At 67.8% G+C, this 228,195-nt stretch carries 225 protein-coding genes and 2 pseudogenes (1 of these 227 only partly in view); 95 read left to right on the forward strand and 132 right to left on the reverse strand.

The features are described from left to right. Nucleotides 1-64: 64 nt before the first annotated feature. The 5 genes from NTM_RS05610 (at nt 65) to NTM_RS05630 (ending at nt 6,113) form a co-directional block, all read left to right on the forward strand. Nucleotides 65-616, forward strand: a complete 552-nt coding sequence (locus NTM_RS05610; protein WP_163765709.1) for an RNA polymerase sigma factor — start codon at nt 65-67, stop codon at nt 614-616. A 33-nt stretch (nt 617-649) separates the two neighbouring features. Continuing rightward, complete coding sequence (locus NTM_RS05615) at nt 650-1,207, forward strand: sigma-70 family RNA polymerase sigma factor (protein WP_104864610.1); 558 nt, start codon at nt 650-652, stop codon at nt 1,205-1,207. 147 nt (nt 1,208-1,354) lie between these two features. Next, a complete protein-coding gene (locus NTM_RS05620) occupies nt 1,355-1,756 on the forward strand; it encodes an ester cyclase (RefSeq protein ID WP_163765710.1) in 402 nt (133 codons plus the stop codon). Nucleotides 1,757-1,913: 157 nt separating this feature from the next. Further along, entirely contained in the window at nt 1,914-3,947 is a 2,034-nt protein-coding gene (locus NTM_RS05625) for a toprim domain-containing protein (RefSeq protein WP_163765711.1), read from the forward strand. 9 nt (nt 3,948-3,956) lie between these two features. Next, a complete protein-coding gene (locus tag NTM_RS05630) occupies nt 3,957-6,113 on the forward strand; it encodes a DNA gyrase subunit A (protein ID WP_163765712.1) in 2,157 nt (718 codons plus the stop codon). An 8-nt stretch (nt 6,114-6,121) separates the two neighbouring features. Here NTM_RS05630 and NTM_RS05635 read toward each other — a convergent pair whose 3' ends face one another. From NTM_RS05635 to NTM_RS05675, 9 genes are all read right to left on the reverse strand, one after another. Beyond that, nucleotides 6,122-7,120, reverse strand: a complete 999-nt coding sequence (locus tag NTM_RS05635; protein ID WP_163765713.1) for a LacI family DNA-binding transcriptional regulator — start codon at nt 7,118-7,120, stop codon at nt 6,122-6,124. Then, nucleotides 7,117-7,767 carry a nucleoside/nucleotide kinase family protein gene (locus NTM_RS05640; RefSeq protein WP_163765714.1) on the reverse strand — a complete coding sequence of 217 codons (651 nt, stop codon included), beginning with the start codon at nt 7,765-7,767 and terminating at the stop codon, nt 7,117-7,119. The genes NTM_RS05635 and NTM_RS05640 overlap by 4 nt, the downstream gene beginning before the upstream one ends. Nucleotides 7,768-7,771: 4 nt before the next feature. Then, nucleotides 7,772-8,683 (reverse strand): PfkB family carbohydrate kinase, encoded by a 912-nt coding sequence (locus NTM_RS05645; protein ID WP_163765715.1) that lies wholly within the window; start codon nt 8,681-8,683, stop codon nt 7,772-7,774. Next, nucleotides 8,661-9,440, reverse strand: coding sequence for an ATP-binding cassette domain-containing protein (locus NTM_RS05650; protein ID WP_179963890.1), 780 nt, complete (start codon nt 9,438-9,440; stop codon nt 8,661-8,663). Before NTM_RS05650 ends, NTM_RS05645 begins: the two co-directional genes overlap by 23 nt. Further along, nucleotides 9,437-10,450 carry an ABC transporter permease gene (locus tag NTM_RS05655; RefSeq protein WP_104864617.1) on the reverse strand — a complete coding sequence of 338 codons (1,014 nt, stop codon included), beginning with the start codon at nt 10,448-10,450 and terminating at the stop codon, nt 9,437-9,439. Before NTM_RS05655 ends, NTM_RS05650 begins: the two co-directional genes overlap by 4 nt. 1 nt (nt 10,451) lies before the next feature. Then, nucleotides 10,452-11,459 (reverse strand): substrate-binding domain-containing protein, encoded by a 1,008-nt coding sequence (locus NTM_RS05660; protein WP_104864618.1) that lies wholly within the window; start codon nt 11,457-11,459, stop codon nt 10,452-10,454. Between the two features lie 128 nt (nt 11,460-11,587). Further along, on the reverse strand, nt 11,588-12,715 hold the full coding sequence (locus NTM_RS05665; protein ID WP_179963891.1) for a coiled-coil domain-containing protein: 1,128 nt from the start codon (nt 12,713-12,715) through the stop codon (nt 11,588-11,590). A 52-nt stretch (nt 12,716-12,767) separates the two neighbouring features. Next, a complete protein-coding gene (locus NTM_RS05670) occupies nt 12,768-13,463 on the reverse strand; it encodes a nitroreductase family protein (RefSeq protein ID WP_163765716.1) in 696 nt (231 codons plus the stop codon). After that, a complete protein-coding gene (locus tag NTM_RS05675; protein ID WP_104864648.1) occupies nt 13,460-14,554 on the reverse strand; it encodes an NAD(P)H-dependent amine dehydrogenase family protein in 1,095 nt (364 codons plus the stop codon). The genes NTM_RS05670 and NTM_RS05675 overlap by 4 nt, the downstream gene beginning before the upstream one ends. Nucleotides 14,555-14,675: 121 nt before the next feature. Here NTM_RS05675 and NTM_RS05680 point away from each other — a divergent pair, with 121 nt between their 5' ends. Together NTM_RS05680 and NTM_RS05685 are read left to right on the forward strand one after the other, a co-directional pair. Then, complete coding sequence (locus tag NTM_RS05680; protein ID WP_163765717.1) at nt 14,676-15,584, forward strand: enoyl-CoA hydratase; 909 nt, start codon at nt 14,676-14,678, stop codon at nt 15,582-15,584. A gap of 17 nt (nt 15,585-15,601) precedes the next feature. Then, nucleotides 15,602-16,018 (forward strand): PaaI family thioesterase, encoded by a 417-nt coding sequence (locus NTM_RS05685; protein WP_163769383.1) that lies wholly within the window; start codon nt 15,602-15,604, stop codon nt 16,016-16,018. Here NTM_RS05685 and NTM_RS05690 read toward each other — a convergent pair. Then, entirely contained in the window at nt 15,997-17,016 is a 1,020-nt protein-coding gene (locus NTM_RS05690; protein WP_163765718.1) for an acyl-CoA dehydrogenase family protein, read from the reverse strand. The genes NTM_RS05685 and NTM_RS05690 overlap by 22 nt on opposite strands. A gap of 106 nt (nt 17,017-17,122) precedes the next feature. Between NTM_RS05690 and NTM_RS05695 the strand changes: the two genes are divergently transcribed. After that, the gene (locus NTM_RS05695; RefSeq protein ID WP_163765719.1) at nt 17,123-18,283 is read left to right on the forward strand and encodes an acyl-CoA dehydrogenase family protein; all 1,161 of its coding nucleotides are present in this window, start codon (nt 17,123-17,125) and stop codon (nt 18,281-18,283) included. Here the strand turns inward: NTM_RS05695 and NTM_RS05700 are convergent. Further along, entirely contained in the window at nt 18,272-19,084 is an 813-nt protein-coding gene (locus NTM_RS05700) for a TetR/AcrR family transcriptional regulator (RefSeq protein ID WP_163765720.1), read from the reverse strand. The genes NTM_RS05695 and NTM_RS05700 overlap by 12 nt on opposite strands. A gap of 224 nt (nt 19,085-19,308) precedes the next feature. On the opposite strand from NTM_RS05700, the gene NTM_RS05705 reads away from it, so the two are divergent. From NTM_RS05705 to NTM_RS05740, 8 genes are all read left to right on the forward strand, one after another. Continuing rightward, nucleotides 19,309-20,496: an amidohydrolase family protein gene (locus tag NTM_RS05705; RefSeq protein ID WP_163765721.1), complete on the forward strand. Its 1,188-nt coding sequence runs from the start codon at nt 19,309-19,311 to the stop codon at nt 20,494-20,496. Nucleotides 20,497-20,522: 26 nt separating this feature from the next. Continuing rightward, on the forward strand, nt 20,523-21,827 hold the full coding sequence (locus NTM_RS05710) for an amidohydrolase family protein (protein WP_163765722.1): 1,305 nt from the start codon (nt 20,523-20,525) through the stop codon (nt 21,825-21,827). Between the two features lie 11 nt (nt 21,828-21,838). Next, the gene (locus tag NTM_RS05715) at nt 21,839-23,095 is read left to right on the forward strand and encodes an acyl-CoA dehydrogenase family protein (RefSeq protein WP_179963892.1); all 1,257 of its coding nucleotides are present in this window, start codon (nt 21,839-21,841) and stop codon (nt 23,093-23,095) included. 362 nt (nt 23,096-23,457) lie between these two features. Next, nucleotides 23,458-24,147, forward strand: a complete 690-nt coding sequence (locus NTM_RS05720) for a hypothetical protein (RefSeq protein WP_232079626.1) — start codon at nt 23,458-23,460, stop codon at nt 24,145-24,147. Nucleotides 24,148-24,240: 93 nt separating this feature from the next. Continuing rightward, the gene (locus tag NTM_RS05725; RefSeq protein ID WP_435405121.1) at nt 24,241-24,585 is read left to right on the forward strand and encodes a hypothetical protein; all 345 of its coding nucleotides are present in this window, start codon (nt 24,241-24,243) and stop codon (nt 24,583-24,585) included. Nucleotide 24,586: 1 nt separating this feature from the next. After that, nucleotides 24,587-25,186, forward strand: coding sequence for an SDR family oxidoreductase (locus NTM_RS05730; RefSeq protein WP_163765723.1), 600 nt, complete (start codon nt 24,587-24,589; stop codon nt 25,184-25,186). Then, on the forward strand, nt 25,183-25,941 hold the full coding sequence (locus tag NTM_RS05735; protein WP_163765724.1) for an SDR family NAD(P)-dependent oxidoreductase: 759 nt from the start codon (nt 25,183-25,185) through the stop codon (nt 25,939-25,941). The genes NTM_RS05730 and NTM_RS05735 overlap by 4 nt, the downstream gene beginning before the upstream one ends. A gap of 108 nt (nt 25,942-26,049) precedes the next feature. After that, on the forward strand, nt 26,050-27,234 hold the full coding sequence (locus tag NTM_RS05740; RefSeq protein ID WP_163765725.1) for an amidohydrolase family protein: 1,185 nt from the start codon (nt 26,050-26,052) through the stop codon (nt 27,232-27,234). On the opposite strand, the gene NTM_RS05745 is transcribed toward NTM_RS05740, so the two are convergent. Genes NTM_RS05745 through NTM_RS05760 form a run of 4 tightly spaced genes read right to left on the reverse strand, consistent with a single transcriptional unit; the run spans nt 27,231 to nt 32,222 of the window. After that, the gene (locus NTM_RS05745) at nt 27,231-28,805 is read right to left on the reverse strand and encodes a class I adenylate-forming enzyme family protein (RefSeq protein WP_179963893.1); all 1,575 of its coding nucleotides are present in this window, start codon (nt 28,803-28,805) and stop codon (nt 27,231-27,233) included. The genes NTM_RS05740 and NTM_RS05745 overlap by 4 nt on opposite strands. Nucleotides 28,806-28,859: 54 nt before the next feature. Continuing rightward, nucleotides 28,860-30,062 (reverse strand): acyl-CoA dehydrogenase family protein, encoded by a 1,203-nt coding sequence (locus NTM_RS05750; RefSeq protein WP_163765726.1) that lies wholly within the window; start codon nt 30,060-30,062, stop codon nt 28,860-28,862. After that, the gene (locus NTM_RS05755; RefSeq protein ID WP_163765727.1) at nt 30,059-31,018 is read right to left on the reverse strand and encodes an acyl-CoA dehydrogenase family protein; all 960 of its coding nucleotides are present in this window, start codon (nt 31,016-31,018) and stop codon (nt 30,059-30,061) included. The genes NTM_RS05750 and NTM_RS05755 overlap by 4 nt, the downstream gene beginning before the upstream one ends. Nucleotides 31,019-31,025: 7 nt before the next feature. Further along, nucleotides 31,026-32,222: an amidohydrolase family protein gene (locus NTM_RS05760; RefSeq protein ID WP_163765728.1), complete on the reverse strand. Its 1,197-nt coding sequence runs from the start codon at nt 32,220-32,222 to the stop codon at nt 31,026-31,028. Nucleotides 32,223-32,332: 110 nt separating this feature from the next. On the opposite strand from NTM_RS05760, the gene NTM_RS05765 reads away from it, so the two are divergent. After that, nucleotides 32,333-33,442 carry an acyl-CoA dehydrogenase family protein gene (locus NTM_RS05765; RefSeq protein ID WP_163765729.1) on the forward strand — a complete coding sequence of 370 codons (1,110 nt, stop codon included), beginning with the start codon at nt 32,333-32,335 and terminating at the stop codon, nt 33,440-33,442. A gap of 14 nt (nt 33,443-33,456) precedes the next feature. Continuing rightward, complete coding sequence (locus NTM_RS05770; RefSeq protein ID WP_163765730.1) at nt 33,457-34,356, forward strand: TIGR03619 family F420-dependent LLM class oxidoreductase; 900 nt, start codon at nt 33,457-33,459, stop codon at nt 34,354-34,356. Here NTM_RS05770 and NTM_RS05775 read toward each other — a convergent pair. Beyond that, the gene (locus NTM_RS05775) at nt 34,346-34,783 is read right to left on the reverse strand and encodes a nuclear transport factor 2 family protein (RefSeq protein ID WP_163765731.1); all 438 of its coding nucleotides are present in this window, start codon (nt 34,781-34,783) and stop codon (nt 34,346-34,348) included. The two genes, NTM_RS05770 and NTM_RS05775, sit on opposite strands and share 11 nt — an antisense overlap. 53 nt (nt 34,784-34,836) lie before the next feature. Between NTM_RS05775 and NTM_RS05780 the strand changes: the two genes are divergently transcribed. From NTM_RS05780 to NTM_RS05790, 3 genes are all read left to right on the forward strand, one after another. Beyond that, nucleotides 34,837-35,472: a cysteine hydrolase family protein gene (locus NTM_RS05780; RefSeq protein ID WP_163765732.1), complete on the forward strand. Its 636-nt coding sequence runs from the start codon at nt 34,837-34,839 to the stop codon at nt 35,470-35,472. A gap of 89 nt (nt 35,473-35,561) precedes the next feature. Then, a complete protein-coding gene (locus tag NTM_RS05785) occupies nt 35,562-36,755 on the forward strand; it encodes an amidohydrolase family protein (protein ID WP_104864270.1) in 1,194 nt (397 codons plus the stop codon). After that, on the forward strand, nt 36,752-37,225 hold the full coding sequence (locus NTM_RS05790) for a MaoC family dehydratase (RefSeq protein WP_163765733.1): 474 nt from the start codon (nt 36,752-36,754) through the stop codon (nt 37,223-37,225). The genes NTM_RS05785 and NTM_RS05790 overlap by 4 nt, the downstream gene beginning before the upstream one ends. An 8-nt stretch (nt 37,226-37,233) precedes the next feature. On the opposite strand, the gene NTM_RS05795 is transcribed toward NTM_RS05790, so the two are convergent. Next, entirely contained in the window at nt 37,234-39,630 is a 2,397-nt protein-coding gene (locus NTM_RS05795; RefSeq protein ID WP_163765734.1) for a CaiB/BaiF CoA transferase family protein, read from the reverse strand. After that, nucleotides 39,627-41,087 carry an aldehyde dehydrogenase family protein gene (locus tag NTM_RS05800; protein ID WP_104864457.1) on the reverse strand — a complete coding sequence of 487 codons (1,461 nt, stop codon included), beginning with the start codon at nt 41,085-41,087 and terminating at the stop codon, nt 39,627-39,629. The genes NTM_RS05795 and NTM_RS05800 overlap by 4 nt, the downstream gene beginning before the upstream one ends. 288 nt (nt 41,088-41,375) lie before the next feature. On the opposite strand from NTM_RS05800, the gene NTM_RS05805 reads away from it, so the two are divergent. The 9 genes from NTM_RS05805 to NTM_RS05845 all read left to right on the forward strand — a co-directional run bounded on the left by NTM_RS05805 (nt 41,376) and on the right by NTM_RS05845 (nt 48,754). Further along, a complete protein-coding gene (locus NTM_RS05805; protein ID WP_163769386.1) occupies nt 41,376-42,548 on the forward strand; it encodes a cytochrome P450 in 1,173 nt (390 codons plus the stop codon). After that, the gene (locus NTM_RS05810; protein ID WP_163765735.1) at nt 42,548-43,720 is read left to right on the forward strand and encodes an acyl-CoA dehydrogenase family protein; all 1,173 of its coding nucleotides are present in this window, start codon (nt 42,548-42,550) and stop codon (nt 43,718-43,720) included. The genes NTM_RS05805 and NTM_RS05810 overlap by 1 nt, the downstream gene beginning before the upstream one ends. 16 nt (nt 43,721-43,736) lie before the next feature. Next, complete coding sequence (locus NTM_RS05815; protein WP_163765736.1) at nt 43,737-44,291, forward strand: FAS1-like dehydratase domain-containing protein; 555 nt, start codon at nt 43,737-43,739, stop codon at nt 44,289-44,291. Then, the gene (locus NTM_RS05820) at nt 44,291-44,704 is read left to right on the forward strand and encodes a Zn-ribbon domain-containing OB-fold protein (RefSeq protein ID WP_104864275.1); all 414 of its coding nucleotides are present in this window, start codon (nt 44,291-44,293) and stop codon (nt 44,702-44,704) included. The genes NTM_RS05815 and NTM_RS05820 overlap by 1 nt, the downstream gene beginning before the upstream one ends. Nucleotides 44,705-44,720: 16 nt before the next feature. After that, complete coding sequence (locus NTM_RS05825) at nt 44,721-45,830, forward strand: acyl-CoA dehydrogenase family protein (protein ID WP_163765737.1); 1,110 nt, start codon at nt 44,721-44,723, stop codon at nt 45,828-45,830. Then, nucleotides 45,827-46,279 carry a MaoC family dehydratase gene (locus tag NTM_RS05830; RefSeq protein ID WP_163765738.1) on the forward strand — a complete coding sequence of 151 codons (453 nt, stop codon included), beginning with the start codon at nt 45,827-45,829 and terminating at the stop codon, nt 46,277-46,279. Before NTM_RS05825 ends, NTM_RS05830 begins: the two co-directional genes overlap by 4 nt. Before the next feature lie 70 nt (nt 46,280-46,349). Then, complete coding sequence (locus NTM_RS05835) at nt 46,350-47,522, forward strand: lipid-transfer protein (RefSeq protein WP_163765739.1); 1,173 nt, start codon at nt 46,350-46,352, stop codon at nt 47,520-47,522. A 29-nt stretch (nt 47,523-47,551) separates the two neighbouring features. Continuing rightward, on the forward strand, nt 47,552-48,151 hold the full coding sequence (locus tag NTM_RS05840; protein ID WP_104864279.1) for a TetR/AcrR family transcriptional regulator: 600 nt from the start codon (nt 47,552-47,554) through the stop codon (nt 48,149-48,151). A gap of 132 nt (nt 48,152-48,283) precedes the next feature. Continuing rightward, on the forward strand, nt 48,284-48,754 hold the full coding sequence (locus NTM_RS05845; RefSeq protein WP_163765740.1) for a hypothetical protein: 471 nt from the start codon (nt 48,284-48,286) through the stop codon (nt 48,752-48,754). A gap of 9 nt (nt 48,755-48,763) precedes the next feature. On the opposite strand, the gene NTM_RS05850 is transcribed toward NTM_RS05845, so the two are convergent. Next, entirely contained in the window at nt 48,764-49,993 is a 1,230-nt protein-coding gene (locus NTM_RS05850; protein ID WP_163765741.1) for a cytochrome P450, read from the reverse strand. After that, entirely contained in the window at nt 49,990-51,210 is a 1,221-nt protein-coding gene (locus tag NTM_RS05855; protein WP_104864459.1) for a CaiB/BaiF CoA transferase family protein, read from the reverse strand. Before NTM_RS05855 ends, NTM_RS05850 begins: the two co-directional genes overlap by 4 nt. Before the next feature lie 223 nt (nt 51,211-51,433). Between NTM_RS05855 and NTM_RS05860 the strand changes: the two genes are divergently transcribed. After that, a complete protein-coding gene (locus NTM_RS05860) occupies nt 51,434-53,038 on the forward strand; it encodes a class I adenylate-forming enzyme family protein (RefSeq protein WP_163765742.1) in 1,605 nt (534 codons plus the stop codon). 49 nt (nt 53,039-53,087) lie between these two features. On the opposite strand, the gene NTM_RS05865 is transcribed toward NTM_RS05860, so the two are convergent. Beyond that, nucleotides 53,088-54,287, reverse strand: coding sequence for a cytochrome P450 (locus tag NTM_RS05865; RefSeq protein WP_232079628.1), 1,200 nt, complete (start codon nt 54,285-54,287; stop codon nt 53,088-53,090). A 96-nt stretch (nt 54,288-54,383) separates the two neighbouring features. On the opposite strand from NTM_RS05865, the gene NTM_RS05870 reads away from it, so the two are divergent. The 4 genes from NTM_RS05870 to NTM_RS05885 are packed head-to-tail and all read left to right on the forward strand — an operon-like array spanning nt 54,384 to nt 56,790. Beyond that, nucleotides 54,384-55,025, forward strand: coding sequence for a fatty-acid--CoA ligase (locus NTM_RS05870; RefSeq protein WP_163765744.1), 642 nt, complete (start codon nt 54,384-54,386; stop codon nt 55,023-55,025). Next, on the forward strand, nt 55,025-55,219 hold the full coding sequence (locus tag NTM_RS05875) for a (2Fe-2S)-binding protein (RefSeq protein WP_104864285.1): 195 nt from the start codon (nt 55,025-55,027) through the stop codon (nt 55,217-55,219). Before NTM_RS05870 ends, NTM_RS05875 begins: the two co-directional genes overlap by 1 nt. Next, complete coding sequence (locus tag NTM_RS05880; RefSeq protein ID WP_163765745.1) at nt 55,216-55,974, forward strand: SDR family oxidoreductase; 759 nt, start codon at nt 55,216-55,218, stop codon at nt 55,972-55,974. Before NTM_RS05875 ends, NTM_RS05880 begins: the two co-directional genes overlap by 4 nt. A gap of 12 nt (nt 55,975-55,986) precedes the next feature. Next, entirely contained in the window at nt 55,987-56,790 is an 804-nt protein-coding gene (locus NTM_RS05885) for an SDR family NAD(P)-dependent oxidoreductase (protein ID WP_163765746.1), read from the forward strand. Nucleotides 56,791-56,795: 5 nt separating this feature from the next. Here the strand turns inward: NTM_RS05885 and NTM_RS05890 are convergent, their stop codons facing one another. Next, nucleotides 56,796-57,638: an SDR family oxidoreductase gene (locus tag NTM_RS05890; protein WP_163765747.1), complete on the reverse strand. Its 843-nt coding sequence runs from the start codon at nt 57,636-57,638 to the stop codon at nt 56,796-56,798. A gap of 97 nt (nt 57,639-57,735) precedes the next feature. Here NTM_RS05890 and NTM_RS05895 point away from each other — a divergent pair, with 97 nt between their 5' ends. Then, a complete protein-coding gene (locus NTM_RS05895; protein WP_163765748.1) occupies nt 57,736-58,833 on the forward strand; it encodes an NAD(P)H-dependent amine dehydrogenase family protein in 1,098 nt (365 codons plus the stop codon). A gap of 4 nt (nt 58,834-58,837) precedes the next feature. On the opposite strand, the gene NTM_RS05900 is transcribed toward NTM_RS05895, so the two are convergent. Continuing rightward, the gene (locus NTM_RS05900; protein WP_170311968.1) at nt 58,838-59,890 is read right to left on the reverse strand and encodes an NAD(P)H-dependent amine dehydrogenase family protein; all 1,053 of its coding nucleotides are present in this window, start codon (nt 59,888-59,890) and stop codon (nt 58,838-58,840) included. Nucleotides 59,891-59,900: 10 nt separating this feature from the next. Then, complete coding sequence (locus NTM_RS05905; RefSeq protein ID WP_163769388.1) at nt 59,901-61,139, reverse strand: cytochrome P450; 1,239 nt, start codon at nt 61,137-61,139, stop codon at nt 59,901-59,903. A gap of 122 nt (nt 61,140-61,261) precedes the next feature. Between NTM_RS05905 and NTM_RS05910 the strand changes: the two genes are divergently transcribed. Further along, nucleotides 61,262-62,350 (forward strand): NAD(P)H-dependent amine dehydrogenase family protein, encoded by a 1,089-nt coding sequence (locus NTM_RS05910; RefSeq protein WP_232079629.1) that lies wholly within the window; start codon nt 61,262-61,264, stop codon nt 62,348-62,350. Here NTM_RS05910 and NTM_RS05915 read toward each other — a convergent pair. Beyond that, nucleotides 62,327-63,466 (reverse strand): ABC transporter substrate-binding protein, encoded by a 1,140-nt coding sequence (locus NTM_RS05915; protein ID WP_163765749.1) that lies wholly within the window; start codon nt 63,464-63,466, stop codon nt 62,327-62,329. The genes NTM_RS05910 and NTM_RS05915 overlap by 24 nt on opposite strands. A gap of 40 nt (nt 63,467-63,506) precedes the next feature. On the opposite strand from NTM_RS05915, the gene NTM_RS05920 reads away from it, so the two are divergent. The 4 genes from NTM_RS05920 (at nt 63,507) to NTM_RS05935 (ending at nt 67,694) form a co-directional block, all read left to right on the forward strand. Further along, entirely contained in the window at nt 63,507-64,139 is a 633-nt protein-coding gene (locus NTM_RS05920; protein WP_104864293.1) for a TetR/AcrR family transcriptional regulator, read from the forward strand. 119 nt (nt 64,140-64,258) lie between these two features. Next, entirely contained in the window at nt 64,259-65,047 is a 789-nt protein-coding gene (locus NTM_RS05925; RefSeq protein WP_104864294.1) for an SDR family oxidoreductase, read from the forward strand. Between the two features lie 28 nt (nt 65,048-65,075). Beyond that, on the forward strand, nt 65,076-66,530 hold the full coding sequence (locus tag NTM_RS05930; protein WP_163769390.1) for an aldehyde dehydrogenase family protein: 1,455 nt from the start codon (nt 65,076-65,078) through the stop codon (nt 66,528-66,530). Beyond that, entirely contained in the window at nt 66,531-67,694 is a 1,164-nt protein-coding gene (locus NTM_RS05935) for an NDMA-dependent alcohol dehydrogenase (RefSeq protein ID WP_163765750.1), read from the forward strand. It begins immediately after the preceding gene. Nucleotides 67,695-67,717: 23 nt separating this feature from the next. Here the strand turns inward: NTM_RS05935 and NTM_RS05940 are convergent, their stop codons facing one another. Then, the gene (locus NTM_RS05940; protein ID WP_104864296.1) at nt 67,718-68,272 is read right to left on the reverse strand and encodes a TetR/AcrR family transcriptional regulator; all 555 of its coding nucleotides are present in this window, start codon (nt 68,270-68,272) and stop codon (nt 67,718-67,720) included. Nucleotides 68,273-68,386: 114 nt separating this feature from the next. Between NTM_RS05940 and NTM_RS05945 the strand changes: the two genes are divergently transcribed. Further along, nucleotides 68,387-69,133, forward strand: a complete 747-nt coding sequence (locus NTM_RS05945) for a 3-oxoacyl-ACP reductase family protein (RefSeq protein ID WP_163765751.1) — start codon at nt 68,387-68,389, stop codon at nt 69,131-69,133. Between the two features lie 118 nt (nt 69,134-69,251). Beyond that, on the forward strand, nt 69,252-70,037 hold the full coding sequence (locus tag NTM_RS05950; RefSeq protein ID WP_104864462.1) for an endo alpha-1,4 polygalactosaminidase: 786 nt from the start codon (nt 69,252-69,254) through the stop codon (nt 70,035-70,037). 28 nt (nt 70,038-70,065) lie between these two features. Here NTM_RS05950 and NTM_RS05955 read toward each other — a convergent pair whose 3' ends face one another. From NTM_RS05955 to NTM_RS05970, 4 genes are read right to left on the reverse strand one after another with little or no spacing between them, the layout of a single operon-like run. Further along, the gene (locus NTM_RS05955; protein WP_163765752.1) at nt 70,066-71,583 is read right to left on the reverse strand and encodes a sodium:solute symporter family protein; all 1,518 of its coding nucleotides are present in this window, start codon (nt 71,581-71,583) and stop codon (nt 70,066-70,068) included. 16 nt (nt 71,584-71,599) lie between these two features. Then, complete coding sequence (locus NTM_RS05960; RefSeq protein WP_163765753.1) at nt 71,600-73,198, reverse strand: thiamine pyrophosphate-binding protein; 1,599 nt, start codon at nt 73,196-73,198, stop codon at nt 71,600-71,602. Next, nucleotides 73,195-74,151 (reverse strand): agmatinase, encoded by a 957-nt coding sequence (gene speB, locus NTM_RS05965; protein ID WP_163765754.1) that lies wholly within the window; start codon nt 74,149-74,151, stop codon nt 73,195-73,197. The genes NTM_RS05960 and speB (NTM_RS05965) overlap by 4 nt, the downstream gene beginning before the upstream one ends. Further along, nucleotides 74,144-75,703: a purine-cytosine permease family protein gene (locus NTM_RS05970; protein ID WP_163765755.1), complete on the reverse strand. Its 1,560-nt coding sequence runs from the start codon at nt 75,701-75,703 to the stop codon at nt 74,144-74,146. Before NTM_RS05970 ends, speB (NTM_RS05965) begins: the two co-directional genes overlap by 8 nt. Nucleotides 75,704-75,918: 215 nt before the next feature. Here NTM_RS05970 and NTM_RS05975 point away from each other — a divergent pair, with 215 nt between their 5' ends. Beyond that, a complete protein-coding gene (locus NTM_RS05975; RefSeq protein ID WP_163765756.1) occupies nt 75,919-76,812 on the forward strand; it encodes an Lrp/AsnC family transcriptional regulator in 894 nt (297 codons plus the stop codon). Here NTM_RS05975 and NTM_RS05980 read toward each other — a convergent pair. From NTM_RS05980 to NTM_RS05995, 4 genes are read right to left on the reverse strand one after another with little or no spacing between them, the layout of a single operon-like run. Continuing rightward, on the reverse strand, nt 76,802-77,239 hold the full coding sequence (locus tag NTM_RS05980) for an SRPBCC family protein (protein WP_163765757.1): 438 nt from the start codon (nt 77,237-77,239) through the stop codon (nt 76,802-76,804). The two genes, NTM_RS05975 and NTM_RS05980, sit on opposite strands and share 11 nt — an antisense overlap. 18 nt (nt 77,240-77,257) lie before the next feature. Then, entirely contained in the window at nt 77,258-77,638 is a 381-nt protein-coding gene (locus tag NTM_RS05985; RefSeq protein WP_163765758.1) for an SRPBCC family protein, read from the reverse strand. Nucleotides 77,639-77,664: 26 nt separating this feature from the next. Beyond that, nucleotides 77,665-78,444 carry a DAPG hydrolase family protein gene (locus NTM_RS05990; RefSeq protein WP_163765759.1) on the reverse strand — a complete coding sequence of 260 codons (780 nt, stop codon included), beginning with the start codon at nt 78,442-78,444 and terminating at the stop codon, nt 77,665-77,667. Beyond that, nucleotides 78,444-79,778 carry an FAD-binding oxidoreductase gene (locus tag NTM_RS05995; protein ID WP_163765760.1) on the reverse strand — a complete coding sequence of 445 codons (1,335 nt, stop codon included), beginning with the start codon at nt 79,776-79,778 and terminating at the stop codon, nt 78,444-78,446. The genes NTM_RS05990 and NTM_RS05995 overlap by 1 nt, the downstream gene beginning before the upstream one ends. Nucleotides 79,779-79,845: 67 nt before the next feature. On the opposite strand from NTM_RS05995, the gene NTM_RS06000 reads away from it, so the two are divergent. Both NTM_RS06000 and NTM_RS06005 read left to right on the forward strand, forming a co-directional pair. Next, a complete protein-coding gene (locus NTM_RS06000) occupies nt 79,846-80,568 on the forward strand; it encodes an IclR family transcriptional regulator (protein ID WP_163765761.1) in 723 nt (240 codons plus the stop codon). Nucleotides 80,569-80,624: 56 nt separating this feature from the next. Continuing rightward, nucleotides 80,625-81,797: a Fic family protein gene (locus tag NTM_RS06005; protein ID WP_163765762.1), complete on the forward strand. Its 1,173-nt coding sequence runs from the start codon at nt 80,625-80,627 to the stop codon at nt 81,795-81,797. 12 nt (nt 81,798-81,809) lie between these two features. Here the strand turns inward: NTM_RS06005 and NTM_RS06010 are convergent, their stop codons facing one another. Then, nucleotides 81,810-82,676: an NAD(P)H-binding protein gene (locus NTM_RS06010; RefSeq protein WP_163765763.1), complete on the reverse strand. Its 867-nt coding sequence runs from the start codon at nt 82,674-82,676 to the stop codon at nt 81,810-81,812. Beyond that, nucleotides 82,669-83,127 carry a nuclear transport factor 2 family protein gene (locus tag NTM_RS06015; protein WP_163765764.1) on the reverse strand — a complete coding sequence of 153 codons (459 nt, stop codon included), beginning with the start codon at nt 83,125-83,127 and terminating at the stop codon, nt 82,669-82,671. Before NTM_RS06015 ends, NTM_RS06010 begins: the two co-directional genes overlap by 8 nt. A gap of 65 nt (nt 83,128-83,192) precedes the next feature. Between NTM_RS06015 and NTM_RS06020 the strand changes: the two genes are divergently transcribed. Further along, entirely contained in the window at nt 83,193-83,768 is a 576-nt protein-coding gene (locus NTM_RS06020) for a TetR-like C-terminal domain-containing protein (RefSeq protein WP_163765765.1), read from the forward strand. A 78-nt stretch (nt 83,769-83,846) separates the two neighbouring features. Next, nucleotides 83,847-85,427, forward strand: coding sequence for an aspartate-alanine antiporter-like transporter (locus tag NTM_RS06025; protein WP_163765766.1), 1,581 nt, complete (start codon nt 83,847-83,849; stop codon nt 85,425-85,427). Nucleotides 85,428-85,452: 25 nt separating this feature from the next. Here NTM_RS06025 and NTM_RS06030 read toward each other — a convergent pair whose 3' ends face one another. The 6 genes from NTM_RS06030 to NTM_RS06055 form a co-directional block, all read right to left on the reverse strand. After that, nucleotides 85,453-86,130 carry an O-methyltransferase gene (locus NTM_RS06030; protein ID WP_163765767.1) on the reverse strand — a complete coding sequence of 226 codons (678 nt, stop codon included), beginning with the start codon at nt 86,128-86,130 and terminating at the stop codon, nt 85,453-85,455. 10 nt (nt 86,131-86,140) lie between these two features. Then, nucleotides 86,141-86,383 (reverse strand): hypothetical protein, encoded by a 243-nt coding sequence (locus NTM_RS06035; protein WP_104864316.1) that lies wholly within the window; start codon nt 86,381-86,383, stop codon nt 86,141-86,143. Further along, nucleotides 86,383-86,874, reverse strand: coding sequence for a TIGR04338 family metallohydrolase (locus NTM_RS06040; protein ID WP_104864317.1), 492 nt, complete (start codon nt 86,872-86,874; stop codon nt 86,383-86,385). Before NTM_RS06040 ends, NTM_RS06035 begins: the two co-directional genes overlap by 1 nt. Next, the gene (locus tag NTM_RS06045; RefSeq protein ID WP_104864318.1) at nt 86,871-87,623 is read right to left on the reverse strand and encodes a DUF2786 domain-containing protein; all 753 of its coding nucleotides are present in this window, start codon (nt 87,621-87,623) and stop codon (nt 86,871-86,873) included. The genes NTM_RS06040 and NTM_RS06045 overlap by 4 nt, the downstream gene beginning before the upstream one ends. Before the next feature lie 82 nt (nt 87,624-87,705). Beyond that, nucleotides 87,706-88,719: an alpha/beta hydrolase gene (locus NTM_RS06050; RefSeq protein ID WP_179963894.1), complete on the reverse strand. Its 1,014-nt coding sequence runs from the start codon at nt 88,717-88,719 to the stop codon at nt 87,706-87,708. After that, nucleotides 88,698-89,537, reverse strand: a complete 840-nt coding sequence (locus NTM_RS06055) for an alpha/beta hydrolase (RefSeq protein WP_163765768.1) — start codon at nt 89,535-89,537, stop codon at nt 88,698-88,700. Before NTM_RS06055 ends, NTM_RS06050 begins: the two co-directional genes overlap by 22 nt. Before the next feature lie 65 nt (nt 89,538-89,602). Between NTM_RS06055 and NTM_RS06060 the strand changes: the two genes are divergently transcribed. Continuing rightward, a complete protein-coding gene (locus NTM_RS06060; protein WP_104864465.1) occupies nt 89,603-90,625 on the forward strand; it encodes a sigma-70 family RNA polymerase sigma factor in 1,023 nt (340 codons plus the stop codon). A gap of 5 nt (nt 90,626-90,630) precedes the next feature. On the opposite strand, the gene NTM_RS06065 is transcribed toward NTM_RS06060, so the two are convergent. Then, nucleotides 90,631-91,086 carry a MarR family winged helix-turn-helix transcriptional regulator gene (locus tag NTM_RS06065; protein WP_104864321.1) on the reverse strand — a complete coding sequence of 152 codons (456 nt, stop codon included), beginning with the start codon at nt 91,084-91,086 and terminating at the stop codon, nt 90,631-90,633. A 96-nt stretch (nt 91,087-91,182) separates the two neighbouring features. Here NTM_RS06065 and NTM_RS06070 point away from each other — a divergent pair, with 96 nt between their 5' ends. Together NTM_RS06070 and NTM_RS06075 are read left to right on the forward strand one after the other, a co-directional pair. Next, nucleotides 91,183-91,950, forward strand: coding sequence for a pirin family protein (locus tag NTM_RS06070; RefSeq protein WP_163765769.1), 768 nt, complete (start codon nt 91,183-91,185; stop codon nt 91,948-91,950). Then, nucleotides 91,928-93,247 (forward strand): PQQ-dependent sugar dehydrogenase, encoded by a 1,320-nt coding sequence (locus NTM_RS06075; protein ID WP_163765770.1) that lies wholly within the window; start codon nt 91,928-91,930, stop codon nt 93,245-93,247. The genes NTM_RS06070 and NTM_RS06075 overlap by 23 nt, the downstream gene beginning before the upstream one ends. Nucleotides 93,248-93,330: 83 nt before the next feature. Here NTM_RS06075 and NTM_RS06080 read toward each other — a convergent pair whose 3' ends face one another. Beyond that, nucleotides 93,331-93,777, reverse strand: a complete 447-nt coding sequence (locus NTM_RS06080; RefSeq protein ID WP_163765771.1) for an SRPBCC family protein — start codon at nt 93,775-93,777, stop codon at nt 93,331-93,333. Between the two features lie 177 nt (nt 93,778-93,954). Here NTM_RS06080 and NTM_RS06085 point away from each other — a divergent pair, with 177 nt between their 5' ends. Together NTM_RS06085 and NTM_RS06090 are read left to right on the forward strand one after the other, a co-directional pair. Then, nucleotides 93,955-95,046: a phosphodiester glycosidase family protein gene (locus tag NTM_RS06085; RefSeq protein WP_163765772.1), complete on the forward strand. Its 1,092-nt coding sequence runs from the start codon at nt 93,955-93,957 to the stop codon at nt 95,044-95,046. 349 nt (nt 95,047-95,395) lie between these two features. Next, nucleotides 95,396-96,547 (forward strand): hypothetical protein, encoded by a 1,152-nt coding sequence (locus NTM_RS06090; RefSeq protein ID WP_163765773.1) that lies wholly within the window; start codon nt 95,396-95,398, stop codon nt 96,545-96,547. A 427-nt stretch (nt 96,548-96,974) separates the two neighbouring features. On the opposite strand, the gene NTM_RS06095 is transcribed toward NTM_RS06090, so the two are convergent. Genes NTM_RS06095 through NTM_RS06105 form a run of 3 tightly spaced genes read right to left on the reverse strand, consistent with a single transcriptional unit; the run spans nt 96,975 to nt 98,332 of the window. After that, nucleotides 96,975-97,580, reverse strand: coding sequence for a Panacea domain-containing protein (locus NTM_RS06095; protein ID WP_163765774.1), 606 nt, complete (start codon nt 97,578-97,580; stop codon nt 96,975-96,977). A 42-nt stretch (nt 97,581-97,622) separates the two neighbouring features. Next, nucleotides 97,623-97,964: a hypothetical protein gene (locus NTM_RS06100; RefSeq protein WP_163765775.1), complete on the reverse strand. Its 342-nt coding sequence runs from the start codon at nt 97,962-97,964 to the stop codon at nt 97,623-97,625. Then, on the reverse strand, nt 97,961-98,332 hold the full coding sequence (locus NTM_RS06105) for a P27 family phage terminase small subunit (RefSeq protein WP_163765776.1): 372 nt from the start codon (nt 98,330-98,332) through the stop codon (nt 97,961-97,963). Before NTM_RS06105 ends, NTM_RS06100 begins: the two co-directional genes overlap by 4 nt. A gap of 368 nt (nt 98,333-98,700) precedes the next feature. On the opposite strand from NTM_RS06105, the gene NTM_RS06110 reads away from it, so the two are divergent. From NTM_RS06110 to NTM_RS06120, 3 genes are all read left to right on the forward strand, one after another. Then, entirely contained in the window at nt 98,701-99,180 is a 480-nt protein-coding gene (locus tag NTM_RS06110) for a hypothetical protein (RefSeq protein WP_163765777.1), read from the forward strand. Nucleotides 99,181-99,183: 3 nt separating this feature from the next. Then, nucleotides 99,184-100,074: a hypothetical protein gene (locus NTM_RS06115; RefSeq protein WP_163765778.1), complete on the forward strand. Its 891-nt coding sequence runs from the start codon at nt 99,184-99,186 to the stop codon at nt 100,072-100,074. A gap of 92 nt (nt 100,075-100,166) precedes the next feature. Beyond that, the gene (locus NTM_RS06120; RefSeq protein WP_163765779.1) at nt 100,167-101,189 is read left to right on the forward strand and encodes a hypothetical protein; all 1,023 of its coding nucleotides are present in this window, start codon (nt 100,167-100,169) and stop codon (nt 101,187-101,189) included. Between the two features lie 133 nt (nt 101,190-101,322). Here the strand turns inward: NTM_RS06120 and NTM_RS06125 are convergent, their stop codons facing one another. The 15 genes from NTM_RS06125 to fadD5 all read right to left on the reverse strand — a co-directional run bounded on the left by NTM_RS06125 (nt 101,323) and on the right by fadD5 (nt 118,639). Next, the gene (locus NTM_RS06125; RefSeq protein ID WP_163765780.1) at nt 101,323-102,966 is read right to left on the reverse strand and encodes a recombinase family protein; all 1,644 of its coding nucleotides are present in this window, start codon (nt 102,964-102,966) and stop codon (nt 101,323-101,325) included. A gap of 196 nt (nt 102,967-103,162) precedes the next feature. Further along, nucleotides 103,163-103,852: a YoaK family protein gene (locus NTM_RS06130; protein ID WP_163765781.1), complete on the reverse strand. Its 690-nt coding sequence runs from the start codon at nt 103,850-103,852 to the stop codon at nt 103,163-103,165. Between the two features lie 10 nt (nt 103,853-103,862). Then, entirely contained in the window at nt 103,863-104,867 is a 1,005-nt protein-coding gene (locus tag NTM_RS06135) for a mammalian cell entry protein (protein WP_163769391.1), read from the reverse strand. After that, nucleotides 104,834-105,385: an Rv1363c family protein gene (locus tag NTM_RS06140; protein WP_104864327.1), complete on the reverse strand. Its 552-nt coding sequence runs from the start codon at nt 105,383-105,385 to the stop codon at nt 104,834-104,836. The genes NTM_RS06135 and NTM_RS06140 overlap by 34 nt, the downstream gene beginning before the upstream one ends. Further along, on the reverse strand, nt 105,382-106,359 hold the full coding sequence (locus tag NTM_RS06145) for an RDD family protein (RefSeq protein ID WP_163765782.1): 978 nt from the start codon (nt 106,357-106,359) through the stop codon (nt 105,382-105,384). Before NTM_RS06145 ends, NTM_RS06140 begins: the two co-directional genes overlap by 4 nt. After that, a complete protein-coding gene (locus tag NTM_RS06150; RefSeq protein WP_163765783.1) occupies nt 106,356-106,931 on the reverse strand; it encodes an Rv1363c family protein in 576 nt (191 codons plus the stop codon). Before NTM_RS06150 ends, NTM_RS06145 begins: the two co-directional genes overlap by 4 nt. Beyond that, nucleotides 106,901-108,463 (reverse strand): MCE family protein, encoded by a 1,563-nt coding sequence (locus NTM_RS06155; protein ID WP_104864330.1) that lies wholly within the window; start codon nt 108,461-108,463, stop codon nt 106,901-106,903. The genes NTM_RS06150 and NTM_RS06155 overlap by 31 nt, the downstream gene beginning before the upstream one ends. Nucleotides 108,464-108,466: 3 nt before the next feature. Then, nucleotides 108,467-109,609: a virulence factor Mce family protein gene (locus NTM_RS06160; protein WP_163765784.1), complete on the reverse strand. Its 1,143-nt coding sequence runs from the start codon at nt 109,607-109,609 to the stop codon at nt 108,467-108,469. Next, a complete protein-coding gene (locus tag NTM_RS06165; protein WP_104864332.1) occupies nt 109,606-111,237 on the reverse strand; it encodes a virulence factor Mce family protein in 1,632 nt (543 codons plus the stop codon). Before NTM_RS06165 ends, NTM_RS06160 begins: the two co-directional genes overlap by 4 nt. Nucleotides 111,238-111,253: 16 nt before the next feature. Beyond that, nucleotides 111,254-112,825 carry a virulence factor Mce family protein gene (locus NTM_RS06170; RefSeq protein ID WP_104864333.1) on the reverse strand — a complete coding sequence of 524 codons (1,572 nt, stop codon included), beginning with the start codon at nt 112,823-112,825 and terminating at the stop codon, nt 111,254-111,256. Continuing rightward, a complete protein-coding gene (locus NTM_RS06175) occupies nt 112,822-113,853 on the reverse strand; it encodes a virulence factor Mce family protein (RefSeq protein WP_104864334.1) in 1,032 nt (343 codons plus the stop codon). The genes NTM_RS06170 and NTM_RS06175 overlap by 4 nt, the downstream gene beginning before the upstream one ends. Next, nucleotides 113,850-115,067, reverse strand: coding sequence for an MCE family protein (locus NTM_RS06180; RefSeq protein WP_104864335.1), 1,218 nt, complete (start codon nt 115,065-115,067; stop codon nt 113,850-113,852). The genes NTM_RS06175 and NTM_RS06180 overlap by 4 nt, the downstream gene beginning before the upstream one ends. Before the next feature lie 4 nt (nt 115,068-115,071). Then, nucleotides 115,072-115,944 (reverse strand): MlaE family ABC transporter permease, encoded by an 873-nt coding sequence (locus tag NTM_RS06185; protein ID WP_104864336.1) that lies wholly within the window; start codon nt 115,942-115,944, stop codon nt 115,072-115,074. Between the two features lies 1 nt (nt 115,945). Then, nucleotides 115,946-116,743, reverse strand: a complete 798-nt coding sequence (locus NTM_RS06190; protein WP_083144369.1) for an MlaE family ABC transporter permease — start codon at nt 116,741-116,743, stop codon at nt 115,946-115,948. Between the two features lie 213 nt (nt 116,744-116,956). After that, nucleotides 116,957-118,639, reverse strand: a complete 1,683-nt coding sequence (gene fadD5, locus NTM_RS06195) for a fatty-acid--CoA ligase FadD5 (RefSeq protein ID WP_104864337.1) — start codon at nt 118,637-118,639, stop codon at nt 116,957-116,959. 141 nt (nt 118,640-118,780) lie between these two features. Here fadD5 and NTM_RS06200 point away from each other — a divergent pair, with 141 nt between their 5' ends. Then, on the forward strand, nt 118,781-119,470 hold the full coding sequence (locus tag NTM_RS06200) for a GntR family transcriptional regulator (protein ID WP_163765785.1): 690 nt from the start codon (nt 118,781-118,783) through the stop codon (nt 119,468-119,470). Nucleotides 119,471-119,480: 10 nt separating this feature from the next. On the opposite strand, the gene NTM_RS06205 is transcribed toward NTM_RS06200, so the two are convergent. Genes NTM_RS06205 through NTM_RS06220 form a run of 4 tightly spaced genes read right to left on the reverse strand, consistent with a single transcriptional unit; the run spans nt 119,481 to nt 122,283 of the window. Further along, the gene (locus NTM_RS06205; RefSeq protein ID WP_104864338.1) at nt 119,481-119,915 is read right to left on the reverse strand and encodes an SRPBCC family protein; all 435 of its coding nucleotides are present in this window, start codon (nt 119,913-119,915) and stop codon (nt 119,481-119,483) included. A 30-nt stretch (nt 119,916-119,945) separates the two neighbouring features. After that, entirely contained in the window at nt 119,946-120,770 is an 825-nt protein-coding gene (locus NTM_RS06210) for a mechanosensitive ion channel family protein (RefSeq protein ID WP_163765786.1), read from the reverse strand. Between the two features lie 43 nt (nt 120,771-120,813). Beyond that, entirely contained in the window at nt 120,814-121,542 is a 729-nt protein-coding gene (locus NTM_RS06215) for a DUF72 domain-containing protein (protein ID WP_163765787.1), read from the reverse strand. Nucleotides 121,543-121,584: 42 nt separating this feature from the next. Beyond that, nucleotides 121,585-122,283 (reverse strand): TetR/AcrR family transcriptional regulator, encoded by a 699-nt coding sequence (locus NTM_RS06220; RefSeq protein WP_104864341.1) that lies wholly within the window; start codon nt 122,281-122,283, stop codon nt 121,585-121,587. Nucleotides 122,284-122,435: 152 nt separating this feature from the next. Between NTM_RS06220 and NTM_RS28655 the strand changes: the two are divergent. Then, nucleotides 122,436-122,546, forward strand: a pseudogene (locus NTM_RS28655) (CAP domain-containing protein); the annotation flags it as partial. On the opposite strand, the gene NTM_RS06225 reads toward NTM_RS28655, so the two are convergent. The 5 genes from NTM_RS06225 to NTM_RS06245 form a co-directional block, all read right to left on the reverse strand. Next, nucleotides 122,516-122,932, reverse strand: a complete 417-nt coding sequence (locus NTM_RS06225; protein WP_104864342.1) for a hypothetical protein — start codon at nt 122,930-122,932, stop codon at nt 122,516-122,518. The pseudogene NTM_RS28655 and the gene NTM_RS06225 overlap by 31 nt on opposite strands. Before the next feature lie 112 nt (nt 122,933-123,044). Further along, nucleotides 123,045-123,854, reverse strand: a complete 810-nt coding sequence (locus NTM_RS06230; RefSeq protein ID WP_104864343.1) for an ABC transporter ATP-binding protein — start codon at nt 123,852-123,854, stop codon at nt 123,045-123,047. Beyond that, nucleotides 123,838-124,866, reverse strand: coding sequence for a taurine ABC transporter substrate-binding protein (locus NTM_RS06235; RefSeq protein ID WP_104864344.1), 1,029 nt, complete (start codon nt 124,864-124,866; stop codon nt 123,838-123,840). Before NTM_RS06235 ends, NTM_RS06230 begins: the two co-directional genes overlap by 17 nt. Next, nucleotides 124,863-125,729 carry an ABC transporter permease gene (locus NTM_RS06240; protein ID WP_104864345.1) on the reverse strand — a complete coding sequence of 289 codons (867 nt, stop codon included), beginning with the start codon at nt 125,727-125,729 and terminating at the stop codon, nt 124,863-124,865. Before NTM_RS06240 ends, NTM_RS06235 begins: the two co-directional genes overlap by 4 nt. Nucleotides 125,730-125,794: 65 nt before the next feature. Next, nucleotides 125,795-126,886 carry an NAD(P)-dependent alcohol dehydrogenase gene (locus tag NTM_RS06245; RefSeq protein WP_163765788.1) on the reverse strand — a complete coding sequence of 364 codons (1,092 nt, stop codon included), beginning with the start codon at nt 126,884-126,886 and terminating at the stop codon, nt 125,795-125,797. A 176-nt stretch (nt 126,887-127,062) separates the two neighbouring features. Here NTM_RS06245 and NTM_RS06250 point away from each other — a divergent pair, with 176 nt between their 5' ends. After that, complete coding sequence (locus NTM_RS06250) at nt 127,063-128,607, forward strand: Re/Si-specific NAD(P)(+) transhydrogenase subunit alpha (protein WP_163765789.1); 1,545 nt, start codon at nt 127,063-127,065, stop codon at nt 128,605-128,607. Nucleotides 128,608-128,619: 12 nt separating this feature from the next. After that, nucleotides 128,620-130,062 carry a Re/Si-specific NAD(P)(+) transhydrogenase subunit beta gene (pntB, locus tag NTM_RS06255; protein WP_163765790.1) on the forward strand — a complete coding sequence of 481 codons (1,443 nt, stop codon included), beginning with the start codon at nt 128,620-128,622 and terminating at the stop codon, nt 130,060-130,062. A 13-nt stretch (nt 130,063-130,075) separates the two neighbouring features. Here pntB and NTM_RS06260 read toward each other — a convergent pair whose 3' ends face one another. Beyond that, the gene (locus NTM_RS06260) at nt 130,076-131,272 is read right to left on the reverse strand and encodes a sensor histidine kinase (RefSeq protein ID WP_163765791.1); all 1,197 of its coding nucleotides are present in this window, start codon (nt 131,270-131,272) and stop codon (nt 130,076-130,078) included. 1 nt (nt 131,273) lies between these two features. Further along, nucleotides 131,274-131,918 carry a response regulator transcription factor gene (locus NTM_RS06265; protein WP_083144384.1) on the reverse strand — a complete coding sequence of 215 codons (645 nt, stop codon included), beginning with the start codon at nt 131,916-131,918 and terminating at the stop codon, nt 131,274-131,276. A gap of 267 nt (nt 131,919-132,185) precedes the next feature. Between NTM_RS06265 and NTM_RS06270 the strand changes: the two genes are divergently transcribed. Then, nucleotides 132,186-133,163, forward strand: a complete 978-nt coding sequence (locus NTM_RS06270) for a helix-turn-helix domain-containing protein (RefSeq protein ID WP_163765792.1) — start codon at nt 132,186-132,188, stop codon at nt 133,161-133,163. Nucleotide 133,164: 1 nt separating this feature from the next. Here NTM_RS06270 and NTM_RS06275 read toward each other — a convergent pair whose 3' ends face one another. Beyond that, nucleotides 133,165-134,673, reverse strand: a complete 1,509-nt coding sequence (locus NTM_RS06275) for an FAD-dependent oxidoreductase (protein ID WP_163765793.1) — start codon at nt 134,671-134,673, stop codon at nt 133,165-133,167. Between the two features lie 78 nt (nt 134,674-134,751). Between NTM_RS06275 and NTM_RS06280 the strand changes: the two genes are divergently transcribed. The 5 genes from NTM_RS06280 (at nt 134,752) to NTM_RS06300 (ending at nt 139,940) form a co-directional block, all read left to right on the forward strand. Further along, nucleotides 134,752-136,209, forward strand: a complete 1,458-nt coding sequence (locus NTM_RS06280) for an aminotransferase class I/II-fold pyridoxal phosphate-dependent enzyme (RefSeq protein ID WP_163765794.1) — start codon at nt 134,752-134,754, stop codon at nt 136,207-136,209. Nucleotides 136,210-136,249: 40 nt separating this feature from the next. Then, a complete protein-coding gene (locus tag NTM_RS06285) occupies nt 136,250-136,915 on the forward strand; it encodes a phosphodiesterase (RefSeq protein WP_163765795.1) in 666 nt (221 codons plus the stop codon). Nucleotides 136,916-136,976: 61 nt separating this feature from the next. Beyond that, nucleotides 136,977-138,233 carry an acyl-CoA dehydrogenase family protein gene (locus NTM_RS06290; RefSeq protein WP_179963895.1) on the forward strand — a complete coding sequence of 419 codons (1,257 nt, stop codon included), beginning with the start codon at nt 136,977-136,979 and terminating at the stop codon, nt 138,231-138,233. Then, nucleotides 138,233-139,033 carry a tyrosine-protein phosphatase gene (locus NTM_RS06295; protein WP_104864355.1) on the forward strand — a complete coding sequence of 267 codons (801 nt, stop codon included), beginning with the start codon at nt 138,233-138,235 and terminating at the stop codon, nt 139,031-139,033. The genes NTM_RS06290 and NTM_RS06295 overlap by 1 nt, the downstream gene beginning before the upstream one ends. 7 nt (nt 139,034-139,040) lie before the next feature. Continuing rightward, nucleotides 139,041-139,940 (forward strand): alpha/beta fold hydrolase, encoded by a 900-nt coding sequence (locus NTM_RS06300; protein ID WP_104864356.1) that lies wholly within the window; start codon nt 139,041-139,043, stop codon nt 139,938-139,940. 85 nt (nt 139,941-140,025) lie between these two features. Here the strand turns inward: NTM_RS06300 and NTM_RS06305 are convergent, their stop codons facing one another. The 7 genes from NTM_RS06305 to NTM_RS06335 all read right to left on the reverse strand — a co-directional run bounded on the left by NTM_RS06305 (nt 140,026) and on the right by NTM_RS06335 (nt 146,294). Beyond that, the gene (locus NTM_RS06305) at nt 140,026-140,511 is read right to left on the reverse strand and encodes a DUF456 domain-containing protein (protein WP_163765797.1); all 486 of its coding nucleotides are present in this window, start codon (nt 140,509-140,511) and stop codon (nt 140,026-140,028) included. A gap of 27 nt (nt 140,512-140,538) precedes the next feature. Next, entirely contained in the window at nt 140,539-141,240 is a 702-nt protein-coding gene (locus NTM_RS06310; RefSeq protein ID WP_163765798.1) for a haloacid dehalogenase type II, read from the reverse strand. Between the two features lie 2 nt (nt 141,241-141,242). Beyond that, nucleotides 141,243-142,205: an NADPH:quinone oxidoreductase family protein gene (locus tag NTM_RS06315; protein ID WP_163765799.1), complete on the reverse strand. Its 963-nt coding sequence runs from the start codon at nt 142,203-142,205 to the stop codon at nt 141,243-141,245. A gap of 5 nt (nt 142,206-142,210) precedes the next feature. Next, nucleotides 142,211-143,074 (reverse strand): SDR family oxidoreductase, encoded by an 864-nt coding sequence (locus tag NTM_RS06320; protein WP_163765800.1) that lies wholly within the window; start codon nt 143,072-143,074, stop codon nt 142,211-142,213. Nucleotides 143,075-143,113: 39 nt separating this feature from the next. Then, on the reverse strand, nt 143,114-144,520 hold the full coding sequence (locus NTM_RS06325; RefSeq protein WP_163765801.1) for an aldehyde dehydrogenase family protein: 1,407 nt from the start codon (nt 144,518-144,520) through the stop codon (nt 143,114-143,116). Nucleotides 144,521-144,594: 74 nt separating this feature from the next. After that, entirely contained in the window at nt 144,595-145,530 is a 936-nt protein-coding gene (locus tag NTM_RS06330) for a class I SAM-dependent methyltransferase (protein ID WP_163765802.1), read from the reverse strand. A 128-nt stretch (nt 145,531-145,658) separates the two neighbouring features. Beyond that, a complete protein-coding gene (locus NTM_RS06335) occupies nt 145,659-146,294 on the reverse strand; it encodes a TetR/AcrR family transcriptional regulator (RefSeq protein ID WP_179963896.1) in 636 nt (211 codons plus the stop codon). Between the two features lie 154 nt (nt 146,295-146,448). On the opposite strand from NTM_RS06335, the gene NTM_RS06340 reads away from it, so the two are divergent. After that, nucleotides 146,449-147,015 carry a TetR/AcrR family transcriptional regulator gene (locus tag NTM_RS06340; RefSeq protein ID WP_163765804.1) on the forward strand — a complete coding sequence of 189 codons (567 nt, stop codon included), beginning with the start codon at nt 146,449-146,451 and terminating at the stop codon, nt 147,013-147,015. Between the two features lie 126 nt (nt 147,016-147,141). Continuing rightward, a complete protein-coding gene (locus tag NTM_RS06345; RefSeq protein WP_163765805.1) occupies nt 147,142-149,286 on the forward strand; it encodes an FUSC family protein in 2,145 nt (714 codons plus the stop codon). A gap of 4 nt (nt 149,287-149,290) precedes the next feature. Here the strand turns inward: NTM_RS06345 and NTM_RS06350 are convergent, their stop codons facing one another. Further along, entirely contained in the window at nt 149,291-150,265 is a 975-nt protein-coding gene (locus NTM_RS06350) for a pirin family protein (RefSeq protein ID WP_163765806.1), read from the reverse strand. A gap of 106 nt (nt 150,266-150,371) precedes the next feature. On the opposite strand from NTM_RS06350, the gene NTM_RS06355 reads away from it, so the two are divergent. Then, nucleotides 150,372-150,611, forward strand: coding sequence for a hypothetical protein (locus tag NTM_RS06355; protein ID WP_104864366.1), 240 nt, complete (start codon nt 150,372-150,374; stop codon nt 150,609-150,611). On the opposite strand, the gene ptsP is transcribed toward NTM_RS06355, so the two are convergent. After that, nucleotides 150,608-152,302 (reverse strand): phosphoenolpyruvate--protein phosphotransferase, encoded by a 1,695-nt coding sequence (gene ptsP, locus NTM_RS06360; RefSeq protein ID WP_179963897.1) that lies wholly within the window; start codon nt 152,300-152,302, stop codon nt 150,608-150,610. The two genes, NTM_RS06355 and ptsP, sit on opposite strands and share 4 nt — an antisense overlap. Nucleotides 152,303-152,413: 111 nt before the next feature. On the opposite strand from ptsP, the gene NTM_RS06365 reads away from it, so the two are divergent. The 11 genes from NTM_RS06365 to NTM_RS06420 all read left to right on the forward strand — a co-directional run bounded on the left by NTM_RS06365 (nt 152,414) and on the right by NTM_RS06420 (nt 165,893). Continuing rightward, on the forward strand, nt 152,414-153,193 hold the full coding sequence (locus tag NTM_RS06365; RefSeq protein ID WP_104864367.1) for a DeoR/GlpR family DNA-binding transcription regulator: 780 nt from the start codon (nt 152,414-152,416) through the stop codon (nt 153,191-153,193). Then, a complete protein-coding gene (locus NTM_RS06370; RefSeq protein WP_163765807.1) occupies nt 153,190-154,185 on the forward strand; it encodes a 1-phosphofructokinase family hexose kinase in 996 nt (331 codons plus the stop codon). Before NTM_RS06365 ends, NTM_RS06370 begins: the two co-directional genes overlap by 4 nt. 4 nt (nt 154,186-154,189) lie before the next feature. Next, nucleotides 154,190-156,202 carry a PTS fructose transporter subunit IIABC gene (locus NTM_RS06375; protein WP_163765808.1) on the forward strand — a complete coding sequence of 671 codons (2,013 nt, stop codon included), beginning with the start codon at nt 154,190-154,192 and terminating at the stop codon, nt 156,200-156,202. Between the two features lie 36 nt (nt 156,203-156,238). Then, nucleotides 156,239-156,496: an HPr family phosphocarrier protein gene (locus tag NTM_RS06380; protein ID WP_163765809.1), complete on the forward strand. Its 258-nt coding sequence runs from the start codon at nt 156,239-156,241 to the stop codon at nt 156,494-156,496. Nucleotides 156,497-156,731: 235 nt separating this feature from the next. Continuing rightward, the gene (gene mycP / locus NTM_RS06385; protein WP_163765810.1) at nt 156,732-158,078 is read left to right on the forward strand and encodes a type VII secretion-associated serine protease mycosin; all 1,347 of its coding nucleotides are present in this window, start codon (nt 156,732-156,734) and stop codon (nt 158,076-158,078) included. Beyond that, the gene (gene eccE / locus NTM_RS06390) at nt 158,075-159,472 is read left to right on the forward strand and encodes a type VII secretion protein EccE (protein WP_163765811.1); all 1,398 of its coding nucleotides are present in this window, start codon (nt 158,075-158,077) and stop codon (nt 159,470-159,472) included. The genes mycP and eccE overlap by 4 nt, the downstream gene beginning before the upstream one ends. Nucleotides 159,473-159,494: 22 nt before the next feature. Continuing rightward, nucleotides 159,495-161,093, forward strand: a complete 1,599-nt coding sequence (locus NTM_RS06395) for a PPE domain-containing protein (protein ID WP_163765812.1) — start codon at nt 159,495-159,497, stop codon at nt 161,091-161,093. After that, nucleotides 161,090-161,446: a YbaB/EbfC family nucleoid-associated protein gene (locus NTM_RS06400; protein WP_163765813.1), complete on the forward strand. Its 357-nt coding sequence runs from the start codon at nt 161,090-161,092 to the stop codon at nt 161,444-161,446. Before NTM_RS06395 ends, NTM_RS06400 begins: the two co-directional genes overlap by 4 nt. Nucleotides 161,447-161,721: 275 nt before the next feature. After that, the gene (locus NTM_RS06405; protein WP_163765814.1) at nt 161,722-162,687 is read left to right on the forward strand and encodes an ESX-1 system-associated protein; all 966 of its coding nucleotides are present in this window, start codon (nt 161,722-161,724) and stop codon (nt 162,685-162,687) included. A 1,292-nt stretch (nt 162,688-163,979) separates the two neighbouring features. Further along, the gene (locus tag NTM_RS28790; protein WP_163765815.1) at nt 163,980-164,837 is read left to right on the forward strand and encodes an EspK C-terminal domain-containing protein; all 858 of its coding nucleotides are present in this window, start codon (nt 163,980-163,982) and stop codon (nt 164,835-164,837) included. Between the two features lie 15 nt (nt 164,838-164,852). Further along, nucleotides 164,853-165,893, forward strand: a complete 1,041-nt coding sequence (locus tag NTM_RS06420) for an ESX-1 system-associated protein (protein ID WP_163765816.1) — start codon at nt 164,853-164,855, stop codon at nt 165,891-165,893. On the opposite strand, the gene NTM_RS06425 is transcribed toward NTM_RS06420, so the two are convergent. The 14 genes from NTM_RS06425 to NTM_RS06490 all read right to left on the reverse strand — a co-directional run bounded on the left by NTM_RS06425 (nt 165,894) and on the right by NTM_RS06490 (nt 180,978). Further along, complete coding sequence (locus NTM_RS06425) at nt 165,894-166,205, reverse strand: WXG100 family type VII secretion target (protein ID WP_163765817.1); 312 nt, start codon at nt 166,203-166,205, stop codon at nt 165,894-165,896. It abuts the gene before it with no gap. Beyond that, complete coding sequence (locus tag NTM_RS06430; protein WP_163765818.1) at nt 166,202-166,867, reverse strand: hypothetical protein; 666 nt, start codon at nt 166,865-166,867, stop codon at nt 166,202-166,204. The genes NTM_RS06425 and NTM_RS06430 overlap by 4 nt, the downstream gene beginning before the upstream one ends. A gap of 9 nt (nt 166,868-166,876) precedes the next feature. Further along, entirely contained in the window at nt 166,877-168,403 is a 1,527-nt protein-coding gene (gene eccD / locus NTM_RS06435; RefSeq protein ID WP_163765819.1) for a type VII secretion integral membrane protein EccD, read from the reverse strand. After that, nucleotides 168,400-169,779, reverse strand: a complete 1,380-nt coding sequence (locus NTM_RS06440) for a MinD/ParA family ATP-binding protein (protein ID WP_163765820.1) — start codon at nt 169,777-169,779, stop codon at nt 168,400-168,402. The genes eccD and NTM_RS06440 overlap by 4 nt, the downstream gene beginning before the upstream one ends. 92 nt (nt 169,780-169,871) lie before the next feature. Next, nucleotides 169,872-170,156 carry a WXG100 family type VII secretion target gene (locus tag NTM_RS06445; RefSeq protein WP_104864380.1) on the reverse strand — a complete coding sequence of 95 codons (285 nt, stop codon included), beginning with the start codon at nt 170,154-170,156 and terminating at the stop codon, nt 169,872-169,874. A gap of 30 nt (nt 170,157-170,186) precedes the next feature. After that, on the reverse strand, nt 170,187-170,501 hold the full coding sequence (locus NTM_RS06450; RefSeq protein ID WP_232079630.1) for a WXG100 family type VII secretion target: 315 nt from the start codon (nt 170,499-170,501) through the stop codon (nt 170,187-170,189). A gap of 98 nt (nt 170,502-170,599) precedes the next feature. Then, nucleotides 170,600-171,907, reverse strand: a complete 1,308-nt coding sequence (locus tag NTM_RS06455; protein ID WP_163765821.1) for a PPE family protein — start codon at nt 171,905-171,907, stop codon at nt 170,600-170,602. A gap of 30 nt (nt 171,908-171,937) precedes the next feature. Further along, on the reverse strand, nt 171,938-172,234 hold the full coding sequence (locus NTM_RS06460) for a PE domain-containing protein (protein WP_104864382.1): 297 nt from the start codon (nt 172,232-172,234) through the stop codon (nt 171,938-171,940). A gap of 176 nt (nt 172,235-172,410) precedes the next feature. After that, nucleotides 172,411-174,162, reverse strand: coding sequence for a type VII secretion protein EccCb (eccCb, locus tag NTM_RS06465; RefSeq protein WP_163765822.1), 1,752 nt, complete (start codon nt 174,160-174,162; stop codon nt 172,411-172,413). Beyond that, nucleotides 174,159-176,390, reverse strand: a complete 2,232-nt coding sequence (eccCa, locus tag NTM_RS06470) for a type VII secretion protein EccCa (RefSeq protein WP_104864384.1) — start codon at nt 176,388-176,390, stop codon at nt 174,159-174,161. Before eccCa ends, eccCb begins: the two co-directional genes overlap by 4 nt. Further along, nucleotides 176,387-177,868 carry a type VII secretion protein EccB gene (gene eccB / locus NTM_RS06475; protein WP_163765823.1) on the reverse strand — a complete coding sequence of 494 codons (1,482 nt, stop codon included), beginning with the start codon at nt 177,866-177,868 and terminating at the stop codon, nt 176,387-176,389. The genes eccCa and eccB overlap by 4 nt, the downstream gene beginning before the upstream one ends. Before the next feature lie 3 nt (nt 177,869-177,871). After that, nucleotides 177,872-179,590 (reverse strand): type VII secretion AAA-ATPase EccA, encoded by a 1,719-nt coding sequence (gene eccA, locus NTM_RS06480; RefSeq protein ID WP_163765824.1) that lies wholly within the window; start codon nt 179,588-179,590, stop codon nt 177,872-177,874. After that, the gene (locus tag NTM_RS06485; RefSeq protein WP_179963898.1) at nt 179,583-180,098 is read right to left on the reverse strand and encodes a hypothetical protein; all 516 of its coding nucleotides are present in this window, start codon (nt 180,096-180,098) and stop codon (nt 179,583-179,585) included. Before NTM_RS06485 ends, eccA begins: the two co-directional genes overlap by 8 nt. Before the next feature lie 16 nt (nt 180,099-180,114). Then, nucleotides 180,115-180,978 (reverse strand): ESX secretion-associated protein EspG, encoded by an 864-nt coding sequence (locus NTM_RS06490; protein ID WP_232079631.1) that lies wholly within the window; start codon nt 180,976-180,978, stop codon nt 180,115-180,117. Nucleotides 180,979-181,346: 368 nt separating this feature from the next. Here NTM_RS06490 and NTM_RS06495 point away from each other — a divergent pair, with 368 nt between their 5' ends. Then, the gene (locus NTM_RS06495) at nt 181,347-182,474 is read left to right on the forward strand and encodes a MinD/ParA family ATP-binding protein (RefSeq protein WP_232079632.1); all 1,128 of its coding nucleotides are present in this window, start codon (nt 181,347-181,349) and stop codon (nt 182,472-182,474) included. A gap of 4 nt (nt 182,475-182,478) precedes the next feature. On the opposite strand, the gene NTM_RS06500 is transcribed toward NTM_RS06495, so the two are convergent. Further along, entirely contained in the window at nt 182,479-183,216 is a 738-nt protein-coding gene (locus NTM_RS06500; protein ID WP_163765825.1) for a helix-turn-helix domain-containing protein, read from the reverse strand. A 346-nt stretch (nt 183,217-183,562) separates the two neighbouring features. Here NTM_RS06500 and NTM_RS06505 point away from each other — a divergent pair, with 346 nt between their 5' ends. Next, a complete protein-coding gene (locus NTM_RS06505; RefSeq protein WP_083142780.1) occupies nt 183,563-183,856 on the forward strand; it encodes a WhiB family transcriptional regulator in 294 nt (97 codons plus the stop codon). 149 nt (nt 183,857-184,005) lie between these two features. On the opposite strand, the gene NTM_RS06510 is transcribed toward NTM_RS06505, so the two are convergent. Genes NTM_RS06510 through NTM_RS06520 form a run of 3 tightly spaced genes read right to left on the reverse strand, consistent with a single transcriptional unit; the run spans nt 184,006 to nt 186,115 of the window. Next, on the reverse strand, nt 184,006-185,556 hold the full coding sequence (locus tag NTM_RS06510) for an acyl-CoA carboxylase subunit beta (protein WP_163765826.1): 1,551 nt from the start codon (nt 185,554-185,556) through the stop codon (nt 184,006-184,008). Then, on the reverse strand, nt 185,549-185,818 hold the full coding sequence (locus tag NTM_RS06515; RefSeq protein WP_104864389.1) for a DivIVA domain-containing protein: 270 nt from the start codon (nt 185,816-185,818) through the stop codon (nt 185,549-185,551). Before NTM_RS06515 ends, NTM_RS06510 begins: the two co-directional genes overlap by 8 nt. Before the next feature lie 30 nt (nt 185,819-185,848). Beyond that, a complete protein-coding gene (locus tag NTM_RS06520; RefSeq protein WP_163765827.1) occupies nt 185,849-186,115 on the reverse strand; it encodes a helix-turn-helix domain-containing protein in 267 nt (88 codons plus the stop codon). Nucleotides 186,116-186,202: 87 nt separating this feature from the next. Between NTM_RS06520 and map the strand changes: the two genes are divergently transcribed. The 5 genes from map to NTM_RS06545 all read left to right on the forward strand — a co-directional run bounded on the left by map (nt 186,203) and on the right by NTM_RS06545 (nt 189,604). Next, nucleotides 186,203-186,973, forward strand: coding sequence for a type I methionyl aminopeptidase (map, locus tag NTM_RS06525; RefSeq protein WP_163765828.1), 771 nt, complete (start codon nt 186,203-186,205; stop codon nt 186,971-186,973). Nucleotides 186,974-187,034: 61 nt separating this feature from the next. Next, nucleotides 187,035-187,469, forward strand: a complete 435-nt coding sequence (locus tag NTM_RS06530) for an EVE domain-containing protein (protein WP_163765829.1) — start codon at nt 187,035-187,037, stop codon at nt 187,467-187,469. Further along, the gene (locus NTM_RS06535; protein WP_163765830.1) at nt 187,466-188,431 is read left to right on the forward strand and encodes a pirin family protein; all 966 of its coding nucleotides are present in this window, start codon (nt 187,466-187,468) and stop codon (nt 188,429-188,431) included. Before NTM_RS06530 ends, NTM_RS06535 begins: the two co-directional genes overlap by 4 nt. Before the next feature lie 8 nt (nt 188,432-188,439). Next, the gene (locus tag NTM_RS06540; RefSeq protein WP_104864393.1) at nt 188,440-188,772 is read left to right on the forward strand and encodes a GNAT family N-acetyltransferase; all 333 of its coding nucleotides are present in this window, start codon (nt 188,440-188,442) and stop codon (nt 188,770-188,772) included. Between the two features lie 28 nt (nt 188,773-188,800). Beyond that, entirely contained in the window at nt 188,801-189,604 is an 804-nt protein-coding gene (locus NTM_RS06545) for an acyl-CoA thioesterase domain-containing protein (RefSeq protein ID WP_163765831.1), read from the forward strand. A 3-nt stretch (nt 189,605-189,607) separates the two neighbouring features. On the opposite strand, the gene NTM_RS06550 is transcribed toward NTM_RS06545, so the two are convergent. Further along, entirely contained in the window at nt 189,608-190,105 is a 498-nt protein-coding gene (locus NTM_RS06550; protein ID WP_104864395.1) for a pyridoxamine 5'-phosphate oxidase family protein, read from the reverse strand. 83 nt (nt 190,106-190,188) lie between these two features. On the opposite strand from NTM_RS06550, the gene NTM_RS06555 reads away from it, so the two are divergent. Next, nucleotides 190,189-190,425: a DUF3072 domain-containing protein gene (locus NTM_RS06555; protein ID WP_163769396.1), complete on the forward strand. Its 237-nt coding sequence runs from the start codon at nt 190,189-190,191 to the stop codon at nt 190,423-190,425. A gap of 23 nt (nt 190,426-190,448) precedes the next feature. Here NTM_RS06555 and NTM_RS06560 read toward each other — a convergent pair whose 3' ends face one another. The 11 genes from NTM_RS06560 to NTM_RS06610 form a co-directional block, all read right to left on the reverse strand. Further along, entirely contained in the window at nt 190,449-191,135 is a 687-nt protein-coding gene (locus NTM_RS06560; RefSeq protein WP_163765832.1) for a TetR/AcrR family transcriptional regulator, read from the reverse strand. 102 nt (nt 191,136-191,237) lie between these two features. Then, complete coding sequence (locus tag NTM_RS06565; protein WP_163765833.1) at nt 191,238-192,227, reverse strand: ABC transporter substrate-binding protein; 990 nt, start codon at nt 192,225-192,227, stop codon at nt 191,238-191,240. A gap of 24 nt (nt 192,228-192,251) precedes the next feature. Next, nucleotides 192,252-193,040 carry an ABC transporter ATP-binding protein gene (locus NTM_RS06570; protein ID WP_163765834.1) on the reverse strand — a complete coding sequence of 263 codons (789 nt, stop codon included), beginning with the start codon at nt 193,038-193,040 and terminating at the stop codon, nt 192,252-192,254. A 43-nt stretch (nt 193,041-193,083) separates the two neighbouring features. Beyond that, nucleotides 193,084-193,875, reverse strand: coding sequence for an ABC transporter permease (locus NTM_RS06575; protein ID WP_163765835.1), 792 nt, complete (start codon nt 193,873-193,875; stop codon nt 193,084-193,086). Then, a complete protein-coding gene (locus tag NTM_RS06580; protein ID WP_163765836.1) occupies nt 193,872-194,702 on the reverse strand; it encodes an ABC transporter permease in 831 nt (276 codons plus the stop codon). The genes NTM_RS06575 and NTM_RS06580 overlap by 4 nt, the downstream gene beginning before the upstream one ends. Next, nucleotides 194,699-195,793 carry an FAD-dependent oxidoreductase gene (locus NTM_RS06585; RefSeq protein ID WP_232079633.1) on the reverse strand — a complete coding sequence of 365 codons (1,095 nt, stop codon included), beginning with the start codon at nt 195,791-195,793 and terminating at the stop codon, nt 194,699-194,701. Before NTM_RS06585 ends, NTM_RS06580 begins: the two co-directional genes overlap by 4 nt. 56 nt (nt 195,794-195,849) lie before the next feature. Further along, nucleotides 195,850-196,737, reverse strand: coding sequence for an NAD(P)-dependent oxidoreductase (locus NTM_RS06590; RefSeq protein ID WP_163765837.1), 888 nt, complete (start codon nt 196,735-196,737; stop codon nt 195,850-195,852). An 11-nt stretch (nt 196,738-196,748) separates the two neighbouring features. After that, on the reverse strand, nt 196,749-197,783 hold the full coding sequence (locus NTM_RS06595; RefSeq protein WP_163765838.1) for a D-2-hydroxyacid dehydrogenase: 1,035 nt from the start codon (nt 197,781-197,783) through the stop codon (nt 196,749-196,751). Nucleotides 197,784-197,838: 55 nt separating this feature from the next. Next, nucleotides 197,839-198,810 (reverse strand): alpha/beta fold hydrolase, encoded by a 972-nt coding sequence (locus tag NTM_RS06600; RefSeq protein WP_163765839.1) that lies wholly within the window; start codon nt 198,808-198,810, stop codon nt 197,839-197,841. 45 nt (nt 198,811-198,855) lie between these two features. Further along, a complete protein-coding gene (gene glnT, locus NTM_RS06605) occupies nt 198,856-200,211 on the reverse strand; it encodes a type III glutamate--ammonia ligase (protein ID WP_163765840.1) in 1,356 nt (451 codons plus the stop codon). Between the two features lie 192 nt (nt 200,212-200,403). Further along, the gene (locus NTM_RS06610) at nt 200,404-201,375 is read right to left on the reverse strand and encodes a GlxA family transcriptional regulator (protein ID WP_163765841.1); all 972 of its coding nucleotides are present in this window, start codon (nt 201,373-201,375) and stop codon (nt 200,404-200,406) included. 81 nt (nt 201,376-201,456) lie between these two features. On the opposite strand from NTM_RS06610, the gene NTM_RS06615 reads away from it, so the two are divergent. Together NTM_RS06615 and NTM_RS06620 are read left to right on the forward strand one after the other, a co-directional pair. After that, complete coding sequence (locus NTM_RS06615) at nt 201,457-202,743, forward strand: MFS transporter (protein WP_163765842.1); 1,287 nt, start codon at nt 201,457-201,459, stop codon at nt 202,741-202,743. A gap of 206 nt (nt 202,744-202,949) precedes the next feature. Continuing rightward, nucleotides 202,950-203,138 (forward strand): annotated as a pseudogene (locus NTM_RS06620) (Rho termination factor N-terminal domain-containing protein); the annotation flags it as partial. Here NTM_RS06620 and NTM_RS06625 read toward each other — a convergent pair. Further along, the gene (locus NTM_RS06625; RefSeq protein ID WP_083142717.1) at nt 203,135-203,404 is read right to left on the reverse strand and encodes a YdeI/OmpD-associated family protein; all 270 of its coding nucleotides are present in this window, start codon (nt 203,402-203,404) and stop codon (nt 203,135-203,137) included. The pseudogene NTM_RS06620 and the gene NTM_RS06625 overlap by 4 nt on opposite strands. An 83-nt stretch (nt 203,405-203,487) precedes the next feature. Between NTM_RS06625 and NTM_RS06630 the strand changes: the two genes are divergently transcribed. Together NTM_RS06630 and NTM_RS06635 are read left to right on the forward strand one after the other, a co-directional pair. Continuing rightward, the gene (locus NTM_RS06630; protein WP_163765844.1) at nt 203,488-205,365 is read left to right on the forward strand and encodes an alpha/beta hydrolase; all 1,878 of its coding nucleotides are present in this window, start codon (nt 203,488-203,490) and stop codon (nt 205,363-205,365) included. A 7-nt stretch (nt 205,366-205,372) separates the two neighbouring features. After that, entirely contained in the window at nt 205,373-205,927 is a 555-nt protein-coding gene (locus NTM_RS06635; protein WP_232079634.1) for a lipoprotein LppJ family protein, read from the forward strand. Between the two features lies 1 nt (nt 205,928). Here the strand turns inward: NTM_RS06635 and NTM_RS06640 are convergent, their stop codons facing one another. From NTM_RS06640 to NTM_RS06660, 5 genes are read right to left on the reverse strand one after another with little or no spacing between them, the layout of a single operon-like run. Then, complete coding sequence (locus tag NTM_RS06640) at nt 205,929-206,792, reverse strand: polysaccharide deacetylase family protein (protein WP_163765845.1); 864 nt, start codon at nt 206,790-206,792, stop codon at nt 205,929-205,931. Next, nucleotides 206,792-207,775 carry an agmatinase gene (speB, locus tag NTM_RS06645; RefSeq protein ID WP_179963899.1) on the reverse strand — a complete coding sequence of 328 codons (984 nt, stop codon included), beginning with the start codon at nt 207,773-207,775 and terminating at the stop codon, nt 206,792-206,794. Before speB (NTM_RS06645) ends, NTM_RS06640 begins: the two co-directional genes overlap by 1 nt. Beyond that, nucleotides 207,772-208,536, reverse strand: a complete 765-nt coding sequence (locus NTM_RS06650; RefSeq protein ID WP_104864400.1) for an SDR family NAD(P)-dependent oxidoreductase — start codon at nt 208,534-208,536, stop codon at nt 207,772-207,774. The genes speB (NTM_RS06645) and NTM_RS06650 overlap by 4 nt, the downstream gene beginning before the upstream one ends. Continuing rightward, nucleotides 208,533-209,222, reverse strand: coding sequence for an SDR family NAD(P)-dependent oxidoreductase (locus NTM_RS06655; RefSeq protein ID WP_104864401.1), 690 nt, complete (start codon nt 209,220-209,222; stop codon nt 208,533-208,535). The genes NTM_RS06650 and NTM_RS06655 overlap by 4 nt, the downstream gene beginning before the upstream one ends. Next, the gene (locus NTM_RS06660; protein WP_163765846.1) at nt 209,215-210,660 is read right to left on the reverse strand and encodes an APC family permease; all 1,446 of its coding nucleotides are present in this window, start codon (nt 210,658-210,660) and stop codon (nt 209,215-209,217) included. Before NTM_RS06660 ends, NTM_RS06655 begins: the two co-directional genes overlap by 8 nt. 142 nt (nt 210,661-210,802) lie before the next feature. Between NTM_RS06660 and NTM_RS06665 the strand changes: the two genes are divergently transcribed. Then, nucleotides 210,803-212,179, forward strand: a complete 1,377-nt coding sequence (locus NTM_RS06665) for a PucR family transcriptional regulator (protein WP_104864403.1) — start codon at nt 210,803-210,805, stop codon at nt 212,177-212,179. A gap of 24 nt (nt 212,180-212,203) precedes the next feature. On the opposite strand, the gene NTM_RS06670 is transcribed toward NTM_RS06665, so the two are convergent. The 12 genes from NTM_RS06670 to eltD form a co-directional block, all read right to left on the reverse strand. After that, nucleotides 212,204-212,968, reverse strand: coding sequence for an SDR family oxidoreductase (locus NTM_RS06670; protein WP_104864404.1), 765 nt, complete (start codon nt 212,966-212,968; stop codon nt 212,204-212,206). A gap of 14 nt (nt 212,969-212,982) precedes the next feature. Continuing rightward, complete coding sequence (locus NTM_RS06675; protein WP_104864405.1) at nt 212,983-214,032, reverse strand: substrate-binding domain-containing protein; 1,050 nt, start codon at nt 214,030-214,032, stop codon at nt 212,983-212,985. Between the two features lie 55 nt (nt 214,033-214,087). Beyond that, the gene (locus NTM_RS06680; RefSeq protein WP_104864406.1) at nt 214,088-215,122 is read right to left on the reverse strand and encodes an ABC transporter permease; all 1,035 of its coding nucleotides are present in this window, start codon (nt 215,120-215,122) and stop codon (nt 214,088-214,090) included. After that, nucleotides 215,119-216,666 carry a sugar ABC transporter ATP-binding protein gene (locus tag NTM_RS06685; protein WP_104864407.1) on the reverse strand — a complete coding sequence of 516 codons (1,548 nt, stop codon included), beginning with the start codon at nt 216,664-216,666 and terminating at the stop codon, nt 215,119-215,121. The genes NTM_RS06680 and NTM_RS06685 overlap by 4 nt, the downstream gene beginning before the upstream one ends. A 2-nt stretch (nt 216,667-216,668) precedes the next feature. Further along, a complete protein-coding gene (locus NTM_RS06690) occupies nt 216,669-217,136 on the reverse strand; it encodes a ribose-5-phosphate isomerase (RefSeq protein WP_104864408.1) in 468 nt (155 codons plus the stop codon). Next, a complete protein-coding gene (derK, locus tag NTM_RS06695; protein WP_104864409.1) occupies nt 217,136-218,875 on the reverse strand; it encodes a D-erythrulose 4-kinase in 1,740 nt (579 codons plus the stop codon). The genes NTM_RS06690 and derK overlap by 1 nt, the downstream gene beginning before the upstream one ends. Beyond that, nucleotides 218,872-219,954 (reverse strand): ABC transporter ATP-binding protein, encoded by a 1,083-nt coding sequence (locus tag NTM_RS06700; protein ID WP_232079899.1) that lies wholly within the window; start codon nt 219,952-219,954, stop codon nt 218,872-218,874. The genes derK and NTM_RS06700 overlap by 4 nt, the downstream gene beginning before the upstream one ends. Nucleotides 219,955-220,037: 83 nt before the next feature. After that, on the reverse strand, nt 220,038-221,165 hold the full coding sequence (locus NTM_RS06705) for an ABC transporter ATP-binding protein (protein ID WP_163765847.1): 1,128 nt from the start codon (nt 221,163-221,165) through the stop codon (nt 220,038-220,040). Next, the gene (locus tag NTM_RS06710) at nt 221,165-222,055 is read right to left on the reverse strand and encodes a carbohydrate ABC transporter permease (RefSeq protein ID WP_163765848.1); all 891 of its coding nucleotides are present in this window, start codon (nt 222,053-222,055) and stop codon (nt 221,165-221,167) included. The genes NTM_RS06705 and NTM_RS06710 overlap by 1 nt, the downstream gene beginning before the upstream one ends. A 2-nt stretch (nt 222,056-222,057) precedes the next feature. Further along, the gene (locus NTM_RS06715; protein WP_163765849.1) at nt 222,058-223,014 is read right to left on the reverse strand and encodes a carbohydrate ABC transporter permease; all 957 of its coding nucleotides are present in this window, start codon (nt 223,012-223,014) and stop codon (nt 222,058-222,060) included. Between the two features lie 11 nt (nt 223,015-223,025). Next, entirely contained in the window at nt 223,026-224,390 is a 1,365-nt protein-coding gene (locus NTM_RS06720) for an ABC transporter substrate-binding protein (RefSeq protein WP_232079635.1), read from the reverse strand. A gap of 92 nt (nt 224,391-224,482) precedes the next feature. Beyond that, on the reverse strand, nt 224,483-225,571 hold the full coding sequence (eltD, locus tag NTM_RS06725; RefSeq protein ID WP_104864415.1) for an erythritol/L-threitol dehyrogenase: 1,089 nt from the start codon (nt 225,569-225,571) through the stop codon (nt 224,483-224,485). 153 nt (nt 225,572-225,724) lie between these two features. On the opposite strand from eltD, the gene NTM_RS06730 reads away from it, so the two are divergent. After that, nucleotides 225,725-226,747: a sugar-binding transcriptional regulator gene (locus NTM_RS06730; RefSeq protein WP_163765850.1), complete on the forward strand. Its 1,023-nt coding sequence runs from the start codon at nt 225,725-225,727 to the stop codon at nt 226,745-226,747. A gap of 11 nt (nt 226,748-226,758) precedes the next feature. After that, nucleotides 226,759-227,535, forward strand: a complete 777-nt coding sequence (locus NTM_RS06735) for an SDR family NAD(P)-dependent oxidoreductase (protein WP_163769401.1) — start codon at nt 226,759-226,761, stop codon at nt 227,533-227,535. Here NTM_RS06735 and NTM_RS06740 read toward each other — a convergent pair. Beyond that, nucleotides 227,520-228,195, reverse strand: partial view of an FGGY-family carbohydrate kinase gene (locus tag NTM_RS06740; protein ID WP_163765851.1) — the final stretch only. It continues 824 nt past the right edge of the window; the window shows 676 of its 1,500 coding nt (coding positions 825-1,500); the start codon falls outside the window, past its right edge; its stop codon occupies nt 227,520-227,522. The genes NTM_RS06735 and NTM_RS06740 overlap by 16 nt on opposite strands.

Below are 228,195 nucleotides of genomic sequence, written 5' to 3' on the forward strand. Positions count from 1 at the left end.
CGTCCGGTGGTGGTACGACCTGCAGGACGATTCCTCAGCCGGGCACCGCGCCGCGGTGACCCGGATGCACGACTACCTGTTCCGCTCGGCGCGCCGGGAGCTCTACCGCGGAGGTACGTCGTACACCGAGAAGGAGATCGACGACATCGCCAACCAGGTCGCGGCGGACGCGCTGGTGGCCCTGCTGGCGAAACTGCCCGAGTTTCGCGGTGACTGCAAACTCACCACCTGGGCATACCGTTTCGTCGTCCTGGAGCTGTCGCACAAGCTCAAGATCCGGCGCCGGCACGCCTGGACGCCCCGCCTGCAGCTTGATCCGGACGACCGGGACGCGTTCGGCGATCCGTTCATCCACAACCCCTGCCGGCACGCCGAGGCCCGCGAGGCAATCCGCGCGGTCGGCCGCGCGTTCACGACGGTCCTGACCGAGCAGCAGCGGCGCGTCTTCGTTGAAACCGTGCTCGAGGGCGCGGCCCCGGAAGTCGTCGCCGAGAGGTACGGCATGTCGCGGAACGCGCTGTACAAGAGCATCTTCGACACCCGCCGTAAGATTCGCGGATTTCTGGCCGCTAATGGATTCGAAGTCGATGGCTGGTCACTGACGAACCCCGCCTGACCGAACCCACCCACCACGAAGCAGGTCACATCCATGCCCACAGTCGACAACCGCGATTCCGGGGACTCCTTCACGGTCGAAGCCCTTCCGCTGCGTGCCGACCTTCTGCGCGTCGCATACCGCTACACGCGCAACGCCGCCGACGCCGAGGAACTCGTCCAGGAGACGTACCTGAGTGCCTGGACGAGTTACGGAACCTACCAACCTGGGACGAACATCCGCGCCTGGCTGGTGCGAATCCTGGTGAACAACTGGGTGAACAGCTATCGGAAATCGACACGGCGCGTGCGGGAAACCCTCTCCGGTTGTCTGGCCCACGAACCGGCGGTCCATGCGATGACCGCCACCCCGTCCGCAGAGGACGTGGTGCTGCGAGACCACACCGACGAGGCCGTGAAGCGAAGCGTGGCAAGGCTACCGACGGGTTTTCAGGCGGTGATCTTCTACGCCGACATCTGCGATTACACGCTCAAGGAGGTCGCGGCGATCCAGAGCATCCCGCTCGGGACGGCGATGTCGCGGCGGCACCGGGGACTGCAGAGGCTGCGCACCCAGCTCGGCACCCCCGACACACAGCCCAGTGTGCGGTGACGGACGTGATCACTCTGTGGCGCAACGACATCGACCCTCTGTATGTGTCGGTACGGACGTGCGTGGTCACCATGGGGTTGATCGCGACCCTGATGACGCTCGTCGTGGCGTCGTGGTGACACCGTCGGGCACGCCTACCGTGTGCTCATGACCGAGTCCAACAAAGTTCTGGTCCGCAGGTTCTTCACCGCGGTCGAAGACGGTGACTTCGACGTCTTCGACGAGATCGTCGCGCAGGATTACGACGACCACCTTCCCGGCCGGCCACCCGGCCGGGAATCCCTCAAAACCTACTTCCGCGGGTTGCGGGAGGCCTTCCCGGATCTTCGGCTGCCGATCGCGCAGATGATCGCCGAGGGAGACCGCGTCGCGGTGCTCAACGCCGTCCAGGGCACCCACCGCGGCGAGTTCCTCGGCCTCGCCCCCACCGGCCGCAGCGTCGACGCCCCGGCGTTCCAGCTGTACCGGATCCAGGACGGTCGACTGGCCGAACACTGGGAGGTCGCCGACTTCGCGACGCTGCAGCGGCAGCTGACCGGGCCGGCCTGACACAGATCACACCGGCTCGCAAAACACCGGTTCGCCTGCGCCTTCGCGGCGATTCGATCACAGCTGCACGCCCCCGGCCTGCAGATACCGGGGAAAGTCGGACCGGCCGTCTACCATTCCCTCGGCACCCCTCCCCGACGATGGAAAGACACCAGACGTGAGTTACACCGCCGCTGACATCACCGAGCTCGACGATGTCCAGCACACCCGCCTGCGGCCGGCGGTCAACCTCGGTCTGGACGTCCTGAACACCGCCCTTCGCGAGTTGATCGACAACGCCGTCGAGGAGGTCGCCGACCCCAGCCACGGCGGGTCGACGGTGACCATCACGCTGCACGCCGACGGGTCGGTCAGCGTCGCCGACGACGGCCGCGGCCTTCCCGTCGACACCGACCCCACCACCGGTAAGAACGGCATCGTCAAGACCCTCGGTACCGCGCGTGCCGGCGGGAAGTTCTCCGCCCACACCGACGCCACCAGCACCGGCGCCGGGTTGAACGGAATCGGCGCCGCCGCAGCGGTATTCATCTCCGCGCGTACCGACGTCACCGTCCACCGCGACGGCAAGACCTACGTGCAGTGCTTCGGCCGGGGTTATCCCGGGGTGTTCGACGGCGAGGGTTTCGACCCGGACGCCGAGTTCACCCGCGACGACACCCAGAAACTCCGGGGCGTCGGCAACCGCAAGCCCAAGCTGCACGGCACCACCGTGCGGATCCTGTTCGACCCGTCCGTCGTCCCGGACTCCACCGTCGACATCGGCGAGGTGCTGCTGCGCGCCCACGCCGCGGCGCGGATGTCCCCGGGTGTGCAGCTGGTCGTCGTCGACGAGGGCTGGCCCGGTGACGAGATCCCGCCCGCACTGCTCGAACCGTTCAACGGGCCGTGGGGCACGGACACCCTGCTCGACCTGATGTGCACCGCGGCAGGCACCCCGGCCCCCGGTGTGCGCGCGATCGTCGAGGGCCGCGGCGAGTACACCACCGGCCGCGGGCCGACCCCGTTCCGGTGGTCGCTGACCGCCGGACCGGCCGAACCGGCGACGGTGGCCGCGTTCTGCAACACCGTGCGCACCCCCGGCGGCGGGTCGCACCTGACCGCGGCGGTCAAGGGGCTGTCCGAGGCGCTCGCCGACCGCGCGTCCCGTATCCGCGACCTCGGGCTGGCCAAGGGTGAAGAAGGACCGGAGCCCCAGGATTTCGCGGCCGTCACCGCCCTGGCCGTCGACACCCGCGCCCCCGACGTGTCGTGGGACTCGCAGGCCAAGACCGCGGTGTCGTCCCGGTCGCTGAACCTGGCGATGGCACCGGATGTGGCGCGCAGCGTCACCGTGTGGGCGGCCAACCCCGCCAACAACGACACCGTCACACTCTGGACCAAGCTGGCACTGGAGTCGGCCAGGGCCCGGCGCAGTGCCGAGGGCGCCAAGGCGCGCTCCCGCGCGGCGTCGAAGGCCAAAGGCCTCGGCACCAACCTGTCGCTACCGCCGAAGCTGTTGCCCAGCAGGGAAACCGGCCGCGGCTCGGGCGCCGAACTGTTCCTCTGCGAGGGCGACTCGGCGCTGGGCACCATCAAGGCCGCCCGCGACGCGACGTTCCAGGCGGCGTTCCCGCTGAAGGGCAAGCCGCCCAACGTGTACGGGTTCGCGCTGAGCAAGGCCAGGGCCAAGGACGAATTCGACTCGATCGAACGCATTCTGGGCTGCGGCGTGCGGGACAACTGCGATCCGGAGCTGTGCCGCTACGACCGGATCCTGTTCGCCTCCGACGCCGACCCCGACGGCGGCAACATCAACTCGAGCCTGATCTCGATGTTCCTGGACTTCTACCGTCCGCTGGTGGAGGCCGGCATGGTCTTCGTGACGTTGCCGCCGCTGTTCGTGGTGAAGAACGGTGACGAGCGGATCTACTGCCAGGACGAATCCGAACGTGACGCGGCGGTGGCTCAGCTGAAGGCGACCTCGAAGAAGCGCGTCGAGGTGCAGCGTAACAAGGGTCTCGGCGAGATGGACGCCGACGACTTCTGGAACACCGTGCTGGATCCGCACCGCCGCACGGTGATTCGCGTGCATCCCGATGATGCGGACAAGAAGCTGCACCACACGCTGTTCGGCGGACCTCCGGAGGGAAGGCGCACGTGGATGGCCGAGATCGCCGCCCGCGTCGACACCGCTTCCCTCGACCTCGACTAGGAATCTGACGTGACCGCCACTCTCGACATCCCCGAGCAGAACCCCGATCTGGTACTCGAGCAGAGCGCCGACGACTACTGGAACCACTATCAGCTGACGTTCGCGCTCTACAGCGTCAGCGACCGCGCGATCCCGTCGGCGTTCGACGGTCTCAAGCCCGGCCAGCGGCGTCTGCTCTACCAGATGCACGAGTCGCGGCTGCTGCCAGGCAACAAGCCGCAGAAGTCGTCGAAGGTGTGCTCGGCGGTCACCGGCAACCTGCATCCGCACGGCGGCGCGTCGATGTACGGTGCCGCCGCGCTGATGGCCGCGGACTTCCAGCGCGTGAAAGTCATCGACGGCCAAGGCGCTTTCCCCAGAATCCAGGGTGACATCCCCGCCGCAGACCGCTACACCGAGATGCGGCTGTCGGCACCGGGTGCGGCGCTGACCGCCGAACTCGACAGCCACGCGGTGCCGATGGTGCCGACCTTCGACGGCGAATGGATCGAGCCGACGGTGCTGCCGGCGCAGTGGCCGGTGCTGCTGTGCAACGGCGCGGTCGGCATCGCCGAGGGCTGGGCCACCAAGGTGCCCGCGCACAACCCCCGCGAGATCATGGCCGCCTGCCGGGCGCTGCTGAAGACCCCGAACATGACCGACGACCGGCTGTGCAAGCTGATCCCCGGACCCGACTGGGGCTGCGGTGCGTCGGTGGTCGGCACCGCCGGGCTGCGGGAGTACATCACCACCGGCCGCGGCCAGTTCACCGTGCGGGGCACGATCAGCGTCGAGGGCAAGAACTGCATCATCACCGAGCTGCCCCCGGGCGTCGCGAGCAACACCGTGCAGGACCGGATTCGGGCGCTGGTCGAGTCCGGCGAGATGTCCGGTGTCGCCGACATGTCCGATCTGACCGATCGCCGCAACGGCCTGCGCATCGTCGTCACGGCCAAGCGCGGCCACACCGCCGAGCAGATCCGTGATCAGCTGCTGGCGCTGACCCCGCTGGAGTCGACGTTCGCCGCCAGCCTGGTCGCACTCGACGAGAACCGGGTGCCGCGCTGGTGGTCGGTGCGCGAGCTGATCGCCGCGTTCCTGTCACTGCGGGATTCGGTGGTGCTGCACCGCAGCGAGTACCGGCTGGAGAAGGTCTCCGCCCGCCGGCATCTGGTGGCCGGTCTGATGAAGATCCACCTGGACATCGACGCGGCCGTCGCCGTCATCCGAGGCTCCGAGACGGTCGACGAGGCGCGCCGGGGTCTGCAGGAGCGTTTCTCGATCGACGAGGCACAGGCCGATTACGTTCTGGCGCTTCAGCTTCGGCGGCTCACCAAGCTGGACGTGATCGAGCTGCAGGCCGAGGCCGAGAAACTCGACGCCGAGTTCGCCGAACTCAGTGAACTGGTCGCGAATCCGGACGCCCGCCGCAAGGTGATCGACCAAGAGCTCGTCGAGACCGCGAAGCTGTTCAAGGGTCCCGAGTTCGACCGGCGCACGGTGCTGGACTACGACGCCACCCCCGTGTCGGCCACCAACGGCGAGGATGGTGCGCGCGAGCGCAAGGTCAACACGTCGTGGCGCCTGGACGACCGGGGGGTGTTCTCGGACAGCCACGGCGATCTGCTCACGTCGGGGCTGGGCTGGGCGGTGTGGTCGGACGGCCGGATCAAGTTCACCACCGGCGGCGGGCTGCCGTACAAGACCCGTGACATCCCCGTCGCGCCGGATATCACCGGGTTGGTGCGCTCCGGGGTGATGCCCCTCGGCCATCACCTGGCGTTGGTGACGCGGCGCGGCCGGATCCTGCGCATCGACCCGGCGGCGGTGAACCCGCAGGGTGTCGCGGGCAACGGGGTGGCCGGGGTGAAGCTGGCGGCAGACGACCCGGAAGACACCGTGATCGCGGCACTGCCGCTGACCTGTCAGAACGGTGAGGCGATCCTGTCGGTCGCCGAAAAGAGCTGGAAGGTCACCGAAGTCGCCGACATCCCGGTCAAGGGCCGTGGCGGAGCGGGCGTCGGATTCCACCCGTTCGTCAAGGGCGAGGGCCTGCTGCTCGCGGCGGCGGTGTCGCCGACCGGGTACGTGCGCGGCAAGAAGACCGTGCGCGCCGAGAACCGCGCCAAGGCCGCCGTGAAGGGCTCCGGCGCCGACGTCACGCCGGCACCGCCGCCCGAGAGCTGAGCCGAGGGTCAGGCGCAGCCGCACGAGTTGCGGTGGTGAAACGCCGTCGGCACCCGGATCCGTTGCGGCGCGGCGTCGTCGCCCCGCATGCGGCGCAACAGCAGTTCGACCGCGGTGGCGCCGATGGTGTCGACGTCCTGTGCGGCGGCGGTGAGCTTCGGTTCGAACAGGTCTGACCATTCGAAGTCGTCGTAGCAGACCAGCGCGAGGTCGCCCGGGATCGACAGCCCGACGCTGCGTACGGCTTTGAGCGTGCCGATGGTCATCGCGTTGTTCATCGACACCAGCGCGCTCGGCCGGTCCGCACTCGACATCAGCTTGCGCACTTCACGTTCGGCGGTATCGGTGTTGGAGTCGCCCTCGAGCACCAGCTCGTCGTCGAGTTCGATACCGCGGTCGGTCAGCGCCGCGAGGTGACCGTCGAACCGTTCGGTGGTCGACGAGATCCCGGGCTTGCCGCGCACGACACCGATGCGCCGGTGGCCGAGGTCGAGCAGATGCTCGGTCAACGACCGTGCCGCGTCGAGGTTCTCCGAGGACACCTGGTCGGCGGCGATGTCGGCGCCGCGGTCGATCAGCACCAGCGGCGTTCCGGTGCCGGTGATCTCGGGCAGTGTGGTCCGCTCCGATCCGGCCGCCGGCGCCACGATCATCCCGTCGACCCGGCGGCCCAGCAGGGAGTCCACCACCCGCTTCTCCGAGTCCGCCTCATCGTGCGAATCACCCACGATCAGTACGTATCCGGCGGCGGAGAGGGCCCGTTCGACCGCGTGCACCAGCCCGCCGAAGTACGGGTTGGTCAGCGCCGAGATGGACAGCCCGACGGTGTGCGTCCGGCCGCCGGCCAGGGCGCGTGCGACGACGTTGCGCCGGTACCCGGTCTCCTCGATCGCCGCCTCGACGCGCAGCCGGGTCTCGTCGTTGACCTTGCGGGTGCCGTTGAGCACGTGTGACACCGTGGATGCCGACACACCGGCGAGACGGGCCACATCACCCATGGTGGTCATGGCACGCGCACGATCCGGTCCGCGCGATGCGCGGTCGACTCGATCAGCCGGGCGTTGTTCTCGTCGGGCCCGAGCGCCCAGCGCTGCGCGTCCTCGGCGGACTTGCCGTACGCCTCATGCCGGCGCACCAGCCGGGCTCGCCGAATGTCGGTGTCGGGGGCCAGGAACCACACCTCGTCGATGCAGGAGCGCGCCGCCGGCCACGCGTCGCATTCCAGCAGCAGGTAGTTGCCCTCGGTGACGACCAGCGGCACCTCGGACGGCACCGGGATCGCCGACCCGATCGACTCCTCGATCTCGCGCTCGAACCGCGGCGCGTACACCACCGGGTCTCCCGGGCGCTGGGCCCGCAGCGTCGCGAGCAGCCGGGCGTAGCCCCCGTCGTCGAAGGTGTCGTGCGCCCCTTTGCGGTCGCGGCGGCCCAGGTCGATCAGCACCTCGTTGGCGAGGTGGTAGCCGTCCATCGGGACCAGCACCGCGGTCTGCGGCCCGAGCGCGGCGACGAGCTGTTCGGCGACGGTCGACTTCCCAGCCGCGGGCGCGCCGGTCAGGCCGAGGATGCGGCGTTCGCCGGGAACGACGAGCGCCGTTGCCCACTCGACCAACTGGTCCAGCGTGGCGTCGTCTACGTCCTGCACGATGGTCACCGTCTCACTTTCGCGTCTGTTCACCGGCGAGTTTGCTCAGCCAGGCCCGTGGTCCGATCACCGAACACCGTAGTGCCGCGACCCGGGCCGAGCGACAGAGGCGCTCTGCGACCCCGACGTCGGGGTCGACCGCGTGGTAGGCGTACGCGCCGTGGAACACATCGCCGGCGCCCAGGGTGTCGACCACGTCGACCGGCGGCACCGCCACCGACCCGGAATCGCCACCGGCCCACCATTCGACGGGATCGCCGCCGTGGGTGATCACGACGGTGCCGACCCCGGCGCCGATCAGCGCCGCGGCGGTGGCCGCCTGGTCTTCGGTGCCCGGGGTCCGGAAGTCGGCGGAGCACACCATGTCCGTCGCGTGCGGGATCAGGTCGGCCATCACGGGCTTCCACCGGCCCGCGTCGACGACCAGCGTCCTGCGGTGCGAGGTCGCGTGCGCCGCGGCGACCCGCGCCATCAGCGGGTGGTGGCCGTCGACGAGCACCACGTCAGCCCCGGCAATCAGGCCGGCGAGCTCATCCGGTGCCGACGCTTCGGAGTTCACCGCGTCGGCCGAGATCACCGAGCGGTCCCCGGTCGATTCGACGACCGCGACCGCCGAGACGGGTACCGCGCGGATCGTGCCTGCCGCGGCGTCGACGACGGCGACGTCGTGCGCGGTGAGTTCGGCACGGATCATGCCGGCGATCGGGTCGGCGCCGAGGGCCGTCACCAGGATCGCCCGGCCGCCCAGTGCCGCGAACGTGACCGCCGCGTTCGCGGCGGGACCGCCCGCGGCGACGAACTGTGCGGTCGAGGTGATCTTCTCGTTCGCCCCTGGGGGTTTCGCGATGCGGTGGATCACGTCGAGGGTGGCCAGCCCGACGAAGACCCCGACCGGGGGCCGCTCAGAGACCGCCGCGTTCCTCATCGGTCGGCTCCTCCGCACCGGTCATGAGCGCGACGACCTCGGACATCGAGCGCTGCTTCGGGTCGACGACCCCGGCGCGGCGCCCGAGCCGGTGGATGTGGATCCGGTCGGCCACCTCGAACACGTGCGGCATGTCGTGGCTGATCAGCACCACCGGGATCCCGCGGTCGCGGATCGACTTGATCAGGTCGATCACCTGTCCGGACTCCCGCACGCCGAGCGCTGCCGTCGGCTCGTCCATGATGATCACGCCGCGCCCGAACGCGGCCGCTCGGGCCACCGCCACACCCTGGCGCTGCCCACCGGACAGTGTCTCCACCGGCTGGCCGACCGACTTGATGCCGATCCTCAGGTCGGTGAGATGCTGCGACGCCTCCTCCCGCATCCGCGGCATGTCGAGCCTGCGGAACAGCTTGCCCGCCAGTCCTTTACGCCGGACCTCGCGGCCGAGGTACAGGTTCGACGCGATGTCGAGTGCCGGTACCACCGCGAGATCCTGGTAGACGGTCTCGATCCCGGCGGCTCTCGCATCACGGGTGTTCTTGAACGACACGGCTTTTCCGTGCATCCGGATCTCGCCCGCGTCGGGGACCACCGCACCCGCGAGCGCCTTGATCAGGCTGGACTTGCCTGCGCCGTTGTCACCGATGACGGCCAGCACCTCGGCCTCGCGCAGCTCGAAGTCGGCGCCGTCGATCGCGGTGACATGGCCGTAGCGCTTGACCAGTCCGCGAGCCTCCAACACCGGTGTGCTCACTGGGATCTCCTGCGCGCGAACTGGTCCACCGCGACCGCGACGATCACCAGGATTCCGGTGGCGATGTTCTGGTACAGGCTGTCGACACCGGCCTGGGTGAGCCCGTTGCGCAGCACCGCGACGATCAGCATCCCGACCAGGGTGCCGCCGACACCGCCGCGCCCGCCGAACAGGCTGGTGCCGCCGATCACCACGGCGGTGATCGTCTCGAGGTTCGCGTTCTGGTATGCGTTCGGGTCGGCGTTCGGGATGCGCCCGAGCGCGGCCCACGCGGCGATCGCCGCGATCACCCCGGTGGTCAGGTATACCGAGAACAGCACCCGGCCGGACTTCACGCCGAGCAAGTCCGCCGATTGCGGATTTCCTCCGACCGCGTAAACGTGTTTCCCCCAAGCGGTTTGGGACAGCGCATACCACACGACCGCGTACACCAGCAGCATCGCGACCACGCCGTACGTCGTCGAGAACGACCCGATACGGAACGACGTGCCCAGGAACGTCAGCACCCCCGGCTCCACCCGGTAGGTCTCCGAACCGGCGAGCAGACGGGTACCTGCCAGGATCGCGGTGAACGTTCCCAGCGTGACGATGAACGGTGGCAGCCGCAGCGTGGTGACGAGGCCGCCGTTGATCGCGCCGAACGCGACGCACACCAGCACTGTCGCCGCGAGCGCGAGGAACGGCCCGCCGGGGCCGGCGGTCTGCGCCATCACGATGGTGCCGAACACCGCGATCGCCCCGATGGACAGGTCGATCCCGGCGGTCAGGATGATCAGCGTCTGCCCGACTGCGAGGATCCCGACGACCACCGACTGCTGCAGGATCAGCGACACGTTCGCCGGGTTCAGGAACGAGTCGGAGATCGCGCTGAACACCACGATCGCGATGACGAGCGCGATCAGCGGGCCGACGAGCGGTTCCCGCAGCAGCCGCCCTACGCTGAACCGGTCGGCCGCGGGTGCCGTCGGTTTCGCGGCAGGCGTCGTGGTCGTCGCGGATGACTCCGGCATGTCAGCCCCAGCAGTTCTGTTCGCCCCAGGCGGTGTCCTTGGAGTCGAGCCCCGGGACCGGCTTGTCGGTGATCAGCTCGGAACCGGTGTCGGTGAACCCGCTGGGCTTGGTGCCGTCCTGGGCGAACTTCACCACGGCCTGCACCCCGAGTTCGGCCATCTTCGCCGGGAACTGCATCACGGTGGCGCCGATCTTGCCGTCCTTGACGTCGGCGACGCCCGTGCAGCTTCCGTCGATGGAGCCGATCACGATCTGGCCTTCGCGGCCGGCTGACTGGATCGCCTGATAGGCCCCCGCCGCGGCCGGCTCGTTGATCGTGTACAGCGCGTTGGCTCCCGGCGCGCGCTGCAGCAGGTTCTCCATCGCGGTCTGCGCCTTGGTCTGGTCGCCGTTGGTGTTCTCCTGGCCGACGATCTCGGGCGAGCCCTCGGCGATCCCGAATCCCTCGAGGAAGCCCTCGTGCCGGAAGGTGTCGACGGTGCCGCCCGGGGTGCCGTCGAGCATCAGCAGCTGCGCCGGGGCGGGGCCGAGTGCGGCGCGCACCCACTTGCCCTGGCTGACCCCGGCGGCGAGGTTGTCGGTCGCGAAGGTCGCGTCGACGGCGTCCTCCGGATCGGTCGCGGTGTCCAGCGCGATCACGACGACCCCGGCGTCGCGGGCCTTGGCGATCGCGTCGAGCACACCGGTCGAGGAGTTGGGGGTGATCAGGATGCCCTTCACGCCCTGACCGACCATGTTCTCGATCGCCGCGACCTGACCTTCGTTGTCGCCGTCGAACGCACCTGCCACCGCGATCAGTTCGGCGCCGTCCTTGTCGGCCTGCGCCTTGGCGGCTTCGCGGATCTTCACGAAGAACGGGTTGGAGTCGGTCTTGGTGATCAGGCCGACCTTCACACTGTCCGATCCCGAGCCGCCGCAGGCGGTCAGTCCGAGGACCAACGAACCCGCTGTCACCGTGGCCCCGACCATGCGCAAGGTTCTGCTGCTGTGCCCGAACTTCCCGAACATTGAGACTCCCGTCGCCGGCGCGACGCCCGGCGCGCCGCTGTGTGCTGCATCACACTAGAGCACCGGACAAGCGCTTACGCAAGCGCTTGCGTGAGATTTCGGCGTCGATTTCTACGAGGTGCACGGGGCTAGCGTCGCGGTGTCACCGTGATGTGCACGTGGTCGTAATGCCCGTATCCCGAGGCCTGCGGGCCGGCCGGGGTGTAATAGGTGCCACGCCAGATCACGTCCTGCAGCCCGAAGCGGGCCGCGTTGGCCAACGCGTACGCCATGATCTGGTCGCCGAGCGCGATGCCCTCCGGGCTGCTGTGGTTCGGGATCATGATGTCGATCGCCAGACCGCTGGGATGCCACGGCTTGGAGTCCGGCCGTACCCCGCCGATGTTCGCGATCTGGGGGAACTGCTGGCTGACGGCCCGCGCGGCGAGGATCGCGTTGGGCTGCAGCCCGGCCTCGACCGCGACGCCCATCGGCAGCGCCTCGGGGACATCCGGGATCGGGGCTGCGGGCGGTGGGGCGACGTCGCCGGGCGGGATCGCGGGCAGCGCTTCGATGGGCGGAACGGGTGGCGGCGGTGCCGCGGGCGGGAGCGCGACCGGCGGCGGTGTGGCGTCGACGATCGCCTGCTGCTGTGGGGTCAGCGCGGCATACTGCGCTTCGGCGGCGGCGATCTGCTGCAGCAGCTCGGCGAGCTTGGCCTGTAACTCGGCGCGTATCGCGGCGGCGGCCTCGACGGCCGCACCCGCCTCGGCGGCGGACTTCTCCGACGCCTGGGCGGCACCGGCGGCGCGCTCGCGCGCCGATCGGAAGGCCCGCATCTGGTCGGCGATCCGGGTTCCGAGCGTGCGCTGCACCGCGAGCTGATCGATCAGTTTCTGCGGAGAGGCCGCGGTCAGCAACGCGGAGAACTCGGTACGGCTGCCGCTCATGTAGTCCATCGCGGCGACGCGGTTGACCGCGCCCTGCAGCGCGGCGATATCGGCGTTCGCGGCGTCCAGCGCGGCCTGGTCGGCGCGGTGACGCTCGGCGGCGGCGGCCTGCTCGGCGAACTTGGCCTCGGCGTCGTGCTGGGCGGTCGTCAGCGCCTGCCGGCTCTGCACGGCCTGCTGGGACAACTCGTTGAGTCTGGCGAGCGCATCAGCGGCCGGGTCGGCGATCGCACCGCCCGCGGCCATCGCCGCGACCAGGACAGCCGTCGCAAAACCGCACGTCGTCCGCTTGAGGGCGTAGCGCACCCCGGTCTTGCGAATTGTCACGGTCCTTCACTCGTGGACCGCCACCGGTCCGCCGTCGATACCCCGGGAAAGGCTACGAACTGGCCCCGGCGATGTCCACTCGGACCGTGTCGGCGCCCACACCTGTCCAGGGCCGGTCCCACCGGTCGACGACTGCCACCTCCGCCAGCGGCCGTCGCCGCACCGGCTTGTGCCCGCCGCGGGGCCGGCCCACGGTCAACAGCGCGGCGAGCTGCCAGTCGTGCGGGATTCCGATCAGCTCGCGTAACTCGACCTCGCAGAGGCTGTGCCACAGTGTGATGGCCGCGCCGAGACCTTGGCTCCGCGCGGCCAGCAGGAAGTTCTGCACCGCCGGGAAGACCGAGCCGCCCTGGTGCAGGTCGGAGGCGCCCGGCTGCGGCTGGACGCAGAACAGTACGAGGACGGGAGCCGAGCCGCCGGCCCGCATGTGTTCTGCCATCGCGCGCAGCACCCGCGATTTCGGATCCGCGGCCCCGTCGTCCACCTCGGGCAACCCGTAGAAGTCCCGCATGCTGTCCCACGCCTGCGCGGCGGCCGCGCTGATCAGCGCGCGCGCCCGCTCCGAGCGCAGCACCACGAAGCGCCATGGCTGCTGGTTGCCGCCCGACGGTGCCCAGCTCGCCGCGGTCAGGCATCGCTCCACCGCGCGGTCGTCGACCGGATCGTCGCGGTATCGCCGCACCGCGGACGCCGTCCTCATGACGGTCCAGAGGTCGTCCGAGGTGGCCGGAACCGCGTCGCGGCTCATGCCGGAAGGGCAGATCGCGTCGGCGGCAGCACGCCGCGCCAGGTGCCGCCGCGTACCGGACCCGTCACCAGCGGCAGATCGAGCGTCGACAGCGCCCCCGGCGGTGCCGCGATGACCGCGGGGATGGCGTTGAGCTCCCGCATCACCGTCGCGTAGGTCAGGCCGCGCATGTTGTTGCCGCGGCCGTGCATCTCGATGTCCACGGTGTAGGTCGGCAGGCCGTCGACGATGACGCGGTAGCCCCCGTGCGGGGACGGATGCCGGGGCCAGTCCGGCGCCGACTCCTCACCCATCCGCGTGATGTGCTCCAACACCACCCGGGGTTCCCCGTCGACGATCCCGGCCAACTTGAACCGCATCCCGCCCATGGTGCCCGGTTCGATCCATCCCGAGGCGACCTCGTAACGCCGCGTGGCGAGCCACTTTTCGATGGTGGTGTCGACACGGTCCAGCGGCAGCCCGACTCCGTCGGAGACCAGATGCACCGTGGGTGCCCACAGCGCGGCAAGACGTTCGGGGTCGAACAGCGGGGCGGGGTGGTCCGGCGGATGCCCGAAACCCATGAAGTCGAACATGATGTCGGGCTGGTCGATGGGTCCGTAGTCGAGGATCTCGAGCATGGTGATCGTGTCGACGCGGCTGCTGAATCCGGTCATGGTCAGCGCGATCACGTCGTTGGCCCACCCGGGATCGACCCCGCTGTTGAAGAAGCTGGTGCCGCCCTCCGCGCAGGCCGATTCGATGAGCTCGGCGGTCTCCCGATCGGCCGCGGGCGGGTAGCACATCGGCACCAGCGAGGTGCACACCACGTTCTTGCCGGCGCGCAGGCACCGTGCGATGTCCTGCGCGGCTTCGCGATAGCGGTAATCCCCGGAGGCGAAGTAGGCCACGGCGTCGGCGTCGAGGGCCAGCGCCGCGTCGATGTCGCGCGTCGCCACCACCCCGGTGGCCGGCATGCCACAGAGTGCGCCCGCGTCCATGCCGTCCTTGGCCTCGGCATGCACGACGACTCCGACCAGGTCGAGCCCCGGGTGTGCGATCAGCGCGCGCAGCGCTCCCACCCCGACCTGGCCGGGACCCCACAGGATCACCTTCGGGTTGCATCGGATCTCTGTCATGTCCACCTTCCCCGGCGAAGACGCGATGTATGAGAACATAGCTTCTCACTAATGGATAACACCATTACCACGGGGCGCGACGATGGAGGAGCCGATGACCGATTACCAGTTCTTGAAGTGGGAGGTGTTCGACGACGGGCAGATCGTCCGGATCTCGCTGAACCGTCCGGAACAACGCAACGCTCAGAACCGGGGAATGCTGGTCGAACTCGACGACGCCTTCACGCGCGCCGAAGCCGACGACGATGTCCGCGTCGTCATCCTCGCCGGCGAGGGACCGATGTTCTCCTCCGGCCACGACATCGGCTCCAAACAGGCCCGCGCCGAGTTCACTCCCGGTCCGCAACAGCACCCGACCGCGGCGATCAACGGTGGCACCCGCGAGGGCGCCGAGAAGATCATGTTGCAGGAATGGCATTACTTCTTCCAGAACAACCTTCGCTGGCGCAACCTGCGCAAGATCACCATCGCGCAGGTGCACGGGGACGTGTTCTCGGCGGGCCTGATGCTGATCTGGGCCTGCGACCTGATCGTGGGAAGTGAGGAGGTGCGCTTCGCCGACGTGGTCGGCACCCGGCTGGGCATGTGCGGCATGGAGTACTTCGGTCACCCATGGGAATTCGGCCCACGGCGCGCCAAGGAGCTGATGCTGACCGGCGATGCGATCGACATCGAGGAGGCCTACCGGCTGGGCATGGTGAGCAAGGTCTTCAAGCGCGAGGAACTCGCCGAACGCACGCTGGAGATGGCGCGCCGCATCGCGACCGTCCCGACCATGGCCGCTCTGCTGATCAAGGAGTCGGTCAACCAGTCCGTGGACAACATGGGTTTCTACAACGCGCTGCAGTCCTGTTTCACGCTTCATCAGCTGAATCACTCGCACTGGGTCGGGGTCCGCGACGACAAGCGCGCGACCGCCGGCGAGGAGCAGGGCGTGCCGAACTGGCGCACCGCGCCGCCCATCGTGCTGTCGGTCAAGGATCAGGTGCGAGCGCAGGCATGACGACCGTCCCGCAACCGATGCAGGTGACCATCCCCGGTCACCTGTTCGGTCAGCTGCCGTTCTTCGACGTGGTCGACGACGAGGACACCGTGGTCGTCGACCTGCACAACCGGCCGGATCTGCGCAATGTCCGCGGCGCGCTGCAGGGCGGTCTGGTCGCGACGCTGATCGATGTCGCCGGCGGACGGCTCGCGGTCAAGTACGCGAGCTCGAATGCCGGCGCGGGCACGGCCGACATGACGATCCATTATCTGGCCCCGATCGTCGGGGGACCCGCGCGCGCGACGGCCACCCTGGTGCGGGCGGGCAGACGATTGGTCGTCGTCGCGGTCGACGTCGTCGACGTGGCCGCCGACCGGCTCGCCGCGCGCGCCACCCTGAGTTTCGCGCTGCTGGACGCGAAAGCGCCGGCTCAGCCGGGCACGGCCCCGTAGCGGGCGTCCGCGGCGCGGTCCAGCGCGACCGCGGGCTCGCCGTACGCCATCGCCCAGCCGCGCGCCCTGCGGTAGTACAGCTGGATGTCGCCTTCCATCCCGAATCCGTAGCCGCCGTGGATGTGCAGCGCGCGTTGCGTTGCGTCGCGCGCAGTTTCGTAGGCGAACGCGAATGCCATCGCGGCGAGCTCGGTGACCCGGCCCGGTTCGTCGGCGAACGCGCACGCCGCCTCGAACGCGAGCAGACGTGCGCCGTCGACAGCGGCCGCACTGTCCGCGAGCGGATGCGACACGGCCTGGAAGGCGCCGATCGGAGTGCCGAACGCGTGGCGCTGCTTGGCGTAGTCGACGCCGATCTCAAGGGCCTTCGCCGCAGCGCCCACCATCGCGGCCGCGGTCAGCGTGAGCCACAGGTCCACCGCATCCGAGAACAGCCGCACCGCGTCCGGGCCGTCGGCGAGCACGGTGACGCCCCCGTCCACCGCGCTGTCCACCGTGATGTCCGCGAGCGGCAACGAGCCGAGGTTGGCCACCTGGTCACGACTGCCGGCCGACGCGACCACCAGCCGGTCGCCGGCGAGCGCCACCACCGCGTCGGCGACCGCGCCGCCGGGAACCAGCACCAGCGCGTCCCCGCGGCTGGGGCGCGGGGCGAAGGTGACGACCTGGTCACCCGCCATCGCATCCGCCAGCAGGCCGGAGCCCGCGGCGGCGAGCACCCTGGCACCGACCTGCGCTTCGATCACCGGTGCCGATGCGACAGCCCGTCCGTACTGTTCGGCGATCAGGGCCAGTTCCAATTCCGAAGCGCCCCAGCCGCCGTCCGATTCGGCCACGGCCATCTCGACCGCACCCGTGTCCACCAGCGCGGCCCACAACTTCGCGTCGAATCCCAGGGGTTCGGCAGCCCGCACCCTCTCGGAGGTCGACTCGCGCGCGTACATCGCGGCAAACGATTCCACCAGCTGGCGCTGTTCGCCGGACAGGCTCAGGTCCACTGCGGCCCCCGTTCACATGCGAATATGATGCTTCTCAGTTTTGAGAGTATCATTACCGACCGGCCCTGCCGAACGCCCGGCCGACGAAACAGATGGGTTGGCGCTCATGCACTTTCAGTCCGCACCCGAGACCGAGGCCTTCCGCGCCGGGGTGCGCGAACATCTCGCCGAGGTGATGACACCCGAGTTCGAGGAGCGCATCTACCGCAGCGGCGTATCGCACGACGACGACTTCGCCAAGGGCCTGGTCGATCACGGCTACTTCGCGCCGAGTTGGCCCGCGGAATTCGGCGGACAGGACCGCAACGCGTGGGAAGACCAGGCGCTCAAAGAAGAACTCATGCGCACCGATGCGCCCGTATACCTGTCCGAGACCACCCGGATGGTGGCGTCGATCATCCGGCAGGTCGGAACCCAGACGCTGCGGGAGCGCATCCTCCCCGGCGCTCTGGCCGGCGACATCACCGTCGCACTCGGGTTCACCGAGCCGGAATGCGGATCGGACGTCGCCGCTGCCGCCACCAGAGCGGTGCGACAGGGAGACGACTGGATCATCAACGGCTCCAAGATGTTCACCACGAACGGCCACATCGCCGACTACGTCTTCCTCCTCGCCCGCACCAGCCCCGACAAACCGAAACACAAGGGGCTCACCATGTTTCTGGTGCCGACAGACACCGACGGTTTCGAAGCCCAGGCGGTGTGGACACTATCGGGCGAGCGGACGAACATCACGTTCTACAGCGATGTGCGGGTTGCCGACGAGTGGCGCATCGGTGACGTCGACGCCGGCTGGCAGGTCCTGGGCCTGTCACTGCAGGACGAGCACGCATCGGGCTGGGGGCCGCACATCGCGCGGCTGCTGCACCACGCCGAGGCCTGGGCCACCGACACCGCGGCGACCGACGGGTCACCGCCGATCACCAAAACTGATGTGCGGCGCCGGATCACGCGCGTCGCGATGGAACTCGAAGTGTCGATGCTGCTGCAGCGCCGCTGTGTGTGGATGGCCGAGAACGGACTCGCGCCGGTCGCCGAAGGGCCGATGTCGAAGGTGTTCTCCACCGAAGCCCTGGTACGGGCGAGCCAGGACATGGTCGAACTCGTCGGCCCCGACGCGATGCGCTCCCATTACGAGCCGACGGCGCCGGAACGGGGACGCTTCGAACACCTGCTGCGGTTCTCGCTGGGCACCACGATCTATGCGGGCACCAGCGAGGTGCAGCGCACCATCATCGCCCAGCGCGGGCTCGGTCTACCCCGTTAGATCTTTGGCCTTGCGCGGGGCACGCTTGCGGGGCGCCGCCTTGGCCGCGACGGTCTTCTTCACCGGAGCCGCCGGCGGGGTCAACGCCTGCAGGCACCACGCCCACAGCTGGTCCTCTTCGAGCTCGGCGCCCTTGACGCCCAGGTGGAACACCCCGATCTGGGCCAGCGCGATGAGCGTCGAGTTCAGCAGGGTGGTCAACTGGGCCGGGGTCAGGTCGTCACGGACCAAACCGGCGCGCGAGCATGCCGTCAAGATCTTGGTCAACAGTTTCTGGTGCGGCTCCCAGATCTTCGCGAAATCCGCCGGCCGTTCGATCTCCAGGCTGAGGTTGTAGATCGTCATGACCCGGCCACCGACCGCCTCGGAGGACTCCGCGCGGGACAGGAAGCCGCGACAGAACGCCTCCAGCTGGGCCATCGGGCCGTCGGCGGCGGCCGCGGCGACCTCTTGGCGGATCCCCTCGATGAACTGGCTGGTGGCGTTCTCGTACAACGCGAGCAGTAGCTCTTCCTTACCCGCGAAGTGCTGGTAGAAGGCGCGCAGGCTCAGGTTCGAGCGGTCGATCAACGTCTGGATCGTGAAGTCGGCCCTCCCCGACTCCTCGACGAGCTCTAGCGCGGTGGCCAGGAATCGCGAGCTGCGGGCGAGCGCACGGGCACGGGCCTGGCTGAGGCGACGCTCGATGGTGCGCTCCTGCCAGCTGCTCGGCATCCCGGCCTCGACCTCGGTGTCGGTGGCGGCCTCGACCAGCTCCAGGTCGGCGTTCACGTCGGGCTCGGTGCGTTTCTTCGCAGTCATGATGGGTTGAGAATACGCGTTCCCCGGCGAACACACGCTGTCGACCGACACGTGCATCTTGCCGGGACCTCCACACCTGGCCGTCCACCGCCTCCGACGAGCGGTGTGGCGACCGAACCCGCGCGCGGGCGCACACCGATGCGGTACGGTGAAAACGCTTATTCTCATTTGCGGAAACATTTGTTTTGCGACTGTGTCGCAGCCGTCCCCGGAGGAGTGCAGCGTTGAGCACAGACATCCTGATCGTGTCGCCGGATGACCATCTGGTGGAGCCGGCCGACCTGTGGACCAGTCGGCTGCCCCAGCGATACCACGACGTCGGGCCCCGGATCGTGCGCCATCGCGGCCGCATGGATCCCAGCGTCACCTCCGATGTCGCGTTCATCGACGACCCGGACGGCCGGGATGCCGATATCTGGCACTACGAGGACTCGATCATCCCGATCCCGCTGATCAGCGCCGCGGCCGGCTACGACCTCGACGAGCTGACCACCGATCCGATCACCTACGACGAGATGCGGCCCGGGTGCTACCGCCCCGCCGACCGTCTGGCCGACATGGACATCGCCGGGATCGAGGCCTCGGCCTGTTTCCCGAACACCCTGGTGCGGTTCTGCGGGCAGCGCTTCCTCTACGGCAAGGACAAAGAGCTCGCCGAGCTGTGCGTGAAGGCCTACAACGACTTTCAGATCGACGAATGGGGCGCGAGCTCCAACGGGCGGCTCATCCCGCTCGGCATCATCCCGCTGTGGGACGTCGACCTCGCCGCCAAGGAGGTCGACCGCGTCGCGGCCAAGGGGATGAAGGCGCTGTGCTTCTCCGAACTTCCTTCCCGGCTGGACCTGCCATCCATCCACAGCGGCTACTGGGATCCGTTCTTCGCCGCGTGCGAACGCAACGAGGTCGGCATCATGCTCCACATCGGATCCAGCTCGTCGCTGACCAAGTCCTCACCCGACGCACCGCATGTCGTGACCAGCGCGCTGATGGCGGTCAATTGCACCATCGCGCTGGTCGACTGGCTGTTCTCGGCCAAACTCAAGCAGTTCCCGCGGCTCAAGATCGCGTTCGCCGAGGCGCAGGCCGGATGGATTCCGTACTACCTGCAACGCGTCGACGAAGTCTGGGAGGACCGCCGGGCCTGGGGCGGCATCCACCCGCTGCTGACCGAGCCCCCCAGCACGCAGGTCCCCGGCCGGATCTGGTTCTCCACCTTCGGCGACCCGGTCGCGTTCCGCATCCTCGACCTCGTCGGCGAGGACCAACTGATGTTCGAGACCGACTACCCGCACAACGACACCAACTGGCCGCACAGCACGGACGTCGCGAACAAGGCCACCGAAGGTCTCGACGAGGAGACCAAACGCAAGGTGCTGTCCACCAACGCCAAGAACTTCTTCGGCCTCGCCTGATCACCCCCGCACGGAAGGAGTGCCGCATGAACAAAGAGGACATGATCCTGATCAGCGTCGATGATCACATCGTCGAGCCGCCTGACATGTTCAAGAATCATCTGCCGCGCAAGTATCTGGATGAGGCGCCGCGGTTGGTGCACAACCCGGATGGTTCGGACACGTGGCAGTTCCGGGATGTGGTGATTCCGAATGTGGCGCTCAATGCGGTGGCGGGGCGCCCGAAAGAGGAGTACGGCCTGGAGCCGCAGGGGTTGGACGAGATCCGCCCCGGGTGTTGGCAGGTTGATGAGCGGGTCAAGGACATGAATGCCGGCGGCATTTTAGGGTCGATGTGTTTCCCGTCGTTCCCGGGTTTCGCGGGCCGGTTGTTCGCCACCGAGGATCAGGAGTTCTCGCTGGCGTTGGTGCAGGCCTACAACGACTGGCATGTCGAGGAGTGGTGCGGGGCGTATCCGGCGCGGTTCATTCCGATGACGTTGCCGGTGATCTGGGATCCGGTGGCGTGTGCGGCTGAGATCCGCCGCAACGCTGCACGCGGGGTGCATTCGTTGACGTTCACCGAGAATCCGGCGGCGATGGGGTATCCGAGTTTCCATGATTTCGAGCATTGGAAGCCGATGTGGGAGGCGCTCGTCGATACCGAGACGGTGCTCAATGTGCATATCGGGTCGTCGGGGCGGTTGGCGATCACGGCCCCGGATGCGCCGATGGATGTGATGATCACGTTGCAGCCGATGAACATCGTGCAGGCGGCGGCGGATTTGTTGTGGTCGCGCCCGATCAAGGAGTATCCGTCGCTCAAGATCGCGCTCTCTGAGGGGGGTACGGGCTGGATTCCGTATTTCTTGGAGCGGGTGGATCGCACCTATGAGATGCATTCGACGTGGACGGGACAGGATTTCGGCGGCAAGCTGCCCAGTGAGGTGTTCCGGGAGCATTTCCTGACGTGTTTCATCGCTGATCCGGTGGGGGTCACGACGCGGCATCAGATCGGGGTGGACAACATCTGCTGGGAGGCCGACTACCCGCACAGTGATTCGATGTGGCCCGGCGCCCCCGAGCAGCTCGACGAGGTCCTCACGGCCAACAACGTGCCCGATGACGAGATCGACAAGATGACCTACCAGAACGCGATGCGCTGGTATCACTGGGACCCGTTCAGCCACATCCCCAAAGACCAGGCCACCGTCGGCGCCCTACGCAAAGCCGCCGAAGGCCACGACGTATCCATCAAAGCCCTGTCCAAGCACGACCACGGCGGCGGATCCGACTGGCAGGCCCAGATGTCGAAGGTCACCGTGAACACCACTGGGAAACAAGGAAAGTAGCTCGTCGGCCGATGACGGACAAGTCAGCGCTGCCGATCACCTCTGAGTCCTCCGCCGCCGAAGCCGTCAGCGCGGTCCGGGACTGGGTCGAAGCAGAGGTACCCGCCGATTGGCGGGCGGCAGCCGCCGAGGGCCCCGCCGCACTGCGCTCCGTACGCAGCGCGGCCGAGTACCGGCGGTGGTATCCGGCGTTCGCACGTTCGGGTCTGGTGGCACCGACCTGGCGACCCGAACACGGCGGCCTCGGGATCGGCAACGACGTCGCACGCGCCATCGAGCAGGTGCTGGCGCCGTTGCGGCTGACCCGGCTCAACCCGCTGGGGCTCAACAACGCCGCCGCAGCACTGTTCAGTCACGGCACCGAAGAACAACGGCAGCGCTTCCTGCCCCCCATCGTTCGCAACGAGGAGAAGTGGTGTCAGCTCTTCAGCGAACCCGGGGCCGGATCCGACCTCGCCTCACTGGCCACCCGGGCGGTGCCTGACGGCGACGACTGGGTGATATCCGGTCAGAAGGTCTGGACCACCTGGGCCGACGAGGCGGATTTCGCGATGTTGCTGGCCCGCACCGACCCTGAGCGACCCAAACACCAAGGCATCACCTACTTTCTGCTCGATATGCACCAACCCGGTGTGGAGGTGCGCCCACTGCGCCAGATCACCGGCGAGGCGGAGTTCAACGAGGTCTTCCTCGACGGCGCCCGTGTGCCCGACGCGTACCGGATCGGGGACGTCAACAACGGATGGCGCGTGAGCGCGTCGACGCTGTCCAGCGAGCGGCAGATGGTGTCCGGATCGGGATCCGGCGGCATGGGCCGTCTCGGCGGCGCCGGAGCGGACCGACTGATCACCCTGGCCAGGGAAACCGGGCGATGGGAGGACCCCCTGGTGCGCGGCAAGATCATGCGCCTGTGGGCTCAGGAGCAGATCAGGGGCTGGACCAATGCCCGGGTACGTGCCGCGCTGTCCGCCGGCCAGTCCCCCGGCGCCGCGTCGTCGATCGGCAAGGTCCATCAGGCCTGGCTCAACCAGCAGATCCAGGACCTGATGGTGGATCTGCTCGGCACCGCCGCGGTGGCCTGGCCCGCGAGCGACGATCCGGATGCGCTGCCGCGCGAGGTACACGGAATGCTGCGCAGTCTCGCCAACGGCACCGAGGGCGGCACCACCGACATCAACAAGAACATCCTCGGGGAACGCGTGCTCGGACTACCCAAGGAGCCGGACCCGTGGAAGGGCAAGGCCTGGAAAGACATTCCACGCTCCTGACCCACGTGAGTCGCCGAGCGGGCCGTTGGCGATCACGTAAATGCGACTTCTCATTTTCGAGAATGCTGCTATTCTCGCTTCGAATCGCGGTTTCGCCGGCGAAGGAGCACACGGTGTGGCAGGAACTGGTACGTCTGGGCGTGACCTGGATCGTGATGTGCGGCCTCGTCGCATTCTTCTACTGGATGCTGGGAAGCATCGGCACATTCTGACCGAGCAGAAGTAGGAGAGACCATGCAAGATCAGGATCGAAAACGTAAGCGCGGCTTGATCGCTTTTCAGATCTTCATCTACGGGGTGCTGATCGCGATGTTCGCGATCCAGCTTCAGATGTACCTGACCAGAGACTGGTAGGACCGCCGATGCCCACCACCCCGAACCAAACGCTCACCCTGGACGAGCATGACGCGCGGAGTCGCGCAGCGCAGCGTCGTGCCGACGTGTGGTGCATCGCCGGCACCGCGCTCATGGGGACGCTCGTCCTCGGCATCATCGGTCTGCCGGTGTTCTGCCGCGGCATCTACCTGCTGCGCCAGGCTCAGCGGGAAGGCCTGTCGGTCCGGCCGATGATGGTGACGCTGATCGGATACGTCATCATCCTCGACGCCGCGCTCAACAGCATCGGTTGGGCGCTCGATGTTTTCGCCAACCATGCGCTGATCACACGCACGGTGTTCACCGCTTGGGGAAGCCTGATCGACGCGGGCTATTTCTGGCATTACAACGAGCTTTGGATCGGCGGCGCCGGCGCACCGGGCGAGAAGGCGTGGGTGCTGGTCTGCGTTCTGATCGTTTTTCCGATGCGGATCGCGGCGGCGATCGCACTGCTGCAGATGAAGCGCTGGGGGCACCAGTGGACGATTGTGACGTGCTGGTTCGGCGTGGTCGTGTGGACCGGCTACATCATCAACATGACGCTGTACGCGGATATCCGCTACGCGGCGGTGGGTCTGCCCGTCCTGGGCTGGTGGGCGTTCAACATCTTCTACATCACGCCGTTCCTGGCCATCCCGTACCTCCACACCGTCAACCGCGAGATCTTCTCCGACTGACGCCGAGAAAGGACCATCGTGGCCGAAATCGCCGTGGAGAAACCGGATTCCGCGAAATCGCTGCCTCTCGGCACCGAGCCCGTCTGGGCGCGCATGCACAAATGGCTCAAACGCGGGCTGTATGTATGCCTGTTCGGTCTGGTCATCGAGGGCTCTCTGACCGTGCCGGTGATCGCCGTCTGGTACGGCTGGCCCACGCTGTCGCTGACCGAGATCTGCAGCGAGCTGCTGAAGGTCCGCTATTCCGACGACACCCTGGAATGCCAACAGCCCTACCCGATCGGCGGACCCCCGTTCGGCGGCGCCCCCGAGGCGGCCGGACAGCAGACCGCACGTGACGAATGGGGCATCCAGCCGAAGCCCAAGTACGACAGCATCGGATTCAGGGAGCTGATCCGCATCCGCGAAGACCGCCTGGCTCGGCAACCGAGCGGCTGACGTGGCTCCTTCGCCAATCGTCCTGGGCCCACCGAGTGGGATCGCCTCGGCGCTGGCGGCCGATCTCGACGCGTCGCTCGCGGTAGCGGAGCACCCGCTTCCCGCGAACGTCACCGGGGTGGTGATCGTCGCCGAGCCTCCCCCGGCCAGGGCCGAGGTGACGACGCTGCGCGGTGACGACTGGCATCGTCTGGTCGACGCGCCGATGTGGCGCACGCTGACAGCCCTCCAGCGGGCGCGCTCGGCCCTGCTACCTGCCGGCGGCCGCATCGTCGTGGTGGTGCCGACCATCGGAATGTCGGGCGCCACCGGACTGGTCGGCTACACCACCGCGCTGGAAGGCATCCGCGCGATGGCGAAATCAGCGGCCCGGCAATGGGCCTCCGCCGGCATCGGGGTGAACCTGGTCGCCGTCCCGCTCTCGGCGTTCTCCGGGGAAGACGACGCGGCAGCGGGCCATCTCACCGTCCCAGCCGTGCCGGATGCCACGGATCTCGTTCACACCGCCGCGGAATCGATCCGGTTCCTGCTACGCACGGACATCGCGCACCTCGCCGGGGAGACGATCGTCGCCGACGGCGGATCGGTGATGCTGCCGTGAACCTGACCGGATCGACGGCGATGGTCACCGGGGCGGGCGCCGGTGTGGGCCGGGGGATCGCGACCGCGCTGGCCGCCGACGGCGCGCACGTCATCGTGGCCACCAGGTCCGAGACCGGGCGCGCGGTCGCCGACGAGATCTCGGCACGGGGTCACCACGCGACATGGGCCAGGTGCGACGTGACCGACGCCGCGTCCGTCACCGCCACCGTCGACCTGGCACTCGCCACCACCGGACGTCTCGACGCCGTCATACACAACGCCACCAGCAACGTGTCGAGCCGTCCACACAACCTCGCCGACGTCGACCGGGTACTGTGGGCCGACCACTTCTCCGTATCGCTGAGCGGCGCCCACCACTGCGCTGCCGCCGCGTTCGCCGCACTCCAGCGGCGCGGCGGCACCTTCCTGGTGATGACCTCACCCGCCGGCATCGAGGGCAGCGCCACCCTCCCCCTGTACGCCACGATGAAGGGCGCGCTGCGTGGTTTCGCCAAGAGTCTGGCCCGGGAGTGGGCACCACACGGCATCACCGTCAACGTGGTGTCACCGCTGGCGTACTCGCCCGCCATGACCGCCGCGATCACGGCCGAACCGGCGATGGAGGAGCGGCTCTCCCGCCGTATCCCGTTGGGGCGCATCGGTGACCCGGAACGGGATATCGGCGCTGCCGTCGCATTTCTGGTCGGCCCCCGGGCGCGCTATGTCACCGGACAGACCTTGGGCGTCGACGGCGGCCACTACACCAATCTCTAGGCCCAGGACCCATGGACATCTGGCCATCCTGAGAATGTATGCTCTCGTTTTAGGATAACGGCGATACCGGTGTTCAGGGCGTGCCGGCAGAGTTGGTGATCGAGAGGAATGACTGTGAGCGATCCGAAGACGTTCGAAGTATGGGACGCCGACAACCACATGTACGAGACCATCGACGCCTACACCCGATACCTTCCCGAGAAGTACTCGGAAGCACTGAAATTCGTCGATGTCAACGGCCGGAAGAAGCTGCAGATTCTCGGCGTCATCACCGAGACGATCCCGAATCCGACCTACGAGGTGATCCCGACGCCGGGCGCGTGGGCCGACTACTACCGCGGTATCAACCCGGAGGGCAAGTCGCTGCGCGAGCTGGCCGAACCGATCCGCTGCCCCGACGAGTTCCGGCGGCCGGACCTGCGCCTGGCTCTGATGGACCGCCAGGGTGTCGACGGCGCGGTGATGTTCCCGACCACCGCGGGCATGCTCGAAGAGCGCACCAAGTCCGACACCGAGTTGACCCACGCCATCACCCACGCGTTCAACCGCTGGCTGCTCGAGGACTGGACGTTCAACTACCAGAACCGGATCTTCCCCGTCCCGGCGATCTCGCTGAACGACCCGGCGAAAGGCGTGCAGGAACTCGAATGGTGCCTGGACAACGGTGCCAGGACGGTGCTGATCAGGCCTGCGCCGGTACCCCGCGAAGACGGCACCTCCCGCTCGGCGGCACTGCCCGAGTTCGACGACTTCTGGCGGCTGGTGGAGTCCTCGGGCATATCGGTCCAGATGCACAACGCGGATTCCGGATACGACCGCTATGTCGACGACTGGGAGAGCGGCGCAGAGTTCCAGGGGTTCCAGCTGACGAAGCTGCGCGGGTTCATCTACGAGGAGAGCCGCCACATCTTCGACACTCTCGCGGCGTTCATCGCCCACGGGGTGTTCGAACGGTTCCCCGGTGTCCGTATCGGCGTGGTGGAGAACGGCGGATCCTGGGCGCAGCGCCTGATGGAGGTGTTCGACCGGGTCTATCGCAAAAAGCCCAAGGACTTCGGCGAGCACCCCGGCGACGTCTTCCGCCGGCACATCTGGGTCAACCCGTTCCACGAGGAGGACATGTCGCACCTGATCGACGTGCTGGGTGCGGATCGAGTGATGTTCGGATCGGACTACCCACATCCGGAAGGTCTGGCCGAGCCGGCGGAGTTCGTCAAAGAGCTGGCGGACCTGCCCGCCGACACCACCGCACGCGTCATGGGCGGAAATCTCAAGGAGCTCATCGGGATCTAGCCCGTGCGGATTCCGCCGAATCGCGCCCGGAGTTCGTTCTTCAACACCTTGCCGGTCAGGTTGCGCGGCAGCGCCTCCACCACCTGCAGGCTCTCCGGTGACTTGTGCTTGCTCAGGCCCTGGGCCTGGCAGTGCTCGGCCAGCGCCGCCAGCGTGACCTCGACGCCGGGCTGCGCGACGACGACGGCGCACACCCGCTCACCGGTGCGCGGGTCGGGCACGCCGATCACCGCGATGTCGGCCACCGCCGGATGGGTGGCCAGCACACCCTCGATCTCCAACGCCGAGATGTTCTCGGCGTTGCGGATGATCGCGTCCTTGATCCGGCCCGTCACCACGACATTGCCGGCGGCGTCGATACGGCCCCAGTCCCCGCTGCGGAACCAGCCGTCGTCGTCGAACGCGTCGGCGTTCAGGGCCTCGTCGACGTAGCCGAGGAAGCACTGCGGTCCCTTCAACCGCAGTTCACCCTCTTCCCCGGCGTCCACCTCCCGACCGGAGTCGTCGACCACCCGCACCGACACCCCCGGCACCGGTCTGCCGACCGTGTGATCGAGCACGTCCGGCGCACCGTCCGGCGGCGGCGAGGTGGCCACCGGGAACTCGGTCAACCCCCACGCGTTGGCGACCCCGGCGACCGAAAGTGTCTCGCGCACCTGCCGTCCCAGTTCAGCGGTGATCGGCGCACCGCCGCCCAGGCACGCCCGCAGGTCGGGAAACAGCGGCTCACTGCCCTGGGCGCGCTGCGCGGCCATGTAGGCGACGAAGAACGGGGTCGCGGTGCCCAGAAGCGTCGGCCGGTGCGCCGCGATCGCATGCGGCCCCGACACCGGGTCGAACGCGTCGAACAACACCAGCCGCATGCCGGTCAGCAGGCTGGCGGCCAGCATCGCGGCGCCACCGATATGCGAGATCGGGAACGGGATCGGGTTCACGTCGCGGCTGGTGGCACCGACCATTCCGACCACACCGGCCGAGCCGGCCATCACCGACCGGTCGCAGTGCCGAACACCTTTCGGGGCCGCCGTGGTACCGGAGGAGTAGTAGACCCATCGTGGCAGGGTTCCCGACGTCGGCGGCGCCGGAAGTTCCGCCGGATCTCCATGGGGAAGGCGTAACCCGTCGGCCACGGGTGCGCCGTGATCGACGACCACGACGCTCATCGGCCGGCTGTCTGCGAGATCGTTCGCGAGGGCGACATGGTCGAAGCCGTGCCACATCCCCGGCACGATGATCACATCGGTCCCGAGTTGGGTTGTGGCGAAGCGGACTTCACGCTCGCGCCAGATCGGCAGGATCGGATTCTGGACGGCACCGAGTCGAGCCAACGCGACCATCACCACCATGGTCTCCAACGTGGTCGGCAACTGCCAGGACACGATCGTCCCTTCGGCGACGCCGCGCTCGGCGAAGGCGGCGGCGGTGCACGCGGCCGCATCGCGCAGTTGGGCACAGGTGAGGTCACGTCCGAAGTCGTCGGCGAGCACGACCCGGTCGGGATGCTCGCGGGCCGCCGCCTCCACCAGGTCCCAGTAAGTCTCGGCCCCGGACACCGCTGCACTCAGTGCCATCGGTTCGCTCCGCAAGCTGCGCTCAGTGCCATCGGTTCGCTCCGCAAGCTGCGCTCACGAACTCGGCAGCAGCATCCGCCGCTTGGCCAGGATGTTGCGCATCATCTCAGAGCTCCCCCCGGAGACGGTGTACGCGCGCGACCACAGCCAGCACTCACGCAACCGCTCCTCGGCCTGTGACACCGCCGGGTCCGTCGACCCGTCGGTGCACACGATAGCCGCGAGCTGCGCGCCGTAGGCCGAAACCCGGTGGTAGGTCTCGGCGAAACTCAGCTTGGCGATCGAACCGTCGGCCGGCGCCTCCGTTCCGGCGATGAGCCGCTCCACATGGTCGTCGATGAAGGCCTTCGCCACCTCGACCTCGACGGCGAGCTCCGCGATCGCCTGTCGGACATCGGCGTGCCCCAGCGCGGACCTGCCGTCCAACAACCCATTTCGGGCGACCAGCACAAGGTCGTCGATCAGAAGCTCCAGCAGGATGACGTTGCCGCCGATGCCGAAGCGTTCGAAATCGAGCCCGGTCATGATGATCGACCAGCCCTGGCCGACGTCACCGATGAGGTTGTCGCCGTCGACCTCCACACCGGTCATGAACACCTCGTTGACCTCGATCGCGTCGCCGATGGTCCGGATCGGACGGATCTCGACGCCGGGCGCCGACAACGGCACCGCGAACACCGACAGGCCGCGGTGGCGCGCCGACGCCGGATCCGTGCGGATCAGCGCCAACCCCATATCGGCCCAGTGCCCGTCGGTGATCCAGGTCTTCTGTCCGTCGATGACCCAGGTGCCGTCGTCCCGGCGGACCCCACGGCTGCGCACGCCGGCGATGTCACTGCCTGCGTCGGGTTCGCTGAGCAACTGACACCACACGTGCTCGCTACGCCGGATCGGCGGCAGCAGTCTGCGCTTCTGCTCCTCGGAGCCGAAGTGCAGCAACACATGCGCGGCGAGGTTCACCTGATCGACCGGCCGCGGTGCACGCGCCCGCAGGATCTCCTCGCTGACGATGCGGTCGTGCAACGGGTGGTGATCGGCGCATCCGCCGTATTCGACCGGCCAGTCCGCACCGACGAACCCGGCGTCGAACAGCCCGGCGAACCAGCTGCGCAACTGGGCCTCCTGCTCGGCATCCTCGGGCGCGCGGTGCCCTTCGCGCGCCTCGATGGGCGGCGCATGGTCGGCGATATGGCGCCGGACGAGATTCCTGAACTCCTCCAGCTCGGCAGCGCTGGGACGGTTCCGGTAGCCGCTCACCAGCCGGACACCTCCGCATACAAGGCACGGCTGGACCGGACGGTGCCGAGCAGATGGCCGTTGGTGAATACCCGCCGCAGCTCGTAGTGCAGCGGATACTCCCAGGTGAATCCGATGCCGCCGGACAGTTGCATGCATTCGTCCACTGCCGCAGTGGCGTTCGCTGCGACGAACGCGTGCGCGGCCGCCGTCATCGCGGTGGCGGAGTTGTCGTCGGCGGCGATCGCCCGCGCCGCCTTCATCACCGCGGCGCGCGCCTTGACCTCGAACACCAGCACCTCCACCAGGCGATGTTGGATCGCCTGGAAGCTGGCGATCGGGCGGCCGAACGCGACGCGGTCCTTCAGATAGGCCGTCAGCCGGTCGCGGGTCATGGACACCGCGCCGACAGAGTCGGCGGTGACGAGCAGCCTCGCCATCGCGAGCAACCGGTCGCTGCGCTCGGCGGACCCGATCGGCGTGCCCGCCGACCCGCTGAAGTCGACGCGCCACACCGGTCTGGTCACGTCGAGGAGGTCATCGTCCCATCGGCGGCGACGTGCATCGAGATCGTCGAACAGCTGAATTCCGTTGGCGCCCAGCGTGACGACCACGTCCACATCGTCCCCGCGGATCACACGCGCGGAGTCGGCGGCGACGGTCAGGGCCGCCGACGCCGCGCCGTCCAGTAATTTCGGCAGCCAGGCGTCCCGCACCTCGCCGGGCGCAGACGCGAGCGCGGCAGCGGCCATCGTCGTGCCGAACCACGCGGACCTGTCCTGCGCCCGCCCGAGTTCCTCGGCGACGACGCAGCTCTCGACCGGGCGCCATCCGGCCCCACCGAGCTCCTCGCCGACCAGCAGCCCGGTCCAGTCCATCGCCGCGAGATCCTCGACGGATTCCTTGTCGCCCCGGTCGGCCAGGAAATCCCGCGCAGACGCTCTCAGCAGATCGAGGTCGACGTCCTCATCCGACATCAGATGGTCAACTCCGCGCGAGCAGCTGGTCGGCGTTGTCCCGCATGATCCGCTTCTTGGCCGCGTCGTCCAGCGGGTCGAGCAACTTGACGAAATCGGCAGGTTCGGCGAGTCCTTCGGCGTGGGGGTAGTCCGATCCCATCAGAAGACATTCGTCATAGCCCAGCCGGGCCACGATCGCGGGGATGTCGTCCTCGGGGTAGGGCACCACGCCGACGTGCCTGCGGAAGATCTCCGACGGGCGTTCGGTCAACTTGCCGCCGATCCACGGCCCGTTTCGGCCCATCCCGCGGCTTTTGTCCATGTGGATCACGAACTGCGGCACCCACTCGGCACCGTGCTCGGCAACCAGGACGTTCAATCCGGGGAAACGGCCGAACAGATTGTCGAAGATCAGTGCCGACAGCGTGTCCTCGATCGGCCGCTGACCGTAGATGTTCATCCACTGCCAGGCCGACATGTGCCACGCCGCCGGATCGGGGTTGTGCCCCCAGGCCGGCGAGATGTTGTCGAAGTACCAGTACGGCTGGATGTGGAAGACCAGCGTGCAACCGGCTTCCTGCAGCCGGGCGTAGATCGGGTCGAAATACGGATCGCCCGGTGAGCGGCCGTAGGCCGGACCCGTCGGGAGCAGCACCATCCGCACACCCTGCTCGATGATCGCCTCGGTCTCGGCGACCGCCGAAGGCAGATCGCGCAGTGACAACAACGCCGTCGCGTAGATCTTGTCCTGGTAGTTGAAGCCCCACGTCTCGTCGAACCAGCGATTGAACGACCGCAGATTCGCATACAGCGCCTCGGTGTCGTCGACGTAGTGCTCGGCGGCCAACGCCATTCCGGCCGGGAAAATGACCGCGCGTTCGACGTTCTGGCGCTCCATCACCTGCAGTCGGGCGTCGCGCTCCAGCCACTCCGGCTGCATCGGCTGCGGCTCGTAGGTCTCGTCGGGATTGCCCGAGCCCATCTGCTTGAGCATCTCCTTCAGCGATCCGGGCCGGTATGCGAGATCGAAGCCGAGTCCTGCCTCACTGTTGAAGGTCGCGATCCGGTGACCGGCGAGGATCACCTCTTTTCCGTCCGCGGCCCGCACCGGAGCGATGGCGCGGTCGTGGAACGCGCTGGGCAGATACCGGGTGAACGCATCGCGCGTCTCGTAGCAGTGGGTATCGCAGTCAAAGATCCCGTAGTCGAGTTTCGTCGTCACGCCCGGCTCCTTCGCGCAGATGAGAATCTATATTCTCCCAATTCAGAAAACATACTATCCTCGGCCGAGAATGCATATCCCGGTTGGACACATCGCCCCCGAAGGACCCCATGACCGCTAGCGAGGCCGACGCACTCCGCCAGGCAGTACGCGAGTTCTTCGAGGCCGTATCGCCGTCGACCAGAGTTCGCGAGCTGATGGCCACCGAAGCGGGCTTCGACCGGACGTCATGGGTACAGATGGCCAACGAACTGGGCCTGCACGGCATCGCCGTCCCCGAGCAGTACGGCGGAGCGGGAGCCGGCCTACCGGAACTCGCAGTCGTCTTCGAGGAGATGGGCGCAGCCCTGCTGTGTGCGCCGTTCTTCTCCACTGTCGCACTGGCCGTGCCGACGCTGCTCACCAGCGGTGACGAAGGCGCGATGCAGCAGTACCTGCCCGCACTGGTCGACGGCTCCGAGACCGCCACCGCGGTGCTCAACGGATCACTCGACGCCTGGGATCCCGCCGCCGTGTCGCTGACGGCCCGCCGCGACGGCCCTGGTTATCGGCTGAGCGGCCGGGCCGAGCGGGTTCTGGACGGTCACACGGCGAATGTGATTCTGGCCGTGGCGAACACAGCCAACGGTACATCGCTGTTCGCGGTCAGGGCACCTTCCGAAGGACTCGATCGGCAGCCGCTGGCGACGCTCGACCGCACCCGCAAGGTCGCCGCACTGAGCTTCGACCGCGTGCCGGCGACACTGATCGGAACCGACGGTGGTGCCGCCGCCGGCCTGGAGCGGGCCTACCGGGTCGCCGCGATCGCTCTCGCGGCCGAACAGGTCGGCGCCGCACAGCGATGCCTCGATATGGCTGTGACCTATGCCAGGGAACGCATCCAGTTCGGCCGTTCCATCGGCAGCTTCCAGGCCGTCAAACACCGCTGCGCAGACATGCTGGTGCTGCTGGAAGGCGCCCGGTCCGCCGCGGCGCATGCGGCCGGCCTCCGCGACGGCGACGACCAGGCGGTGGCGGCCTCGGTCGCCAAGATGGTGTGCTCGGAAGCGTTTCTCGAAGTGGCGCTGGACAATATGCGCATCCACGGCGGAATCGGGTTCACCTGGGAGCACGATGCCCACCTCTACATGCGCCGCGCCAAGACCACCCAGTTGATCTTCGGCACCCCCGACCACCACGCGCAGCGCCTGGCCACCCTCGTCACATCATCAAGCCCCTAGCCGGAAGGACCACCGTGACCATTTCGTACTCCCTCGAACTACCCACACAGCGGGTGGAGGCGGTGGCCGAGTTCGTCTCCGCCGAGGCGATATCGGAGATCGCCCGTGCCGCCGAAGCAGCCGGCTTCGCCGCGGTGCACGTCACCGACCACCCCGCCCCCGACGCCAAGTGGCTCGACCACGGCGGACACCACGCGCTCGATCCGTTTGTGGCACTGTCCTTCGCCGCCGCGGCGACCACCGAGGTCAAGCTGCTGACCAACGTCTACATCGCCGCGTACCGAAACCCGTTCCTGGGCGCCAAGTCGATTCAGAGCTTGTCGGTGCTGTCCGGCGGGCGGCTCATCCTGGGCACTGCCGCCGGCTATCTGAAGCCCGAATTCAGATCCTTGGGAGTCGATTTCGATACGCGCGGCGCACAGCTGGACGAGGCCCTCGACGTCCTGGACAAGGTACTGACCGGTGACGACATCGCCTACGACGGAACGACGTTCTCCGCGCGGGGTGTCCGGCTGCGACCGTTGCCCGCGAGCCCGCCACCCGTCTGGATCGGAGGCAACAGCAAACCCGCCGTGCGCCGCGCGGTATCCCGCGCCCAGGGATGGGCCCCGTTCAACACCTTCGGCTATGCGGCGGCGTCGCGCACCGCCGAGATCTCCACGCTCGACGAGCTCGAGGCCGCCATCGGGTGGGCCAAGAAATACGCGGCCGAGATCGGCCGCGCCGCGCCGCTGGACATCTGTTTCTCGGCGGGCAACCTGCTCGACGACAGCCGATCCGCCGACGAACGGCACGCGACGATCGCGAAGCTGGAGGGGATGGGGGTGACCTGGCTGACCATCGCTCCGCAGGGCGCAGACCGGGCCGAGGTCATCGACACCGCTGCGGCGTTCGCGCGAGAGTTCATCGCATGAGACTGGCGGCTGCGAACCCGTCGACGCCGATGCGCCGGTGGGCGAACAGCCAGCGTGCGTCGATCGGGGTGAGCACGTCGCGGTACCGGCCCCAGTGGTCCAGTCCGACATCGGTGTACACCGCGAAGTAGCTGCTCACCTCGATCCGCTGCGGCGTCACCGACCGGAACCGGATGCTCGCGACGTGGTGGCGCACATACGACGGGCTCTGCCGTCCCGGCTCCGGCTCTTTCGCCATCGCGGTCGCCAAGCCCGCTTGGATCGCGGCCGGCCCGGTCAGCGGCCCCGTGCCGCCGGTGAACTCAAGGACGCCGTCGGGCCCGAAGCACTGCGCCAGTGCGGCCAGATCGAACGTGTCGGTCGCCGCGGTGTAGTCGGAAAGCGTCCGCCGGACGGACTCTCGGGCATCGAGCTCCCAGAGCTCCATCAATTTCCTCCGATGTAAACATTAGTTGCCATCACACGATAACGTGTGTTCTCATGCCGCAACCACGCCTGCAGGAGCTTCTCAACCCCGCCACCACCGCGCTGGTCACCCAGGAGTGCCAGGGCGGCGTGATCGGTGCGCAGGCAGGTCTGCCGATGCTCGCCGAAGAGGCCCGTCGCGAGGCGGTGCCCAACATCGCCACCCTGCTGGGGGCGGCCCGTGCGGCCGGGGTCACGGTGGTGCACTGCCTGATCGAGAAACGGCCCGACGGCCGCGGCGCGAACACCAACGCCAGGCTGTTCATGGCGGGCAAGTCGTTCCCATCCGATCTGACACCCGGCACTCCCGGCGCCTCGCTGCTCCCCGAGCTCGGCCAGGAGCCCAGCGACATCGTGCTCACCCGCCTGCACGGCGTCGGGCCGATGACCGGAACCGACCTCGACTCCGTGCTGCGCAATCTGAACATCAGAACAATTGTGGGCGTCGGTGTTTCGGTGAACGTGGCGATCACCAACTTCGTCATGGACGCGGTCAATCGCAGCTATCAGTTCGTCCTTCCCCGCGACGCGGTGAGCGGGTACCCCCGTGAGTACGCGGAGTCGGTCATCGACAACACCCTGGCGTTGCTCGCGACGGTGACCACCACCGACGCGGTGGTGGCCGCATGGAAGGAGTCGGCAGCCGGCTAGCCCGGTATAGCTGTTGCCGCAGCATGGTGATAACGTCGTTCTCACATTCCGTAAATGCTCATATTCGCAGCTCTGAGGAGGTCGGACACATGTCTACCCGGTCCCTGCCGTACCCGGTCTTCGACATCGACAACCACATGTACGAGACGACGGACGCCCTCACGAAGTACCTGCCGAAGCAGCATCGCGGCAAGGTCGGCTACGTCGAGGTCAACGGCCGGCCCAAACTCGTGGTCAAGGATCACATCAGCCACATGATCCCGAACCCGACGTTCGAACGGGTGGCCCGGCCGGGCAGTGCCGAGGACTACTTCCTCGGCAACAACCCCGACGGGCTGAATTTCCGCGAGTTCATCGGGGAGCCAATGGATGTCATTCCCGCCTTTCAGCACCCGGCGCCGCGCTTGGAGCTGATGGACGAACTCGGGATCGACCAGTGCGTGATGTACCCGACCCTGGCGAGCCTGATCGAGGAACGGACCACCGACGACGTCGTCCTGACCCACGCGATCATCCACGCGCTCAACGAGTGGATGTACGAGCATTGGACCTTCAACTACGAGAACCGGATCTTCGCCACGCCGGTGATCTGCCTGCCTCTGGTCGACGAGGCGATCAAGGAGTTCCACTGGTGCCTCGAGCGCGGGATGAAGACCTTCCTGGTCCGTCCCGCCCCGGTGCCGAGTCGTTTCGGCGGGTCACGGTCGATGGGCCTTCCGGAGTACGACCCGTTCTGGCAGGAAGTCGTCAACGCCGGAATCCCGGTGACATTCCACGCCTCCGACAGCGGATACCAGAAGCATCTGATGGAGTGGGAGGGCGGTGACGAGTACCTGTCCTTCAAACCGAGCGCACTGCGAGAGGTCGTGATGGGCTTCCGCGCCATGGAGGACACGCTCGCCGCGTTGATCTGCCACGGGGCGCTCTCGCGCTTCCCCGACCTGAAGGTTCTGGTCGTCGAGAACGGCAGCGGATGGGTGCGAAACCTGTTGCGCCTGTTGGACAAGGCGTACCGGACGATGCCCAAGGAGTTCGACGAGCACCCGGTCGAGGTGTTCAAGCGTAACGTCTACATCCACCCGTTCCTCGAAGACGACATCAAGGGGATCATCGAGATCATGGGCGAGGACCATGTGATGTTCGGATCCGACTTCCCGCATCCCGAGGGCATCGGCGATCCGTTGAGCTTCGTGGACCGGCTCGACGGAGTCTCCGAGTCGGCCAAGGCGAAGATCATGGGCGGCAACGCGATCGAGGCACTGGGCCTCAAGGTTTCGGTATGACCCAGACGGCGGCCTCGCCGACGCTGTTCGACGGAGTCGACGCCTTCGAAGCACACGTCGGCGAGCACCTGGGCTACAGCGGATGGCACCAGATCACCCAGCGGGAGATCGACCTGTTCGCCGAGGCGACGGGCGACCACCAGTGGATCCACGTCGACGCCGAGAAGGCCGCGCGGGGCCCGTACGGGAAGACGATCGCCCACGGCTATCTCACGCTGTCGTTGGTGCCGATTCTCGTCCAACAGATCTACCGGGTCACGGGCCTGTCGATGCAGGTGAACTACGGCGTCGACAAACTGCGGTTTCCGGCACCGGTGCCGGTGGACTCCCGCATCCGCGCCGGCGCCGAGTTGATCAAGGTGGAGCGCAACGACAAGGGCGCCAGGGCAACCGTCCGGGTCACCGTGGAGGTCGAGGGCTCCGATCGGCCGGCCTGCGTGGTCGACACCATCGCCGCGATGGTGAGCTGAGGCGCACGCTAAGCATTGAGCAGTCGCTCGCCGATGACACCCTGGGCGCGCAGCGCCGTGATCTGCTCGGGCGTCAGGCCCATCTCGGCGAGCACCTCGTCGTTGTGCTGGCCGAGGGTCGGAGACGGCGTGCGGTGGTGTCGCGCCGGACCCGGCGTGATCCGAAACGGCCAGCCGGGGAAGCGTTGTCGTCCCGCGATCTCGTGGTCGAGGTCGACATAGAACCCGCGCGCATCGAGTTGGTCGACCTCGTACATGCGATCGGCCGTCATCAGTCGCGCGGCGGGCACGCCGCGCGCCAACAGGGCCTCGGCGAAATCCTCGGCACGGTTCGCCGCGGCGTGTTCGGCCAGCACCGCGTCGAACTCGTCATGGTGGCGCAACCGGGCGGCCGCCGAACTGAATCGCGGATCCTCACGCAGGTCGGGTCGGCCGATGACCTCGGTCACGCCGGCCCAATCGGTGTCGTCGCGCACCGAGACCGCGATCCAATCGTCCTCCCCCGGCGTGGGGTAGACGCCCTGCGCATAGTCGCGGTGCCGGTTGCCCTCCCGTTCGCACACCCGTCCGGTCATCGAGTACTCGATGACCGGTTCGGCCGTCACGGCGGCACCGACCTCGATCTGCGCCACCTCGATCAGTTGCCCCTCACCGGTGCGGCGCCGGTGCTCGAGCGCGGCGAGCAGCGCCACCGTCGCATGCACCCCGGCGATGGGGTCGGCCGGACCTTGCAGGTTGCACGGCGGCCCGTCGGCGTATCCGGTCACCGCCGACATCCCGGCCAGCTGTTCGATGTTGAGTGCCCACCCGACGTAATCGCGCCATGGTCCGTCCAGTCCGAAGCCCGGCATCCGCACCATGATCACCCCGGGGTTGATCTTCACCAGGGAGTCGTAGTCCAGCCCGAACTGCTCGACGACCCGCGGCGAGAAGTTCTCGATCACCACGTCGGCCTCCGCGGCCAGCCGCATGGCCAGCTCCCGGCCCACGGCGCTGCCGAGGTCGAGGGTGATGTCGCGCTTGTTCAGGTTGGTGCCCTGCCACAGCGGCCCGATGTCGTACCACCGGTCGCTGCTGCGCAGCAGCGAGCCCGAATACCGGTGCCCGTCCGGACGCTGCACCGACTCGACCTTGACCACGTCGGCGCCGAATGCGCCGAGGTAGCAGGTCAGATACGCACCGGCCCAGAACGTACTGAGGTCGAAGACCTTCAGGCCCGCGAACGGGCTTCCCCCGTCCGTGCAGCCTTCGCCGCGCTGCTTGCGGTCGTCCCACGGCGTAGGGGCACTCTCGCCGAGAGCCGGTGCGGGCCGCGGCGAGGGCACCGGCGTCTTCGACAGCCGGAACGGGGCGCCCGGCCTACGGAACGGCACCTCCCCGGCGTCGGTCATCTGGCCGCCGTCGACGAAGAACCCGCGGTCGCGGTACTGGGGGCAATCCAGGATCGTCGCGCCGTCGTTGATCGGCGCGGCGGGGATACGCATGGCCTGGCTCAGCTCGACGAGGTCGGCGACCGGCATCGAATCCAGCCAGGGCTGCGCCTTCCCGAAGAACTCGTCGCGTTCCGGGCCGCCGAGCATGATGGCGAGTTGATGTTCGCCGAACTCCGGCAAACCGACCATCGCGCAGACGTCCAACCAGTGCTGCCCGGTCAGACAGTTGATACCGATCCAGCCGTCGGCGGCGCGAACGATGCCCAGCATCGGCGCCGCCTTCGAGTTGGTCGGCAAACCAAGGCTTTTCAAACGTTCCGCCATCAACATCGGATACGGCAACGTGCTCAACAGCGACTCGAACGCCGACACGTCGGCCTCGACGATGCGGCCCCGCTCCCCGTCGGCGACCCGCAGCGCGGTCAGCGCCGCCAGCGCCGCATAACCCCCGACGATGTACTCGGGGATGCGCGCCCCGGCCTGCACCGGCGGGCGGCCGAACTCGCGGGTGTTGACCCATCCCGACGCCGCCTGCAGGGTCAGCGATGTCGACGGCTGATCCCGCCGAGGGCCGTCCTGGCCGTAGTCGGACACTCGGACGACGGCCAGATCGCTGTTGATCCGCTGCAGCGTGTCGCGGTCGAGCCCCCACTCGAACCGTTCGGTCGACCCGGGCGGGAGATCTTCGACCAGCAGATCGGCCCGCGCGAGCAGCTCGTGGACCTGCGCCAGGCCCGTGGGTGTCGTCAGATCTACTGTCAGACCGTGCTTTCCGGCATTCAGGTACTCGAACAGTCCGCCGTGTCCGGCGGCCTCGTCGCGGAACGGACCCCAGCGGCGCAGCGGATCCCCCGAGGGGGACTCGATCTTGCAGACCTCGGCGCCGAGGTCGACGAGAAGTTTGGTGCAGTACGGCGTCGCGATCTGAGTACCCAGTTCGACGACGCGCAGGCCGGCCAGCGCCGAGCTCACGCGGGTACCCCGATCGCCTTCGGTTCCATGTAGGCCCGCAGCCCCAGCACTCCGCCTTCTCGACCGATGCCGCTCTGCTTGAAGCCGCCGAACGGGGCGTCGCCGGGGATGGTGCCGTTGATGGAGACCTGACCGGTCCTGATGCGGCGGGCGACCGCGAGGGCGCGGTCGACGTCGCCACCCCAGACCGCACCGCCCAGCCCGTACGGGGAGTTGTTGGCGATGGCCGCGGCGTCGTCGTCACCGCTGTGTCGCAGCACCGTCAGCACCGGCCCGAACACCTCCTCCTGCGCGATGTACGAGTCCGGGCCGGCATCGGTCAGGATCGTCGGTTCGAAAAAGTTTCCGCCCGAGGGGTTTTCGAGAATGTCGCCGCCGGTCACCACCTTGGCCCCGTCGGCCTCGGCGCGGCGGACGAAGCCGCGCACACGCTCCAGATGCTCCCTGCTGATCAGCGGCCCCATGTCGACCCCGTCCTCTGCGGGGTCGCCGACCTTGACGGCGCGCGCGAGGTCCACCAGCCGGGCCACGACCTCGTCGTGGCGTTCGGCGGGCACCACCAGCCGGCTGTTGAGGATGCACGCCTGCCCGGCGTGCAGCGTGCACCCTTCGAAGAGCAGTCGCTCGAGCAGCTCGTCGGTCAGCTCGACATCGTCGAGGAGCACGCTGGCCGATTTTCCGCCGCACTCCAGCAGAATCCGTTTCATCGTGCCCGCCGCACCGGCCATCACGTCCCTGCCCACCGACGAACTGCCGGTGAAACTCACCATGTCCACCCGGGGGTCCAGGGTCAGAACCCTGCTCGCCTCGATTCCGGTCGGGGTCACGACGTTGACGACCCCGGGAGGAATATCGGTTTCCTCCTTGATGATTCGCGCGAGCGCCAGACCGGCCAGGGGCGTCAGCGGCGAGGGCTTCAGCACGAGCGTGTTGCCCGCGGCTAGCGTGGCACCGACCTTCATCACGTTGAGCGTGTGCGGAAAGTTCCACGGTGTCATGACCGCGACCACGCCGAGAGGTTCGTAGCGCAGCAGCGTCGTGCCCGCCGCTCCCCACGCATCCATCGGCGCCTCAGCCGGCTCGAGGGCGAGTTCGGCGGAGTGACCGGCCATGAACGCCGGGCCGTCCACGTGGATCAATCGCTCGTTTGCCGTACAGCCCCACTCCGCTTGCGCGAGCGCGTAGATGTCGTCGCCGTGGGCGAGCAGCGCATCACTGAGCTGCTGCAGACATCTGGCCCGCTCCTCCGGTGCCGCCGTGGCCCAGGGGCCGGAGTCGAACGCCGTCCGCGCCGCGGCGATGGCCTGTTCGACCTGCGCCACCCCGGCATCGGGTGCGGTCGCGAGAACCTCGCCGGTGGACGGGTTGGTGACCTCGTAGCGGGCGCCGTCCGCGGACACCCAATGGCCGTTGATGAACAGGTCGTAGTCGTCGACGAGGCTGGACGAGGCCATCAGATCACTGGACCTTCCTGGTTGCCCTACAGATGGTGGCCGGCCGTGCGTATGCACCGAGATATCCGACATCTGCGACTTGTGTGTACACCGGCCCAAGTCGGTCCGTCAATGGTTGACCGCGTTTAAGCTGCGGGAATGCCGATTGACACTCGAGCTACCGGTGCGGTAGACACAGAATAGCCGGACATTTTGTCGGTATCTGTCCGACAGATGAGGTTTTGAGGAGAATCCTGCGTGCCCACTGAATCCCGGCCCGATGTGAAGCCAAGACCGACCTCCACGCATCCGCTGCATTCCCCGGACTTCTACGCCGGAGACCCGTACCCGGCCTACCGGGAACTGCGGAAGACCACCCCGGTGGTGTGGAACGACACCACGAACTTCTGGGCCCTGACCAAATACGAGGACGTCCGCTTCGTGTCGGGGCATCCGGGGTTGTTCTCGTCGACCAAAGGCATCACCATCCCGGATCCCGAGCAACCCGAGCCGGTGCAGGAAGGCAATCTGATCTTCACCGATCCGCCCCGGCACCGTCAGTTGCGCAAGCTGATCAACGCGGGCTTCACCCGTCGTCAGGTGACATTGCTGGAGCCCACGGTCCGGCGGATCGTCGCCGGAATCGTCGAGGGCATCGACCCGTCCCGCGAGTACGAGTTCGCCGAGGAGATCGCGGCACCGCTGCCGACCCGGATGATCGCCGAGATGCTCGGCGCCCCGCCGGAGGATTGGGAGAGATTCCGCACCTGGTCCGATGCGGCCGTCGGGACCGCGGACCCCGACATCGAGATGGATCATCTGGTCGCGCTCGGTGAACTCTACGAGTACTTCACCGCACTGATCGAGGCTCGGCGGTCCGGCCAGGTGACCGGGCAAGACGATCTGCTGAGCATCCTCGCCGCCGCGGAGGTCGACGGCGAGCGCCTCACGGACGCCGACCTGCTCAACTTCTCGTTTCTGCTTCTGGTCGCGGGCAACGAGACCACCCGCAACCTGATCGCACTCGGCACCGCGGCGCTGCTCGACCATCCTGACCAGTTGGCGTTGCTTCGATCCGACCCGTCGATGCTGACCTGCGCGGTCGAGGAGATGCTGCGGTACACCAGCCCGGTCACCCACATGGCGCGCCGGGCCACCGCCGATGTGGACATCCGCGGGCAGAAGATCAAGGCCGGCGACACCGTGGTGATGCTCTACGGCGCCGCGAATCGGGACGAGGAGATCTTCGGCCCGAACAGCGAGGAGTTCGACATCACCCGAAACCCGAACCCGCACATCGCCTTCGGCGCGGGTGAACACGCCTGTCTGGGCGCCCAGCTGGCACGACTGGAGGCGCGGGTGATGTTCGAGGTGCTGCTCGGCGCATACCCGAGCATCGAACTGACCGGTGACGTGACCCGGCTGCGGGCGACGATGGTGCCGGGCGTCAAACGTATGCCGGTGCGCCTGAAAGCGAGTGTCTGATGGACTTCGATTACACCCCGGAACAGGAACAGCTCCGCAAGGAGTTCCGGGAGCGGCTGGAGGCCGTGATGACCCCGGAGCGCCGGGCGGCCGTCGCGGGTCTGATGGAGGGCGGCGCCGCGATGACCGAGTGCAGGAAGGCGCTCGGCGAAGCGGGGCTACTCGGTGTGGCGTGGCCCGTCGAGTTCGGCGGACGCGGGCTGACCGCGTTGGAGCAGTACATCTTCAACGAAGAGGCGCGCCGCGTGAACGCGCCGCTGCCGATGATCACGCTCAACACCGTCGGGCCGACGCTCATCGAGTACGGCACCGAGGAGCAGAAACAGAGGTTTCTCCCCGCGATCCTGAAAGGCTCCGTGGAGTTCGCGATCGGTTACTCCGAACCCGGCGCGGGAAGCGACCTCGCGTCGTTGCGGACCACCGCGGTGCGCGACGGGAACGAGTTCGTCATCAACGGATCCAAGATGTTCACCAGTGGGGCGGAGTTCGCCGACTACGTCTGGCTGGCGGCGCGGACAGACCCGGAAGCCAAGAAGCACAAGGGCATCACCGTCTTCATCGTGCCCACCGACTCCCCCGGATTCTCGTGGAAGCCGCTGCACACGATGCCCGGTGTGTCGACCTACTACACGTTCTACGACGACGTGCGGGTCCCCGAGAGCGCGATCGTGCTCGGCGAGAACCAGGGCTGGAAGCTGGTGACCAACCAGCTGAACCTCGAACGTGCCGCACTGGGCAACCTCGGTGCGCTGGAGCCGCTGTTCGCCAAGACCCTGGAGTGGGCCAAGACGACGCCTCTCGACGACGGGCGCGTCATCGACCTGCCGCAGGCCCTGGCCCGGGTCGAGGCGCAGGTCGCCGCCTACCGCCTGCTCAACCTGCGCGTCAACACCAACATGGGAGCCGGCGCCCTCGGCATGGGAGAGGCTTCGGCAGCAAAGGTTTTCGGGACCGAACTCACCCAGCAGGTGGCCCGCGAACTGCTCGACGTGGTCGGCCAGGCCGGCACCCGCAAGGGCACCGACGCCCCGCTGAAGGGCGAACTCGAAAGCGCCTACCGGCTCGCCGTCATCAACACCTTCGGCGGCGGTGCGAACGAACTGCAACGCGACATCATCGCCATGGCCGGTCTGGGGATGCCGCGCGCACCCCGCGACATGCGAGCGTCCTGAGAAAGGGAATCCAGCAGTGACCGACACAGCAAAAGACGAACTGCGCGAACGCCTCGACGCGCTCATCGGCACACCCACCGACGGTGTCGGCAAGCCGGTGCACGCGCCCGACCCGGTGAACGCCGCGATGATCCGGCACTGGGCGTACGCGCTGAACGACATGAACCCCGCATATCTCGATCCGGAGTTCGCGCAGAACTCCCGGCACGGCGCGATCGTGTCGCCGCCGGTGATGTTGCAGACGTGGACGATGCCGCCCCCGAAGCTGGAGGGCATCCACGAACGCGGCGGGGTGCCGATCGAGATGAAGGGTGAGAACCCGCTGCAGTTCCTGTCCGACGCCGGTTACACCGGAATCATCGCGACCAACTCGGAGTTCGAGATCGAGCGCTATCCGCGTGTCGGAGACGAGATCACGTCCGAGACGGTGTTCGATTCCATCTCCGACGAGAAGAAGACGGCCATGGGCAACGGCTTCTTCGTCACGTGGGTCACCACCTACCGCGACCAGAACGGCGACGTCATCGGACGCCAGTGGTTCCGGACCCTGCGATTCAAGACGGGTGGATGATGGCCAGCAGACTCGCCCCGTCGATCAGCCCGGACACCGAGTTCTTCTGGTCCGGCCTCAAGGAGCACGAACTGCGGATCCAGCGCTGCACCGACTGCACGACGCTGCGCGTTCCGCCCCGGCCGATGTGCGGAAACTGCCAGTCACTGAATTGGGACCACGTGGTGTCCACCGGACGCGGCACCGTCTACAGCTTCGTGATGCCGCAGTACCCGCCGCTGCCGTTTCTCGAGTATCCCTATGTCGTCTCGCTGATCGAGCTCGACGAGGGTGTCCGCATCGTGTCGAACCTGTGCGAGATCGCACCGGACGCGATCGAGGTCGGTATGCCGGTCGAGGTTTTCTACGAGACCTTCGAGGCACTTCCCAGTGGGGAAGAGCTGGTGCTGCACCAATTCCGGCCGGTGCGCTGAGCAGGGGGAAAGACACATGGACTTCACCTTCACCGAGGAGCAGGAGACCGTCGCCAAGGTCGCCCGCCAGCTGTTCGAGCATCGAGCCACCCCGGAGCACCTGACCGAGCTCGAGTCAGGCGAGATCCGGCACGACGCGGCGTTGTGGGCCGAGTTGGCGTCGTCCGACCTGCTCGGGATCGCGTTGCCCGAATCGGTCGGTGGCACCGGTGGCGGCTTCCTCGAACTCGGGGTGCTGCTCAGCGAGGTCGGCTACAGCGTCGCGCCGGTGCCGGTGTACGCCACCCTCGCTCTCGGCGCGGATACCATTGCCCGGCACGGCGATTCGGCGCTGCAGCAACGCTTCCTGCCCGGCGTCGTCGACGGCAGCGTGCTGTTGACGGCCGCGTTGGCAGAACCGGGGAACTCCGATCCGGCGGCACCGCGGACCACCGCGCGAGCCGACGGTGACGGGTGGCGGCTCACCGGTGTCAAGGAGCTGGTTCCCGGCGCTCAGCTCGCCGACGCCATCGTGGTCTCGGCCAGGACCGACGACGGGCCGGGTCTGTTCGTCGTTGCGACGGGCGCCGGCGTCGAGGTGACCCCGGTCGCGACGACCAACGGCGAGCCGTTCGCCGACGTCGAACTCAGCGATGCCCTCGGGTGGCGGCTCACCGAGCACGCCGACGGCGACATCGTCGGCGCGTTGTACACCCGGGCCCTGGTCGGGCTGTGCGCGATGCAGCTCGGCGTCGCCGAGCGGGCACTGAAACTGGCTGCGTCCTACACCAGCGAGCGCGAGCAGTTCGGCCGTCCCATCGGGTCGTTCCAGGCCGTGCAGCAGCGTCTGGCCGACGCGTTCATCGACGTCCAGGCGATCCGCTGGACCGCGTGGCACGCGGCCTGGCTGATCGCCGAGGGCAGGCCGGCCGACCGCGCCGCGGCGATCGCGAAGTTCTGGGCGGCCGAGGCAGGCGCCCGCGTGACCGCCTCGGCCCAGCAGGTGCACGGCGGTATGGGCATCGACGTGACCTATCCCCTGTCCCGGTATTTCCTGTGGGCCAAGCAGATCGAACTCGCGCTGGGTCCGGCCTCGGCGCAGCTGGCCCGGCTCGGCAACGCATACGCGGAAGGACTGACCCCATGACCTCCACCCTGAACCGCACCACGACCCTGGCGTGGAACGCCATCAACGTCGGCGACGAGGTGACACCGATGGACGTTCCCGTCACCACGACACTGATCGTGGCCGGCGCCATCGCGTCCCGCGACTACATGCCGGTTCACCACGACCGCGACTTCGCCAATTCGCAAGGCTCCAAGGACATCTTCCTCAACATCCTGACCACCAACGGGCTGTGCGTGAAGTTCCTGCATGACTGGGCGGGTCCCGAAGCGGTGGTCAAGAAGCTGTCCATCCGGCTCGGCGTACCGGCCTACCCGAACGACGCGCTGCGGTTCGAGGGCAGCGTCACCGGCAAATCCGTCGCGGACGGCGAGGGCTTGGTCGAGGTCACCTTCAAGGGCACCAACAGTCTGGGCGATCACGTCAAGGGCACCGCCGTGCTGAGCCTGCTCGAGGGAGTCGGCGCGTGACCCCGAAGACGACAACGAGTGAGGATCGCAGCGAGGCACGAGCGAGGACCGGAACGAGGAGGAGTCGAGCGTGACCAGGGACGGTATCGGCGGTAAGGCCGCACTGGTCGGCATCGGCCAGACCGAGTTCTCCAAGGAATCCGGCCGCACCGAGATGCAACTCGCCTGCGAGGCGGTCAAAGCCGCCATCGCGGATGCCGGCCTGAGTCCCAAGGACATCGACGGGATGGTGACCTTCACCGTCGACGAGAACGAAGAGATCGAAGTCGCCCGCAACGTCGGGATCGAGAACCTCAACTTCTTCACGCGGGTACCCCACGGCGGCGGGGCGGCCGCGGGCACCGTGATGCAGGCCGCGATGGCGGTCGCGACGGGCGTCGCCGGGGCCGTGGTCTGCTACCGCGCGTTCAACGAGCGCTCCGGGTTCCGGTTCGGCGGCGCCGGACGGCAACCCGGCGTCACCCCGCTGTGGATGGCCCCGTATGCGCCGTTCGGCTTCATGACGCCGGCCGCCTGGGTGGCCCTGCACGCGCAGCGTTATATGAGCACCTACGGGGTGACCAACGCCGACTTCGGCAAGATCTCGGTGATCGATCGCAAACATGCGGCCAACAACCCCGACGCATGGTTCTACGGGAAGCCGATCACGCTGGAGCAGCATCAACAGTCGCGCTGGATCATCGAACCGGTCCTGCGGTTGCTCGACTGCTGCCAGGAGAGCGACGGCGGCGTCGCGATGGTGGTCACCAGCGTCGAGCGGGCCCGCGACCTGGCCAAGCCGCCCGCGGTGATCACCGCGGCGGCCCAGGGTGCTGCCTACGACGGTGAGGTGATGACCAGTTACTACCGCGACGACATCACCGGGTTGCCGGAGATGGGCGTGGTGGGCGACAAGCTCTGGCGCGACTCGGGTTTGAAGCCGCAGGACATCTCGACGGCGTTCCTGTACGACCATTTCACCCCGTTCGTGTTCACCCAGCTGGAGGAGCTCGGCTTCTGCGGCAGGGGCGAGGCCAAGGACTTCGTCTCGGTCGAGGAGATGTCGCTGGGCGGACGTATGCCGATCAACACCAACGGTGGTCTTCTCGGTGAGGCCTACATCCACGGGATGAACGGGATCACCGAAGGCGTGCGTCAAGTCCGCGGCACGTCCTACAACCAGGTGGACGACGTCGAACACGTTCTGGTCACGTCGGGGACCGGTGTTCCGACCAGCGGCCTCATCCTCGCTCCGGACCGCTGAGACGTTAATGTGCTGAAGTGGCGTCTGACGTGACTCAATCGGTGGCTGTCGACACCCGGGATGCCATCATCTCGGCGGCTTTCGGCTGCTTCCGGACCCGCGGGCTCGCCAAGACGACCATCGTGGACATCGCGCGTGCGGCGGGTGTGTCGCGCAGCACGGTCTACGAATACTTCCGGGACAAGGAGACCGTGGTCGAGGCCTGCGCGGAGGCCGCATCGCAGCGGTTCTACCGCAACATGGCCAAAGCCATCGACCGGCACGGGGGCAGCACTCTCGAAGGCCGGCTGGTCCGTGCCGCGGTTTTCGTCACCCAGGCGCGCCAGGTCGTCGAACCGGAGGTGTACTTCGATGCCGCCGAGGTCAGTCTCATGATGACCAAGAACGCGGCCACCCTCCTGAAGGAATGCGCCGACTTCCTGGCCCCCTATGTCACCGCGGCGCGGCTGACCGGCGAAGTCCGCACCGACCTGGACGTGCCGTCGGCCACCGAATGGTTCGCGCGAATGCTCTTCTCGCTGTTCACAACTCCGTCGCCGACCATCGATATGCGTGACGACGGTGCCGTCGCGGACTTCGTGCGGTCCTATGTGGTCCGCGGATTCGTCGACGGCCCACGGCGGCACTAGTACCCGACATCTTTCGCGACCGGCGCGAGGAGGACCCAGGTGAAACCGACTGCGGCAACAGTATTACCAGCGACACGACAGCCAGTCGGCCAATCGCCGGGCCGCGACCGTGGTGCGCCCTACCGGCTCGTGGTGCTCGGGTCCGAGACCGCCGATGCCGTGTCGGGCGCCGGCGGGCTGATCGTCGACGCGGTGCGCGCCGGGTGGCGCGTCGCGATGTACCTGGAAGTCGCCCCAGAACCACGCGCACTGCGGATCCTCGGCGTCGAGGACGGCCAACTCCTGGCGACCGACGTGGGATTCGGGCCAGGCGAAGCCGATGCGGTGGTGTTCGCCGCCGACATATACCACCGGCATCGGGGGGTGCGCCGATGCCTCGCCGATGCCGTCCGCCGGGGCGCGCCCGACGTCGCCGCCTGGGGTGGACCCTGGTCTGCGGCACCCGCTTCCGCCTCGGACATCGACCATCGTCTCAGTCCTGCCGCGCGGGCGTTCAAAAGCCACGCCATGCAGGCCGTCGGCGCGCCGCCACCGGCCGGTGCTGCCGAAAGGTTCTACGGGGGTCTGCACCGGCTCATCGCGACCTCACCGCCGCCGGAGTGACACAGCGCCTCAGGAGGTTCTGCGCACCGGCACGTTCGAGTACCCGCAGACGTTCGACATCGCGACGCGACGCAGACCGTCCCGGTCCACCTCGTATTCGGGGATGACGTCGAGCAGCGCGTTGAGCGCGATCCGGCTCTCCATTCGCGCCAGCGCCGCGCCCAGACAGCTGTGGATGCCGTAGCCGAACGCGAGATTGAAGCCCATCTTGCGTTCACGGTCGATATCGAGTCGGTCGGGCGCGTCGAACATCCGCTCATCACGGGTGGCTGCCGCGGTGACGAGCAGCACCGCGGCACCCGCGGGGATGGTGGTCCCGTAATAGGTCACATCCCTTGTGGCGGTGCGAACCTGGTACTGCGACGGCGCCTCGTAGCGCAGCAGTTCCTCGATCGCGGCCGGGATCTTGCTACGGTCCTCGCGGAGCTTACGCCACTGGTCGGGGAAGTCGGCGAACGCGACCATCGCATTGCCTACCAGTTTCGTGACCGTCTCGGCGCCCGCGCCGCCGAGCATCGTCGCGAAGCCGGTGATGTCGACGTCGGTGAGTTTCTCCACCAGCCCGTCGCGCTCGATCTCGGTCTCGATGAGGCGGCTGATCATGTCGTCCTTCGGCGCCGCCCGCCGCTGTTGCACGAGGTCGTAGTAGTACAGGCCGGTGTTGACCGAGGCCTCGTATCCCGATCTGGGGACCGCGATCTCACCTGGCCGCCGTTCGAGCAGGAGGTCCAGCCAGTGCCGGATCTGGTCCCGATCCTCTTTGGGCACACCCAGCATCGTCGTGATGACTTCGTTCGGAAACAGCGCGGAGAAATCGGCGACGACGTCGAAGCCCGCCGGGTCCAGTGCTTCGACGCGTTCATAGACCTTCTCGTACACCATCTGCTCGAGTGCGGCGATCGCGCGCGGGGTGAACACGTTGCTCACCAGGCGCCGCATCTTCTGGTGCTGGGGCGGGTCCATCGAAATGATCACCTTCGGCACCGGGATCGCGTCGTCGTGGGCCTTGACCATGTCCAGCGTGGCGCCCTTGGCCGACGAGAAGGTCTCGTGGTCCTTGGTGGCGGGCGCCACGTCCTCGTAGCGGGTCAACGCCCAGAAGTCCCACTTCGCGTTGTAGTAGACGGGCGACTCGTCGCGCAGCCGCCGGTAGGTGGCGTACGCCCCGTCGAAGAAGTCCTGGGAGAACGGGTCGAATTCGACGGATCCGCTGTCCACTTCCGGCGGCGCCGCACTCACAGGATCGCCCCGGCTTCTTTGAGCTTCTCGATGGTCTCCCAATCGATCCCGGCGTCCATCAAGACTTCCTCGGTGTGCTGCCCGTGCTCCGGCGCGCCGGGCGGAACGACGGCTTGCTCGTCGAACTGAACGGGGTTGGTGGGCAGCGAGAACGGGGCTCCGTTGACTGTCGTGGTGTGCGCGACATAGCCGTTCGCGGTGACAGCGGGGTCTTGGCATAGCTCGCCCGGCGTCTGCACGATGCCCCACGCCCCCGACAGCGACGCCAACGTCGCGCGCCATTCGGCCAGTGTGCGTTCGGCGAACGCGTCATCGAGCGCCGCGATCAGGCTGACGCGGTTGGCGTACCGCGAGGCGGGGTCGGCGTATCTCGGATCGTCGATCAGCTCGGGCAGGCCGATCACCCGCATCGCCTCGGCGTAGAACTTGTCGAGCTGCAGCATCATCAGCTGCACATAGCGTCCGTCCTTCGTACGGTAGGTACCCACCAGCGGGTTCGGTGCATCGGCGTGGCCGAACTTCGGAATAGCGCTGCCGCCGTGGATTTGGCTGACCGCGACATCGGGGCTGAGGTTCCACGCGGCGAGGCCGAGCAGCGAGACGTCGACCACCGATCCGATTCCCGTCGTCGCCTTCTTGTACAGCGCCGCGGCGATGCCGCCCGCCAAAGTCATACCACCGAGCAGGTCTCCGAACGCCGGACGAGAGCGGACCAGCTCGTCGGCCTCCTCCGTCAGAACGGTGGCGATACCACCCCGCGCCCAGTAGGACACCCCGTCATAGCCGGGTTTGTCCGCGTCCGGCCCCTTCGGACCGTGGCCGGATCCGCGCACGTACACGATGCTCGGATTGGCCTCCCTGATGTCGTCGACGTCGATGCCGAACTTCCGGCGCCGCTCCGGCAGATAGCTGGTCAGGAACACGTCGCTGGTCTTGGCCAGCTCGCGCACCACATCCCGGCCGCCGGGGGTGCTCAGATCCACGCCGACGGACTTCTTGCCGCGGTTGGGGATCTCGATCATGTAGTTGACCGAACCGCCCCCCTCATCGACGATGCCCATCGTGACGAGGCCGCGCTGCGGATCGCCACCGTCCCGCGGCTCGACCTTGATGACCTCCGCACCCCACTCGGCCAGGACCGCACCCGCCGAGGGCACGAACGTCCACGCCGCAACTTCGAGCACCCGAACACCGCTGAGCACCTTGTCGCCGGAAATGACTCCTCCTACGGGTAGATCGGTTGGTACGCCGCGTCGAGGGCCATCGCGTAGCGGCTGGGCAACTCGGCGATCTCGAGTCTGGACTCCACGAGATCGAGCCGGTCCGGCGGCGACATGGCTGCAGTGTAGCCGCATGCCGCGGCAAGCGAGAACCTCTATTCTCGTTTTTCGCGAGGATCGCTATCCTGTGGGGACATCCGTGCGAGAGGATTACCCCGGCGTGCCCTTTCCTTCCATCACACCCACGGTCCCCACCCTGCTCAGGTCGTGTGCGGCGCGCTTCGCAGACAAGGCTTTCCTGATCGCGGACGGCCAGACCCTCACCTACAGCGCACTCGATCAGCGATCGGCACGGTTGGCGGGCGCGCTGCTGGCCGCGGGTATCGGCAAGGGCGACCATGTCGGAATCCTGATGCCCAACAGCGTCGAATGGGCGATCGCATGGTTCGCGACGACCCGCATCGGCGCGGTGGCGGTGCCCCTGAACACCTTCTACAAAGCCTCGGAGCTCGCCTGGACCGCGCGCCACGCCGACCTCCGCGCGATCCTGGCCCAGTCCGGATTTCGCGGCCACGACTTCCTCGCCCGACTGGAGGAGGCGCTGCCGGGGCTGGCCGGGCAGCGCACGCCCGGCAGGCTCGTCGTCCGGCAAGCGCCGTACCTGCGGATGATCGCGGTGCAGGGACAGTGTGACCGGCCCTGGGCGACAGTCTTTCCGGACGACTCCGATCACGACGCGGAGTTCCTCACCGAGGTCGAATCCTGCGTGACGCCGGCCGACGATGCGATGATCATCTACACCTCGGGCAGCACCGGCGACCCGAAAGCCCCCGTGCACACCCACGGCACGCTCGTGCGGCACACCTACAACCTGACGTTCCACTACGGCGTCACCTCCGACACGGTGATGTTCACGTCGATGCCGTTCTTCTGGGTCGGTGGATTGATCACCGGCATCCATGCGGTGATCCATCACGGCGCCACCCTGGTCACCCAGCCCGCGTTCGACGCGGCAGAGGCACTTGAGCTCATCGAGGAGCACCGCGCGACGATCACGCTGGGCTGGCCGCAGCAGGGCAAATCGCTGGTCGAACACCCGGATTTCGCGCGTCGCGATCTCGGTTCGGTCCAGCGCACCAGCATGCCGGCGATGGTTCCGGCCGAACGCCGGCCCCAGGGCCCCAACGCCCTGGGTATGACCGAGCTGTGCGGTAACCACATCGGGGTGGACCCCTATCCCGCACAGCCTGCCGATCGCAGCGAGACCGGCGGCTACTCGATCGAAGGGTTGTCGCACCTGCTGGTCGATCCGGTGACCGGCGACCCCGTCCCCGCCGGCGCCGACGGTGAGATCTGGGTGCGCGGTTACTCGCTGATGCAGCGTTTGTACAAGCGCGAGCGTGAGGACGTGTTCACCCCGGACGGCTATTACCGCACGGGTGACCGCGGAATCCGATACGCCGACGGCTGGATCCGGTTCACCGGCCGATTGGGGGATCTGATCAAGACCGGTGGCGGGACCAATGTCACGCCGGGCGAGGTGGAGCTGGCGCTGACCGATTGCGAGGGCGTTCTGGAGGCGTACGTCGTCGGCGCGCAGGACGGTCGCAACGGGACGATCGTAGCCGCGGCGGTGGTTCCCCGCGGCGACGCGCAGCTCGATCCCGAGGCGCTGCGGGCGGACCTCCGCGGCCGGCTGTCGGCCTACAAGGTTCCGAAGTTCATCTGGGTCACCGACAAAGCGGCGTTGCCGTTCACCGCCACGGGCAAGGTCAAGAAGTCCGACCTCGCGCAGCAGCTCGGCGACCTCCTGTCGCGCATGTGAGCCACCCGGGTCCGGCCATTTCGGCGTCCAGCCCGCGGTATCGGTCAAGTCACACCGACACCGGAAGCGTGGCCCAGCCTCTGACGCTGCTGGTGTGCGCGCGCCGGGCCGCGTCGTAGTCCACTTCCCAGTCCGGCCAACGGCTGAGCACCTCCTCCAGCGCGACCCGCGCCTGCATTCGCGCGAGTGCGGCTCCGAGGCAGAAATGGATGCCGCGTCCGAAGGACAGGTGGGTGGCTTGCCGATGGATGTCGAACCGGTCCGCGTCCGGGAACTGTCGCTCGTCCCGATTCGCCGATCCGTTGATCAGCAGCATCACCGAGCCCTCTGCGACCGCCTGTCCGTAGAGTTCGACATCCCGCGCGACGTACCGCGCCTGCACGGGCGACGGTGCCTCGTAACGCAGCACCTCCTCGATCGCCGCGGGGATCAGGCTGAAATCGGTTGCCAGTTCCCGACGTTGGTCCGGATGGTCCGACAACAGTTGTCCGGCAAAGCCGATCAGTCTCGTCGTCGTCTCGTTCCCGGCGCCCACGACGGTGCCTGTGTAGGTCAATACCTCGCCGCGGGTCAATCTCCTGCGGCTGCCGTCGGCTTCCTCGAGCTCGGCGTTCACCAGGTCCGTCATCAAGTCGTCAGACGGGTGGTCGTAGCGCCAGTCGATGAACTCCTCCAGCATCGAACCTTGCCGCGTCAGGATGTCACCGGCCACGTCGGCCAGTTCACCGTCGCGAAGCTCGAGGAGCCGGTCGGTGTTGCGCCGGATCGCGACCTGGCTCTCCTCGGGGATGCCCAGCAGGTAGCCGATGGTGCGCATCGGCATCCACGCGCCGAGGTCGGCGATGAAGTCGAACGTCTCGGCGCCCTCCAGCGGCTCCAACGCGCGCCGGCAGAACTCTCTGGCCAGCGGCTCGATGGCGGCCATGCGCCGTGGCGTGAACACACCTGAGAGCAGCCGGCGGTGGAAGTCGTGGATCGGCGGGTCCTCGAACAGGATGATGCCCGGCGGCACCTCGACGCCGCTGAGGATGATCTCGGTGGTGGTGCCCTTGCCGGAGCGGTAGACCTCCCAGTTCGCCAGCTCACGGTTGACGTCCGAATACCTGCTCAACGCATAGAAACCGTACTTGTCGTTGTGATAGAGAGGTGCGTCGTCACGCAGGCGTTTCCACACCGGGTAGGGATCGTCGTCGATGTCGAAATCGAACGGGTCATAGTACGGATCATCAACCTTCACCCCGTATGTCACACGATGAGAATAGGCGCTCTCACGCCGCGTTATGGAAGGTTCCGGTATGAGAATATGTATTCTCATACCGCGGGACCGGCACCGAAGGAGGCGGCGATGGGCTCAGCCGCCGTTCGTAACGTCATCTTCGCCGTCGAGTTCAGGATCGGCGAGTCCGAGCGCGTCGGGCCGGTACTCGCCCGGCACGAGGAGAGTCTTCGCGATCTCGATGCCCGATATGCGTTCGTGTACGAATCGGTGGTGGACCCGGGCAAAGTCCTGGTCGTCATCGGTATCCGAACCGCACAGCCGCTGCTCGACCTTCTCCGCTCGCCCTACTTCTTCGAGTGGTTCGACGCGGTCGGTGTCCAGGATCTTCCCGCCGTGTTCGTTGGCGAGCTCGTCGAGCGCTTCGACCTCGGCGAACCCCCCACACCGGGTACCGGCGTGGTGGTCGCCGCCGTCGCCCGGGTCCAGAATGTCGAGGTTTTCATGACCCGGGTACGCGATTCGCTGTCCGGGTTCGCCCACTCGGGCATTCGCCGAACGCTCGTATACCGCGCCTTCGACACCCCTCGCGAGGTGCTCTTCCTCCACCAGCTTGCGACCGCGCGCACCGCGATGCAGTGGGTCAACCACTCCGACGTCGCCGCCGAGTGGTTGGCATCGGCCGGCGTCGGCGCCTATCCGCCCGTCTTCGTCGGCCGGTTTGTCCACGCGATGCGGCTGGCCGAGACGGCCGGGACGGATCTGCACTGATGTATGTCTGCCTGTGTCTCGGCATCACGATCGAAACGGTCTCCGACGCCGTCGCCGGCGGCGCCAGGACGACCCGGCAGGTCGCCGATGCGTGCGGCGCCGGCTCGGACTGCGGCAGGTGCAGACGCACCATCATCTCGATCATCAGATCTGCGGCAGCGGAATCAGATTCAGGCAGGAGACGGACGGTATGAGCGATCGACACTCCAACATCGCGGGAGCGCGGGTGCTCGTGATCGGTGCATCGTCGGGCATCGGCTCCGCTCTCGCGAAAGCGGCCCACGCGCGGGGCGCCCGCGTCGCACTCGCCGCCAGACGGGTTCAGCTCCTGTCCGAGCTGGCCGAGCAACTGGACGGCTCCGCCCATGAACTCGACGTGTCCGATCCTCGCGCGATCGAGCAAGTCGTCGACGCGGTGGCAGCCGAGTTCGGTCAGCTCGACGCGGTCGTATTCACCAGTGCCGTGGTGCCGTTCGCGCTCATCGAGGAAACCGACGTCACGACGTGGTTGCACGCGTACGCCGTCAACGCGGTGGGCGCATCGCACGTCCTGCGGGCCGCGCTGCCCCACCTCGCAGACGGCGCGGTGACGCTCGTCGCGTCGAGTCACGATGTCGGCAGGCCACGCGCCGGGGTCGCGGCGTATCACGCGAGCAAAGCCGCGTTGGACGAGATTCTTCGGTCTTGGCGTGCCGAACACCCGGAACTCGCCGTCATCCGCGTCAGCGTCGGCCCCACCGAGGGCACGGAGATCCTTCGTGGAGCCGATCGCGATCTGCTCGCCGATCTGTACCGGTCCTGGGCCCAGGAAGGCCAGATCCCTGCGACGATGTCGGCCGTCAACGACGTGGCCAACGCGATGCTGTCCTTGATCGCCATATCCCGCGCGAATCCGTCGGTGGTCAGCGACATCGTGCATCTGGCACCCCGCACCGGCACCGGCCGATAGGAGTACCCTGCAATGGATCTCGGCTTCGAAGGCGCGACCGCGGTCGTGACCGGCGGCAGTAAGGGCATGGGCCTGGCGATCGCCGAAACGCTGGCCGCCGAAGGCGCAGCGGTGGCCATCATGGCTCGCGGACGACAGGGACTGGACGCGGCGGCCGAACGGATCCGCGCCGCCGGTGCACGCGAGGCGCTCCCCCTGAGTGTCGACATGGCCGACGCCGGGTCGATCGCGGCGGGGTTCGCCGAGGTGGGTGACGCCTGGGGCCGGCTCAACGTGCTCGTGCACACGGTGGGACCGGATGCGGGTGCCTTCGACGACCTCGACGACGACGACTGGCACGCCGCCTTCGATCTGGGCACGATGGCCGCGGTCCGGTCAGTGCGTGCCGCGCTCCCGATGTTGCGTGCCGCCGAATGGGCCCGCATCGTCACGCTGTCGGCGCACTCGATCCAGCGCCAGAGCCCGCGACTCGTCGCCTACACCGCGGCCAAGGCTGCGCTGTCGAGTTTCACCAAGAATCTCTCGAAGAGCCTCGGCCCTGACGGGATACTCGTCAACTGTGTCTGCCCGGGAACCATTGTGACCGCGAGCTTCACCGAGATCCTCAAGGATGTGCTGGCCGCCGACGGCCTGGACTCCGCGGATCCGCATGACGTGATGAGGTGGGTGGAGCAGACCTACGGCCATCCCTGCGACCTTGGCCGGGCCGGGCTTCCCGAGGAAATCGCCTCGGCGACGGCCTATCTGGCCTCGCGGCGCAACGGGTACGTCACCGGCGCCACGCTCAACGTCGACGGCGGCTCGGACTTCATCTGAGCCGATCAGCTGTTCTTCGACATCTCCGCGGCCGCCGTGTCGGCCCACCGCGCCTGATGCCGGCCCATCGTCATGGCGCCGTTCCAGCCGCCATCGGTCCACAGCACCTCACCGCCGACATAGCTGAAGCGCGGGCTGCCGAGACATACCAGCGGCCAGGCCTGTTCCTCGGGAGTCGAGTACCGGCCTACTGGTCCGACCGCCTGATCGACCGTGTCCTTGCCCATCAGGTCCTGGAACGCCGGCATCATCGCGGTCTCGGTGGGTCCGGGGTTGATGCAGTTGATGCGGATGCCGCGGCGGCCGAGTTCGGGATACCACCAGCCCACCCAGGCGTCGATGATGTACTTCGAGTAGGCGTACCCGCTCCACGACCACAGCTTCTCGTTCGCGGTCAGCCATTCGACGGCTGCCTCGAAGCCGTCGGTCTCGAGCAGACCGGTGATGGTCTTGATGTGGTCCTGCCAGCCGATGGCGGCGGACGACGAGATGACGCTGATCGCCGATCCTTCGGGCATCTTCGGCACCAACCGCTCGGCCAGATGACGCGCTCCGACGAAGTTGACCAGGATCGTGTCCCATTCGCTGAACGGCGGACCTGGCAGCCCCGCACAGCTGAACAGCCCGTCGACCGGGCCGTCGATGGACTCCGCGACGGCGTCGATGCTCTTCGGGTCGCGCAGGTCGATCTGCAGCGTCCGGGCGGCGGGGACGCTCGTCGGTTTGATGTCGAGGGCGGTGACGGTCGCACCGAGATCCACCAGGATCTGCGCGGTCACCTGTCCCATTCCCGACGCCGCGCCGGTCACGACGACCGACTTGCCTCGGTACCCCAGCACATCGTCCATGCCACGCTCCTTAGAGAACTTCGTTCACCGAATATGAGAACACACGTTATCACTGGTGTTACGGTCACCACGTGACGGTTTCCAGGGTGGCCGCCGCATGACCGCCGCTGCTCGCCCGCTGCGAATCATTCAGTGGGCCACCGGCGGTGTGGGCTCCGAGATGGTCACCACCATCCTCGATCACCGCCCCGACCTTGAGTTGGTCGGTGCCCGCGTGTATTCCGAGGCCAAGAACGGCATGGACATCGGCACACTCGTGAACAGAGCTGCGATCGGGGTCTGCGCCACCACCGACGTCGCCGAGATCCTCGCCCTGGATGCCGACCTGGTGTTGTACGCGCCGTCGTTCACCGACCTCGACGACGTCTGCGCGCTGCTCGAGAGCGGCAAGAACGTCGCAACGCCGTCGTTCCTGTTCCACCCCCGGCGAATTCCGCCGGCCGAGCGGGAGAGACTGCTGAAGGCATGCCAGACGGGCAACAGCACGATTCACGGCAGCGGACTCAACCCGGGCAATCTGTCCGGGGTGCTTCCGCTGGCCCTCTCGGGTATGAGCCGCTCGATCGAGCGCCTGACCCTGCAGGAGAGAGCCGACTGGACGCTGTGGGAGAGCACCGGAATCACCTTCGACGGAATGTGGTTCGGCCGTCCGGTCGATCAGGTCACCCCGACGGCCAACGGTTACCTGAGCTTCCTGACCAAGCTGTTCGTGGAGCAGACCTGGTTCATCTCCGACAGTTTGAACGCCGACATCGATGACGTCGCGGTGACCCTGGAAACCGTACCGGCCAGCAGAGACCTGCAGATCTTCGATCATGTGGTGCGCCAAGGCAGCACGGCGGGCCAGCGCTGGCGTTTCGTCGGCCATCGTCGCGGTGAACCGTTGATCGAATTCGAGACGCTGTGGACCGTCGGCGGCGAGTATCCCGATCATTGGCCCCAACCGCTCGACGGCTGGACATTGACCATCGAGGGCGATCCGTCCATGCGCACACACTTCTTTCCGCTCGCCAGTTTCTCCCGGGAGGCCTCGATCGAGGAGCACGTCCGGGCCGGCCTCATCACGGTGGCGATGCAGGTGGTCAACGCGATTCCGGCGGTCTGCGCGGCGCCCGCCGGGTTCGCGACGATGGCCGATCTCCCCCTCGTCAGGAGCTACACGGGTTTCGGCAACACCCCCCGAGTCGGGGTCTGAGCGTCTAACCGTCGCGGTTGGTCCAGTGCGCGACGAACGGCGCGATGGTCGAGAGGTCGTAGAGCCCCGGTTCCGCCGCGACGACTGCGGGTATCGCATTGATCGCGTGCATGGCGGTGGCCAGGCAGCCCTGTTCGGAGTGGTCCTCACCGGCAGAACCGATTTCGAGGTGCAGACGCATATTCGGTTCGCCTTCGAGAGCGAGTTCATACCCGATCTCGGTCGGCCAGTCAGGGGCCAGATCGTCGGCCATGCGGGTGAGATGCTCGACCGATATCGTCGTCTCCCCGCAATCGACGACGACACCGAAGCGCATGGCACCGACAGTGCCGGCCGGGATCTCACCCGCCGCGACGGTCAGCGCGCGCGGCGTCGTCACAACCTCCCGGAAACCCTCCACCGCGCGAATGCGCAGTCCGAGCGCCTGCGCGAGCACCGTCGCGCTGCCGATCCACGCGCTCGCCGCGTACTCGGGGTTGGCGAGCAGCGGGGCGGGGTCATCGGGTGCATGACCGAAACCCATGGCGTTGAAGACGAGGTCGTGACTGGCGTAGGTGGAGTAGTTGAGCACTTCGCGGACGTTGATCCGGGTCGTCTGCTGCGTGAGTCGCGACAACAGCGGCGCGAACGACTCGCCGAAGAAGCCGGGGTACAGCCCCACCCCGAGAAACGAGGACCGGCCTCGTTCGCAGGCGCTCTCGATACAGTCGGCCAGCGATGCGTGCAAGGAGCGCGGGTGGATGAATCTGCTGCCGGTGGCGATGACATCCTTGCCCGACGCGAGTAGGTCACAGACGTCGGCGAAGCACCCTGGCGTGTCGGTTTCCACCTTGCCCATGTACAGCACCACGTCGGCATCGGTGTCGAGGACGGCGTCTCGATCGGCGGTGGTGATCACCCCGGCCTCGCCGGCACCGCACAGGGTGCCGGCGTCGACTCCGGCTTTCGCCGGGTCGTAGACCCGGACACCGACGACCGTGAGATCCGGCCGGTCGAGGATGTGGCGCAGCGACATCAAACCGGTCACACCGGTTGCCCATTGGATCACTCGCGTCATCGGGTCCTCCTCAATCCCACACCACGTCGAGACGCGCGGGTGACCGGAACATGGTCCCGGTGATGTAAGGGCGCGGCGCGTCCGGATCGAGCCGCAGCCCCGGCAACTCGTCGAACAAGGCGTTGAAGATCTTCGTGGTCTCGAGCCGTGCCAGGTGCATGCCGAGGCAGACGTGGGCGCCGTGGGCGAACCCGATGTGGGACTTCCGTTCCCGGAAGATGTCGAACTTCTCCGGTTCGCTCCAACGGGATTCGTCGTGGTTCGCGCTGCCCAGGCTGAGCATCATCGTCGCCCCCTCGGGAACCCGTACCCCGCCGATCTCGGTCTCCCGCGTGACCTCGCGCATGAAGTTGAGCAGCGGAGTTTCCCAGCGGATTCCCTCCTCGATGGCCTGCGGCAGCAGACTGCGATCGGCACGCACCGCGTCGAGCTGATCGGGATGGGTGAGCAACGCGTAGGCCAGGCTGGCCGTCGAACGCGACGTCGTCTCGGCGCCCGCGGGAAGCAGGTTCCGCATGAAACCGTAGATCTGCTCGTCGGACATCTTCACGCCGTTGACCTCTGCGGTCGCCAGGATGGACACCATGTCGTCCTTGGGCTGTCTGCGCCGGTCGGCCAGGATCCCGACGAAGTACTCCTTCATTTTCGCCGATGCCCGCATCGCGCAGTCCATGTCGCCACGGAATCCCAGCAGATCGATCGCGAGTCGGTGGAAGTGCAGGACATCGGAATCGGGAAGCCCGAGCAGGGCCGCGATCACCCGCACCGGGATCGGCATGAACACCGCGTCGACGAGGTCGGCTCGCTTGGCGTCCTTGATCGCCGCGATGGTGCGCTCGACCAGGGGGCCGACGAGTTCGGCGTCCCAGCGTTTCATCGACGAGCGGGCGAAGGCGAATTCGTGCAGTTTGCGGTAGATCACGTGGTCCGGGTCCTGCATCTCGAGGATGGTGGGGCCCTGCAGCGGCCGCACCACGTCTTCGTAACAACGCGTGCTGAAGGTGACGTTGTCGGTGAAGATCGCCTTCACGGTGTCGAAGGTGTACGCCGTGAAGGTCGGCGGTCCGTCTCCGGAGTTGCCGATCATGCCCATCTCAGGCCAGCCGGCGTGTACCGGCGCTTGTGTGCGCAGCTGCTTCAGCATCGGATACGGCGACGCGTCACCGTCGGCACCCATACCCCGGTTGAACCTGTCCTGCGCGTCGCGAATGCTCTGCTCGAGTTCTTCGACGCTCGCCGGCTCGAACATTGACGACTCCTCGCTGCTGGTCATCCGCCTCAACATACATCCTGGTGGTTGCGACCTCCATACTGTAGGTTGACGCGGTATCTGGACTGGACTTTGGTGAAACTGCAACCGGGAGAATCCGATTGACAACACGCGTGGCGCAATGGGCGACGGGGGCGGTCGGGCGGGCCGCACTCGCCGAACTCATCGAGAATCCCGCTTTCCAGTTGGCCGGAGTTCTCGTGTACGACCCGGCCAAAGCGGGCCGCGACGCGGGCGAACTGTGCGGGCTGCCGCCTGACACCGGCGTGCTCGCGACAGCGGACAAGGAGCAGATCTTCGCCCTCGGTGCCGACGTCGTCATCCATGCCGCCAGCAAGGCCCACGCCGTCGACACCAACGCCGACGACATCTGCCGGCTGCTGGCCTCGGGCACCGACGTCATCACCACGACCTCGTACAACCACCTGCCCACCTACGGCGCCGAGACCGCGCAGGCCTTCGAGCAGGCCTGCCGCACCGGGGGGTCCCGTTTCCACGCCGCCGGAGAGAATCCCGGATTCATGTTCGAGCGCCTGGTGGCGACGGTGACCGGGCTGAGCAAGACCATCGACCGGATCGACCTCTACGAGGCCACCGACGTGTCGGCGGTCGACAGCCGCCCGATGCTGGTCGACCTCATGGGGATGGGGCGCCCACCCGAGGACGTCGGTGTCGACTCCCCGATCATCAAGAAGCTCGACATGGCGTACCGCCAGGCGCTCAATGCGACCGCCGATGTCCTCGGCATCACGCTCTCGCACATCGAGATATCGGTCGACGCGACCACGCTGCCGTACGACCTGGACGTGCTCGCCGGCACCATCGAGGCGGGAACCGTCGTCGGACAACGGTTCTCGTGGGTCGGCCACTGGTCGGGCCGGCCGCTGCTGGCGATCCACGAGGAGTGGGTGCTGACCCGCGATCTACCCCAATGGGGCCTGGTGCCGCTGGCGCAGGGGGAAAAGGCGCCGCTGATCCGGGCCGTGATCAAAGGCGTGCCGAGCTTCGAACTCGCCCTCGACGTCGGCTGGGACGGGCAACCGCCCACCGGGCAGCACGCGCAGCCAGGACACCTGATGATCGCGATGGGAGCAGTCCGCGCCATCCCGTATGTCCGGGCACAGCCACCTGGGATCGTCACCGCACCCGTCTTCGGGGCGATCCGTCTAGCAGGCGCCGACGGCGTGTGAGATGTTCTCGCTCGGTGCCGCATGGAAGACGTGGCCGCTGCCGTCCGGTAGGACCCGGCGCGCGATCAGGTAGTCCGAACCCAACCAGCCCTGGCGGATGTAGCGCCCGAACCGCAGAAACGTGCCCGGGGCTCCGCTCGCAGCCGGAACGAGTTTCACCTGCTCGATACCGTCCCTGACGCCCTCCCCGGTCAACGGCCGCGCCGCCCCGAGTGCCCGCACGATCACGGTGGCCACATCGCGGCAGAGGCCGGGCATCGAGTGCGCCGGCCGGCGGCCGTAGCGTTCCTCGAACCGGTCCAGGAACGCCTGCCCGACCTGGTTGCGTTCGTCGTAGCTGTCCAGGCCGATCCAGCCGCGCAGCTGCCGCATCCACTCGGCGCTGATGTGGGCCATCTCGAAGGCGGTGGTGGTGTAGCGCGGCGGGTCCCAGCCGGCGGCCAGCAGGGCGTCGGAGAAGCCCCACAGGCCGTGCCCGAACCCGACGTGCACCAGCGCGTCGGGCTCGGCGGCGGCGAGCTCGGCGACCGCCGCGGCCTTGTCGGCTTCGACCTGCGGGATCGGCACCGTGGCGACGACCTTCAAACCGGCTGCCGAGTAGGCCTTCTCGGCGAACGCGAGATACTCCCGTCCGATCAGCGACGCCTCGTAGGCGATGGCGATCCGTGCTCGTTCGTCGCCGAGCAGCACCGCGGCGAGCATCACCGGCTCCTCGGGCATCGAGCCGTTGTTGAGGGCGAACGTCCATTCGGTCAGCGCGCCCTCCGACCCGGACAGGATGATGTTCGGGACCTTGGCCACTCTGTCGGCATGGGCGGCGAGCGGCACCGCGTTGTCCGACACGTACGGGCCGAAGATCACCAGACAACCCTGCGCGACCAACTCGTCGTAGCCCTGCTCCACAGCCTGGTAGGTGCCGTTGGGCAGACCGACCACGTGGCGCTCGACCACCTCGATCGGCCGGTCCACCACCCCTGCGGCGACCGCCTCCTCGAAGACCAGCCGAAGCGTGTCCAACGTGTCGTCATCGGTACCCGCCCTGGTCGGATAGTCGTTGAGCAGACCGACTTTCAATGGAGCCACCGACCCGTATGCGCGCTCACCGTTGTCCGCCATAGCCGCAACCTACAACATGAATGTTGTTAGGATGGCGGGTATGGCCAAGCGCGGCGGCACCGACTCCGAGCGGCGGGCACAAGGTGAGCAGACCCGCCGCGACCTCGTCGCCGCAGGTCGCGACCTTTTCGTGCGCAAGGGGTACTTCGACACCAGCATCGGCGACCTGGTCGCCGCGTCCGGTGTCGGCACCCGCGGCGCGTTCTATCACCACTTCAAGGACAAGTCGGAACTCTTCCGCGCGGTGTTCGAAGAGGTCGAACGAGACCTCACCCTGCGCTCCCTGGCCACGCCGCCGAAGGGGGCCGACCCGTGGGAACGGCTTTCCGCCGGACTGCACGGCTTCCTCGAATCGGCGACCGAGCCCGAGGTGCAACGCATCATGCTGGTCGACGGGCCCGTCGTCCTGGGATGGCAGACGCTGCGCACGATCCAGGAGGGCAACAGCATCGCGCTGATCAACGAGATGGTCCGCAGTGCGATCGCCGAGGGCATCATCGACGACCTCCCCGTGACGGAGCTGACCCACATGCTCGTCGCATCTCTCGAAGAGGGCGCGATTCTGGTCGCCCATGCCAAGAGCCCCGCCCGGGCCCGGGCCCGGGCGGCACGCGTGCTCGACCGGATGCTGCTCAGCGTCGCCACCGAACCGCGAAAGGCACTAAGGCGGTGACGGTTTCCGTTCCGGCGGGAACGCGGCGGTCTTTGCGTAAACGACTATTTCCGTTTTACGACTATCGTTCTTCTACTCAGCTGATAATGTAGCTTCGCCCTCGTCGCAAGGAGAACCTGATGCCGGATGCGTCCACACTGCGAGTCGCCGTGGTCGGCGCGTCCGCAGGCCTGGGCCGGTGCATCGGGATGGGGCTGGCGAAAACGGGTACGCGGGTGGCTTTCCTCGCCCGGCGGCATGACCGGCTCGTCGACGCCGCGGCCGAGGCGGGCAACGGCGCGCTGGCCGTCGCCTGCGACGTCACCGACGCCGATGCCTGCAAACGCGCCGTGGCCGAGATCGTCGACGATTTCGGCGGTCTCGACGCCCTCGTCTACGCCACCGGGATGGGTGTGCTGGCACCGCTGACCGAGATGACCGCGGAACAGTGGGGAAACCTGTTCGCCACCAACGTCACCGGCGCCTCGCTCATCACCGCGGCGGCTGCGCCCCATCTCGCGGCGGCCGCCGGGTCGGCGGTCTATCTCTCGTCTTTGAGTGCGTCGTACACATCTCCGTGGCCGTTCCTCGGGGCGTACGCGGTGTCCAAGGCGGCGCTGGACAAACTCGTCGAGGCCTGGCGCATCGAACATCCCAACATCGGGTTCACCCGGTTGGCGGTCGGTGACTGCTTCGGCGGGCCGGGTGACTCGCAGACGGAGTTCAACAAGTCATGGGACCCCCAGGCGTTGGAGAACGCCATCCGGTTCTGGATGGACAACGGGTACATGCAGGGCGGTCTGGTCGACGCCGACCATCTCGTCGAGGTCGTGCGATCCGTACTCACCTGTGGCAACAGCAGTTTCATCCCCTACCTGACACTTGCTCCCCGGCCGTCGGGTGCGGTGGCCGAACTTCGACAGTGGTGAAGGAATCTCGGTGACACACGAACCCCGCATGCTCATCGACGGCAAGCTCGTCGACGCCGAGACCGGCCGCCGATTCGACAACATCAATCCGGCGACCGAGGAGGTGCTGGGCGACACCGCCGACGGCACCCGCGCCGATATGGAACGCGCCGTGGCAGCCGCCCGGCACGCGTTCGATCACACCGACTGGTCGCGCAACGGCGAGGCCAGGGCCGCCGGGATCCGCCAACTGCAGGCCGCACTCGAGGCCGAGCGGGAGGAGATCCGCAGCGAGCTGATCGCCGAAGTGGGCTGCCCGTTGCTGAGTACCTTCGGACCGCAGCTCGACGTGCCGCTCAAGGAGGCACTGACCTGGCCGGCCGACATGATCAGCGAATTCTCCTGGAGCCGAACCCTTCCCGACAAGGACGCGTTCGGCATGGGCACCGTGGCCGCTCGCGAGGTGTGGAAGGAACCCATCGGCGTGGTCGGCGTCGTGACGCCGTGGAACTTCCCGTTCGAGATCATCCTCAACAAGATCGGGCCGATCCTGGCGATGGGCAACACCATGGTGCTCAAACCCGCACCCGACACGCCATGGAACGCCACCCGCATCGGCCGGATCATCGCCGAGCAGACCGATATCCCGCCGGGCGTGATCAACATCGTCACCTCCTCCGACCATCTCGTCGGTGAGGTGCTGTCTACGTCCCCCCTGGTCGACATGGTCGCGTTCACCGGTTCGACCGCGACCGGGCGGCGCATCATGAAGGCCGCCGCCGACACGCTGAAGCCGACGTTCTTGGAGCTCGGCGGTAAATCGGTGTACCTGGTGCTCGAGGACGACGGCGACCTGAGCGCCTCGATCGGCGGCAGCGCGTTCATCTCCATGCACGCCGGGCAGGGCTGCGCCATGCCGACCCGCCTGTTGGTGCCGAACTCCCGGTACGCCGAGGCCGTCGAGATCGTCAAGGTCGCGATGGAGAAGAACAAGTACGGCGATCCCACCGATCCGTCGGTGCTGCAGGGTCCGCAGGTGTCCAAACGCCAGCAGGACCGCGTCATGGGTTATATCGAGAAGGGCAAGCAGGAGGGTGCACGGCTGGTCACCGGCGGCAAGATCCCCAGCCACCTACCGAAGGGCTTCTTCGTGGAGCCGACGATCTTCGCCGACGTGGACAATCGTATGACGATCGCGCAGGAGGAGATCTTCGGCCCGGTGTTGTCGGTGATCGGCTTCGATGACGACGACGACGCGGTGCGCATCGCGAACGACTCGATCTACGGTCTGTCCGGCGTGGTGTTCGCCAAGGACCTGGACCGGGCCAAGTCCGTCGCAAGCCGGATCCGCACCGGAACGCTGGGTATCAATGGCGGCATCTGGTACGGCGCCGATGCCCCGTTCGGCGGTTACAAGCAGTCCGGAATCGGTCGGCAGTGTGGAATCGAGGGCCTGGAGATCTTCACCGAGACCAAGACCGTCGGCTGGCCGAAGGAGTCCTAGATGAAGACCAGAGCCGCCGTACTGCGCGGAGTCGGCGTCGACTGGGAGGTCACCGACGTCGAGCTGGATCCGCCCCATGCGGGTGAGGTGCTCGTCAAGATGGCCTACGCCGGGATCTGCCACTCCGACGAGCACTTCTACACCGGCGACAGCGTGCCGAGCGCGGAGATGGAAGAGATGATGCGGGCAGCCGGCGTCCCGGTGCCCGAATGGTTCCCGATGCTCGGCGGCCATGAGGGTGCGGGAATCGTCGAGGAGGTCGGCGCGGAGGTCCATACCCTCAAACCCGGTGACCACGTGGCAGTTTCGTTTCTGCCGGCATGCGGCAACTGCCGCTGGTGCGCGACCGGCCACACCTATCTCTGCGATGTGGGCGCCGACCTCTACAGCAAGTCCATGACCACCGACGGCACCTGTCGCCGTCATGTGGATGGCGAGGACCTGATGGCGATGATGCAGGTCGGGACCTTCAGCGAGTACGTCGTCGCCTCCGAACGATCCCTGGTGAAGATCAACGAGTGGGTCCCGCTGGAGGCCGCATCACTGGTCTCCTGCGGTGTCACAACCGGTTTCGGGTCGGGTTCGGTGGCCGCGGGTACCGAGACCGGAGACACCGTGGTCGTCATCGGCGTCGGGGGAATCGGCATGAACGCCGTCCAAGGCGCGAAGGCCGCCGGCGCCAAGCACATCGTGGCCGTCGATCCCAACGAGTTCAAACGCGAGATCGCGCCGAGCTTCGGGGCGACGCACACCGCCGTCGACGCCGGTGCGGCACTGGAGCTGGTCAAGGAGATCACCTGGGGCGTCATGGCCGACCGGGTGGTGCTCACGCCGGGCGTGGTTCCCGCGGACCTGGTGCTGATGGCGATGCTGCTGCTGCGCAAGGGCGGTACCTGTGTGCTGACCGGCATGGCGAAGATCAGCGATCTGACGGTCCCGCTGAGCCTGCCCGATATGGTCAGCTCCTGTAAGACGCTCAAAGGCGTGCTCTACGGCGAGATGAATCCCCGCGACGCGATGCCGAAACTGCTCTCGATGTATGAGGCGGGCACCATCAAGCTCGACGAGCTCGTCACCCAGAAGTACAAGCTGGACGATATCAACGAGGCGATGCGAGATCTGCGTGCCGGCAACAACATCCGCGGTGTGATCGCCTTCGACTGACGCCGGCCGTTCCGGGCGTGGCGTCATCCGGTCTTCGTCGGCCAGCCCCGCAGTGCCGCGTCGGCGACGGCGTGCAGCACGGCACGGTCCGCACCGCTGCGGGCCTGGATCGCGATCCCCTGACATACGGCGGCGATCCAGCGCGCCAGCACCGAGGTGTCGACATCGGGTAGGTCGCCGTCGGCGACCGCATGGTCGAAGCGTTCCGCGAGTCCGTGCACCGTCTCGTCGCGGAACTCGGCGAGTCCCGGTCCGTCGCCGACGGTCAGGCAGCCTTGGATGTCGCCGCTGACGGTGTCGGCCGCTCCGTGCACCATCGCCTCGGCGACCTCGCGAGCCGTCGAGCGCGTCAGCGCCTCGACCGTGTAGGCGCTCGGGCCGGCCAAGTAGCGCCGCAGGCTCCGGCGGAACAGTTCGTCCTTCGAGCCGAACTCGGCGTAGATGCCGCGGCGGTTCACCCCGGTCGCAGCGCTCACATCGGAGATCGAGACCCCGTCGAACCCGCGTTGCCAGAACAGCTTCATCGCCACGTCCTCGACCGTTTCGGGGTCGAACTCCCGAGGACGGCCCACCGTCATACCCAATCCGCCCTCCTGTGATGCCGGTCACATCAGGAATGTATGGCAGCCCTGCATGCTTGACTCCAGCGTACTTAGTAACAAGCGAGTTCGTAATTACTGGAGGAGCGGCACATGAGCACGACACCACTGGCAGGACGGCGAGCACTGGTCACCGGAGGTTCGCGAGGGATCGGCGCGGGGATCGTGCGGCGACTGGCCGATGACGGCGCTGCGGTGGCGTTCACCTATTCGGCGTCGCCGGCGGCAGCCGACGCGCTGGTCGCGGAACTGACCGGGGCCGGCGCCAAGGTGGTCGCCATCCAAGCGGACGCGGCCGAGCGTGAGCAGAACCTCGCCGCCGTCGAGCACGCGGTCGCCGAACTCGGGGGCCTCGACGTGGTGGTCAACAACGCCGCCGTCGCCCACCTCGCGCCGTTCGACGAGTTCCCCGACGAAGAATTCGAGCGCCTGGTCGCGATCAACATCGGCGGCATGTACTGGACCACCCGTGCGGCAATCAAGCACTTGGGCAAGGACGCGCGGATCATCAACATCGGCAGCATCAACGCCGAACGCATCCCCGGCCCCGGACTGGCGGTCTACGGCATGACCAAGGGCGCGGTGGCCTCGTTCACCCGGGGCCTGGCACGCGATCTCGGCCCCCGCGGCATCACCGTGAACAACGTCCAACCCGGCCCCATCGACACCGACGCGAATCCCGATCAGGGTGACTTCGCCGAAGGCCTCAAGCAGATCACCGCCCAGGGCCGCTACGGCAGCACCGACGATGTCGCGGCGCTGGTCAGCTTCCTGGCCGGGCCGGAGTCCGGCTACATCACCGGCGCCCATCTCAATATCGACGGCGGATTCACGGTCTGACAGTCTGTGAAGCTACCGTCGGCTCATCTCGCCGCAGTAACCTGACACCCGGACGCGGAATCCGGGTCGCCGAGGAGTCCCCATGGTCGAGATGATTTCCACCGCTCGCCGTTTCGGGATGGCTATCGTGGTTGTGCTCTCAGCCGCCATGGCGGCCGGATACCCGCCGGCCGTCGCCTCGCCGATCACCCTGCCTCCGGTCGGTGGCGCACCGGACTATCAACTGGGTGCGGCGTATCCGCCGAGTCCGCCGGTCACGATCGTCGCGCGGGACCGCACGGCGGCACCACCCGAGGGCACCTACGCGATCTGCTACGTCAACGCCTTCCAGACCCAGCCCGGGGAGGCCGGGTTCTGGCCGCCGGAAGTCTTGCTGCGGGATGCGGACGGTTCCCTTGCACACGACCCGGACTGGCCGCAGGAGGTACTCCTGGATACCCGCACACCTCAACAGCGCGACGCGATCCGCGGCGTGGTCAACGGATGGATCAGTGACTGCGCCGACAAGGGTTACGACGCTGTCGAATTCGACAACATCGACAGCTATACACGGGTGGATGTCCTGCGGCGCGCGGATGCCGTGGCGCTGGCGCGCGACCTGACGTCGTCCGCCCACAGTGTCGGCCTCGCCGCGGCGCAGAAGAACGCCGCCGAGGACGCGCCTGCACTGCGCGCGGCGGGATTCGACTTCGCCGTCGCCGAAGAGTGCGCCGCCTACGACGAATGCTCCAGCTATACCGGTGTCTACGGCGACCACGTGGTGGCGATCGAGTACACCGACAACCTCCCCCAGCCATTCCTCCAGATGTGCGCGAGCCCCGACCACGTGCCTTCGACAGTTCTGCGCGACCGCGACCTCGTCGCGCCATCTGAGCCGGGGTACCACTTCGAGCTGTGCCCCTGAACCGGACCGGCCAGTCAACCGGCCCAGCTCACACCGCTGAACCCTTCACGTCGAGGACATCCTTTTCCCGCTCGTCACGGCCGGCGAGCCGGTCGTCCCAGACCTGGAGCACCTCCGGTGCGGTCCGCGGGGTCAGCAGGCTGACGACCACGTACACGATCAGGCTGGCGGCCAGGCCGTAGTAGATCGGCTCGTTGGCCAGCACATCGCCGACGACGAACATCGTGCCGAGGGTGACCACGGTGCCGACGCCCATCGACCACAGCGCAGCCGCGCCGGTGGCCCGCTTCCACACGAACCCGCCGAGGATCGCCACCAGCAGCCCGCCGACCAGGATGTCGTAGGCGATGGTCAGCGCCGCCACCACATCGTTGAGCAACGCCGCGATCACGATCACCGCGATGCCCAGCACCACGACGTACATCCGGTCCGAGTGCACGTCATCTTTCCCTCCGTCGCTTCGCTCGCCCCGGTCCCGTTCAGCGTCCTCATTCTGCGCCGGACGCCCGATCAGCCTGAGCAGCAACGGTTTCACATCGGTGCGCGCGACCGTCGCGGTCGCGATCAACGCACCCGAGGCGGTCGACATCATCGCCGCGACCGCCGCCGCGAGGACCAGGCCGCTGATGCCGACCGGCAGGATGCTCTCCGCGATCTGGGCGTACACATCGTCTTTCGCCTCGACGTCGGGCAGGAAGGTCGACGCCGCCATCCCGATCACCGCACCGGCCACTCCGTAGAACAGGCAGTACACCGCCGCGGCGGTGCCGCCCCACTTCGCCACGCCCGGCGAGCGCGCGGTGAACACCCGCTGCCAGATATCCTGGCCGATCAGCATGCCGAAGCTGTACACCACGAAGAACGTGATGATCGTCGGCATCCCGATCGCGCCGAGGTCGAACACGGCGTCGCCGGCACGTTCCCGGATTCCTTCGAAGCCACCGGCTTTCGACAGCGTGAACGGCAGCATCAGCGCGAAGATGCCGATCGTCTTGAGCAGGAACTGCACCATGTCGGTCAGCGTGATCGACCACATCCCGCCGATCGACGAGTACAGCATCACGATCGCGCCGCCGATGATCACCGACACCGTCCGGTTCGTGCCGAACAGCACGTTGAACACCGTGGCGTACGCGATCGTGGAGGTCACCGACAGCATCAAGGTGTAGGCGACCATCACGAGCCCGGACCCCGACGTCGCGTCGACGCCGTAACGCAGCCGCAGCATCTGCGCGACCGTGTACACCCGCAGCCGCTGGATCCGGCCGGCGAAGAACAGGCTCAGCGCGAGCAACCCGACCGCGATCGCGACCACCAGCCACATTCCGGACAGGCCGTACTGGTAGCCGAGGCCGACGCCGCCGACAGTGGACGCGCCGCCGAGGACGACGGCCGCCATCGTGCCGGTGTAGAGCGTCGGTCCGAGCCGCCGCCCGGCGACCAGGAAGTCGGCGGAGTCCTTGGTTCTGGTCTTGCCCCAGAATCCGAATGCCAGCATGGCGGCGAGGTAGACGACGATGATGACGATGTCGAGCGGCTTGCCCATGGCAGGGCCTCCTGTCTCAGGTGGGTGCAAACATCCGCAGCACTGCGGGCAGAACGACCACGGCGGGGCCGTGCGTCGTGAACGTGCCGGCGATTGCTTCACCGACTCCCTCAAGCGTCACCCGCTGCGCGGGCACGCCGAAACTCGATGCCAGAGCGGCAAAATCGGGCCGGGTCAGTTCGGTGGCGGTGGCCTCGCCGAACGTCTCGGTCATGTACTCCCGCAAGATGCCGTAGCCGCCGTCGTCGACGATCAACCACGTGACGTCCGCATCGTGCTGGCGGGCGGTGGCCAACTCGGCGATCGAGTACATCGCGCCGCCGTCCCCGGTCACCGCCAGGGTGCGCTCGCCGGTGCCGATCGCCGCGGCCAGCGCCGCCGGGAACGCGAAACCGAGTCCGCCCGCGCCCTGCGCCGAGTGGAACTGCCCGTCCCGCGGGTCCCACGCCGACCACGCCCAGTACCCGGCGATCGTCATATCCCAGAAGGTCTGAGCCGCAGCGGGAACCGCGGCGCGCAGATCACTCATCAACGCGAGCTCGGCTCCGAGGTTCTGTTCGGCGAGGCGTTGCTCGACCTTGACACGCAGATCGGCCGCGATTTCCGCTCCGCCGCCAGAGCGCCCGGTGACCTTGTCCGCCAGCGCGTTCAGGGCGAGTGCCGCATCGGCGTGGATCGCCAGCGCCGGATGGTTGGCCTCCAGCACCCGATGTTCGGCGTCGACGTGGATCAGCCGGCCCGTCGGCGTGAAGGTGAAGTAGTTCGACGTGACCTCACCCATCGCGGTGCCGACTGCCAGCAGCACATCGGCGTCGGAGAGCAGGTCGGTGGTGTGGCGATCCTCGATCCACGAAGCCGCCGACAGCGGATGGGAGAACGCGATGGCCCCCTTGCCACCGACCGTCGAAACCACCGGCGCATCAAGCAGTTCCGCGAGCCGCACCAGTGCCTTGGGCCCACCCGGGGAGCGTCGCACTCCCCCGCCGGCCAGGATCACCGGCCGCTGCGCACCGTCGAGAAGCGCGGCGGCCGTGTCGATCAGCTCGGTCCGCGGCGCGCGTTGCGCCACCGCGGTGACCGCCGAGCTCACCGGCGGCACCGAGGTCGGCTCCTCCAGCACGTCCTGCGGGATCTCCACCCACACCGGCCCCGCCGGCGCGGACTGGGCCAGTGACCACGCGTCGGCCAGCAGTGACGGAATCTCGCCGGAGTTCCGCGCCACCGCTGTACTTTTCGTGACGTTACGGGCGCTGCGCTGCTGATCGTCGAGTTGATGCAGCATCCCGCGGCGCAGGCCCATTCCGGCGCGGGGCACCTGACTGGCGATCACCAGCAGCGGCACCCCGGTCGCGTACGCCTCCTGCAGCGCGCCCAGCGCGGTCAGCGCGCCGGGCCCGGTCGACAGGAACAGCACCCCGACCTCACCGGTGGCGCGCGCGTACCCGTCCGCGCCGAACGCCGAATTGTTCTCCACCCGCGAGCTGACGAACGTAAGCTCGCTGCGCCGGATCGCGTCGAACAGCGCCAGCGCGTTCTGCCCGGGGATGCCGAAGACATGCGAAACACCCAGTATCCCAAGCGTTTCGACGACGACGTCACCCCCGTTGCGGGTCATGCCGTGGCTTCCTCGTGCTTCATCGCCAGCAGCGACACCAGATCGTAGGCGACGTGCGACGCCGCGACACCGGTGATCTCAGCGTGGTCATAAGCCGGTGACACCTCGACGACATCGGCGCCGATCAGGTTCAGCCCGCGGAAGCCGCGCAGGATCTCAAGCAGTTCGCGGCTGGTCATACCGCCGGCCTCCGGGGTCCCGGTGCCGGGCGCGTGCGCCGGGTCGAGCACGTCGATGTCGATCGACACGTACACAGGGCGGTCGCCGAGCCGGTCCCGCAGCTTGTCGGCGATCTCTCGCACGCCTTGGTAGTAGACGTCCGAAGAGGTGACGATGCCGAACCCGAAGCGGCGGTCGTCGTCGAGATCCTTCTTTCCGTACAGCGGCCCCCGCGTGCCGACGTGCGACAGCGCCTCGGTGTCGAGGATGCCCTCCTCGACGGCCCGGCGGAACGGGGTGCCGTGGGTGTACTCCGCCCCGAAGTAGGTGTCCCAGGTGTCGAGGTGCGCATCGAAGTGCACCAGTGCGACGGGCCCGTGCTTGGCGTGCGCGGCACGCAGCAGCGGAAGCGCGATGGTGTGGTCGCCGCCGATGGTGACCAGCGACGTGCCGTCCTTGGTCAGGTCGATCGCCGCGGCTTCAAGGGTCTCGATGGCCTCATGGATGTTGAACGGGTTCACCGCGATATCGCCGGCGTCGACGACCTGCGCGATCTCGAACGGGGACACATCGAGCGCCGGGTTGTACGGCCGCAACAGCCGTGACGCCTCCCGCACGTGAGTCGGCCCGAAGCGGGCCCCCGGCCGGTAGGACACCCCCGCGTCGAACGGCACGCCGACCACCGCGACGTCGGCGCGCGGCACCTGATCGAGGCGCGGCAACCGGGCGAACGTGGCCGGTCCGGCGAATCGCGGCGTCTTCGACGCGTCGATCGGTCCGATGGGGCTAGCCATGCACAGTCACTTCCTCTGGTTCGCTGCGGTCGTCGTCGACCGAGGTGATCGGGATACCCGCGGGCGGTCCGGTCGGAACGAAGCGGGATCCGTCGGGACCGTAGGCGTCCCGCGGTTCTGGGAACGCGAACAGCAGTACCGGGTACAGCACTGCCGCCAGGCCTAGACCGACCGGGATGGACAGATCGATCCCGTCGGCGAGATCGCCCAGTGGGCCCACGAATTGGCCCGGGAGGTTGACAAAGCACAGCGACAGCGCCGCCGAGACCAGCCATGCTCCGAGAGCGCGGAGGTTCCAGCCGTGCGCGAACCAGTACCGGCCGCCGCGCTGCCTGCGGTTGAACACCTGCAGCGAGTCCGAGTCGTACCACCCGCGGCGCACCACCCAGCCGATCATCATCACGACCATCCACGGTGCCGTGCACGTCACGATCAGCACCGCGAACGTCGAGATGCTCGCCACGATGTCGAACGCGAACCGGCCGATGAAGATGAACAAAATCGCCAGCGCACCGATGAACACCGTGGCCTGCACCCGGCTGAATCGCGGGAACACACTGGAGAAGTCGAGACCGGTGCCGTACAACGCAGTGGTCCCGGTGGACATCCCGCCGATCAGCGCGATCAGGCACACCGGCAGGAAGTACCAGCCTGGCGAGACCTCCAGCAGCCCGCCGATGTAATTGCCCTCGTCGATGAACTGCGGCGCATTGGTCGCGACGACCGCGGCGGTGACCAGCCCGAACAGAAACGGCACCAGGGTGGCCAGCTGCGCGCAGAACGCCGCCGCCATCGGTTGCCACCGCGGCGTCTCGCGCGGAATGTAGCGTGCCCAATCACCGAGGAACGCACCGAAACTCACCGGGTTCGACATCACGATCAGCGCGGCGCCGACGAACGAAGGCCAGTACAGCGCGTTGGTCTGCGCATCCGCCCCCGGTCCGAAGATCCCGGCGTAGCCGGGGTCGAACGTGCCGCCGAACGCGAAGATGCCGAGCAGGAACAGCACCGTCGCGGCGATTACGGCGACCTTGTTGACCAGCAACATGAATCGGAACCCGTAGATGCAGACCACCAGCACCAGCAGCGCGAAGATGCCGTACGCGAGTCCGAGCGCGAGATCGGTCATCGGCAACCCGATCGCCCGGTTGGCGCCGCCGACGAGCACGTCACCGGATGTCCACACCGAGATCGAGAAGAACGCGACCGCGGTCAGCAGCGACAGGAACGAGCCGACCACGCGGCCGTGCACGCCGAGATGGGCCGACGAGGACACCGCGTTGTTGGTCCCGTTGCGCGGACCGAACAGTGCCATCGGCGCCAGGATCGCGGCCCCGAGTACGACGCCGAGCAGCGTGGCCAGCAGCGCGTCGCGGAACGACAGTCCGAAGATGATCGGGAAGCTGCCGAGCACGACGGTGGCGATGGTGTTGGCCCCGCCGAAGGTCAACCGGAACAGATCCAGCGGCCGGGCGGTTCGTTCGGCGTCCGGAATCGGCTCGACGCCGTGGATTTCGACCTCGGTGATCTTGGGTGGTGTCGCGGCGCCCATCGGGTCCTCCAGCGGCTCGGGATGTGGTGGGAATCACCGTAGGACCAGTACAAACAACCGGCAAACGATTCCTTCGTTACCGGCACATTTCGAATCACGATTGGTCGCGGACGGCCGTTGAATCCGCCCATATTGTGATCTTCTGGGCGCTGTGACGAAAGAATCACCACCCAGACCCGGCTGAAAAATCTTCCTCTGATTTTCAAGGAGTAGCGGTGGACGAGCTCGATGAGGCCATCGTGGAGCTGCTCGAGGTCGACGGCAGGCTCACCCACCGCGAGATCGCCGACCGCGTCGGGCTGTCCCGATCAGCGGCAGCGGCCCGGATTCAACGACTGATCGGCAGCGGCCAGGTCGTCATCCGCGGCGCCGTGCATCCCGCAGTGCTGGGGCGTCCGGTCGCCGCCCATGTCAGCGTCGCCGTGGACGGCCCCGCCCGGCCCGTCGCGACCGAGCTCGCGCGCCGCGACGACGTGCCCTTCCTGTCACTGACCAGCGGACGGCACGGGCTGGTCGTGGAGTTGCGTTCGGCGACCGCGCGCGATGTCGATCGCGCGGTGGCCGAAGTGCGCGCGCTCGCCGGGGTCTCCGGCGTCGACACCCTGACCTATGTCGAGGTCATGCGCGACGTGATCGGGCCCGTCGGTGACGTCCGCACTGACATCGACGACACCGACCGCGCGCTGCTCGGCGCACTCCAGCAGGACGGCCGGGCCTCCTACGTGGAACTCGCCGAACGCGTCGGCCTGTCCGCCGCCGGTGCCCGCCGGCGGGTGGTGCGGCTACTCCAGGAGCGCGTGGTGCGCATCGGTGCGGTCGTGCGGCATTCGGGCCAGGACCGGCAGAGCGCGATGGGCTTCGGGTTGCGGCTGGCCGGCGCTCACGACGACGTGGTCGCGGCGCTGACGGCGATGCCTGCCGTCATCTTCGTCGCGCGCACCCTCGGCCGGTTCGACGTGCTGGCAACGGTGCGGGCGTTCTCGTCGGCGCAGCTGGTCGAAGTCCTCGACACGGTGCGGGCGCTGCCCGGGGTGCGCGCGCTGGACAGCTGGAGCCACCTCGACGTGGTCAAGGAGAGCTACGCGTCCGGGTTGGCGGTCAGCTCTTGACCTCCAACACCCGCTTGCGCAGCCCCTTGGTCGCAGTGTCCATCAGACCCTTGGCGCCCTTCTTGATCAGGAATCCCGGCAACGGCGCCTTCAGGTCGACCATCAGCTCAAGCGACACCCGGGTGTGCTCGCCCTCGGGCGTCAGCGTGTACCTGGCTTCCTGTGCGCGCTGCTGGTCAGAGCTCACCAAGGTCCAGCCGACCCCGTCGTCGTAGACGTGGTAGTCGAGGATCTGGTCGTCGCTGACGCCGACGATCTTGACAACCTGCCGTGACCGCTTCGGCCGGCCCTCGTCGTCGCGCTCAAGGATCTCGACCTCCTGATGCGCCGACGACCATTCGGTCAGGGATTCCAGGTCGTAGAGCACGGCGAGGATCTCGTCGGGCGTCGCCTCGATCACGATCTCACGGTTTTCGGTGATGGCCATGCCGTGTAATTGCCGCGCTCAGCCCGTTCGAAACTGCACCGACATCTCGTCGATGCGCCGCAGCGCCTGCGACAGCACCGGCAGATAGGCCGGTGCCCATACCGGGGCGCTCATCCAGACCCGCGAACCGTCGTCGAGTGGCTCCACCCCGTGCCGGGTCGCGGGCACCCCGGCCACGTTCCACGCCCACGTGCGGCCCTGGTCCAGCTCGGAGATCATGAACGGCAGCGGGACCCCCAGCGGCGTCCAGACCCGCCCGGTCGCACCCAACTCGAAAGCGGCACCGTCGAGTTCGGCCTTGCTGACGGTCAGTCCCCAGCGTGGCCAGGCCTCCAGATCCGTCAGGATCTGCCACACGGTGTCCGCGGGGGCTTGCAGGGTCCTGTCCACCGTCCACATGCCGGGCCATATACCCCGGAGGCGAGCTAACCGAAACGCGCGTGCAGCGCCGGCAGGAACGCCGCCAGGTGGTTCATCTCCTGCGCGCAGTGCACCAGCAGATCCCGCGGGTCGGGCAGCTGACGCGCGGCTACTGGCCTAATCATGCTGTCGGCGAACAGGTTTCCGTGGCGCACCCTGACATACGGGCCACCCATCCAGAAGCGCGACCGCATCTCGGCGCCCTCGGGTGTCGGGCGGATCTGGTGGACGAACCAGCCGATGTCGAGCGACGCCTCCGAGGATCCCACCCGCGCGCACACCGCGACCGACTCACCGAGCCGCTCGCCGGGCAGTCCCAGCGTGTCGGGCCTGACGAACCGGATCGCCGCCTTCACGTACGCCGAGCCGAGGTACTCCTCGATCAGCGAGGTCCGGCCGACGTAGCGCCCGTCGCCGCCGCCGTCGGACCAGCGCGCCGACGCGTGTGCGCGGGGGTGCCACAGCTTGTAGCGGCGGGTGTCGCTGCCGTGCCAACCGAACCACCAGTCCCACATGCGCGGGGTCACGCCCGGCATGTCGGTGCGCACCGACACCTGTAATGCCCCGTTGGGCAGCCGCCCGTACCCCGTCTCGGTCTGCTGGTAGCCGTCATCGAGAAGCTCAGCGGCACTGTCGAATCCGAGCAGTACCTGGTCGGCCTGCGGACCGTGGTGCAGAGCGTCGACGACGTGCCCCGGCAGCGCCTTCATCTGCGGCTCGAAGAACTCACCCCACGGGGTTCTCCCGTCGTCGCCGCGGTATCCGAGGTAGGCGCGGGCGCCCATCACACCCGTCCCATCCAGCTGTGGAAGCGCCCGTTCGGGTCGTACTCGGCGCGCACGCGATCGAGCTTGGCCATCGCCTCCGGCGTGGCGAACGGGGCGGGCCGACGGCCGAGATTCTCGTCGGCGAGCTGGATCCCGCTCTGCAGATGTTCCATCGCCGCCATGTTGGATCGTGCCCAGTCCCCGTAGATTTCGTCGTCGTCCGGGTCATCCCACACCCCGTAGCACGCGAGGTAGATCTCGTCTTCGAGGCTGTAGGCCATGTCCTGGCGTTGCGGCGACGGACCCCAGTTCAGCCACAGGAAGTGTGACGGGTGCGGCGGCATGGATTTCAGCGTCTTGGTGATACCGGGCATCAGCTCGTCGGCCGACGCGGAGGTCCAAATGTTGTCGGCGGTGTAGCGGTGCCCGTCGGGGTAGTTGCTCATGATGCCCGCGTACCAGGTCTCCAAGTCGGCCGGCGCGTACGGCACCGCGGCGATCGCCTTGTCCCGCACCGGGCAGGTCTCCAGCAGCGCGAGTGCATTGATCGCGTCCTGTTCGGTGTCGGCGAAAACCGGCGAGGCGAAGACGATTCCGGGGGTCTGCAGGCCCATACCGGGCACCGACCGCGACGCGGCGATTTGCAGCTCCACCTTGCGGTCCACCTCGGCGCTGATCGACCGGGCCCAGGGGTAGATCTCGTCGGCGAGTTCCATCGGATAGACGTAGAGGCTGCTGCCGCATATCTGTGGGCGCCTGTAGAGCTTGAGGTGGAACGCCGTCACTGCGGCGAAGAATCCCGGGCCGGAACCTCTTGCGGCCCAATAGAGATCGGCGTGGTTGTCGGCGTCGATGTGGAGTTGCTCGCCGTCCGCGGTGACCACGTCGAGGCCGAGGACGCTCTCACAGGCAGGGCCCAGCACCCGGCTGTTCCAGCCGTACCCGCCCTGCAACAGATAGCCGCCGATGCACACACCCTTGCAGTGCCCGGCCGGGAAGAACAGCCCCTGCTCCCACAGCAGCCCGGCCAGCACGCTGCCGCCCATCCCGGGCCCGACGACGGCGGTCCCGGCCTCGACGTCGACCTCGCACCGGTTGAGATCATGGACGTCGAGGAGCACGCCGCCGTCGCGGATGTGGTTACCCGCCCAGCTGTGCCCGCCGGAGCGGATGCCGATCTTGAGGTCGCGCGCGGTCGCATACCGCACGGTGGCGACGACGTCGTCGGCGTCGGCGGCCTGAATGACCAGATCGGGGTAGCGCTCGGGGGTACGGGCGTTCCAGACGGTGCGGGAACGCGCCTGTTCGTAGCCGGGGTCGTCACGGAAGAAATGCCGGTGCGGTAGATCCATCTCACCCTCCATGAGATTCGGATAGCGGATCTTGTCGGTCCGTACTCCGGATCAATATAGTGACGGGGTGGCTGCGACGGAGCGGAACGCACAAGTTGACGTCGGCGGAAATCGCGAAGACGGCCTGCAGGTTCTGCGCCGGGCCGCGGCAGCGCTCGACGAGATCGCGACCGCGCCGGGGCGACTGCGGCTGGTCGACATCGGTGCCAACCTCGGTCTGGCCAAATCGACGGCCCGGCGGTTGATGGTGGCACTGGTCGACATCGGGTTCGCCGCGGTGGACGACACCGGCCGTTACCGGCCCGGGGACCGGCTGCTGGGGCTCGCCAGCGCGGACGGGTCGAACCTCGCAGTGCGGTTCCGCCCGGTGATCGAGCAGGTGGCCCGCGCGACCGGGGAGACGGTCGACCTGTCGGTGCTGCGCGGCAGGCAGATGTGGTTCATCGACCAAGTCGAATCGGCGCACCGGCTGCGCGCGGTCTCAGCGGTCGGGGGCCGGTTCCCGCTGCACGACACCGCCAACGGCAAGGCTGCGCTGGCACTGCTCGACGACAACGAGGTGCCCGGAGATCTGCTGGCCGAGATCCAGGAGGTGCGCCGGACCGGGATCGGCTACGACCGCGACGAGCACACCGTCGGCATCTCGGCGGCGGGCGTCGCCGAGCGGCTGACCACGGGACACATCGTCGCGGTCTCGGTGCCCGCGCCGACCGAACGCTTCAGGGCCAACGAGGCCGTCATCGTCGACGCGCTGCGGGCGGCGGCGGCCGGGCTGCGCGACGCCATCTGAAGTCAACCCGGCCGCATAACTTCACTTAGCCATTTAAGTGAAGTTATCTTGGGTTGGTGACTTCACTTCGGCCCATCGCCTACGAGGACGTTCGTTGGGAGCCGGACGGTGGACGGCACTGGGGCGGGGCACGCCCCAGGTACGGCATCTATCACCCGGCCGTTCCTGCCGGCATCGCCGACGTGGTTCTCGACCTGCCGTCGTCAGTGTTGGCAGATGCGGAGGCGGCCAGCCGCGAGATCGCTCGGTTCGACGCCGAACTCGGCGGTGAGATCGCACCGTTTGCCGCCGTACTGCTGCGGTCGGAATCCGCCGCCAGTTCGCAGATCGAAAATCTGATCGCATCAGCACAAGCGATCGGCGAGGCGGAGTTGCCCGGGGGCAAGGCCAAGCGCAACGCAGAGACGATCGTCGCCAATACCGCTGCCATGCAGGCAGCTGTCGCTCTGTCTGACGTCGTCGATGCTGATGCCATCCTGGCGATGCACCGCGCGTTGATGATCAACGATCCACGCCACACCCCAGGAGAGTTCCGCACCGAGCCTGTGTGGATCGGCGGCGGTTCCACCCCGGTCGGCGCGACATTTGTCGGCCCACGCCATGAGCTCATCCCCGACGCGATCGCCGACCTGCTCGCGTTCGTGCGGCGTACCGACGTCCCCACGCTGCCGCAGATTGCGGTGGGGCACGCCCAGTTCGAGACCATCCACCCCTTTACCGACGGCAACGGGCGCGCGGGCCGTGCTCTGGTGCAAGCGCTGCTGCGCAACAAAGGGCTCACACGCCAGGTCACGGTGCCGGTCTCAGCCGGCCTGCTGGCTGACACCGATGCCTACTTCGCCGCGTTGACGAGCTACCGCGAGGGCGATGCCGCACCCATTGTCGAACGCTTCTCCGAGGCCACCGTTCTGGCTATCGCCAACGGACGAGAACTGGTCGCCGAGCTCCGCGATATCCGAGAGGCCTGGAACGGTGCGATCACTGCACGGTCCGACTCCGCGGTCTGGAAGGTCGCCGATTTGTTGACCCGTCGTCCGGTCGTGAACGCCGCGCTACTGGCACAGGAGTTGGGTATCGAGTCCACCAACGCCCACCGCTACCTCAACCCGCTCACCGAGGCTGGAATCCTCATCGAGACCACCAACGGGCCCCGCAACCGAGTGTGGAGTTCCCCCGAAGTGCTTGCCGTCCTGGACGCATTCGCCGCGCGCGCCGGCCGGCGACGCTGACGTGCAGACGGACTAACCGACCCGCGGGGACCAGCCGAGGCGCCGTCGTTCCCGGAACAGGAACTCGCGCAGGCTCGTCGGCGGCCGCCCGGTGATGTCGGCGACCGTAGTGGTGACGAAATCCTGCTCGCCCGCGCGGATCCGCGCGTCGAGTGCGGCCAGTGCTGCCGAAAAGTCTGCGGGGTAGCCGGCCGCGGTGAGTCGCGCTGCCAGCTCGTCGGTAGCCAGATCGATGTGCCGCACAGGTTCTGCGAGCACGTCGGCAACCATCTGCGCGGCCTGCGGATAGGACAGCGAGTCGGGGCCCGTCAGGACCAGCTCGCCACCGAGGTACTCGGCGCGGACCAAAGCCTCGACCGCGACGGCGGCGATGTCGGCCGCGTCGATGAATCCCAGCCGTCCGTGTCCGGTCGCCGTGGCGATCTCTCCGCGTCGGCGGATCCCGTCCGCCACCGGATGGTCGCCGACGAAGTTCTGCATGAACCACGACGGCCGCAGCGCCGTGTACTCGTCGAAGGTCCGGGCGCCGAGATCGTGGATCTCACCGAGAACCGGGTCGCCCCGCCCGACCGCCGACGAACTCAGCTGCACGACCCGGCGCACCCCCGCGGCCGAGGCGGCCTGGAAGAACGGCCGCACCAACGGCATCGGCTCCGCGACACCGACCGGTGCGACGAGGTAGACGGCCTCGACACCCGAGACCGCCGGGGCGAAGGTGCGGGCATCGGCCCAGTCGAATCTCACCGCATCGGCGTCGGCGGGGGCAGGTCGCCGGCTCGCCGCGCGTGCCCGCCGACCTCGCCGGCGCAAGCCGCTGACCACCCACGACCCGGTGTTCCCGGTCGCTCCCGTGACGAGAACTGTCCCCGCATCAGACATTTCGATCCTGTCCGAAGGCGGTCATCACCGCGTCGACGCCACCCATCGCGACCGCGGCGGCCAGCGAGTTCCAGTAGTCCTTGTAATGCACGATGCCTTCTGGTCCGGTGGTGATCACCGAGATGTAGCCCATCCGGTATTCGCTGCCGGTCTGCAACGCAACGCCCTCGGCGGCGAACTCCAGCACGACGGTCGCGGGATCCAGTGTGTGGTGACGCGCGCCCTCGGTGATCGAGTCGAGACGGATGACGCTGCCGTAGTCCTTGACGTAATCCCCGACCTCGGCGCGACTGCGCAGCACGCGGTATCCCGGTGGCGCGAAAGGGAACTCCATCACGCCGTCGGGCGCCCACTGGTCGGCGAAGGCCCGCATGTCGTGGCGCCGCAGGCTGTTCAGCAGCGCATCGACGATGCGATCGGTATGGGCGCGACGTTCGTCATCGGTGGGCATCGGTTCTCCTTCGTTCAAAAACTGACACGATACGGAACCGTTCCGTCTCGCTGTATTATTCCGTGATGCCATCCGGACACCGGGCACTGCGCTCTGACGTGACCGACGGAATCATCGAAAGCGTCCTCGACGAACTCGCCGATGTCGGATACGGCCGGTTGTCGATGGACGGTGTCGCCCGCCGCGCCAAGGCCGGCAAGGCCGCCCTCTACCGGCGGTGGTCGTCGAAGCAGGAGATGGTTCTCGACGCGGTGACCACCATCAGCGTGCCTGCGCTGCCCGAGACCAGCGGCGACCTGCGGACCGACGTGGCCGCACTGGTGCGCGGCGTCGACGAGTGGATCAGCGATCCCCGCATGACGCGCGTGCTCCCCGACCTCCTCGCCGAGGCCGTCCGCAATACGGATCTGGCCGACGCCCTCACCGCGCGCATCGGCGTCACCCGCCGCGAATCGGGCCGCGTGGTCATCATGGCCGCGATCGACCGCGGCGAGGTGCGCCCGGACGTGGACATCGAATACGCCCTGGATCTGGTCGCGGCGCCCGTCTTCTGGCGGATCTGCGGTCGGCGGCTGCCCACCACGCCGGAGTTCCTCGACCGCGTGGTCGGCACCGTCCTGAACGCCCTGCCCAGACCGTGACCGGCCCAATTCGGCGGAGGATGTGACGGCTTCGCCGAACGGGCATGCGCGGTCCCGGCGCTGGTTAGGCTGCCGAGGATGCAGTGGTTCGTCGACAATGCCCTGCTGACGCTGTTCTTCTGCCTTGGGGTCGGCAGCCTGGTGGGCCGGATACGCTTCGGCCCGGTCGCGTTCGGTCCGGCCGGGGCATTGTTCGTGGCGCTGGCGCTGGCCGCAGTCGAGCCCGACGTCGCTCTGCCCCCGATCGTCACCAGCCTGTCGCTGTGCGTGTTCTGCTACATGGTGGGGCTGGCCGCGGGCCCGTCGTTCGTCAGCGCCTTGCGCACCACCTGGCAACCGATCGTGGTGTCCACGGTGGCGATCGTCGCCATGGCCGCGGCGGCATTGGGGCTGGGCGCCGCATTCGGTCTGGACATCGGGACGGTCGCCGGCGCCTTCGCCGGCGCCGGGACCGCGACCCCGGCACTCGGCGCCGCCCAGCAGCAACTGGCCACCGGCGACGTCATTCCCACCGAGCCGGCGATCGGGTACGCCGTGGCCTACCCGATCACCGTGTGCCTGACCATCCTGGCCTGCACGTACCTGATGTCGGCGGGACGCCGCAAGCCGACGGCCGAAGACCGCGAGAAGGTGCCGCCGATCGTCATCCGCACCGTCGAACTGCTCGGCGACCCCGATCTGACGGTGCACGAGCTGGAACAGAGATATCACGCGGTGATCTCACGGCTGACCCGCGGCGGTCACACGGTGGTGGCGCGGGAATCGGAGCGGCTGGCCGACGGTGACCTGCTCACCGCCACCGCCGGTGAGGACCAGATCGACCGGCTGATCACCGATCTCGGCCGGCGCGCCGAACGCGAGCCGTGGCTGGACCGCAGTGAGATCGACTTCCGTCGCATCATCCTGTCGAACCCGCAGTACGTCGGCCGGGAACTGCGCGATCTGAAATTGGACCAACGGTACGAGGCCGTGGTCAGCCGCGTGCGGCGCGGCGACACCGATATCGTCGCGACGCCGGATCTGGTGCTGCAGAACGGCGACCGGCTCCGGGTGACCGCACCGCGGAACCTGTTGGGCGACATCACCCGCGACCTGGGCGACTCCGAGCGCGCGGCCGGCGACATCAACCCGATCGGCCTCGGCCTCGGCCTGGCGATCGGCCTGATGCTGGCGCTGGTGCAGATCCCGTTGCCCGGCGGCGGATCGCTGGTGCTCGGCACCGCGACGGCACCGCTGGTGGTCGGCGTCGTGCTGGGCGCGTTGGGCCGCACCGGGCCGGTGATCTGGACGCTGCCGGGAAACGTGTCCAACACCTTGAATCAGTTCTCGCTGCTGATCTTCCTGGTCGCCGTCGGCACCGGCGCAGGTGGCGGCCTGGTGGATGCGCTGGCCGATGAGGGGCTCCAGCTGATCGTCCTGGCCGTCGTCGTCTCGGCGGTCCACGCGCTGATCTGTGTGGTGGGCCTGCGCACCATCCTGGGGTTCGGCACCGCCCGCGCCCTGGGCGGGCTTACGGGTTCCCAGCTCAACCCCGCCCCGTACGCGTACGCCATGGGCAAGGTTCCCGACCCACGGTTGTCGGTGGGGTACGCGGTGCTGTTCCCGGTGTCGATGATCATCAAGGTGTTCGTCGCGCAGTTGATGGTCGTCTACTTCTGACCCCACCGGCGCCAAGTCCTCACCTCTATTCGACCAGCGCCACCGCGAATCCGTCCCAGCCCTTGGTGCCGACGGTCTGGATCGCCGCGGTGTCCAGGCGCGGGTCGGCGCCCATCATGTCGAACATGGCGCGGACGGCTTTGGCCTGTTCGTCGTCGGGCGCGGGGTCGAGTACCCGGCCACCGCGGGCGATGTTGTCCACCACGATCACAGTGCCCGGGCGCCCCAGGGTGATCGCCCACTCGACGTAGGAGACGTTGTTCTCCTTGTCGGCGTCGATGAACACCAGATCGAAGGTGTCCCCGCGCTGCTGCAGTGCCGGCAGCGAGTCCAGCGCCGCCCCGACGACGATCTCCACCCGGTCGGCGACACCGGCGCGTTCGAGGTTGCCCCGGGCCACGTCGGCGTGCGCCTGGGCGTACTCCAGTGTCACGACCGAGCCGTCGGCGCCGACCGCGCGGGCCAGAGCAATGGTGCTGTAGCCGCCGAGCGTGCCGATCTCCAGCACCCGGCGTGCCCCGGAGATCCGCACCAGCAGGGACAGCAGCTTCGCGTGCTGGGCCGACACCTCGATACGCGGCAGGCCCGCGGCGTCGGCGGATGCGCGGGCGGCGCGCAGCGCGTCATCCTCGCTGTGCAGGATGTCGGTGAACAGGTTGTCGAGCAAAGCCCAGTCGGCCCCGGTCCTATCAGACGATGTCACCTGGCCGACGTTAACCGATCACCTTGCGGATCTTCGTCCCTCGTGGATAGGCCAGCACCATCGGAGCGGCTCCCGCGGTGCGCGGTTCGGAGGTCAGCACCACCCGGGGCTCATCGCCGTAGGCCACCGTGTTGACGTGCTCGACGTGGGCGACCCGGAACCGTTGCGGGTTCGGATCGTCGTCGCTCGTCATCGCCAGCACGTCACCGGGTACGAGGTCCTCGACCGCCACGTAGGTCGTCTGGTCCGGCATCAGCGCACCCCCTCCTTCGCGTAGACCACCCTCAACACGTGGGCCACCTCCGGACCCATCACAGCACTGGCGAGCTCGCAGTGCGCGGCGACGAACTCCGGGCCGTGCGGCGGGTCGCTGCGGCACACGTGGTGGGCGAGTTCGTGCAGCACCACCAGTTCCCGCAGCGCCCAGGTCGCCCGGCCCTGCGGCACGGCGATCGTCGCGCCGTCGTCGGTCCATTCGTAGTGCGCGGCCGCCGCGCCGCGGCGCGCCCGCACCCGCACCGGACCTGCATCCGGCCAGCGTTGCCGTACCGCCGGATGCGCCAGCACGTCGTCGACATAGCCCTGGACGGATTCCGCCGAGGCGAACCGCGCCTCCGGCGGCAGCGTCAGGGAGGCGCCGAAGAACTCCACCACCGGGTTGCCACGTTCGGCGGCCCGATCGAACATGGTGCGCACGAATCCCTCTGCGGCATACACCTTGGCGCGCTGCGCGTCGCGGCTCATCGCTCCAGGGCTGACCTCGCGCCGGTGAGCTCGGTCTCCCCGCCCAGCCGGGCCCGCCGCCCCGCCCGGTCGCCGGCGCGGCGCGCATCCGACGAGTACCCGGCGGTGGCGCTGGTGGCCCGCCAGGTCCCGCGCGCCTTCGACGTCTGCCGGTAGTAGTCCTTGAGCTCAAGATCCTTGTTGCGCAACGCGATCGCGGTGCCCGGAATCGCATCCGGCCCGCTGCTGGCCTCACGCTGGGCCTGCTCGCGCGCCTCGATGAGCCGTTTGCCGATCCGCGCGCCGAACGCCAACTGGAAGTTGATGCGCGCGGTGATCGTCGGAGTCGGCCGATGTGCGCCCGAGGCAATGTAGTCCTGCGAGGCCCGCACCATCTGCATCACCAGACTGGTGTACAGCGCGTGGGTGGCGTCGATATCCTCGGGAAAACCGTAGGCGTACACGAACGTCGAGTTCGATGCCACATCGCATTTGACGTCGTTCGCGGCGGCGATCACCACGAACAGCTGCACATAGGTGCGCAGCCCGCGGGCCCCGGGTTCGCCGATGGTGATGGTGCGCTGCACCGGGTCCTGAGCCTTGGTCCGTTTGTCGCTGTGGTCGCGGGCCACGGCCAGGTCGATCGATGTCGCGGTGGCCAGCCGCTGCGCCGCGGCCATGAAGGCCTCGGCCTCGTGCGGGTTGTCGGTGCCTTCGGCCTGGCGCAGCAGTGCCGCGATCCGGCCCAGCATCTTCTCGTCTGTGCTCATGACGGCGACGCTAGGCCCAGGGTGTGACGCCGCACCGCCGCGTACGTATCCGTCATCCCCACAGCCGAATTCATCCCCTGGCTCACTTGCCGGCGAACCCGTCCACCGCGGTCACCAGCTGATCGGACAGCGGCTCCTGCTTGGCGTAGTTGGCGATGTTGTCGGTCGGGTCGTCGCGCAGCACATGGTTGACGCCGGTGAGTTCCACGACCGTCAGGTCGGTGTGCTCCAACGCGTCGACGAGCGGCGTCATCGTGTCGCAGCGCGCCTGGCTGTCGGCGTCCGAACAGGTCAGCAACACCGGGGTGCCGTCGGGGATCGCCGCGGCCAGTTCGACCGGGTCGACCTTGTCGGCTTCGACCACGGCGGTGACGTTGCCGGGGTTGACGATCGCGCTCAGCCCGTCGGGCAGATCGGCCGGAACGGTTCCCTTGGTACGGATTTCCTCGACCGCGCGCCGCCACTTCTCGACGGTCTCCGGCGACCCGTCGGCGGTCACCCGGTTGGTGATGATGTCGAGGTACCGGCCGGGCAGCGGCTGGAACAGCCCGAGCGAGTGCACCTTCGGCGCCCCGTCGCCGGTGTCACCGGCCAGCGCCATCGCGTGCACGGTGCCCTCGCCGAGGGCGTAGACCGAGATGCGATCGGCGTCGGTGGCGGGCTGTTCGGCCAGGAAGCGCACCGCGGACCTGGCTCCGGAGGTGTAGACCGCGCTGACGACGTCGTTCGGGGTGTCCTTGAACGGGCCGAGCCCGGTGCGGCCGGTGCCCACCTTGTCATAGCGCAGGGTGGCGATACCGCGCTCGGAGAGCAGATCGGCGATCTGGCGCATGTTGCCGATCGGTCCGGCGACGACGTTGTCCCCGTTGCGGTCGGTGCCGCCGCTCTCGGAGATCAGCAGCGCCGCGGGCGCGGTCTGACCGTCGTCGCGGAAGTGGTAGGTGCCGTGCAACGTCAGACCGTCGGCCTCGAACGTCACCTCCTCGTCGACCCAGCCCTGCCCGGCGGCGTCGTCCCCCTTCGAGCACCCGGCCACCAACAACGTCAGCGAAAGCGCTACAGCGGCAATTCTTCTCACAGTTTCGACTCGATCCATGCGGTCACGTCGTCGAGCACCAGGTCCTTCTCCGGTTCGTTGAAGACCTCATGGAAGAGGCCGGGATACTCCTTCAGGTGCACGTCGGTGGACCCGACACACTCCACCAGTCGCCGGCTGCCCTCGACCGGGATCAGCCGGTCCTTGTCGCCGTGCACCACCAGCAGCGGCGCGGTGATCGCGGCGGCGCGCTGGGGCATCGTCTCGCCGACGGTGATCAGCGCGCGACCCACGCCGGCCGGCAGCTTGCCGTGGTAGACCAGCGGATCGTTCTCGTAGGCGGTCACCACCTGCGGATCGCGCGACACCGCGTCGGCGGGCAGGTTCTCCGCCGGCAGGCCCGGGGCGATCCGGCCGAGGACCTTGGCCAGCGCGCGCTTGACCGGCGGCACCGACGCGTGGGCGGCGACCGCGGGGCCCGAGAGCACCATCGCGTCGTAGTCGTCGGGATGTTCGACGCCATAGGTGAACACGATGCCGCCGCCCATGCTGTGGCCCACCACGACGAGTTTGAGGCCGGGGTGCTCGGAGCGGGCGATGCCGACGAGAGTGTGGAAGTCCTCGGCGTACTCGCTGATGTCGCGCACGTAGACCTGCTTGCCGCCCGAGCGCCCGTGCCCGCGGTGGTCGAGCGCGTAGGTGACCAGGCCGGCCTCGGCGAACCGCGCCGCGACGTGGTCGTAACGGCGGGCGTGTTCGGCGTATCCGTGGGCCAGCACGACGACGCCGGCGGGCGGGCTGTCGGGGGTCCAGACGTCGTACACGATCCGGACACCGCCGATGCCGTCGAAACTGCGTTCGGTGTGGGTCACGGCCATGCCAGGGAGACTATCGGGCCGGGCTGTCGACCCGCTTTGCACGGAGCTTGCGCAGACCGATGAACTTGTCACAGCCGGTGCGTAGGCTGCATTTCGTGACCGTCTTGGCTCTCGACGAGGGCGGTGCCCGCGACGCTTTTCTCGCCGATGCACAGAAATACCGGCGAGAACTGCTGGCGCACTGCTACCGGATGACCGGCTCGCTGCACGATGCGGAAGATCTCGTCCAGGAAACCTATCTACGGGCCTGGAAGTCGTACGACAACTTCGAAGGCAAATCCTCGGTCCGGACGTGGCTGTACCGGATCGCGACGAACACGTGTCTGACGGCGCTCGACGGCCGCAAACGCCGACCGCTGCCGTCGGGTCTCGGCGGGCCCGCCGCCGATCCGTATGCGGATCTGACCGAGCGCCATGAGATCGCCTGGCTCGAGCCCATCCCCGATGCCCCGCACGAGGACCCCGCCGACCCGTCGGTGATCGCGGAGTCCCGCGAATCGGTGCGGCTGGCGTTCATCGCCGCACTGCAGCACCTGCCGCCGCGCCAGCGCGCGGTGCTGGTGTTGCGGGAGGTGCTGCAGTGGAAGGCCGCCGAGGTCGGCGAGGCCATCGGCGTATCGACGGCGGCGGTCAACAGCCTGCTGCAGAGGGCTCGCGCTCAGCTCGACGAGGTGTCCCCGTCGCGCGACGACCAGCCCGTCGTCCCGGAGTCACCGGAGGCCGCGGCCACCCTCGCGAAGTACATGGCGGCGTTCGAGTCCTACGACATGGACCGGCTCGTCGAGTTGTTCACCGCCGACGCGGTCTGGGAGATGCCGCCGTTCGACGGCTGGTACTCCGGCCCCGCCGACATCATCGCGCTGTCGAAGAACCACTGCCCCGCCGAGAAGGCCGGCGACATGCGCTTCCTGACCACCACGGCGAATCGGCAGCCGGTCGCGGCGATGTACATGCGCAACCCGCAGACCGATGTGCACGAGGCCTTTCAGCTGCACGTGCTCGACATGACCACCGCGGGCGTCGCACACGTGGTCGCGTTCATGGACGTCTCCCTGTTCGCGAAGTTCGGCCTGCCCGAAGCGCTCTGAGCTCGTCAGGTCCCCGGGCGGGAGGCGCGCAGCCGGGAGAGCACCGTGGCGAGCGCGGCACCGAACTCGCGCTGCTCGGCCGGGGTGAGCCCGTCGAACACCACGGACCGGACCAGGTCCACGTGCCCGGGCGCGGCGGTGTGCAGCGCCGCCATCCCGGCGTCGGTGAGCGTCACGCTCGCACCGCGCCGGTCGTCGCCGTCGCTCTCGCGCTCGACCAGGCCGCGCCCGCGCATCCGGCGCAGCTGATGCGACAGCCGGCTCTGCTCCCATCCGATCAGCTCACCGAGTTCGTTGATACGCATCGGGCCGTGTTCGGACAGCGCCACCAGCACGTCGTAGTCGGACAACGACAGTTCGCAGTCCTGCTGTAGCTGACGATGCATCGCGGTGTGCAGCCGGCTGGTCAGTGCCAGGTAGTCGCGCCAGATCTGCTGCTGCTCGTCAGTGAGCCACTCCATTCCACCCAGCGTAACCCTGGAATATATGACACGTCATGAATGTTGTCGGGCGCAGGGCAGCCACCTAGGCTGTCAGGGACTCCGAAGGGATTCGTCATGACCAGCACCCGCAGCACTGTCGACATCCGGCGCGCCGGCGACCGTGCCAGCACCCGGATCGATTGGCTGGACTCCAAGCACTCGTTCTCGTTCGGCGACCACTACGACCCCGGCAACACCCACCACGGGCTGTTACTGGTCAACAACGACGACATCGTCAAACCCGGCACCGGATTTGACACCCACCCGCATCGCGACATGGAGATCGTGACCTGGGTGCTGCGCGGTTCCCTGGTGCACCAGGACTCGACGGGCCATTCGGGGGTCATCTACCCGGGCCTGGCCCAGCGAATGTCGGCCGGGCGCGGGATCCTGCACTCCGAGAAGAACGACTCCTGGACCCTGACCGGCGAACAATCCCACAGCGAGCCAGTGCATTTCGTGCAGATGTGGGTGGTCCCCGACGAATCCGGCATCACGCCGGGCTATCAGCAGCTGGAGATCGACGACGAACTGCTGCGTGGCGACCTGGTGACCATCGCCTCGGGGATGCCTGAGCACAGCGACGCGACGGCGATCTCGATCCGCAACCGGTACGCCGCGCTGCACGGCGCCCGGCTCGAACCCGGCCAGAGCGTCGAGCTTCCCGACGCCCCGTACCTGCATCTGTTCGTGCCGCGCGGCGCCGTCGCCCTCGAAGGCGCCGGCGAGCTGCTCGAAGGCGACGCGGTCCGGTTCACCGCATCCGGCGGCCAGCGCGTCACCGCCACCGAACCCGCCGAAATCCTGGTCTGGGAGATGCATGCGAGACTCGGTGCCGCATAGACGAATCGGCGCCCTGCTCGCGGCGTCGGCGGTGCTGGCCGGATGCGCGGAGTCCCCGCAGACAGCCGAGACCACGACACCGCCACCGGCCACCCCGGAGACGACGGCCGCCACCCCGGCCGCCGGATTCGGGTCCGTCGCCGTCGAGGTCCGCGACGGCCTGACCGAGGCGCCGTTCGACGAACCCCGCGAAGCCGTGGTCCCCGACGGCTGGACGATGTCGGTGTGGGCGCGCACGTCGCGGCCGCGCCTGATGGCCTGGGCACCCGACGGGACACTGCTGGTCTCGGTGCCCAGCACCGGCCACGTACTGCGGTACGTGCCGCGCGGTGACGACGCGCCCGAGGAGTCCGTGCTGCTCGACGATCTCGACGAACCGCACGGGCTGGCCTTCGACGGCGCCACGCTGTACGTCGCCGAAAGCGACCAGGTCAACGCCTACGACTATGCCGACGGTGCGGCGAGGAGCGCGCGCGTGGTCGCCGGCGGGCTGCCCGATGACCGCAGCCCGGATCTGCGGGGCGCGTACTCCCACGTGCTCAAGAGCGTCGCCGTCGGACCCGACGGCGCGGTGTACTTCTCCATTGGTTCCACGGGAAACATTTCCGCAGGCGACCGGACCGCGACGCCGCCACGGGCGACCATCATGCGGGTGCCGCCCGGCGGCGGGCCCGCCGAGCCGTTCGCGACCGGCGTCCGCAACGGCACCGGGCTGGCCGTCGCCCCCGACGGCGCGGTCTGGATCGCCAACAACGGGCGTGACAACGTCGCGTTCCCTGAACCAGGGCCGTCCTACGGCAAGGTGCTGCCCGACTACGTCGGCGACAACCCGCCCGAGCAGGTCGCCAAGCTCACCCCAGGCCGCGAGCTCGGCTGGCCGTACTGCAACAACGTCGGCGGACCGGCCGACCTGCCGTTCGTCCGCGACGTCCAGACCAACCCCGACGGCGCGCAGCTCGACTGTGATGCGCTGCCGGCGGTCGAGCAGAGCATGGGGGCGCATTCGGCGCCCCTGGGCCTGAGCTTCACCGACGGCGAGTTGCCCGAGCCGTTCGCGCGGGGTGCGCTCGTCGGCGTGCACGGGTCGTGGAACCGGCAGCCACCGCGCGCCCCCGAGGTGTCGTTCTATCCGTGGCGCGACGGTGGGCTCGGCGATCAGCAGACCCTCGTCGGCGGCTTCCAGGCCGAGGACGGCTCCCGCTGGGGCCGGCCGGTGGCCGCGGTCGTCGGGCCCGACGGCGCGGTCTATATCACCGACGACGCCGCCGACGCGATCTACCGGTTGACGCCGGGTTAGCCACCGCGCCCCTCTACTCCCCGCGAGCGTGCGTGTCTGCGGCCGACACGCCGGACAATTGCGCGCCTTCACGCACGCTCGCGCTATTTGTCGACCGTCGCGAGCCTGTTCAGGACCGACGACATCCGCCGCTCGATGTCGGCGGCCCGTTTCTGCAGCACCAGCGTTATCAGCGGGCGGAAAATCCTTGCGGTGCCATAGGTTTCGAGATCAGATCGGTAGGTGATCGTCGACCCAGCGCGTTTGGGTTCGACCGTGATGGTGTCGGTGATCCGCGCGGACTGGTTCTCGCCGACGAACACCAGCCGGCGATCGGTGACGTCGTCGAGCCGGAACGTGAGCTCCACCGTCAAACCCAGCAGCTTGCACACGTTGTGCCAGTAGGCGCCCTCGGCGATGGGGCCGGCGTCGATGCGATCACAACTGCGGGTGCCGGGATCCCACTGCTCGGTGTGGCGGAAGTCTTTGAGGTAGTCCAGCGTCAGCGCAGGCGCCAATTCGACGGTGAAGGTTCGGGAGACGGCGGACATGTCTTCCGGATACCCGTTGCGCCGATCGCCCACCCGGATCAGGCGTTGTGCCTGACAGCAAAGGCGACGGCGACCTGCTCGGAATCATCCTGTGATGCCTCTGTGACGAAAGTTGACAGTGGTTCTGCTGGGATTATTGTTATTACGCCTGATCCGTAGTCCCGATAGGAGCCGCCGGTGACGACTCCGACCGCAAACATCCGGCACCTCCTGGCCACCGCCCGAGTGCTCGCCGCCGCGACGATGTGTGCCGCCGTGCTCGCCACGGCCGGTGCCCCGCAGGCGCACGCCGCCAGTGCGCGGGAGCTGTTGGCCGCGGCGATCGCGAACACTCGTGGCTCGTATCTGGTCTACAACTTCGGCGGCGGGTTCCCGGCGCCGATGCTCAACGCCGCGGGCAACTGGTACGAGATGAACAACGGCGGACGGCTGATGATCATCAAGTCGGCCTCGCAGCGGCTCGCGCCGCGACTGCTCGCCGATTCGCATACCGGGTATCAGGCGCGCTGCGAACGGGATCCGCGGGCCCGGACCGGAGAGGGGCTGTGGCAGGCGTCGGAGATCTACTCCCCGATCGAGGCGTGGCAGGCGCTCGGCCAACCGACGATCGCGATCAACGCCAACTTCTTCGACGTGCGCGGCCAGAAGGGCGGGTCCTGGAAGACGACAGGCTGCAGCTCACCGCTCGGGGCGTACGTCGACAACACCCGAAACCTGGGCCGCACCAACACGAAGGTGACGGGCACGCTCGCCTATGCGGGTAAGCAGGGTCTCTCCGGCGGCAACGAGCACTGGATGGCGCTGTCGACAATGATCCTGCCGGTTGCGGGTGCGCCCTTCGTGGTACCACCGCGCAACGACGACGACTACGACGCGGCCACCCCGGTGGTGACCCGGCTGATCGATGCGGGCACGCGGTTCGTTGCGGTGGCGGGCATCGGGTTACTCGCGCCCGGGGAGACCGGCCAGCTCAACGATCCCGGCCCCAGCGCCGCGCGCACCGCGCTCGCGTACGCCAAGGACCGCGACGAGATGTACGTGTTCCAGGGTGGGAGCTACACCCCCGACCAGATCCAGGATCTGTTCCGCGGCTTGGGAAGTGACACCGCGGTGCTGCTCGACGGCGGCGGCTCGTCGGCGATCGTGCTGCGCCGCGACACCGGCGGCATGTGGGCCGGCGCCGGATCGCCGCGCGGCTCCTGCGACACGATGGCGGTGCTGTGCGATTCGCGCGAGCGCGCCCAACCGGCCTGGCTCGCGTTCAACTAGGGGTCACGTCGGGCACCGCGAGCGCGCGTGTCTGTACGTTGGCGCGCCGGGCTTTTCGTGCACTTGTGCGCGCTCGTGGGGCGGTGAGGGACGCGTGACAGCACTGCGAACCGCGCATTCGTCGCTCCCGCGATGGTGCCGGCTGCGTACTCGACAGTTAATCTTTACACCCACACCTCTTGTGTCTCCCGCAATACGGTTTCGAGGAAATGGCCACCGATGCCGCGGCCTAGCGGTTATATGGCCGGGTCGCATCGTCTTGGGGGGACTCATGCTGGCTATATACGCTTCCGTACTTGATGAGGGTTGCCGATCGCCATCACAGCCATGGGGGGTTTTCGATGGCGCAGTGACCAACGGGCAACTTGCGGGGGTCCTGGCTGGCTTTTTGGTGGTAGCAACCACGACGCTCTTGATGAAGGAGAAGCTTCCACCCAACAGTGTTTCTCATACGCTGGCCTTATTAGCCACCGGCGTCGTTGTGCTTGGAATCGACGCGTACCTATTCGGATCGGTCGCAGCAGCCAAGCCTCCCTCGCGAGTGCGGGATCCTGAACTATATTGCTATTCCGCCTGGGTGCAGTTCATGCCCGCCGCTGGAATGCTAGCCGTTGGCGCCACACTTCTAATTGGCGGCCTTGGATGGATGCTCACCCAACACACAATTAGCGAGGAATCGCCCAATAAACAATTGACCCAACTCGGCACAATGCTCACTGGGATGACCATGTTTGCCACAAGTGCCCTGCTAATGAATACATGCTTTGTATTCATTAGATATGTAGACGCGATGCGGGTTGAACCCGCGGAAATATCTTCTTCGGCCGCATTAGCGGCGCAGTTAGTTGCGGGAATCGGCGGCGGCCTCGCATTTATACTGGCCATGTGGATATTGACCGTAAAGACATTCGGCTTTATGTTCTTCGTAAAGACGGATGCCGATTGGGCGCAGGTGCGGGATCCACGCCACAAATCCGTCGAAGCGCTGTCCGCGTTGACAGGCTTTTATGTTGCGTTCTGCGCTGGCACATTCATCATTCTTACGAGTTGGCCGACGTTTCTTACCCTAGAAATTACTGCGCTACACAGGCTCTGGTGGAGCGTGTCGTTGTGCGTACTTGTCCCGAGCTTACTATTTTTGTTAATCGCGGCGACCATGCCGGGCAAGTATCACCGATTCGGTCGCGGGATCCGTCGTATTCGTATCTACCTATTCTTAAAGTTCCTAGCTCATGACTTCCATGCGAAGGATAAACGTCTAAAAATTAAGCATAAGAAGTTCGCCAAGCTAGCTTTAGGGGATATCGTCATTGAGCTTGCCTCTTGGCGAGCCTACTCGATTGTGAAAATTGCTAACCCCAATGAAAAGAAGGTACGCAAGCTTGTATTAGTGCGAATCTATTTTGATAGAAGTGACGTATTTGGCGATAATATTGACGTAGTTCATCGTGAATACCGTAAGCGTGACATCCTGGTCTTACGCGACTCCATGGACGAGTAGTTAGGCGCGGTGCGGTTACCCGCGCGGAGCAGCCATCACAACAATCCCATCATTTCGGCGATTCTTTCCTCTAGGCGCAGACGCGGCTCACCCTTGAGTTCTCCGAGGAAGTCGCCTCGGAAGAGCACAGATTTGTCCAGAGGTTGTACTGCAGGAACCCTTATCCAACAGTCCTGCGGCAGGTTCCCGCTCCCGCGCGGTGCGTCAACGCAGAAGTCCGTCACGAGGTTCGGATCAGTCGAAGTCGGACACCCCACGACGTACGCCATTTCGCGCTCTGACATACAGCCCGATTGCTCAGCACGACGAAGAACCGGGCTTTCGGTGTCGACTGGCGACCATCGGGGTCAGGGTGTAACCGCAGGTCGGAATCTTGAACCTTGTACACGCCTCTGTACTGGATCGAACTCAGTGCCACTAATACGCGCTATCGCAGTAGGCCGCTGGTCCCGGCGGCGCGGAGTTCGCTCCACGCTTCGATCTCTTCAGCAAGTCCGGCGTCACCCGTCGTCCCGCCGGGGACATCCCCACGCTCGTCGCGGCGCTTACGTAAGCGGTTCATCGAACGACGTAGCTTTGGCGTCTGTAAGTCGGTGAAGTACTCCCTAATGGACTCGTCGTCGATCGCGGTGTTGTCCACGCCGGGCACGTACACCCGCTCCCAGGGGCTTTCCGGTCGGTGGACGTCATCCCACAACTCGGAGACGGACCAATCGCCATAGTCTGACCACGCCTGCTCCAACACTGCGAGGTCGGCCGCAGACATCTTTGCCGCCAGTCGTTCGCGGTCAGTAGGGATGTTGACGATTGGCTCCGCGCCGAAGTCGCTGAAAGCTCGGTAAACAGGTGGGCAGACGGGGCCGTGATCCCATGCCTGAAAACCATCCGTGAACAGCGGCTTTCCATATTTGCTGAGATACTCACCGTGGGCGTAAAACAGCAACTTCTGTACCTGGAAGTTGGTAAGAGTCCGACCGGCATCTCTGGCTGCGGCGATTAACCACCGGGCGGCGTCGACCGGACGAGCGCTCACACCATCACCCCCGAGACACTTCGCGCCATGACATAAGTGTAACTACGAGCCACTGACAGCTGTTCCAGGCGCGCTCGATGTGACCTCGCGATGGCCCTTCGGGGAGGGTTGCGAGAGGACGTGCTGGTACCACGGGCCGATCGTCACGCCGATCTCGGCCATAACACCGAGCGTGAGCGTGGTGTCGACGCTCCCGACCTCGGAGGCGATCCACGCAATCATCTCCGAGATCCACGCAATCATCTCCGACATGTAGGTCTTGAGCCCGGACATCTCGGAGTCCTCGTATAAGTACGGACCTAGATTCAACAGCCGTTCGAGGACGCGCTGAGCTAGTTCCTCGGCGGTCGTCAGCTTCGGGCCTTCGTTCCACCGCGACGTCATAGATTCCACCGAGCCTGAGCAGCCCTAGTGGCTGATTCCCTTCGCTTGGCCTTCTTCTCGGCCACCTCGTGATCTGCGTCCAGTAGACCGAGTTTCGTCAGCAGCGTGGCCATCAGAGCCCGTGCCGAGTTCGCCTGCGAGATGCACGGGTGGATCACCGGCTGGAACTTGGAGCCTTCGACTACGAGAGGCGCGTCAGCTGCCTCGTCGTCCATCCGCTTGATTGCGTCGGCTAGCTTGCATGCGTCGAACAAAACGCGCAGCTTCGCGGGCTCATCGGTGAAGTTGAATACCTCTGTGAGGTCTTTCCAGAGCCTCTTGCCCTCGGTTCCGAACTGCCCTTTCGGCATAGTCGGCTTGTCTGTCATTCTCGAATCCTTCTGATTGGGTTTGATATTTCGTCGCGGACACGCCAGGCCGCGCTGGCTGTGAAAATGGCGAATGCGAATCGCATCCGATCTCGGACCCGCATTACGGACCGGTCTTGCTCCCCCGGGCAGGGGTATACCCCCTGGGGTAGGCGGGGGTGTGTACCCACGGGCGAGGCAGTTGCAGCCGGGCGACGGCGAAGCGGGGCAGTCCCCACCGGACACCACGCCAACAGCGGAGAGGGCAGGCAGTGCCCGCCTAGCCCGAATCTTGCCTGTCAGTTTTCAGTTGTCGCCATCTCTGACCGTACAACCGTCGCATACAGTTCATATGGTTGTTAACCATATGAATGTGATACGGTAGGTGCATGGAGTACGAGAAGTTCAACGAGCCGTACGAGATCCTTCGCGGCGTCGAAGATGGTCGACTCGTGGAGATTGCCATTCGCGCGGTGGGAGAGGGCGCGGAGCTGACCTACGACGAGATCCGAGAAGCGACCAGACAAATCCTCGACTACTACCGGCGTGAAAACCTCCGCACGCGCGGCCCGGTCATCCGCGATGTTCCACAATCGGTGCGTGCAATGGTCGCCGCGTACAACGAGGGGCACGGGCGTGTCACCGATGACTACCTCGCGCGGCTCGCGATCGCGTACGAGGAACTTCTGCCGCGAGGGCGAAGCGTGTCTCTTGCGTTAGCCAGCGCGCTCGACGCCAAGTTGCCGACAGTCAAGGGCCACATCATGCGGGCCAGGCGGGAAGGCTTTCTGACCGAGGCCCTAGAAGGCAGGGAAGGCGGTGAGGCCACCGCGAAGTCTCGCAAGTTGGTTTCCAAAACAGAGGACTGAAACTTGACACCGAACGAAGATGGCGAAGTATCAGCAACCCCGGAAGAAGCTAGAGGCATTACGCCTCCGCAGACCGTCGTGCCGTCAGCTTCGCAACGGCGACCGTGGACGCTTCGAGACACGGGATGGATCGCCCTGGGGTTGACGTCGGGCGGGTTTGCAAGCTGGCTGCTCATATTCAGCGGATGGGAGATCGGATCTAAAGCCGAATGGTTCTCGGGGGTGGCCTCGTTCGGGGCCGTTGCGGTCGCGTTGTGGCAGTCGGTTGTCATACGCCAGCAGGCGAAGGCCGACGCGGCCGAGGCCGCGAAGCGTTTTGGCGACGAGCTTAAAGCTGCCAAGGATCGCACGATTCAAGAGGTGCAGGCCGCGGAGCAGCGAACTCAGAAAGAGCTTGACGCAGCGAACGAACGGCACGGCATCGAGATGGAGCAACAACGCGAGATAGCCCGCATTCAACGAATTCACCTGCGAGAGCAGGAATTTAAGCTCGCCTTGATTCGCGTTTCTCGCGCCGCCACCGCTTACACGCACGAGCTTGCGACTTTGGTCGAAACTGGAAGCAGGGTGGTCGCTATGTCCCAACGACAAGAGCGGGCTGACGCTCTCAGACCAGTCAGCAAGCGCCTCGGCGCATTAATGGACGATCTATCTGTCGAGATCGCTGGCGCTCACATGCTGACCAATAATGACCGGCTTCATGATGCCCTTGATCGTGTGAATGCTGAAGCGATGCGCGGTCCCGAGGGTGAGATTCAATATCGGAACACCGTCATCATGGCGGGCCAGGTCGGGAACGAAGCCCCCCTCTTCATGGCTATGGAGGCACTTCACCGGGTGATCGGAGATGCTCGCCGCCTCGCGGGCGAGGTGCTTGTTACCGGCTGGGACTGACCCCCGAACAGGTCCGTTCACGGGGACGCCTGTGAGATAGAGCGACGCAGACATGCTCAGTTGCGTCGGTGAGTGGTGCAATCATTTCCAACGTGACTGAACGGCGCAGCTACACAGCCCGGGACGTGGAACTGGCGGTGCTCCGCACGGTGTACGACGTCGGGAAGTTCGCCATCGTGAAACAGCGCGAGCGACCCGACTTTGAGCTCGCCTACGGAGGCAGCGCCAAACCCTTCGGTGTTGAGATCACCGAGATATACGCGAACGAATCTGACGCGCGCCTCACAAATCTCGATGGCTACCTCCAGGAGTTGTGGGACGGGAAACCGCATCGACATAGAGATGACGTCGAGGTACTGAAAACTGGTCCGGCTAAATTCCTCGACAAGGACGGCAATGTAACCGGAGAATTTCCGGTGGTAATGATGGAAGTTACCAAAATTCCATCACTTCCGAGTCTGATCGCCAAACGCATCGACAGAAAGAATGGACACATCACCGACTACGCCTCTGGGCTCACGCATGTCAACCTGGTAATTCATGATCGCGTCAGTCATTCTCCACCGAGCGCAGATGAAGTATTCGACTCGAACATATTTTTGTCCGATGAAACTCGGGCATCCTTGAACTCGTCCAGTTTTAACGAGGTGTTCCTTGTCTCACCGGTAGATGGCAATTCGGATCAGGTCGTGCGGCCATTGCGAGCCCTAGCGCTACTGGAGGCAGGCTACGGGTTCATGCAGGCAATGACCGACGCCGACGGCAATGCTGTGGAGTCGTGGATAGATATCCATCTGCTATTTATCGAAATATGCAAGGGGCTCGGTTTGGATTTAAGGTACGTCTGCGACGAAAAGGACGGTGCTCGCGCATATTTCGGCGGCGTTGGAGTGCAATTTCACGACAACGGAATGCGGCTCTACGAGCTGCACAACTTCCCCCCTCCACCGGCGGTCGATCCTCCAAATCTGAGCATTCCAGCAGACCAGGCGGAAAGGCTAATCGGTTTGGGAATCGAATACTTTGCAGATAAGGTATTCAGTTCTGCGTTCGGATTTCCGGCAGTGACCCGGCTGTCGGAGACTATCAACGCCATCATCCAAGCTGAGGATTAGTCGTGTGACCATGCGGAGATTTCGGGTGCGGACTCGGACTCAATGGAACCGATTGCAGCCCGGCACCGACAAATTGAATATGGACGATGAATTAGACCCGGTATTGGATGACATCGTGCGGTGGGAACTCGAACTACTCGCGCACGATCTTGGGCTCATCAGACCCGAGTTCGACTCCCCGGATACCTCGTTCTTTCATCGTGGCGAGGACGTCTAGCCATCCGGCTACCGGGCCTGCGGCGTCCATCTGCTCTGTGAGTTGGTGGAGGTCTCCGAGGTCCAGGCGGATAGCGGGGTCCGGGTGCCCCTCGGTGTACTCGTATTCGAGTCGCACGCCCATCGAGCGGAGCCAGACATTGCGCGCTGTCACGTCCTGACGTGTCCACCAGTCGCCGAACTTCTCCCCAGTGGACTCCCAAGTCCACCCGGCGGGTTTGACCGCCTCAGCGGAGAGCTGAGCCTGCCTTGCGGCGAGGTCTGCGATGCGCTTATTCAGCGCCACCCGCTGCGGCGTACCGGCGCCGTACGGGCCAGTACCAAGTAGGCCAGTTAGATCGACCAACGTCACGTTTACCTGTTCGAGCTCCGCCGAGTTATCCGACCCCGAATCCCATACGCGCTCTTTACGTTCAGACGCTTCGAGCATCGCCAACAGAATGCGTTCGACCGACTCGTCTGCGTAGTCCAGCGGTATCGACCTGTTGCCGCACGGCTCTTTGTATTGCGCTGACGCACAACGGTAACGGGGATTCCTACCCTTCCCACCCTTGAGTCGGTAGGCAGGTCGGCCACACCTGCCGCAGTGAATCACCTGAAGCAGCAGCCCGGTACTGCGCTTGGTGGGTTCCTTCCGGTTCTCTCGGGCGGACAGTTCCTTACCGAGCCGCTCGAATATTTCCCGGGTCAAGATCGGCTCCGCCCGTACCACGGGTGTGCCGTCGTCGCCTCGGACGATGTACTCCGGGCCGTACTGCTTCCTGCCTTTACTGTCGCGCTGGGGGCGTCCCTGAGCGTCTACCAACGGTTCCCGTGCAACAACCTGCCCGAGCAGAGTCGGGCTCGTCAGCGAGCGTTTCAGCGGTCCCGAGTGCCACGCGTAACCGTTGACCTTTCTACGTTGGTGTTGGGCCAGTCGATCCTTCGGAGTCGGGATGCCGCGGGCAGTCAGATCGTGCGCGATGGCGCGCAGTGGTTCGCCGTCGAGTGCGCGGCTGGCGACTTCTCTTATGACCGCGACTTGCTCGGCATCTTGGACGAGCCGCCACGTGTCTGCATCGTCCTTAGCGGGCAGATAGCCCCACGGCGTCGGGCCTCCGGTGTACTTGCCAGCCCGGATGTTGTGCTGAGCTGCCGAGGCGTTTCTATCTGAAATCGCCTGCAATTCCATTTCGGCTACCTTGGCGACGAGTAGCGCGATGATGTCACCGAACGGTGCGGTGAGGTCTAGGAACTGCTCTGTAGCGGAAACGATTGCGACGGAGTGGTTTTGGCACCAACGGATGAGGTCTGCCAGGTCCAACAGCCTCCGGACTATGCGGTCCATCCGGTAGAACACCAAAACGTCGAACTCACCGAGTCGGTTGGTCAGCCAATCCCCGAGCTGTGGGCGGTTGAACGGCGTGGTTACTCCCGCTGACACGTCTAAGCCCTCTGCGATGCCGACAACCTCGTAGCCGCGCTGTTCGCAGAGTTCCCGGCACTTCGCCAACTGTCGCTCGGGTGAGGTTGTAGCGTCGGTGACCCGGGATAACCGGGTGACGATTAGCGCTCTCGGCATGGTTGTAAAGCTACACTTTGGGCTACTCGACAGTTGACATTCGGCTCCGCGTCGCGGCGCCCTCGAAACGCATTGGGTCCTCGGCCGAGTCTTGCATTTACGCAGGCTCCCTCCGGGCCTTCGCCCCGCCACGAGTGCGCGGTCTTGCACGAGCCGACACGGAGTGTCGCCGTGCAGACCCGCGCGCTCGCTGGGCCTAGCCAGCCGCCTTCTCCACGCTCGGGCCGAACGCGAAGATCGCGGTGGCAGTGGCGACTATCGCTGCCGCCAACGCGATGATCGGCGCGACTGTGAACAGCGTCAGCGTCGCCCCCACCGCGGCTCCGGCCAGCATTGTCGCCACCACGCCGTAGCGCAGCTTCTCCCCCTCCCCGGTTCCACCGGCCAGTCTGCTGTCGAAACCCAGCCCGACGATCGTGGACGTCAGCACCGTCGTCGACAACTCCTGAATCCCGAACTGCCGTGCCGTCGCGTTCTGGCTGCCGAATGTCACTGCGAGACCAGCGATCAGCATCAACTTCGAATCGTCGTGGTAATCCACCACACCCAAGCCCGCCACCACGGCCAGCACCAGGAGTGCGACGACTTCGAGCCCGAACGCCGTCGTCAGCCATAACCTCACATTGTGGTCGAGATGCCGCGCCAGCCGCCCACCGATGATCGTCCCGAAGACGAACCCCGCGAACGCCACCACTGCCGCCGTCAGGTCCACCCCGGAATGCGGCACGAACCAAAAGCCGAGGAACACAACGTTTCCCGTCATGTTCGCGACGAACACGTGGCCGAGGACGAGCACGCTGACCGCGTCGATCAATCCCGTCGTGAATGTGAGCAACAGCAAGGCGGTGACCGTCTGTCGGCGCGAAACCGGCGAGGGGAAGGCCACGGCCGCGGTCCTATAACTGCGGAGTCAGGTCGAACGACGTGATGGTCGACATCCGGGTGATGCGCCAGTCACTCCCATCCCGCTTCATCGTCAGCCGGTACGACAGGTATCGCAACGATGGAATGTTCTTGGTCACCGGACTGGTCGCCACCGAGTTGGTGTAAACGATCGCGGTGGCCTCGTTCGGAATCCCCGGCGGCGACACCGATTCCACCGCTGCCCCCATCACCTGCGTGGTGTTGGTGACCTGTGCCTGCTTGTTGGGTTCGACGATCGCGTCGATGTAGCGACGGTACTCGTCCGCGAAGCCCCCGTAGAGGAACACCGACGCGCGGTCGGCGAGCGTCACCATGTCGTCGGGCGTGTAGGTCCACAGCGTGGTGATCGCGTCGGTCGCGGTGCGCGCGATGTTCAGTTTCGTTTGCACGAGCGCGCGTTCGGACAGATATGGCTGAGCCATCGCCGCGGCGAACCCTGCCGAGCCGACGAACACCACTGATGCGACGGCCGTCGCGATCAGTGCACGGCGACTCGCCGGGCGGTGCGGCACCAGGACGACGGGCTCCGCCTCCGGTCCCGCGGCCACCTCTGCTGTTTCGTCCGTCTCTGAAGCAGGCTCAGACTGTGCCTCTGTTGCCGGGTCGGCTTCCTCGCCACGCTCGGCTTCGCCTTCCGGATCGACCGCCGTCTCCGCAGTGGGCTCAGCCGCAGGCTCACGCACACCGGCGGTTTCGTCCGGCAGCGATGACTCGTCAGCCGGCTCAGTTTCCTCTACCTCAGCGACGACAGACTCCGAAGGCTCCCCCGCAGACCGCACCTTGCGCGCCGCCTTACCCATCGGCGCCTTCGGCGCCTCGGAACTCGCCGACTCCGTGGGCTCGGAAGACACCGCGTCGTCAAGCACCGCGGGTGGCGAGACTTCACCCTTCGGACGTCTCCGGAACAACCCTCGGCGAGCTCGCGCGGCAGGAGCGTCGGAGGTCAGATCACCTGAACCAGGTTGCTGATCTTCCACTGCGGTCCTTCCTTGATCGTCGTTGCGAGCCAACGGCTTCCGCTCTCGATCGTCGCTTTCCCGTCCGGGGTCTTGGACGTCACCTTCGTCGCGATCAACACCTCGGCGCTACCGTCGTCGTTCCAGCGCTGCACGCCCGCGGCCAGCACCTCACCGGTGCTCGGCTCCGCACGCGCGACCTGGACCAGGATCTCGTTGAGCCGCTCACCGAAGTTCTTCTCGAACTCCCCGGTGGCCTCCGCTTTGACGCGATCGGTATAGGCGTTGGCGTTATACGGATCCAAGCTGGTGTACATCACCATGAACTCGCGCGTGTACCCCAGCGCCGCGGCTTCGTTGACCGCCTGCCGACGGTCGTCGAGCTGGCGCACCAACATGAACGCCGCCGCGGTGATCGCCGCGACGATCACCAGCGCCGTCAGCACCGATACCAGCGGAAGTCCCCAGCGCACAGGCTTTTTCGGGGTCGGCTCGAAGTAGTCGGCCCCAGACTCGGAGAACTTGCGTACCGGGCTCATTGGCCCGCCGTGTTCATCATCGGCTTCTTCAGCACGGTCAGATTGCCGACGCGCCACTGCCCGTCGTCGGATTTCTCGAACTCCACCTGCACGGTCGCGGTGATGAACTTCATGTCCTCGGCGTTGGTGCCGCGCTGGCCCTGCATCGCCAACAGCATCGACACCCGGTTCTCGGTCACGGGCGGATCGGTGAGCACCGCGCTGTTGACGGCCCAGTACTCGTTGTTGGTCGGCCCGGCCTCGCGCACCGAGTCCTGCTGCTTGACCAGCTGGTCCCGATATCCCTCGGTGGTCAGCTCCCGTGCCCTGGCGAAGTCTTCGTCCATGTTGTCGGCGCGGAAGCTCAGCATCTGCTCGACCATGCGGGGTCCCTGCGCGGCGACCTGCTGGCGCGCGTTGTCCAAGGCCCGGGCCGGTCCGTACACCCACGCGTAGCCCACCGCCACGACGAGCACCGCCGCCGCGGCCGTGCCCGCCAGCGCCATCCCGACGATCCTGCGCATCTCGGGCGACGGGGGCGTAACTCGGTACACCTGCGTGCCCGCCAGCATGTCGGCGAACGTGCGACGGCGCCGGTCCCACAGCGGCCACAACCACCCGACGAACAGCCCGAAGGTGTCCAGTAGGTGCGCGAGCTCGCGCACGGCCAGCCGCCCGAGCCCGGGCCGGCCACCGTCGGCGCGCCGGACCTCGATCCCGAACAGCGCCCGGCCCAGCGTCCACCCCTTCACCGCCGGCATCACCACGCGGTTGGCCACCATCAGCACGAACACCACCGCGGCCACCGCGGTGAACACCCATCGGGCCACGCTGTCGAACGGTGCCGTCAGCGCCAACAGCACACTGACCGCCAGCACGCCGAGCCCCGGCAGTATGTCGACGGCCAGCGCACCGGCCCGCGCCGGCCACGAGGCCAACGGCGCCTCCGCGGACTGATCGGGCAAGACCTCAGACGTGTTCAACACCGCCGTCACGAGTTGACCTGGTCGAGTCGGGAGATGCGGTACTGGCCTTCGTCGAACGCCATCGTCGCGCGCAGCCGGTACCCGACCTGCTGATCGGCGGCCTCGGCATTGGTGATCCTGACCCGCACCGCCACGAGCACGTTCACCGTGCCGTCCTCGTTGTGCCGCTCGACGGCCGCGCGCAGGTCGTCGACCGCGACCGAGGCGTTCGCCGCCTGGTACGCCTCGGCGATGACGCTGCTGTACAGCCCCGCCTGCACCCCGAACTCACCCGTGGAACATTCCAGGATCTTGGTCTGCGCCGCGGTCATCGCCGCGGTGTCCGGCGCCTGGGTGGCCGCGACGCATTCCTTGGCTGCCTGCAGCGCCGCCTCGTCGGAGCGGGCGATGTCGGCGGCACGCTCGTTGGCGCGTAGCGACAGCACACCGGCGGCGATGGCCCCACCGGAGAGAAGCAGCAGTACCGCGCAGATCGTCGCGACCCAGCCGGTGCCCAGCCTTGACGGCCTGCGGGTATCCGGCGTGACCGTGCCAGTTTCGGGGTCGGGGATCAGCTGGCCGGTGCCAGCATCTCCTTCCATCCGTCGTCTCCTGGGTTGGTCGAGTTGGTCACGTTGTACCTGACGCCGTCAGGTCCCACCACCTCACCGCTGGAGGGGCTGTACCCCGCGGTGGTGCCGGGAGGTCCTTGCGCCGGAGTGTAGGTGCACGGGTTGGGCTGCTGCCCACTGCACCTGACGGTACCCGAGCCCGGAGGGCTCAACGGGTCGCTGACCGGCGCCAGCGAGGCCGGCGGCGGCAGTTCGTCGGCGGGCAGCGGGTTGCGGCCGTTGTTCACCGACGGCGCCGGGACCACCTGCCCGGGAGCCACCCGCTGATCACAGCGCGCACCGGGCGCGGGGCAGGCCACGATCTGGTTCGGGTCGCCGTACCACGGGTTGGTGCCCAACGGGACGTACGGCTCGTCGCTGCGGCACTCCTTCGGCGACGCCGCACGCTTGCCCGGCACGTCCGCACACGGGTAGTTACGCGCGCCGCGCACCGAGTTGCCCTGGTAGTCCTTCGGGATCTTGCAGTACATGCCCGACGGCAACGGCGCGGTGCTGGTGTCGGCCGGCGAACGCCACTCCGAGGCCGGCAGGAAGCCGGTCATGCACGGCGGCGGCTGGTTGATCGACAGACCGAAGTGCAGCAGACCGCCGTCTTCGAAGATCGAACCCATCTGCAGCAGCGACGCACCCTGCGGGTAGATCACCAGCGTCTGCTCGATGCCCTTGTTGTAGCGCTTGAGCATGTCGTTGACGACGGCCAGGTTCGCCAGCGTCTGCGGCAACGCCTCCTGCACATCGCTGAACACGTTGTTGACCTGATCCAGCGTCGGCGCGGCCTGCGAGATGCCGCTGCGCAGCGCGGCATCCTGTTCGGCGGTCTGCGACGCGATGGTGTTCAGGTTGCGCGACCACTGCTCGATCGCGTCCCCGGACGTCACCTGGCTCTCCAGGATCGGCGCCGAGTTGGCGATGATGTCGTTGACCTGCGGCAGGTTGTCGCGGAAGCCCTCGGCGAGGTTCGTCGTCGAGTCGACCAGGCGCTGCAGCGACGGGCCGAGCCCGCCGACCGCGGTGGCCGTCTCGGTCAGCAGCGCGTCGATCTTCTCCTTCGGCAGCACCGCCAGTCCGTCGTTCGCCGCGTCGATCACCGGACCGACCTCGGCGGGCACCGTGCTCTTCGTGATCGTCTGGCCGGCGCTCAGATACTGGTCGGTGCCGGTCTCGGACACCAGGTCCAGATACTGCTCACCGATCGCCGACACCGAGTGCACGTTCGCGGACACGTCGACCGGGATCTTGTACTCGTTGCCGATGCTCATCGTCACCTTGGCGCCGGACTCGGTCGGCTCGACCTCGGTGACCTTGCCGATCTGGATGCCGCGGTAGGTGACGTTGCCGGTCGCGTACAGCCCACCGGAGCGCTCCAGTTCGGCGTAGAGCTTGTACTCCCCGACCCCGGCGAGCGTGGGCAGCCGCAGGTAGTACAGGCCGAGCACGCCCAGCGCGACGACGGTCAGGATCGTGAAGATGATCAGCTGGATCTTGACGAAGCGGGTCAGCATCGCTCACTCACTCCTCTCGATGAGAGGACCGTTGGGCGCCGAGTTCGGGTTCGGCGTGAACCGCACGTCCGGGATCATCGTGTTCGGGTCGCGGCCCCACGCCTGTTCCAGCGCGCGCAGCATGCCCGAGATACCGGTCCCGGAGAAGAACCCGTTGTCGATGGCCGACAGCGTCAGGTCCACCGTCAGCGACGCGTTGATGTAGTCGCCGCGGATCGCCTTCGGCACGTTCTCGATGCTGTACGGCGCGGTCAGGAAGATCTTCAGCGCGCCGAGCAGGTACGGACCCGACTTGCCCAGCTCGCGAAGCGGACGCTGCAGGTTGGCCAGGTTGGTCCGGATGTCGTCGGAGGACGGTTCGAGGGCGTCCTCGGCGGCGGCGCTGATCCGGCCCAGCGACTCGATCGCGTCGCCGAACAGGTCGCGCGTCTCGGCGAAGTGCTCGATCAGCGGCGGGAACTCGGTGAGCACCGCGTCCAGCGTCTCGTTGCGCTGCGCCACGACCGACAGCAGCCGGTTGGTCGAGTCGATGGCGCGGGTGATGTCCTCGCGCTGCTGGTTCAGCTCCGCGGTGAACGTGTTGAGCTGGCCCAGGAAGTCCCTGATCTGGTCCGCGCGCCCGTTGAGCACGTTGAAGATCTCGGTCTGGATCGTCTCGAGGTTCGACACCCCGCCGCCGGTCAGGATCCCGGCGATGCTGGCCAGCACGCGTTCGGTGGTCGGGAACGCCGACGCGTTCTGCAGCGGGATGGTGTCGCCGTCCTTGAGCTTGTCCGGCGACGGGTCCGGCGGCATGTCGAGCTGCACGTGCTGCGAGCCGAGCAGGCTGGTCTGCCCGATCTTGGCCAGCGTGTTGACCGGCAGCTGGACGTTCGGCTCCAGGTCGATGGTCAGCGTCGCGACCCAGTTGCGCAGCTCGATGGCGCGCACCCGGCCGACGTAGACGTCGGCCACCCGGACCCGGCTGTTCACGTTCAGCGCCAGGGTGTCCGGCATCTGGACGTAGATCGTGGTGGTCCCCGAACCGCTGCCGGGTCCGCCGGGCAGCGGCACGTTCGCGATGCCCTTCCACCCGCCGCACGACGTCAGCACCAGTGCCGCGGCTCCGAGCGCGACGGCGCGCTTGAGGATGCCGAGCCTGCTCATCGCGTTCCTCCAGCCTCGGCGGGCAGCAGCGGACCGGACGGCGCCGCCGGAGCGGGAGCCTGCGCGGCCGGTGCGCTGACCGGTGCCGGGTTGCCGGGGATGACACCCGGCGCGGGCGCCGGCGGCGGCCCCGGCTGCGGGTACCACGGCGGTGGCAGCGGGTTGTTCTGGTCGAACGCGTTCGGCGGGCCGGGCAGGTTGCCGTTGCGCGTGGTGCCGAATGCCGGCGGCGCGGGCGGCGGGACGATGTCGGGTCCACCCATCAGCTCGGCCAGCGACTCCGGGGTGAGCATGTTCCGGGTGAACGGCTGCACTTCGACACCCTGCATACCGGGCGCGACGATCCAGCCCGGCTCGTGATTGCCGTGCGACCACAGGGTGTCGCGGGAGAAGATGCCGGGCACGGTGGTGTCCTTGTAGCCCGGAGGCGGCCGCAGCCGCTCCTCGGAGTAGGCGATCTGCTTGGGCAGCGTCATCGCCGTCTGCAGCTGGTTGGCGCCGAACGGCAGGTAGTTGAACTTGATCGAGTCGAGGATCGGCCCGAGGTACTGCGCGCACAGCTCCGCGGATTCCTGGTAGCCGAGCCGGCTACCCGCCTGGATCGCGCTGCACAGGAACTGCATCGGGTTGGCGAAGTTCGAGATCACCGGCATCGACACGATGCCACCGGCGTTCGGCGACGAGATGTTCATCAGGTTCGCCGCCACGTTCGGGTACGCGTGCAGCGCGGTCTCCAGACCGTCGAGCGGTTCGGGCTGCAGCAGCGCGTTGGTGACGTCGGCCAGGTTCTGCACGTCATGCGTGAGGACCTCACCGTTCTCCTCGATGAAACCCCGTGTGGTGGTGAGCAACTCGTTGAGGTCCTGCACCGCGTTGGCGACTTCGCGGTCGGTGTTGGTGAACGAGTTGGTGAATTGCGCGAGGTTGTTGTTCAGCGACACGAACTGCTGATCGCTCTCGTGCAGCGCGTTGACGAACAGCGCGAGGCTCTTGATCACACTGAAGAAGTCGCCGCGGCCCTCGTTGAGCGCGAACAGCGCCTCCGACAGGTTGTTCAGGGTTTCGTTGAACTGCTTGCCCTTACCGGCGAACCCGTCGGCCGCCGATTCGATGATGTCACCGAACGGGCCCTTGGGTTGTTCCGGGGTCGGGCCGAGATCGCGCAGCAGCCTGCTGATCGAATCGCGCAGATCGTCGTATTCGACGGGCACCTGGGTGCGGTCGAGGTCCAGCACGGCGCCGTCCTCCAGCACCGGCCCGCCGGTGTAGGGCGGGGACAGCTGGATGGTGCGCGACGCGACCAGGCTCGGGTTCAGGATCGACGCGGTCGCGTTCTCCGGGACCTTGTACTTGCTCTCGTAGTGGAAGGTCACCCGCATCTTGTCGCCGGCCGGTTCGATCTTGTCGATCTGACCGACCTGCACGCCCATGATCTGGACCTTGTCGCCGGGGTAGATCGCCAGCGTCTGGGTGAAGTAGGCGACCGCGGTCTTGGTGGTCGCGGCCTTGTACAACTTCTGGCCGAGGAACACCGCGGCGATCACCAGCAGGATGACCACCCCGGCGATGACCAGGCCGCGACCGAGGCCGGCGCCCTTGAGGTTTCGGACGTTGAAAACAGTCGACATCGTTTCTCGGACCCTCCTACCCTTGCGATCCCGGTGGGAGGAACGGCGGATTGCCCGGAAGCAGCGGCTGCCCCGCGGGGCCGGGCGACGGGCCGGGGCCCGCGGGCGGCGGCGGACCGGTCAGCGCCGGCGGCAGCGGTGCGATACCTGGCGTGAAGTCCGGCGCCGACGGCTGCGGGGCCAACGGCACGGTGCGGGCACCGGGCGGTGCCTCCGGCAGCGGCGGACGCGCGCCCGGCACGTTCGGGGACATCTGACCCGGGATGGCGGCCGCGGGGACGCCCGGAGACGGTTGCGGGCCATGCTGATTCGGCGCCGAGGTGACGACGTTCGGCGGCGGGTAGCCACCGGGCACGTCACCGTACGGACCCTGGGTGAGGCCGGCGCACGGCAGCGGGTTGCCCGGACGCGGCAGCCCGTCGGCGGGCGGGGTGTACGAGCACGGCGAGCCGGGCGGCACCGCGGGGCCGGGGTTTTCCGGAGTGCCCTCGATCGCCGCGGGTGACGGCGGCGGTGCGCCGTTCTCGAAGCCGACGCCGTTGGGATCCGGGAACCGGAATGCGGGCAGACCGGCGTTGCGCCAGAACTCCTCCGGGTCGATCCCGCGCTTCTTGAACGCGGCGTCGACGAACGGCTGCAGGATCCAGTACGGGGCCAGGTTGGCCAGCATGACCTTGAAGTACGGGCCCGAGGCCAGCGCCTCGCCCAGCGACACCATGAACTTCGACAGCGACGACAGCGTGTCGGTGAGGTCGAGCTTGCGCTCGTTGAGGATGTCGCTGATCACCCGCAGCTGCTCGAGGACGCGGTTGAGGTTCGGGTTGTCGTCGATGAACCCGCGGACCTGCGACGAGAACCGGTCGACGCGCTCGAGCAGTTGGCTCACCGCGTAGTTGCGTTCGTTGACCGCGGCCAGCAGCGTCTGCGCGTTGACGAACAGCTGGTTGATCTGCTCGCTGCGGTTGCCCAGCACCCCGGCGACCTTGTTGGCGTTGGCGAGCAGCTGCTTGATCTGCTCGTCGCGCTTGCCGATGGTGTCGGAGAACCTGGCGACCCCGTCGAGCGCCGCGCTCAGGTGCGGGTAGGTCTGGTCGATGGTCTCCGAGAGCACGTTCAGCGAGTCGCGCACCGTCGCGGTGTCCCAGCCGGCGGCGTTGTTGCTGACGTCGAACACCGCGTCGTAGAGCTGGTACGGCGTGGTGGTCTGCCCGAGCGGCAGGACCCCGTTGGCGCGCAACGGCTCTGAACCGCGCGGCTCGATCTCCAGGTTGCGCCGCCCCAGGATGGTGTCGGTGCGGATCGCGACCCGGCTGTCGGTGCCGATCTCGGTGCCGCCCAGCGAATAGCCGATCAGGACCCGGTCGCCGTCGATCTCCAGCGACCGAACATCGCCGACGTCCACGCCGGCGATGCGGACCTTGTCGCCGGTGTTGACACCGCCGGTGTCGGTGAACTCCGCGTAGTAGGTGGGCTTCGCGAACAGCATCGGCACGCTCGCGAAGCTCTGCCCCACCCCGATCACGATGATCAGGATGATGATGCCCATCAACCCGCTGCGGAGGCGGTTGGAACCTTCGAGGACTCTCATTGCGGCGTACACCTACCCGAGGGCTGGCTCCAGACCTTCACCGTGCGGACGGGACCTCCCGGCTGTAATCCGTTGAGCTTGAGGGTCACATCGCAGGCGTAGAAGTTGAAGAAGTCGCCGTAGACACCGCCGGAGCGGCCGATGATGGCCAGCGCGTCGGGCAGCTTCTCCAGCAGCTGGTTGAGCTCATCGCGCTGATCGACCAGCGGCTGCTGGAACACCTCCAGCTTGCTGACCGTGCTCTGCAGCAGCGGCCGGTTGTCTGCGAGCAGATCACCGATCGTGCCTGCGGCATCGCTGATCTCGGCGACCGATGTGGCGAGCGGATCGGCCCGGTTCTTCAGGCCGGTGATCAGCACCTCGAAATTCTTGACCGTGTCGTCGAACTGCTGCTGATGACGAACAGTGGTGTCCAGCACGGTGTTCAGATTGTTGATCACCTCGCCGATGGCCTGGTCGCGGTCGGCCAGTGCCGCGGTCAGCGACGCGGTCTGGTCGAGAATGTCGTTGATGGTGCCGCCCTGCCCCTGGAAGACCGTGATGATCGACTGCGCGATGGTGTTGACCTTCTCCGGCTCCAGCGACTGGAACACCGGCCGGAAGCCACCGATCAACGCGTCGAGGTCCAGTGCGGGCTGGGTCCGCTCCACCGGGATGGTGCCGCCCGCAGGCATTCTCGTGTTGCTGTCGCCGCGGGACAGTTCCAGGTAGCGGTCGCCGATCAGGTTCAGGTAGCGGATCGAGGCGGTCGTCTCGTCGAACAGCTCCAGCGAACGGTCGACGGCGAAGTCGACCTTGACCTTCGAGCCGCCCTCGAGCAGCGTGACGTCCTTGACCTTGCCGACCTCGACGCCGGAGGCGCGGACGAACTGGCCGGACCTCAGACCGCTGGCATTGCTGAAGATCGCCGTGTAGCCGGTGGTGCGGTCGAAGCGCACCTGACCGAACACCACGATGATGAGCGCGGTGAACATGAGCAGCACCAGCGCGAAGGCGCCGAGCTTGATCGCGGTACCGGTGATTTTCATGGGTTGATCGTGTGCTCCCCGACTTGGCGTCCCCAGACGTACTCGGTGAACAGCGGCTGGCCGAGTTCCATGTGGTTGTACGGCGCGATGGACGCACCGGTGTCGAGCACCAGGAACGGCGCCGGCCACAGGTCGCGGGTGATGGGCTGCCAGCAGCCCGGGCGTCCGCCCGGTCCGCCCTTGGCGTTCACGCGGGGAAGGTTGTCCGGGTAGACGTAGGCGTTGCCCGCGCCGAGCCCGAGCACCTGCGAGTGGGTCTTCAGGGAGTAGCCGTTGCCGCCGAGGGCGTCGGCGATCTTGGGCTCCACGTCGTGGTAGTTGCGCATCATGCAGAAGATCGACGGGCTGTACTTGTCGAGCAGCGCCGTGGTCGGGATCAGGTCCTTGGCGCCGCGCACCAGATACGGGGCGCTGCGCTCGAAGACGTCACCGCCGGTGTTGCCGAACCCGACCGCGGCCATCAGCGCCTGGTCGACGTCGCCGCGTTGCGCATTGAGCGTGCGGGCGGTGGTGACCGCGTTCTGCAGGCCGTCGAACAGATCCGGGGCGGCGTCGGCGTAGACCTCACCGAGGTCGGCCAGCAGCTGGTTGTCACGGCGGATCTGCGGCATCTGCGGGTTGATCTCGGCGAGGATCTCGTTGCCGTTGACGATCGACTGGCCGAAACGGTCGCCGAGACCGTCGAGCGCCTGCGCGGTCGCGGTCAGCGTCTGGTTCAGCTTGATCGGGTCGACCTGCGCGGCGATGTCGACGACCGTCTCGAACAGCGTGTTGAACTCGGTGGTCACCGACGTCACGTCGATCACGTCGGACGCCGTGATGCGCTGGGCCACCGGGTTGTCCGGCGTCGAGAACGAGACGTACTTGGTGCCGAAGACCGTCGTCGCGGTGATGTCGGCGTTGACGTTGCGCGGGATCAGATCGAGGTACTTCGGGTTGACCTCGAGGATGATCTTCGCCCGCGGCTCGCCGTCGACACTGGTCTCCTCGACCTGCCCGACCTTGCCGATCTCGACGCCGTTATAGGTGACCTTCGACCCCGAATCCAGGGCCAGACCCGACCGGGCCGAGATCATGGTGAGCTGGGTGCGCGGCAGGAAATCGCCACGGAACTGCAGGTACACCAGCACCAGCACGGCGATGGTGACCAGCGCCAGCACCACGCCGGCGATCTTGTACGGCGGTTCGCGTCTCGAGTTCATCGGTGCGGTCATGGCGCTACACCGTCAGATTGAAGTTCGGGTCGACGCCGTAGAGCGCCAACGAGGCGAACAGCACCACGCACACGATCGCGACCAGCGATGCGCGCATGGACCGGCCGACGGCCTCGCCGACACCGACCGGACCGCCGCTGGCGTAGAAGCCGTAGTAGCAGTGGTTCAGCATCACGATGACCGAGATGATGATCGCCTGCACGAACGACCAGAACACGTCGTCGGGCCGCAGGAACGTGCGGAAGTAGTGCTCGTAGGTACCGGAGGACTGGCCGTAGAAGATCGTGGTGGTGGCCTGCGCCGACAGGAACGACATGATGATCGCCATCGCGTAGAGCGGGATGATCACGACGAAGCCGGCCATGATGCGCGTCGACACCAGATACGAGATCGACTTGATGCCCATGACTTCCAGCGCGTCGATCTCCTCGCTGATCCGCATCGCGCCGAGCTCGGCGGTCGCGCCCGCACCCACCGTGGCCGCCAGTGCCTGCCCCGCGACCACGGGTGCGGCGATACGCACGTTGATCAACGCGGCGAAGAATCCGGTGAACGCCTCGACACCGATGTTGCCCAGCGACGCGAAGCCCTGGATCGCGACCAACGAGGAACCCGACAGCGTGACGAAGCCGACGATCGCGACGGTGCCGCCGACCACGGCCATCGCGCCTGTGCCCATACCGATTTCGGCGATCAGGCGCAGAGTTTCCTTGCGGTAGTAGCGAATTGCGTGGCCGATCGAACCGACCGCGGTGACGACGAACCACGCGACGTGGCCGATGCTGTCGAGCCCGCGCGCCGGCGCGCCGACGATCCGCTCGGCACGGGCGACGCCCCTGGGGAACCGGGACCGGATGACTGCTGCGGTATCGGCCACGTCAGCTCCCCGTCCCGAATCGAACACCGATGGTCGTCAGCACCACGTTGACCGCGAACAGCGCGATCACGCACAGCACCAGCGTCTCGTTCACCGCGGTGCCGACACCCTTGGCGCCGCCGGCCACGGTCAGGCCGCGGTAGCAGCCGACCAGGCCCGCGATCAGACCGAAGGTGAGCGCCTTGACCAACGAGATGAGGACCTCCGGAAGGCCCGTGACCAACGTCAGCGTGGACACGTAGGCGCCCGCGGACACGTTTTGCAGGTACACGCCGAAGATGAAGCCGCCGACCAGGCCGATGGTGATGACCGCGCCATTGAGCAGCATCGCGACGAACGTCGACGCGATCACCCGGGGGACGACGAGGCGGTGGATCGGATCGATGCCGAGCACCTCGAGCGCGTCGATCTCCTCACGGATGGTCCGGGCGCCGAGGTCGGCGCAGATGGCCGTCGAACCGGCACCGGCCACCACGAGCACGGTCACCAGCGGACCCAGCTGAGTGACGGCGCCGAGCGCGGCACCCGCGCCGGAGATGTCGGCCGCACCGAACTCGGTGAGCAGGATGTTCAGCGTGAAGATCAGCAGCACGGTCAGCGGGATCGACACCGCGACCGTGGGCAGGAAGGCGACTCGCAGCAAAAACCAGCTCTGCAAGATGAACTCGCGCCACTGGAACGGCCTACGCAGCGACGCCTTGCCGGTGAGCACGCACATGCGCACGAAGCCGCCGACAGCGACCAAACCCGGCTTGACCTGCTCGCGGATGTACCCCGGCAGGCCCGAAGTCGTCGTCAACGGCGGGCTCCCGCGACGGCCCCACCACTGGCGCAGCGCACTGGCAGCACGTGTCGCACGCTCCCTTCCAGCCTGATCCCCATCCGTGTAAGCCCGGTCTTCCTACCGGTCAGTAGTAATACAGACCACAGGACTGTACCCGATGGCACAGCCCCGATGTACCGCAACGACGTGATTGAAGCCCGAACCGTTAGCCGACCTCGCGGGCATCCGTCAGCTCCCCTGTTCACTGGCAGAAACTGTTGCTGCAGTGGAGCTTTCGCCGGCGTCAACGCCAGCGACGGCGGCGAACCGGGCCCGCAATTCGGTCTTGAGGACCTTGCCCGCGGGGTTGCGCGGCAGCGCGTCGACGATTTCGAGGACCTTCGGGTGCTTGTAGCGCGCGAGGCGGTCCGCGAGGAACTGCTCAAGATCGGCCAACGCGAGTTGCGACCCGACGGACGATCCTGGCGAAGTCCGCAGCACGGCCACAGCAACGGGAACCTCCCCCCACTTCTCGTGGGCACGCCCGATCACGGCGACTTCGACGATGTCGGGGTGGGCCGCCAAGGCGTTCTCGACCTCGGCGCAGTAGATGTTCTCGCCGCCGGAGATGATCATGTCCTTCTTGCGGTCGACGACCCAGATGTAGCCCTCTTCGTCCTGTCGCACCAGGTCACCGGAGTGAAACCAGCCGCCGGCGAACGCGTCGGCGGTGGCCTTCGGGTTGTTCCAGTAGCCCGCCATCAGCGTGGATGCGCGGTAGACGATCTCACCGACCTGACCGATCGGCACGTCGTTCATGTCCTCGTCGACGATGCGCGCCTCCACCGTCGGGATGACCTTGCCGACCGACCCGAGTTTGCGCAGCGCGTCGTCGCCCAACAGCATGCAGGTGACCGGCGACATCTCGGTCTGGCCGAAGGCGGCCAGGATCTGCGCCCCGGGGAAGGTCTCCGACATCTGCCGCAGCAGCGTGTCGGACGCGGGCGCCGCGCCCCAGGACAGGAAGCGCAACTTCAGGTCTCGCGGCTTGGCCTGCTGGGCCGCGCACACCGCCTGCCACTGGGCGGGCACGAGGAAGATCCCCGTCACCTTCTCCGCCTCCAGGACGTCGAGCAGTTCGTTCGGGTCGAACGCCCCCAGCGGGTAGATCACCGTCGGCCGGCCCAGCAGCAGCCCGGAGACGATGCTGCCGACCCCGGCGATGTGGAAGAACGGCACCCCGATGAAACCGATGTCGTGGTTGATGTCGGCGCCGTTGGTGAACAGCAGCGTCATCGCCTGCCCGGTCAGGTTGTTGTGGGTCAGCACCGCACCTTTGGGCCGCCCGGTGGTGCCGGAGGTGTACATGATCAGCGCGGGCGAATCGTCGGGGATGTCGACCGGCGGCGGCTCCTGGGTCGAGGTCGCCAGCACCTCGTCGTAGTCGAGCACGCCGTCGCCGCTCGCACCGCCGGCCACGATGACCGTCGCGAGCGTCGGGTCGATGTCGCGGACCGCGGTCGCGACGTTCTCCAGCACCGACTCGGTGATGACGACGGTGGCCGCGCAATCGGAGACCAGGAACGCGATCTCGGGCGGGGTCATCCGGAAGTTCACCGGCACCGCGATCGCCCCGAGCTTGTTGGTGGCGAGCACCGCCTCCATGAATTCGGTGCGGTTGAGCATCAGGATCAGCACGCGGTCACCGAAGCCGATTCCGCGCTCGTGCAGCGCGCCGGCCAGCGCCGTCACCCGCCGGTCCAGCTCACCCCACGTAGTGGTCCGGCCGAGGAACCTCAGCGCCGGGGCGCCGGGCTGCATCAACGCGTGGCGGCTGAGCTGGTTGGTCCAGTTCCGTCGGCGCGCGAGATTCGGCTGCTCGGTCGGTGAGCCGAAAAGGCCTGTGGGGTCGGTCAACGGCTTGCGCTCCATTCCGAAAGGGATTTGCGGAAGTATGACATTTGATCAAACATGATGTTGTTCCGGTCACACTATGATCCCGTGCACGTCGGAACAAGCCTTTTCGCGTCCTCCGAAAGCAGCACCCACCGGCCTCCCGGAAAGGCGGCACCGATGAACGCCCCCACCGGAACCCGCACCTCGGGGACAGTCGTGCGCAGGGAGCAGCTTTCCGACGAGGTCGCGGCGCGACTGCGCGCGGAGATCATGACCGGGGCACTGCGCCCCGAGACGTTCATCCGTCTCGACGAGACCGCGGCCCGCCTCGGGGTGAGCATCACCCCGGTCCGCGAGGCGTTGCGCACCCTGCGCGGCGAGGGCATGGTCGAATTGGAACCGCACCGCGGCCATCGGGTGATCCCGCTGTCGCGCAGCGACATCGAGGACATCTTCTGGTTGCAGTCCACGATCGCCCAGGAACTGGCCGCGACCACCACGCGGCGGATCACCGACGACCAGATCGAGGAGTTGGCGCGGCTGAACACGCAGTTGGCCGCCGCCGTCGACGCGCGCGACCTGGAGCGGATCACCCAGTCGGAGTTCGATTTCCACCGCACGTTCAACCGGGCCGGCGGGCGGATCAAACTGGCGTGGTTCCTCCTGCACGCCGCGCGGTACCTGCCGCCGCAGCTGTTCGCGGCCGACGAGGACTGGGGTGCGCTCGCGGTGGCCAGCCATACCGAGATGATCGACGCGTTGCGGGCCCGCGACACCGACCGCGTCGTGGAACTGACCAGAGGTCAGTTCACGGATGCGCTGGCCCGGCTGACCGCGTGGCTGGAGCAGGTCGGGCTCTGGCGCTGACGGGCGGCAACTACCCGAGCGCTTCGGCGCGGGCCTTCAGGTTGCCTGCGAGGTAGTCGAGGGTGTCCCCGATGACCTTCTTCACCATCGCCGCGGGCACCGGCATGCTGACCTCGACGTCGAGGTCGACGGTCAACAGCGATGTCGGGCCCATCGGAACGACCGCGAACCGCTGCTCCTGCTTGGTGAAGTGATCGCCCTGCTGCAGCATCGTGAAGATCTGGTTCTCGCCCGGGTAGTAGACCGCGGTGATGAACGTGCCGGACTGCCCCTGCACGACGACGTCCAGGCGGAGCTGGCTGGGCCGCCCGTCGTCATAGCGGGCCAGGATCCAGCACCCTTTGATCTCCTCGTTCCACTCCGGGTACTTCTCGAAGTCGGCGACGATCGCCATGATCGTCTCAGCGGGCGCGGAGACCTCGACGGTCTTACTCACCAGAGGCATTGGCAGAGCATAACGACTCGCCTCGCGGCCTCACGCCGCCGTCGCAATGCCCTCGCGGCGCAGCGCCGAGACCACCAGAGCGCGCAACCGGCGCCCGACCTCGAACTGCTTGCCGGGCAGGGTCCTGGCCACCATCCGCACGTTGACGGTGCCGACCTCGATGCTCTCGACACCCATCAGCTGGGGCTCGTCGAGCAGCAGGCCGGGCAGTTCGTCGTCATCCATCGCCGCCGCCGCGACCCCGCGCAGCACGTCGTTGACCCTGTTGATGTCGACGGCGCTGGACACCGGTACGTCGACGACCGCGCTGGCCCAGTCCTTGGACAGGTTCAGCGCCTTGACGATGGTGCCGTTCGGCACGGTGTAGACCTCCCCTTCACTGGTGCGCAGCTTGGTCACGCGCAGGGTGACGGCCTCGACGGTGCCGGTCGCCGTGCCGCCTGCGCTGACCGTCAGCTCGACCAGATCGCCGAATCCGTACTGGCGCTCGGTGATCACGAAGAACCCGCTGAGCAGGTCCTGCACGATGCGCTGGGCGCCGAAGCCGAGCGCGGCGCCGAGCACCGCGGCCGGAGCGACCAGCGAGCCGATGGGCAGGCCGAGTTCGTTCGCGATGTCGAGGCCGACCGCGGTGTAGAGGATCGCAATCGACACCGACGAGATCACCGAGGCGACGGCCTGGCGGTGCTTGACGCTCTCCGAACGCACGCTGGAGTTCAGCTCATCGCTTCGGGCGATACGCCGGCTCACCTTGTCCGCGACCCAGCGGATCAGCCGCGTGGCCAGCACCGCGAACAGCACGACGAGGGTGATGCGCAGGCCCGTGGTCGCAAGCCACTGCCAGATGCCGTCCATGTCTGTCGTCTACTTCCCTGTACCGGTCCGCCGAAAACGGACGCTACAGCCCGAGCGCGACCTTCAGATCGCGGGCGTTGTGCACGGCGTGGCCGCCGAGGTCGTTGTTGAAGTACACCGCGACGTCCCTGCCCTGGTCGGCCCACTCGGAGATCCGATCGGCCCACCACCGCAGGTCGTCGGCGCTGTAGGAGCCGCCGTACATCTCCTGCGGGTCGGGCCCGTGCAGCCGCACATAGACGAACGACGCGGTCGCCTTCAGGATGCACGGCAGGTTCGCGCCGCTCATCACCACGTAGGCGGCATCGTGGGTCTCCAGCAGTTCGTAGACGGCCGGGTCGTCCCAGGACGGGTGCCGGAATTCGACGGCGATGGGGATGTCGTCGGCCATCACGTCGAGGAAGTGGTCGAGGCGCTCGTCATCACGTTCGAGGGCGGGATGCAGCTGGACCAGCAGCGGTCCCCGGCGCTCCCCCAACGCCCGCCAGCCCCGGTCGAGGCGTTCGGCCCACACCTCCGGGGAGCGCAGCCGCCGGGCGTGGGTGAGTCCGCGCGCGGCCTTCACCGCCATCACGAAACCCGCAGGTAGTTGGTCGCGCCACCGCTCGAACTGTGCGTCCGAGGGCCACCGGTAGAAGCTGCCGTTGAGTTCCACGGTGTCGAACTCACTGACGTAGCGCTGCAGCCACCGCGTGGTCGGCAGCCCCGGCTCGTAGAGCACGTTGCGCCAATGGTTGTACGCCCACCCCGACGTGCCGATTCTGACGCTCACCGAGGTCAGGTACCCAGGTTCGAGGCGTCCGCTACGGCGGTGCTAACTCTCGTCCTGCAGGACCCGCGGCTCGGGGGCGCCGTCGATCCCGACGCCCAGCGGTGACTCCGTCCGCACGGTCTCGTCGCGGATCAGGCCGCGCAGCAGTGCGGTGCTGAACTCGACCGCGATCTCCTGCGCGCTGCGCCGGCCGTGCGGCCGCAGCCAGCGGTAGGACCCCAGCGTCATGCCGATGTAGCCGAGCGCCAGCACATGCGAATCGCACTCGTAGAACTCGCCGCTGGCGATGCCCCGGTCGATCACGTCGCGGACGTGTTCGTAGACCTGGGCTTCCTTCTCCCGGATGTACTCGACCTGCTCCTCGGTGAACCACTCCGAGATGTAGGGACCCTCCTGGAAGTACACCGCCGCGCGTTCGATGTCGTTGGCGATGCCGACCAGCAGGCGGCGGGTGAAGTGGTAGATCGTCTCGCGGGCCGACGCAGTGGGGTCGTCGTGCAGCGCGTCGACGGTGAAGTCGGCGGCACCTTTGTAGATGTCGTAGAGGATCAGCGACTTGCTCGCGTAGTAGTGGTAGACCGTGGCTTTGTTCAGGCCGACGGCGTCGGCGACGTCATCCATCCGGGTGCCGTGGTAACCGCGCGCGGCGAACAGCTTGGTCGCGACAGCCAGCAATTCCTCGCGGCGGGACATCCCGTTGGACCCGGCGGGCGCGGGGGATGTCACAGGACGTTCAGACATGGCGACTCACTATAGGCATCGGCGGACCGCGCGAGGGCGGTCTACTAACTGGTTGGTTCAGTCTAGGCCGATACGGTGTCGGCGCCTGGCATGCAGGTCTAGACTCATGCCAGGCCGCCGTGGGTGGCGACAGATGACGGAGAGGTGGCGCGGTGGACCCGAATCCGGATTACGACGCGAGCGACGAGCTCGAGTACGGCATCAACTGGTTCGCCTGGATCCTGCGCGGCGTCTATCCGCCGCCGGCGTATCCGCCGGTCTGATCCAGCCGCGCCGCTCGGCGTTCGTCGAGCCACGCCCGGGTGAGTTCTCGGGTGAGTTCGATGGCCGCATGAGCCTGCTTGCCCAGCGCATCGAATTCGGTCTTGCCCCGTTCGGCAGCGACCGACCATTTCTCACGGACCTCGTTACGCCAATCCCGGGCGGGCACCGGCTCGCAGTCCGGCGGCCAGTGCAGCGTCATCTCCACGACCGCGGGCAGATTCGCGACCGCTCTGCTGTCCTCGCTGTAGCGCTCACCGCACTTACGGCAACGCACCTCGTAGCGCAGCCCCCGCGGACCGTGGTCTGACATCTCCACGAAGATGTAATCGGCAACCGCGACACAGCGCGGGCATCGGGCGACTCCGCGTTCGACAACCTTGCTCACGCCGATAATCGTGCGGCCCGCGTCACGTCCGACGCACGGGGAATTTCATCTCGTGCCCTGATCGGTGCCGTTTCGAGACCTGGCTCCTACGCCGCTCCAGCCTGATTCGCGGCTACGCCGCGGCTCGCTTCACCGCCGCTCCCACCTCGGCCCGCAACTGCCCGTACTCCGGCGAGCGGCGCAGCTCGTCGGGGTCGACGCCGGTGCGCGGCAGATCGACCGGGATGTCCAGCGCCACCTGACCCGGCCTGCGGGTCAGCACGATGATCCGGGAACCGAGAAACGCCGCCTCGTCGGCGCTGTGGGTGACGAACACCGTGGTGCGGCCCGATTCGGCGCTGACCTGACGAACGTCTTCCTGCAGCCGCTCCCGGGTCAGCGCGTCCAGCGCCGCGAACGGCTCGTCGAGCAGGAACAGCGGTGTCTCGGCGGCCAGCGCCCGCGCGATCGCGACCCGCTGCTGCTGCCCGCCGCTGATCTCCCAGATCCTGCGACCGGTGGTTCCGGCCAGCCCGACCCGGTCCAGCAGCTCCTCGCGACGCTCAACTCGCTTGTCGCGCGGCACTTTTGCGTACTTGAGCGCCAGGTCGACATTGCCGCCGACAGTGCGCCACGGGAACAGCCGAGGCTGTTGGAAGACCACACCGGCGGTGACGCCGGGCGTCGGGGCCCGCCCCTCGATGTGCACCGAACCCTGTGTGGGCGACTCGAATCCGGCCAGCAGCCGCAGCAGAGTGCTCTTCCCGCAGCCGGAAGCGCCGACGAGGACCAGGAACGACCCCGGATCGACGGTCAGGTCGACCGGACCCAATGCGGTGACCTCGTCGCGGCCCCGCCCGTAGCGGTGCGATACCGACTCGATCCGGATCGCACCGCTACGGCGGGGTGAAGCAACGGTTTCGGTCTCACTCGGTGAGGACACCCGGCAGTCCCTTGGTGTAGAGCCCGTCCTGGAACGCCTTCAGCGTTGCGGCGGAAGGGATCTGGTTCTGCTCGGCCAGGAACTCCGACGCGCTCTGCAGGTTGGCGGCCAGGTTGCCCGGGGTGCCGTCGGTGCCGAGCCATTCGGCCGACGCGACTTGCTGCGGGGTTAGGAACACCGTCTGGGTCAGCTGACCCTCGATGTCCTCCGGGGTCAGGCCCACCTCGGCGGCGATCGCCTTGGCGGCCGCCGACGGGTCGTCCTTCAGCACGTCGAGCGCGCGGGCCTGCTGCTTGCGCCAGGTGTCGACGACATCGGGGTTGGCCTCGGCGAACTTTGTGGACACGACGGCCAGGTCCAGCGTGGGCTTGCCCTCGGCGGCGAGCTGCCGGCTGGTGATCAGGTCCTTGCCGCTCTTGCGCAGATCGTTCAGTGTCGGCAACCAGCTGTAGGCGGCGTCGATGTCACCGCGCTCCCATGCGGCCAGGATGGCCTGCGGCTGCAGATCGATCAGCTGGACATCGGCGGGCGACAGCCCGTTCTGGTTCAGTGCGGCCAGCAGGCTGTAGTGCGCGGTGGACGCGAAGGGGGTCGCTACCCGCTTGCCCTTGAGGTCGGCGATGGTGGTGATGCCGGAGTCGTTGCGCGCCACCAGCGCCTCGTTGTCGCCGGCGACGTCCAGGATGAACGCGACCTGATACGGGATGTTCAGCGGCTCGGACAATCCGCGCGCCACCGGGCTGGAGCCCAGCGCGCCGAAGTCGAGTTCGTTGGCGACGAACGCGGTGTTCACGTCGGCGCCCGAGTCGAACTTGACCCACTTGATGTTGTAGTCGGGCAGCGCCTCTTCGAGCCACTTGTTGTTCTTGACGATCAGATCGCCGCTCGGGAACGTCTGGTAGCCGATGCGGATCGTGGGCTTCTCGGGGTCATTGCCGGCCTGGTCGACCGAGCAGCCGGTCAGCGCCAGCATGCCCGCGACCAGCGCGACGAGAAGGGCCTTCAGTTTCATATCTTTCCTCTCCAAGGAACAGCGCGGCGTTCTGCCGCGCGGAGCAAGCCGTCGATGACCAGGCCGGAGAATCCGATGGCGAAGATGCCGACCAGCACGACGGGGGTGTTGTTGTAGTTGCTCGCGTCTTTGACGAGGCCCCCGACGCCGGGGATGCCGTTGAACAGCTCGGCGGCGACCACCGCGGAGTAGGCCATGCCGACTGCCAGCCGGATCCCGGTGAACGTCTCGGGCAGCGCCGATGGGATGACGACGTCGCGGATCACCTGGCTGCGGGAGGCCCCGAGGGCGCGCGCGGCCTCGATCAACCCGACCGGTGCGGCGACCACGGCCGCGGTGGTCGCGACCGCCGCGGCGGGCAATGCGGCAAGGGCGAGCAGCGTGATCTTCGGCGCCTCGTCGATGCCCAGCCAGATCACCAGCAGGAAGAAGTAGGCCAGCGGGGGGAGCGCCCGCAGGAATGTCAGCCACGGTTCCAGCACGCTGCGCAGCCAGGGGACCGAACCCATCACCAGCCCGAGCAGGACCCCGAGTGCGACCCCGATCAGCACGCCGGCGAACACCCGGCGCAGCGTCATGTAGAGGTGCTCCCACAGCAGGTAGCCGGCGTAGCCGCGAACCCCGTCACGGGTGGTCGAGACGTCGATGAACGCATTCCACACCGTCGCGGGGTACGGGACGAAGGTCTGGTTCCAGACGCCGCTGGCCGCGGCGATCTGCCACACCACGCCGAATACCAGCACCGACAGCAGCGGCAGCGTCGCACGGGTCAGCCGGCCGCGCCACCGTCCCCCGCCCGGGCGCGGGTCACTGCCGGCCGCCGGCGACCCGGCGTCCGGTGCGATATCGACGAAAACGGACACCGGCAGACATTGACGGAAACGTCACCGCGGCGGAATAGCTAGGATCAGCGCGAGCGAAACCCCGCTCACCACGTCAGAACGGGTTTGACGACGTCGCCGGCGTGCTGGGCGGCGAGCGCGTCGTCGATGTCACGGTACGCGAACGACGTAACCAGCGTCTCGATCGGGAAACGGCCTGCCGCATGCATTTCCAGCAGCTGCGGGATGAACACCGACGGTACCGAATCGCCTTCGAGGCAACCGTGCACGCTCTTGCCGCGCAGCACCAGGTCGCGCACGTCGATCTGCGGGACCCCGGAACCGAGCCCGACCGCGACGGCCGTTCCGCCGACCGCGAGCCCGGCGACCGCGTCGGCGAGCACCTCGGGTCGTCCGGTGGTGTCGAACGCGTAGTCCACTCCCCCGCCGGTCATCTCCCTGATCACCGGCACCACATCCTCTCCCGGCGCCAAAGCCTTTGCCACTCCCAGCCTTTCGGCGAGTGCACGGCGCTGCGGCGCCGGCTCGACCACCAGTACGGCTTCGACACCGGCCGCCAGCGCGGCCAGCACTGCCGCCAAACCCACTGCGCCGGCGCCGAATACGGCCAGCGCGCTGCCCTGGCGCGGGCGCATCAGGTTCAGCACCGCACCGGCACCGGTCTGGAATCCGCAACCCAACGGTGCGGCCAGCACCGGATCGACGTCGGGACCGACGACGACGGTGTTGTCCTCGGTGGTCAGCGCGTACCCGGCGAAGCTGGACTGTCCGAAGAATCCGTCCCGCACCGGCCGGCCGTCGACGGTGACCCGGGCGGTCCCGTCGGCGCGTCTACCGAACTGGTTGAGCGCAACGGCGTTGCGGCAGTATGCCGGTCGCTGCGCGGCGCAGGTGGCGCAGCTGCCACAGGACCGGAACGACAGCACGACACGGTCGCCGGGCTTCACCGAACTCACTGCCGCGCCGACTTCTTCGACGACTCCGGCGCCTTCATGTCCGAGCAGCACCGGCCGATCGGACTTTCCCGCCACGCGATTGACCAGATCGGTGTGGCAGATCCCGGCCGCCTCGATCCGCACCAGGATCTCATCCGCGCGCGGATCGTCGACCTGCACCTCGGCGACGGCGAACGGGTCCGAAGGCGCGTACGACAGCAGCGCGGGGGTGGCCTGGGGCATGGGAGTCACGGTATCGCCTGTTTGACACCCGTCAACAGCAAACATGGGCCCGGCCGGCGATGGTTAGCGGCTCTACGGAGTGCGAGGCGGGCCACACCGACCTCCTACACTGTCAGTTTCCAACGTCCCCGACGGCGACACGTCGGGGCGCCGTGACCTAGATCGGATCTGTATCGATGATCATCGGGATACCGAGAGAGTCCCTCCTCGGAGAGACACGGGTGGCCGCGACCCCACAGACGGTGGGGCAACTCATCAAGCTCGGCTATCAGGTGGTCGTCGAGACCGGCGCCGGGGCGGCCTCCAGCTTCTCCGACGACGCGTATGCCCAGGCCGGCGCCGAGATCGGGTCCACCTACCAGGTGCTGTCCTCGGACGTGGTGTTGAAGGTCAACGCCCCCACCGACGCCGAGATCGCCGGGCTGCGGGACGGCGCGACGCTGATCAGCCTGATCTCCCCGGCGCTGAAGCCCGAACTGCTCGAGGCCCTGTCCACCCGGCCGGTGACCGTGCTGGCCATGGACGCGGTGCCGCGGATCTCGCGCGCGCAGTCGCTGGACGTGCTGTCGTCGATGGCCAACATCGCCGGCTACCGCGCGGTCGTCGAGGCCGCCCACCGGTTCGGCCGGTTCTTCACCGGCCAGGTCACCGCGGCGGGCAAGGTTCCACCGGCCAAGGTGCTGGTGGTCGGCGCCGGTGTCGCGGGCCTCGCGGCGATCGGCGCGGCAGGCAGCCTGGGCGCCATCGTGCGCGCCACCGACCCGCGCCCGGAGGTGGCCGATCAAGTCGCGTCGCTGGGCGGGGAGTACCTGGCGGTCACGGACCCGGCGGAAGGCGTCGCCGAAGTCTCCACAACGGGCTACGCCAAGGAGATGGGCGAGGACTACAAGGCTCGCGAGGCGGCGCTGTACGCCGAGCAGGCCAAGGACGTCGACATCATCATCACCACCGCGCTGATCCCCGGCAGGCCGGCGCCGCGCATCATCACCGCCGAGATGGTGGCCTCGATGAAGCCCGGCAGCGTGATCGTCGACATGGCCGCGGCCAACGGCGGCAACGTCGAGGGCACTGTCAAGGACGAGGCGGTCGTCACCGCCAACGGCGTGACCATCATCGGCTACACCGACCTGGCCGGGCGGCTGCCCGCACAGGCCTCCCAGCTGTACGGCACCAACCTGGTGAACCTGCTCAAGCTCCTCACCCCGGAGAAGGACGGGCAGCTCACCCTCGACTGGGACGACGTGGTGCAGCGCTCGGTGACCGTGGTCCGCGACGGGGAGATCACGTGGCCACCGCCGCCGGTCCAGGTCTCCGCGGCCCCGGCGACCACCCCGGCCGCCGCGCCGGTCCAGAAAGCGGAACCGAAGGCCCCCATGTCCATGGGCCGCCGCCTCGGGATCACGTTCACCGCCGCGGCGGCACTGTTCGCGCTGATCGCGCTGTCCCCGGCGGCGCTGCAGGTGCACCTGACGGTGTTCGCCCTGGCGATCGTCATCGGCTACTACGTGATCGGCAACGTGCACCACGCGCTGCACACGCCGCTGATGTCGGTGACCAACGCGATCTCCGGGATCATCGTCGTCGGCGCGTTGCTGCAGATCGGGCACGGCAATGCCGTGGTAAGCGCGGTCGCCTTCATCGCGATCCTGCTGGCCAGTATCAACATCTTCGGCGGCTTCGCGGTCACGCGCCGCATGCTCGCAATGTTCTCGAGAAGCTAGGACGACGCTGACATGTTCACTCTGGAAACCGCCGCGACCGCGGCGTACGTCGTCGCAGCCCTGCTGTTCATCCTGGCGCTGGCCGGATTGTCCAAGCACGAAACCTCAAGGGCCGGCAATAGTTTCGGTATCGCCGGGATGGCGGTCGCGCTGGTCGCGACCATCGCGCTGGCGCTCGCCCGCCATATCGAGCCGCTGGGCCTGGCGCTACTGGTCGCCGCGATGGCCATCGGCGCGGGAATCGGGTTGTGGCGCGCCAAGATCGTCGAGATGACGGGCATGCCCGAGCTGATCGCGCTGCTGCACAGCTTCGTCGGCCTGGCCGCGGTGCTGGTCGGCTGGAACGGCTACCTGCACGTGGAGGGCGACCCCGGTGGCGCCGAAGCCGCCAAGCTCGCCACCGAGGGGATGCTCGGCATCCATTCCGGCGAGGTCGTCATCGGCGTGTTCATCGGCGCGGTGACGTTCACCGGTTCGATCGTGGCGAACCTGAAGCTGTCGGCGAAGATGAAGAGCGCGCCGATGATGCTGCCCGGCAAGAACATCCTCAACGTCGGCGCGCTGCTGGTCTTCGCGGTGCTGACCGTGTGGTTCGTGATCGATCCGCAGCTGTGGCTGCTGGTCGTGGTCACCGTGCTGGCCCTGCTGCTCGGGTGGCATTTGGTGGCCTCGATCGGCGGCGGCGACATGCCGGTCGTGGTGTCGATGCTCAACAGCTACTCGGGGTGGGCCGCGGCCGCGGCCGGCTTCCTGCTCGGCAACGACCTGCTGATCGTCACCGGCGCGCTGGTCGGCTCCTCCGGCGCGTACCTGTCCTACATCATGTGCAAGGCGATGAACCGCTCGTTCATCTCGGTGATCGCGGGCGGCTTCGGCGTCGAAAGCTCCGGGGCTGGTTCCGATGTGGATTACGGCGAGCACCGCGAGATCACCGCCGACGGCGCGGCCGAGCTGCTGGCCAACGCGCGGTCGGTGATCATCACCCCCGGCTACGGCATGGCCGTCGCGCAGGCCCAGTACGGCGTCGCCGAGCTGACCCGCAAGCTGCGGGAGCGCGGCGTCGAGGTGCGCTTCGGCATCCACCCGGTCGCGGGCCGGCTGCCCGGCCACATGAACGTGCTGCTGGCCGAGGCGAAGGTGCCCTACGACATCGTCCTGGAGATGGACGAGATCAACGACGATTTCGACGGCACCGACGTCGTGCTGGTGATCGGCGCCAACGACACCGTGAACCCGGCGGCGTCGGAAGATCCGGGCAGCCCGATCGCCGGTATGCCGGTGCTGACGGTGTGGAACGCCGAGAACGTGATCGTGTTCAAGAGGTCGATGGCCTCGGGCTATGCCGGTGTGCAGAACCCGCTGTTCTTCCGGGAGAACACCCAGATGCTGTTCGGCGACGCCAAGGACCGGGTGGACGCGATCAACGCGGCGCTGGCGGTCGGCGACCGGGTCTGACGGTCACCGCGCTCTAGTCCGGTTCGGGCGGCGACGTCGCGACCACCTCGGTGCCGTGCCCGTGGGCCGAGGTGATCCGCATCGATCCGCCCATCGCGTCGAACCGCGCCATCAGTGACCCCAGCCCGATGTGACCCTGCTGCAATGACGTACCGACGATGCCGGGGTCGAACCCGGTCCCGTCGTCGGCGACGGTCAGCACCACCCGGTCCCCGCGCCGGGACAGTCTGACGCGCACCGTGGTCGCGTCGGCGTGCTTGGCGACGTTGGTCAGCAGTTCCCGCGCCGCCCGGTACAGCAGCGGCTGCGAGTGGGGCGCGCCGACCTCCTCGAGCTCTGCGTCGACCTCGAGCAGATGACGGGACTGGAACTGCCGCAACAGCTCCCGCACCCCGGCGGTCAACCCCAACTGGGCGAGCACCTGCGGGTGCAGTTCGGTGACCGTCGAGCGCAGGCCCGCCGCGGTCTCCTGTAACGCTTCGTATACCGCGTCCAGTGCCGGATCCGGATTGCGCTCGCGCGCCTCGTCGAGCTCCAGCCGCGCCGCCAGCAGCGTCTGCAGCGGCCCGTCGTGCAGGTGTTCGGCCACCTCGCGGCTGTGCCTCTCCTCGGATTGCATTGCCTCCGAGACGAGTTGGACCCGCACCTGCTGCAGTGTCCGCAGCCGGGCGGCGCGCCGCGCCAGCACGAAACTCAGCGCCGTCGTCGCGACCGCCATCCAGACCAGGAAGCCGAACTCGGTGAACACCATGTTGGGCAGACCGACGGTGTCATCGCGTTTGGAGTAGAAGATCCATACCGCCAGATACGCGACGGCCGTGATGGTTCCGATGATCGCGGTGAGCCTGGGCCGGTCCTGGAACGCGACGGAGATCGGCAACAGGAAGAACACCGGCAGCAGCGCCGCCGTCGCACCGCCGGACACCATGCACAGCGACACGATCACGAGCAGGTCCACCGCGCTCGAGGCGTAGTCGGCCCACCCGGGCACCGGGCCGCGCAGCACCGCCCACAACCACGCGACAGCGGCCACGGCGTAGCCGATGAGGATCACCGCGTACAGCTCGGGCAGCCAGTGGTTGACCTCCCAGATCCACACCAGCACACCGATCAAGGCGATCAGGGGCAACCGCAGCACGGCGGAGACGCGCACCGGCTCACTGGCCAGGAAGTCGCGCCACCACCGCAGGTACCGGAATGTCTCGGCCACGCTAATCCAGGAGCTTGCGCCGCATCGCCTCGGCGACCGCCGCGGCACGGTCGCTGACGCCGAGCTTCTCGTACAGACGCTGGACGTGGGTCTTGACGGTGGAGGGGGCGAGATACAGCTCCTTGGCCATCGCCGGGATGGTGCTGCCCGCCGCGATCATCGTCAGCACCTCACGCTCGCGCGGGCTCAGCACCGGGCCCTCCGGCTCGGCGCGGCGGCGGATCTCACCGGCCAACCCGGCCGCGAGCCTCGGTGCGACAACGTCATGCCCGTTGGCGCAGTCGAGCACCGCGCTGATCAACTCGCCGCGCGTCGACTCCTTCGGCAGGAAACCGGCCGCCCCGTCCTGAAGCGCGCGGTAGACGATCGCCGACTCGTCGTGCGCCGAGATCAGCAGCACCCGGGTCGGCAGCTCGTCGCGGTGCACGGCCGCCGCGACCTCGGCGCCGTCCATCCCGGGCATCCGGTAATCCAGCAGCGCCACCTGGGGCCGCTGCTCGCGGATCGCGGCCAGCGCCGCGGTGCCGTCGTCGGCTTCGGCGACGACGTCGATCGTCCCGCTCGACTGCAACGCGCGCACCACACCCTCGCGGAACATCGGGTGGTCGTCCCCGACCACCACGCGCACCTTCTCGGATCCGGTCATCCGGTCAGCTTCCCACAGCGATGCCGACGCAAGCGTCAAATCGGACCGGAACCCGTATGTCGCGCTGGGGCTTTCATCCTGCCGGTGCCGGTTTGCTCCGTCACGGCACATATTCGGCACCTCGACGGACTCTGCGCAGACGAACGGTGGTGCGCGTGGTTCGCCTCACTTCGCTTGACGGACATTTGATCGTTGCCTGTAAAGTGGGGCGCGAACGGGGGTAAAGCCTATGCCCCGCCGCTCCACCGCGGATTGCGGAGTAGCACCATGCAAACACCACCGTCGCCCATGCCCAACGGCGATGCCCTGCATTTCGAAAGCGACGACCTCGGCGCGACCGAGAATTTTCTGGTACGCGCGTACACGAAGATGAAGATCGGCGCGGGTGAGGGTGAGCGCGCCGCGGCGCGGATCGACCGCCATTGGCTCGGATCGCTCACCTTCGACGAGATCGCCCTCGACTTCCACATGTCCTACGACGCCGCGGCGCTCGGCCGGATCTGCCTGTGCCGGGTACACGACGGGCACATCGAGGAGAACTTCATCGGCGAGGACGACGACGTGTTCGCCCCCGGGGATGTGGCGCTGTTGTCGCCGCCGGATCTGCCGTACTCAGGGCGGGTGTGCGAGGCAACCTTCGACCTCACCATGTTCGACACCGCACTGCTCGACCGTGTCGCGGCTCCGGTGGGCGGTCGGGACACCCGGGTGCGGCTGCTCGGACACCGTGCGGTGTCCCCGCAGGCGCAGCGCCAACTCGACGACGCGATCGACTACGTGCGCACGGTGGTTCAGGCCGACGGTGTCGAGCCGACACCGCTGGTCGCGTCGACGACCGCGTCGATGCTGGCCGCGGTGGTGCTGCAGACCTTGCCGTCCAACGCGAGCTTCGACCCCACCTCCGCCGACCGGGTCGACGCGAACCCACCGCTGCTGCGGCGCGCCATCGCGTACATCGAGAGCAACGCGGACAACGACATTGCGCTCAGCGACATCGCCGCGAGCATCCACGTCACACCCCGGGCGCTGCAGTACATGTTCCGCCGCAACCTGGACATGACACCGATGGAGTATCTGCGCCGGGTCCGGCTCGACCACGCGCACCACGATCTGCTGAAGGCCGACCCGGCCACCACCACGATCCAGATGGTCGCGGCGCGTTGGGGTTTCGGACACACCGGCCGGTTCGCGTCGATGTATCGGGATGCCTACGGGCGCAACCCCTCTGAGACCCTGCGCAGCTGACCTAACTCAGGCCGCAGGTCGCCGGGCCCTCCAGCAGCGAGCCGTCGGGGGCGAACCGCGACCCGTGCAGCGGGCACTCCCAGGCGAGGTCGACGTTGTTCCACTCGACGATGCCACCCAGGTGCGGACACACCGGCGACACCGTGCGCTGCACCCCGTCGACGACGCTCGTCGCACGCATGTTCCACGGCGGGCCCGACACGATCCCCTCCCCCTCGGCGGGCCGCTGCGCCGGGGTGCTCATCGGCGTGACCCAGCCCTTGGCCAGATGCAGCCCGACCTCGAAATTGAGCTGCAGTGCGGTCGGGATCCCGCTGAGCTCGTGCGGGCTCCAACTCGCGAACGCCTGCGCCCAGTCCATCCGGCCGCCCAGGATCCGCGACGACAACGCGAGCGCCGCCGCGATGCCGTTCGTCATCCCCCACTTGTCGAATCCCGTTGCAACCAAGATGTTGTCGAGCTTCGGCAGCAGTGGGCCGACGTAGGGAAGCTCGTCGGCGGGATGGTAGTCCTGCGCCGACCAGAAGTGTGTCCGGACCGCGCCCGGGTAGTGCAGGGTCGCCCAGCGGGCGAGTTCGTCGACCGCACTCTTGGGATCGTCGGACCGCCCGACGGGATGTCCCGCGCCGCCGACGATCAGCTTCTCGCCTGTCGGAGTCGGCGCGTACCGCACCGACCTCGTCGGGGAGTCCACAGAGATGAACATCGGCCGGGTCAGGTCACCCGGGACGTCGAAGGCCATGCAGTAGGACCGCATCGGTTCGGCCCTGGCGAAAAAGAAGCCGCGGTCCAGCACAGGGATTCCGGTGGCCAGCACCACCTTTCCGGCGGTGATCGCGAAGTGCTCATCGCGGGTGTCGTCGGGTTGGGTGGTCATCCGCAGCTTCACCGTCGGCGTCCGCACCCCGGACACCGACGTCGCACGCACCCCCTGCAGCACCGTGCCGCCGTGGCGTTCCAGTCCGGTGACCACGCTGCTCAGATACGGCATCGGATCGAGCTGCGCCTGGTCGCGCAGCCGCACCCCACCGGCGAACGGGAACGGGACGTCGGCCTCGTCGACCCACTGCGCATCCAGCTGCGCCTCCCGGCAGGCGTCAAGAATTCTTCTGGCGGTGCTGATTCCCCTGCTGTTCTGCGCGTAGGCGTGGTCGTCCTCGCGCTGCACGCTGATGCCGTGCTCGTCGCAGTAGCGCAGCAGCCAGTCGCGGCCCTCGGTGTTGCCGTCGACGTAGGCGCGCAACGTCTCGGTGCCGTGCTTGGACGCGATGTTGGCCAGCTTGCTGCCCTGCAGGACGCTGACCTTGCCGGTGGTGTTGCCGGTCGCGCACGCACCGATATGCCGTGCCTCGACGACGACGACCTTCTTGCCGGCGCGGGACAGCAGCAGCGCGGTCGTCAGACCCGTGATCCCGGCACCGACCACGACGACATCGGCGGTCCGGACTCCGTCCACCTCGTCTGGGCGTGAGGCGGATTCGGCGCGGCCGTCGGTCCACAGAGATGACATGGCGCGCCGTTTACCCGGTCGGCACCGGCCCAAACGGTTTTGGGGTTTGTCCACTGCGACAGAGGGAACGCGATCCCGATGGATCAGTCCGAAGCCCCGTTGTTGGACGCCGTCGCCGATTACCACCGCCAGGACCGTTACGGCTTCTCCCCGCCCGGTCACCGCCAGGGCCGCGGCGCCGACGACCGGGTTCTCGCAGTGCTCGGACGCGACCCGTTCCGCGCCGACGTGCTGGCCAGCGGTGGTCTCGACGATCGACGTTCGCGCGGTGGGCTCCTGAGCCACGCCGAGGAGTTGATGGCCGACGCGGTCGGCGCCGAATATGCGTTCTTCTCGACGTGCGGCAGTTCGTTGTCCGTGAAGGCCGCGATGATGGCCGTCTCCGCCGGGGGCGACGGTCTTCTCGTCACCCGCGACAGCCACAAGTCGATCGTCGCCGGGCTGGTGTTCGGTGGCCTGCAGCCGCGCTGGATCACCCCGCAATGGGACGCGGACAGGCATCTGTCGCACCCGCCGTCACCGCAGCAGGTCGAGGAGGCCTGGCAGCACCATCCCGACGCCGACGCCGCGCTGATCGTCAGCCCGAGCCCGTACGGCACCTGCGCCGACCTCGCCGGTATCGCCGACGTGTGCCACCGCCGGGGCAAACCACTGATCGTCGACGAAGCGTGGGGCGCGCACCTGCCGTTCCATCGAGAACTACCGACCTGGGCGATGGACGCCGGAGCCGACGTCTGCGTGGTCAACGTGCACAAGATGGGCATGGGCTTCGAACAGGGTTCCGTCTTCCACGTGCAGGGCGACCTGGTGGACCGCCAGCGGCTGAGCGCCTGCGCCGACCTGCTGATGACCACCAGCCCAAACGTGCTGGTGTACTCGGCGATCGACGGCTGGCGACGGCAGATGGTCGAGCACGGGGAGCCGCTAGTGGGTGGCGCGCTGGAGTTGGCGACCTCGGTACGCGGCGCCGTCGCGGACCTCGTGGACGTCGATGTGATGGACGACGAGCTGCTCGGCGAGCAAGCTTCTCATGACCTTGACCGGATGCAGGTCCTGCTCGACGTGTCGGCGACCGGCACCTCCGGCTACCAGGCCGTGGACTGGCTGCGGGAGCACCGGCGGGTCGACGTCGGCATGAGCGATCACCGCCGCATCCTGGCCACGCTGTCCACCGCCGACGACACCGCGACCACCGGCCGTCTTCTCGAGGCGCTGCAGGCCTGGCGGCGTGCCGCCGACGACTTCGACAGCCCACCCGAAATCCATCTGCCCGACCCCGAGGAACTGCAGTTGGAGACGGTCATGCTGCCTCGTGATGCGTTCTTCGGCCCGACAGAGATGGTGCCCGCAGCCGAGGCCTGCGGACGGATCTGCGCGGAGCAGATCACGCCGTACCCGCCGGGCATCCCGGCGGCGATCCCGGGCGAACGGCTCAACCAGACGGTCATCGACTACCTGCGGTCCGGGCTGGCCGCAGGCATGAACCTGCCGGATCCGGCGGACCCGTCACTGGAGAGGTTGCGGGTGGTGGCCTGACACACCGTTTCATCGAGTCAGAACCGGGCAGTCAGGGCGGATGAGCATCTCCGAACTGACCACCCTTCCCGTCCGGGCCGGAGCGGCGCTGCGCGACAAGCGGTTCTTCCATCCCGCCGGCGTGCTGTGCGGCGGCACTGTCACCCGAACCGCCCCCGACAAGGAAGGCCTGCCGCTGGTCTCCGGCGATGTCATCGGACGGATCTCCAAGGGCTTCGGAACGCCGGGTTCACTGCCCGACTTCGCCGGCCTGGCGTGGCGGATGGAGCGCGATGCCGACGGTTCCGAGCCCTGGGACGTGCTGACGGTGTCGTCGTCGGCGCGCGTGGCGCTGCGTCCTGTCGCGTCCTGGAACGCGGCCCAGTACTCCACCCTGATGCCGCTCGGCTACCCCGGCGGGATCTTCTGGCTGCGCGCGACGATGACCACCCCGCTCGACGACGGATTGTCGCTCGACGCGGTTCGCGAGCAACTCACCAGCGGCACCGTCGAGTTCGAGGTCGAGCAGGCGTTCGGGGTGGGGCCGTTCCTCCCGCTCGCGACACTGACCTTCGACCGGGAGCTGTGCGACGACGACCCGGGCTGCGACCAGCCGTTCGACCCCACCGTGCGCAGCGGCACCGCGGTGACGCTGCTGCCGGGATGGCTGACCTCGCTGCGCAACGCCGCGTACCGCAACAGCCGGGAGGGCCGCGGCGCCGAGTAGGCCGGTTTCGGTCCGTCGACCTGCGCGAAGTGCACGTTTACACGTGTCATATCGTGGCGTCATGGACTTCGCGATGTCAGCCAAGGCGGCCGAGTACCACGAGCGGTTGAGCGACTTCATGGTCGAGTTCGTCTTCCCGGCCGAGGAGTCCTACCACCGGTATCGCGAGGAGGCCGGGCCCAAGGACCACACCGTCCCGCCGGTGGTCGAGGAGCTCAAGAAGCAGGCCAAGGAGCGCGGCCTGTGGAACCTGTTCCTGCCGTCGATCTCCGGGCTGTCGAACCTGGAGTACGCGCCGCTGGCCGAGTTGACCGGCTGGAGCCCCGAGATCGCCCCCGAGGCGACCAACTGCGCCGCGCCCGACACCGGCAACATGGAGACGCTGCATCTGTTCGCCAACGAGCAGCAGAGCGAGCAGTGGCTCAAGCCGCTGTTGGCCGGGGAGATCCGCAGCGCGTTCGCGATGACCGAACCCGCGGTGGCCTCCAGCGACGCCCGCAACATCGAGACAACGATGCTGCGAGACGGGGACGACTACGTGATCAACGGCCGCAAGTGGTGGATCACCGGCGCGGCCGATCCGCGCTGCAAGATCATGATCGTGATGGGCCGCACCAACCCCGACGGACCCAGCCACCGGCAGCAGTCGATGATCCTGGTGCCCACCGACACGCCCGGGGTGTCCATCGAGCGGTCCCTTCCGGTGTTCGGCTGGCAGGACCAGCACGGCCACTGCGAGATCACCTTCGACAACGTTCGGGTGCCGGCGTCGAACCTGCTCGACGAGGAGGGCTCCGGCTTCGCGATCGCCCAGGCCCGGCTCGGGCCGGGCCGGATCCATCACTGCATGCGGGCGATCGGCGCGGCCGAGCGGGCGCTGGCGCTGATGGTCGACCGGGTGCAGACGCGTATCGCATTCGGAAAACCGCTGGCCGAGCAGGGCGTCGTGCGCGACGCGATCGCCAAGTCGCGCAACGAGATCGAGCAGACCCGGATGCTGTGCCACAAGGCCGCCTGGACCATCGACCAGCACGGCAACAAGAGCAAGGACGCCCAGCTGCTCGTCGCGCAGATCAAGGCCGTCGCCCCGCAGATGGCGTGCGACGTGATCGACCGGGCCATCCAGGTGCACGGCGGCGCGGGGGTGTCCGACGACTTCCCGCTGGCCCGGATGTACGGCTGGCACCGTGCCATGCGGTTGTTCGACGGTCCCGACGAGGTGCACATGCGCACCATCGCGCGGGCGGAGCTGGGGAAAGAGAAGTCCCCCCTGGCAGCCGCCGCGTGCGGCGTATCAAACCCCGCAGGGACGCGCTAGTGCCCTCGACCGGGCACGAACTCTCGGGGGCGTGGAACTTCCGCGACGTCTCCGAGGAGACCGGTGTGGCTGCGGGGCGGCTGTTCCGGGCCAGTGAGCTGTCCAGGCTCGACGACGCCGGCCGCGCCGCGCTGGGCGGGTACGGCGTCACCGACGTCGCCGACCTTCGTACCGCCCGCGAACTGGAACGGCACGGCCCCGGCCTGGTGCCCGCCCAGGTGCAGATCCACCACCTGCCGTTCGTCGAGACGGTGGCCGCTGACGGGGAGTCCCCGCACGAGCACGCATTCCAGCGGATGATGACCGACAAGCCCGACGGTGAACCCGCCGGCGCGGCGGCCGCGCGCTACATGTCCGAGGAGTACGGCCGGATCGCGCAGGCCCCGCTGGCCCAGCGCGCCGTGCACCGGGTGATCACGCTGCTCGGCTCGGGACGCGCGGTGCTCGCGCACTGCTTCGCCGGCAAGGACCGCACCGGGTTCACGATCGCGGTCGTGCTGGAGGCCGCCGGCGCCGACCGCGACGCGATCATGACCGACTATCTGCGCAGCAACGCGGCGGTGCCGGAGCTGCGCGAGAGCATCCTGGAGTCGGTACGGGTACGCGCGGCCGAGGCCCCCGAGATTCTGGAACTCGCCGAAGCCAATCTCACCGAGGCGGTGCTCGGGGTGCGCGAGGAGTACCTCGACATCGCCCGGCGCACCATCGACACCGAATTCGGTTCCCTGCAGGGTTATCTGGAGTCGGCCGGGGTCACCGACGAGGACCTCTCCCGGTTGCGCGCAGCGCTGCACGGTTAGCCGCGTCGTGTTCTCGCGCTCCCGGCCGGTCGCCGAGATACCCGCGTGGTTCACCACCGCGCTGGCCGACAAGCCGGAGCACTCGCACGTCGACGTCGAGGGCGCCGAAATCCACATAAGGGTGTGGGGCGACCGCGAGAACCCGCCGCTGGTGCTGGTGCACGGCGGTGCCGCGCACTCCGGTTGGTGGGACCACATCGCGCCGCTGCTGTCGGCCACCCACCGCGTCGTCGCCCCCGACCTGTCGGGACACGGGGACAGCGGCACCAGGGAGTCCTACGATCTTCGGCTCTGGGCGCGCGAGGTGATGGCCGCCGCGGCCGCGGAGTCCGACGGGCACCCGACGATCGTCGGTCACAGCCTGGGCGGCTGGGTCACGGCGACGGCGGCGTCACTGTTCGGCGAGCGGATCAACAGCATCGTCGTGGTCGATTCGCCGCTGCGTGACCGTGCACCGGAGGAACGGGACCTCAGTCGTAGCAGCAGGTCCCCGAAGGTCTACCGCACCAAAGACGAGATCGTCGGCCGGTTCCGGCCGGTCCCCGCGCAGCACGGGGTGCTGCCGTACGTCTCGGAACACATCGCGAGCGAGTCGGTGCGGCGCACACTCACCGGGTGGGTGTGGAAGTTCGACCCGGGGATCTTCGGCGGGCACCTCGTCGAGCAGACTCCTGCCGAGCAGGAGGTCATGGAAGCGATGATGAACCAGATGCCCTGTCGCGTCGGCTATCTGCGGTGCGAGAACGGTCTGGTACCACCCGAGATGGCCGAAGTCGTCAAGGACATCCTGCAGCTGCGTGGCCCCTTCATCGAACTGGCCGAGGCCGGCCATCATCCGATGCTGGACCAGCCGCTGCCGCTGGTGGCCACCCTGCGCACGCTGCTGGAGCTCTGGTCGATCACGTGACCGGCTGTTCTCACTGCCGAAATCTGCACCAGGGCTGTGCCATCGACACAATCACGACCCTGACGCAGAACTCGGCCCGACGGGGTCAAGCGGTCAGCACCACACCGACCACCCACGCCACGGTCGCCAGCAGCGCGCCGGCCAGTTCGACGCCGACGGACAGTGCGACTCCCTTCAGCGCGTGCCACGTCGACACCCACGCGCGGGTCGTGTCGCGCCGAATACCGAGTTCGGCGACGAACACCCCGAGCACGAAGCCGATCAGCAGCCCGATGACGGGGATGACGAAGAAGCCGACGACGCCGGCGATGCCGCCGACGACCAGGACCGAGGTACGCACGTCGGCCGCGCGCATGCGCTGCACCGGCCAGGTGTACTTGATGATCTGCGACGCGACGTAGAGCGCCGCCGCGATCGCGAACACCACCCAGGACACCGTGGTGTTGACGACGAACGCCCACACCGCGATGGCGCCGATCACCAGGATCCCGCCGGGCAGGATCGGCACCACGATGCCGACCAGTCCGATGGCGATCACCAGCGCGACGAGGACGAGGCCGCCGATGCTCATGCCGGCGAGCCTACGTCGCCGGGCGGCTCAGGCGTCGAGTTGATCGGCGAGGTCACCGAAATCCTCTGCCGTGACATCGAATTCCTCTGCGGCCGGACGGGATCTGTCGCGACCGGCACCGTACTCGAGCGGACGGTGCACATAGGCCGTGTGCAGACCGGCATCGCGGGCCGCCCGCAGATCGGACGGGTGGGCGGCGACGAGCATCAGTTCGGCAGGCGCGACGTCGAGGGCGCGCGCCGCACCCAGGTACACCTCACGGTCCGGTTTGTAATGCCCGAACATCTCCGCCGACAGCACGCTGTCCCACGGCAGGCCCGCACGGGCGGCCATGTTGGTCAGCAGCGACACGTTGCCGTTGGACAACGTCGCGATCGTGTAGCGCCGCTTCAGCCGTTCCAGCCCGGCGACGGCGTCAGGCCACGGCAGCAGCCGGTGCCACGCCCGGTTCAGGTGGTCGATCGCGGCGTCGTCGACCGCGATCCCGGCACCGTCGAGCAGCTCGGTGAGCCTGCCGCGATGCAGATCGTCGATCGGTGTCCACGGCAGCTCACCACGGCGCACCCGGTCCATCGCCGGGGCGTACCCGGCGCGCCAGTCGTCGGCGAACCGTGCCCAGTCCGCGTCGACCCCGTGCTCGCGGCCGAATGCGGTGAGCTCGGCGATGATGCTGGAGCGCCAGTCCACGACAGTGCCGAACACGTCGAAGGCCAGCGCTCTGATGCACATGCTTACGGTTCCAGGACCAGCTTGCCGTTCACCGCGCCGTCGGCGAATGCCTGCAGCGCCGCCACCCCGTCAGACAGCGGGTACCGCACCGGGTCTGGTGGTTTAAGGCCGTTGTCGACGAGTTCGGCCAGCGCCGCACCGACCTCGGCCTGCGCGCCCGGTGTGCGGTTGACGAACTCGCCCCAGCCGACGCCGACGACGCTCACGTTACGCAGCAGCAGCCGGTTCACCTTTACCGTCGGGATGCCGCCCGCCGCGAAGCCGATCACCAGCAGGCGGCCCTCGGTCGCCAACGCTCGGACCGCATCGTCGAACGTGTCCCCGCCGATCGGGTCGACCACCAGGTCGACGCCGCGGCCACCGGTCTCGGCCTTGACCGCGTCGAGCCAGCCGTCGGTCAGCGGCAGCACCACGTCGGCGCCCAGCGACGTGACGAAGTCGGTCGCCGACGGCCGGTGCACCATCGCGATCACCTTGGCGCCCAGAGCTTTCGCGATCTGGATCGACGCGGTACCGATACCGCCGCCCGAGCCGAGGACCAGCACCGTCTCGCCCGACCGCAGCCCGCCGCGGCGGTGCAGCGCGAAGTACATCGTGTAGTAGTTGCCCAGCAGGCAGACCGCCGCCCCGTCGTCGAGCGCCGGGTTGGTCGGGACCACGCTACCCACCGGCAGCGCCACCCGTTCGGCCCACGCACCGAGCAGGCTGAAACCCGAAACCCGCTGCCCGGCAACGAAACCCGAGCCTTCCGGGGCGGACCGCACAGTGCCCGCGACCTCCAGCCCTGGCACGAACGGCGCGGGCACCTTCATCTGGTATTCGCCCCGCAGCATCAGCAGGTCCGGGAAGCAGACGCCGGCCGCACCGACGTCGACGACCACGGCATCAGTGCCGCCGGGTTCATCGACGTCGGTGTAGGCCAGCCCTGCCGGACCTGTCAGCTCTTGTGCGACAAGTGCTTTCATCAATATCAGCCGAGGCTGAAGGTAGCCCGCTCGGCTGCCGACAGATCGGTGATCTCGCCCCACTTGGCGGCGACGTCGTCGACCGAGGGCACCTCGGTGAACGTCACACCCTGGTTCTGGAACAGCGCGGTCCGCTGCACCTTGCCGCCGCCGACGATGAACACCGACGCGGTGTCGGGCACCTCTTCGGTGCACAGGTACGACACGATCGGCGCGACGTATTCGGGGGTCAGCTTCTCGAACACCTCGGGCGGCAGGATGTCCTGCGTCATACGGGTCGCGGCGATCGGCGCGACGGCGTTGGCCTTGATGTTGTACTTGGCGCCTTCCTGGGCGAGCGTGTTGATCAGGCCGACCAGGCCGAGCTTGGCGGCGCCGTAGTTGGCCTGGCCGAAGTTGCCGAACAGACCACTGGTCGAGGTCGCGACGACGACGCGGCCGAAACCGTTCTCCCGGAAGTGCGGCCACGCCGCGCGGATCACGTTGTAGCCGCCGTACAGGTGCACCTTCAGCACGGCGTCCCAGTTCTCGAACGTCATCTTGTGGAAGGTGCCGTCGCGCAGGATGCCCGCGTTGGACACCACGCCGTCGACCTTGCCGAACTCGTCGACCGCGGTCTTGATGATGTTCTCGGCGCCCTCGGGCTCGGCGACGGAGTCGTAGTTCGCCACGGCCCGGCCGCCGGCGTCCTTGATCTCCTTGACCACCTCGTCGGCCATCGCCGATCCGGCGCCGGTGCCGTCGCGCGCGCCACCGAGGTCGTTGACGACGACGCTGGCGCCCTCACGCGCGAGCGTCAGGGCGTATTCGCGGCCCAGTCCACCTCCGGCACCCGTGACGACGATGACACGATCCTGCACTCCAGGCACTGATGTTCCTCTCTAGAGGGTCTTAAGGGTTGTACGAATCTAGAACAGCTTGCGCGCCAGCTTGAACGCCTTCTCTGTATACGGCGGGTAGATCATCGCGGTGAGGTCGGGTCGGGTCGGCTTGGTCAGCACGGACTTGCGGTGGCTGAACTCCTCGAAGCCGAACTTGCCGTGGTAGGCGCCCAGACCGGACGGGCCGACGCCGCCGAACGGCAGCTTGTGCGTCGCGAAGTGGAACAGCAGGTGGTTGACCAGCATGCCGCCCGCCGGGACCTCCTTGATGACGCGCTCTCGCACCGCCTTGGCCTTGGTGAACAGGTAGGCCGCCAGCGGCTTGGGCCGGGAGTTGACGAAGGTGATCGCCTCGTCGAGGTTCTGCACGGTGACGACCGGCAGGATGGGGCCGAAGATCTCGTCGGTCATCAGCGGCTCGGCCGGGTCCGGGTCGACGACGACGGTGGGCGCGATCTTGATGTTGGCGGCGTCGGTGCTGCCGCCGATGGCGACCTTGCCCTTCGTCGCGGCCAGTGCGTTGGACAGCCGGTTGAAGTGCCGCTCGTTGACGATCCGCTTGCCTGCGGTGTTACCGGCCTCGAAGGCATCGATGGTCTTGCGGAGTTCGTCGACGAGCTTGTCCCGGACCGGCGCCTCGACCAGCACGTAGTCCGGGGCGATGCAGATCTGGCCGGAGTTGATCAGCTTGGTCCACGCGATGCGCTTGGCGGCGACCTCGACGTCGGCGTCCTTGGCGACGATCACCGGGCTCTTGCCACCCAGTTCCAGCGTGACCGGGGTCAGATGCGTGGCGGCACTCTCGTAGACCTTGCGGCCGATCTCGGTGCCGCCGGTGAAGATCAGGTGGTCGAAGCCCTGCGCGATGAGTTCCTGGCTGACCGCGCCGTCACCCTCGACGACCGCGACGGCGTCGTTGTCCAGGTAGCGCGGCACCAGATCGGCCATCAGCGCCGACGACGCCGGGGCGACCTCGGACGGCTTCAGCACGACGGTGTTCCCGGCGGCGATCGCGCCGACGGCCGGTCCGAGGGTCAGCGCGAACGGGAAGTTCCATGCGCCGATGATCAGCACGGTGCCGTAGGGCTCGTACTCGATCCACCCGCGGCCGGGCAGCTGGGAGGCCTCGAGCAGGCGGTAGCGGCGCTTCATCCACTTGCCGACGTTCTTGGCGGCATAGGCGGCCTCACCGGTGGTGCTGGCGATGTCGGCCAGCCACGCCTCGAACGGCGCGCGGCCCAGATCCTTTTCCAGCGCCTCGGTGATCGCGCCTTCGTTCTCGCTCATCAGCCGCTCCAGCGCGTGCAACTGCTCTTTGCGCCACTGCACGCTGCGGGTGCGACCGGTCGCGAAGGTGCGGCGCAGTCGCTGCACGATGGCGGGAATGTCGGCGCCTTCGGCGGCCTGAACTGGGGCTACGGATTCGGTGGTCATGATGGGGCCCTTCCTGACCTCGGAGTAACCCGAATCCTAACCAACCATCCGGTTGGTGAACAGGTGTCAAGACCTCAGGACTTGACCCCGGTGGTGAACGTCGAGAACGACTCCTCGTCGGCCTCCGGGATCTCGACGAAGCGGCCGAGGCGGCGCATCTCGTCCTGGGCCGCGGTGGGCTCGGCCTGCCAGCCGTGGGTGTTGAGCCAGTCGGCGACGTTGGCGCGGTTGTCGTCTTCGTAGGTCAGTTCGGCGATGTCCATCGGCTCGTCGACGCCGATCTGCGCGGTGATGGACGCGAAACGCTCCCGCATCTTCTCGCGTCGGTCCGGTGCGTGATTCCCGATCGACTCCGCGGCGACCCGGCTCCCGGGCGCGCTGAGCGCGGTGATCTGTTCGAACAGCCGGTCCTGGGCATCGGCGGGCAGGTACATCAGCAGGCCTTCGGCCAGCCACGCGGTCGGCTGGGCCGGGTCGAAGCCGGCGGCCTTGAGCGCGGTAGGCCAGTCCTGGCGCAGGTCGATGGGTACTTCGCGGCGGTCCGCGGTGGGCGCCACGCCGTGTTCGGCCAGCCGCGACGTCTTGTACTCCAGCACCAGCGGCTGGTCGATCTCGAAGACTGTGGTGCCGGCGGGCCACGCCAGCCGGTAGGCCCGCGAGTCCAGGCCGGAGGCCAGGATCACGATCTGACGGATGCCGGCGGCGGCCGCGTCGGCGAAGAACGCGTCGAAGAAGTGGGTGCGTACAGCCTGGTAGCTGCTCATGTGCTCGAACATCGCGCCGATCTCGGGGTCGGTCTCGGCGATGCGCGCGACCGCGGCCTGGTCGGCGATGAACTGCCAGGCCCCGCTGGTTCCGGCGCCGGCGATCAGCAGCTTCGCGTACGGATCGTTGATCAGGGGGTTCGGGCGCTCGGTCTCGGCGGCTCGGGCCGCGGCAACCATGACGGCGGTGGCGCCGACGCTGGACGCGATGTCCCAGGTGTCGTTGTCGGTGCGAAGCGAACTCATTACTCAACTCCGGAGGTCGAAAGACACAAGTACTTCGCAAGTCTATCTAATAAAGGTGGGTGCGAGACTCCGCTGTGCGCGAAATTACAGCGGCAAATCAGGAGGCAAACACTTAAAACGAGCCGACGCTAGTCGGCGACGTTCCAGAGCTTGTTGGCCAGCAGCAGCTCGAGTTTGTGTACGACGGCGCTCAGGTCGGAGCGGTCACCGACGAACCCGGCATAGAAGCCCATCCCCCAGACCACCGCGACCAGCATCTCGACGAGGTGGTCGACGTCGGTGTCACCGCTGAGCTCCCCGCGAGCGATGGCGTCGTTGACCGCCCACGATACGAACGCGCGCGAGTTCTTCATCGCGTCGTGCTCGTCGTTGCCGAGCTCGGGATGGCGCTGGGACTCCAGCACGGACGTGACCAGGAACGCCGCCGCGGAGCGGTCTTCGGAGTGGGCCTGGGTGGCAACCGACAGGAAGGCGGTCAGCCGGTCCACGAGCGTCGTCTGCTCGCGGGCCCGCACGACGCCCTCGGTGAGGACGGTCGCGTTCACCTGCTCGACCACCTCCGACCACAGAACGCGTTTGCTCGCGAAGTAGTGGTTGATTGCGGGTCTGGTGAGATCGGCGCGAATGGCGATCGCCTGGAACGTCGCAGCGTCGTACCCGAGTTCGCTGAACACTTCGCGAGCGGCGCGCAAAATGCGCTCCCGGGTTTCAGCTGCCTTCGCTGCGGGAGGACGTCCTGGGCCTCGACTAGCCGTATACGGCACGGTCAAATTGTGCCACACGCCACCTGGGAGCCGGTGACGCATCTTTCGGTCGTTACCGCTCGGAGACCGGTCAGCAAACTCCGTAAGGGGCGGCCCGAGGGCCGATCCACGAGGCTGGCTGGGCAACCGTGGATATCGAACTAGGGTTTCTGACATGGGGGCGGTGTCATCGCGGGAGGCGTTCTTCGACGCGGGCCTGGAAGTCCTGTCCGATCAGGGCTATGGCGGGCTGAAGCTCGCCGAGGTGTGCCAGCGGCTCGGGGTCACGACCGGCTCGTTCTACCACTACTTCACCAACTGGGGCGCGTACACGACGCAGTTGGTGAAGTACTGGCACGACGGACTGACGGTGCGGGTGGTCGAGGCCGTGCAGTCCGAGCCCGATCCGCGCGAACGCATCGGCCGGCTCATCGAATTCGGCCTGTCCCTTCCGCACGGTGCGGAGTCTGCGATCAGGGTGTGGAGCTTCATCGACCCCGAGGTGCGGTCCGTCCAGGCCGACGTGGATCGCCAGCGGTTTCAGGTGCTCCACGACTCTGCGCTGCAGATCGTCGAGAACTCCCGCCAGGCGGAGCTGTTCGCGGCCTGGGCGGTCTACCTGCTGGTGGGCTACGAGCAGGCCCTGCTGCCGAGAGACATCGCGGGATTGCGGTGGCTGGTCGACCAGCTCCTCGACGCTCTCGACGCGGGCCGATTCGAGTCGGTGCCGCCCGGTGAGTGACCGCGTCCGCACCGCCGCCGCAGCGGTCCACCGCGACCACGTTTCTACGCCGCAGCAAATTGTTACGGTTCGCTTACTATTGCCTTTTTCTGCGCTGAGCGGCGTCACCGCGGGGCTCGGAGACTGATGCGGACCGCCGGGGCCGGGGCGCGCACCCGCATCGCGGACCGGATTGCGCGGCGCGATCCCGACCGGGACGCCCTGCGCCGGGCGCTGCGCGCGGCCTTGGTGGTGCCGGTGGCCGGCGGGCTGAGCTTCGCGCTTGCCGGCGGCAGTTCACAAACACCGATGTTCACAATCTTCGGTTCGGTGGCGCTGCTGGTGTTCTCCGATTTCCCGGGAAACCGGCAGAACCGCGCGGTGGCCTATCTGGGACTCGGCTTCAACGGATGCGTTCTCATCACCCTCGGCACCTTGGTCGCGCCGCATCCGTGGCCCGCGGTGGCGGCGATGTTCGCCCTCGGTGTCGCGGTGACCTTCTCCGGGGTGCTCAGCGAGACACTGGCCGCCGGCCAGCGTGCCACCCTGCTGACCTTCGTGCTGCCCGCCTGTACGCCGCCAGGTCCGGTCGGGGAACGCCTGCTCGGCTGGGCGATCGCGCTGGCGGTCTGTGTGCCTGCCGCGCTCTTCGTGCTGCCGCCGCGCCACCACGGTCAACTGCGCCGCCGCGCGGCGCGGGCGTGCGCCACCCTGGCCGACCGGCTGGACGGCGACGCGACAGCCGAGGATGTCACTCGGGCGATGGACGCGCTGCGGGAAACGTTCCTGGGAGCCGATTTTCGGCCGGTCGGCTTGACCGCGGGCAGCCGGGCACTGGTGCGTGTGGTCGACGACCTGGAATGGGTGGCCGATCGCACCGGCTCCTCGACCGGCGTCTTCCTGCGGGACAAGGATGCGGTGGTGAGGGTGCTGCGCGCCGCGGCCCGCGTGCTCAGCATCACCCGGCCTGCGGACCGCGAGATGGCTCGCGCGGAGCTGGAGGCCGCGCTGTTGGCGTTGCGCACCGCCGCGCGCGGGCGCTGGCGCGAGGACCTCGACGAGATCCTCGGTTGCGCCGACGACGACGAGGCCGTCGCGTTCGGCCGTGATCTGTTGCGCCGCCGCACCATTGCCGCGACGGTGATCGCCACCGGCCGCATCATCGCGGTGGCTGCCGCAGCCGACGCGCGCCCGGTGTGGGCGCGGGCGCTGGGCCGGCAGTTGCCTCCGACCGGCGCGTCGGACCGGCTGCTGCCGGAAACCGTTGCCGCCGCGGAGATCACCACCGGGTTCCTGGAGAACCGCTCTGTCGCGGTGCGCAACAGTTTGCGCACCGGACTCGGGCTGGCGCTGGCGGTGGCCGTGACCCACGTCTTTCCGGTCGAACACGGGTTCTGGGTGGTGCTCGGCGCGCTGTCGGTGCTGCGGAGCAGCGCCCTGACGACCGGTACGCGGGTGTGGCGTGCGGTGGTCGGCACCGGTATCGGGTTCTTGCTCGGTGCGTTGTTGATCGGTCTTGTCGGGGTGAACCCGGTGGTGCTGTGGATCCTGATGCCGCTGGCGGTGTTCGGCTCGGCCTACGTTCCCGAGATCGCGTCGTTCACCGCGGCGCAGGCCGCGTTCACGATGATGGTGCTCATCTTCTTCAACCTGATCGTTCCGACCGGCTGGGAGGTCGGCCTGATCCGGGTCGAGGACGTGTTCGTCGGCGCGATGGTGGGTGTGGTGGTGTCGGTGCTGATGTGGCCGCGCGGTGCGACCGCATCGGTGACACGCGCGATCGACTCGGCCCGGTTCGTCGCCGCCCGGTATCTGCGGGCGGCGGTGCTGCGCGTGACCCGCGGCGCGTACGAGGGCCGCAACGACGAGGTGGTGACCCTCGGCCACCAGGCGCTCGACGCGTCGCGCGTCATCGATGACGCTGTGCGGCAGTATCTTTCGGAGGGCAGCGGTGAGACCGACTTCCGCGCGCCGGTGGTGCGGTCGTTCAACCGCGCCACCCGGCTGCGCAGCGCCGCCGATCTGATCGCCGACATTCCGACCCCGCCGCCGCTGGGGGCCTACCCGAAGGTGCGCGCGGTACTGGAGTCCCACGTGGACGCGATCTGTCGGCGCGTCGCCGGCGAACCGACGGGGCACCGGGTGCCGATCAGTGAGGACTTCGTCCGCACGCTGCGCGCGGAGGCGATTCCCGACGACCTCGGTGTCGCCGCGGCGCTGCCGTTGCTCACCGCCGCCGCGGTGATCGGCGAGCTCGAGCTGATCTACCCGTGGGACCCGGAGGAGTCCTAGCCCGTCATCGCGACGGGCGGTGCGGCCGCAGCGCGTCCGGCGGGATCGCGCCGAACTTGCCCGCCTGGAAATCCTCGACGGCTTCCAGGATCTGGGACTTGGTGTTCATCACGAACGGTCCGTACTGGAAGATCGGCTCGCGGATCGGCTTGCCGCCCAACAGCAGTACTTCGAGGGCGGGACGGTGTGAGTCCTGCCGGGCCTCGGCGGACACGCTGATGCGGTCACCGGGGCCGAGCACCGCCAACTGGCCCTGCTGGATCGGATGGCCGACGGGGCCCACCGTGCCGCGGCCGGACAGCACGTACAACAACGCGTTGAAGTCCCGGTTCCACGGCAGGTTCAGTTGCGCACCGGGCTCGATCGTCGCGTGCGCCAACGTGATCGGGGTGTGCGTCGCACCCGGCCCGGTGTGCCCGTCGATGCCGCCGGCGATGATGCGCACCAGCGCTCCGCCGTCGTCGGACGCGAGCAGCGCGGCCTGTTCCCCTTCGATCGCCTGATATCTCGGGGCGGCAAACTTGTCCTGCTTCGGCAGATTCACCCAGAGCTGGATACCGTGGAACAGCCCACCGCTCTCGACGAGTTCGGCAGGCGGTGTCTCGATGTGCAGGATGCCCGAGCCGGCGGTCATCCACTGGGTGGCGCCGTCGGTGATCAGGCCGCCGCCGCCGTGCGAGTCCTGGTGCGCGAAGCGCCCGTCGATCATGTACGTGACGGTCTCGAAGCCGCGATGCGGATGCCAGTCGGTGCCGCGCGGCTCGCCCGGCTCGTACTCGACCTCGCCCATCTGGTCCATGTGGATGAACGGGTCGAGGTCGCGGGGGTTGACCCCGGCGAAGGCCCGGACGACCGGGAACCCCTCGCCCTCGAAGCCGCGCGGACCGGTGGTGATGGTCCGAACGGGACGTTCTGTATCGGTGGCCGCGGGTCGTCCGATCCGCGGCAGTTCCAGCGTGTTCGCGGTGATAGCAGGCATGTCCACCCTAACCGGACTGTGGTCCGAATAATTCCCGGGGCGTCTGGGTGCTCCCAGTGTGCACTGCGCGCGACCCGGGGTACCCGCCTCCCGGAGAGGAGGGGCCATGACAGACAGCGACGGCTCCACGCAGTGGGAGGTGGTGACCGCGACCGCCTACGACCGGGGCAATCCCGCGGCGGGCGCCGAGGAGACCACCGTGGCCCGCGGCGGTGAGCACGAGGCGCGGCGCGTCTACGCCGACACCACGGCCGAGGCCGGCGAACGGGGCTACGAGTATGTGCGGTTGCGGTGTGACGGCCGCGATGTCGAGTCGTGGCCGCAGCAGACGGGTTGGACGGTCTAACCCAGTACGGCCAGCGCCGCGGCCCTGGCCTCGGCCGCGCTCGCGGTGCCCAGGACGGCGTCGGCGGCGTCGCGGCACTGCTGCATGGTGACCTGCGACAGTTTGGCGCCGACGCCCTGCACCGCGGCGGCGGCGGCCGACAGCGACGACACCCCCAATCCGGCCAGCACGCAGCCCAGCAGCGGGTCTGCCGCCGCCTCGCCACACACCCCGACCCGCTTACCCACCGCCACACCGGCTTTCGCCGTCATTGCGACCAGGGCCAGCACGGCGGGCTGCCACGGGTCGGTCAGCGTGGCCAGCTCGGCCGACATCCGGTCGGCGGCCATCGTGTACTGCCCCAGGTCGTTGGTGCCGATCGACAGGAACTCGACGTGCTCCAGGATCCGGTCGGCGAGCAGCGCCGCCGCAGGCACCTCGATCATCACCCCCGGGATCAATCCGTACGAACGTGCACTTTCGGCAAAGCTCCGTGCCTCCTCGGGGGTTGCGATCATCGGCGCCATCACCCAGGGCGACGTACCGGTCCGCTCACCGGCGAGCGCGATGGCCTCGAGCTGGCGCTGCAGCAGACCCGGGTTGTTGAAAGAAATACGGAAACCGCGCACACCCAGCGCGGGGTTCGCCTCGTCAGGGTGACCGGCAAACTTCAGCGGCTTGTCCGAGCCCGCGTCGAGGGTGCGGATCACCACCTTGCTCTCCGGGAACGCCTCCAGCACCTCGGCGTAGATCTTGGCCTGCTCGTCGACGGTGGGTTCGGTGTCGGTGTTCAGGAAGCACAGCTCGGTGCGGAACAGCCCGATGCCTTCGGCCGGGGTGTTGCGCGCGGCGCGCGCGGCCGCCCCGTCCTGCACGTTGGCGTACACCGCGACCGGGTGGCCGTCGGCGGTCGCCCCGGGGCCGGTCCAGCTCGCCGCGGCATCGGTCGCCCGCTTCGCGTCCGCCATCTGGGAGCGCGCCGACTCGGCGTCCGGGGACACCGTGACCGTTCCCCGGGTGCCGTCGACCATCACCATGGTGCCCGCGGCGACGTCGTCGAGGCCGGTGACCGCGACGACGCACGGGATGCCGAGCTGGCGGGCGATGATCGCGGTGTGGCTGGTCGGCCCGCCCAGCGTGGTGGCCAGCGCGACGACGAGCTCCGGGTCCAGCCCGGCCGTGTCGGCCGGCGCGAGGTCCTCGGCGCACAGGATCGAGGGTTCGTCGGGGAGGGGGACGCCGGGCTCGGGCAGGCCCTGAAGTTCGGCGATGACGCGGGAGCGGATGTCACGCAGATCGGTGACGCGTTCGGCCATCAGCCCGCCCAGCTTGGTGAACACGTCCACGAACTGGTCGATGGCGCCGTCGACCGCGCGCACCGCGGGCGCGCCGTCCTTGATGCGTTTCTCTGCCGCGCTCAGCCAGCCGCGGTCGGTCGCCAGGGTCGCGGTCGCGGCAAGCACCTCGGAGGCCGGGCCGGTCGCGTGGGCCGCGCGCTCGCGCAGCCGGTCGGCCACCGCCGCCGCTGCCGTGCTGAACCGCTCCCGCTCCGCCTCGCGTTCCCCCTCGGGGACTTGCACATCGGCCTGGAGGTCGAGGTCGGGAAGTTTGCCGGGCCGGATGACCGGGGCGTACTGGATTCCCGGAACCACCGGCACCCCGTGGAGCACGGCGCCCGCCGACAGTGATGCACGCGAGGTATCCGAAGTCATGTGAACTAGGTTACAGAAATCCCTTGACAAGTCAACACATTCAGTAGTAAAACCAAAAATATCAACATTGAATCGGCACGATATCCACACAACTCGCCAACGCGGAGCTCCATGTACCCGGAAGAGCGACAGCAGGCCATCGCGGCGCTGGTGATGTCCCGCGGGCGGGCATCGGTGACCGAACTGGCCCAGGCCTACGACGTGACCACCGAGACCGTGCGCCGCGATCTGGCCGTCCTGGACAAGGCGGGCATTGTGCGGCGGGTGCACGGCGGCGCGGTGCCGGTGCGGTCGCTGCAATTGGTCGAGCCCGGCGTCAACGAGCGCGATGTGACCCGCGCCGAACACAAGGACGCGATCGCGGCGGCGGCGGCGGAGTTCTTTCCATTGGGTGGTGCCAGCGTGCTGCTCGACGCCGGCACCACCACGATGCGCATCGCGGCGCAGATCCCCACCGACCGCGAACTCGTGGTGGTCACCAACTCCGTTCCGATCGCCGCGCGGCTGGCGACGATGCCCTCGGTCTCCCTGCAGCTGCTCGGCGGGCGGGTGCGCGGGGTCACCCAGGCCGCGGTCGGCGAGCAGGCGCTGCGCGTGCTCGACACGCTGCGGGTGGACATCGCGTTCATCGGCACCAACGCGATCAGCGCCCGGCACGGGCTGTCCACCCCGGACAACGACGAGGCCGCCGTCAAGCGGGCCATGGTCAACGCCGCCAACTACGTCGTCGTCGCCGCGGATTCGTCGAAGGTCGGGCGGGAGGAGTTCGTCAGCTTCGCGCCGATCTCCTGTGTCGACACCCTCATCACCGATCCCGAGATCTCTGCCGCGGACCGCGACGAACTGGCCGGGCACGGCGTCGAGATCATCTGCGCGGGAGGACCCCAGTGATCGTCACCGTGACCCCCAACCCCAGCATCGACCGCACCGTCACGCTGCCCGTCCCGTTGGTCCGCGGCGCGGTGCATCGCGTCACGTCGGTGACCGATCAGGCCGGAGGCAAGGGCGTCAACGTCGCCAAGGTGCTGACGATGGCCGGGGTCGACGCCGTCGCGGTGCTGCCCGCGGCCACCAACGACCCGTTGATCAACGCGCTGCAGGCGGCCGCGGTGCCGTACCGGATCGTGACCACCGGCGAGCCCGCCCGCACCAATCTGGCCATCACCGAACAGGACGGCACCACCACCAAGATCAACGAACCCGGCGCAACGCTGGACGACGTGACGCTGCGAACGTTCACCGACGCGGTGCTCGACGCGGCCGGCGACGCGGACTGGGTGGTGATGTCGGGTTCGCTGCCCCCTGGCGTCCCGGCGTCGTGGTACGCGACCGTCGTCGCGCACCTCGCGAGCCGGCCCTGCCGGGTCGCGGTCGACACCTCCGACGCACCCCTGGCCGCGCTCGTCGAGGGCCTCGACCACGGCGCACCCGACCTGATCAAACCCAACGCCGAAGAACTCGCCGGCATCCTGGGCCTGTCGGCGCAGCATCTCGAAGACGCTGTCGCACAAGGCGATCCGGGACCCGTCGTCGCCGCCGCCCGGCAGCTCATCGATCGCGGTATCGGCGCGGTGCTGGCCACCCTCGGTGCCGCCGGGGCCGTGCTGGTGGACGGCAGCGGTGCGTGGATGGCGACGCCGCCGCCGATCGTGCCCCGCAGCACCGTCGGCGCCGGGGATTCGTCCCTGGCCGGCTACCTGCGCGCCGAAGTCGGTGGCGCGGTGCCGCCGCAGCGGCTGCAGATGGCCGTCGCCTACGGCAGCGCGGCCGCCGCCCTGCCGGGGACCACATTGCCGTCGCCCAGCGAGATCGATCTCAACGGAGTTCGGGTATCCCCTGTTTCACCCGTCGCGTCAACCAGCAGTAACTCAGAGACAAGGTAGCGCCATGACCAGCTCCACCCCACCGCCGATCATCACCGGCGATCTGGTCCTGCTCGACACGGCGGTCGACGGCGGTAAGCAGGCGGTGATCCGCAGGCTTGCCGAGGCGCTGGCCGGGGCCGGGCGCACCAACGACGCCGAGGGTCTGATCGGTGCGGCGATGGCCCGTGAGGAGCAGTCCGCGACCGGCCTGCCCGGCGGGATCGCGATCCCGCACTGCCGTTCCCCGTACGTCGACACCCCCACCATCGGCTTCGCCCGGCTCAAACCGGGGGTGGACTTCGGCGCCCCCGACGGCCCCGCCGATCTCGCGTTCCTGATCGCGGCGCCGGATTCCGGTGGTCAGGAGCACATGAAGCTGCTGTCGAGTCTGGCGAGGGCTTTGGTCCGCAAGGACTTCGTCGAGGCGCTGCGCGCGGCCACCACCGCCGACCAGATCGTCGAACTGGTCGACGGGGTCGTCAACCCCGCCCCGGCCGCAGCACCCGCTGCCCCGGCCACCGCACCCGCGGCGCCTCCGGCGGAGACGCCCGCCGCGCCGAAGGCGCAGAAGACCATCGTCGCGATCACCGCGTGCCCGACCGGCATCGCGCACACCTACATGGCCGCCGACTCGCTGGCCCAGGCCGCGAAGGAGGCCGGGGTCAACCTGCTCGTCGAGACCCAGGGATCTTCGGGCAGCACGCCGTTGCCGGCCGCGACGATCGCCGAAGCGGACGCGGTCATCTTTGCCACCGACGTCGGGGTCAAGGACAGGGGCCGGCTCGCGGGGAAGCCGGTCATCGCGTCGGGGGTGAAGCGGGCCATCAACGAACCGGCCAAGATGATCGCCGAAGCCGTTGCCGCAGCGGATAACCCGAACGCGGCCCGGGTGGAGGGGTCGGGTGCGGCGGCGCCGGACGCACCGTCGGGCGATGTCGGCTGGGGTACCAGGACCCGGCAGATCCTGTTGACCGGTGTGAGCTACATGATCCCGTTCGTCGCCGCCGGTGGCCTGCTGATCGCCCTGGGATTCCTGTTCGGCGGCTACGAGATCTCCGAGATCGCCAACGACATCGCGCTGAACAACTCCCTGACCAACCTGCCCGACGGCGGGTTCACGCAGTACCTCGGGGCGATACTGTTCGCCCTCGGCAACCTGGCGTTCGGCTTCCTGGTCCCGGCGCTGGCCGGCTACATCGCCTTCGCGATCGCCGACCGGCCCGGCATTGCACCGGGTTTCACCGCCGGAGCGCTGGCGGTGTTCGTCGGCGGCGGCTTCATCGGCGGCATCCTCGGCGGTGTGATCGCCGGGTTCACCGCACTGTGGATCAGCAGGTTCGACGCCCCGCGGTGGTTGCGCGGCCTGATGCCGGTGGTGATCATCCCGCTGGTCGCGTCACTGACCGTCGGGCTGATCATGTTCTTCCTGATCGGCCGCCCGCTGGCGTGGATCAACACCGGCCTGACCGACTGGCTGAACAGCCTCACCGGCACCTCCGCGGTGCTGCTGGGCGTGATCCTGGGTCTGATGATGTGCTTCGACCTCGGCGGCCCGGTCAACAAGGCGGCGTACGCGTTCGCCACCGCCGGCCTCGCCGCCTCCACCACCGCTTCGTTCCAGGTGATGGCCGCGGTGATGGCCGCAGGCATGGTGCCGCCGCTGGCGATGGCCCTGGCCACCACCATCCGGCCGGGTCTGTTCAGCGAACCGGAAAAGGAAAACGGCCGCGCCGCATGGCTTCTCGGAGCCTCGTTCATCTCCGAGGGTGCCATCCCGTTCGCCGCGGCGGATCCGCTGCGGGTGATCCCGTCGATGATGTTCGGCGGCGCCATCACCGGTGCACTGTGCATGGCGTTCGGCGTGACACTGCGCGCGCCGCACGGCGGCATCTTCGTGTTCTTCGCGATCGGCAACCTGCTGTGGTTCGTGGTCGCCCTGGCCGCGGGCACCATCGCATCGGCACTCGCCGTCATCGCGGCCAAACAGCTCGTCAAACCCGGCGCCAAGGCCGACACCGAACTCGTCGCCGCCTGAACATCCGAAACGTCAACCCCCGATAAAGGAGAATCCATGCCCAGCAAGACCGTCATCGTCGGATCGGCCATCGGCCTGCACGCCCGTCCCGCCGCGATCATCGCCGAGGCCGTGGTCGAGGCCGGGGTGCCCGTCACGCTGTCGATGGACGGCGGCGAACCCGTCGACGCCGGTTCGGCCTTGATGATCATGACGCTCGGGGCAGGCAATGGTGCACAGGTCACCGTGTCCTCCGATGACGAGAACGCGATGGACACCATCGCCGAGCTGGTGCAGAAGGATCTCGACGCCTGACGCGCGGATACCCGTGATCGGGGTGTTCTCGTCGCCGCCGGACGGCACCTCCACAGGAGCCCGGCGGGAAAAGAAAGTGGAATGACCCCTCCCTGAGCGCCCCTAACATGGCCGATGTGTCTGCGATTCGTGCGCCCAGGGGGAGGTCCTACACCCCGGCTGCCGCGTCGCCGAGGTTGCTGACGAGGCTCCTGAGCGGCGTGCTCGCGACCTCCGTTTCGGGGGGTGAGCGCGCGTGCGGCGCACCGGAGCGCTGATCGTCGCGGCGTTGCTGGTGCTGCTCGCCGCCCCGCCCGCGGGAGCCATCGAGCAACCGATCATCGACCCCGCTGCCGTTCCCCCCGACGAGACCGGACCCGATCAGCCGATGGAACAGCGCCGCATCTGTGCCACGCCGGCGGTGTTCCCGGACTCGAATTTCGCCGACCGCCCGTGGGCCGGCGACTACCTGCAGATCACCGAAGCGCAGAAGTTCGCAACCGGCGCCGGTGTCACCATCGCCGTTATCGACACTGGCGTCAACGGATCTCCGCGCGTCCCCGCCGAACCCGGCGGCGATTTCGTCGACGCCGCAGGCAACGGCATGTCGGACTGCGACGCGCACGGCACGCTGACGGCCGCGGTGATCGGCGGGCGTGGCGCCCCCACCGACGCGTTCGTCGGCATGGCCCCCGACGCCCGCATCCTGTCGCTGCGCCAGACCTCGGACAGCTTCTCCCCCGTCGGCGCCCGCAGCGACCCGAACGACCCGAACGCGACGCAAACAGCGGGATCCCTGCGCAGCCTGGCCCGCGCGATCGTGCACGCGGCCAACATGGGCGCCCAGATCATCAACATCAGTGAGGCCGCCTGCTACAAGGTGACCCGCCGGATCGACGAAGCGGTGGTCGGTGCTGCCGTCAACTACGCCGTCAACGACAAGGGCGTGGTGATCGTGGCCGCGGCCGGCAACACCGGCGAGAACTGCACCCAGAATCCACCGCCGGACCCCGCACTGCCCGCGGATCCCCGCGGTTGGAATGAGGTGCAGACGATCGTGTCGCCGGCCTGGTACTCGCCGTTGGTACTCACCGTCGGCAGCATCGCCCCCAATGGGCAGCCCAGCGGCTTCTCGGTGCAGGGACCTTGGGTGGGCGCCGCCGCCCCCGGAGAGAACCTGGTCGCTCTCGGCTACGACGGCAACCCGGTCAACGCCCTCCAGGGTGAGGACGGGCTGATCCCGATCAGCGGCACCTCGTTCTCGGCGGCCTATGTTTCGGGTTTGGCGGCCCTGGTCAAGCAACGCTTCCCCGAACTGACGCCGGGCCAGATCATCAACCGCATCACCGCGACCGCCCGTCATCCCGGCGGCGGCGTGAACAACATCGTCGGCGCCGGCGTCATCGACCCGGTAGCGGCACTGACCTGGGATGTACCTGCCGGCCCGTCCGAAATCCCCTACAACGTCAAGGCCATTCCGCCTCCGGTGTACAACCCACCGCCGGATCGCAGCCCGATCACCTGGGTCGTGGTGACCGGCATCGGAGTGGCGGTGCTGCTCGGCGTCGGGGCGTTGGCCCGTCGGGCCTTGGGGCGCCGATGAGCAGGATCGCCTCGATCTTCGGACTGAAGGTCACCACCGGCCATGCCCTGTGGGCGGCGGTGCTCATCCCCGCTTGCATACTCATCTTCGCGCCGCTGGACCTGATGTGGCTGGGTGTGACACTGGCAGTACTGATCGCGTTGTCGGCGTTCGTCACGATTCGCGGCCGACGGGTCAGCGGATGGGTGGCCGCGTTGTTCGCGTGGCGGCACCGCCACAAGCAGCCTCCGCCAACGCCTTCCGAGTCCGCGGTCGGTGCGACCGTGCTGCCCGGCGATCACGTCGCACTGCGGTGGCAGCACGGCTACCTGGTGTCGGCGATCGAGCTGATCCCCCGCCCGTTCACCCCGACCGTCATCGTCAACGGCAGCGCGGCCACCGATGACGTGATCGACACCAGACTTCTCGAAAACTTGCTGACCGCATACTGTCCCGACTTGGAGGCCGATGTCGTCTCGGCCGGCTACCGGGTGGGCCGCACCGCCCCTGCCGCGCTGGTGGGGCTCTACGAACAGGTCGTCGGGCCCTATCCGGCGCCGGCGAACCGCCGCACGTGGATCGTGTTGCGCGCCGATCCGGACAAGACGCGTAAATCGGCACTGCGCCGTGACACCGGGGTATCCGGCCTGGCCCAGTACCTGGTGTCGTCGACGACGCGGATCGCCGACCAGCTCGCCGGCAGCGGTGTCGATGCCCGCCCGGCCCGCAGCTTCACCGATTTCGACCACGCCACCGACATCAGCTTCGAGCGCGAGACCTGGTCGATGGTCAAGGGCCGCAGCACCTTTACCACCGCCTACCACGCCCCGGGTGGGCCCGACGTGTGGTGGTCCGCTCGAGCGGATCACACCCTTACTCGTGTCCGGATCACGCCCGGCGCTGCGCCGACCACCACCGTGCTGCTGACGACGCTGGCGAATCCGTCGACACCGCGCGGATTCTCGTGCCTGTACGGCGGACAGCGGGCGGCGCTGCTGGGTGAGAGCCCGGTGAGCGACCGTCACCACGAGTTGCCCCTCGGATCGGCGGGGGTGCTCGTCGGCGAGACCGCGGACCGTTACCCGGTGTACATGCCGTTCGACGACATCGACGTCAGCATCAACCTCGGCAACGCACGGCTGTTCACACAGTTCGTGGTGCGTGCCGCCGCGGCAGGGGCGAACGTGACCCTGCAGCCGCAGTTCCGCGAGTTCGCCGGATTCGTCAACGCCGACATCGGCCCCGTGCCGAAGGTGTCCTGGCCACAGGCGACGACATACCTTCGCCCGCACCCGGGCGTCGGCCGAGTGATGTTGCGGGACAGCTACATCGCCACACCGCGTCACAAGCAACTGCCGATCCGGCTGATCAACCCCCGCGAGGAGAGTCGCTACCAGATGGCGCTCGAATCATGATCTGCAGGAAGGAGGCCCGGTAATGCCCGGCGGCGAACTCAAGGTCGACCCCAGCGATCTGTACAGCAAGGCGACCATGATCGAGGGCATCCCGTGGGGTGACGACCCGACTGCCGCCACCGTCGGCGATCCCGACGCACTCTCCGCCACGACGGCTTCGGTCCGCAACCTGGTGAAGAACGCCCAAGCACTGGGCGCAGAGCAGAAATGGGGAATCGCGGAGAGTCGGCGGCTGGCCGAGACGCTGCGACTGGTCGGGAAAGCCTACGAGGACGTCGACGAGGCGTCGCGCCATAACATCGAGGCCTCCATGCCAGGCGGAACCGCAAGTCCCGCACCCACACCCGTGCCTGTCGGGATCAACACCGCCCCGGTTCCGCCGGTGCCCCCGCCGATGCCGTCGTTCGAGGACGTCCCGACCGACGGCGACATCCTCGACCCGATCGAGACAGACGAGAAGCTCCATGGCGGCGACCAGGCGTCGACGCTGCGGTCGGCGGCGGCGGAGTGGACGGCCGCCGCGGGCCGGCTCACCCAGGCGGCACTTCCGTTTGAGATCCGGATGCAGAACTGGGAGGGGGTCGCCGCCGAGGCGGCGTACACGAAGTTCAAGGCGTTCGGGGGGTGGCTTCAGGCGTTGGCCGGCAAATGGACGCAGTTGGCCGCCGAAGCCGAGAAGTTGGCGACTGCCCACGATCAGGCCAAGTCGGCGAACGCGCCGGTGCGCGCGGAGTACGAAGCACTGCGGACTCAACTGCTGTCCGGGCAGACCGACGGCGGTGCCGCGCGCGCCATCCAGTTGAAGATGGAAGCGCTGTATCAGGAGTCGGAGTCGATCCGCGAGGCGTACGCCAACGGGGGACGCCCGACTCCGGTGCAGCCGCCGCAGCCGCGTCCGACGTCGAATGCGCCGTCCTCGCCCGTAACCGGGAATGGCGACCCCAATGCGCGCGGTGTTCCGGCCCGGTCCGAAGACGAAGAGCGCCGGGGCCCTTCGGCTTCCGGCGGAGGCGCTCCGGGCGAACGATCCGGCGGAGGCGGCCAGCCGCAGACACCGCAGCAGGCGCCTGTTTCGGCGGCGTCGGCGACCGATCCCGCAGCGCAGGCAGCCCAGCAGGCCGGCCCGCAAGGCGGACAGCAGGGCAGTCAGCAGGGGGGCGGGTCGCCCGGCGGTGGGTCTCCCGGGGGCGCCCCTGGCGGTGGGGCTCCAGGATTCGGCAAGGGCACCGACCCGAAGCTGCCGACCGGACCAGCGCTCAAACCTGCTGCGGCGGGCGGCGGTTCGGCCGGCGGCGGAGGGGGTGGTGGCGGGGCGCCGTCGTCGCCGCTGCAGCCGGCAGTGGGCGCAGAGACAGTGGCGCCGTCGCCGGCAAGGGTGGGTGCTCCGGTTCCGGTGGCCTCCGCGGGTGCCGGCGGCGCCATGATGGGCGGCGGCATGGGCGGCATGGCGCCGATGCATGGCGCACAGGCAGGTGGCGCGGGAGAGAAGAAGCGCAATCCGCAGCTGTCCACGGACGAGCCGCTTTACGTGGAGGATCGCCCGCACACCGAACAGGTGATCGGGGTCAGGCCGCGGCGCCGGGGAAATCCCGACGACACCAGGAGGGGAGACGCCCAATGACCGATGACGATTTGCATCCGGAAGTGGCTGCGGTGCTGCGGCAGGCGAAGCGTCTGCAATCGTTGATGGACGAGCAGTTGCACAAGATGGAGACCGGGTCGTTCACCGCGGCGGATGACAGCGACACCGTCGAGGTGACGTTGAACGGGCATCACTGGCTCAAGGATGTCTACATCCAGGACGGGCTGCTGCGACTGGGCGCCGAGACCGTGGAGGACCGGGTCAACGAGGCGTTGCAGAAGGCCAACGCGGAGGCGACGGAGGCTATCAACGCTGACCGTGAGCTGCTCGATGCGGTGGTCGCGGAGATCGCGGCGGAGATCACCGACGAGCCGAGGCGCGCGCCGGAATGACCCTCAAAGACAATTCGGTTGCGGGGCCGTCAAATACGGCGCCGGGGTCCGGCGCACCCGTTGGTGCTCTCGGACTCTTACGCTGGTTCAGTCGGGGTCGCTGACGCGATTGGCCTGCCGATGACTATGGAGGATGGGATGACGCGAGTTCGGGAGTGGTGCAAGTGAGTTCACCTCCTGGGCAAGTGCCCCCTCCGCCTGCCGGTCCTCCGTGGGGTCCGCTACCAGCGAGCTCACCGCGCACTTCTCGCGCTACCAAATGGGTTCTCGGCGGTTTGGCGCTGTTGGTTGTTGTAGTGGTGACGGTCGTTGCGACACTGCTAGTCGCCAGGAACCAAACTGGATCCCCCCAAACAGCTTCGGAAACGACGGTCCCCTCCGTTGACATCTCGGCGGTCGCCAGTGCGAATGACAAGGGCCCGGCATCTTTGATCCTTGACGATCCGACCTGCATCTCGTGGGCGCCCATCGCCGATGCACTCGCAGAGCAACAGGCGGACGGCTGGATTGACCGGGATCCGACGATCGATTCCAAGAGGTGGACCACAGAGCAACGCAGGCAGTACGAGGATGTCGCAGATGCGATGCGATTGGCGGCTGATCGAAGTTTGATGCTCGCAGAGATGACGCCTCATAGGGTGATGCGCGAACTCTACGAACAATCCGCCGCCTACTGGCGTGCGTACGCTGACAGGGTTCCGAACTACGAACCAGCTGACGACCACCTTGCGAACGCAGTGTCGGGAACTTCGAACGCTCTCGTCTGGATTTGTTCGGCCATGGAGTCCAAGGCCGCCGAAGCGCAAGCTCCTTTCCTTATCGACGCCGCACCCCCGCTTAAATTCTCCCCTGTCGATGCCATTGCGAATCCGCAGCCATTCCTGGAGATGCGCACGCGTGCCTGCGAGGATTGGCGCGCAACCGTCGCTGACTTCCAAGCGCAAATTGGAGATTGGCTCGCGATAGACCCCAGCATTAGCGCCGATCAATGGACACCTGCTCAGCAAGAGATTTACGTTAGAACCGCGACCATCATGGAAATAAACGCTGGGCAGCTACAGAACATCGGCGTCCAAAGTGGGAATCCCGTCTTTCAGGATTTCGCTACGTTAGCTGCCCAGTACCGGAGGGCCTACATTTCGGCTATCCCGTCCTATCGACCTTCCGATAATTACCTGGCAAGCGCTGCGTCCCAGTTGGTTGCAGCGATTGATGAAGCGTGCACGGCGGCAGGGCCCTAACCGTCGTGGGAATCGCTAAAAGCCCCGGGGAGTTCTCCGAACAAATGACCGTGCCGAATGGCTGGCCATCGATTGACGAGACAGATTTAACAAGGCGCGCGAACGACTTCCTTCTGCTTCGCAACGCTGTACACCACGTTATCGATTCTTGGCATAGCCAACAGGTACAGGTGTTCGACCGCGGAATATGGCGGGGGTCCAGTGCAGACGCCGCCGAGGGTGCTGTGCAGCGCCATACAGCAGCGATGCGCGACATTGCAAACCACCTTGGGAAGGCCCACGCCTACTACAACATGCTCGCCAGGCTCGTCGAGCAGACGAAGATTTCGATCAATCAGGCTTTAGCAAATGCGCACGCGGTCATTGAGTCATTTCGGAGCGATCCTGCACTAACTCCCGCCGAAAAGGAGGCGGCGGTTCAGGCGTGGGTGACCGCTGAGAACGGGAAAAACACTGTAACAGTGCTGGTTTCGAGTGCAGATGTACCGGCATTCGAATCGTGGCTACCCCTATCGGCTGAGATCCCACCGGTGTTCCCACCTGTAGGTACCGCTCCGCCGAACATTAAGGGCGACGATCGAATCGTTTCGCACGGAGGTACCAATCCTGTGTCCCACGCCGTCCGTGGGAACGCACGAAAGTCCGGAGACAGTATCGGTCCAGGGGGAGGGACGCCGCCATATCACCCAGAGAACGCTGGCTCGAACCCCTTGGGCCGAGTGCCGGATACGAATCCCACCCCATCCCCCACCACCCCCAGCACAATGGGCGCCCCCAGCACCCCTTCCGGGACTTCCTCCCCCACAAGCCCACTCAGCACATCCGGCCCTTCATCCTCGGGTGGTCCGAGCGCATCCGGGTCACCCAGCGGCCCGTCGTCGGGAACAGGCTCTCCATCGGCAGCGTCACCGTCCACCGGCGCCTCGACCGCACAACCGTCGAACGCCTCTGCCGCAGGCGCCGGAAAAGCTCAGCCCACCCCGCTGCAGCAGGTGATCAATCAGGCGCCCCCCCTGGCATCCTCTGCTCCGGCGCAACAGCCGACGTCCGCGCCCCCACCGAGCCAGCCAGCAGCCGCAGCTCCGCCCGCCGCGACGACCCCCAGCGGCGCGGTGCCCGGCGTCGCCGGCTCCGGCGGTCCCGCACCAGGTGGCGCCCCATCGCCTCCTGGCGGCCCGCCGCCAGCTCCCCCGGTGCCGCTCGGTCCTCCCACGTCGCCCGCGCCACCAGCCCCTCCGCCACCGGGAGTTCCCGGCTCTGCCGCCGGCTCCGTCGGCCCCGGCGTCGCTCCCATGTCGACGCCCGGCGGCGGCGCGGCTGCGGCACCCATTCCGGTGTCGGCGGCCCGCGCGGAGCGCGACGCGATCCTGTCCGCCTCGACCGCCAATGCGCTGCGGCGCAGGAACAACGGCGGCGACCCGTTGCAGCGCGCCCGGCACATCGCCGCTGCACTGAATGTCGGCGTGATGGACTTCGGATTCTTCTGGGTCACCGCCGTGACCACCGACGGCACCATCGTCGTGGCCAACAGCTACGGCATCGCCTACATCCCGGAAGGCGTCCGCCTACCCGAACACATCCGCATGGCCTCGGCCGACGAATCCGTCCCCGCAGCTGAACGCGCCCGGTGGGCCACCTACCCCATCCTGGCGGTACAAGCCTGGGCGCAGCACCACGACCAACGATTGCGCGCGGTGGTCGCGACCGAGGAGCAGTTCGCCAGCTTCGATCCCGGTGTCCCCAAGATCGTCCTCACCTCGGAGGACATCCCCGACGACGGCACCATGCGGGGCCGCGACCGCCTTGAGGTCATCTCCCCAAGTGCGGCTCAGCTACTCAAGGACACAGGCGATTTCGGATTGAATGACCTGTTGCCTCCGCCGCCGGCCGACCTCGAGTCACCGGCCGACCGGAGCGCCAAGCTGTGGTTCGACGTGACCAAACCCCTGATGAGCACCAATCCCAAGCGCTCGATGGCGCATCTGAAGGCGTTCATCGCTTACGCCGACCACGCCCAGGAGCTCGCCGTCCACCGAGCGCACACCGCGGCAGACCCTGCTGACCAGCGCCGAGCCATCGCCGACTGGGTCTACTGGCAGCACCTCGCCGTCCTGATGAACGAGGCCGTCGCCGCCGATACGCCCGCGTAGGTACCGTCGGTATCGATGACGTTGCCACCTCGCCGACCTACGTTCGGGTCCAGTGATCGCAAGGACCGCATCGTCGGCTCCGGCGCGTTGCTCCTGGCGATACTGATCACGGTCACCACCTTGTGGATCAGCCGCGACGACGAACACTCTTCCCCGGCGACTGACGCGCCCCCACCGTCGCCGACCGCCACTGTCGAGACCTCGGAGTTCGCCAGCGCGCACGACGACGACCCGGTCACCCTCCTCACCCACGAACCCACCTGCGCGGACTGGGAACCCATCAACGAGCGCCTCAAGACCGAGCTGGCCAACGGCTGGCTGGAGCGCGACCCGGCGGTCCCTGCCAGCGCATGGACGGCCGCGCAGCGCGAACAGCACCTCGAAGTCGCCAAGGCGCTGCGCGCCGCAGCCGACGACACCGCCCCGCTGGCCAAGGCAACCCCGCACCGAGTCATGCGCGAGCTCTACGGACAGTTGATCGCCTACTGGCGGAGCTACGCCGACGCGGTCGACCGATACCGTCCGCCCGCCGACCACCTGGCGCTGGCCGCCACCCACGCCGCCGAATCGATCAACGGGGTCTGTGCCGCAATCGATTTCGGCGCCGGGCGGGATCGCAGCCCGCTTGTCGTCCCCGGCCCACCCCCGGTACCCGACATGCCGATCGGTGATCCCGACACCCCGACGCGATACATCACCAAGCCCTCGCCGTTCTGCTCCGAGTGGATCACCATGGTGGCCGACTACGCCACGGCCACCACCGAGTGGCGCGAACGGCACGATCCGAACATCCCCGCCCGCTACTGGTCGCCCGAACAACGCAAACTGGCCGACGACGTCGCCGGCGTGATGGAACAGAACGCCGATCGCGCCCAGCTGCTCGGGCTACTCAGCGGCAATCTGATCGCCGCGGACTTCGCCGCCCTGTCCGCGCAGTATCGTCGGGCCTACGCCGCCGCGCTACCGGATTTCGCCCTGCCGGACATCCATCTCGACAACACCGCGCTGAGGCTTCAGGCGCTGACAAACCAAGCCTGCCATGCGGTTCAGCGGTGATCACCGCGGCGCGGGAATCTCGACACCGTCGATGTTGCGTGCCGAATCCTCGTCGGTGGCGTCGTACTCGTTCGCCGAACTGACCAGGTCCGCTCCGAACTTGCGAGCGGCGACCACGATACCTGCGACTTCCGTAGCCACCGTGGTCTTTGCCGCGATGCAGGCCACGGCGGTCTTGAGCTGCGGCACCGCCGCAGCCGCCTCGCCCAGCGGAGCGTCGGCCTGCAGACTGGCGAACTGTTCGGCGGCTGAGACGAACACCTCACCGGCCCTGCGGAGTTCGCTGGTGTCGACCTCAAGCTTGTCGGTCATAGGTCGATCCTGCTGTCAGATTCGGGAGCGCGATGTCGTCCGGGCCGTTGCGGCTCGCTCTCACGTTCGTTGGCTTCACGTTCCGGCGCGCGCTCGGCCTCCGGTTCGCCACCGGCCGCACCGTCATCCTGCTGCGCATCTGGACCGAACTGGCCCACCAGCTGTTGAATTTGTTGTCCACCCTGCTGGACGCCTTGCATGAGTGGTTGGCCTGCCTGTGAGACGGCCTGCGGCGCTGCGGCTGCGGCCCCCATCATCTGCATCGGGATGCCCATCATCTGGCCCATGACGTCGCCACCAGTCCCACCGCCCGCAGCGGGGTTCGTCGATCCGCCGCCCGGCGGTGTCCGGCCCGCGCTCTGCAGTTCTTCGTGGACCGCGGCCGCAATACGCTGATCTGCCTCCGCATAGGCCCGCGCCGAATCCACGACGTTCTCCGCGGTCGTCGTCGCCTCCGTCTTGATCAGCGGCAGCTGGGTCGTGACCGGGGTCTCGACCGCGGGTATCTGTCTGATGATCTCCACCGACAACGGATCGGTGCCGACGGGCATGAATGGGGCTGGTGCGGCGGGCAATTGACCGGCCGCAGCCGACATTGCGCCGCCTGCGGCAGCCAGCTGCTCAGGATCGACCGACAGCGGCGGTGTTCCGCCTGTGACCATCTCCGCCTCCTAGAATCTGAGGTTCCGCAGAACGTCGTAGACGCCCGCGATCCACAACAACAACGGGATGACCGCAGCGATCGTTGCTCCGTCGAGAAGTTCGAGGATGCGCTTGCTCACCGGCGAGATCCGCCGCACCCCGTTGGTCGCACCAACGATGACGACGGCCACCAAGGCCACCGCCGTGTAGATCGCCAGGAACAACCAGGCCCGCTCCGGGTACCACAGGCACAGCCGCACCATGACCCCCGACGGGATCACCACGGCCGCCGCCAGCAGCGCCCACGCACACCAGCGATCGGCGTACAGCCGGGAGCGGAACCCGCACAGCACGGTCACCAGCCCGGCGACGATCATGCTGTGCACGAAGAAGTGTCCCTGCACCACGATCGCGATCGCGCCGGCAGCCAAGACCAGTGCTCCGGCGGTCAGGAAGCCGATCAGCAGCCGCTTGGCCAGTCGGCTGCGCTCGGTCAACCGCGCCGCGGAGTCGGGCACCGACGCGATGATCGCCTGCCACGTCTCGGACTCCTCCGAGGGGTCGGTGGTGGCGACCGGGTCGAGCAATTCGTCGTTGGTGACCGTCTCACCTGGGGCGGGTATCGGCGGCAGCGCGATCCGCGCGACCGCCACGGTCATCTTCGCCGCGTTGGTGACCACGATCAGCCCGAACGCGATCGCCCCTGCCGGGACCCAGGCGTGCCATCCGTAACCGAACGCGACCGCTGCCATCGTCAGCGCGAGGGCCGACACGGCAAGGAACGCCGCGACCTCCGCTCTTCGCCTGGGTCCACCGCGGGTGGCGAGGACCATCAGCAACACCAGTGCTCCGGCGCCGGCGATCTGTGGGGACCCGAGGAAGGCCACCCCTTCCGGCAGCGGCACCGCCAACACGATGGCGCCCACGAGCGCGACCGCAGAAGCCCCCAGCAGACTTTCGGCGATGTCGAGGTTGCCGAACCTCCTCTGCGCCAGCACGCTGCCACCCAGGAGTCCGACTCCCAGCACGCCCAGCCCCGCGGACCACCACCAGTCGTGCCCGGTCGACGCCCACGACAGGATCGACACGATGGTCAGCAGCAGAGCCGCCAACGGGAAGACGAGCCCGATGAAGCGGTACAGGGCACCGCGGTCGAACTCGGGCGTCTCGTCGAGCACGGCGATCGCGTCGATCACGTCCTCGACGAGCGGGCGGTACCTCTCGGTGCGACTGACCGATACGACGGTGAGCAGCGAGCCGTCCACCACGCCCGCATCGTCGAGCGAGTCCGTCAGCTTGATCGGCGGAGCACCAGGACGAGCGAACGACCACACCCCCTGCGCCCTGAAGTCGAAGCCGCCCAGCACATCTGCCGGGGTATCGGTCAGAATCTCGCCCAGCACGGCGACGGTCTCGTCGACGTAGCTCTCGATCGGTGCGGCCGAGGGCAACACCAGGTCCGTCATCCGCCGACCGGTCAGCACCGTGACCCGGGTGGTCGACGGCCGGCCCGGCGCGGTGCCGGACGTGGTCGGGGCGGTGGCCGTCGCGGTCAACGGCGTTCGAGCCTGTCGAAATCATCCGACAGAGCGGCGGCCAGTTCGACCACCTTGCGGCGGAACGCTTTTCCGAGCAGATCGAGTTGGATCTCAGTGCCCGCTGCGATGTGTTTGTCCCACGGCAGCACGATCACCCTACCCGCGGGGACGTGCCGCTCGAACTGCTGCACGAGGTCTTCGACGTCGATGTTCGGCTTACCCGGCGTCACATGGTTGACCACCACGCACGATCGCCCGAGCAGATCCTGGTAGCCGTTCTGGCGCAGCCAGTCCATCGTGATCGCGGCCTGACGCGCACCGTCGATCGATGCGCTCGCGACGATCACCAGACCTGACACCGTGGACAGGACACCTCGCGCCCCCGGCTGGAACAGCCCGGCACCGCAGTCCGCCAACACCAGGTTGTAGTAGCGCGAGACGATGTCGGTCGCGGAGCGCCAGTCGTCGTCGTTGAACTCCCGCCGCGCGGCGCTGTACTCCTCGGAGGAGAGCACTTCGAGGTTCGACCCGTTCATGCTGGTGTAGGCGCGAATGTCGTTGTAGCGATGGAGTTCTTGGTCGGACAACAGATCAGCGATGGTGGCCGCCGACTGCCTGCCGGCACGGTCAGCGAGATTACCGCCGTCCGGATCGGCGTCGATGGCCAGGATGCGGTCGCCGCGGATACTGGACAGCGCCGAGCCCAATGCGACCGTCACCGCAGTCTTGCCGACTCCGCCCTTGAGTCCGAAAACCCCGATCTGATAAGAGTCGCGCGCGTTGCGCCGGATTCGGGTGAACAGATCGAGTTCGTAGATCTCATCGGGCGACAGGCCGAGGTTGATCCGGGTCATCACGTACACCCAGTGGCGCCAGCCGCGTTGCGACGGCATCTTGACCGCCGACCGGACGCCGACGTGGGCCAGCGCATCGATGGCGCGGTGGTTGCCCATCGATGCTGCGGACGTGGTCTGGGTTTGTGCCGGCACCCGCTGATCGGCGCCGTCCCCGTAGTAATGCGACGGCGGCGGCGCCGGCGCGGTCCTGGGCGCGGGAGGCGGTGGCTGCCGCTGCTCGTGCCGCGCCCCATTCGGCGCCTGCGGTGTGCGCATCATGCCGTTGTTCGGAACGTGCTGGGCCGCACGCGCCGGCACCGGTTGAAGCTGACCGGTCACCTGGCTGGGGTTCTCGGTCTGCCAGGACTGGTGTGACACCGACGCCGTCTGCGTGCGCGCGTGCGCGGCGGGCGTCGGCGCAGACGTATCAGCGGATGGTGCTGTGCCCTGGGGTAGCACGCCGTCGCGACCGGCTGGTGGCAGTTCGCGGTTCGGCTCCTCGTCGACCGTCTGGACGGCGTCCGGGGAGTGGAAGAGCCGGTCATAGTCGGCCGACATGGTTACCTCTCAATGTTCTCGGTGATGGAGCGGGCGGGCACGCCGTGGGCGATGCGGATGGGTGGATCGATCGCCCACGGCGCGCTCGGTGGTCAGACGAACTTTCCCCGGTTGCCCTCGTTGGTCATGAACATGTCCTCGCCGCCCGTGCGGATGGCGTTCGACAGGCTCTTCAGTGCCATGTTCAGCTCTTGGGAGCTGTTGTCCCACCTGTTCTGAACGGTCTGGTAGGCCTCGGAGGCGGTGCCGCCCCAGACCGCGGCCAGCCGCGTCACCGCTGCCTTGCCGTCCTGCAACAGTCCCTCGGTGCGGGCCACTGCTCCCATGATGTCGTCGGCGTCGGTGGCGATACCGGCGAAGTTGTATTCGATTGACATATCAGCTCTCCAAATCTGTTCGGTCGTGGATCAGAGGTCGCGGGACATCTGTGCGGCCAGGCCCTGCGCGATGTCGTCGTCGCGGACGTCGTAGTCGATGCCGCTGCTGTGGACGTTCTCCGAGATCTGCGTGAGCAGGTCGATCTGCTGACGGGCGGCCTCGGAGAACCGCAGCAGCGCGGCCTGCACCGCCGGTCCCGACGCCCCGCCCCTCATGTTGGCCGAGAGCGCCGTCGCGGTTCCCTCGACATTGCCCAGGATCCCCGTCAACTCGCCGGAGATCCGGTCAAAGTTGCCGGCCTCGACGACCAGTTGCGCGGTATCCGCCTGCATACCCGATGACATGTGCTGACCTTTCTGTTGAACCTGTGCTTCGGTTACCTGCGTGCTCGCCTACGGCGAGCCCTCCCGACCCAGGTGGCCGGCAAGTCTGTTGGCGACGTTCACCATTCGTCGTCCTCGTCTTCGCTGAGATCATGATCGAGCGGAGCGGGTACGTTCAGCCCGGGCTTGCTGCCACCGCCACTCTTTCCGCGCTGCCCCAACATGCCCATCGGCCCGCCGCCGCCCATCGCGCCGCCCCCGACCGGGGCGACACCGGCGCCGGCGCCCGAACCCGCCCCGGCACCCACCGCCACCGAGGCGGTGGGCTGCTGTCCGGAGCCGACCAGGCCGGCCATCAACGGCGTCTGCGGCGCAGAGCCCCCGGCACCGGGCAGCGACGCCGCACGGATCAGGCCCGCCCCGGTCGCGGGTCCGCTGCCTCCGATCGCGGGATGGTTGGAGAACGGCGTGGCACCGAGCATTCCGACCTGAGCGCCCTTGTCGCCGTTCATCATTCCGCCGAACAGCGACGACATCTGCTGCAGCGGTTGGCTGAGCTGCTGAAACGGTTGGGTGACCCCTTGCATCATCTGCTGGGGCAGCTGCCCGAGGCTCGATCCGAGCTGGGACACCATCTGCATCCCGTTCTGCATCCCCTGCTGCGGCGCGTCCTGCAGCAGTCGCCCCTCATCGGACTGCGTCTGCATCCTTCCGGCGTTGTGCGCCGTCGCCTCCATCCGTCCGGCCACCTGGTTGGCGGTGTCCAGCTTGGCGGTCGAGCTGACCTTGGCGATGGTCGCGTTGCGCATCACCGCTTCGCCCGCACCGGGTGCGGCGCCGGACATCGCCGTCGCCAGGGCTCCTTCCGAGCCCGTCGGAACGGTGATCGGTTTCGGCGGCGCCACCGGTTCGAACGTTGTGTTGAGTACGGTCTCGGTTTCGTAGGCCGTCATCACTGCGGCGGCCTGATTCCACATCCTGACATAGTCCGCCTCGTTCACCGCGATCGGGATGCCGTTGACACCAAGGAAATTGGTCGCATGCAGGGTCGCGTTGGTGACGTGGTTCAGCTCGATCTCTGGGAGCTGCGGGGTGCCGGTGGCCGCAACAGTCCACGAGCTCGCCTGCGCAGAAGCCTGCAACGCACGCTTGTGGGCCTGCAGCGAGAGCATGCGCAACCACAGCACCATCGGCATCGCGGCCATGATCGCCTGCTCGGCGGCTACACCCTGCCAGTTCTGTGCCAGGGACGCCAGGCTGGAGGCCAGTTCGTCAGCTTGGGTTTCCAGCGATATCGCGAACGCTTCCCAGCCGGCCGCGGCCTGAAGCATCGGCACCGCACCCGCACCCGCCTGCAGGCGCGAGGTGTTGATCTCGGGTGGAAACGCCACCCAAGACGGTGGGACGGGGATACCGATGTTGGCCATGGCTGAAGCAGACTCGAATGAGACGTTTGCCTAGATGAGCGTCGTGCCGATCGCCACGTCGGTCGCCTCGTAGGCCACCGACGATTCGATGACGGCGGCGCCTGCGCGGGCGATCTCCTGCTGGGCCAGCGCGTTGATCCCGAGGGTCTGCACACCCTCGGACGCGAAGCTCAACGCCGCGGTGGCCGAGATCTCGTCGACGCCGGCCGGGGCCAGCGCGCTGACCTCGACGGTCGCCGCCGTGCCGACGCCGAGGCCACGCGCCCCGTTGGCGGTGACCTGTCCGCCGATTCCTGCGGCCGCGGGATTGTGCGCAAGTGGCTGCATTTGCTGTCTCCTCATAGTGTGAAACACATTGATGTATTTAACTTTGGCAAAGATGCTGGCGCAGAATCGCTCACAATTTTTACTGCCCGGACAATAACTATTTGCGAGGGCGCTATTTGATTTGCTGGAGTACCGCTTCACCCATATTAACCGCAATCCGTGGGGGGTCGGGACACTTATTCTTCGGGTGGATCCACATAGGCTGCCTGGATCACTTCCTTGACGTCGGGAGTCACCCAGAACGCCTGCCCGGGGGGCCGCTTCTTGACGACGATCTCCCGCGACGGGAAATCCTGTCGCTCCCCGGACAGGAACATCGTCGGTGTTCCCGACCCGTACGCCGCGCCGACGAACTTGTCCATCGTCGCCCGGCTGGCATGGCTGATCTGACAGGTGACCACCAGGTGCAGTCCGATGTCGGCCGCCGCGGGCAGCAATGGTCCCAGCGGAGCCATCGGCGGCATCATGGCTCCCGCGGCCGTGATCATGTGCCAGTCGTCGACCAGCAGCACGATGTCGGGTCCTTCCCACCACGAGCGCGCCCGCAGCTGCGACGGTGTCAGGTCCGCCGGCGGCAGCCGCTTGGACAAGATCACCGCCAGCGCCTTGATCGACTCCTCGAGAGCACCCTGGTTGCGATTGATCGCTCCGGCCGGGAGCAGGTGGCTCTCCGGGACGGCCTCCAACAGGCCCGACCGATAGTCGGCGATCATGAACCGCACCTGCTTGGGGCTGTTGCGCGCGCAGATCGCCTGGGCGACCGCGTGCGCGATTGTGGTCTTACCCGATTTGGGCGCCCCGAAGATCAACTGATGCGGCGTGCTGAACATGTGGTTGTACGCCACCGTGAGATCCGCTTCCCGCAGGCCCACCGGGATCGTCCAGCGCGTGCGGTAATCGGAGTCGGGCCCGGGCGGGTTCTGATCCATGTCGCGCAGATGAATCCGGCTGGGCAGCACCCGAACCGGCGGTGCCTCGTCGGTGTGACGTGCCGAGATCTCCTTCACCGCGGCGGTCATCGCCGGCACCAGACCCTCGGCGCTGTGCACGCCATCGAGCCGGGGCACCCCGATCATCAAATGGTGCTTCTCCGTCGACACCGCGCGCCCTGGCCGGTTCACCGGAATCTCGCGGGTGACGCGGTCGATCTGAGTCTCGTTGACATCACCGAGCCGGAACTCGATCTTGGTGCCGAGGTAGTCGCGGATCCGCGCCCGCAGCTCCGTCCACCGCGGCGTCGAGATCATCGTGTGCACGCCATAGGCCAGACCCTGCCCTGCGATGTCCTGCACCGTCGGTTCCAGCGCGTCGAACTCCGCCGCGAACGCCGGCCACCCGTCGATCACCAGGAACACGTCGCCGAACGGGTCCGCCGACGCCGGATGGCTCGGGTCCTCGCGCATCGCGCGGTAGTCGGCAACCGAGCCCACCCGGTGTTGCTTGAACATCTGCTCACGTTGTCGTAGAACGGTTTTCACCTCGGCGACGACGCGGTTGACCCGGTCGGGCTCCGCACGGGTCGCCACGCCTCCGACGTGTGGCAGGTCCTCGACGTACATCAGGCCGCCACCTCCCATGTCCACGCAGTAGAACTGGATCTGCCGCGGGGTGTGCGAGGCGGCGGCCGACAGGATGAATGTCTGCAGCAGCGTCGACTTGCCGGTCTGCGGAGCGCCGCCGATCGCGATGTTGCCTGCCGCCGTGGTCAGGTCGATCCCCCACACCTCCTGGCGGTGTCTGCGGGGCTCGTCCATGACGCCGAGACCGACCCGCAACGGGCGCCGCTGATAGTCACGGGCGACCAGTTCGTTGACCGGCGTCGGCTGGGCCAACGGCGGCAGCCACATCCGGTAGGCGTGGTTCTCCCCGGTGGTCAGCTGCTCGAGCACCACCTCGCGCAGCACCTTCTGCCCGGTGTCGATGCTCATCCGAGCACGCTCGCGTCCAGGATCGGCGCCGTGGTGAACCGATGGATACGAATGCTGTTGTCTGCGTGCGCGCGCGGAGCGCCGTCGTCGTCACCGGGCCCGACCACCGTCGGCGCGTACGGGTTGCCGGTGTACACGCTCTGGAATTTCACGGGATCCTCCATCCCCACCCGCAGGAAGCCGACACCGCTCTCCTTGTTGGTGATGTACTGCGCCTCCGGCGTGCCGATCACCGCCTTGGATTCCGCGGAGCTGGTGGTACGCAGCGCGATTCGGTAGGTCAGGTTGGGTTCGAGTTTGTCGATCCGAGTGCCGCCGGTATTGAGGGACTGGGTGGCCAGCAACAGATGTACCCGCAGGGATCGGCCCACTCGGCAGATCCGATCGAACAACTGGATGAAGTCGGGGTGGTTCTGCAGCAGCTCGGCGAACTCGTCGACGACGACGAACAGCGTCGGCAGCGGTGGAAGATCCGCGCCACGCTCCCGGTGCTTCTCGTACTCGGCGACACCCGAGAGCGCACCGGCCGCACCGACCTCGATACCGGCCTGGCGCAGGATCGACTGCCTGCGGTCGAGCTCACCGGTGAGCACCTCACCCATGCGGCTGACGAGTTCGGCCTCCTCCTCCATGTTGGTCACCACCGCCGCGGTGTGCGGAAGCTTCTCCATCCCGAGGAATGTCGACCCACCTTTGAAATCGGTCAGCAACAGGTTCACCTGGTCGGGATGGTGGGTTGCGGCCAGCGACAGGATCAAGGTGCGCAGAAACTCCGATTTGCCGGAACCTGTGGTGCCGATCAGCATTCCGTGCGGGCCCGCACCGAACTCGGCGCCTTCCTTGATGTCGAGGTACATCACGTCGCCGGTCTTGAGCTCATGCCCGAACGGGATCCGCAGCCGGTCCCGGTCGCTGTCGGCGAACATCCGCCACCGCGCCGGGGTCACCTCCTCGACCGATTTCGCGCCCACGATCTCGTGCCACTCGGTGGCAACCTTCTTCTGGACCCGGGTGCCCTTGTCGATGATGGTTCCGGTGATCGACCATCCGGCGAGCTTGCGCGCCACACGCTCGGCCTGCCCCGGGGTCATCTGGTCGACATCACCGGCGACCAGCCGGAACGATGCGCCGGGCAGCTTGTCGTCGGCGGTGCCGTCGGCGGCGTTCACCCGGATCCGGTAGGTGGACTTGTGGTTGCCGAGCGTGATGACCGTGACGCCGGAACGTCCGTCCATCGGGAATCCCGCTCTGCCGCCGGTCAAGTCGATCACGATGACGTACGGTCCGCTGGGTGTCGCATCGGCGGTGTGGGGTCCGCGCGCGGTCAGGTCACCGAGCGCGTCCGGACGAGTGAACACCATCCGGGTGTGGCCCGCGGCGTCGGTGTCCGAATCGTGCTGCAGGTGCGGAAGCCACTTGAGCCACGCCCACATCGGGTCCTCCGGGTCATCGGTCAAGACCCGCATCTGCAGCATGTCCGGCGGATGGAACACCGCCAGGTGGCAGATCATCGCGGTGAGGAGCTGCGCCGCGCCGCCGGGGTCGCCGCCGACGGCGATGGTGGGGAAGGTCTTCAGCTGCACCAGCTTCGGGCAATCGTGGATCAGGCCGTGGGTGCGAAGGAACTTCGTGACCCACATGTGGCTGACCGGCTCGAGGTGCGGTTGCGGCGCCCCGGCCGGACCGGCGAGTTCGGCGCCGACGGACGGCTTGAGCAACCGGTCGACGGCGGGTTCTGAGCCCAGACCGATCCGGGCGGCCGCGTAGAAGTCGTTGTTCGATGCCCGCGACCACTGCCGGTGCGTCCCGATCAGGGACAGCAGGTCATCGGGATGCGGTGCGTGGTAATTGAAGAACGCGACTTGTGCGGCCGCCGAGGACGTGACCCGGGTGCGCAACCCCGCCAGGTACCTCAGATACTCCTTGCGGTCGGCGTTGATCTCGGGCATCTTCTTGCCACCGCCTCCACCGCCGGCCATCATGCCGACGGCGCCCATCACCACCATCATCGGCATCATCAGCATGTACGGCGAAAAGCTGCGCAAGCCACCGAAGATCAGGATGGCGATCATGCCGAGCATGCAGCCGCCCATCACCCACGGCAGCGCCTTCTGCATGCCTGATGGCGGGATGTCGACCCCGAGATCCTCGGGCGGGGTGACGTTGATCTCGCCCGGGGTCAGCCGCGGCCCGCGCTTGATGATCGGCGTGAACTTCCGGGTCGTCATCGCCCACCTCCGTCACCGGCCGCGGTCGCGGACTCACCACCGGCCCTGCGCGGATTCGGGTTCGGCGGCAGCGTGTCATGTTCGACGAGTGCGCCCTGCTGCGAGAGCACGGGGCCGTCCACCAACAGGCCCACCACCTGCCACGGTGCTGTGGCCGGTGCCGTCAGCCCCAGCTTGGCAGCGGTCTCCTGATCCGGCAGGCCGTAGCGGACGCCCTGCGGGTCGATGTAGTACAGGTTCTCGCCGTATCGCGGGTCCGGCGACTGAAGTTGGATGTACTGGCCGCCGCCGATGTAGACCGTCGCATCGCCGGTGATCTGGTCGATGCCCGTGGTCAGCGCGGCAGGCGGCAACGGGAGGCGGCGCCCGGCGATCACGGAGATCTCGGGAGCCTGGTCACCGGCGACGCGCTGCCACGACCAGCACAGCGTCGGAAGCTGTTCACGCGACAGCACATCCATCGGCACATCCGGCAGCGGGGAGCCGTACACCTGCTCGGGCACCCGGGCCACGGCGCTCGATTCCATCCCTGGCGGCTCGACCAGTCCGTAGGAGTTCGTCGCGCGCAGCGCGGCGGCGGTGGTGTCGTTCACCTTCGCGACGCCGGTGGGCAGCACCACATGGTGCTGGGCGTCGGCGCGGTCGTCCGGACCGGTCATCGTCGCGAACACCGAACCGATCACCAGCTGCGGCGGCAGCCCGAGCGTGTTCGGGGCACCGGCTCCCGGGATCGCGGGCAGCCGCCAAGGACCCGCGTCGGGCAGCGCGTTGAACAGCCCCTCCGAGATCGGAGTGGGCCGTGCGGTCACCGGGATCCCGACCGCCGAGGTCACCGCACGGTCGGCGAGGTCGATCAGGTGCCTGCCCGCGGCGGTGACGAGCCAGTTCTGGTTCTCGTAGGTGACGAGCATGCCCTGCTCGGGCCGCATCTCGCCGACGGTCGCGTCCAGCGCCAGCGGGGTGACCAGGACCGAGGACTCCACGGCGGGCGCCACGCTGTCGGGCTTGATCACGGTGTCGCACAGGCTCCACTGCGAATCGGCGGACGACGACACCGGCGTCGCGTACGGTGCGCCGGGGATTCCGACCGGCTGCCCCTTCGGCATCGTGTTCAGCTCTTCGGATTTCACCGCAACGGGCTCCTTGCCGTCACCGAGGATCAGCCGTGCCGAGGTCAGGTTGTACACGGGCCGCAGCTGGGCGCTGTTCGGCAGCACGAGGTAGAGCTGGTTGGTCGAGCGATCGACGAGCAGGGTGTCCTCGCCGCGCTTGCCCAGCGGTTTGAAATAGGCCAGCAGGACCGCACCGACGCATATCAGCACCGACAGGACGATGCCCGCGGTGACCGCGCGGCTGTAGAACTGCAACGGATCGTCGAACATCCGGGTGTCGCGCCGCACGATCGCGTGCTCGACGCGGCGGAGCAGAAACCGCCAGCCGCTGACCTGAACCTTGGTGGTGAGCCTGAATCCCGCCACGCGTCACCCGAGATTCAATCGGGCGTGCACGGAGGTGATCGCGGCGTCGATGTCGTCGCCGGTGATCTCGCTGAGCGTGTCCACGTCGAGGTTGTCGAAGTCCAGCGAGCGGGCCAACCGCATGTCGCGATTCTGTTCCCCGGCCTCCACCAACTGCCGGGCATATCGGCCGTTACCTGCGATGTCGAGTGCCGGTTTGCCGTTCGTGGTGCTCTGCGTCAGCAGGGTAGCGGCGTCCAGCACGTGCTTGGCCGCGTCGTCACTGAGGCTCGAATCGTTGCCGGCCGCAATGACCTTTGCGATGTCGACGATCTCCTCGGGGGAATAGGAGTCGAACTCGATGCGGGTCGCGAACCGCGACCGCAGACCGTCGTTGCTCTCCAGCAGCCGGTCGATGTCGTTGCTGTAGCCGGCGATGATGACGACCAGCCGGTCACGGTCGTTCTCCATCCGCGCGAGCAGAGTGTCCAGCGCCTCGGTGCCGAACGGGTCGGCACGTCCGTCGCGCTCCTGCACCAGGGTGTAGGCCTCGTCGATGAACAGCACCCCATCCATCGCACGGTCGATGGTGCGCGCGGTCTTGGCCGACGACTGTCCCTCGTACTCGGCGACGAAGTCCTTGCGGGAGGTCTCGACCAGTTTCGGTTCGGCGATGACCCCGAGCCCGGCCAGGATCTGCGCGACGACCCGCGCAATGGTCGTCTTCCCCGTTCCGGGAGGGCCGGTGAAGATCATGTGCTTGGACGCCTGGGCGACCTTCATCCCGCGCGCGGCACGCACTTTCGCCATCTGAGTGGCCGCGCGGTAGCGCTCGATCTGCTCTTTGACCCTGGTCAGGCCGATCTGGCGGTCCAGCTCGGCCTGCGCTTCGGTCAGCATGCTCTCCCGGCCGGAGTTGTCAGCCTGTGCGCTGGCGGGATCCCACAGGTCGCGGCGCGACGCGATCTTGTCGGCTGTGGTGGTCTGCAGCCGGTACGACGTATCCCGCAGTGCCGCAGCCACGTCGGGCGACGGGTGGGAGGCCTGCAGCCATTCGAGCAGGCGCACCGCGGCGTCTTCGTTACCCAACCCGCGATAGGCCATCGCCGAGTACCACGCAATCGCGCGGTTACAGGCCTGGGCGGCGGGCCCCGAGTTGGCTTCCACCAGACGCCGCTCGGCCTCGGTGAACAGACCGAGGTTGGCTGCGGCGACGCCGTGGGCCACCAGCGCCGCACCGGTCAGGAACTTATCCGGCCAGGACGATGCGGTGCGCACCTGATCGATGACATCGCTCCAGCGTTCGGCGGCCGCGTAGATGACCGCCTTGACCCACGACACCAGATGCTCGCCACCCGCGGCCGGAGCGGTGTCGAGCGCCTCCATCGCGTCGGCGTAGTTGCCCGCCGCCGCCTCGCTGACCGCGAAGCTCAACGTGATCGACAACGGCGAGTTCACCGGATAGGTAATGTCGCCGAACATTCCGCCGATCGGCACCCGGGCGCCCAGGCTGTTCATCGACACCTCGGCGGCGCCGGCAAGTTGGCCGAAGTTGTTGCGCGAGTACCACGCCCGGAACATCGTGACCCGGTCGGTGTCACCGCAGCGGATCCGGCCCACCCACGCATCGCAGGCGGCTTCGTCGAACGTCGTGATCTCGGTGAACAGTTCGAGCGATCGGGCCTGCGCGGTGGGCAGCAGCCCCACCGCGGTGCCGAAAACACCGGCGAGTTGGTCAGTCATGGTCACCTATGTAACGGTTCATGAACAGCTCGGCGCGGGCTGTGCGAGCCTGTTCCGGAGTGGGCAGATTCAGATCCCGGGCAAGGAAGTCCCGGGTCGCCACGCTGTCGTGGCCCTGCTCGCGCATCCCGTCGAGCATCATCGTGTATTGGGCCGATCTGGCATCCTGGGTTGCCAGGCCGGCGATCACGACGATCTCGTCGGCGAGCATGACCTCGCTGAGCGTTGCCGCGCCGGCCGACAGCTCCACGTCGTGGACACTGCCGTCGATGTAGGTCGTGACGGTCACGGTGCCGGGCGGATTCGTGACGGTGAACATCGGCATACTTGCCTCGGAGTCCGCGGAGTCCGGATAGGCATCCGAAGACGGGTAGTCACCGAGGATTTCGCTGAGCTCGCTGTCGGCGTGGCTCATGTCGGCGGCAGGCAGGTCGAGCGCCGCCAGGTCGTAGAAGTCCCCGTCCTCGGTGAAATCCGAAGAGTGGGAACCGGGCGGGGGTTTGGGCACCGTGTCTTCGCCTTTCCTAGTACGCGAAGGAGTGGTGGCGCTCCGGTGCGCCGACGTCCTTGTGCTCGAACCATGATGCGGAGGGCAGGAATTCGACGAGGCCGTCGAGCGCACGTTGCAGGTTCTCCTGCGTGCCCGGCAGGAAGCTTCCGTACAGTTCGCCGTTGACGCGCCGCGGAATCGACACGATGCGGCCGTGTGAGCAGTCCAGCACACCGGCGCCGACGCCCGCCTCGGAGTGCGTCCCACCCGGATGCCGTTCGCCGGCGGTGATCTCCACCCAGCTGTGCGGTGCGGCGATCGCTTCGGCGTAGATCTTCGCCGAGTGAGGCGGCTGGCCGTAGCCGCTGAGCTGCTCCGCAGTGCGGGTCTCGGCCAGGGCGCTGACGATGCCGGTGAGCGGCTCGACATCGGCCGGCGTCCCGGCGCCGATGACGACCGTCAGCATCGCCGCAAGCCCGATCTGCGGCGCGACCCGTTGCAGGACCAGCATCTGGTCGTCGCGAGCGGCGACGACGTGCCGATCACCCTTGCGGCACACCACGAATCGCACCATCTTCTCGCCGTCATCGCGGCGCCACCATCGGCAATCCAGGGTCCGGTCGGCACGGCTGAGCGTGTCCACCATCGCCGCCACCTCGGGGTGTGGGCCTCCGTGGGCATCCAGGATTCCCTGTGCCGTCAGGTCGCGCGTCACCTGATCCCAGACGAGCGTGCGTTGGTCCTCATAGGGGATGTTCGGTCGGATTCCCAGCGCCGGCGGAAAGTCGACGAGTTGCAGGCGGTCGGCGATGACAAGCATCCCGTCGATCGTGACCTCGACCCCCACCACATCGTCGTAGTGGGTGGGTTCGAGGTTCCGAAACAGCGGTCCGGTCACCACAGAGCGCCTCCCCCGGGATCAGGCATTGCTTTGCCACACCCCCTTGGAACATCGATCTGGACCATCTGGCACATCCCTTCCTCGGGGGACTGTACCAGCGGTATTGGAGGGTCAAGCACACTATTTTTCCCGATCGCGGCCCGCTGCATGCACTGCGTGGAGAAACTGCGTGACCGGCGAGTTTCGCTCTGCACCAGGGTGTTTGACGTTAGCGAAAATTTTAGGCCGACGTTCACCGCTTTCGGACGCCCGGCCCGATGCCTGCGCACAACGGTTGCGACAAAGCATCCGTCGGGTTCCCCGCCGACCCTTCGCAGCCTGGATGGACTTGTTTGCTGGGGTAGGAGTACGGCTAGGCTTGAGGAGTGACAGACCGCGACGAGACCCTGCGGACCGAGCAGATGCCCACCACCGCCCCGCCGGACTGGACACCGCCCACCCGCCCGGTTCCACCGGTCAGTCAACCTGGCCATCCCCCGCTGCAGCCGTGGCCGCCACAGCCGGGCCCGACCACGCCTGCGCAACCGACGATGCCACCGCTACCGGCGAGCTACGCCGACGGCATCCGCTCCCAGCAGTTGGTTCCGACGCCGAAGGTCCTGCCCGGTCACGGTTGGCGGCTGGCGGTCTACAAGGCCACGTTCGGCCTCGTCAATCTCGGTCCGTCCCCGCAGGAGCGGCGGCTGGCCGCTCTGGAGGCGGCCGTGCGCGGTCCGCTGCGCGGGCATTTCAAGGTCGGGGTGATGGGCAAGGGCGGTGTCGGCAAGACCACCGTGTCGGCCTGTATCGGCTCGATCTTCGCCGAGCTGCGCCAGGAGGACCGGGTGATCGCCGTCGACGCGGATACCGCGTTCGGCAAACTGGGCAGCCGCGTGGACCCGAAGGCGCAGGGATCGTTCTGGGAGCTGACCTCCGATCAGCATCTTGAGACGTTCGCCGACCTGCGTAACCGTCTGGGCCACAACGCTTCCGGCCTTTACGTGCTCGCCGGCGAAGCCAGCCCCGCGCGCAGGCGGGTGCTCGACGCCGCGATCTACCGCGAGGCGATGGCCCGGCTGGATCGGCATTTCTCCATCGCGATCGTGGATTGCAGCTCGACGATGGATTCACCCGTCACCCAGGAGGTGCTGCGCGATCTCGACGCGCTCGTGGTGGTGTCGTCGCCGTGGGTCGACGGTGCCGCCGCCGCGGGCCAGGCATTGGACTGGCTCACCGCCCGTGGGATGACCTCGCTGCTTCAGAACACCGTCGTGGTGCTCAACGACAGCGACGGGCACGCCGACAAGCGCACCAGAAGCATTCTTGCCGAGCAGTTTTCCGGCCACGGCCAGCTGGTCGTCGAGGTGCCGTTCGACGGGCGGCTGCGCCCGGGCGGCGTGATCGGCGGCAGCGCGCAGATGTCTCGCGCCGCCCGCCGCAAGCTTGTCGAGGTGTGCGCGGCGCTGGCCAGCTTCTACCCGACCCAGGACGATCACCACCGCGACCGGCGCTGACGCATCAGATCTGGCTGATGAGGGCCTCGATCGCGGCGGCCTCGGCTTGCGAGATCGGCTCTCCCGCTTCGCTGTGCTCGATGGCCTGCTCGGAAACACCTGCCGCCTGGGCGGTTTCGAGCACAGTCAGGTTGGCGCGGCGGCGCGCGGCGTAGAGCCGATGCCCGAGCGTCGCGCGCGGCGCGCGGGCGGCGCGCATCATCAGGTCGTCGTACAGGCCACGCACCGTGCTCAATGCCTTGATCAGGGTCGGCGTCACCCGGCCGATGCGGGCGGCGCGGGACGCCACCGCCTCGAGCTGGCGCAGATCGGTCAGGATCGCGGTGACCCGCGGGATGAACGTGTCGTCGTCGGGGCCAGGCAGCGCGGCGACGGTCGCGTCGAACGCGTGCACCGCGGTGATGACCGCCTGCGCGATCAGGGACACCTCGTCACCGCTGGGCTGTAATGTCTGCGCCGGCTGCGCCGAGGTGGTCCGCACCGGTTCGCCGCGGCGCAGTGCGGCGATGGCGCCGGAGGGCCACTGCAGGATCTCTTCGAGCCGCGCGCGGGTGCGCTCCCGCGGCCAACTGCGGCCCTTCTCGAAGGCGATCAATGCGCCGGCGTTGATGATTCCCTGAGCCGCCAGGCTCCGCTGGCTGATGTTCAGTTCACGCCGTCGCGCCGCGGCCGCCGATCCCGCGCGAACCATGCCGGGATCCGGCGCACCGATCGCTCCGTCGATCGGTTCGGCGTTGGTCATCTACCCGGGGTCCCTCGTGCGGTCTGGCGCGGCGCGGTCATCGTACCGAGCTATGTATCACGGCCGGCGATGCGGTTACCGAAGCAGCGCCGCACCAAAACTACATCATCTCGGCGGTCTATACCGTAACAATGCGACGGAATTGTGGCAGACTTCGCTCCGGCGCCCAAAACCGTAGCGCTGTCATTTAGCGACGTCAGGCGTATTGGCGTTGCGCGCACCGTAGTAAGGCGCGGGACTCTGATCCGCAATACCGCAGCACTAACTGTTGCAGCGCTACGGTTTGGCGGTTACGTTGTTCGACATCGCGGCGGAGACCGCCGGACCGGACGAGAAGGAGCGACCGATGAACGCCAAGTCGTGGGATGAGACGCCGATCGGCGAGTGCACGCGGGATCCCGAGCGGTGGACCACAACGGCTGATGACGACGCCAAGAAGATCTGCCGGTCCTGCCCCCGGCGGTGGCTGTGCGCCCGCGAGGCCTACGAGTCGCCGCGCGCGGAAGGCCTCTGGGCGGGGATCTACGTCCCGGAGTCCGGCCGCGGCCGGACTTTCGCGCTACGTCAGCTCAAGTCGCTGGCCGAGCAGAACGGCTACCCCGTCGGCACCCGCCGGGTGTACTACGCCGATATCGCGTGACGCGAACCGAGCTATCCCGAGCAGGAATACATCCCCGCACCCGTCGGTTACATGATGCGACGGTGCCGAGCATGCCCCGGGCCCCATCCACAAAAGTCGCTTCGAGCGACCACTCGCCGAGAGGCGCAGGCGGCACCGTCTCACCACACTCACCACGTGTCGACGAACCGGCTCCCCTCGGGGGCCGGTTTTTTCGTCCCCGCCGCCGCCAGCGTCGACGCGATCACCGCGCGGGTATCCGCCGGGTCGATCACGTCGTCGATCTCGAAAAGCATCGCCGCGTTGAGCGCCTTGGCGTTCTCCTGCGCCGCGGCGGTCGCCGCCGCCACGCGGGCTTCGCGCTCGGCCTCGTCGGGAATCGCCTCAAGCTCCTTGCGCAGCCCCAGCCGCACCGCGCCCTCCAGGCCCATCGGCCCGAGGTGCGCACCCGGCCAGGCCACCGTCAGCACCGGTTCGTGCAGGCTGCCGCCGGCCATCGCCTGCGCGCCCAATCCGTACCCGCGGCGCAGGATCACCGCGATCATCGGCACCCGAAGTGCGGCTCCGGCCACCAGCATTCGCGAGGCGCGGCGCACCAGGGACTCGGCTTCGGCGGCCGGCCCGACCATGTAGCCCGGGCAGTCGATCAGGGACACGACCGGCAACCCGAACGCATCGCAGAGCTGCAGGAAGCGGGCCGCCTTGTCCGATGCGGCCGCGGTGATCGCGCCCGCGGTGAACCGGGTGTCGTTGGCGATGATCCCGACGGGTCGTCCCTCGATCCGCGCCAGCGCCGTCACCATCTCCCGCGCGAACCGCGGCCGCAGGAAGGTCACCGAATCCTCGTCGGCGAGGGTCTCGATGATCGGCGCGACATCGTAGGCGCGGCGGGCGCGTTCGGGCACCGCGGTGCGCAGCGCCGACTGATCAGCGGCGCTCCAGGTGCCGACCGCTCCGTGGAAGTACCCGATCAGCCGTTTCGCGACAGCGACCGTCTCGGCTTCGTCGTCGACCAGCACGTCGACGTTGCCGTTGGGCTCCTGCACCGCCATCGGGCCGACGGCGTCGGGCGCGACATCGCCGAGCCCGCCCCCGGCGATCATCGCCGGACCTCCCATGCCCAGCGACGCATCCCGGGTCGCGACGATCAGATCGGACGCGCCGGCGATCACCGCGTTGCCGGCGAAGCAGCGGCCCTTGACCACCGCGATGCGCGGCACCAGCCCGGACAGCTTGGCCCACAACGCGAATGCCCTGGTGTCCAGTGACGACACCGCCGGGTAGTCGGTGTCGCCGGGGCGACCTCCCCCGCCCTCGGCGAAGAACACGGTCGGCAGCCGCATCCGCTCGATCAGCTCGAACAACCGGTCCTTCTTGCGGTGGCCCAACCCGCCCTGCGTCCCGGCCAGCACGGTGTAGTCGTAGGACAACACCGCGCACGGGTGTCCGTCGATCCGCGCGGTCCCGGCGACCAGCCCGTCGGCCGGGGTGCGCGCGATCAGGTCCTCGACCTCGCGGCGCATCCGTTGCGGGGCGATCGCGAACCGGCCGTACTCGACGAACGAGCCGTCGTCGACCAGATCGGCGACGTTCTCGCGGGCGGTGCGCCCACCGGCGGCGTGCCTGCGGGCCACCGCATCGGGGCGCGCGGCGTCCTGGGTCAGCGCGCGCCGGCGCGCCAGCTCGGCCAGGTCGTCGCGGATCGGCTCCTGCTCAGGCATCGAGTTTCGCGATGGCCGTGGCGATTTCGTCGAGCAGCGCATCGACCTGGCTCGCGTCGAAACCGCGCTTGCCGAACGGCGGCTTGTTGAACCGGACGTTGCGCACGTCCTGGGCGCTCAGGTGTCCGCGGCCCTCCAGGCGTCGCGCGCACAGCGCGAGGAAATCGGTGACCGCCTTCTCGTTGTACCCGCGCTTATTCCAGGGCGGCTTCTCGAAGGTGATGGTGCGCAGGTACTCGGCCGTGACGGTGCCGTCGCTCATGGCGCCAGAGTAGACGGACCGTGCAGTCGCTCAGATGGCGATCTGTTCGTCGCCGTCGCCGCGCCACACCTCGACGGCCTGCTGCAGCGGCAGATCCAGCGCGTCACACAGACTCACCACGGTGCCGAAGCTGGGGCTGGGCATCCTGCCGACCTCGATCTTGCGCAGCGTCTCCGGGGAGATCCCGGCCGCCCGGGCCACGTCGTCGGGTGCTCGGCCGGCCCTCGCCGTCCGGATCAGCGCACCGAGACGCTGTCCGGCGCGGATCTGTTCGGGACTCAACGGGACGCGCACCATGAAAGCCACCCTAGCCCAAGCGGTATTCAAATACCGATCCTGGTACTGTCGTTTCGGTATAAAAATACCGAGCACATGGAGCGATGCATGATCGAACTCAAGACGCCCGCCGAGATCGACAAGATGGCCGTCACCGGCGAATTCGTGGCGCAGACGCTGGCCACCCTGGCAGGCGTCGCCGAACCCGGGGTCAACGTGCTGGACCTCGAGCGGCGGGCCCGCACGCTCGTCGCCGACCGCGGCGCGGTGTCCTGCTACTGGGACTACGCCCCGTCGTTCGGCAGCGGTCCATTCCGCAACGTCATCTGCCTGTCGGTCAACGACGCTGTGCTGCACGGACTTCCGCGCGACCACGTGCTGCGCGACGGCGACCTGCTGTCGATGGACTTCGCGGTGTCGATCGACGGCTGGGTCGCCGACGCAGCCGTCACGATCGTCGTCGGCGACGGCCGCGACGACGCCGACCGGGCCCTGGTCGACTCCACCCGGCGGGCACTGGCCGCCGCCGTCGCCGCGGCGGTTCCGGGTGGGCACCTCGGTGACATCTCCGCGGCAATCGGTGCCGTCGCGCACAGTGGCGGTTACGCGGTCAACACCGATTTCGGCGGCCACGGAGTCGGCCGGACCATGCACGAGGATCCGCATGTCCCCAACCGCGGCAAGCCCGGCCGCGGCCTGGTGCTGCGGCCGGGCATGGTGCTGGCGCTGGAACCGTGGTGGGGCCGGGGGACGGCGCGGCTGACCGTCGACGACGACGGCTGGACGCTGCGCTCGGCGGACGGTTCGAACACCGCGCACTCCGAGCACACCGTCGCGATCACCGAGGACGGGCCGCGCGTGCTCACCACCCTCAACTAGTTATCCACAGGGCCGGGCTCGGCCCCTGTGGAGTGTCGGTGTGGCGGCATAGCGTTCGGACATGACGAACTGGATCAACACCGTGAGCCGCGATCACGTCGAGCGCGCGGTCCGCGGCCGCTTCACCCAGGCCAACCACGGCAAGCCGCACATGCTGCGCAAGATGGCGCGCGGCGACTGGCTGGTCTTCTACTCACCGAGAACGGTGTATCCGGACGGCCCACCGCTGCAGGCGTTCACCGCGATCGGCCGGGTCGCCGACGACGACGCCTACCAAGCCGACATCAGCCCCGAGCTCCAGCCGTGGCGACGCAACGTCGACTTCCTGGACTGCGTCGAGACACCCATCCGTCCGCTCCTCGATCACCTCGGCTTCATCGAGGACAAGACGCGCTGGGGCTACAAGTTCCGGTTCGGCGTCTTCACGATCAGCGATGCCGACCTCGACGTGATCCGCTCGGCGATGCTGGTGTCGGCGCCTACGCTGACGCAATGAGCAACACCGACCCGGCGCCCCCCGAAGTCGATTGCACGGCCACGGGATTCGCCGGTGTCCTGCATCCCCGGGAGGTGCCGCTCGGCGGCCCCCGCGCGATCCGGGTGCGACGCACGCTGCCGCAACGGGAGCGCTCGCTGATCGGGGCGTGGTGTTTCGCCGACCATTACGGTCCGCACGACGTGCGCGGCGGTACCGGGATGGACGTGCCCCCGCACCCGCACACCGGGCTGCAGACGGTCAGCTGGCTGTTCAGCGGCGAGGTCGAGCACCGCGACAGCGCCGGGGTGCACGCGATGGTGCGCCCCGGGGAGCTGAACCTGATGACCGCGGGCGCGGGCATCTGTCACTCCGAGGTGTCGACGTCGGCGACGACGACCCTGCACGGCGCGCAGCTGTGGGTCGCGCTGCCCGACTCCGCCCGCGACACCGACCGCGACTTCGCGCACTACGCACCCAGGCCGCGCAGCTCCGGTGGGGTCACCTCCCGGGTGTTCCTCGGCGAGCTCGACGGTGACCGCTCTCCGGTGCACACCTTCACCCCGCTGCTCGGCGCACAGCTCGACCTCGACCCCGGCACCGAGGTCGCCCTCGACATCGACGAGTCCTTCGAGCACGGGGTGCTGGTGGATCAGGGTGACGTGGTCGCGTGCGGATCGGCGCTGGCCGTCGCCGACCTCGCCTACCAGGGCACCGGCCACAGCCGCCTGCACCTGGCCAACCGCGGGGACGGCCCGGCGCGGGTGCTGGTGCTCGGCGGCACGCCGTTCGGCGAGGAACTGGTGATGTGGTGGAACTTCGTCGGCCGCAGCCACGCCGACATCGCCGCATACCGCGAGCAGTGGGAGCAGCACGACACGCGATTCGGTGCCGTCGCCGGCTACGAAGGACGCGTCGCACGCCTGCCCGCCCCGCCGCTTCCGAACGCCACCCTGCGTCCGCGCCCCAACCCCCGGGTATAGAGGAGGGCATGAGCACAGACAAGACAGGCGCGCCCACCGAGGTGACGGCCGAGTCGGACCGTTTCGCGATCTCCGTCGACGGCACCAAGGCCGGCTTCACCGAGTTCGTCGACCACGGGCAGCAGCGGATCTTCCCGCACACCGAGATCGACGACGCGTTCGGCGGGCGCGGGCTGGCGACGATCCTGGTCCGCGAAGCGCTCGAAGCGACCCGCGCCGAGGGCAAGCGGATCGTCCCGGTCTGCTCGATGGTCGCGAACTTCATCGACAAGAACCCCGAGTTCAAGGACGTCACCGATCCGGTGACCGATGAGGTCAAGGGCGTCCTGTCCGGACGGTGAGCACACCGGCTGCGCTAATGTCCGGGCGGTGAGCAGCCACGCGATCTACGAGCCCGACGGTGACTCATTCGTCCCGACCAGTTGGGCGCGCGGCCCGTGGGGGCAGACGATCAGTGGCCACTACGTCGGCGGCCTGCTCGGCCACGTCATCGAGCGCGACGCCGCCGACCCCGACCTGCAGCCCGCGCGGTTCACCGTCGACCTGATGCGGCCCGCCTTGCTCGCCCATCCCGTGCGCGTGACCACGGAGGTCGTCCGGGAAGGCCGCAGGCTCAAGCTCGTCGACGCGACGATGGTGCAGGACGGTACGGTCGTCGGCCGCGCGTCCGCGCTGTTCCTGCGCCGCGGCGACCAGCCGCAGGCTGACCGGTTCACCACCGCGATCGCGATGCCGGACATCCCGTCGGACCCGCCGACCGTCGAGGTCCAGACGCTCGTGTGGTCCTTCGGCAAGGACGGCGACACACCCAGCCTGGGGCTGAACGCCTGGGCCCACGACGGGCCCAAGTACGTCTGGGCGAACGAGCTCGGCCAGATCGTCGCGGGCGCCGAGATGACCCCGTTCGTGCGCACCGCGCAGGCCGGGGACTTCGCGAGCTCGCTGACCCACTTCGGCGAGGACGGGCTGCCGTTCATCAACGCCGACTACACGTTGGCGCTCAGCCGCCTGCCCGTGGGTCCGTGGATCGGCCTGGCCGCGCTGACCCACGACAGCGACGCCGGGGTGGCCACCGGCACGGCCGTCGTCGTCGACGAGAAGGGCCCGATCGGCACCGCCACCGCGACCGCGCTGGCCAACCCCGGCTTCAAGCCGCCGCGGGAATTCAGCTGAGGCTCAGAGATACTGCGCGGTGCTGCCCGAGATCGGCATGCCCTGCATGCCGAGCTTGCGGTGATCCCAGCTGCGCGTGCGGCCCGGGACCACCCGCACGCTGATCCGGTTGTTCATCATCTGCTCGACGAACGGGCGCATCTCCTCGGTGTAGGGACCGGTGTAGCGCTCCCACACGCTGATGCCGACGCGCAGATTGGTCTCCGGGTCGTCGTAGATCTCGGCCGTCCCGTCGATCGACACGCCGCGCAGGGTGTCGTAGGTCAGACCGTCCTCGATCATCACCGTGATCGTCGGATCCCGGCGCAGGTTGACGGCCTTCTGCGACTTGCCCTTGGTCTCGAACCAGATCTCGCCGTCGATCACGGCGTACCACATGGCGACCAGGTGCGGCCGCCCGTTCGACAGCACGGTGGCCATCGTGGCGGTGCGGCTGCGGTCGATGAACTCGGCGATCTCGCCGTCGGACATCACGATCTTTGCGCGCTCATTCTTACCCACGCGTCGATACTCGCAGGTCATCGTCGCCGACCGGGCACGACCCGCAGGTTTCGAACATGCGTGCGATGGGCAATCGGGAAGGCATGAGCGACACCAACACCTCCGCAACAACCCCCGCAAGCACCCCCGCGCCCCGCGAGAACGCCGAGAAGGACACCTCGCAGTGGGTCACCGGGGACGAACCGATGACCGGACCGCAGCGCAGCTATCTGCAGACCCTGGCCCAGGAAGCCGGCGCCGAGGTCCCCGAGGACGCCACCAAGGCCCAGGCGTCGGAGTTGATCGACGAACTCCAGCAGCGCACCGGCCGCGGCGCCTGAGGCCCTGCTCCGGCCCGTCGAGATCAGACCGAACTGCTGAAGCCGGCGATGCCGTTGCGGGCCGCCGCCTGCACCGCGGGCAGCGCACGCACATCCGACATCACCGCCCGCAGTGACGTTCTCGCCGCGGCGTCAGCGACCCCGTGGAGCTCGCCGCGATTCTGACCGCTCGCGTGGAACCGGTACTGGCTGCCCTCGGTCAGGCACAGCGCCGTCGTCGCGAACTCGGCCGGTGCCACGTCGATGAACTCCCCGGATGCGACGCCTTCGGCGATGATGTCGGCCAGCCGGGCCGACAACTCGTCGTAATCGTCCTGGAAGTCGCTGAAGACCTCCGGCTGTTTCTTGGCGGCCTGCTCCAGGTCGTAGAAGTTCAACGGCGCCGTGCACATCTGCACGACGTCCTGGTACAGAACGATGTAGAGCCGGACCGCGGCGGGCTCGTCCCGCTCGGACAGTGCCCTCGCCGCCTCCAGCGACACCCGATTCTGATTCATGATCCCGCGCAGGATCTCGTCCTTGGACCGGAACCAGTAGTAGAGCGAAGACTGGCCCAACCCGGCCCGCTCGGCGATCGCGTCCATCCGGGTGGAGCCAAAGCCCTTCGCCGCGAACAGTTCTGCCGCCGCTTTCAGGATGTCCCCGCGGGGGTCCTCGGCGACAACCCCGCTGCGGCGGGGCCTGCCCCCCTGCGACGGCGCCTTGGTCATACGGTCATGGTAAGTCACGTGCTCCCTCGGGATCGGCTATCGCTGTGCGGCATTCGACACGCGGTGGGCCCTCTGAGTCGGGGCCCACCGCGTGTCGTCCGGTCAGTCCTTGACGGCGAACAGCGCGTCGTAGTCCGCGGGCTCCTCGTCGATGATCCCGTACTGGACCACCGCCGCGCCGTAGTCGCGCAGTGCCTGCCCGTCGTCCTCGGTCGGGAACTTCGGGAAGTTCACCTGGTCGATGATCGCGGCGTCGATCCCCATCTCGGCGACGGCCACCTCACCGACGCGCGCCGGGTTCGCCTCGGCGAACGTGTTGACCTCGATCATCGCGTCCCGGAACGACTTCACCACGTCGGGGTTGGATTCGGCGTAGCTCTGCGACGTCGAGTAGTAGCCGCTCACCTGTTCCGGGAAAGACTCGGCACCGGGGCCGATTATCTGCTTCCACCCCTTGTTGAGGCCGGGCGTGCGGTGCGGCTCGGACACCCAGATCGCATCGACGTCGCCCCGCGCGAGGGCCTCACCCATGTCCGAGAACGGAAGCTGCGTCCATGTCAGTGTCTCGTGGTTGAGCCCCTGCTTGTCGAACACACGGCGGATTTCGACCTCACCGATGTTCTGCAGCGTATTGACTGCGATATTCGCGCCCTCCAGATCCTTCGGCTCATTGATTCCACTGTCCGGGAGCACCAGCACGCCGTGATCGTCCTCGTCGGGTTCGGAGTGCGGCGCCCACGCGGGCTGCACCAGCCGCAATGGCAATCCCTGATCGATCGCCGCGAGCTGGCTCACGATGTTCGAGTAGCCGAACTGGTTCTCACCGCTGAGCACCGACGGGATGACCGCCGCGCCGCCGTCGGCGAAGTTCACCGTCACGTCCAGGCCGTGCTTCTCGAAGATCCCCTCCTCGATCCCGACGAACAGCGGCGCGCTCAGGATCGCCGGGATCGTCCCGACGTTGACCTTGACCAGGCCGCCTTCGGTGGTCGCGGATTCGCTGCTCCCGCCGCCACCACCGCACGCGGTCAGCAGCGCGGCGGCCGAGGCAACCGCACCCCACCGCGCAATTTTCGAAAGTTGTTTCAACACAGATGTTCTCCGATCTCTTTGGCGTCAGGTGGTGGCGAGGGCCGCGTCGTTGCGGACCATCTCGCGGATACGGCTGAACACATGGGCGCGCAGGTGCGCGAACTCGGGCAGGGACTTGGTCTCGATCTGATCCCGGCTATCCGGCAGATCGATGTCGACGACCTCGGCGACACAGCTCGGCGAGCGCGTCACGATCGCGACCCGGTTGCTCAGATACACCGACTCGTCGACGTCGTGGGTGACGAACAGGACGGTGGTTCCGGTCTCGTCGCGCACCCGCAGCAGCAGGTCCTCCAGATCGGCGCGGGTCTGCGCATCGACCGACGCGAACGGCTCGTCCATGATGAGCACCGCCGGACGGTAGGCGATGGCCCGCGCGATCGCGACGCGCTGCTGCATCCCGCCGGACAGCTGAAACGGTTTCTTGTGCGCCGCGTCGGCCAGCCCGACCTCGGCCAGTGCCCGCTCGACCCGGGTCCGGCGCTCACCGGTGCTGATGCCCTTCTTCATCAGCGGCAGCTCGACGTTCTTCGCGACGGTGATCCACGGGAACAGCGAGCGGGCATAGTCCTGGAACACCACCGCGAAATTGGCGGGCGGTCCGTCCACCCGCTGGCCGTTGAACGTCACCGAGCCGCTGGTCGGCTGGTCGAGTCCGGCCACACAGCGCAGCAGCGTGGTCTTTCCCGCACCTGACGGGCCGACGATGCTGAACAGCTCGCCCTCCCGCACGGTGAAGGACATGTCGGCGACGGCGGTGAATCCGCCGCCCTTGCCGGGGTAGGTCTTCTCGAGGCTTGAAACGACGAGCATCGGGCACTGCCTTTCACATGTGGAGCGGACGGGAGCCTGGGGGTCAGCGAGTGTCGGAGCGCCGCGGGTCGCTCCACCGCAGCAACCGGCGTTCGACCATCGAGTAGAGGAAGGTCATGAGGAACCCGAGAATGCCCAGCACCAGGATCCCCGACCACATCGTCAGCAGCTGGAACGTCGCCTGCGCCTGGGTGATGACGAAGCCCAATCCCTTTTGGGCGCCGACCATCTCGCTGGTTACCATCAGGATCAGGCTGAGCGGGATGGCGATCCGCACCCCGACGAGCACCCGGGGCAGCACCGCGGGCAGCACCACGTAGATCTGGCGCTGCATCCCGGTGATGTTGAACGCCCGTGCCGAGGCGATCATCGTCGCGTCCAGGCGGCGAGCACCGTCGGCCGTGCTGAGCAGCACCGGCCACACACAGCCCAGCGCGATCAGGAAGATCTTCATCTCCGGGCTGACGCCGAACAGCATCATCGCGAACGGGATCAGCGCCGTGCTCGGGATCGCGCGGGCGAACTCCAGGGTCGGCGACACCATGCGCTCGATGATCGGGAGCTGGCCGACCACCAGCCCGACCGCGACCCCGACGACGATCGCGATGGTCAAGCCCGCGCCCAGCGTGGTGAGGCTGGCCTGGATGTTGGACAGTCCCTCCGGCGTGGTCCAGTACTCGCCGGCCTCGGCGATGATCGCCGACAGCGCGGGGAAGTACGCGGTCCCGCTGTTGGCCGACAGCACGAACCACGCCGCCAGCGCGCCGAAGGCACCGATCACGCCGAGCACCGCGCGGCCGCGCCCGGTCGTGGAGACCGCCATCAACGTCGTCATCGCGTATCCCCCAGTCCCTGTGCCGACAGCACCTTGTTCTCCAACCGGCGCATCAGCGCGTTCAGCGCGATCCCGGCCAGCCCGCTCAGCACGATGAAGGCGTACATGCGGGCGGGGTTTCCGGCCGATCGCGACATCGTGATCTCGTAGCCGATACCGGGCATCTGGATGATGATCTCGGCGGTCACCACCAGGATCAGCGTCGTCGAGGTGGCCAGCCGGATCGCGGTCGTCAGGTACGGCAACATGCTGGGCAGCTGGATCCAGCGGATCTTCTGCCAGGTCGTCAGGTGGTAACTGCGGGCGGTCTCCAGCCCTACCGGATGCGCGGCCCGCACACCGGCGATCGCCGGCACCAGCACCTGCCAGAACGCGGCGAACACCGCCAGGAACAGCGCACTCTGGGACCCGGTGCCGATGGTCAGGACCACCAGCGGGATCAGCGCCACCGACGGCACCGGCCGGAGGAACTCGATGACCGGCCTCAGCAGCGCCTCCAGCGGAGTGAGGAGACCGAGCATGATCCCCGCCGCGGTGCCCAACACGACCGCGATGCCCAGCGCGAGCAGCCAGGTGCTCATCGTCTGCCACAGCGCCGAGACCATCGCCGTGCCGGTCAGCTCGGTGACGAACGCCTCCGCGATCTGGCTGGCCGGCGGAAAGTAGCCGGAAGGCAACACGTCTGTGCGGGTGAGGATCTCCTGCAGGCCGATCAGGCCGACGATGAACACCACCGTCAGCAGGCGTCCGTCGAGCGCGAACGAGGGGAGGCGGCGGGGCCTTCCTCGGCGGTCAGTTGGAAGCGTCATCGCGGTGACTGCGGTCATGATTCGAACTCCAGGTACCGGTTGATCTGCAGGTTGCCCACACCGGATCGGTATTCCTTGCGGGTGCGCTCGTAGTCGAAGTGCAGTCGGGAGTAGTCCACCATCTTGTTGGCGATCGGAATCCGCTCCTGCTCGAACACCTGCAACGCCGCGCGGACGTCGTCGTGCTCGTCGAGGCGCTGGGCCAGGACCTGCCCGTCGATCAGCGCCTGGTTGGCGCCCTGGGCCATCCCGGGATACATCGGGTGCGCGGAGTCGCCGATCAGCGTGACCCGGCCGTCCACCCAGCGCGGCAGATGGTCGCGGTAGTGCCCGATCTCGCGGCCGATGATGGATTCCGGTTCGGTACAGGCGATGATCCGTGGCACCGGCGTCTCGGTCCACGTGTCATAGACGGCGCGGAACTCGTCGAACGTGGACAGCCCGCCGATGGAGCCGTACCAGTAGGCGTGGGTCGCGTCGATCGGGATCCAGCCGAAATGCCCTTCGGCGCCGTACACGTCGGCCTGCACGTTGCCCGGGACGCCGGCCTCGGCGGTCGGGAACACCCCGCGCCAGCGCACGATTCCCTCGTCGGTGAACTGGGGCGCCGCCCCGAGCATGGCGTTGCGGATCCGCGACCCGATGCCGTCGGCGCCCAGCAGCACATCACCGTCGGCGCTGCGGCCGTCCTCGAAGTGCACGGTCACTGAATCGTCGGTCTGGCTGTATCCCACCGCCGTGGTGTCGAACGCGATCTCGCCCGGCTCGAGCGCGTCGGCGAGCATCGCATTCAGCCGGCGCCTGCGTGCCCCGGTGACCGGCGCGCCCAGTTCCTGCGGCCACGGGCTCACGTCGACATCGGAAGTCATGGTGCCGTCGCTGTCGAGGGCCCACCACCGGTCCATCGCGGCGGCGAACGACCGGAACTGCCCGCCCAGCCCGAGGCCGTCGATCACCCGCACCCCGTTCGGCCAGATGTTGAGTCCCACACCGGCAGTGCGGAGTTCGCTGTCACTTTCGAAGATCTGGACCTGCCAGCCCTTCTGTTTCAGGTGCAGGGCGGACGAGAGCCCCGCTACTCCGCCGCCACAGATCAATGCTGTTGGCACGACTTCTGTTCCTTCCGATATGTCTTGTGGGCTGGGCGATCCCGCGTCGTCGCGGATCAGCGGTCGTCCGGGGACGCTCCGCTCAGTCGCTCGAGCGCCTTGATCAGGGCGCTGTGGTCGAGCCCGCCGTCGCCGGCCGAGCGCAGCGCCTGCACCAGCTGGGTGATGACACCGGTCAGCGGCACCGCGATCTGCGCCCGTTCGGCCGCGGCGAGGGCGATCTTGAGGTCCTTGTGGTGCAGGTCCAGCCGGAAGCCGGGGGTGAAATCGCGAGCCAGCATCTTCGGCGCCTTCACCTCCAGCACCTTGCTGGCGGCCAGTCCGCCGCCGAGCACGGCCAGCGCCGCGTCGATGTCGACCCCGGTGCGCTGCAGCAGCGTCACCGCCTCACCCACCAGAGCGAGGTTGCCCGCCACCAGCATCTGGTTGGCCGCCTTCACGAGCTGCCCCGACCCGGCCGGGCCGACGTGCATCAGCGTGGCCGCCACCGCCATGAGCACCTCGCCGGCGCGGCGCACCGCGTCCGCGTCGCCGCCCATCATCACCGCGAGCGTCCCGGCTTTGGCGCCGACGTCCCCGCCGCTGACGGGCGCGTCCACGAACGCGATGTCGTGCTCGGCCAGCCGAGCGGCGATCGCCACCGCGGCCTCGGGAGAGATTGTGCTGCAATCGATCACCAGCGAACCGGGCCGCAGTGTGGACACCACGCCCGCGTCACCGAACAGCACCTCCTCGACCTCGGGCGAGTCGGGCAGCATCGTGATGACGACGTCCGCCTTCTCCCCGACATGGCCGGGGCTGGTGCCGCCGACCGCACCCCGGGCCTCGAGCGCCTCGACCTTCGCGCGGGATCGGTTGAAGACCACCACCTCGTGGCCGGCGTCGACCAGATGGCCGGCCATGGGCTCGCCCATCACGCCGAGTCCGATGAATCCGATGTTCATGGTCACACTCCTCAGTACCCGAGGGTCAGGTCGACGACATTGCGGAACTCCCGACCCTCGACCAGCCGCTGCAGGTTGTCGACGAACACGTCCACCTGCCGGTCGCCGAGCAACTGCGAGGCGTGCGAGTCGTGCGGGAACACCATGGCGCCCGGCGCTTTCCACAGCGGATCGTCGGCGGGCAGCGGTTCGTTGACGTGGCAGTCGATCAGCGCGCCGGACAGATGCCCGCGCTCGAGGGCGTCGGTGAGCGCGTCGGCGTCGTGGATCGCGCCGCGGGCGACGTTGGCGACCCATCCGCCGGGCTTGAGCGCTGCCAAGGCCTTCGCGTCGATCAGGCCGCGGGTGGCCGGGGTCAGCGGCGCGGCGATCACCAGGTAGTCGGATTGCGCCAGCGCGTCGAGCAATTCGGCGGTGGCGACCGTCTCGTCGAAGCCGTCGACCGGCTTGCCGCTGCGGTTGACACCGATCGTCCGGATGCCCAGCACCCGCGCGATCGTCGCCGTCCGCGCCCCGATGCTGCCGGTGCCCAGCACCGTCATCGTGGAGCCGGCCAGCTCACGGGCCGGCAGTTCCTTCCACTCCCGCGCGGCCTGGTTGTCCCAGCGCTCCCGCAGCATCTTCGCCTGCGCGAGGATGCCGGCGATCACGGTCTCGGCGATGGCGTTGGCCGCCACCCCGGACGCGTTGGCCAGCACCACGCCCTCAGGCATGATGCCCACCAGGTGCTCGGCGCCCGCGCTCATCGACTGCAGCAGTTTGAGATCCGGGTTGAACAGCTGCTCAAGCCCGGGCATCTTCAGGATGCCCTGCTCGATCTCGATCTCCTTCTTCGAGCCGCTGGTCTCGACCATGATCGCGTGCGGCGGACGCTGCGGCGCCTTGCCGGCGTTGAGCTCCGAGACCGGGATGTGTTCCAGCCACACGTCTTCGGCGACCCCGGTGATCCTGTCCTTCTGTTCCTGGGTCAGCCAGATTCCCTCGTCGGGATTCTCGGGGTTCTGGACCGCCTTGGGCAGACCCGCGACTACGACGTTGAGTGACACTCGCCTGGTTCTCCTGCTCTGATTCGCTGTGTGCTTCGGTGTGAAATGTGTGATGTCACGAGGTCTTGAGTAGCTCGCGCAGGCAAGCGTCGACCTCGTCCTGTTCTTCGGCGCGGATCCCGGGCCGTCCCGCGATATGCCCGAGCGGTGACACCAGAGGCCGCATCTCCCCGTCGGGGAGCCAGGCCACCTCGAGGGCGTTCTCGGCGACGGTGAAGTAGGTGTCGGTCACCGAGGGCATCAGCACGGTGCGGGCAGTGATGCGGCCGAGCCGCTGCCCCACCGTGTCCAGATCGCCGTCGGCGGCTCGCCACATCTTCAGCGCGGCCAACAGATCTCCGGCGTGCATGCCCTGGTGATCCTCGCCCCAGCGCGCGACCACGTCGGCCGGACTGGAGTACCCCAACTCCCGGTACACCTCGTCGGCGAAGAACTGCTCGCAGTAGGCCCAGCCGGCATAGACCCGGCCGAACGCGTCGAGCTGTTCCCGCGTGGCATCGCCGCCGGTCAGTGTGGCGCTGACCGAGTCGAGGAACACCTGGTTGATCGGCGAGCAGCGCGCCGCCGAGCAGAGCGCGTACACCGCGGACACCCGGTCGGGGTAGCGGGCCGCGAACTCCAGCGACTGCATGCCGCCCAACGACCATCCCGCGACCAGGCGCAGGTCCTTCACGCCCAGGCTGTCGAGGACGAGCTCCGCCGCACGCACGCTGTCGCCCAACCGCAACTCGGGAAACGGGGTGCCCGCCGACGTCGACGGTGACGTCGACACCCCGTTCCCGAAGTGGTCGACCACGACCACGAAGTGGTCAGCGGGATCGAGTGGGCGTCCCGGCCCGATCCACGGCTGGTAGCTGAGGTCGTCACCGGTGTAGTAGGTGAACAACAGCACCGCGTTGTCGCCGCTGGCCGACAGCGACCCGTAGGTGCGGAAGCTGACCTGCGCGTCGGGCAGCTCACCACCCGACGCCAGCGAGAATCCCTGTAGGGCAAGCTGATTCCTGGTGCCGCAGTCCTGGTCGGTCATCTCACCTGCCTTCGTCGTCGGGTTGTCGGGGCCGGGGTGGCCGGCTCAGAAGAACTTCAGGTAGCGATTGCGCTCCCAGTCGGTCACCGCCGTGGTGTAGGAGGTCCATTCGTCGCGCTTGTAATCGATGAACGACTTCCAGAGCTTCTCGCCGCACACCTCCTTGGTGAACGGGTCGGCCTCGAACGCGTCCACCGCCTCCTCGAGCGTGCGCGGCAGCAGTGCCACGCCGCGCTTCTGGTACTCGACGGGGTCAACCTCGTAGAGGTTCTCGGTGTGGAAGTGCTCCAGCTCCAGCTTCTCGCGCACGCCTTCCAGTCCCGCGGCCAGCAGCATGGCTGCCGCGAGGTGCGGGTTGGCCGCCGAATCCACTGCGCGGCACTCGATCCGGCCGCCGCCGAGCGGGATGCGCAGCATGTTGGTGCGGTTGTTGTTGCCGCAGCTGGCGAAGATCGGCGCCCACGTCGATCCCGACATGCTGCCTTGGCGAACCAGGCGCTTGTAGCTGTTCACCGTGGGCGCGATGACCGCGCAGATCGCCGCGGCGTGCCGGACGATCCCGGCCGCGAAGTGATAGCCGATCTCACTGAGGCCGGCGTTGCGCGGGTCGTCGGAGGACTCGAAGGCGTTGAGGCCGCTGTCCAGACCGGCCATCGACATGTTGAAATGCGCGCCTGATCCGGTGCGGTCGGCGAACGGCTTGGGCATGAAGGAGACGTAGGCGCCGTGCTTGCGGGCGACCTCGTTGGCCATCATGCGGAAGAACACCACGCGGTCGGCCATCGACAGCCCGTCTGCGTAGGCGAAGTCGATCTCGAACTGGCCCTGAGCGTCCTCGTGGTCGAACGAGTAGACGTCCCAACCGAGTTCGTTCATGTACTCGACAAGCTCGTCGAGCCAACCCAGGTTGTCGAGCAGGGAAGGGACCGCGTAGCAGGGCTTCTCCAGCGTGTCGCGCTCGCTGAGGGTGCTCGGACCCTTGGGCCCGTCCTCCAGGACGAAGAACTCGGTCTCGACGCCGAGGTTGAACTGGTAGCCCATCTCCTCGGCGGCCTTCATCTGACGGCCCAGGGTGTTACGCGTGGACGCCTCGAACGGCTCGCCGCCGACGTACAGGTCGGACAGGAACAGTGCGACGTCCTTGCGCCACGGCAGCACGAAGCCTCGGTCCAGGTCAGGGTGCGCGGAGAGCTCCTCGTCGCTGACGTCCTGCGGCAGTCCGTCCAGGGCCGCGCCGGTGAACAACTCCGAGCCCTGCGACATCTGCCGAAAGTGGTCGATCGGCACCATCTTTCCCTTGATGTTGCCGTGCAGATCCGTGTAGGCGGCGATGCTGAACCGCACGCCGTCCTCCTTCAACTGCTTGCCCAGCACCTCGGCCTCAGCCGCGTCATGCGTCATCGTCGGGACCCCTCATCGCTAGTTTCGATCACGTATCGAAACCGTAGGAAGGCGGTATTTCACGTCCATGGCGCTTGTGTTAACACCGGATTTCCATGCGCGATCCGGCCCTGGCGCCTCGGCGCTGGCTCGTCTCGTCGCGGAAACCGCTCGCGCCCAACCTGATCCGTCACCGGCGAGGGCACCTGGGGTCTACGGGCCCGCGAAGGCCCTCCGGTAACTCGACGGCGACATCCCCAGACCGCGGCGCAGATGATGACGCAGGTTCGCCCCCGAGCCGAGCCCGGACAGGCGGGCCACCTCGTCGACGCTGAGCTCGGATCCGTGCACCTCGAGCAACTCGCGGGCCCGGTCGAGACGCCGTCGGCGCACCCACTCCCCCGGCGGCTGCCCCGTCTCCTCCTGGAATCGGCGGATGAACGTGCGCGGACTCATCCCGGCATGCTCGGCAAGCCGGCGGATCGTCAGTGGTTCCTGCAGATGCGCACCCGCCCAGCTGCGCGTAGCCGCCGTCGACGCACCGTCGTCGGCGGGCAGCGGCGTCTGGATGAACTGCGCCTGCCCTCCCTCTCGCGACGGCGACACCACGCAGTAGCGGGCCACCGCGTTGGCCACCTGCGCGCCGTGGTCGCGGCGAATCACATGTAGGCACAGGTCGATACCGGCGGCCAGTCCCGCCGAGGTCAGCACGTCGCCGTCGTCGACGAACAACACGTTCGGATCGAGGTGCACCCGGGGATAGAGCCCGCTGAACGTCGTGGTGTGCTGCCAGTGGGTGGTGGCCGGCCGTCCGTCGAGCACGCCCGCGGCGGCCAGCACGAACGCCCCGGTGCAGATGGACATCCTGCGCGCCGAGGCCGGGACGCTTGCCAGCGCGGTGGCCACGTCCTCGTCGAGCCGGCCGTGCAGCCGCGCCGGCGGATACCGGGTGCCCGGGATGACCACCGTGTCGGCGGTCGTCAGCGCTTCGGCACCGGCCGGCGGAACGATTCCGAAACCGGTACTGGCCGAGACGGACCCGGTGGTCAGCCCGCACACGGTGACCTCGTAGAGGGGCGCACCGGTCGCGTCGACGGCGGCGCCGAACAGCGTCGGGGCGATCGCGGCGTCGAACCCGATGACGGGTTCGAGCAGCAACACCGCGACCCGGTGAGGAGACGCCATGCACCCATCGTGGCATGTTTTTGACGATTATCGGCAGACTTGCCACTGTCCGGTGGCCGCCCGGCACGCCATAGTCGAACGGTGACCGTCACCGCACGTGCTCCGCACCGGGCTGCCCGCCTGCATTGGGCCTGGGTGGTGGCGGCGGTCAGTTTCGTCGCGCTGCTCGGCGCAGCCGGGTTCCGTTCAGTGCCCGGCGTGATGATGAACCCACTGCACGCCGAATTCGGGTGGTCGCACGGCACGGTGGGCCTGGCCATGTCGGTGAACATGACGCTGTTCGGGCTCACCGCGCCGTTCGCCGCGGCGCTGATGGACCGCTTCGGGGTCCGTCCGGTCCTGACCGTCGCGCTCGGCATGATCGCGGCCGGAAGCGCGTTGAGCGCGCTGATGACCGCCAGCTGGCAGCTGGTGCTGCTGTGGGGGGTGCTCGTCGGCACCGGTACCGGGGCCATCTCGATGGGGTTCGTCGCGACCATCACCACGCGGTGGTTCGAGGCCCGGCGCGGGCTGGTGACCGGTGTACTGACCGCAGCCAGCGCCACCGGTCAGCTGATCTTCCTGCCCGTGGTGGCGGCGGTGACGACACAGTACGGCTGGCGATGGGCCTCCCTGCTGGTGGCCGGTGCCGCGCTGGCGGTGATCCCGCCGGTGCTGCTGCTGATGCGGAACTGGCCTCAGGACAAGGGACTCGGCCGGTACGGCATGGAACCCGGAGTCGACACCGGACCGGTTCCGCGGCCGCCGGGCAGCAGCTTCACGGCTGCGTTCTCGGGTCTGCTGCTGGGGGCGCGCGTACCCGCCTTCTGGCTGCTGGCGGGCAGCTTCGCGATCTGCGGGATGACCACCAACGGCCTTATCGGCACGCACTTCATCCCCGCGGCCAACGACCACGGCATGCCCACCACGGTGGCCGCAGGGCTACTGGCTGTCGTCGGCATCCTCGATGTGGCGGGCACGGTGTTCTCCGGCTGGCTGACCGACCGGGTGGATCCTCGCGTGCTGCTGGTCATCTACTACACAGGCCGGGGCCTGTCGCTGGTCGCGCTGCCCGCGCTGCTTTCCCCGCAGGCCGAGCCGGGCACCTGGGTGTTCATCATCTTCTACGGGCTGGACTGGGTGGCTACGGTGCCGCCGACGATTGCGCTGTGCCGCCACTACTTCGGTGCCCAGGCGCCGATCGTGTTCGGCTGGGTGTTCGCCTCGCATCAACTCGGCGCGGCGGTGGCCGCCGCGGGTGCGGGCTGGCTGCGGGACATGCACGGCGACTACGACATGGCGTTCTATCTGGCCGCGGGCCTGTGCGCGATCGCGGCACTGCTGTGCCTGTCGGTGCGCAAGGTCGACCACCCCGCTGCAATGGATTGAGCACGCGTGCTGAGTAATTCATCCACGTGCGATGCGACCGGCCCGTCCGCGGGCTGACACTTCGGAGCGGACGTCCCCGTCTGTCGAGAGGCAGTTCGCCGATGCCGGGGCGGATCCTCAACCGAGGCGATTGGGCCTGCGGCCAGCACTCGCTTGGCTGAGAATCGCGACATTCGCGTGCTGCAGGGTTGACATCCCGCGCGATGCGCAGCGAAAGCGGCGGACCGAACCCGTCCGGTGAGAGCGCCGAGGGCGTCGACGCCAACTCGACGAAGAAGCACCTCGCCGACGTCGCGCGCCGGCTCGAGATCCCCGGCCGGTCGACGATGACCAAGGCCGAACTCGTCGACGCGATCGTGAAAGCGAACCGGCGGGAGACCGCGCGCAACCGTTAGGGCTTGCCCGTGCGCTCGCGGTGCTTGCAACCGGGCCAGCAGCACGGCCTGCGCATACCCTCTTCGAGTTCCTCCTGGGTGCGCCGGATCCGTCGCTCCCGCGTCTTGTCCTGCTTGGCGTCCTCCACCCAGCAGATGAACTCGTTGCGCGCCAGCGGGGTGATGTCCTTCCACGCCGCCAGCGCGGTCGCGTTCCCGACGAGTGCGCTGCGCAGGTCGGCGGGCAGCTTGTGGACCACCCCGCCGGGGACCCGTTCGCCGCTCATCCGCCCAGGGTAACGCCGGTGCCGCCGTCTGAGGTGCCGCACCGAGTCACCGATGTGCAACGATCGGTTGCGGAGGAGGGACCATGACCGTGTCGGTGTCGACGGTGCGGGATTCGCAACCGGACCGCCTGGTCGAGGCCGCCGACGCGATGGGCCGCAGGTACGCGACGCTGAAGACGATCGCCGCCGGCGAGCGCGAGACGCTGTCCTTTCTGTCGGGCCGCTGGTCCGGTGACGCCGCGCAGGCCGCACTCGATGCGGGACTCAAGGATGTCGCGCATCAGGACCGGATCGCGATGCGGCTCGGGCACCTGGAGTCCGCACTGCGCAACGGCGGGTTGCAGATGGGCGCGCTGCGCCAGGGTCTGCTGGATCTGGTGGCCTCGACCGAACGGTTCGGATTCTCGGTCTCCGACGACGGCACCGTCACCGCCCAGCAGTGGCTGATCGGCCCGCTGCTCGACGGCATCGCCGAGAACCTGACCCGGTTCCTGCAGAAGATGCTGCAGTTGTTCACCGACCTCGACGAGAACACCGCCGCGGCGATCGACCAGGCGGCCGGGGTCGACATCCCGAATCCGCCCGTGCAGATCGGCGGGCAGCAGATGCGGCTGCCGTCCCCGGACACCGACCCCGGCGAGGTCAAGCAGTGGTGGGATTCGCTGACCGACGCGCAGCGCCAGGAACTCATCGTCGAGCATCCGCCGATGCTGGGCAATCTCAACGGGATTCCCGCCGAGGTGCGTGATCAGGTCAACGTCGCGGTGATGGACGACGACCTCGACCGGGTCGAGAACGTCGCCGCCCGGCAAGGCGTCGCCCCCGGTCAGGTCACCGCCGACCCGGCCCGCTACGGACTCTCGCCCTCCGACGTCACGCGCTACCAGAACGCCAGGCGCACCCAGGAGGGCCTGGTGCACCAGATGACCGGCGAGAACGAACTCACGGGCCCCGGCGGCGAGGTCCGCCGCTACAGCGACATCACCGACCGGGAGCGCGCCGACAAGAACTGGCGCCCGACCATGCTGTGGGCCTACGACCCGCAGGCGTTCGACGGGAAGGGCCGCGCGGCGGTCACGATCGGCAACCCGGACAGAGCCGTCAACACCGCGGTGATCGTCCCGGGCACCAGCGCCAGCGTCCGCGACGGGTGGCTGTCCGACAACCACAACGACGCCATCAACCTCTACACCCAGTCCCTGCTCGCCGATCCCCAAAACCCGACCGCGGTGATGTCCTGGATGGGCTACAACACCCCGGAGAGCTTCACCGACCCGAACATCGCCACCGCCGGCCTGGCCCGCACCGGCGGCGATGCGCTGGCCTGGGATGTCAACAGCCTCAAGGTGACTCACGACCCCGGCGTGAGCCAGCATGTCACCGTCGCCGGACACTCGTACGGGTCGACCACCGTCGCGGACGCGTTCGCCAACAGCGGGATGCGGGCCGACAACGCGATCCTGCTCGGCAGCCCGGGCACCGACGTCGCGCAGAGCGCAGCGGATTTCGGCGTCGACGGCGGCCAGGTGTACATCGGTGACGCGTCGACCGACCCGGTCGGCTGGCTGGGCCAGCTGGGAAACACCCTGCCCGGCGAGATCAACGACAGCCTCGGTTCGATGGTCGGTCCGACCGCCGGCCTCGGCGCTGACCCGGCGTTCGAGGATTTCGGCGCGACGCGCTTCCGCGCCGAGGTGCCCGGCGCCGACATGATCGACCCCGGGGACCACTCGTACTACTACACCCCGGGCAGCGAATCCCTGCGCAGCATGGCCGAGATCGTCACCGGCAACGGCGACCGGCTCGGCGACCTGGACCTGCTCGCCCAGCCGCGCACCGAGATGACGGTGTCCACCCCGCGTGAGGTCGACCTGCCGGTCCTCGGCGAGGTGCCACTCCCCCACGTCGAGGTCGAGACACCGGTGATCTACGACCCCGAATTCAACAGGCCGGGAAGGTGATTCGACAGTGACCGTACCCCTGACCCTGTCCCTGACCCTCGCGGCCTGCCGTCGCGCCGCGGCCGTGCTCGCCGCACTGACCGCACTGGCGGCCCCGATAGGAGGATGCTCGCAGATGTCCGCTCAGAACGATCCGAAGGTGAGCCCGCTGTCCGACGAGGAGTCGCGCGCACAGGTGGTCGACGCCGCCAGGGAGATCGTGCACGCAGCCGGCCTCGACATCACCTACGCGAATCTGCAGTGGGAATGGTGCAACGACCAGGGCGAACCGCCGTTCCGCACCAAGGTCGAGCTCGCGTTCGTCGTCCCGCCCGGCGGCACCGGGCAGGCGGCCGGCACCGAGATCGCGACGGCCGTTGCCGCGCAACCGGGTTGGGAACCCGGTCCGCCTCCCGGCCAGCATTCGGCCGGCGACGTCGTGCACAAGGGCAACGTGTGGGCCACCGTCGGGCCCGGCAACAATCCCGACCGCGGCGCCGTCGTGGTGTTCGGCGAATGCCGCAACATGAACGACCACCGTGACACCGGCGGCGTGGAGATCACCGACGAGATCCGCGGCTGACCTAGCGCGGGACGTCGGGCGGGGTGATCGAGCGCTGCGGCAGCCCCAGTGTCCGAACGTGTTCGGCGATCTGCTCCAGCGAGGCCACCCACACGTCGTCGTGCTCGAGCACGTACCGCATCAAGGCCCCCAGCTCGGCGGCGCGGGACGCCCGGCCGGTCAGGAACGGATGATTGGTCAGCACCCAGCAGCCGCCGACACCGCGAAGCGCGTCGAACTCCAGCTGCCACAGTTCCCGTGCCTTGCGGGGGCTTTCGATCAGCCCGCTCCCGGAGATGTCGGGTAGGTAGCAGTACTGCTCCCAGTCGTCGAGCGCCCACTGGATCGGGATCTCGACCAGCGACTGGTCCGCACCGGGTCTGATCGACAGCTCGTAGGGGTGGTCGGCGTCCATCAGGCTGGAGTCGTACAGAAAACCCCGCTCGGCCAGCAGCGCCGGGGTACGCCACGACAGGTCCCACATCGGGGCGCGGTATCCGACCGGCCGCACTCCGGCGACGTCGGCCAGCGCCGCAAGCCCGCGGTCGAGCGCGTCGATCTCCTCCTCGAGCGTCAGCGCGGTCGGCTGCTCGTGCAGATACCCGTGGTGGGCGATCTCGTGACCGGCCGCGACGATGCTGCGCACCGCAACCGGGTAGCGGTCGGCGGTATGCCCCGGAACGAAGAACGTCGACCGGATCTGGTGCTGCTCAAGGAGATCCAGAATGCGCGGGATTCCGACCAGCGGGCCGTAGGCCTGGTGGCTCATCACACTCATCCGGGCACCGACGGCCTCGTTGCCCCACAGCACCGCCGACTCGGCGTCCACGTCGAACGTGAACGCCGCGGCGGCGGACTTCCCGTCGGGCCAGCGCACCTGCTCCATCAGATGACCATAAGGCTGATCAGCTCGTAGACCAGGTTCGCCGCGGCCACCGCGGTCACCTCGGCGTGGTCGTAGGACGGCGCCACCTCGACGACGTCGGCGCCGACGATGTTCAGCGCGCGCATCGCGCGCAGCACCGCGACCAGCTCCCGGCTCGTCATACCACCGATCTCGGGGGTTCCGGTGCCCGGCGCGAACGCCGGGTCCAGCACATCGATGTCGATCGACACGTAGACCGGATGGTCGCCGACACGCTCGAGCACCCGCTCGATCACACCGTCGACGCCGATGCGGTCGATGTCGCGGCAGTGCACCGCGGTGAAGCCGAGTTCGGCGTCGTCGAGCAGGTCGGCCGCGTCGTACAGCGACCCCCGGATCCCGACGTGCGCCGAATGTCCCTTCACGATCAGACCCTGTTCCGACGCGCGGCGGAACGGGGTGCCGTGGGTGCATGGCGCCCCGAAGTAGGTGTCCCAGGTGTCGAGGTGAGCGTCGAAGTGCACCAACGCCACCGGGCCGTGCAGCTCATTGGCCGCCTGCAGCGCGGGCAGCGCGATGGTGTGGTCGCCGCCGAGCAGCACGAACCGCTGACCCGGGGTGCCGACGTGGTCGAGGATGCCGGCCTTGATCTGCTTCACGGCGGCGTCGATGTCGAACGGGTTGGCCGCGATGTCGCCGGCGTCGACGACCTGCGCGGAGGCGAACGGTGTCACCTCCAGCGCCGGGTTGTACGGCTTGAGAAGGCGCGACGCCTGCCGGATCGCGGCGGGCCCGAACCGCGCACCGGGACGGTAGGTGACGCCGCTGTCGAACGGCACGCCGATCACCGCGATGTCGTGGCCGTCCACCTCGTGGAGCTGTGGCAGCCGTGCGAACGTGCCGAACCCGGCGTAGCGCGGCACCTGCTGGGCGTCGATCTGGCCGAGCACGCCGGACTCCGAACGGATCCGCGGGTCGATCTGCACTGGATACTCCTTGCTCATACTCGGGTTCGGGTTGATCCGCCGTTACACGAGATCACTTGCCCCACAATTGCTTCCACACTGAAGTCGGCGAGCAGTTCGACCGCGGCGGAGACCTCGTCGGCGCTGCCGATGCGCGCCAGCGGGATCGCCTCGGCGTACCTGCGGTGGATCTCGTCCAGAGCGACACCGGCCGCGTCGGCGTCCACCTGCAACTGCGGGGTGTCGATCACGCCGGGGGCGACCGCGTTGACGATGATGTGCTCACGCGCCAGTTCGCGGCCGAGGGTCTTGACCAGCGAGATCAACCCGGCCTTCGACGCGGCGTACGCGGTGGCCTCCGGCCAGCCGGTGACGCCCCATTCGCTGGAGATCACCACGATGCGGCCCGCACCGTTTTCGCGCATGTACGGCAGCGCGCTCTGGATCAGGTGGAAGGTGCCACCGAGGTTGGTGTCCACCACCTTCCACCAGTCGGCGTCGTCGTGCTCCAGCAGCGGCGCCATCGTCATGTACGCGTGGTTGGCGACCAGCACGTCCAACCGTCCGGCGATGGCCGCGACGTGCGCCGCGATGGTCCGGCACTGGTCGGGGTCGGAAACGTCGCCGGCGGCGGTGAATCCGCCGATCTCGGTGGCCAGCGCGGTCAGCGCGTCGCTGGGCTCGCGGTCGTTGACCGCGACCGTCGCTCCGGCGTGAGCGAGCCGGCGTGCGTGGGCGGCGCCCATGCCCTGTGCCGCACCGGTCACCAGTGCCACGCGGCCGCGCAGATCGGTACTCAAATCACCGCTCCCGAGTTCACGTTCACGACGTCGCCGGTGCTGAATGTGGCGTCGCAGACCAGGTATTCGACGCAGCGGGCCACCTCCGCCGGGGTGGTGAGCCGGCGCAGCGGCAGCGTCTGCAGGTATTCGTCTGCGCGCCAGGGCGAGTCGGGGGCCAGCAGCGGGGTATCGGTGGGTCCGGGGGCGACCGCATTGATCCGAACCCCGCTGCCGGCTGTCTCCGCGGCGAGGCTACGCACGAATCCGAGGATCGCGCCCTTCGCCGCCGCATAGTGGGCGTCTTCGTCACCGCCGCCGACGGCAAGCTCGCTGGCCACCGCTACCAGCGATCCGCGCGTCGCGGTCAGGTCCGGCAGCGTCGCACGCGCGACGTTGACCAGGCCGCCGAGGTGCACCCGCAGCATCCGCCGCCACGCGTGCTCGCTGATGTCGGACACCGGCGCCATCTCGTAGTAGCCGGCCGAGGTCACCACGGCGTCGAACGTTCCGAGCTCGGCACGCAGCTTCGCGACCGCGCGGGCCACCGCGTCGGCGTCGGAAACGTCGGCGGCGGCGCTGTTCTCGGCGGCGCCGGGGTTCAGGTCCAGGCATCCGACCCGGTAGCCACGGGCGGTGAGTGCGTCGACCACCGCGGCGCCGATACCGCTGGCGCCGCCGGTGACCAACGCGACCTTGTCAGTCATCGGCCGGTACGGGCTCGTCCTGAGGCGCGGAGATCCGGGATTTCACGCTCGCGTACAGGGCCGCGCCGATGACGCCCAGCACCGCGACACCGATCCACACCGACCAGTCCAGGTAGCGCTGCTCGAAAGCCACACGCGGCCAGGCGATGTTGAGGAACTGCAGCACCGCCCACACCACGGCGACGACGGCCACCGGCATCGTCGCGCCGCGTAGCGAGAACGCACCGGGCTTCCACGCCTTGCGCAGCAGCACCACCAGGAAGCCCACCAGCGGGAACAGGAAGGCCAGGTAGAAGCCGCCCGCGGTGAAGTTCACCATCAGCGAGTAGATGTCGCCGGCGACGATGCTCAGCAGGAACAGCGCGGCGCCGATGACGGTGGTGACCAGGATCGCGACCACCGGGATGCGGGCCTTGCCGCGCAACTGGACCAGCGTGGCGGCGGCGGGCAGCGCACCGTCGCGGGCGTAGGCCCAGATGACGCGCGACGCGGAGGTCTGCAGCGCCAGGAAGCTGGCCAGGAAGCCGATCACGAACATCACCTGGACCGGCTTGGCGATGCCCGCACCGAGTGCGGTGGTCAGGGTGTCGTACACCGGGTCGGCGACGGCGCCTTCGGCCACCGCGTCCAGGTCGGGGATGGCCAGGATGATCGCCAGCGCCGAGTAGCCGACGACGAGTGCGATGAACGCGATCGAGAACAGCACGGCCTTGGGCAGGTCGCGGCGCGGGTTGTGCACTTCCTCGGCGATCGAGCCGGCGCTCTCGAAGCCGACGAACGACCAGCCGATGAACGCGACCGCGAGCAGGAACGGGCCGCCGAGGTAGGCGCCGAGGTCGAGGTCGGCGCCGCCGCCCTCGAACAGCACCGACAGCGAGTTGTGCCGGTGGAACACCAGCAGCCAGGTGCCGAGCACGACGGAGCCGATGATCTCGGCGATGATGCTGCCGATCATGAAGATCTTCAGGGCCTGGCGCCCGACCAGGTTGACCGCCGTGCCGCAGAGCAGGATCACCAGCGCGATCAGCGCGAGCGTGCCACCCGAGGGCTCCTCGATCCCGACGATGTTGGCGACGAAGCCCGCCGCTCCGAGCGCGACGGTCGCCATCGCGATGACCAGGGTCCACATGTAGACCCAGCCGGCGAACCAGCCGTAGGTGCTACCGAGCAGCCGGCGCGACCACTGGTAGATCGAGCCCTCCAGCGGCCACCGCGACACCAGGGTCGCGAACACCAGCGCCACCAGGAACTGTCCGGCGAAGACCAGCGCGAAGCCCCACCAGAAGCTGGGGCCGGCCGCCGAGAGGGCGAGGCCGAAGATTCCGTAGAGGGCGACGATGGGCGAGATGAACGCGAACGCGAAGGCGAACGCCGATCCCAGCGAGAACTCCCGGCGCAACTGAGGCTGCTGCTCAGCCGGGCTGACCAATGACGACATGGCTGGAACTATCGACGCCGGGGTGAGGTGACGCCAGCCGTGACGGTGAAGACGCCAGAATCGCACCGTCGCGGGGGTGCGCAATTGGACGATCGCACAACGGAGGCGCGCCGGCGTGTGACGCCCGCGTTACGCTCGCGGGGTGTCGGAGGAGCGTGCGGAGTCGGTCGCCCCGACACTGCGCGATTTGCTGGAGACCGCCGGGTTGGGGTTGTCGGTCCCCGGCGGCAGCGGCCAGGATCTGGGCCGGACCATCAGCTGGGTGCACACGACCGAGATGCCGGATCCGTCGCGGTATCTGCGCGGCGGGGAGTTGGTGTGCACGGTCGGCATCAGCCTGAACAGTGAGCGTGACTGCACGACGTTCGTCGACGCGCTGGTTTCCGCGGGGGCTGCGGGGGTGTGTTTCGGCGTCGGCGACGGACATGACACCGTGCCTGCCGCGCTGCTGCAGCGGTGCAGGCACAAGGACCTACCGGTGCTGGTGGCGCCGCCGTCGGTGCCGTTCAGTGTGATCAGCCGGTTCGTCGCGGAGTTCCGGCTCGGCCACGAGATCGCTGTGGCGCGGGCAACGAACGCGCTGGTCCCGGAACTGTTGATGTCGCTGCGCCGGCACGACTCGCCCCGGCAACTGCTGGACGCGGCGGGTCAGGTGCTGGGGTGCTACTTCCTTCTTGAGCCCGACGACAGCCGTGAGCCCGATGGCAGCGCGGACGACACCGGGGTGACGGTCCCGGTGCCGGGGATGGGCACGCTGGTGTGGATGGGCCGGGGTGAGCGGCCGGAGTCGGCGCTGCTGGACCTGATCGCCCGGTTCGTACGTGCTGCGCAGGGTGAGCGCGACATCGAGGCGGCGCTGACCCGGGAGCGGGTCGGGCAGCTGCTCTCGCTGGTGGAGCGCCGGATGCTGCTGCCGGACGCGTTGAGCCAGTTGGTGGAGTGGCCCGGGTTCGGTGCGGAGATCGCGTGCTCGGCGTGGCCGGCCGGTGCGGGCGCGCTGTTGTCGATCTCGTTCCCGGACGCGTTGATCGGGGATGCCCCGGATCTGTGCCTGATGCTGACGGTCGGCGCCGCCGAGGTGACCGACGACCTGGCGCTGCCGACGGGGCATTCGGCGCCGGTGCCGCTGCCCGACCTCGGGTCGGCGATCGCGCAGGCGCGCATCGCGCTGGGCTTGGCCGAACACCGCGGGGGCCGGGTGGGGCCTGATCAGCTCAGCACGTTGGAGAGCCTGCTGGAGCAGTTGCCGCTGGCGCAGCTCGCGCCGTTCCGGCAGCTGTTGATCGACCCGCTCGCGGAGCTGGACAGCTCGCGCGGCACCCAGCACGTCCGGACGCTGCGGACGTTCGTCGCGTGCAACGCCTCGCTGAGCGAAACGGCCAAGGAGCTGTTCCTGCACACCAACACGGTGCGCCACCGACTGTCCCGCATCCAGGAGATCACCGGCCGAGACCCGTTGCAGCACAACGACTTGACGGCGTTCGTGATCGGGATGTGGGCGGCCGAGCGGGCCGAGTGAGCGGGCGCTCGCGCGCCCGCTCACCTAACGGATGGTGTACCCGCCGTCGATCAGCAGATCCGCGCCGTTGACCATGCCGGCCGCACCGGAGGCCAGATACACCGCCGCCGCGGCGATCTCGTCCGGATAGGCGAACCGCCCGGTCGGGATGAGCTTCTTCATCTCTTCCCCCCGCGGACCGTCCCACGCCTTGCGGCCGAGCTCGGTGAGCACCACCGTCGGCGAGATGGTGTTGACCCGCACCCCGCGCGGACCCCACTCGGAGGCGAGCACCTTGGTCACCCCCAGCACACCGAACTTCGACGCGCAGTAGGCGACGTGCTGATCGAGTGCCACGGTGCCGGCCTGGGATGCCAGGTTGACGATGGCCCCGCCCCCGGCCTCCAGCATCGCGGCCCCGACCGCCTGACACATCAGGAACGTGCCCTTCAGGTTCACGTCGATGGTCGCGTCCCACGCCTTCTCCGACAGTTCCTCCGCCGGGGCCAGCGCCACGATGCCCGCGCAGTTGACCAGGATGTCGATCCGGCCGAACGTCTCCAGCACCGCGCCGACGACGGTCCGGACCGAATCGGGATCCGCTACGTCGCAACGGAATCCGTGACTGTCGCCGGGCAGGGCGCGGGCCGCCTCGACGGCGCCGGCCTCGTCGAGGTCGACGACGGCGACGCGAGCGCCCTTACCGGCGTAGGCCGCGGCGATGGCCGCCCCGATGCCGGCGGCTGCGCCGGTCACCAGGGCGACCTTGTCGTCGAGGCGGAAGTTGAAATCGACCTCTGTCACCGACATGTTCGATCGTTCGCTCAAGGCTGCTTCTGACCCGGAATGCCCTCGTAGGCGATGTCGCCGGTCTCGAGGTTCTTCGTGATCAGGTCGCTGAGCCCGTCGAGGAACTGCTGCCTACCGGTGACCACGTGCTCGATCGCGACGTCGACGTTCTCCGGGGTGATGGCGGGCATGATGTAGACGGGCTTGGTGTCGACCTCTTCGCCCTTGACCAACGCGTTGGCCACCGCCAGCCCCGTCGCGAGTTCCACGGTGCCGTTCTGCAGCGAGGTGCCGATGAACTCGCCACTCTTGACCGCGTTGAGCCCGTCCTCGATACCGTCGATGCCGACGATCGGCACGCCCGTCCGGCCGGCCTCCTTGAGTGCCTGCAGCGCGCCCAGACCCATGTCGTCGTTCTGCGCGACCACCCCGTCGATCTGCGGACCGAACCCGGAGATCCAGTTCTTCATCTTGTTGACCGCCTCGTCCCGCTTCCAGTTCGCGGTGTCCTTGGCGAGCACCTTGATATCGGGATACTTGGCCAGGGTCTGCTCGATGCCCTTGCTGCGGTCGAGTTCACCGGACTGTCCGAGCGGGCCCTGCAAGATGACGATGTTGCCCCTGCCGCCGAGTCGGTCGGCCATCATCTGCATCTCCTGTGCCCCGGCGGCCACGTCGTCCGGCTGCACGCTGGCAGCGACGTCGGGGCTGTTGAGCGCCGCGTTGACCGGGATGAGCGGAATTCCCTTGGCCTTCGCCGCAGCGACCTGCGGCCCGAGGGAATCGGCCTGCACCGGAACCACGATGATCGCGTCCACACCCTGGTTCATCATCGAGTCCACCTGGCTGGCCTGGGTGGAGACGTCGAGATTGGCGGAGTTCCAGACCAATTCGATGTTGTTGTCCTTCGCGTAGGCCTCCATGCCCTCTTTGCCCGCGGTGATGAACGAGCTCATGTCGTACACCGTGACGCCGATCCGGGACGCGTCGCTGCCCGCGCCGGGGTCACCGGCGCCGCAGGCGGTCATCGTCAGGCCCAGCGCGGTGGCGGATGCGACCGCGAACATCTTTGTGCCCAGTCTCATATGTCTTCTCTTTCAGTGGTGGGGATGGGATCAACGCGGACGCCGGGTGCGCCCGTCACGTTCTTCGGCGGGAGGACCACACGTCGACGGCGACCGCGGCCACGATCAGCACGCCCTTGATGACGTCCTGCCAGTAGGCGGGCACGACCAGGATGTCCAGTCCGTTGTTCAGCGTCTGGATCATCAACAGGCCCAGTGCGGTTCCCCAGATCGACCCGCGCCCGCCCATCAGGCTCGCGCCGCCGATCACGACCGCGGCGATCGCGTCGAGTTCGTAACCCTGCCCCAGGTTCGGCGGTCCCGAGATGACGCGCGAGGCCAGCATGACGCCCGACAGCCCGGCCAGCAGGCCGGAGATCGCGTAGACGCTGAAGAGCACGTTCTTGGCGTTGATGCCGGCGATCTCGGCGGCGACGCGATTGCCGCCGACCGCGTAGACCCGCATGCCGTAGGTGGTGCGCTTCATGATGACGGCCAGCGCGACGATGGCGACGATCATCAGCAGCACCGGCACCTGCAGTCCGAGGATCTTGGTGTTGGCGATGGAACCGAACTCGGCGGGCAGCCCGTTGATCGGTGCGCCGCCGCCGATCACATAGGCCAGGCCGGAGCCCGCGGTCAGGGTGCCCAGTGTCGCGATGAACGGTGGAACGTTGAGGCGCGACACCAGGAACCCGTTCACGCATCCCACCGACAGACCCACCAGCATGGCGACGAGCACGCTCAGCCAGACCTGGCCGGGGTTGGCCTTGGCCGTGGCCGCGGCGGCCATCGCCGACACCGCGATGACGCTGCCCACCGACAGGTCGATGCCGCCGGTCAGGATGACCAGCGTCTGCCCGAGGGCGATCAGCGCGAACGGAGCCGCGGCCACCAGGATCGTGACGAGGTTGTCGACCGTGCCGAAACGTGCACTGCGGTAACTGAAATAGGCGATGACAAGCAGCATCACCAGCACCATCGCGTATCGCAGCGCCATCCCGGCGAACCACTCGCGCGAGAACAGCCGCACCGGTTCGCCGGTGACCGGCGATGCCACACTCGGTGCCCGGGAGGACGCGGTGTCCTCCCCGTCAAGCCTGGTGGTCACGATACGGCCTCCTGATCTGTGGAAACTGACGAAGTCTGCGGGGTGGGGTCGAGCGCGGTCGCAAGCCGGAAGACCGACTCCTGCACGGCGGGGTGGTCGAGTGCATCCCGGTCCAACTCACCGACCAGCCGCCCCTCCCTCATGACGAAGGCCCGGTGTGACAGGCCGACCACCTCGGGCATGTCCGACGACGCCATCAACACGGCCATACCGCGGGCGGCCAGCTCGGTGATGATCCGGTAGATCTCGCTGCGCGCACCGACGTCGACCCCGCGGGTGGGTTCGTCGAGCAGCAGCACGTTGACGTCCCCGGTCAGCCACCGCGCCAGCACGACCTTCTGCTGATTGCCGCCCGAGAGCGTGCCGACCTCCTGGCTGAGACCACGGCTGCGCAGCTGCACCGAGCTCGTCGCCTTCTCGACCGCCGTGTTGCGGGCCTTGCCGCGCAGCCAGCCTGCCACCGAGAACGCCGACATCCGCGGAAGTGTCGCGTTGTCCAGCACACTCATCGACAGCACCGCACCGGAGTGCTTGCGGTCCTCGGGGACCATCGCCATCCCCGCCGTGATCGCGGCGGCCGGCTGGTTCCGTCTGAGGCGTTGCCCGCGGACGGTCACGCTGCCACCGGTGCTGTGCCGGGCTCCGAAGATCGCCTCCAGCAGTTCGGTGCGACCGGCGCCGACGAGCCCGGCCAGCCCGACGATCTCGCCTGCTCTGACCGTGAACGACACCGGCCCGGAGGCACCGTCGACGTGCAGGTCGGAGACCTCGAGCACCGGTTCGTCGCCGGGGTCGGACCGGTCGGGGAACAGGGTGTCGAGTTCACGGCCGATCATCGCGGTGACGATCTCGTCGTCGGAGACATCGTCGATCGCCTTGTCCAGGGTCAGCCCACCGTCGCGCAGTACCACCACCCGGTCTGCGATGGCGCGGATCTCGGCCATCTTGTGCGTCGTGTAGACCATCGCCACCCCGTGGTCGCGCATCTGACGCACGATCCGGTAGAGGCCTTCGACCTCGCGCTCGGAGATCGCCGAGGTGGGTTCGTCGAGCATCACCACCTGAGCGCCGGTGCGGGCCGCCTTGACGATCTCGACGATCTGTCGCAGACCGACCGGAAGGCTACCCATCCTCGCGGTCGGGGAGATCGCGACGTCGAACACGGCCAGCGTCTCCCTGGCCTCGGCGATCATCGCGCGCCGGTTCAGGAACGGACCGCGCGTCAACTCCCGCCCCACGAAAAGGTTTTCGTAGACCGTCATGTCCTCGATCGACGCCAGCTCCTGCGGGACGATCGCCACGCCGTGCCGGACTGCGTCGCGGGTGTTCCCGGAGGCCAGCGTCTTCCCGTGCACCGACACGGTGCCCGAATCGGCGGCGTACTGGCCGGAGACGATCTTCATCAATGTGGACTTACCCGCACCGTTCTCGCCCGCCAGCGCGGTCACCGTTCCCGGTTCCAGGTGCAGGGTGACCCCCTGCAGTACCGGCACACCGCCGAAACTCTTTCTGATGCCCGAACATTCGAGCAGTGCCTCGGCCATCGCTAGTTCGCGACCGGATGTTCGTAGTTCTCGATCGCCTCAACCTTGGCAGCGGACGCACTCTGCGGGTCGAACTGGTAGCCCAACCATTCGCGAGCGAGCCGGCGGGCCAGCTCCAACCCGATCACGCGCTGACCGAAGCACAGCACCTGCGCGTTGTTGGACAACACCGAGCGTTCCACCGAGAAGCCGTCGTGCGCGGTGACCGCGCGGATGCCGGGCACCTTGTTGGCGCTGATCGCCACGCCGAGTCCGGTTCCACAGACCAGCAGAGCCCGGTCGGCCTTGCCGTCGGCGACCATCCGCGCCGCCTCGACCGCGACGTGCGGGTAGGCGGTGTCCTCGTCGGCCCCCACCCCGACGTCGGTGACCACCTCCACCCTCGGGTCGGAATCCAGGTCGCGCTTGAGCGCTTCCTTGTACTCGTAACCGGCGTCGTCAGCGCCGACGACGATCCGCAGTTTGTCCATCAGTCTTCTCCTTGCGCAACAGATGTGAGGCACTCGGCGACCGCGTGCGCACACATCGCCAGTGAGGTGGCGCCGGCATCGGGCGTGCCGACGCTGCGTTCGGCCAGCGGACGGGCCCGCCCGACCTTCGGGCGCAGTTCCGCCGTCGCCCGGGCCGCGGCGGTGGCCACCTCGGCGGCGTGCCGCCAGGCCTGACCGAGCGGGACGCCGTCAGACACTCGCCGGTCCAGCTCGTCGACCAGCGGCAGCAGCGCGTCGAGCATCGTCTTGTCGCCCGGCGCCGCCCCGCCGAGGTCGACGAGTGCCTGGTAGCCGTCCCGCACGGCGGCCGCAACAGCCGCGGAGTCAGGGGTGCCGGTGTCGCCGAGACGGGTCCCCGCCGTCGTGAGCAGCGCGCCCCACAGCACACCGGACGTGCCGCCGGCCTTGGCCGCCCACGCCTTGCCCGCGGCGCTGAGCACCGACCCGTGTCCCGCACCGGCGTCGGCGGCCTCGCTTGCGGCGTCCCGCGCTGCCGAGGAGCCCTTCACCATGCCGCGGCCGTGATCCCCGTCGCCGGCGACGGCGTCGATCCGGCCCAGCTCGGCCTCGGCGTCGGCGAGCATTGCGGCCACGGCTGCCAGGGCGCGGGCGACCAGCCGGCCGGCGGCGCGGCCCTCGTCGTCCGCGATGTCAGCGGGTTGTGTTGCCGCCGTTATCGTTTCGTCATCCGGGCTGCGGAGTTCACCGGCCGCAGCCGGCACGGCTGAGCCCTTGCGGTAGGCCGGGGTGTCAGCGGGTGCGGTCCAGTACCGCTCCAGTTCATCGTCGAGCCACATCACGGTGAGCGAACAACCCGCCATGTCCAGGCTGGTGACGAGTTCACCGACCTCCGGTTCGACGACGACGTATCCACGCTCGCGCAGCAGTCGCGAGACCTCGCCCCACACCACGAACAGTTCCTCGTACTTGGTGCGACCGAGTCCGTTGAGGATCACCGCGATGCGGCCGGCCTCAGCGTCGGGGCGGTCGCCCAGGACACCGTCGACCAGGGTGGCGGCCAACCCGGCTGCCGTCGGCAGCGGTTCCTCGGCGATCCCAGGCTCTCCGTGGATGCCCAGGCCGACGCCCATCTGCCCCTCCGGCACCGTGAACAGCGGCGCGTCAGCGCCCGGCAACGTGCATCCGTCGAACGCCACCCCGAGCGTGCGGGTGGCCGCGTTCGCCGCCGCCGCGACCCGGAGCACACCGGCGAGGTCGAGCCCGTCCTCGGCTGCCGCGCTCGCGCACTTGAAAACCGTGAAGTCCCCGGCGATGCCGCGTCGTTTCGGCTCGTCACCGCGGGGTGCGCTGGCGACGTCATCGGTCACGGCGAAGTAGTGCGCGTCGATTCCCTCGCTGCGCAGCTGCGTCACGGCCAGACCGAAGTTCATCACGTCGCCGGCGTAGTTGCCGGTGGTCAGCAGCACGCCCGCGTCGGAGTGGGCGGCGCGCGCCACCGACGCGGCTTCCTCGGCCGACGGCGACGTGAAGATGTTGCCGACGACCGCGCCGTCGGCGAACCCGGGCCCCACGGTGCCGCAGAACGCCGGATAGTGCCCGGACCCGCCGCCGATCACGACGGCCACCTTCCCCGGCCGGGTCTGGTGCGCGCGCACCACGCCGCCGGGCACACCGACCACGTGGCGGGCGTTCGCGTCGAGGAACCCCACCAGCATGTCCTCGGTGAACCGGGCGGGGTCGTTGCACAGCTTCGTCATCGCAACCTGTCTCCGGATTCGGCGTCGAACAGATACACGCGCTCGGGGGGCGCGGTCACGGCCACTCGCTGCTCCGGCTCATACGAGTCGGCCGCGGGCGTCTGCACCACGAGACCGTCCTCCAGCCCGGCCACGGTGCCGGTCAACAGCCCGAACTCCAGCAGGTGCTCGAAATACGCGACCGTCGCGGTGATCCCGTCACCGGTGGCGCCACCGATCACACAGTCTTGCGGCCGGATTCCGACGTCGACCGTCGCGCCGTCCTGCAGACCCGAAGCCGACGCATCCACGCTGGTGTCCAGACCGCCTGCACCGGAGCCGATCTCGACGCGGACGCGGCCCTCGTGGACCCGGGCGACACCGCGCAGCACGTTGATCTGCGGTTCGCCGACGAACTGGGCCACGAACAGGTTGGCCGGATCGTCGAACACCTCGTCGGGTGTGCCGAACTGCTGGACCACGCCGGCGTCCATCACCGCCAGCCGGTCCGCCAGCGACAACGCCTCCACCTGGTCGTGGGTGACCACGATCGTCGTGTATCCGAATTCACGTTGCAGCACCTTGAGTTCGCGGCGCACCCGTTGCCGCGCCGACGCGTCGAGGTGACTCAGCGGTTCGTCGAGCAACAGCACCGGTGGATTCCGCACGAGTGCCCGGGCCAGCGCGACCCGTTGCTTCTGCCCGCTGGACAGGCCCGCGGGCCGCAGCTCGAGCATGTCGTCGAGCTCGAGTCGGCGGCTGATCGCGGCCACCGTCTGCTCGGCGCCCTTGACCTTCCGGGCCTTCAGGCCGTAGAGCAGGTTCTCCCGCACCGACATCGGCGGGTAGAGCGCGTAGCTCTCGAAGCCGACTCCGACACCACGCTTGGCGGCAGGCAGCTGGGAGACCTCCCGGTCCCCGATCCGGATGGATCCGCTGGTGACCGTCTCCAGTCCGGCGATCATGCGCAGCGTGGTGGTCTTCCCGCAGCCCGAGGGGCCGAGCAGCGCGACCAGTTCCCCCGCTTCGATCGCGAGGTTGATGCCCTTGACCGCGGGCACGTCCTCCCGGCCGCGGTAGACCTTGACCAGATCGGTCAGCGTAAGGCTCTGCGCTGCCGCCGTCCCCGTCGCACCGCTTCCCCGGGTCTGCTTCGTCGTCGAAGTCGTCCGAGTGGTCGATGTCACTGTGCCGCCTCCAACACCGGCTCTTGGCCGGAAGTTCGCAGCGACGGCGTGGAGCCCTCGCCGATCGCAAACAGATGGACGTCGGCGTCGGCGACGGTCAGCGTGACCTCGGCGCCTTCGCCCACGCCACCGCGGCCCTCGGCCAGTACGACCAGCTGGGTGCCGCCGATGTCGACGGTGAGCTCGATGTTGCGGCCCAGCCGCTCGGCGAGAACGACGCGCCCGCGGGGTGCTTCGTCGGACGCACCGACCTGAATGTCGGAGGGGCGCAATCCCACCCGGACCCGGTCGCCGCGCTGACACGTCGTCTCAGGTGGGACGGGAACGTCGAACGTGCCGTCACCGAGCCGAATCCGGCCGGTGTCCACCACACCGTCGAGCAGGTTGATCTCGGGCTGACCGACCGCCTTGGCCACGAAGGTGTCCACCGGTCGGCGCCAGATCTCCTCCGGACGCCCGATCTGCACCAGCCGGCCGTCACGCATGACCGCGATGCGGTCCCCCAGCGCCAGCGCCTCCTGATAGTCGTGCGTGACGTAGATCGTGGTGGTGCTGCTCATCGCACCGAGCTGCTTGAGTTCGGCGCGCATCGACGCCCGCAACTTGGCGTCGAGGTGACTCAACGGCTCGTCGAGCAGGTAGACATCAGCCGGGCGGACCAGTACCCGCCCCAGCGCCACACGTTGACGCTGCCCGTTGGACAGCTCCCGCGGAAATCGCTTCTGCAGGTGGTTGATTCCGAGAGTTGAGGTGACCTGGTCGATGCGCTCGGCCCGCTCGGCCTCGGTGTAGCGGCCCGTCCGGCCGGACTTCAGCGGCGAGGCGAGGTTCTCGGCGACGGTCTTCTGCGGGTACAGCGCATAGCTTTCGAACGCCATGGCGACGTTGCGGTGGTACGGCTCCACCAGGGTGACGTCGGTGCCGCCGATGTGGATCGACCCCGAGTCGATGTCGACCAGGCCGGCCAGTGCTTTCAGGGTGGTGGTCTTGCCCGCGCCACTGGGGCCCAGGATCACGAAGAACTCCCCGTCGGCGATGTCCACCGAGACGCCGTCCACCGCGGCGATCGTGCTGCCGCCCTTCTTGAACGACTTGTGCACGTCGACCATCGACACCGTTGCCATCAGGCCTTCACCGCCCCGAATGAAAGGCCGCGCACCAGATACCTCTGAATGGTCAGAGCCAGGATCAGCGGGGGTAGCGCGGCGATGATGGCGGCCGCCGCGGTCAGGTTGTAGTACGCCTGCCCGCCGCCGCCGAGGAACTTGGTGATCGCAAGGGTCACCGTGCCGGCATTGCTGTCGGCGAGAATGAGCGGGAACACGTAGTTGTTCCACGCGAAGATGAAGGCCAGCAGCGCGGCTGCGGCGATACCGGGCCGGACGATCGGCAGCGCGACCATCACGAACGCCTGCCGCCGGGTGTATCCGTCCAGCAGCGCCGCCTGCTCGAGATCCTCGGGCAGGTCCTGAAAGTAGGACCGCAGGATCCACACCACCAGTGGCATGGTGACCAACTGCAGCACCCAGATCATGCCGACCTTGGTGTCGAACAGCCCGATCTGGTTGTAGATCACGAACAGCGGCACGATCACCATCAGTTCGGGTGCGAACCGGAACGACAGCATGGTGAACATCAGGTCGTTGCTGCCCTTGTACTGCCAACGGCCCGCGGCGTAGGCGGCCGGGATGCCGATGACGAGCGACACGATCACCGCGCCGCCGCAGTTGAGCAGGCTGGTCAGAAGCGAGGCCTTGAAGTCGACGCTGGTCATCTCGGTGCCCTTGTTGCTCAGCACCGTGACGAAGTTCTCCAGCGTCGGACTGAACGCGAAGTAGGTGGTGGTCTGCTCCTCGGCGTTCTTCAACGCCAGCAACAACATCCAGAAGATCGGGAACAGCGAGAACACGAACCAGAACACCAACCCGACGTCGGCGGCGACCGCGCCGATCGACCACCTCCGCTGACCGGGTTGCAGTTCCGCGCGGCTGAAACGCTCCTTCAGAGTTGCCATGTCTACGACTCCGCCCCGGCAGCGCGGCGCTGCGCCTTGCCCAGCACGCTGACCAGGTAGCGCGCCGTGATGAACACGATGACCCAGAGCAGCAGCATGTAGGTGCTGCCGCGGGAGTAGTCCAGGTTGATGATCGAATCCTCGAACGCACCGATCTGCAGGGTCCTGGTGGCCACACCGGGACCGCCCGCGGTCAACACGTAGATGTGATCGAACACCTTGAGGTTGTCCATGAACCGGAAGATCACCGCGACCAGGATGTAGGGCCACAGCATCGGCAGCATCAGCTTGCGGAACATGTAGAACCAGCTCGCGCCGTCGACGTCGGACGCCTCGAACGGCTCCTTGGGCAGTGACCGGATCCCGGCCAGCACCAGGATCGCGACGAACGGGGTGAAGATCCACAGATCGACCAGGATCACCGACCACAGCGCATTGGTCGCCGACAGCCAGTCGAAGGTGTTACCCAGCGCCAGCACATGATTCAGAATCCCGAACTGCGGGTTGAACATCAGTTTCCAGATCACGCCCGCGATCACCGGTGCGATCATCAGCGGCAGGATCAGCACCTTCTCGAACACCTTGCCGATCAGCGACGAGCGGTTCAGCAGCAGCGCCAGCGCCACCCCGATGACCGTCTCGATGACGGTGGCGACCACCGCGAAGATCGCGGTGACCTTGACGCTCTCCCAGAAGATCTGGTCCCCGAGCACGGATCGGAAGTTGTCGAACCAGACGAAACGCGGATCGGGGTTGACCGCCGCATAGTTCAGGAATGCGTAGTAGGCACCCACCGCGAACGGATACAGGATGCCGATGACGATCACCACGGCCGGGACCGACAGCAGGTACGGGCGCAACCGGCGCCGCCAGGTCGGCACCTCGGGTGCGGTGCGCGCCGATCCCGCGTCGGCCTGATCTGCCGGTGCGGCGGGCTGCTTGGAGGTCTGCAAAGTCATGTCGCCGGCTCCTACAGGTTGACCTTGGAGGTGTTGGTCTTCGCCAGGCTGCGCAATCGGGAGGCCGCGTCGTCACCGCCGTAGATGTCCTGCAGGGCGACCGCCCAGTCCTTGGTGGTGTCGAAGAACTTCTTCTGCGGGGTGAACTGGATCTTGGACGAGCCGATGACGGTTTCGAAGGCCTCGAGATAGCCGGGTTGGTTGCCGGCGACCCGCTTGAAGGTGCTGTCGAACACGGACTTTCGGACCGGGTCGGCGAAGATACCGCCCTCGACGGCCTTCGTCATCGATTCCTTGCCGGTGGCCCACTGGATGAACAGCCAGGCCGGCAGCTTGTTGGCGGAGTTGGCGTTCATCGCCCAACTCCACGTCCACAGGTTGGTCTTGTAGTTGCCGTCGGGCCCGGCCGGTCCTGCGTACCACCCGAGGTTGCCCGCTTCGGCGCTGGCGCCGGGCTTGTTCTTCGGATAGGTGGCGCTGTCGGCGTCGTAGACCATCATCGCCGTCCCGTCGCCGAGATCTCCCGTGGCGTTGGGATAGTCGTAGGTGGTCCACGACGTCGGACCGGCCTTCTGCTGCATCTCGATCCACTTGCGGGTGAAGTCCACGGCCCGGTCGCTGGCCATCTCGGCGATCAATTCGGTGCCGTCGAACGTGTAGTCGACGGCCCCTTCCCGGACGTACTGGGTCATGAAGCCGGGGTGGATCGTCGCCCAGGACTTCGATCCGCGGGTCGCGATGCCGTACCGGTTGGCCGATCGGTCGGTGAGGTCGATCGCCAACTGGATGAAATCGTCGAAGTTGTCCGGAAGCCGGATGCCCCGCCGGTCGAAATAGGCCTTGTTGTAGGCGACGACATTGTTCTCGAAGCCCCACGGGATGGCCCACTGGCCGCCGCTGCCGAGCGGTTGCCCGGTGGTCAGGTCCCATCGGGTGGAGGTCCGCAGGCCGTCGAAGATGTCCTCGAAGTCGTACTCGGCAGAGGTGGCCGAGGAGTTCTGCAGCCACGGGCCCAGGTCCTCGATCCATCCCGGCGGGCCGTACTGCCAGATGAAGTAGGCGCCCAGCATGAACGCGTCGTGCTTTCCGGTGCCGCCCGCCAACTCGGTGTTGAGCTTGGTGAAGTAGTCCGCCTCGGGCACCAGGTCGACGTTGACGTCGATGCCGGTCAGCTCGGTGAACTCGGCAAGCATCGGCTGGTAGGACACCTGGTACGGGTGCGGGGTCTGCAGGATGTTGATGGTCTGACCGGACGCCTTCTTCCAGTCGAAGCCGCCGGTGACGTCCGCTGCCCCGTTGGGTGCACTGCTTCGGCCGCCCACCCCGCACGCCGACAGTACCGGCAGGCTGACCGCCGCCGCTCCGGCAAGACCCATGGCGGCCAGCATGTTTCGGCGTGTCATGGGTCGGTGTGCGCCGAGGCGATGGGGTCCGCTCGGGGTATCTGGGCTCATCACAGTCGCTTTCGCTACGCCGGGATCAGGGAGACCTTGACCGACTCCTTGCCGTTGGCCACCAGGTCGAGCCCCTTCTGGAATTCGGTGAGGGGCAGCTGGTGGGTGCAGATCTCGTTCATCGGCAACGCGCCGGACTCGATCATCTTGATCGCGGCCGGCCAGCAGTACGGGCCCAGATGCGCGCCGAGGACATCGAGTTCCTTGTCGTCGCTGATGATGCTCCAGTCGACGGTGGCCTCGCTGCCGAAGACGCCGTACTCGACATAACGTCCGAGCTTGCGTAACAGGTTGAGCCCCTGCGGCACCGCCGAGGTGTGGCCGGTGCCCTCCAGGTACACGTCGGCTCCGTAGCCCTCGGTGAGATCCCTGATGATCTTCTCGGCGTCCTGCTCTGCGATGTTGATGGTGAGATCGGCGCCGCACTTCTCGGCGAGCTTGAGCTTCTCGGGCGCCATATCCAGCGCGATCACCCGCATCGGGCTCTTCGCCTTGGCGCCGGCGACCATACCGAGACCGATGGGCCCGCACCCGGCCACCACGACGGTGTCCTCGAACGTGATCTGTGCGCGCTCGACGGCGTGCAACGCACACGACAGCGGTTCGGCGAACGCCGCGTGGTGTGCCGGCACCTCCGGGGAGACCTTGTGCACCAGTGCTTCTGCGGGATACACCATGTAGCTGGCCATGGCGCCCGGGGTGCGGCGCTTGAAGCCGTACAGGTCGTGCGGCTGACACATGTGGTACTGGCCGCGCTTGCAGAACCTGCACTCCCAGCACGGGACGATCTGCTCGGAGACCACGCGGTCACCGACTGCGATGCCCCACCGCTGGGCGGCTTCGTCGTCCAGTTCGACGACCCGGCCGACGAATTCATGACCGGGGATCACCATGGTCTCGGCCCAGGCGGGACGGTTCTCGTCGCCCCAGAACTTCGCCGCACCGTGGTAGCACTTGAGGTCGCTGGCACAGATGCCGACGGCCTCGACCTTGATGAGCGCCTCGCCCGGTCGCCGCGTCGGCACCGCGACCTCTTCGAGTCGGTAGTCGTGCGGACCGTGGCACACCACCGCTTGCATCTTCTCGGGTGTCGGATCGGACATCAGCGCTCCTGGGGATGTCGGCGGATTCAGGGTCATCACCGCGGTCGGGCGATGTGGGTGCAGTCACACTAACTCCCCCTGTGCACGAATGTCCAGAACACTTGTTCAGCGAACATCTGCCGTGCACAGGTGCTCAAATGGCATACTCCTGGCATGGCAAGCCACGCCAAGCCGCCGCCTCCCGCAGGTGCCCCCGCCGGTCCGACTGACGGCGAGGCCGGGCATTTTCCGGCGTCGCTGCTGTATCAGGCGGCCAAGCTCTACTACTCCGAGGAGGCGACTCAGGCCGAAGTCGCCACTCAGCTCGGGACCAGCCGGGCGACCGTCAGCCGGCTGCTGGCCGAGGCCAAACGGCGCGGCATCGTCCGCATCGAGGTGGTAGCGCCGTCGGACATGGAGGTCGGCGACCTCTCCGACCGGTTGGCCCGCGCGCTGTCGTTGGCGAAAGTCGTCCTGAGCCTGCCGGTTCCGGCTCCGGGCCCGGGCCGCACCACCCTCGACGTGATGGGTGGTGTGCTCGCCCCCGCCGTCGGCCGGGCACTGTCGGCGGCCGGTCTGTTGGCCGGGGACGTGCTGCTGGTGTCGTCGGGACGGACGGTGTACGAGGTCGCGCAGTACGACCTGCCGCCGCTGCCCGGGGTTCTGGTCGCGCCGACAGTGGGCGGGAATGACCAGCCCGAGGCGTGGTACCAGACCAACGAGATCACCCGGCTGGTCGCGGCCAGGGTGTCCGGTCGGCCCAATTATCTTTTCGCCCCGGCACTTCCGGGCCCGGACCTCTACCCGTCGCTGCGCAACGACCCGAGCATCCAACGCGTGCTGGACCTCTGGCCGCAGGCCCGCTGCGCCCTGATGGGAGTCGGTGCACCGCCCCTGATGCGCTCGGACATCCCGCGGTTCGTCCCGACCGAGTCGACTTCCCTGCGGGCGGCGGTCGGTGACGTGTGCTCGCGGTTCTACGACCGGGCCGGCGATCCGGTCGAATTCGACGGCAGCGGAAGGCTCATCGCCGTCGAACTGGACGCGCTACGCCACATTCCGGTCACCATCGCGGTAGCGATCGGCGCCGAGAAGATCGACTCGATCGTCGCCGGTGCCCTCGGCGGCTATTTCAATCAACTCGTCACCGACCCTGCCACGGCGACGGCGATCCTCACTCACCTGGAGAAGGCGTGACGACAATAACGATGCCCCGGTACGCGGGTACACTCCGGCTGGACGGCAAGCGCGCGTTGATCACCGGCGCGACCAAGGGCATCGGTGCCGACATCGCGCAGGCGTTCGCCTCCGCCGGCGCCGATCTGGTGCTCAGCGGCCGCGACGAGGGTGAGCTGACCGCCGCGCGGGCCTCCCTGGCCGACCGGTTCGGTGTCCGGATCCACACGGCTGCCGTCGACCTGGCCCAGCCCGACGCGCCCGCGGAGTTGGCGCGGATCGCCGTCGAGGCGTTCGACGGGCTCGACGTCCTGGTAAACAACGCCGGCGTCTCGTACCCGCAGCCCGTCATCGACACCGACCCGGCCCAGTTCGACACGACCATCACGGTGAACCTGCGGGCCCCGGCGCTCCTGGCCTCGGCGGTCGGCGCCGCGATGGTGGCTGCGGGCACCGGCGGGTCGATCATCACCGTGGCGTCGGCGGCTGCGCTGGCTCCGCTGCCCGACCACTATGCGTACTGCGCGTCGAAGGCCGGTCTGGTGATGGCGACGAAGGTGCTCGCCCGGGAACTCGGACCGCACGGCATTCGGGCGAACTCCGTCTGCCCGACGGTGGTGCTGACCGAGATGGGGCAGCGGGTGTGGGGCGACGAAGAGAAGTCCGCACCGATGCTCGCACGGATTCCGCTGGGCCGCTTCGCCGTTCCCCAGGAGGTGTCCGACACCGTGGTGTGGCTGGCCTCCGACATGGCGGCCATGATCAACGGTGTGGACATCGCGATCGACGGCGGTTACACGATGGGCTGAGGCTCGCGGCGATCCATGTTCGCGAGCCTGTGCACCTGGGCTCGGGTGGCGGGGTAGAGCTCGCGCCAGCCCGCGTACAGCTCCTCGTAGAGTTCTCGGTTGGCCGGGTCGGGTTCGATCTCACGGGCGATTCGCGCCCAGTCCGTCGTCGCCGGTACCAGTCCGGCGCCGATTCCGGCCAACAGCGCGTCGCCGTAGCTCGCCCCGATGGCCTGCTCGGGTACCAACTGCGACCGCCCGGTGACGTCGCTGACGATCTGGGCCCAGATCGGGCTGCGCAGCCCGCCCCCGACCGCGACCGTCCTGGTCGCGGTGTGGGCGTCGTCGAAGCGCTCCAGAATCTGCCGGATACCGAATGCGATGCCCTCGTAGGCCGCCCGGAACAGGTGGCCCCTGGTGTGCCGGAGGGTAAGCCCGGCGACCACCCCCCGGGCCTGCGGATCGAACACCGGCGTGCGCTCGCCGGCGAGATAGGGCAGCACCAGCAGTCCGTCACTGCCCGGTGGAACCACTCGCGCCTCGACCATCAGGTCGTCGAAGGAGTCCCCACCGGTCACCGTCTGCAACCAGTTGATCATGCTGCCCGCGGTCGAGGTACCCGCGGCCAACGCGAGGCTGCCGTGGGCGACTCCGGCGGTGGTCCACAACGCCGGATCGCTG

It is taken from the genome of Mycolicibacterium parafortuitum (genome assembly GCF_010725485.1).
Taxonomy (GTDB): Bacteria; Actinomycetota; Actinomycetes; order Mycobacteriales; family Mycobacteriaceae; genus Mycobacterium.

Bases quoted from the DNA above. Each gene is read 5' to 3' on its own strand.
- NTM_RS06705 (WP_163765847.1), bottom strand. From the start codon at position 221,165: ATGGCAACGGTGTCGATGGTCGACGTGCACAAGTCGTTCAAGAAGGGC.
- NTM_RS05700 (WP_163765720.1), bottom strand. From the start codon at position 19,084: ATGACTGCGAAGAAACGCACCGAGCCCGACGTGAACGCCGACCTGGAG.
- ptsP (WP_179963897.1), bottom strand. From the start codon at position 152,302: ATGACTTCGGATACCTCGCGTGCATCACTGTCGGCGGGCGCCGTGCTC.
- NTM_RS06105 (WP_163765776.1), bottom strand. From the start codon at position 98,332: ATGACAGACAAGCCGACTATGCCGAAAGGGCAGTTCGGAACCGAGGGC.
- NTM_RS06440 (WP_163765820.1), bottom strand. From the start codon at position 169,779: ATGTCGGCCGACTATGACCGGCTCTTCCACTCCCCGGACGCCGTCCAG.
- map (WP_163765828.1), top strand. From the start codon at position 186,203: ATGATCGAACTCAAGACGCCCGCCGAGATCGACAAGATGGCCGTCACC.
- NTM_RS05955 (WP_163765752.1), bottom strand. From the start codon at position 71,583: ATGGGCAAGCCGCTCGACATCGTCATCATCGTCGTCTACCTCGCCGCC.
- NTM_RS05995 (WP_163765760.1), bottom strand. From the start codon at position 79,778: ATGGATCTACCGCACCGGCATTTCTTCCGTGACGACCCCGGCTACGAA.
- NTM_RS06270 (WP_163765792.1), top strand. From the start codon at position 132,186: ATGCAAACACCACCGTCGCCCATGCCCAACGGCGATGCCCTGCATTTC.
- NTM_RS06670 (WP_104864404.1), bottom strand. From the start codon at position 212,968: ATGTCGGTGACAGAGGTCGATTTCAACTTCCGCCTCGACGACAAGGTC.
- NTM_RS05680 (WP_163765717.1), top strand. From the start codon at position 14,676: ATGACCGATTACCAGTTCTTGAAGTGGGAGGTGTTCGACGACGGGCAG.
- NTM_RS06035 (WP_104864316.1), bottom strand. From the start codon at position 86,383: ATGCCGGACCAGACGACCTACGTGGCGGTCGAGGACCTCGTACCCGGT.
- NTM_RS06715 (WP_163765849.1), bottom strand. From the start codon at position 223,014: ATGACTTTGCAGACCTCCAAGCAGCCCGCCGCACCGGCAGATCAGGCC.
- glnT (WP_163765840.1), bottom strand. From the start codon at position 200,211: ATGACGCATGACGCGGCTGAGGCCGAGGTGCTGGGCAAGCAGTTGAAG.
- NTM_RS06580 (WP_163765836.1), bottom strand. From the start codon at position 194,702: ATGACCGCAGTCACCGCGATGACGCTTCCAACTGACCGCCGAGGAAGG.
- NTM_RS05655 (WP_104864617.1), bottom strand. From the start codon at position 10,450: ATGCCGGAGTCATCCGCGACGACCACGACGCCTGCCGCGAAACCGACG.
- NTM_RS05780 (WP_163765732.1), top strand. From the start codon at position 34,837: ATGCCGCAACCACGCCTGCAGGAGCTTCTCAACCCCGCCACCACCGCG.
- NTM_RS06110 (WP_163765777.1), top strand. From the start codon at position 98,701: ATGGAGTACGAGAAGTTCAACGAGCCGTACGAGATCCTTCGCGGCGTC.
- NTM_RS05920 (WP_104864293.1), top strand. From the start codon at position 63,507: ATGGCCAAGCGCGGCGGCACCGACTCCGAGCGGCGGGCACAAGGTGAG.
- NTM_RS06560 (WP_163765832.1), bottom strand. From the start codon at position 191,135: ATGACCAAGGCGCCGTCGCAGGGGGGCAGGCCCCGCCGCAGCGGGGTT.
- NTM_RS06305 (WP_163765797.1), bottom strand. From the start codon at position 140,511: ATGAGCATCGGCGGCCTCGTCCTCGTCGCGCTGGTGATCGCCATCGGA.
- NTM_RS06310 (WP_163765798.1), bottom strand. From the start codon at position 141,240: ATGTGCATCAGAGCGCTGGCCTTCGACGTGTTCGGCACTGTCGTGGAC.
- NTM_RS06730 (WP_163765850.1), top strand. From the start codon at position 225,725: ATGGCAAGCCACGCCAAGCCGCCGCCTCCCGCAGGTGCCCCCGCCGGT.
- NTM_RS06020 (WP_163765765.1), top strand. From the start codon at position 83,193: ATGCCATCCGGACACCGGGCACTGCGCTCTGACGTGACCGACGGAATC.
- NTM_RS05970 (WP_163765755.1), bottom strand. From the start codon at position 75,703: ATGGGCGCCGCGACACCACCCAAGATCACCGAGGTCGAAATCCACGGC.
- NTM_RS05660 (WP_104864618.1), bottom strand. From the start codon at position 11,459: ATGTTCGGGAAGTTCGGGCACAGCAGCAGAACCTTGCGCATGGTCGGG.
- NTM_RS06555 (WP_163769396.1), top strand. From the start codon at position 190,189: ATGAGCGACACCAACACCTCCGCAACAACCCCCGCAAGCACCCCCGCG.
- NTM_RS05725 (WP_435405121.1), top strand. From the start codon at position 24,241: ATGCACAAATGGCTCAAACGCGGGCTGTATGTATGCCTGTTCGGTCTG.
- NTM_RS06685 (WP_104864407.1), bottom strand. From the start codon at position 216,666: ATGGCCGAGGCACTGCTCGAATGTTCGGGCATCAGAAAGAGTTTCGGC.
- pntB (WP_163765790.1), top strand. From the start codon at position 128,620: ATGTTCACTCTGGAAACCGCCGCGACCGCGGCGTACGTCGTCGCAGCC.
- NTM_RS05945 (WP_163765751.1), top strand. From the start codon at position 68,387: ATGAGCACGACACCACTGGCAGGACGGCGAGCACTGGTCACCGGAGGT.
- NTM_RS06140 (WP_104864327.1), bottom strand. From the start codon at position 105,385: ATGAGCCCGGTACGCAAGTTCTCCGAGTCTGGGGCCGACTACTTCGAG.
- NTM_RS05880 (WP_163765745.1), top strand. From the start codon at position 55,216: ATGAGCGATCGACACTCCAACATCGCGGGAGCGCGGGTGCTCGTGATC.
- NTM_RS05985 (WP_163765758.1), bottom strand. From the start codon at position 77,638: ATGTGGACGGTGGACAGGACCCTGCAAGCCCCCGCGGACACCGTGTGG.
- NTM_RS05740 (WP_163765725.1), top strand. From the start codon at position 26,050: ATGACTGTGAGCGATCCGAAGACGTTCGAAGTATGGGACGCCGACAAC.
- NTM_RS06450 (WP_232079630.1), bottom strand. From the start codon at position 170,501: ATGTCATCGGGTATGCAGGCGGATACCGCGCAACTGGTCGTCGAGGCC.
- NTM_RS06535 (WP_163765830.1), top strand. From the start codon at position 187,466: ATGAGCAACACCGACCCGGCGCCCCCCGAAGTCGATTGCACGGCCACG.
- NTM_RS28790 (WP_163765815.1), top strand. From the start codon at position 163,980: ATGTCGACGCCCGGCGGCGGCGCGGCTGCGGCACCCATTCCGGTGTCG.
- NTM_RS06050 (WP_179963894.1), bottom strand. From the start codon at position 88,719: ATGGATCGAGTCGAAACTGTGAGAAGAATTGCCGCTGTAGCGCTTTCG.
- NTM_RS06655 (WP_104864401.1), bottom strand. From the start codon at position 209,222: ATGACTGACAAGGTCGCGTTGGTCACCGGCGGCGCCAGCGGTATCGGC.
- NTM_RS05775 (WP_163765731.1), bottom strand. From the start codon at position 34,783: ATGGAGCTCTGGGAGCTCGATGCCCGAGAGTCCGTCCGGCGGACGCTT.
- NTM_RS06515 (WP_104864389.1), bottom strand. From the start codon at position 185,818: ATGAGCGACGGCACCGTCACGGCCGAGTACCTGCGCACCATCACCTTC.
- NTM_RS06210 (WP_163765786.1), bottom strand. From the start codon at position 120,770: ATGGACGGCATCTGGCAGTGGCTTGCGACCACGGGCCTGCGCATCACC.
- NTM_RS05715 (WP_179963892.1), top strand. From the start codon at position 21,839: ATGACGGACAAGTCAGCGCTGCCGATCACCTCTGAGTCCTCCGCCGCC.
- NTM_RS06660 (WP_163765846.1), bottom strand. From the start codon at position 210,660: ATGTCGTCATTGGTCAGCCCGGCTGAGCAGCAGCCTCAGTTGCGCCGG.
- NTM_RS06070 (WP_163765769.1), top strand. From the start codon at position 91,183: ATGACCAGCACCCGCAGCACTGTCGACATCCGGCGCGCCGGCGACCGT.
- NTM_RS05885 (WP_163765746.1), top strand. From the start codon at position 55,987: ATGGATCTCGGCTTCGAAGGCGCGACCGCGGTCGTGACCGGCGGCAGT.
- eltD (WP_104864415.1), bottom strand. From the start codon at position 225,571: ATGTCCGATCCGACACCCGAGAAGATGCAAGCGGTGGTGTGCCACGGT.
- NTM_RS06285 (WP_163765795.1), top strand. From the start codon at position 136,250: ATGAGCATCTCCGAACTGACCACCCTTCCCGTCCGGGCCGGAGCGGCG.
- NTM_RS05710 (WP_163765722.1), top strand. From the start codon at position 20,523: ATGAACAAAGAGGACATGATCCTGATCAGCGTCGATGATCACATCGTC.
- NTM_RS05645 (WP_163765715.1), bottom strand. From the start codon at position 8,683: ATGAGGAACGCGGCGGTCTCTGAGCGGCCCCCGGTCGGGGTCTTCGTC.
- NTM_RS06430 (WP_163765818.1), bottom strand. From the start codon at position 166,867: ATGGTCACAGGCGGAACACCGCCGCTGTCGGTCGATCCTGAGCAGCTG.
- NTM_RS06540 (WP_104864393.1), top strand. From the start codon at position 188,440: ATGAGCACAGACAAGACAGGCGCGCCCACCGAGGTGACGGCCGAGTCG.
- NTM_RS06460 (WP_104864382.1), bottom strand. From the start codon at position 172,234: ATGCAGCCACTTGCGCACAATCCCGCGGCCGCAGGAATCGGCGGACAG.
- NTM_RS05820 (WP_104864275.1), top strand. From the start codon at position 44,291: ATGGCCAGCAGACTCGCCCCGTCGATCAGCCCGGACACCGAGTTCTTC.
- speB (WP_163765754.1), bottom strand. From the start codon at position 74,151: ATGGCTAGCCCCATCGGACCGATCGACGCGTCGAAGACGCCGCGATTC.
- NTM_RS05670 (WP_163765716.1), bottom strand. From the start codon at position 13,463: ATGAGCCGCGACGCGGTTCCGGCCACCTCGGACGACCTCTGGACCGTC.
- NTM_RS05685 (WP_163769383.1), top strand. From the start codon at position 15,602: ATGCAGGTGACCATCCCCGGTCACCTGTTCGGTCAGCTGCCGTTCTTC.
- NTM_RS06510 (WP_163765826.1), bottom strand. From the start codon at position 185,556: ATGCCTGAGCAGGAGCCGATCCGCGACGACCTGGCCGAGCTGGCGCGC.
- fadD5 (WP_104864337.1), bottom strand. From the start codon at position 118,639: ATGGAGCGCAAGCCGTTGACCGACCCCACAGGCCTTTTCGGCTCACCG.
- NTM_RS06245 (WP_163765788.1), bottom strand. From the start codon at position 126,886: ATGCCCCAGGCCACCCCCGCGCTGCTGTCGTACGCGCCTTCGGACCCG.
- NTM_RS06400 (WP_163765813.1), top strand. From the start codon at position 161,090: ATGACCGATGACGATTTGCATCCGGAAGTGGCTGCGGTGCTGCGGCAG.
- NTM_RS05925 (WP_104864294.1), top strand. From the start codon at position 64,259: ATGCCGGATGCGTCCACACTGCGAGTCGCCGTGGTCGGCGCGTCCGCA.
- NTM_RS06325 (WP_163765801.1), bottom strand. From the start codon at position 144,520: ATGACCACCGAATCCGTAGCCCCAGTTCAGGCCGCCGAAGGCGCCGAC.
- NTM_RS05990 (WP_163765759.1), bottom strand. From the start codon at position 78,444: ATGGGCGCCCGCGCCTACCTCGGATACCGCGGCGACGACGGGAGAACC.
- NTM_RS05620 (WP_163765710.1), top strand. From the start codon at position 1,355: ATGACCGAGTCCAACAAAGTTCTGGTCCGCAGGTTCTTCACCGCGGTC.
- NTM_RS06420 (WP_163765816.1), top strand. From the start codon at position 164,853: ATGACGTTGCCACCTCGCCGACCTACGTTCGGGTCCAGTGATCGCAAG.
- NTM_RS06280 (WP_163765794.1), top strand. From the start codon at position 134,752: ATGGATCAGTCCGAAGCCCCGTTGTTGGACGCCGTCGCCGATTACCAC.
- eccCb (WP_163765822.1), bottom strand. From the start codon at position 174,162: ATGAGCATCGACACCGGGCAGAAGGTGCTGCGCGAGGTGGTGCTCGAG.
- NTM_RS06425 (WP_163765817.1), bottom strand. From the start codon at position 166,205: ATGACCGACAAGCTTGAGGTCGACACCAGCGAACTCCGCAGGGCCGGT.
- NTM_RS05890 (WP_163765747.1), bottom strand. From the start codon at position 57,638: ATGGACGATGTGCTGGGGTACCGAGGCAAGTCGGTCGTCGTGACCGGC.
- NTM_RS06720 (WP_232079635.1), bottom strand. From the start codon at position 224,390: ATGGGTCTTGCCGGAGCGGCGGCGGTCAGCCTGCCGGTACTGTCGGCG.
- NTM_RS06500 (WP_163765825.1), bottom strand. From the start codon at position 183,216: ATGACCAACGCCGAACCGATCGACGGAGCGATCGGTGCGCCGGATCCC.
- NTM_RS06150 (WP_163765783.1), bottom strand. From the start codon at position 106,931: ATGGAAGGAGATGCTGGCACCGGCCAGCTGATCCCCGACCCCGAAACT.
- NTM_RS06375 (WP_163765808.1), top strand. From the start codon at position 154,190: ATGACCAGCTCCACCCCACCGCCGATCATCACCGGCGATCTGGTCCTG.
- NTM_RS05825 (WP_163765737.1), top strand. From the start codon at position 44,721: ATGGACTTCACCTTCACCGAGGAGCAGGAGACCGTCGCCAAGGTCGCC.
- NTM_RS06380 (WP_163765809.1), top strand. From the start codon at position 156,239: ATGCCCAGCAAGACCGTCATCGTCGGATCGGCCATCGGCCTGCACGCC.
- NTM_RS06735 (WP_163769401.1), top strand. From the start codon at position 226,759: ATGCCCCGGTACGCGGGTACACTCCGGCTGGACGGCAAGCGCGCGTTG.
- NTM_RS06345 (WP_163765805.1), top strand. From the start codon at position 147,142: ATGCGGACCGCCGGGGCCGGGGCGCGCACCCGCATCGCGGACCGGATT.
- eccE (WP_163765811.1), top strand. From the start codon at position 158,075: ATGAGCAGGATCGCCTCGATCTTCGGACTGAAGGTCACCACCGGCCAT.
- NTM_RS06575 (WP_163765835.1), bottom strand. From the start codon at position 193,875: ATGACGACGTTGATGGCGGTCTCCACGACCGGGCGCGGCCGCGCGGTG.
- NTM_RS05935 (WP_163765750.1), top strand. From the start codon at position 66,531: ATGAAGACCAGAGCCGCCGTACTGCGCGGAGTCGGCGTCGACTGGGAG.
- NTM_RS05915 (WP_163765749.1), bottom strand. From the start codon at position 63,466: ATGGCGGACAACGGTGAGCGCGCATACGGGTCGGTGGCTCCATTGAAA.
- NTM_RS06290 (WP_179963895.1), top strand. From the start codon at position 136,977: ATGGACTTCGCGATGTCAGCCAAGGCGGCCGAGTACCACGAGCGGTTG.
- eccCa (WP_104864384.1), bottom strand. From the start codon at position 176,390: ATGACGACCCGGAAGTTCACGCCGATCATCAAGCGCGGGCCGCGGCTG.
- NTM_RS06180 (WP_104864335.1), bottom strand. From the start codon at position 115,067: ATGACCGCACCGATGAACTCGAGACGCGAACCGCCGTACAAGATCGCC.
- NTM_RS05635 (WP_163765713.1), bottom strand. From the start codon at position 7,120: ATGACCACCATGGGTGATGTGGCCCGTCTCGCCGGTGTGTCGGCATCC.
- NTM_RS06710 (WP_163765848.1), bottom strand. From the start codon at position 222,055: ATGGCAACTCTGAAGGAGCGTTTCAGCCGCGCGGAACTGCAACCCGGT.
- NTM_RS05980 (WP_163765757.1), bottom strand. From the start codon at position 77,239: ATGGCCATCACCGAAAACCGTGAGATCGTGATCGAGGCGACGCCCGAC.
- NTM_RS05900 (WP_170311968.1), bottom strand. From the start codon at position 59,890: ATGACGCGAGTGATCCAATGGGCAACCGGTGTGACCGGTTTGATGTCG.
- NTM_RS06025 (WP_163765766.1), top strand. From the start codon at position 83,847: ATGCAGTGGTTCGTCGACAATGCCCTGCTGACGCTGTTCTTCTGCCTT.
- NTM_RS05790 (WP_163765733.1), top strand. From the start codon at position 36,752: ATGACCCAGACGGCGGCCTCGCCGACGCTGTTCGACGGAGTCGACGCC.
- NTM_RS06040 (WP_104864317.1), bottom strand. From the start codon at position 86,874: ATGAGCCGCGACGCGCAGCGCGCCAAGGTGTATGCCGCAGAGGGATTC.
- NTM_RS05755 (WP_163765727.1), bottom strand. From the start codon at position 31,018: ATGTCGGATGAGGACGTCGACCTCGATCTGCTGAGAGCGTCTGCGCGG.
- NTM_RS05940 (WP_104864296.1), bottom strand. From the start codon at position 68,272: ATGACGGTGGGCCGTCCTCGGGAGTTCGACCCCGAAACGGTCGAGGAC.
- NTM_RS06520 (WP_163765827.1), bottom strand. From the start codon at position 186,115: ATGGTGCGCGTCCCGTTGAGTCCCGAACAGATCCGCGCCGGACAGCGT.
- NTM_RS06315 (WP_163765799.1), bottom strand. From the start codon at position 142,205: ATGAAAGCACTTGTCGCACAAGAGCTGACAGGTCCGGCAGGGCTGGCC.
- NTM_RS06530 (WP_163765829.1), top strand. From the start codon at position 187,035: ATGACGAACTGGATCAACACCGTGAGCCGCGATCACGTCGAGCGCGCG.
- NTM_RS06205 (WP_104864338.1), bottom strand. From the start codon at position 119,915: ATGCCTCTGGTGAGTAAGACCGTCGAGGTCTCCGCGCCCGCTGAGACG.
- eccA (WP_163765824.1), bottom strand. From the start codon at position 179,590: ATGACTGACCAACTCGCCGGTGTTTTCGGCACCGCGGTGGGGCTGCTG.
- NTM_RS05870 (WP_163765744.1), top strand. From the start codon at position 54,384: ATGGGCTCAGCCGCCGTTCGTAACGTCATCTTCGCCGTCGAGTTCAGG.
- NTM_RS06080 (WP_163765771.1), bottom strand. From the start codon at position 93,777: ATGTCCGCCGTCTCCCGAACCTTCACCGTCGAATTGGCGCCTGCGCTG.
- NTM_RS06100 (WP_163765775.1), bottom strand. From the start codon at position 97,964: ATGACGTCGCGGTGGAACGAAGGCCCGAAGCTGACGACCGCCGAGGAA.
- speB (WP_179963899.1), bottom strand. From the start codon at position 207,775: ATGAGCAAGGAGTATCCAGTGCAGATCGACCCGCGGATCCGTTCGGAG.
- NTM_RS06590 (WP_163765837.1), bottom strand. From the start codon at position 196,737: ATGAACATCGGATTCATCGGACTCGGCGTGATGGGCGAGCCCATGGCC.
- NTM_RS05720 (WP_232079626.1), top strand. From the start codon at position 23,458: ATGCCCACCACCCCGAACCAAACGCTCACCCTGGACGAGCATGACGCG.
- NTM_RS05615 (WP_104864610.1), top strand. From the start codon at position 650: ATGCCCACAGTCGACAACCGCGATTCCGGGGACTCCTTCACGGTCGAA.
- NTM_RS05960 (WP_163765753.1), bottom strand. From the start codon at position 73,198: ATGACCCGCAACGGGGGTGACGTCGTCGTCGAAACGCTTGGGATACTG.
- NTM_RS05875 (WP_104864285.1), top strand. From the start codon at position 55,025: ATGTATGTCTGCCTGTGTCTCGGCATCACGATCGAAACGGTCTCCGAC.
- NTM_RS06170 (WP_104864333.1), bottom strand. From the start codon at position 112,825: ATGAGAGTCCTCGAAGGTTCCAACCGCCTCCGCAGCGGGTTGATGGGC.
- NTM_RS05930 (WP_163769390.1), top strand. From the start codon at position 65,076: ATGCTCATCGACGGCAAGCTCGTCGACGCCGAGACCGGCCGCCGATTC.
- NTM_RS05785 (WP_104864270.1), top strand. From the start codon at position 35,562: ATGTCTACCCGGTCCCTGCCGTACCCGGTCTTCGACATCGACAACCAC.
- NTM_RS05950 (WP_104864462.1), top strand. From the start codon at position 69,252: ATGGCTATCGTGGTTGTGCTCTCAGCCGCCATGGCGGCCGGATACCCG.
- NTM_RS05765 (WP_163765729.1), top strand. From the start codon at position 32,333: ATGACCGCTAGCGAGGCCGACGCACTCCGCCAGGCAGTACGCGAGTTC.
- NTM_RS06365 (WP_104864367.1), top strand. From the start codon at position 152,414: ATGTACCCGGAAGAGCGACAGCAGGCCATCGCGGCGCTGGTGATGTCC.
- NTM_RS06275 (WP_163765793.1), bottom strand. From the start codon at position 134,673: ATGTCATCTCTGTGGACCGACGGCCGCGCCGAATCCGCCTCACGCCCA.
- NTM_RS06265 (WP_083144384.1), bottom strand. From the start codon at position 131,918: ATGACCGGATCCGAGAAGGTGCGCGTGGTGGTCGGGGACGACCACCCG.
- NTM_RS06690 (WP_104864408.1), bottom strand. From the start codon at position 217,136: ATGGACAAACTGCGGATCGTCGTCGGCGCTGACGACGCCGGTTACGAG.
- NTM_RS06355 (WP_104864366.1), top strand. From the start codon at position 150,372: ATGACAGACAGCGACGGCTCCACGCAGTGGGAGGTGGTGACCGCGACC.
- NTM_RS06505 (WP_083142780.1), top strand. From the start codon at position 183,563: ATGAACGCCAAGTCGTGGGATGAGACGCCGATCGGCGAGTGCACGCGG.
- NTM_RS05810 (WP_163765735.1), top strand. From the start codon at position 42,548: ATGGACTTCGATTACACCCCGGAACAGGAACAGCTCCGCAAGGAGTTC.
- NTM_RS06155 (WP_104864330.1), bottom strand. From the start codon at position 108,463: ATGCTGACCCGCTTCGTCAAGATCCAGCTGATCATCTTCACGATCCTG.
- NTM_RS06160 (WP_163765784.1), bottom strand. From the start codon at position 109,609: ATGAGCAGGCTCGGCATCCTCAAGCGCGCCGTCGCGCTCGGAGCCGCG.
- NTM_RS06445 (WP_104864380.1), bottom strand. From the start codon at position 170,156: ATGTCAATCGAATACAACTTCGCCGGTATCGCCACCGACGCCGACGAC.
- NTM_RS06015 (WP_163765764.1), bottom strand. From the start codon at position 83,127: ATGCCCACCGATGACGAACGTCGCGCCCATACCGATCGCATCGTCGAT.
- NTM_RS06075 (WP_163765770.1), top strand. From the start codon at position 91,928: ATGCGAGACTCGGTGCCGCATAGACGAATCGGCGCCCTGCTCGCGGCG.
- NTM_RS06045 (WP_104864318.1), bottom strand. From the start codon at position 87,623: ATGAGCACAGACGAGAAGATGCTGGGCCGGATCGCGGCACTGCTGCGC.
- NTM_RS06570 (WP_163765834.1), bottom strand. From the start codon at position 193,040: ATGCTCGTCGTTTCAAGCCTCGAGAAGACCTACCCCGGCAAGGGCGGC.
- NTM_RS06165 (WP_104864332.1), bottom strand. From the start codon at position 111,237: ATGTCGACTGTTTTCAACGTCCGAAACCTCAAGGGCGCCGGCCTCGGT.
- NTM_RS06600 (WP_163765839.1), bottom strand. From the start codon at position 198,810: ATGACCGACCAGGACTGCGGCACCAGGAATCAGCTTGCCCTACAGGGA.
- NTM_RS06640 (WP_163765845.1), bottom strand. From the start codon at position 206,792: ATGGAGCAGGTGCGCTGGCCCGACGGGAAGTCCGCCGCCGCGGCGTTC.
- NTM_RS06625 (WP_083142717.1), bottom strand. From the start codon at position 203,404: ATGAGCGGCGAACGGGTCCCCGGCGGGGTGGTCCACAAGCTGCCCGCC.
- NTM_RS06250 (WP_163765789.1), top strand. From the start codon at position 127,063: ATGATCATCGGGATACCGAGAGAGTCCCTCCTCGGAGAGACACGGGTG.
- NTM_RS05830 (WP_163765738.1), top strand. From the start codon at position 45,827: ATGACCTCCACCCTGAACCGCACCACGACCCTGGCGTGGAACGCCATC.
- NTM_RS05895 (WP_163765748.1), top strand. From the start codon at position 57,736: ATGACCGCCGCTGCTCGCCCGCTGCGAATCATTCAGTGGGCCACCGGC.
- NTM_RS06350 (WP_163765806.1), bottom strand. From the start codon at position 150,265: ATGCCTGCTATCACCGCGAACACGCTGGAACTGCCGCGGATCGGACGA.
- NTM_RS06340 (WP_163765804.1), top strand. From the start codon at position 146,449: ATGGGGGCGGTGTCATCGCGGGAGGCGTTCTTCGACGCGGGCCTGGAA.
- NTM_RS06630 (WP_163765844.1), top strand. From the start codon at position 203,488: ATGACCGTGTCGGTGTCGACGGTGCGGGATTCGCAACCGGACCGCCTG.
- NTM_RS06330 (WP_163765802.1), bottom strand. From the start codon at position 145,530: ATGAGTTCGCTTCGCACCGACAACGACACCTGGGACATCGCGTCCAGC.
- NTM_RS06065 (WP_104864321.1), bottom strand. From the start codon at position 91,086: ATGGAGTGGCTCACTGACGAGCAGCAGCAGATCTGGCGCGACTACCTG.
- NTM_RS06125 (WP_163765780.1), bottom strand. From the start codon at position 102,966: ATGCCGAGAGCGCTAATCGTCACCCGGTTATCCCGGGTCACCGACGCT.
- NTM_RS05905 (WP_163769388.1), bottom strand. From the start codon at position 61,139: ATGTTCGAGCCGGCGAGCGTCGAAGAACTCGAGCAGAGCATTCGCGAC.
- NTM_RS06455 (WP_163765821.1), bottom strand. From the start codon at position 171,907: ATGGCCAACATCGGTATCCCCGTCCCACCGTCTTGGGTGGCGTTTCCA.
- NTM_RS06220 (WP_104864341.1), bottom strand. From the start codon at position 122,283: ATGTCTGAACGTCCTGTGACATCCCCCGCGCCCGCCGGGTCCAACGGG.
- NTM_RS06200 (WP_163765785.1), top strand. From the start codon at position 118,781: ATGAACGCCCCCACCGGAACCCGCACCTCGGGGACAGTCGTGCGCAGG.
- NTM_RS06610 (WP_163765841.1), bottom strand. From the start codon at position 201,375: ATGGCGTCTCCTCACCGGGTCGCGGTGTTGCTGCTCGAACCCGTCATC.
- derK (WP_104864409.1), bottom strand. From the start codon at position 218,875: ATGACGAAGCTGTGCAACGACCCCGCCCGGTTCACCGAGGACATGCTG.
- NTM_RS06175 (WP_104864334.1), bottom strand. From the start codon at position 113,853: ATGAAAATCACCGGTACCGCGATCAAGCTCGGCGCCTTCGCGCTGGTG.
- NTM_RS06395 (WP_163765812.1), top strand. From the start codon at position 159,495: ATGCCCGGCGGCGAACTCAAGGTCGACCCCAGCGATCTGTACAGCAAG.
- NTM_RS05610 (WP_163765709.1), top strand. From the start codon at position 65: ATGCACGACTACCTGTTCCGCTCGGCGCGCCGGGAGCTCTACCGCGGA.
- NTM_RS06675 (WP_104864405.1), bottom strand. From the start codon at position 214,032: ATGAGACTGGGCACAAAGATGTTCGCGGTCGCATCCGCCACCGCGCTG.
- NTM_RS05695 (WP_163765719.1), top strand. From the start codon at position 17,123: ATGCACTTTCAGTCCGCACCCGAGACCGAGGCCTTCCGCGCCGGGGTG.
- NTM_RS06235 (WP_104864344.1), bottom strand. From the start codon at position 124,866: ATGAAACTGAAGGCCCTTCTCGTCGCGCTGGTCGCGGGCATGCTGGCG.
- NTM_RS05745 (WP_179963893.1), bottom strand. From the start codon at position 28,805: ATGGCACTGAGTGCAGCGGTGTCCGGGGCCGAGACTTACTGGGACCTG.
- NTM_RS06055 (WP_163765768.1), bottom strand. From the start codon at position 89,537: ATGGCCGTGACCCACACCGAACGCAGTTTCGACGGCATCGGCGGTGTC.
- NTM_RS06010 (WP_163765763.1), bottom strand. From the start codon at position 82,676: ATGTCTGATGCGGGGACAGTTCTCGTCACGGGAGCGACCGGGAACACC.